The sequence below is a fragment of the Brevibacillus reuszeri genome (assembly GCF_002897295.1).
GTDB classification, from domain to species: Bacteria; Bacillota; Bacilli; order Brevibacillales; family Brevibacillaceae; genus Brevibacillus; species Brevibacillus reuszeri_A.
Genome location: NZ_BEXF01000002.1, coordinates 288,357 through 493,221 on the forward strand (window position 1 = coordinate 288,357; position 204,865 = coordinate 493,221).

185 protein-coding genes, 23 tRNA genes, 1 rRNA gene, 1 pseudogene and 1 riboswitch (1 of these 211 running past the window's edge) are annotated in these 204,865 nt (G+C 46.8%); of the genes and pseudogenes, 81 read left to right on the top strand and 129 right to left on the bottom strand.

Features of this window, described 5'->3' with window-relative positions; translation table 11 throughout:
• Both C3B52_RS04410 and C3B52_RS04415 read right to left on the bottom strand, forming a co-directional pair.
• On the bottom strand, positions 1-132 hold the 5' end (the start) of the coding sequence (locus C3B52_RS04410; protein ID WP_103104886.1) for a M24 family metallopeptidase. Its footprint begins 1,056 nt before the window's first position; 132 of the gene's 1,188 nt are visible here — the first part of the coding sequence; its start codon is at positions 130-132; the stop codon falls past the left edge of the window.
• 226 nt (positions 133-358) lie between these two features.
• Positions 359-709 carry a DUF3870 domain-containing protein gene (locus C3B52_RS04415; protein WP_049740614.1) on the bottom strand — a complete coding sequence of 117 codons (351 nt, stop codon included), beginning with the start codon at positions 707-709 and terminating at the stop codon, positions 359-361.
• Between the two features lie 67 nt (positions 710-776).
• Between C3B52_RS04415 and C3B52_RS36320 the strand changes: the two genes are divergently transcribed.
• A complete protein-coding gene (locus C3B52_RS36320; RefSeq protein WP_164684696.1) occupies positions 777-947 on the top strand; it encodes a hypothetical protein in 171 nt (56 codons plus the stop codon).
• 360 nt (positions 948-1,307) lie between these two features.
• Here C3B52_RS36320 and C3B52_RS04420 read toward each other — a convergent pair whose 3' ends face one another.
• The gene (locus tag C3B52_RS04420) at positions 1,308-1,901 is read right to left on the bottom strand and encodes a TetR/AcrR family transcriptional regulator (RefSeq protein ID WP_103104887.1); all 594 of its coding nucleotides are present in this window, start codon (positions 1,899-1,901) and stop codon (positions 1,308-1,310) included.
• A gap of 220 nt (positions 1,902-2,121) precedes the next feature.
• Between C3B52_RS04420 and C3B52_RS04425 the strand changes: the two genes are divergently transcribed.
• From C3B52_RS04425 to C3B52_RS04445, 5 genes are all read left to right on the top strand, one after another.
• Entirely contained in the window at positions 2,122-2,919 is a 798-nt protein-coding gene (locus C3B52_RS04425; RefSeq protein WP_103104888.1) for an SDR family NAD(P)-dependent oxidoreductase, read from the top strand.
• Between the two features lie 35 nt (positions 2,920-2,954).
• Positions 2,955-3,710: an SDR family NAD(P)-dependent oxidoreductase gene (locus tag C3B52_RS04430; protein WP_103104889.1), complete on the top strand. Its 756-nt coding sequence runs from the start codon at positions 2,955-2,957 to the stop codon at positions 3,708-3,710.
• Between the two features lie 237 nt (positions 3,711-3,947).
• Positions 3,948-4,841, top strand: a complete 894-nt coding sequence (gene efeO, locus C3B52_RS04435) for an iron uptake system protein EfeO (RefSeq protein ID WP_103104890.1) — start codon at positions 3,948-3,950, stop codon at positions 4,839-4,841.
• 4 nt (positions 4,842-4,845) lie between these two features.
• Positions 4,846-6,123 (top strand): iron uptake transporter deferrochelatase/peroxidase subunit, encoded by a 1,278-nt coding sequence (efeB, locus tag C3B52_RS04440; RefSeq protein WP_103104891.1) that lies wholly within the window; start codon positions 4,846-4,848, stop codon positions 6,121-6,123.
• A 30-nt stretch (positions 6,124-6,153) separates the two neighbouring features.
• Entirely contained in the window at positions 6,154-7,941 is a 1,788-nt protein-coding gene (locus C3B52_RS04445; protein WP_103104892.1) for an FTR1 family iron permease, read from the top strand.
• A gap of 239 nt (positions 7,942-8,180) precedes the next feature.
• On the opposite strand, the gene C3B52_RS04450 is transcribed toward C3B52_RS04445, so the two are convergent.
• The 4 genes from C3B52_RS04450 to C3B52_RS04465 form a co-directional block, all read right to left on the bottom strand.
• Entirely contained in the window at positions 8,181-9,452 is a 1,272-nt protein-coding gene (locus C3B52_RS04450) for an MFS transporter (RefSeq protein ID WP_103104893.1), read from the bottom strand.
• Positions 9,453-9,817: 365 nt separating this feature from the next.
• Complete coding sequence (locus C3B52_RS38140) at positions 9,818-10,066, bottom strand: 23S rRNA (pseudouridine(1915)-N(3))-methyltransferase RlmH (RefSeq protein WP_103104894.1); 249 nt, start codon at positions 10,064-10,066, stop codon at positions 9,818-9,820.
• A 36-nt stretch (positions 10,067-10,102) separates the two neighbouring features.
• Positions 10,103-11,212, bottom strand: coding sequence for a response regulator (locus C3B52_RS04460; RefSeq protein ID WP_103104895.1), 1,110 nt, complete (start codon positions 11,210-11,212; stop codon positions 10,103-10,105).
• Positions 11,205-14,309: a hybrid sensor histidine kinase/response regulator gene (locus C3B52_RS04465; protein WP_103104896.1), complete on the bottom strand. Its 3,105-nt coding sequence runs from the start codon at positions 14,307-14,309 to the stop codon at positions 11,205-11,207. Before C3B52_RS04465 ends, C3B52_RS04460 begins: the two co-directional genes overlap by 8 nt.
• Positions 14,310-14,569: 260 nt before the next feature.
• Here C3B52_RS04465 and C3B52_RS04470 point away from each other — a divergent pair, with 260 nt between their 5' ends.
• From C3B52_RS04470 to C3B52_RS04485, 4 genes are read left to right on the top strand one after another with little or no spacing between them, the layout of a single operon-like run.
• Positions 14,570-15,496, top strand: coding sequence for a decaprenyl-phosphate phosphoribosyltransferase (locus tag C3B52_RS04470; RefSeq protein WP_103104897.1), 927 nt, complete (start codon positions 14,570-14,572; stop codon positions 15,494-15,496).
• Positions 15,497-15,523: 27 nt separating this feature from the next.
• The gene (locus tag C3B52_RS04475) at positions 15,524-15,880 is read left to right on the top strand and encodes an SMR family transporter (RefSeq protein ID WP_103104898.1); all 357 of its coding nucleotides are present in this window, start codon (positions 15,524-15,526) and stop codon (positions 15,878-15,880) included.
• 22 nt (positions 15,881-15,902) lie between these two features.
• Positions 15,903-16,346 carry a divergent PAP2 family protein gene (locus tag C3B52_RS04480; protein WP_103104899.1) on the top strand — a complete coding sequence of 148 codons (444 nt, stop codon included), beginning with the start codon at positions 15,903-15,905 and terminating at the stop codon, positions 16,344-16,346.
• A gap of 16 nt (positions 16,347-16,362) precedes the next feature.
• Positions 16,363-18,042, top strand: a complete 1,680-nt coding sequence (locus tag C3B52_RS04485; RefSeq protein ID WP_103104900.1) for a hypothetical protein — start codon at positions 16,363-16,365, stop codon at positions 18,040-18,042.
• A 52-nt stretch (positions 18,043-18,094) separates the two neighbouring features.
• Here C3B52_RS04485 and C3B52_RS04490 read toward each other — a convergent pair whose 3' ends face one another.
• The 19 genes from C3B52_RS04490 to C3B52_RS04580 form a co-directional block, all read right to left on the bottom strand.
• Positions 18,095-18,640: a phosphoribosyltransferase family protein gene (locus tag C3B52_RS04490; protein ID WP_103104901.1), complete on the bottom strand. Its 546-nt coding sequence runs from the start codon at positions 18,638-18,640 to the stop codon at positions 18,095-18,097.
• Between the two features lie 22 nt (positions 18,641-18,662).
• A complete protein-coding gene (locus tag C3B52_RS04495) occupies positions 18,663-19,724 on the bottom strand; it encodes a solute carrier family 23 protein (RefSeq protein WP_103104902.1) in 1,062 nt (353 codons plus the stop codon).
• Positions 19,725-20,003: 279 nt separating this feature from the next.
• Positions 20,004-21,083 carry a glycosyl hydrolase family 18 protein gene (locus tag C3B52_RS04500; protein WP_235615598.1) on the bottom strand — a complete coding sequence of 360 codons (1,080 nt, stop codon included), beginning with the start codon at positions 21,081-21,083 and terminating at the stop codon, positions 20,004-20,006.
• Between the two features lie 28 nt (positions 21,084-21,111).
• Positions 21,112-22,869 (bottom strand): polysaccharide deacetylase family protein, encoded by a 1,758-nt coding sequence (locus C3B52_RS04505; RefSeq protein WP_103104903.1) that lies wholly within the window; start codon positions 22,867-22,869, stop codon positions 21,112-21,114.
• Positions 22,870-22,938: 69 nt separating this feature from the next.
• Positions 22,939-24,795, bottom strand: a complete 1,857-nt coding sequence (locus tag C3B52_RS04510) for a glycosyltransferase (protein ID WP_103104904.1) — start codon at positions 24,793-24,795, stop codon at positions 22,939-22,941.
• A gap of 26 nt (positions 24,796-24,821) precedes the next feature.
• Positions 24,822-26,138, bottom strand: a complete 1,317-nt coding sequence (locus C3B52_RS04515) for a nucleotide sugar dehydrogenase (RefSeq protein ID WP_103104905.1) — start codon at positions 26,136-26,138, stop codon at positions 24,822-24,824.
• Positions 26,139-26,165: 27 nt separating this feature from the next.
• Entirely contained in the window at positions 26,166-27,620 is a 1,455-nt protein-coding gene (locus tag C3B52_RS04520; protein ID WP_103104906.1) for a polysaccharide deacetylase family protein, read from the bottom strand.
• Positions 27,621-27,879: 259 nt separating this feature from the next.
• Positions 27,880-29,304, bottom strand: coding sequence for an aldehyde dehydrogenase family protein (locus C3B52_RS04525; protein WP_103104907.1), 1,425 nt, complete (start codon positions 29,302-29,304; stop codon positions 27,880-27,882).
• Positions 29,305-29,322: 18 nt separating this feature from the next.
• The gene (gabT, locus tag C3B52_RS04530) at positions 29,323-30,672 is read right to left on the bottom strand and encodes a 4-aminobutyrate--2-oxoglutarate transaminase (RefSeq protein ID WP_103104908.1); all 1,350 of its coding nucleotides are present in this window, start codon (positions 30,670-30,672) and stop codon (positions 29,323-29,325) included.
• 200 nt (positions 30,673-30,872) lie between these two features.
• Positions 30,873-32,270, bottom strand: coding sequence for a sigma-54 interaction domain-containing protein (locus C3B52_RS04535; protein ID WP_103104909.1), 1,398 nt, complete (start codon positions 32,268-32,270; stop codon positions 30,873-30,875).
• Positions 32,271-32,494: 224 nt separating this feature from the next.
• Positions 32,495-33,619: a C45 family autoproteolytic acyltransferase/hydolase gene (locus C3B52_RS04540; RefSeq protein ID WP_103104910.1), complete on the bottom strand. Its 1,125-nt coding sequence runs from the start codon at positions 33,617-33,619 to the stop codon at positions 32,495-32,497.
• A complete protein-coding gene (locus tag C3B52_RS04545) occupies positions 33,604-34,467 on the bottom strand; it encodes a hydrolase (protein WP_103104911.1) in 864 nt (287 codons plus the stop codon). The genes C3B52_RS04540 and C3B52_RS04545 overlap by 16 nt, the downstream gene beginning before the upstream one ends.
• Entirely contained in the window at positions 34,464-35,468 is a 1,005-nt protein-coding gene (locus C3B52_RS04550; RefSeq protein WP_103104912.1) for an ABC transporter ATP-binding protein, read from the bottom strand. Before C3B52_RS04550 ends, C3B52_RS04545 begins: the two co-directional genes overlap by 4 nt.
• Positions 35,465-36,487: an ABC transporter ATP-binding protein gene (locus C3B52_RS04555; protein WP_103104913.1), complete on the bottom strand. Its 1,023-nt coding sequence runs from the start codon at positions 36,485-36,487 to the stop codon at positions 35,465-35,467. The genes C3B52_RS04550 and C3B52_RS04555 overlap by 4 nt, the downstream gene beginning before the upstream one ends.
• The gene (locus C3B52_RS04560) at positions 36,465-37,373 is read right to left on the bottom strand and encodes an ABC transporter permease (RefSeq protein WP_103104914.1); all 909 of its coding nucleotides are present in this window, start codon (positions 37,371-37,373) and stop codon (positions 36,465-36,467) included. The genes C3B52_RS04555 and C3B52_RS04560 overlap by 23 nt, the downstream gene beginning before the upstream one ends.
• 21 nt (positions 37,374-37,394) lie before the next feature.
• Entirely contained in the window at positions 37,395-38,339 is a 945-nt protein-coding gene (locus tag C3B52_RS04565) for an ABC transporter permease (RefSeq protein WP_103104915.1), read from the bottom strand.
• Positions 38,340-38,370: 31 nt separating this feature from the next.
• Positions 38,371-40,023: an ABC transporter substrate-binding protein gene (locus C3B52_RS04570; RefSeq protein ID WP_103104916.1), complete on the bottom strand. Its 1,653-nt coding sequence runs from the start codon at positions 40,021-40,023 to the stop codon at positions 38,371-38,373.
• Positions 40,024-40,152: 129 nt separating this feature from the next.
• The gene (locus C3B52_RS04575; protein ID WP_103104917.1) at positions 40,153-40,953 is read right to left on the bottom strand and encodes an IclR family transcriptional regulator; all 801 of its coding nucleotides are present in this window, start codon (positions 40,951-40,953) and stop codon (positions 40,153-40,155) included.
• 218 nt (positions 40,954-41,171) lie between these two features.
• Entirely contained in the window at positions 41,172-41,777 is a 606-nt protein-coding gene (locus C3B52_RS04580; protein WP_103104918.1) for a class I SAM-dependent methyltransferase, read from the bottom strand.
• Positions 41,778-41,866: 89 nt separating this feature from the next.
• On the opposite strand from C3B52_RS04580, the gene C3B52_RS04585 reads away from it, so the two are divergent.
• From C3B52_RS04585 to C3B52_RS04610, 6 genes are all read left to right on the top strand, one after another.
• The gene (locus C3B52_RS04585; protein ID WP_164684697.1) at positions 41,867-43,258 is read left to right on the top strand and encodes a sigma-54 interaction domain-containing protein; all 1,392 of its coding nucleotides are present in this window, start codon (positions 41,867-41,869) and stop codon (positions 43,256-43,258) included.
• A gap of 152 nt (positions 43,259-43,410) precedes the next feature.
• Complete coding sequence (locus tag C3B52_RS04590; RefSeq protein WP_103105067.1) at positions 43,411-43,608, top strand: DUF3311 domain-containing protein; 198 nt, start codon at positions 43,411-43,413, stop codon at positions 43,606-43,608.
• Positions 43,608-45,086, top strand: coding sequence for a sodium:solute symporter family protein (locus tag C3B52_RS04595; protein ID WP_103104920.1), 1,479 nt, complete (start codon positions 43,608-43,610; stop codon positions 45,084-45,086). Before C3B52_RS04590 ends, C3B52_RS04595 begins: the two co-directional genes overlap by 1 nt.
• A gap of 30 nt (positions 45,087-45,116) precedes the next feature.
• Positions 45,117-46,211 (top strand): C45 family autoproteolytic acyltransferase/hydolase, encoded by a 1,095-nt coding sequence (locus tag C3B52_RS04600; RefSeq protein ID WP_164684698.1) that lies wholly within the window; start codon positions 45,117-45,119, stop codon positions 46,209-46,211.
• Positions 46,212-46,383: 172 nt separating this feature from the next.
• Positions 46,384-46,758: a BlaI/MecI/CopY family transcriptional regulator gene (locus tag C3B52_RS04605; protein ID WP_103104922.1), complete on the top strand. Its 375-nt coding sequence runs from the start codon at positions 46,384-46,386 to the stop codon at positions 46,756-46,758.
• 1 nt (position 46,759) lies between these two features.
• Positions 46,760-48,190 (top strand): M23/M56 family metallopeptidase, encoded by a 1,431-nt coding sequence (locus C3B52_RS04610; protein WP_103104923.1) that lies wholly within the window; start codon positions 46,760-46,762, stop codon positions 48,188-48,190.
• An 88-nt stretch (positions 48,191-48,278) separates the two neighbouring features.
• On the opposite strand, the gene C3B52_RS04615 is transcribed toward C3B52_RS04610, so the two are convergent.
• The gene (locus tag C3B52_RS04615) at positions 48,279-50,030 is read right to left on the bottom strand and encodes a sigma-54 interaction domain-containing protein (protein ID WP_235615599.1); all 1,752 of its coding nucleotides are present in this window, start codon (positions 50,028-50,030) and stop codon (positions 48,279-48,281) included.
• Positions 50,031-50,335: 305 nt separating this feature from the next.
• Here C3B52_RS04615 and C3B52_RS04620 point away from each other — a divergent pair, with 305 nt between their 5' ends.
• The 8 genes from C3B52_RS04620 to C3B52_RS04655 all read left to right on the top strand — a co-directional run bounded on the left by C3B52_RS04620 (position 50,336) and on the right by C3B52_RS04655 (position 58,760).
• Positions 50,336-51,115, top strand: a complete 780-nt coding sequence (locus tag C3B52_RS04620; protein WP_373419711.1) for an SDR family NAD(P)-dependent oxidoreductase — start codon at positions 50,336-50,338, stop codon at positions 51,113-51,115.
• A 63-nt stretch (positions 51,116-51,178) separates the two neighbouring features.
• Positions 51,179-52,615, top strand: a complete 1,437-nt coding sequence (gcvPA, locus tag C3B52_RS04625; RefSeq protein WP_103104925.1) for an aminomethyl-transferring glycine dehydrogenase subunit GcvPA — start codon at positions 51,179-51,181, stop codon at positions 52,613-52,615.
• 109 nt (positions 52,616-52,724) lie between these two features.
• Positions 52,725-54,287, top strand: a complete 1,563-nt coding sequence (gcvPB, locus tag C3B52_RS04630) for an aminomethyl-transferring glycine dehydrogenase subunit GcvPB (RefSeq protein ID WP_103104926.1) — start codon at positions 52,725-52,727, stop codon at positions 54,285-54,287.
• A gap of 120 nt (positions 54,288-54,407) precedes the next feature.
• Positions 54,408-55,292, top strand: a complete 885-nt coding sequence (locus C3B52_RS04635) for an ABC transporter substrate-binding protein (RefSeq protein WP_103104927.1) — start codon at positions 54,408-54,410, stop codon at positions 55,290-55,292.
• Positions 55,293-55,363: 71 nt separating this feature from the next.
• A complete protein-coding gene (locus C3B52_RS04640) occupies positions 55,364-56,065 on the top strand; it encodes an amino acid ABC transporter permease (RefSeq protein ID WP_103104928.1) in 702 nt (233 codons plus the stop codon).
• Positions 56,062-56,784 (top strand): amino acid ABC transporter ATP-binding protein, encoded by a 723-nt coding sequence (locus C3B52_RS04645; RefSeq protein WP_103104929.1) that lies wholly within the window; start codon positions 56,062-56,064, stop codon positions 56,782-56,784. Before C3B52_RS04640 ends, C3B52_RS04645 begins: the two co-directional genes overlap by 4 nt.
• Before the next feature lie 19 nt (positions 56,785-56,803).
• Positions 56,804-58,453 (top strand): M20/M25/M40 family metallo-hydrolase, encoded by a 1,650-nt coding sequence (locus C3B52_RS04650; protein ID WP_103104930.1) that lies wholly within the window; start codon positions 56,804-56,806, stop codon positions 58,451-58,453.
• Positions 58,454-58,577: 124 nt separating this feature from the next.
• Complete coding sequence (locus C3B52_RS04655; RefSeq protein WP_103104931.1) at positions 58,578-58,760, top strand: small acid-soluble spore protein H; 183 nt, start codon at positions 58,578-58,580, stop codon at positions 58,758-58,760.
• Positions 58,761-58,868: 108 nt separating this feature from the next.
• Here the strand turns inward: C3B52_RS04655 and C3B52_RS04660 are convergent, their stop codons facing one another.
• On the bottom strand, positions 58,869-59,525 hold the full coding sequence (locus tag C3B52_RS04660) for a glycosyltransferase (RefSeq protein ID WP_103105069.1): 657 nt from the start codon (positions 59,523-59,525) through the stop codon (positions 58,869-58,871).
• Between the two features lie 163 nt (positions 59,526-59,688).
• Between C3B52_RS04660 and C3B52_RS04665 the strand changes: the two genes are divergently transcribed.
• Positions 59,689-60,114: a MarR family winged helix-turn-helix transcriptional regulator gene (locus C3B52_RS04665; RefSeq protein ID WP_103104932.1), complete on the top strand. Its 426-nt coding sequence runs from the start codon at positions 59,689-59,691 to the stop codon at positions 60,112-60,114.
• Between the two features lie 153 nt (positions 60,115-60,267).
• Positions 60,268-61,662 carry an MFS transporter gene (locus tag C3B52_RS04670; protein WP_103104933.1) on the top strand — a complete coding sequence of 465 codons (1,395 nt, stop codon included), beginning with the start codon at positions 60,268-60,270 and terminating at the stop codon, positions 61,660-61,662.
• A gap of 17 nt (positions 61,663-61,679) precedes the next feature.
• Here C3B52_RS04670 and C3B52_RS04675 read toward each other — a convergent pair whose 3' ends face one another.
• Entirely contained in the window at positions 61,680-62,477 is a 798-nt protein-coding gene (locus C3B52_RS04675; protein WP_235615600.1) for an AraC family transcriptional regulator, read from the bottom strand.
• 122 nt (positions 62,478-62,599) lie between these two features.
• Between C3B52_RS04675 and C3B52_RS04680 the strand changes: the two genes are divergently transcribed.
• Positions 62,600-63,847 (top strand): MFS transporter, encoded by a 1,248-nt coding sequence (locus C3B52_RS04680; RefSeq protein WP_235615601.1) that lies wholly within the window; start codon positions 62,600-62,602, stop codon positions 63,845-63,847.
• 63 nt (positions 63,848-63,910) lie between these two features.
• On the opposite strand, the gene C3B52_RS04685 is transcribed toward C3B52_RS04680, so the two are convergent.
• Positions 63,911-65,506 carry a bifunctional metallophosphatase/5'-nucleotidase gene (locus C3B52_RS04685; RefSeq protein WP_103104936.1) on the bottom strand — a complete coding sequence of 532 codons (1,596 nt, stop codon included), beginning with the start codon at positions 65,504-65,506 and terminating at the stop codon, positions 63,911-63,913.
• Positions 65,507-65,678: 172 nt separating this feature from the next.
• Here C3B52_RS04685 and C3B52_RS04690 point away from each other — a divergent pair, with 172 nt between their 5' ends.
• Positions 65,679-66,608, top strand: coding sequence for a phosphate/phosphite/phosphonate ABC transporter substrate-binding protein (locus tag C3B52_RS04690; protein ID WP_103104937.1), 930 nt, complete (start codon positions 65,679-65,681; stop codon positions 66,606-66,608).
• Between the two features lie 77 nt (positions 66,609-66,685).
• Here the strand turns inward: C3B52_RS04690 and phnE (C3B52_RS04695) are convergent, their stop codons facing one another.
• The 8 genes from phnE (C3B52_RS04695) to C3B52_RS04730 all read right to left on the bottom strand — a co-directional run bounded on the left by phnE (C3B52_RS04695) (position 66,686) and on the right by C3B52_RS04730 (position 75,870).
• Positions 66,686-67,474: a phosphonate ABC transporter, permease protein PhnE gene (phnE, locus tag C3B52_RS04695; protein WP_103104938.1), complete on the bottom strand. Its 789-nt coding sequence runs from the start codon at positions 67,472-67,474 to the stop codon at positions 66,686-66,688.
• Positions 67,471-68,250 (bottom strand): phosphonate ABC transporter, permease protein PhnE, encoded by a 780-nt coding sequence (gene phnE, locus C3B52_RS04700; RefSeq protein ID WP_103104939.1) that lies wholly within the window; start codon positions 68,248-68,250, stop codon positions 67,471-67,473. The genes phnE (C3B52_RS04695) and phnE (C3B52_RS04700) overlap by 4 nt, the downstream gene beginning before the upstream one ends.
• Positions 68,247-69,026 carry a phosphonate ABC transporter ATP-binding protein gene (phnC, locus tag C3B52_RS04705; protein WP_103104940.1) on the bottom strand — a complete coding sequence of 260 codons (780 nt, stop codon included), beginning with the start codon at positions 69,024-69,026 and terminating at the stop codon, positions 68,247-68,249. The genes phnE (C3B52_RS04700) and phnC overlap by 4 nt, the downstream gene beginning before the upstream one ends.
• Before the next feature lie 252 nt (positions 69,027-69,278).
• Positions 69,279-70,175 (bottom strand): acetamidase/formamidase family protein, encoded by an 897-nt coding sequence (locus C3B52_RS04710; RefSeq protein WP_103104941.1) that lies wholly within the window; start codon positions 70,173-70,175, stop codon positions 69,279-69,281.
• Between the two features lie 136 nt (positions 70,176-70,311).
• Entirely contained in the window at positions 70,312-71,916 is a 1,605-nt protein-coding gene (locus C3B52_RS04715) for an amidohydrolase (RefSeq protein ID WP_103104942.1), read from the bottom strand.
• A 30-nt stretch (positions 71,917-71,946) separates the two neighbouring features.
• Positions 71,947-73,269, bottom strand: a complete 1,323-nt coding sequence (brnQ, locus tag C3B52_RS04720; protein ID WP_103104943.1) for a branched-chain amino acid transport system II carrier protein — start codon at positions 73,267-73,269, stop codon at positions 71,947-71,949.
• A 199-nt stretch (positions 73,270-73,468) separates the two neighbouring features.
• Positions 73,469-74,839 carry a sigma-54 interaction domain-containing protein gene (locus C3B52_RS04725; RefSeq protein WP_164684699.1) on the bottom strand — a complete coding sequence of 457 codons (1,371 nt, stop codon included), beginning with the start codon at positions 74,837-74,839 and terminating at the stop codon, positions 73,469-73,471.
• Between the two features lie 125 nt (positions 74,840-74,964).
• The gene (locus tag C3B52_RS04730; protein WP_103104945.1) at positions 74,965-75,870 is read right to left on the bottom strand and encodes a LysR family transcriptional regulator; all 906 of its coding nucleotides are present in this window, start codon (positions 75,868-75,870) and stop codon (positions 74,965-74,967) included.
• Between the two features lie 182 nt (positions 75,871-76,052).
• On the opposite strand from C3B52_RS04730, the gene gdhA reads away from it, so the two are divergent.
• The 3 genes from gdhA (at position 76,053) to C3B52_RS04745 (ending at position 80,111) form a co-directional block, all read left to right on the top strand.
• Positions 76,053-77,435, top strand: a complete 1,383-nt coding sequence (gene gdhA / locus C3B52_RS04735) for an NADP-specific glutamate dehydrogenase (protein WP_201264845.1) — start codon at positions 76,053-76,055, stop codon at positions 77,433-77,435.
• Between the two features lie 259 nt (positions 77,436-77,694).
• On the top strand, positions 77,695-78,900 hold the full coding sequence (locus C3B52_RS04740) for an MFS transporter (RefSeq protein ID WP_103104946.1): 1,206 nt from the start codon (positions 77,695-77,697) through the stop codon (positions 78,898-78,900).
• A gap of 41 nt (positions 78,901-78,941) precedes the next feature.
• Positions 78,942-80,111 (top strand): ROK family transcriptional regulator, encoded by a 1,170-nt coding sequence (locus tag C3B52_RS04745; RefSeq protein WP_103104947.1) that lies wholly within the window; start codon positions 78,942-78,944, stop codon positions 80,109-80,111.
• 105 nt (positions 80,112-80,216) lie between these two features.
• On the opposite strand, the gene C3B52_RS04750 is transcribed toward C3B52_RS04745, so the two are convergent.
• The 9 genes from C3B52_RS04750 to C3B52_RS04790 form a co-directional block, all read right to left on the bottom strand.
• Positions 80,217-82,892, bottom strand: a complete 2,676-nt coding sequence (locus tag C3B52_RS04750; protein WP_103104948.1) for a YhgE/Pip domain-containing protein — start codon at positions 82,890-82,892, stop codon at positions 80,217-80,219.
• 138 nt (positions 82,893-83,030) lie between these two features.
• Positions 83,031-83,450, bottom strand: a complete 420-nt coding sequence (locus C3B52_RS04755; protein WP_103104949.1) for a hypothetical protein — start codon at positions 83,448-83,450, stop codon at positions 83,031-83,033.
• Positions 83,451-83,504: 54 nt separating this feature from the next.
• Positions 83,505-84,023 (bottom strand): nitroreductase family protein, encoded by a 519-nt coding sequence (locus C3B52_RS04760; protein ID WP_164684700.1) that lies wholly within the window; start codon positions 84,021-84,023, stop codon positions 83,505-83,507.
• A 23-nt stretch (positions 84,024-84,046) separates the two neighbouring features.
• Entirely contained in the window at positions 84,047-84,652 is a 606-nt protein-coding gene (locus C3B52_RS04765) for a nitroreductase family protein (RefSeq protein WP_103104951.1), read from the bottom strand.
• Between the two features lie 166 nt (positions 84,653-84,818).
• A complete protein-coding gene (locus C3B52_RS04770) occupies positions 84,819-85,811 on the bottom strand; it encodes a helix-turn-helix transcriptional regulator (protein ID WP_164684701.1) in 993 nt (330 codons plus the stop codon).
• Positions 85,812-85,937: 126 nt separating this feature from the next.
• Positions 85,938-86,792 (bottom strand): HD-GYP domain-containing protein, encoded by an 855-nt coding sequence (locus C3B52_RS04775; protein WP_164684702.1) that lies wholly within the window; start codon positions 86,790-86,792, stop codon positions 85,938-85,940.
• Positions 86,793-86,926: 134 nt separating this feature from the next.
• Entirely contained in the window at positions 86,927-88,621 is a 1,695-nt protein-coding gene (locus tag C3B52_RS04780; protein ID WP_103104954.1) for a methyl-accepting chemotaxis protein, read from the bottom strand.
• Between the two features lie 120 nt (positions 88,622-88,741).
• A riboswitch (cyclic di-GMP riboswitch) is annotated at positions 88,742-88,834 on the bottom strand.
• Positions 88,835-89,140: 306 nt separating this feature from the next.
• Positions 89,141-89,908 carry a gamma-glutamyl-gamma-aminobutyrate hydrolase family protein gene (locus C3B52_RS04785; protein ID WP_235615609.1) on the bottom strand — a complete coding sequence of 256 codons (768 nt, stop codon included), beginning with the start codon at positions 89,906-89,908 and terminating at the stop codon, positions 89,141-89,143.
• A 112-nt stretch (positions 89,909-90,020) separates the two neighbouring features.
• Positions 90,021-91,466, bottom strand: coding sequence for an alanine/glycine:cation symporter family protein (locus C3B52_RS04790; RefSeq protein ID WP_235615602.1), 1,446 nt, complete (start codon positions 91,464-91,466; stop codon positions 90,021-90,023).
• A 109-nt stretch (positions 91,467-91,575) separates the two neighbouring features.
• Between C3B52_RS04790 and C3B52_RS04795 the strand changes: the two genes are divergently transcribed.
• The 5 genes from C3B52_RS04795 to C3B52_RS04815 all read left to right on the top strand — a co-directional run bounded on the left by C3B52_RS04795 (position 91,576) and on the right by C3B52_RS04815 (position 95,727).
• On the top strand, positions 91,576-92,349 hold the full coding sequence (locus tag C3B52_RS04795) for a transporter substrate-binding domain-containing protein (protein ID WP_103104956.1): 774 nt from the start codon (positions 91,576-91,578) through the stop codon (positions 92,347-92,349).
• A gap of 228 nt (positions 92,350-92,577) precedes the next feature.
• Positions 92,578-93,234 carry an amino acid ABC transporter permease gene (locus C3B52_RS04800; protein ID WP_103104957.1) on the top strand — a complete coding sequence of 219 codons (657 nt, stop codon included), beginning with the start codon at positions 92,578-92,580 and terminating at the stop codon, positions 93,232-93,234.
• Positions 93,231-93,953, top strand: a complete 723-nt coding sequence (locus tag C3B52_RS04805) for an amino acid ABC transporter ATP-binding protein (RefSeq protein ID WP_103104958.1) — start codon at positions 93,231-93,233, stop codon at positions 93,951-93,953. The genes C3B52_RS04800 and C3B52_RS04805 overlap by 4 nt, the downstream gene beginning before the upstream one ends.
• A 98-nt stretch (positions 93,954-94,051) precedes the next feature.
• Positions 94,052-94,726, top strand: coding sequence for a response regulator transcription factor (locus C3B52_RS04810; protein WP_103104959.1), 675 nt, complete (start codon positions 94,052-94,054; stop codon positions 94,724-94,726).
• Positions 94,726-95,727: a sensor histidine kinase gene (locus C3B52_RS04815; RefSeq protein WP_103104960.1), complete on the top strand. Its 1,002-nt coding sequence runs from the start codon at positions 94,726-94,728 to the stop codon at positions 95,725-95,727. Before C3B52_RS04810 ends, C3B52_RS04815 begins: the two co-directional genes overlap by 1 nt.
• Before the next feature lie 11 nt (positions 95,728-95,738).
• On the opposite strand, the gene C3B52_RS04820 is transcribed toward C3B52_RS04815, so the two are convergent.
• Complete coding sequence (locus C3B52_RS04820; RefSeq protein WP_103104961.1) at positions 95,739-96,275, bottom strand: hypothetical protein; 537 nt, start codon at positions 96,273-96,275, stop codon at positions 95,739-95,741.
• A 196-nt stretch (positions 96,276-96,471) separates the two neighbouring features.
• Here C3B52_RS04820 and C3B52_RS04825 point away from each other — a divergent pair, with 196 nt between their 5' ends.
• Positions 96,472-97,368 (top strand): LysR family transcriptional regulator, encoded by an 897-nt coding sequence (locus C3B52_RS04825; protein ID WP_103104962.1) that lies wholly within the window; start codon positions 96,472-96,474, stop codon positions 97,366-97,368.
• Positions 97,369-97,416: 48 nt separating this feature from the next.
• On the opposite strand, the gene C3B52_RS04830 is transcribed toward C3B52_RS04825, so the two are convergent.
• From C3B52_RS04830 to C3B52_RS04860, 7 genes are all read right to left on the bottom strand, one after another.
• On the bottom strand, positions 97,417-98,382 hold the full coding sequence (locus tag C3B52_RS04830) for an ABC transporter ATP-binding protein (RefSeq protein WP_103104963.1): 966 nt from the start codon (positions 98,380-98,382) through the stop codon (positions 97,417-97,419).
• The gene (locus C3B52_RS04835; RefSeq protein ID WP_103104964.1) at positions 98,382-99,356 is read right to left on the bottom strand and encodes an ABC transporter ATP-binding protein; all 975 of its coding nucleotides are present in this window, start codon (positions 99,354-99,356) and stop codon (positions 98,382-98,384) included. The genes C3B52_RS04830 and C3B52_RS04835 overlap by 1 nt, the downstream gene beginning before the upstream one ends.
• A 33-nt stretch (positions 99,357-99,389) precedes the next feature.
• Entirely contained in the window at positions 99,390-100,283 is an 894-nt protein-coding gene (nikC, locus tag C3B52_RS04840) for a nickel transporter permease (RefSeq protein WP_103105072.1), read from the bottom strand.
• Positions 100,284-100,305: 22 nt separating this feature from the next.
• Positions 100,306-101,226 carry a nickel ABC transporter permease gene (gene nikB, locus C3B52_RS04845; protein WP_103104965.1) on the bottom strand — a complete coding sequence of 307 codons (921 nt, stop codon included), beginning with the start codon at positions 101,224-101,226 and terminating at the stop codon, positions 100,306-100,308.
• 61 nt (positions 101,227-101,287) lie between these two features.
• On the bottom strand, positions 101,288-102,829 hold the full coding sequence (locus tag C3B52_RS04850; RefSeq protein ID WP_164684703.1) for a glutathione ABC transporter substrate-binding protein: 1,542 nt from the start codon (positions 102,827-102,829) through the stop codon (positions 101,288-101,290).
• 25 nt (positions 102,830-102,854) lie between these two features.
• Complete coding sequence (locus tag C3B52_RS04855; RefSeq protein ID WP_235615604.1) at positions 102,855-104,036, bottom strand: M20 family metallopeptidase; 1,182 nt, start codon at positions 104,034-104,036, stop codon at positions 102,855-102,857.
• A gap of 260 nt (positions 104,037-104,296) precedes the next feature.
• Positions 104,297-104,884, bottom strand: coding sequence for an NAD(P)H-dependent oxidoreductase (locus tag C3B52_RS04860; RefSeq protein ID WP_103104967.1), 588 nt, complete (start codon positions 104,882-104,884; stop codon positions 104,297-104,299).
• 120 nt (positions 104,885-105,004) lie between these two features.
• Here C3B52_RS04860 and C3B52_RS04865 point away from each other — a divergent pair, with 120 nt between their 5' ends.
• The gene (locus C3B52_RS04865; RefSeq protein ID WP_103104968.1) at positions 105,005-105,433 is read left to right on the top strand and encodes a MarR family winged helix-turn-helix transcriptional regulator; all 429 of its coding nucleotides are present in this window, start codon (positions 105,005-105,007) and stop codon (positions 105,431-105,433) included.
• 92 nt (positions 105,434-105,525) lie between these two features.
• On the opposite strand, the gene C3B52_RS04870 is transcribed toward C3B52_RS04865, so the two are convergent.
• From C3B52_RS04870 to C3B52_RS04895, 6 genes are all read right to left on the bottom strand, one after another.
• Positions 105,526-105,867, bottom strand: coding sequence for a zinc ribbon domain-containing protein YjdM (locus tag C3B52_RS04870; RefSeq protein ID WP_103104969.1), 342 nt, complete (start codon positions 105,865-105,867; stop codon positions 105,526-105,528).
• A gap of 172 nt (positions 105,868-106,039) precedes the next feature.
• Positions 106,040-107,605: an alpha/beta hydrolase gene (locus tag C3B52_RS04875; protein ID WP_103104970.1), complete on the bottom strand. Its 1,566-nt coding sequence runs from the start codon at positions 107,603-107,605 to the stop codon at positions 106,040-106,042.
• A 218-nt stretch (positions 107,606-107,823) separates the two neighbouring features.
• Positions 107,824-109,098, bottom strand: coding sequence for an MBL fold metallo-hydrolase (locus tag C3B52_RS04880; RefSeq protein WP_103104971.1), 1,275 nt, complete (start codon positions 109,096-109,098; stop codon positions 107,824-107,826).
• A gap of 4 nt (positions 109,099-109,102) precedes the next feature.
• Complete coding sequence (locus tag C3B52_RS04885; RefSeq protein ID WP_103104972.1) at positions 109,103-110,764, bottom strand: ABC transporter permease; 1,662 nt, start codon at positions 110,762-110,764, stop codon at positions 109,103-109,105.
• 15 nt (positions 110,765-110,779) lie between these two features.
• The gene (locus tag C3B52_RS04890) at positions 110,780-111,889 is read right to left on the bottom strand and encodes an ABC transporter substrate-binding protein (protein WP_103104973.1); all 1,110 of its coding nucleotides are present in this window, start codon (positions 111,887-111,889) and stop codon (positions 110,780-110,782) included.
• Positions 111,886-112,872, bottom strand: coding sequence for an ABC transporter ATP-binding protein (locus C3B52_RS04895; protein WP_103104974.1), 987 nt, complete (start codon positions 112,870-112,872; stop codon positions 111,886-111,888). Before C3B52_RS04895 ends, C3B52_RS04890 begins: the two co-directional genes overlap by 4 nt.
• A 185-nt stretch (positions 112,873-113,057) precedes the next feature.
• Between C3B52_RS04895 and C3B52_RS04900 the strand changes: the two genes are divergently transcribed.
• The gene (locus C3B52_RS04900; RefSeq protein ID WP_103104975.1) at positions 113,058-113,942 is read left to right on the top strand and encodes a LysR family transcriptional regulator; all 885 of its coding nucleotides are present in this window, start codon (positions 113,058-113,060) and stop codon (positions 113,940-113,942) included.
• 61 nt (positions 113,943-114,003) lie between these two features.
• Here the strand turns inward: C3B52_RS04900 and C3B52_RS04905 are convergent, their stop codons facing one another.
• Both C3B52_RS04905 and C3B52_RS04910 read right to left on the bottom strand, forming a co-directional pair.
• Entirely contained in the window at positions 114,004-116,205 is a 2,202-nt protein-coding gene (locus C3B52_RS04905) for a DNA topoisomerase III (RefSeq protein WP_103104976.1), read from the bottom strand.
• Between the two features lie 62 nt (positions 116,206-116,267).
• Positions 116,268-116,759: a MarR family transcriptional regulator gene (locus C3B52_RS04910; RefSeq protein ID WP_103104977.1), complete on the bottom strand. Its 492-nt coding sequence runs from the start codon at positions 116,757-116,759 to the stop codon at positions 116,268-116,270.
• 151 nt (positions 116,760-116,910) lie between these two features.
• Here C3B52_RS04910 and C3B52_RS04915 point away from each other — a divergent pair, with 151 nt between their 5' ends.
• Positions 116,911-117,336 carry an SgcJ/EcaC family oxidoreductase gene (locus C3B52_RS04915; RefSeq protein ID WP_103104978.1) on the top strand — a complete coding sequence of 142 codons (426 nt, stop codon included), beginning with the start codon at positions 116,911-116,913 and terminating at the stop codon, positions 117,334-117,336.
• A 72-nt stretch (positions 117,337-117,408) separates the two neighbouring features.
• Here C3B52_RS04915 and C3B52_RS04920 read toward each other — a convergent pair whose 3' ends face one another.
• The 8 genes from C3B52_RS04920 to C3B52_RS04955 form a co-directional block, all read right to left on the bottom strand.
• Positions 117,409-118,596: an ABC transporter permease gene (locus C3B52_RS04920; RefSeq protein ID WP_103104979.1), complete on the bottom strand. Its 1,188-nt coding sequence runs from the start codon at positions 118,594-118,596 to the stop codon at positions 117,409-117,411.
• Positions 118,593-119,312, bottom strand: coding sequence for an ABC transporter ATP-binding protein (locus C3B52_RS04925; RefSeq protein WP_103104980.1), 720 nt, complete (start codon positions 119,310-119,312; stop codon positions 118,593-118,595). Before C3B52_RS04925 ends, C3B52_RS04920 begins: the two co-directional genes overlap by 4 nt.
• 25 nt (positions 119,313-119,337) lie before the next feature.
• A complete protein-coding gene (locus C3B52_RS04930) occupies positions 119,338-120,594 on the bottom strand; it encodes an efflux RND transporter periplasmic adaptor subunit (protein WP_103104981.1) in 1,257 nt (418 codons plus the stop codon).
• A 43-nt stretch (positions 120,595-120,637) separates the two neighbouring features.
• Positions 120,638-121,498, bottom strand: coding sequence for a M15 family metallopeptidase (locus C3B52_RS04935; RefSeq protein WP_103104982.1), 861 nt, complete (start codon positions 121,496-121,498; stop codon positions 120,638-120,640).
• A gap of 120 nt (positions 121,499-121,618) precedes the next feature.
• On the bottom strand, positions 121,619-122,716 hold the full coding sequence (locus C3B52_RS04940) for a sensor histidine kinase (RefSeq protein WP_103104983.1): 1,098 nt from the start codon (positions 122,714-122,716) through the stop codon (positions 121,619-121,621).
• The gene (locus C3B52_RS04945; protein WP_103104984.1) at positions 122,709-123,407 is read right to left on the bottom strand and encodes a response regulator transcription factor; all 699 of its coding nucleotides are present in this window, start codon (positions 123,405-123,407) and stop codon (positions 122,709-122,711) included. Before C3B52_RS04945 ends, C3B52_RS04940 begins: the two co-directional genes overlap by 8 nt.
• A 172-nt stretch (positions 123,408-123,579) precedes the next feature.
• On the bottom strand, positions 123,580-124,770 hold the full coding sequence (locus C3B52_RS04950; protein WP_103104985.1) for a hypothetical protein: 1,191 nt from the start codon (positions 124,768-124,770) through the stop codon (positions 123,580-123,582).
• A gap of 130 nt (positions 124,771-124,900) precedes the next feature.
• A complete protein-coding gene (locus tag C3B52_RS04955; RefSeq protein WP_103104986.1) occupies positions 124,901-126,079 on the bottom strand; it encodes a M20 family metallopeptidase in 1,179 nt (392 codons plus the stop codon).
• Between the two features lie 240 nt (positions 126,080-126,319).
• Here C3B52_RS04955 and C3B52_RS04960 point away from each other — a divergent pair, with 240 nt between their 5' ends.
• The gene (locus C3B52_RS04960) at positions 126,320-128,425 is read left to right on the top strand and encodes a helix-turn-helix domain-containing protein (protein ID WP_103104987.1); all 2,106 of its coding nucleotides are present in this window, start codon (positions 126,320-126,322) and stop codon (positions 128,423-128,425) included.
• A gap of 67 nt (positions 128,426-128,492) precedes the next feature.
• On the opposite strand, the gene C3B52_RS04965 is transcribed toward C3B52_RS04960, so the two are convergent.
• Together C3B52_RS04965 and C3B52_RS04970 are read right to left on the bottom strand one after the other, a co-directional pair.
• Complete coding sequence (locus C3B52_RS04965) at positions 128,493-129,296, bottom strand: hypothetical protein (protein ID WP_103104988.1); 804 nt, start codon at positions 129,294-129,296, stop codon at positions 128,493-128,495.
• Positions 129,297-129,310: 14 nt separating this feature from the next.
• Positions 129,311-129,694, bottom strand: coding sequence for an immunity 51 family protein (locus C3B52_RS04970; RefSeq protein WP_235615605.1), 384 nt, complete (start codon positions 129,692-129,694; stop codon positions 129,311-129,313).
• 238 nt (positions 129,695-129,932) lie between these two features.
• Here C3B52_RS04970 and C3B52_RS04975 point away from each other — a divergent pair, with 238 nt between their 5' ends.
• Positions 129,933-130,307, top strand: a complete 375-nt coding sequence (locus C3B52_RS04975; RefSeq protein ID WP_103104989.1) for a hypothetical protein — start codon at positions 129,933-129,935, stop codon at positions 130,305-130,307.
• Between the two features lie 26 nt (positions 130,308-130,333).
• On the opposite strand, the gene C3B52_RS04980 is transcribed toward C3B52_RS04975, so the two are convergent.
• The 3 genes from C3B52_RS04980 to C3B52_RS04990 all read right to left on the bottom strand — a co-directional run bounded on the left by C3B52_RS04980 (position 130,334) and on the right by C3B52_RS04990 (position 133,710).
• Positions 130,334-131,116: an SMI1/KNR4 family protein gene (locus C3B52_RS04980; RefSeq protein ID WP_103104990.1), complete on the bottom strand. Its 783-nt coding sequence runs from the start codon at positions 131,114-131,116 to the stop codon at positions 130,334-130,336.
• A 31-nt stretch (positions 131,117-131,147) separates the two neighbouring features.
• On the bottom strand, positions 131,148-131,897 hold the full coding sequence (locus C3B52_RS04985; RefSeq protein WP_103104991.1) for a hypothetical protein: 750 nt from the start codon (positions 131,895-131,897) through the stop codon (positions 131,148-131,150).
• 268 nt (positions 131,898-132,165) lie between these two features.
• Positions 132,166-133,710 carry a malate:quinone oxidoreductase gene (locus C3B52_RS04990; protein ID WP_268811876.1) on the bottom strand — a complete coding sequence of 515 codons (1,545 nt, stop codon included), beginning with the start codon at positions 133,708-133,710 and terminating at the stop codon, positions 132,166-132,168.
• 424 nt (positions 133,711-134,134) lie between these two features.
• Here C3B52_RS04990 and C3B52_RS04995 point away from each other — a divergent pair, with 424 nt between their 5' ends.
• Positions 134,135-135,799, top strand: a complete 1,665-nt coding sequence (locus C3B52_RS04995) for a DUF6138 family protein (protein ID WP_103104993.1) — start codon at positions 134,135-134,137, stop codon at positions 135,797-135,799.
• 41 nt (positions 135,800-135,840) lie between these two features.
• Here C3B52_RS04995 and C3B52_RS05000 read toward each other — a convergent pair whose 3' ends face one another.
• The 5 genes from C3B52_RS05000 to C3B52_RS05020 form a co-directional block, all read right to left on the bottom strand.
• Positions 135,841-136,509 carry a YdeI/OmpD-associated family protein gene (locus C3B52_RS05000; RefSeq protein WP_103104994.1) on the bottom strand — a complete coding sequence of 223 codons (669 nt, stop codon included), beginning with the start codon at positions 136,507-136,509 and terminating at the stop codon, positions 135,841-135,843.
• Positions 136,510-136,559: 50 nt separating this feature from the next.
• Positions 136,560-137,174, bottom strand: a complete 615-nt coding sequence (locus C3B52_RS05005; protein ID WP_103104995.1) for a hypothetical protein — start codon at positions 137,172-137,174, stop codon at positions 136,560-136,562.
• A gap of 89 nt (positions 137,175-137,263) precedes the next feature.
• The gene (locus C3B52_RS05010) at positions 137,264-139,054 is read right to left on the bottom strand and encodes a cyclic nucleotide-binding domain-containing protein (RefSeq protein WP_164684704.1); all 1,791 of its coding nucleotides are present in this window, start codon (positions 139,052-139,054) and stop codon (positions 137,264-137,266) included.
• Positions 139,055-139,095: 41 nt separating this feature from the next.
• The gene (locus C3B52_RS05015; protein ID WP_201264843.1) at positions 139,096-139,728 is read right to left on the bottom strand and encodes a hypothetical protein; all 633 of its coding nucleotides are present in this window, start codon (positions 139,726-139,728) and stop codon (positions 139,096-139,098) included.
• Positions 139,729-139,887: 159 nt separating this feature from the next.
• Complete coding sequence (locus C3B52_RS05020; RefSeq protein ID WP_103104997.1) at positions 139,888-140,139, bottom strand: hypothetical protein; 252 nt, start codon at positions 140,137-140,139, stop codon at positions 139,888-139,890.
• Positions 140,140-140,440: 301 nt separating this feature from the next.
• Between C3B52_RS05020 and C3B52_RS05025 the strand changes: the two genes are divergently transcribed.
• Together C3B52_RS05025 and C3B52_RS05030 are read left to right on the top strand one after the other, a co-directional pair.
• A complete protein-coding gene (locus C3B52_RS05025; protein ID WP_103104998.1) occupies positions 140,441-140,839 on the top strand; it encodes a RidA family protein in 399 nt (132 codons plus the stop codon).
• Between the two features lie 197 nt (positions 140,840-141,036).
• Positions 141,037-142,074 carry a uracil-DNA glycosylase family protein gene (locus C3B52_RS05030; RefSeq protein ID WP_164684705.1) on the top strand — a complete coding sequence of 346 codons (1,038 nt, stop codon included), beginning with the start codon at positions 141,037-141,039 and terminating at the stop codon, positions 142,072-142,074.
• A 77-nt stretch (positions 142,075-142,151) separates the two neighbouring features.
• On the opposite strand, the gene C3B52_RS05035 is transcribed toward C3B52_RS05030, so the two are convergent.
• The 4 genes from C3B52_RS05035 to C3B52_RS05055 form a co-directional block, all read right to left on the bottom strand.
• Positions 142,152-143,420, bottom strand: coding sequence for a cytosine deaminase (locus C3B52_RS05035; RefSeq protein WP_103105000.1), 1,269 nt, complete (start codon positions 143,418-143,420; stop codon positions 142,152-142,154).
• Positions 143,410-144,684 (bottom strand): cytosine permease, encoded by a 1,275-nt coding sequence (gene codB, locus C3B52_RS05040; protein ID WP_103105001.1) that lies wholly within the window; start codon positions 144,682-144,684, stop codon positions 143,410-143,412. Before codB ends, C3B52_RS05035 begins: the two co-directional genes overlap by 11 nt.
• A 1,051-nt stretch (positions 144,685-145,735) precedes the next feature.
• The gene (locus C3B52_RS05050) at positions 145,736-146,458 is read right to left on the bottom strand and encodes a UPF0489 family protein (protein ID WP_164684706.1); all 723 of its coding nucleotides are present in this window, start codon (positions 146,456-146,458) and stop codon (positions 145,736-145,738) included.
• Between the two features lie 284 nt (positions 146,459-146,742).
• Positions 146,743-148,020 (bottom strand): hypothetical protein, encoded by a 1,278-nt coding sequence (locus C3B52_RS05055; RefSeq protein WP_103105004.1) that lies wholly within the window; start codon positions 148,018-148,020, stop codon positions 146,743-146,745.
• 632 nt (positions 148,021-148,652) lie between these two features.
• Between C3B52_RS05055 and C3B52_RS38145 the strand changes: the two are divergent.
• Positions 148,653-149,394 (top strand): annotated as a pseudogene (locus C3B52_RS38145) (IS256 family transposase); the annotation flags it as partial.
• 251 nt (positions 149,395-149,645) lie between these two features.
• On the opposite strand, the gene C3B52_RS05065 reads toward C3B52_RS38145, so the two are convergent.
• The 6 genes from C3B52_RS05065 to C3B52_RS05090 all read right to left on the bottom strand — a co-directional run bounded on the left by C3B52_RS05065 (position 149,646) and on the right by C3B52_RS05090 (position 154,848).
• Positions 149,646-150,740, bottom strand: coding sequence for an RES family NAD+ phosphorylase (locus C3B52_RS05065; RefSeq protein ID WP_103105005.1), 1,095 nt, complete (start codon positions 150,738-150,740; stop codon positions 149,646-149,648).
• On the bottom strand, positions 150,741-151,676 hold the full coding sequence (locus C3B52_RS05070) for a sce7725 family protein (protein ID WP_103105006.1): 936 nt from the start codon (positions 151,674-151,676) through the stop codon (positions 150,741-150,743).
• Positions 151,658-152,527: a sce7726 family protein gene (locus C3B52_RS05075; RefSeq protein WP_103105007.1), complete on the bottom strand. Its 870-nt coding sequence runs from the start codon at positions 152,525-152,527 to the stop codon at positions 151,658-151,660. Before C3B52_RS05075 ends, C3B52_RS05070 begins: the two co-directional genes overlap by 19 nt.
• A gap of 135 nt (positions 152,528-152,662) precedes the next feature.
• Complete coding sequence (gene rlmH / locus C3B52_RS05080) at positions 152,663-153,142, bottom strand: 23S rRNA (pseudouridine(1915)-N(3))-methyltransferase RlmH (protein WP_103105008.1); 480 nt, start codon at positions 153,140-153,142, stop codon at positions 152,663-152,665.
• Positions 153,143-153,148: 6 nt separating this feature from the next.
• The gene (locus C3B52_RS05085; protein WP_103105009.1) at positions 153,149-153,391 is read right to left on the bottom strand and encodes a CxxH/CxxC protein; all 243 of its coding nucleotides are present in this window, start codon (positions 153,389-153,391) and stop codon (positions 153,149-153,151) included.
• A 230-nt stretch (positions 153,392-153,621) separates the two neighbouring features.
• Positions 153,622-154,848 (bottom strand): S1C family serine protease, encoded by a 1,227-nt coding sequence (locus C3B52_RS05090; RefSeq protein WP_103105010.1) that lies wholly within the window; start codon positions 154,846-154,848, stop codon positions 153,622-153,624.
• 271 nt (positions 154,849-155,119) lie between these two features.
• Here C3B52_RS05090 and C3B52_RS05095 point away from each other — a divergent pair, with 271 nt between their 5' ends.
• A complete protein-coding gene (locus C3B52_RS05095) occupies positions 155,120-155,356 on the top strand; it encodes a hypothetical protein (RefSeq protein WP_103105076.1) in 237 nt (78 codons plus the stop codon).
• Here C3B52_RS05095 and C3B52_RS05100 read toward each other — a convergent pair.
• From C3B52_RS05100 to C3B52_RS38020, 6 genes are all read right to left on the bottom strand, one after another.
• On the bottom strand, positions 155,351-156,139 hold the full coding sequence (locus C3B52_RS05100; RefSeq protein WP_103105011.1) for an MBL fold metallo-hydrolase: 789 nt from the start codon (positions 156,137-156,139) through the stop codon (positions 155,351-155,353). The genes C3B52_RS05095 and C3B52_RS05100 overlap by 6 nt on opposite strands.
• Positions 156,140-156,197: 58 nt before the next feature.
• Positions 156,198-156,977, bottom strand: coding sequence for a two-component system regulatory protein YycI (locus C3B52_RS05105; protein WP_103105012.1), 780 nt, complete (start codon positions 156,975-156,977; stop codon positions 156,198-156,200).
• On the bottom strand, positions 156,964-158,346 hold the full coding sequence (locus tag C3B52_RS05110; RefSeq protein WP_103105013.1) for a YycH family regulatory protein: 1,383 nt from the start codon (positions 158,344-158,346) through the stop codon (positions 156,964-156,966). Before C3B52_RS05110 ends, C3B52_RS05105 begins: the two co-directional genes overlap by 14 nt.
• The gene (walK, locus tag C3B52_RS05115; RefSeq protein WP_103105077.1) at positions 158,343-160,166 is read right to left on the bottom strand and encodes a cell wall metabolism sensor histidine kinase WalK; all 1,824 of its coding nucleotides are present in this window, start codon (positions 160,164-160,166) and stop codon (positions 158,343-158,345) included. The genes C3B52_RS05110 and walK overlap by 4 nt, the downstream gene beginning before the upstream one ends.
• A 17-nt stretch (positions 160,167-160,183) precedes the next feature.
• Entirely contained in the window at positions 160,184-160,894 is a 711-nt protein-coding gene (yycF, locus tag C3B52_RS05120; protein ID WP_103105014.1) for a response regulator YycF, read from the bottom strand.
• Positions 160,895-161,065: 171 nt separating this feature from the next.
• The gene (locus C3B52_RS38020; protein WP_103105015.1) at positions 161,066-162,559 is read right to left on the bottom strand and encodes a LysM peptidoglycan-binding domain-containing M23 family metallopeptidase; all 1,494 of its coding nucleotides are present in this window, start codon (positions 162,557-162,559) and stop codon (positions 161,066-161,068) included.
• Positions 162,560-162,733: 174 nt separating this feature from the next.
• Here C3B52_RS38020 and C3B52_RS05130 point away from each other — a divergent pair, with 174 nt between their 5' ends.
• Positions 162,734-163,189, top strand: coding sequence for a hypothetical protein (locus tag C3B52_RS05130; protein WP_103105016.1), 456 nt, complete (start codon positions 162,734-162,736; stop codon positions 163,187-163,189).
• A gap of 83 nt (positions 163,190-163,272) precedes the next feature.
• Here the strand turns inward: C3B52_RS05130 and C3B52_RS05135 are convergent, their stop codons facing one another.
• The 10 genes from C3B52_RS05135 to ychF form a co-directional block, all read right to left on the bottom strand.
• The gene (locus C3B52_RS05135; RefSeq protein ID WP_201264846.1) at positions 163,273-163,479 is read right to left on the bottom strand and encodes a hypothetical protein; all 207 of its coding nucleotides are present in this window, start codon (positions 163,477-163,479) and stop codon (positions 163,273-163,275) included.
• A 133-nt stretch (positions 163,480-163,612) separates the two neighbouring features.
• Complete coding sequence (locus C3B52_RS05140) at positions 163,613-164,899, bottom strand: adenylosuccinate synthase (protein ID WP_103105017.1); 1,287 nt, start codon at positions 164,897-164,899, stop codon at positions 163,613-163,615.
• Between the two features lie 281 nt (positions 164,900-165,180).
• Positions 165,181-166,533 (bottom strand): replicative DNA helicase, encoded by a 1,353-nt coding sequence (gene dnaB, locus C3B52_RS05145; RefSeq protein WP_103105018.1) that lies wholly within the window; start codon positions 166,531-166,533, stop codon positions 165,181-165,183.
• 24 nt (positions 166,534-166,557) lie between these two features.
• The gene (gene rplI / locus C3B52_RS05150) at positions 166,558-167,001 is read right to left on the bottom strand and encodes a 50S ribosomal protein L9 (RefSeq protein WP_103105019.1); all 444 of its coding nucleotides are present in this window, start codon (positions 166,999-167,001) and stop codon (positions 166,558-166,560) included.
• Between the two features lie 26 nt (positions 167,002-167,027).
• The gene (locus C3B52_RS05155) at positions 167,028-168,965 is read right to left on the bottom strand and encodes a DHH family phosphoesterase (protein ID WP_103105020.1); all 1,938 of its coding nucleotides are present in this window, start codon (positions 168,963-168,965) and stop codon (positions 167,028-167,030) included.
• A 4-nt stretch (positions 168,966-168,969) separates the two neighbouring features.
• Positions 168,970-169,878: a DUF2232 domain-containing protein gene (locus C3B52_RS05160; protein ID WP_103105021.1), complete on the bottom strand. Its 909-nt coding sequence runs from the start codon at positions 169,876-169,878 to the stop codon at positions 168,970-168,972.
• Between the two features lie 83 nt (positions 169,879-169,961).
• Positions 169,962-170,192 carry a 30S ribosomal protein S18 gene (rpsR, locus tag C3B52_RS05165; RefSeq protein ID WP_049740480.1) on the bottom strand — a complete coding sequence of 77 codons (231 nt, stop codon included), beginning with the start codon at positions 170,190-170,192 and terminating at the stop codon, positions 169,962-169,964.
• A gap of 41 nt (positions 170,193-170,233) precedes the next feature.
• Positions 170,234-170,713, bottom strand: a complete 480-nt coding sequence (locus C3B52_RS05170; RefSeq protein ID WP_103105022.1) for a single-stranded DNA-binding protein — start codon at positions 170,711-170,713, stop codon at positions 170,234-170,236.
• Positions 170,714-170,742: 29 nt separating this feature from the next.
• Complete coding sequence (gene rpsF, locus C3B52_RS05175; protein WP_049740478.1) at positions 170,743-171,030, bottom strand: 30S ribosomal protein S6; 288 nt, start codon at positions 171,028-171,030, stop codon at positions 170,743-170,745.
• A 153-nt stretch (positions 171,031-171,183) separates the two neighbouring features.
• Positions 171,184-172,284 (bottom strand): redox-regulated ATPase YchF, encoded by a 1,101-nt coding sequence (ychF, locus tag C3B52_RS05180; RefSeq protein ID WP_103105023.1) that lies wholly within the window; start codon positions 172,282-172,284, stop codon positions 171,184-171,186.
• 198 nt (positions 172,285-172,482) lie between these two features.
• Between ychF and C3B52_RS05185 the strand changes: the two genes are divergently transcribed.
• The gene (locus C3B52_RS05185; RefSeq protein WP_103105024.1) at positions 172,483-173,106 is read left to right on the top strand and encodes an NAD(P)-dependent oxidoreductase; all 624 of its coding nucleotides are present in this window, start codon (positions 172,483-172,485) and stop codon (positions 173,104-173,106) included.
• 70 nt (positions 173,107-173,176) lie between these two features.
• On the opposite strand, the gene pepF is transcribed toward C3B52_RS05185, so the two are convergent.
• Entirely contained in the window at positions 173,177-175,090 is a 1,914-nt protein-coding gene (gene pepF / locus C3B52_RS05190; RefSeq protein WP_103105025.1) for an oligoendopeptidase F, read from the bottom strand.
• 360 nt (positions 175,091-175,450) lie between these two features.
• Here pepF and C3B52_RS05195 point away from each other — a divergent pair, with 360 nt between their 5' ends.
• Complete coding sequence (locus C3B52_RS05195; RefSeq protein ID WP_017246824.1) at positions 175,451-175,537, top strand: YjcZ family sporulation protein; 87 nt, start codon at positions 175,451-175,453, stop codon at positions 175,535-175,537.
• 201 nt (positions 175,538-175,738) lie between these two features.
• Here C3B52_RS05195 and C3B52_RS05200 read toward each other — a convergent pair whose 3' ends face one another.
• From C3B52_RS05200 to C3B52_RS05215, 4 genes are all read right to left on the bottom strand, one after another.
• Entirely contained in the window at positions 175,739-176,527 is a 789-nt protein-coding gene (locus tag C3B52_RS05200; protein WP_103105026.1) for an Ig-like domain-containing protein, read from the bottom strand.
• A 110-nt stretch (positions 176,528-176,637) separates the two neighbouring features.
• Complete coding sequence (locus tag C3B52_RS05205) at positions 176,638-176,847, bottom strand: DUF951 domain-containing protein (protein WP_103105027.1); 210 nt, start codon at positions 176,845-176,847, stop codon at positions 176,638-176,640.
• 21 nt (positions 176,848-176,868) lie between these two features.
• Positions 176,869-177,744: a mechanosensitive ion channel family protein gene (locus tag C3B52_RS05210; protein WP_103105028.1), complete on the bottom strand. Its 876-nt coding sequence runs from the start codon at positions 177,742-177,744 to the stop codon at positions 176,869-176,871.
• Positions 177,741-178,022: a DUF3343 domain-containing protein gene (locus C3B52_RS05215; protein WP_103105029.1), complete on the bottom strand. Its 282-nt coding sequence runs from the start codon at positions 178,020-178,022 to the stop codon at positions 177,741-177,743. The genes C3B52_RS05210 and C3B52_RS05215 overlap by 4 nt, the downstream gene beginning before the upstream one ends.
• A gap of 219 nt (positions 178,023-178,241) precedes the next feature.
• Between C3B52_RS05215 and yyaC the strand changes: the two genes are divergently transcribed.
• Positions 178,242-178,850, top strand: a complete 609-nt coding sequence (yyaC, locus tag C3B52_RS05220) for a spore protease YyaC (RefSeq protein ID WP_103105030.1) — start codon at positions 178,242-178,244, stop codon at positions 178,848-178,850.
• A 169-nt stretch (positions 178,851-179,019) separates the two neighbouring features.
• Here yyaC and C3B52_RS05225 read toward each other — a convergent pair whose 3' ends face one another.
• From C3B52_RS05225 to rpmH, 17 genes are all read right to left on the bottom strand, one after another.
• Positions 179,020-179,952 carry a diacylglycerol/lipid kinase family protein gene (locus C3B52_RS05225; RefSeq protein WP_306418807.1) on the bottom strand — a complete coding sequence of 311 codons (933 nt, stop codon included), beginning with the start codon at positions 179,950-179,952 and terminating at the stop codon, positions 179,020-179,022.
• 210 nt (positions 179,953-180,162) lie between these two features.
• The gene (locus tag C3B52_RS05230) at positions 180,163-180,879 is read right to left on the bottom strand and encodes a DUF554 domain-containing protein (RefSeq protein WP_103105032.1); all 717 of its coding nucleotides are present in this window, start codon (positions 180,877-180,879) and stop codon (positions 180,163-180,165) included.
• 23 nt (positions 180,880-180,902) lie between these two features.
• Positions 180,903-182,057, bottom strand: a complete 1,155-nt coding sequence (locus tag C3B52_RS05235) for an aminotransferase class V-fold PLP-dependent enzyme (protein ID WP_103105033.1) — start codon at positions 182,055-182,057, stop codon at positions 180,903-180,905.
• A 15-nt stretch (positions 182,058-182,072) separates the two neighbouring features.
• Positions 182,073-182,918, bottom strand: a complete 846-nt coding sequence (locus tag C3B52_RS05240; RefSeq protein WP_103105034.1) for a ParB/RepB/Spo0J family partition protein — start codon at positions 182,916-182,918, stop codon at positions 182,073-182,075.
• Positions 182,915-183,673 (bottom strand): ParA family protein, encoded by a 759-nt coding sequence (locus C3B52_RS05245; protein ID WP_049740466.1) that lies wholly within the window; start codon positions 183,671-183,673, stop codon positions 182,915-182,917. The genes C3B52_RS05240 and C3B52_RS05245 overlap by 4 nt, the downstream gene beginning before the upstream one ends.
• Before the next feature lie 657 nt (positions 183,674-184,330).
• Positions 184,331-185,185 carry a nucleoid occlusion protein gene (gene noc / locus C3B52_RS05255; RefSeq protein WP_103105036.1) on the bottom strand — a complete coding sequence of 285 codons (855 nt, stop codon included), beginning with the start codon at positions 185,183-185,185 and terminating at the stop codon, positions 184,331-184,333.
• Between the two features lie 811 nt (positions 185,186-185,996).
• Positions 185,997-186,173, bottom strand: coding sequence for a hypothetical protein (locus tag C3B52_RS05265; RefSeq protein WP_164684707.1), 177 nt, complete (start codon positions 186,171-186,173; stop codon positions 185,997-185,999).
• The gene (locus C3B52_RS05270) at positions 186,160-186,720 is read right to left on the bottom strand and encodes an MgtC/SapB family protein (protein ID WP_103105039.1); all 561 of its coding nucleotides are present in this window, start codon (positions 186,718-186,720) and stop codon (positions 186,160-186,162) included. Before C3B52_RS05270 ends, C3B52_RS05265 begins: the two co-directional genes overlap by 14 nt.
• Before the next feature lie 250 nt (positions 186,721-186,970).
• Entirely contained in the window at positions 186,971-187,687 is a 717-nt protein-coding gene (gene rsmG, locus C3B52_RS05275; RefSeq protein ID WP_103105040.1) for a 16S rRNA (guanine(527)-N(7))-methyltransferase RsmG, read from the bottom strand.
• Between the two features lie 12 nt (positions 187,688-187,699).
• Positions 187,700-189,601, bottom strand: a complete 1,902-nt coding sequence (gene mnmG / locus C3B52_RS05280) for a tRNA uridine-5-carboxymethylaminomethyl(34) synthesis enzyme MnmG (protein ID WP_103105041.1) — start codon at positions 189,599-189,601, stop codon at positions 187,700-187,702.
• A 35-nt stretch (positions 189,602-189,636) separates the two neighbouring features.
• A complete protein-coding gene (gene mnmE / locus C3B52_RS05285) occupies positions 189,637-191,013 on the bottom strand; it encodes a tRNA uridine-5-carboxymethylaminomethyl(34) synthesis GTPase MnmE (protein WP_103105042.1) in 1,377 nt (458 codons plus the stop codon).
• Positions 191,014-191,317: 304 nt separating this feature from the next.
• Complete coding sequence (jag, locus tag C3B52_RS05290; protein WP_103105043.1) at positions 191,318-191,947, bottom strand: RNA-binding cell elongation regulator Jag/EloR; 630 nt, start codon at positions 191,945-191,947, stop codon at positions 191,318-191,320.
• On the bottom strand, positions 191,944-192,702 hold the full coding sequence (gene yidC, locus C3B52_RS05295) for a membrane protein insertase YidC (RefSeq protein ID WP_103105044.1): 759 nt from the start codon (positions 192,700-192,702) through the stop codon (positions 191,944-191,946). The genes jag and yidC overlap by 4 nt, the downstream gene beginning before the upstream one ends.
• A gap of 38 nt (positions 192,703-192,740) precedes the next feature.
• Entirely contained in the window at positions 192,741-192,965 is a 225-nt protein-coding gene (gene yidD, locus C3B52_RS05300) for a membrane protein insertion efficiency factor YidD (protein WP_103105045.1), read from the bottom strand.
• Between the two features lie 4 nt (positions 192,966-192,969).
• Positions 192,970-193,338, bottom strand: a complete 369-nt coding sequence (gene rnpA / locus C3B52_RS05305; protein WP_103105046.1) for a ribonuclease P protein component — start codon at positions 193,336-193,338, stop codon at positions 192,970-192,972.
• Positions 193,339-193,481: 143 nt separating this feature from the next.
• Positions 193,482-194,450, bottom strand: a complete 969-nt coding sequence (locus tag C3B52_RS05310; RefSeq protein WP_103105047.1) for a hypothetical protein — start codon at positions 194,448-194,450, stop codon at positions 193,482-193,484.
• A gap of 151 nt (positions 194,451-194,601) precedes the next feature.
• The gene (rpmH, locus tag C3B52_RS05315; protein WP_084766016.1) at positions 194,602-194,736 is read right to left on the bottom strand and encodes a 50S ribosomal protein L34; all 135 of its coding nucleotides are present in this window, start codon (positions 194,734-194,736) and stop codon (positions 194,602-194,604) included.
• A 556-nt stretch (positions 194,737-195,292) separates the two neighbouring features.
• Here rpmH and dnaA point away from each other — a divergent pair.
• From dnaA to C3B52_RS05465, 30 genes are all read left to right on the top strand, one after another.
• The gene (gene dnaA, locus C3B52_RS05320; RefSeq protein WP_103105048.1) at positions 195,293-196,678 is read left to right on the top strand and encodes a chromosomal replication initiator protein DnaA; all 1,386 of its coding nucleotides are present in this window, start codon (positions 195,293-195,295) and stop codon (positions 196,676-196,678) included.
• Positions 196,679-196,885: 207 nt separating this feature from the next.
• Positions 196,886-198,025, top strand: a complete 1,140-nt coding sequence (gene dnaN / locus C3B52_RS05325) for a DNA polymerase III subunit beta (protein WP_103105049.1) — start codon at positions 196,886-196,888, stop codon at positions 198,023-198,025.
• 49 nt (positions 198,026-198,074) lie between these two features.
• Positions 198,075-198,290, top strand: coding sequence for a S4 domain-containing protein YaaA (gene yaaA / locus C3B52_RS05330; protein WP_103105050.1), 216 nt, complete (start codon positions 198,075-198,077; stop codon positions 198,288-198,290).
• Between the two features lie 16 nt (positions 198,291-198,306).
• Entirely contained in the window at positions 198,307-199,425 is a 1,119-nt protein-coding gene (recF, locus tag C3B52_RS05335; protein WP_103105051.1) for a DNA replication/repair protein RecF, read from the top strand.
• Between the two features lie 10 nt (positions 199,426-199,435).
• Complete coding sequence (remB, locus tag C3B52_RS05340; protein ID WP_103105052.1) at positions 199,436-199,720, top strand: extracellular matrix regulator RemB; 285 nt, start codon at positions 199,436-199,438, stop codon at positions 199,718-199,720.
• 3 nt (positions 199,721-199,723) lie between these two features.
• The gene (gene gyrB, locus C3B52_RS05345) at positions 199,724-201,649 is read left to right on the top strand and encodes a DNA topoisomerase (ATP-hydrolyzing) subunit B (protein ID WP_103105053.1); all 1,926 of its coding nucleotides are present in this window, start codon (positions 199,724-199,726) and stop codon (positions 201,647-201,649) included.
• Between the two features lie 178 nt (positions 201,650-201,827).
• A tRNA-Ile gene (locus C3B52_RS05350) sits at positions 201,828-201,904 on the top strand.
• A 52-nt stretch (positions 201,905-201,956) separates the two neighbouring features.
• A tRNA-Ala gene (locus C3B52_RS05355) sits at positions 201,957-202,032 on the top strand.
• Positions 202,033-202,040: 8 nt separating this feature from the next.
• Positions 202,041-202,116: transfer RNA gene (locus C3B52_RS05360), tRNA-Asn, on the top strand.
• A 29-nt stretch (positions 202,117-202,145) separates the two neighbouring features.
• Positions 202,146-202,219 (top strand) — tRNA-Glu (locus C3B52_RS05365).
• Between the two features lie 114 nt (positions 202,220-202,333).
• A tRNA-Val gene (locus tag C3B52_RS05370) sits at positions 202,334-202,409 on the top strand.
• A 24-nt stretch (positions 202,410-202,433) separates the two neighbouring features.
• Positions 202,434-202,510, top strand: a tRNA-Asp gene (locus C3B52_RS05375).
• A 36-nt stretch (positions 202,511-202,546) separates the two neighbouring features.
• Positions 202,547-202,622: transfer RNA gene (locus C3B52_RS05380), tRNA-Phe, on the top strand.
• Positions 202,623-202,640: 18 nt separating this feature from the next.
• Positions 202,641-202,716, top strand: a tRNA-Thr gene (locus C3B52_RS05385).
• A gap of 60 nt (positions 202,717-202,776) precedes the next feature.
• A tRNA-Tyr gene (locus C3B52_RS05390) sits at positions 202,777-202,861 on the top strand.
• 18 nt (positions 202,862-202,879) lie between these two features.
• Positions 202,880-202,954, top strand: a tRNA-Gln gene (locus tag C3B52_RS05395).
• A gap of 7 nt (positions 202,955-202,961) precedes the next feature.
• Positions 202,962-203,037: transfer RNA gene (locus C3B52_RS05400), tRNA-Lys, on the top strand.
• 26 nt (positions 203,038-203,063) lie between these two features.
• Positions 203,064-203,150, top strand: a tRNA-Leu gene (locus C3B52_RS05405).
• Between the two features lie 77 nt (positions 203,151-203,227).
• Positions 203,228-203,303 (top strand) — tRNA-Gly (locus tag C3B52_RS05410).
• Between the two features lie 6 nt (positions 203,304-203,309).
• A tRNA-Arg gene (locus C3B52_RS05415) sits at positions 203,310-203,386 on the top strand.
• A gap of 76 nt (positions 203,387-203,462) precedes the next feature.
• A tRNA-Pro gene (locus tag C3B52_RS05420) sits at positions 203,463-203,539 on the top strand.
• An 18-nt stretch (positions 203,540-203,557) separates the two neighbouring features.
• A tRNA-Leu gene (locus tag C3B52_RS05425) sits at positions 203,558-203,639 on the top strand.
• Between the two features lie 7 nt (positions 203,640-203,646).
• Positions 203,647-203,720 (top strand) — tRNA-Gly (locus C3B52_RS05430).
• 9 nt (positions 203,721-203,729) lie between these two features.
• Positions 203,730-203,818: transfer RNA gene (locus C3B52_RS05435), tRNA-Ser, on the top strand.
• A 24-nt stretch (positions 203,819-203,842) separates the two neighbouring features.
• Positions 203,843-203,919 (top strand) — tRNA-Met (locus C3B52_RS05440).
• Between the two features lies 1 nt (position 203,920).
• A tRNA-Trp gene (locus C3B52_RS05445) sits at positions 203,921-203,994 on the top strand.
• Positions 203,995-204,016: 22 nt separating this feature from the next.
• Positions 204,017-204,092 (top strand) — tRNA-His (locus C3B52_RS05450).
• A gap of 19 nt (positions 204,093-204,111) precedes the next feature.
• Positions 204,112-204,185: transfer RNA gene (locus C3B52_RS05455), tRNA-Arg, on the top strand.
• 8 nt (positions 204,186-204,193) lie between these two features.
• Positions 204,194-204,278: transfer RNA gene (locus tag C3B52_RS05460), tRNA-Leu, on the top strand.
• Positions 204,279-204,554: 276 nt separating this feature from the next.
• Positions 204,555-204,865 (top strand): 16S ribosomal RNA (locus C3B52_RS05465); the annotation flags it as partial.

Sequence of the window (204,865 nt, forward strand, 5' to 3'; positions counted from 1 at the left end):
ATGAAAACCGGTCAAATAAAAGATGTCGGTCACTCCAAACAAGATGGCAGCTTCTACTCCGTGCTTCTCAAGTCGTGTCAAAAAAGCTTTTTGCCGCTGCAAAATTTCGGCTGTTGGAATCGCCAAAAGCATGCTTGGTCCCTCGCTTCCTTTTTTTCTGTAAGATTTTGTGAAACGTAAAAAGGACCAAGCCAAAACAATCCGAGGCGCAAAAAAGCGTCTGGATCATTCAGCTTGGTCCGTACGTCCCGCCTGGTATGAACAGGGGATGCCTGTCCACTGGAACAACGACTTGCTGGTTTTATCTGTTAGGGGTCATTATATACGCACTCGGCTCAATTTTCAATATACTCTGTTTTTATTCGGACGCCGCTTCTGCATACGTCATGGATTTATAGATTTCAAACTGATTATAGGCATCGCGAATCGCAGAAACGATGGCTTTTTTCCCGAGCCCAAAATACCGCCGCTCAAACTTTTGAATGGGAAGATCAACGCCGTTTTTCAAATCGTGCCCTACCAGAATGCTTTTGATAAAATCATTGCACATGTTGGTGACAAAGGTACAAGAAGCATTCACGATTTTGTCTGATTCGGGGTCAATCTCAAAACCGACGCCCATGACTCCATACAAATTCTTAGCAGCCATTCCATCGGGCAAACGGGAATAGCCTGTACAAAAAATAGTTTCGTCATTTCTTACGCCCATGGTGAAATCCTCCCTTCGATGCCTACTATCAGAATTATTTTACTTTGTTTAAGGAAAAATGCCTACGGTGAAAAACAGACAACTTCCACTGGCGATCCCAACGAATCTGATTCTAGCATTTACTTGGGAAAAAGGAATCAAGAAAAACATGTGGCGGGCTGTAGTGGTGGGGAGGAAACCGGAGGAGGCACTTGTAGTGAACTCAGCCAGACATTTAAACGAAGTATGTTATCGATAAACAAAAAACCCGGACATTATTTTGCCCGGGCTTCGTTCATCGTCGCAACTATCCACTAATATTCTTCGCCATCCTCATTCGCCTGTGCTCCATGACAGTGGTAGAACCACGGGACAACGACGAGCGGCCTGAACAGCTCATCTCCCGAAATAACCTGTTCATTTCGACGTCTTTTGCAAGATATGTTCCATTTTATATATGTAAAGTATAGGATTCCGCCCTCAAAAGTCTATGTCTTCCTTGTGTCAACTTTGCCCCGATTGAACAAACTCTTACTGACACTTCTGTCGGATCGAGCAAAAAAATAAAGACACGAATGTCAGTGCAATTATTTCACACTCCCGACACTAGTGTCAATTTCTACGTTGTAGCAGCATTGTGACCGTTTGGCACCCCATAGCCTTCCAATAGTACGTTAAAAATCAGGCTGTTCCAATCTGCCTCGGAGGTCTCACGGCTTTTTGGGATTTGAATGGCTTGAAACAACAGGCTGGCCACAAGTGAACTCGGGACATCCGCACGTATCGAGCCGACTTCTTTGCAAGTTTCAATCACATCTCTCAGCATCCGATTCAACGTATTATGCTGCTGCCGCAATGTCGCCATCGACTTTTTGACGTTGTCTGATGCGTCCCCGTTTACGAACGGAGCAAACAACAAAATTTGATGGATATGTGCGTACTTCATAAACGAATCAAAAATGTGTCGGAGCTTTTGCATCGGCGTCTCGACATGCTCCAAGCCCTCATATTCCGCCATAATCGTATCCATCAGATGAACCATCAAGGACGCAATCAGCTCATCCTTATTGGAAAAGTATTCGTAAATCGTGCTTCGGCTCACATTTAGTTGATCAGACACCAATTTGAAGTGAAAGCCCGCGTAACCTTTTTCAATCAGGATTTTACCCGTCACCTCATAAAGCTCATCTATATGTATTTTTTGCCTCGCCATTCGCTACGCCCTCTTTGCTCACTTAATACGACGATTCTCAATTAGGAACAGTTTACACAAGCTTCTAGATAACCTCAACCCCTCGTACTGCTCCTCTTCAGCTGACTGTGGAACCAGCTTTCTTTTACCAAAAGGAAAAAGTGACCGTCATTTCGCTCTTGATAGTGACGTTACGTCACCTTTTATACTTGCAGTATTCCTTCTGAAAGGAGACGTAGCAATGAACCGTGTACGAGACAAAGTCGCGATCGTAACCGGAGGTGCTTCCGGCATTGGTCTTGCTTCTGCCAAGCTGCTCGCAAGTGAAGGTGCAAAGGTGATCGTCGCTGATTTCAACCTCGAAGCCGCTCAAAAGGCTGCCGAGGAAATTCGGCGGGATGGAGGCATTGCAGAAGCGATCTTTCTCAATGCCGCAGATGGAGATTTGATTAAAGAAATGATTGATACAGCCGTAGAGAAATTCGGCTCCCTGCATATTCTCGTAAACAACGTCGGCGGCAACAATCCACAAAAGGATTTGGATGTCGTCAATCTGGATATCGAGGAATGGGACAGGCAGATGAATGTGAACACGAAAAGCGTGATGCTCGGCTGCAAGTACGCCATTCCCCACATGATTGCTGCAGGCGGTGGCTCTATTATCAACACAGCATCGATGGCAGCCTTTGCTGGGGATGCCGTTCGTACTGCTTATGGTACAACCAAGGCAGCCGTAGTGAATCTGACCAGATACGTGGCGACCCAATATGGACACCAGCGCATCCGCTGTAATGCCGTAGCACCTGGACTGATTTTGACACCAGCAGCCAAGGCGCATATTTCACCAGAAGTAATGGACATTTTCTCCAAGTACAATGCACTGCCATATCACGGCGAGCCGGAAGATATCGGCTACACGGTACTCTTTTTGGCTTCCGATGAAGCGAAATTCATTACAGGTCAAACCATTCAGGTCGAGGGTGGACATTATATAGGAAACCCTACCGTACCTGATTTCCTCTCACTGGCAAATACGTAAGTCCAACTAACCATTCCAAAAAGGAGAGATATCATATGAAGCGTCTGCAAAATAAAGTTGCGATTATTACAGGGGCAGGTAGCGGCATGGGCAAAGAGGAAGCATTGCTTTTTGCCCAAGAAGGCGCTAAAGTCGTCGTGACCGACATTCAGGAAGAAAAAGTGAATCAGGTCGTAGCTGAAATCAAGGAGCAAGGCGGCGAGGCGATTGGATTGTTCCACAACGTCACTTCGGAGGAAAACTGGGTACAAGTAGTAGAACAAGCTGTGAAGGCTTACGGAAAAGTGGATGTCCTCGTGAACAACGCAGGAATTCCAAGCTCAGCGACTCCCCTGCATGAATCCACACTGGAAAGCTGGAATCGCACGATGGACATCAACCTGACAGGCACCTTCCTCGGGATGAAGCATGTCATCCCGGTCATGCTGGAAAACAAGGGCGGCTCGATCGTTAACATCTCCTCTATCGCAGGCCTGACAGGCGGAAGCGGCGCAAGTGCCTACACCGCATCCAAAGGTGGCGTTCGCTTGCTGACCAAAGGAACCGCCATTCAATATGCAAAGGAAAACATTCGCGTCAACTCCGTTCATCCTGGCTTCATTGAAACCCCGATGACAACGGATATGTTTGAAAACGACCAAATGAATCAATGGTTCCGCTCCCTCACTCCGCTGCCTCGTCTGGGCAAAGCTCACGATGTAGCAGAAGGGGTGTTGTTCCTGGCTTCCGACGCTTCTTCTTTTATTACCGGCATTGAGCTGCCAGTAGATGGCGGCTATTCTGCTCAATAACAAACACCCGCAGGGCAACAGGGCAACTAAATACGTAGCCGATTATAAGCCGTCGAACTTCGACGGTTTTTTCTGTTTTTTACGCCATTTTTACGTTTCCAAAAATATCATCAAATCCTTTTCTAAAAAAAGATTGCAAACCTTTCAAGAAAGGAGTAAGTTATTTTCTGACTGATAATGATTTTTATTCTCGATATATAAACAAGCACTTATATGTAATAAGGGGATGTTTTCAAAATGAATAAGCATTGGGTTTATCCATTCTCAGCAGTGGTACTGACTTCTTCTCTGCTACTATCCGCATGCGGAAATGCAGAAACACAAAAAGAAGAGAAAAAACCGGAAGCAGCGCAGCCTGACAAGCCTGCCACTACTGAACAGCCTGCTACGTCAGCTGCAGTCAGTCCTGAGCTGCAAGCCTCTATCGATGAATATCAAAAATGGGTGATCTCCCAAACAGACCAATTTGTGAAAGCAACAGAGAGCTTCACTAATGCAGTCAAAGCTGGAGATATCGAAAAGGCGAAGAAAGAGTACGCTCCCGCGCGCACCTACTTTGAAAAAATCGAACCGATTGCGGAATCTCTTGGCGATTTCGACCCGTGGATTGACGCCCGCGAAGGCGATGTTCCTGATAACGAATGGCGCGGCTACCACAAGCTAGAAAAAGCTTTGTGGGAAACGAAATCCGTTGCTGACCAAGAAAAGGTAGCTGACCAGCTGCTGCAAGACGTGAAACAGCTGCGCGTAAAGGTAGAGGGCGTAGAGATTGATGTTAAAATGCTCGTTACTGGGGCAGTCGAACTATTAAATGAGGTTTCCTCCAGCAAAGTAACCGGTGAAGAAGAGCGTTATTCTCATACCGACCTATATGACTTCGCTGCTAACGTTGAGGGTGCCAATGAAATCTTTAAAGTACTCAAATCTTCCGTAGAAGCGAAGGATGCAGCACTCGCAAAAGAAATCGAGACACGCTTCAGCGATCTCGACAAGGCTCTCGCACCTTATCGCAAAGATGATGGCTATGTTCTGTACACCGAGCTGAAGGAAGACCAAGTGAAAAAGCTGAGCCAAGCAATTGATGCCTTAGCTGAGCCATTGTCCAAAATGGGAACAATCATAGGAGGATAATCTGATGGATACGAAACGTCTCGAGGAAGCCGCCAACAAGAAAATGACTCGTCGGGACGCTCTGAAGCTTGCAGGGGTCGGTGGAATCGGCTTGCTGCTGGGGGCTGGGGGAATGAAGACTTTTCTTCCAGCTACATCCACAGCAAAGCAGGTTTCCCCTGCTCCATCGTCTGTTGATGGGATCATCCCCTTTTATGGAAAGCATCAGTCGGGCATCACCACACCTATGCAGGATTTTATTTGCATGGGTGCTTTTGATTTAACAACGACTTCCATTGACGATGTGCGCAAGCTATTTCAGAGCTGGACGAGTGCAGCGGCGCGCCTAACAGAAGGCAAAAGCGTTGACGATGAGAGCGAAAACCCTCATCTCCCGCCAGTAGATACAGGAGAGAGCATGGGGCTTGGTTCCATGCGTATGACGATTACCTTTGGCCTTGGTGCCAGCTTTTTTGATGAGCGCTTTGGTCTGGCTGCCAAACGGCCTGCTCCATTGGTAGATTTACCGCGCTTTAACAGTGACGAGATTCGCAAGGAATGGTCTGGCGGTGATATTGTCGTACAGGTCTGTGCCAACGATCCGCAGGTCGCTTTTCATGCATTGCGCAATTTGGCACGAATTGCTCGTGGAAAAGCAGTATTGCACTGGCTGCAGGATGGTTTTCAGCGTACCAGCGCTGCAGATCCGTCTGGGTCGACCCCACGCAATCTTATGGGCTTCAAGGATGGCTCCAACAATCCGCAAGTCAGCGACGCTAAGGTAGCTGACGAAATTGTATGGGCACAGTCTGAAGATAATCCAGCCTGGATGGCAGGCGGCAGCTACATGGTGATGCGGCGGATTCGCATGAGAATCGAGGTATGGGACCGCTCCTCTCTGGACGATCAGGAAAGCACATTTGGCAGACACCGTCAGTCTGGCGCACCACTTGGAAAAACAGGTGAATTCGACGAGCTTGAGCTGGATCGAAAAGACTCTGCTGGAAAGCCAGTCATACCAGCCACTTCTCACGTTGCTCTCGCGCACATGGACGGCAAAGTAAAAATTCTTCGCAGAGGCTACTCCTACTCCAGTGGGATGGACGTCAAAACAGGACAGCTCGACGCCGGACTTCTGTTCATCTGCTTTAACCGTGATCCGCGCAAGCAGTTCATACCGATGCAACAAAAGCTGGCAACCGTTGATCAGCTCAATGAATACATCACTCATGTCGGCAGTGGCCTGTACGCATGCTTGCCTGGTGCAAGCGAGGGCGGATACATTGGCGACACGTTATTTTAAACCCACAATCGGGGATGGAGTGAACACACCTTGAAACGCTATTTGTTCATCATCTGTATGTGCTTCCTGCTGGTGACGTCCGGCCTGCAGGCCGCTCTAGCTGCACCCTTACAGCCCGATCAGCTCAAACAACTGATCGCCCTGTCCAGTGACGCTTTGATTAGCAGCGGAGACCAAAATTGGGCCGAAGCCAAAAAGGCTGTAGCCGATATGAAAACACTGTGGGACCAGAATACAGACGACACTTCTGCGGAAGCTACGGCTTTGGGAACGGCAATTTCTGATGCGCAGCAGGCCCTCTCTGAAGTAACTGCAAATCCACAGGCTGCTAGCACTGCCATTTCCAAACTGGCTAAAGCAGCAGACCGCTTTGTAACAGCCAAGGAAGATACGGGACAGCCAAAGGAAAAAGCCCATAAACAAATTGCCGCCCTGCTTCCCCACCTGCAAAAAAGCATGACGGCTATAACCACGCAAAATTGGGATGAGGCAAAGCAAGCCTACAACAGCTTTGTTACAGGCTGGTATAAGGCGGAGGGCCTTGTCCGCAATGAAAACGCTACTGTGTACGGCGATATGGAAATCAAAATCAGTGGAGCTCGGATTGCTCTGAACACAGAGCCACCTGATCCGAAAAAAAGTACGGAAAAGATGCAAGCATTGATCACAACCGTAGAGGACTACCTTTCCGGAAAAGCCGTCCAAAACGCTGAAACTGCTCCCGTGTCTGCGGACCAGCCATCTATCTCTTCGCTCTTGCAGCTTTTGGAATCCGTCGAGGCTGATCTTGGCAACCAGGATGTCGATAGCGCTGCAAGCAAAATGGACACCTTTATTTCCACATGGCCATCTGTAGAGGGCGTCGTGATGACCAAGTCGCCTGAAACATATAGCAGTGTCGAAGCGAAAATGGTTTCCATCCCGACCTTGATATTGTCTAATCCACCGAAGTGGGAAAAGGCAGCAGGTCTGCTCGCAGAGATGAAAACAGAGCTGGAACCGTATGCAACGGCTTCCTCCTACACAGCGTGGGATGCCGGACTGATTTTATTTCGTGAAGGTCTCGAAGCCATCTTAATTATTGTGTCGCTTCTCACCTTCCTGAACAAATCGGGCAATGCTCACAAACGCAAATGGATTTGGTCTGGTGCAGCTGTTGGCATTGTCGCTTCTGCTATCCTCGCCGTAGTCCTAAGTATCGTCTTTTCCAACCTATCGACCGGCAGCTCGCGTGAAACGATCGAGGGTGTGACTGGACTTATCGCTGTCTTGTTCATGATCACAATCGGCGCCTGGCTGCACAGAAAATCGAACCTACAGGCATGGAACCGCTTTGTCGAACAGTCCATTGGTGCTTCTTTGGCAAAAGGAGCTCTGTGGTCGCTCGCATTTACCGCCTTTCTCGCTGTTGTCCGCGAAGGCGCAGAAACCATCATCTTTTACATGGGGATGGCAGCTACAATCTCAATGACCGATCTGCTTGTGGGGGTACTCGGGGCACTCGTCGTCCTGGCTGTGATCGGCTACGCCATCATCCGACTCAGTACACGGATTCCGGTTCGCCCGTTTTTCCTCGTCGCTGGTCTTCTGCTTTACTATATGGCCTTTAAATTTGTAGGCGTTAGTGTTCATGCGCTTCAGGTTACAGGACATCTCTCGGCACACAGCTCTGATTTCTTGTTGCACATACCTACTCTGGGCATCTACGCAAACTGGGAAACGACAGTGCCACAGATTATTGTACTGGCCATTGTCATTTTCAACTTCATACTCAATATGCGGAAGAAGGCTGTCAAACCGATTCCTCAAATAAACTAGTGTTCTAAGTAAAGAAAATTTTAGACTGTCCTGAATAATTGAAGCAGCGGTGACCTAAGACCAGAAAATAAAGTCTTAGACTCACCGCTGCTTTATTATGCTAATAAATCCCGTCCGTCTCAACTCTGCCGCCTGCTCCAGCAAGTCCTTAGCCATCTGGCAATAACTCCGAATCTCATCCATAAGCCGTTCATTACGTTTCTACATTGTCTGTTCCTTTTGATTTGCACTTACAATTATCACTGAATTTCGAACACTTTTTCTTTCCTTTGTACTAATGAAGGTATTTTTAATATATATAGCGTCCCTAAAAGAAGTAATGACCCTCCAATTATAATAAAAAGCATTTCAATGCTAAATATAGATGGGAAAGTGAAAGCAATAAATGCTAAGGACAGGGACTGAAATAAACTTGAAACTGGGTCAAGAATACCTCGAAACCTTCCCATCATGTTTGTATTAACAATTTGTGGTATCCATCCATAAAAGGAAATATTAATAAACGACACAGATACAGAAAAGAAAAAGTGAAAAATCAAGAAGATAATAATTGTAGAGGATAAGCCTGCGATTATAACGAAGATTCCCGATAAAATTAGACTTAAAATTAATAACATGTATAGTTTAATTTTTTTCGTAACTTTTGCGCATAGCGCACTTCCTAGTAATATGCCTATTCCGAAAACTATTGTTTCTATTACGGACATTTCCTCATATAAATTTGGAGATAGTTTATATTTCATAATAAAAATCGGAATTATTCCTAATCCACCATTTACTACTCCTAGTATAGCAGAACCAAGAGTTAGTAGTAGCAACACTCGATCATAAACAACGTATTTTACACCATCAATAAAATCTTTTAATAGTATTTTAAATGTAAGGAGTTCTTTCCAATTAGTACTTCCATTCGGTTTACGAACAGATAACTCTATCTTACAAGAATAAATGAGCATTGCCGAAATCAATAAGCATATGAAGTCTAGTAAAAATGCACCTTGAACTCCCAAATTCCAATATACTACAGCGCCTAATCCACTTCCAAAAAGCAAAAATATACTTCCAAGCATAGAGTTTAATCCAGCAGCAAGGGGATATTCTTCTTTTGATAATACGCCTTGAATGATTGCACTTTGTGCGGGAGGAAAGAATTTTCCTACAGCACTCCGGATAAAAATGGCTAAAAAAATTAAGCCAATAGAGTCATACCATATGCAAATCATCAGACATAAGGTTAAAAACGCTCGAATAAGATCACAATTGGCAGCTATTTTCTGACGGTCTAATCGATCTGCAAAGACTCCTATAAACAGAAAAACGACTAATGCAGGTAGAGCATGCATCATGTCTTTAAGTGTGGTGTAGTATGGTTGTTGGCTGAATTTATCAAGCAAATAAAATGTTATAGCCATAATCCCAATAACATTTCCTAATTGAGAAGTAAATTCTGCAAAAAATAGCTTCAAATAGTTTTTGTTTCTGAAAAGTTGAATTACATTATTTGAATCCATACTTACCTAATCCCTTCGGCGTTGTTGCCTTGACATGTTTTTGGCAATTAAAAATATGTATTAAGTGGCAGTTATTGATCTATTTTATGATTGACTTTTCCAAGTCTTTTGGCGCAGGCAGTGCCTTAGTTGCGCTTATACTTTTTATACTTTCCGATAATATATAAAATATTGGGTAGATATGCTAACTGCATTTCTACCCAAATGAACTTTTTAATATTAGCTATAGGTTCCAATTTATACTTCTAATACCTATTAATTTTATTTTTGTTATTTTTCGATAAAATCAATTTTCATCAATGTACTATAGTAGCTCGTTATTTACAAGAAAATATTTACATTTTTGTTTAAATTACCTTTTATTGTCAAAATACCTTTGGCGCCAATGTCATTCTAATACAATATTTTCTCACTCGCTTCACATACAAAAACGCAACTATTGCATGCCCTGGGGTTAGGTGAGACAGAATGCGTTCCCCCTCATCGTTTCTGTGTTTCTCAATATCAGAGGCTTGCATTTTGTCCGACAGCTGTTCTTCGGGGATTTCAATTATCTGCATTTTACAGAAGACAGACAGACGGTTGCTATACGCTTCAATTCCAACTTCCCCCAAAAATAAAAAAACAGAAAGAGTAGTCTCTTTCTGCCATTACTGGTTCTCTCGTAGCCATTCTTTTATCTCACAGGGCGGTTCCATTCCTAACTCTAGCCGATACGCTTTTGCGAACTTGGAATAATGCAGAGAGATTTTTTGTTGCTGTCCACTTCGAGCATAAATGTCTATTAATCTTAAGTTAAATTCCTCATGTAAAGGATACATCGCCAAGAAAGCATCCAGGCGCTGTTCAGCACGCCGCAAGTCCTGGGTGGCTAGATCATGCTCAAGCAACGTACGAACCAGCAACGAATACTGCTTGCCAAACCCTTCCTCTAGGGAGGTTTTCCAGAGGTAATCCTTTCTGTCCAGTAATGGCCCCTTGTACATCGCCCACAAGTCCTCTACCTTACTCATACCCTGTGTCTCCGTTACAGAGGAAAAATCGAACTGTTGAAAAGCAAGCAAATCATACATCTGTTGCAACGGTAGCAGCATATAGCCTTCACTCGTCTTTTGGATATCCATACCGAGGCTTTGTTCTTTCATCAGCTTTTTTAACCGGTACATGGTATTATGCAAATTATGTGTAGCCCTTTCCTCATCCATCTCCGACCACAACAGATCCATTAAGTGCCACTTGCTAATATCACGCTCTGGGTAACAAAGAAAGAACGCGAGCAATTCTTCAGTCTTTTTGGTAGGCCAACGAACCGGAAGCCCTTCTGGATTGCGAATTTCGAACCCTCCAAGGCAAGAAATAGATGCCTGGCTAACGCTCACTACACTCGTTCCCATAGATGGGTGCTGCTTCAGTAAACGCTGGCTTACTCTATCAATAGCAGCCGAAGTGACAGGCTTCAGGATATAATCGAACGCATAAACCCCGAATGCATCGAGGGCGTACTGCTTATGGGCTGTCGTAAAGATGATTTTCGTCTCTCCGCATAGCTCATTGATTTTTTGTCCCAGTTGAAGCCCACTCATTCTCGGCATTTCTACATCCAAAAAGGCCACATCGGGGCAAAGATCGGGAAGACAAGCCAACGCATCCCATGGAGAGGTAAAGGCTCCGACAATCGTATAATGTGGGTTTTGTCCGATCACATATTTCATTAAATCCAGAATCGGCTGCTCATCTTCCACGATAACTACCTTAAACAAATGTGTCCCTCCCCTCCGTAATCACAGCTTTCGTACCTTCCTTATTGATCGGAATAAACATCGTTACTTTCGTTCCCTGTCCCAGCTCAGAATCTATTGTAAATACTGCACCAGGGATGGACTCGAATCTCTTCCGAATGTTTTGGATACCAATGCTGCCACTTTTTTGTACTCCCTGTGTCATTTGGTACAGGAGGTCATCCGGCATTCCAACACCATCATCCTCAACCACGACTTGGATATAGCCATCTCCCTCACGTATGATCAGTGTTACTGTGCCACGATCCTCTTTTTCAAACAAGCCGTGCCGGATGGCATTTTCTACAAAAGGCTGAATGCACAAAGAAGGAATTTCTATATGCTGAATACTTTCATCCACGTATTCAACATACTGGAGCCTCTCCCCAAACCTCGCTTTTTCAATTTCGACATACGCCTCAATCAATTCCATTTCCCGATAGAGCGGGACAAAAGGTCTGCTTCGGTCCATGTCGAGAATGTAGCGTAAATATTGACTGAGCATCGACAACAAATGTGCCGCTTTTTCTCCGTCCGTATAGCAGAAAGACACGACACTGCTCAGCGCATTATATAGGAAATGTGGCTTTATTTGCGCTTGCAAGAAAGCCTGTTCATTGCGAATCGCCTCGCGAATCGATGTTTTCATCGCGAGCAAGGTCTGTATTCTCGCCATCAGCGTCTCGCTATCAAAAGGCTTGGTCACATAGTCATTCGCCCCTGCTCTGTAGCCAAGAGCAATGTCATCTGGTGTATCCTTGACCGTAGCAAACAAGATCGGCAATTCGATGATGGAATAGTGACTACGCAGCATACGGCACAATTCGATACCGGAAACTCCTGGCATCATCACGTCCAAAATGACCAAGTCTACTTTTGGATACTGCTTTAATTTATTCATGGCTTCTTTGGCCGAAAATGCCGTAATCACATTATATTTATGCTTTTTCAGCATTTGCAGCAGTGTATGAATGTTGGAAGCCTCGTCGTCTACGATCATAATCGTCTGATCGTACTCCCGTAATAAATCGAGCGGCTTATCTATATCTGGATGAAAGACACGCCTACGAACCATATCCGCAGCCGCAATCTCACGGCTGGCCTCTGTCACGTTTGCTTTTGGCAAAACAAACATTATGCGCGTGCCTTGACCTACTTCAGACCAATCGACGCGAATTTCTCCGCCCATTTTCTCGACAAGCTTTCTACTAATAAACAAGCCTACGCCCATGCCTGTATAGCCATCCTGTGGCAGCGGCGCTTCTACCTGTTCAAAATACTCAAAAATAGTCTGGTGCGAATTACTAGCTATCCCCGTTCCTGTATCTTCTACATAGATCGTTACGCCCGCTTCCATGACACTTGACCTTACTTGAATAAAGCCTTCTTCTGTATGCTTGATCGCGTTTTGCACCAGATTGTACATGATTTGACGCAAACGGTTCTCGTCTGCATAGACACACACATCAGGTTCCACGAGATTATCCAGACGCACATCTTTTCCCAATAACTCGAATTGCAAAACATCAAAAACGAACTGCGTTACCACCCGTACATCTACCACAGTCAAATTCAGCCGCAGCTCTCCATGCTTGAGTCGTGTAACATCTATTAAATCGTGAATCAGCATCGAAAGCTTGACCGACGTGTCCTTGACCAGCCACAGATTTTGCTTTTGCTTGGCAGTCAGCGTGTTCTCCTCGTCGTCCAGCAAGTGAGCAGTGATGTTTAAAATACCATGCAGCGGTGTCTTCATCTCATGTGAGGTATTCGTCAAAAACTCATCCTTGAGCTGATTTGATAAAGCCAGCTGCTGCGAAAGTGTCTCTGTCTTTTCAAAAGCAGTTGTGAAGCGTACAGCTAACAGAATGTTGTACAGGGTGATAAAAGCAATAAAACACATTTTGCCTACTAAATCAGTAGGTACGATGTTCTCTGAATACAAAATTCCATCCGTTAAAAAGATCAGCAAAGCACCACTGGCACTGACAAATAGCAAGACTTCTTTTCGCTTGGAGGGGTCCTTTTGGCGATCCAGATTCAAGAGATAGATCGTTCTCGCGATGATGTACAAGAAGAGAATCTCTATGTAAATCAGAAACAAATATTCATACTCGCTATGAACCGGATAAGGCAAAACGATGATTCCCACGATGTAGATCGCTAGCGGGGCAATGACTTGCTTGACTCGTTTTACGCTCATCAATCTGCGATCCATGAAATAAAACAAGAGAAGCATCTCAATTGCGCTCAAATAAACGCTGAGATCTTGGAGTTTGTAGGCAATCTCGAACGGAATCATCGGTAAAAAGCGAAGCAGAACCTTTTCTCCGTATATGAGTTGCCCTACCATGATCGTTAATAAATAGAGGCCACTCACCAAATACGCTTTTTCCTTCATTCGTAGAAAGTAAAAATTGAGATGGTAAATACCTAAAATAACGAGAATGATCACTGCTCCAATGTCCGTACCAAGCTGGATTCCACTGAGCATGGATATATCGCTGTGCAATCCGAACTGAATCGAATTGATGATTCCTCCCGTGATATACATGTAGTTGGCTACCTGAATGATGATTTCCACTTCACGTTTATCGGTATGGAAATAAGTACTGTACGGGGTATTCCCCGGCTGATGCTGCTCCAGGCTGCCAGCAGGAGCACCACTCGCTCCTTCTATTTTGCCGTTTATGAACAACAGATGGGACATCCGAATGTTTCGCATCTTGATGCCGTATATGTCGTCCATGTTAGACACGACTACCTTTAGCCGATACGTTCCGTAACCCTTTCGGCTCATCCCTCCTGCTCCATCTTTTCCCTTCCATGTACCCGGAACGGTTATGTACGTCATATCTAACGGTGACCCACCCCGAAAATCAGCGGGGGTAAGAAGCTGTCCCTCATAGAACTCCCACTGCCCATCCAAGCTGACCAATCCTTTACTGCGGAAGTCCCAGCCCGATAAATCGAGTACACCTTTATTCGCTGGCGGTGTGTCTTTGACGGGTATCGTTAGGTTATAGATGCTGTAAAAAGTCAAAATGGAGACAGAAAAGAGCAAGCAGATTCCGATCATTTTTAGGTACTTCCACGTTTTAATAGAGAATCACCTTCCCACCAAACACGAATCCATTCATGCTATCATTTCATACTCACAAAAAACTCACAAGCTGCGTTATTTCCAGGTTCTTCATGCCGGTTCAATGCAACACAAACAATCCTTTTTTAATCCTCTTTTCTGGTTGACATTTTGTGTTACCATATATCAGGTGTAACGTTCTTTTTACATTTTCCGTCATTCTTTACGGACAAGATTCTTATTGATTGGAGCGACATATGGGGGCAACATCTAATTCTGTTAAAGTAGACGTCAAAGCCAAATCACCGGCCGCACAAAATATCGTATTTCTTTTAATTCGCCAACTCCGGCCACATCAATGGACCAAAAATTTACTCGTTTTTGCCGCATTGCTATTTTCCCTCCACAAAGTAAGTCCCGGGTTGGTCGTTGAATCGACAGTCGCTTTCTTGCTTTTTTGTTTTGTATCGGGCTGTGTCTATATCCTGAATGATTTTGTCGATATCAAAAACGATCGCAATCATCCTGAAAAGCAATTCCGACCGATGGCTTCAGGAGCCCTGCCGCCTTTTTTAGCCCTCGGATTTGGTGCCGTCCTGCTAACAGGCTCGCTCGTTTCCGCGTTTTATTTTGATCTACTGTTTGGCGTTGTGCTCACGATTTATTTTTTGATCAACATCGCCTATTCGCTGAAGCTGAAGCATGTCGTCATTTTGGATGTCATGATTATCTCTGCAGGATTTGTACTACGCGCCATCGGTGGCAGTCTTATGATTCAAACGCCGTTTACTCCGTGGTTTTTGCTATGCACGATGTTGCTCGCGCTGTTCCTCGCCATCAGCAAAAGACGTCATGAGCTTCACCTGCTGCAGACGGAAAAAGGAACGCATCGCAAAGTGCTGGACAGCTATTCGTCGGAATTATTGAATCAGCTCAATACAATTGTCACCTCGGCGACGATCATTAGCTACTCGTTGTTTACCTTCACATCGGGTCGTACCATTCAGCTGATGTGGACAATTCCATTTGTGATCTTCGGGATTTTCCGCTATCTCTATTTAATTACGATCACGGACAAAGGAGGCAGCCCTGAAAAAGTTTTGATTCAGGACAAGCCGATTCTCATCACTGTGTTGCTTTATGTCATCACGGTAGCAGGAATTATTTACGCTTTTGAAACATAATTGCACAGATAGGTTGTGGATCTAGCTATGCCATCACTCGTTCTTATCATCATCTCCGTGGTCCTCAGTGCATGCGGGCAAATTGCCATGAAGATGGGCGCATCCTCGCTGGGCGGAAAAAATGAAATGCTGTTGATGAAGTTTCTGCACTACTTTACGAACCTGCCGATCATGGCGGGCCTTGCGCTGTACGGACTTTCTGCGTTTATTTGGATTGCAGCACTGGAAAAAGTACAGCTTTCCTATGCGTATCCGATGGCGGCGTTAGGGTATGTACTCGTTGCTGGCCTCTCGTTTCTCATTTTTCAAGAGCCGATTTCCCTTATGCGAATGGCTGGTCTAGCAATCATCGTCGTTGGCGTCATCGTCATTGCCCAATCGTAATACCCACTAAAGGAGTTTTATCATGTTATATGCATTGGCGCCGTTTATTGGCTGGTTCGTGTCAGGCGTAACCAAGTTTTTGATTAACTACCTGCGCTTTGGTAAAGAAGCCAGAAAAATGGTCGGCAATGGCGGCTTTCCCAGTACACATACGACTGTTATGGTGACGACTGTTTTTTTGATTGGCTTGCAAGAAGGTTTTACGCACCCGATATTTGGGCTTGGCGTGGCCGTGACCTTTATTATCATCATCGATGCGACTGGTTTGCGTAGAGCTGTAGGAAAGCATGCTGCGGCGCTCAATCAGCTTGCAGACAAACGCCCGGATGGGGCAGCAGCAAAGCCTTTCCGCGAAAGCATGGGACATACACGTTGGGAAATTGCCGGAGGACTGGTTCTCGGCATCCTGCTCGCAACACTGCTTCATCTGCTGTCTCAGCTTATCCATGGAATTCTCGGCACGTAGACAGGAGACAAAGCATATGAAAAGCCGTACAGGCATGTATTCGTTTTTAATAGGGATGACCTTGCTATTGTTTATGGCAGGCATCGTGCTTAGCACATCGATTTTGTTTTTGTTTGGGATCTCCGTATCCGCCCTCAGCTTTTGGCTAGCGGCAATCGCTGCACTGGCTTGCCTCGTTGGCGGACTGATAAAGCTCGCTCCGGCTCGCTATGTTGCATGGCTCGGCTCACTTCTCGTTGGTTTAGCTGTGATTGTCGGCGTCAGCTGGTACATCAGTGCAAATACGTTTGATCTCTCTTTTGACGGACAAACGTATCATCAGGAAGCGATTATCCTGTTAAAGGAAGGCTGGAACCCTGTTCATGACAGTCCGCTTGCTCCGCCCACAGCTAAGCCGATCGAGCAAATGGACAACAAAGAAATTTTGACTGCTTTTCATCTTTGGATTAATCATTATGCCAAAGGCCCGTGGATGCTCGATGCGGTCATGTACAAGCTGACCGATCAGATTGAAATCGGAAAAATGTTTAACCTGCTCTTGCTCACAGCTTCCTTTTTCCTTAGCGTAGCTGCCATGCTGACAGCCTTTCCGACCAAAAAGGGGAGAGCCGTGCTCGTTTCACTCTTGGCTGCTTTCAACCCGGTTGTAATGACACAGGCGACCTCCTACTATATCGATGGTCAGCTCGGATCGCTCATCCTCATCATTTGTGCGCTTGGTTACTTGCTATTTATGAAGTATCGCAGCTGGGTATTGTTGACGCTTTGCGCAGCGCTCATGCTGCTGGCCCAAATCAAGTTTACCGCTTTGGTGTACGCTGTATTACTTGGGTGTGGGCTATTGGTTCTCTTCTTTTTCTACGATCGCCAAAGAAAATGGAAAAGCCTGCTTGGATGGCTCTCCGTCAGCTTGCTTATCTCCGTGGTGATCGTCGGCTTCAATCCGTACGTCACCAACACGCTTTCAAAAGGGCATCCTTTTTATCCGCTGTCGGGAAAAGGCGCGGTCGATATCATGACCTCGAACAGCCCTCATAATTTTAAAGAGATCAATGCGCTGCAAAAGCTGGGGACTTCTCTGTTTAGCAAGTCAGCAAACATCGCAACGCCGAATGACACCACCTTCAAATGGCCGTTTACAGTTACGTTTGATGAACTAATGGTATTTTACGGACCGGATGTGCGTGTTTCCGGGATGGGACCTCTTTTTGGCGGGGTTCTGCTCCTCAGCTGCTTGCTACTATTTTTGCTGCTTACGTCCGACAGAACGAAGTCGAAGCCGTTCTTGGTTATCAGCGCACTCCTGCTGCTTACGGTAATCGTCAATCCCGAGAGCTGGTGGGCACGTTATGTTCCACAGCTATGGCTGATTCCCATTCTGATTGCGATTGCTGGCTGGGTAGCTGACAAACGCCTGACCCGCACGATAACTACAGTGATGGTTGTGGTCCTGACAGTAAACATGCTGCTTGTCGGCACAGCGCATACCGTAGGACAAGTGATCATCAATAGCTATGCGAAGCAGCAGCTACAGGATATCAAGAATAGCAACAAGACGCTGACCGTGGATTTCCATCACTTCAGTGCGATCCGCATCCGCCTGCAGGAAGCAGGAATTCCGTTTGTGGAGCAAAAGATCGAGGATAAGAATGCGAAGGGGATTGTGGCTTCCCGAGCGGTCTATCTCTTGAAATAAAAGCACAAAACTCCCCTTCCGAGCATTCAGAAGGGGAGTTTTATTTTGATCTTTACTCGTGCGGGAACAGTGGAAGCTCCTGCAAAAACAGAATGTCGGTACGCTTTGCTGCATCGCCCTCAGCCAAGATAGCTGCTCTCGCAACAACATTGCCGCCCGCCTGTACGACCAGATCCTCGATCGCCTGCAACGATTTGCCTGTGCTGATCACGTCATCGATGATCGCAACCCGCTTGCCCGCGATTTCTCTGGCATCTGCCCCATCGAGACAAAGGATTTGTTTTTTCTGTGTGGTGATCGACTCTACTTCGTTAATCAGCGGCGCATCCATGTACGGCTTGGTGCTCTTCCGCGCGACATAGTATTTTTTCATTTGGAGAACGCGAGAAACTTCGAAAATGAGCGGAATGCCTTTTGCTTCCGCAGTAATCAGCACGTCTACCTCTGGCAGCTTTTCAGCCAGCAGCGGAGCAGCAGCCGTTACCAGCTCTGTATCTCCTAAAATGACGAAGCTCGCGATGCTCAAATTATCTGCAATCGGCATAATCGGCAGTTCACGTGTCACTCCTGCTACTTCAAGCATATATGTCTTTTCCATGGTACTCCCTCCTGTTTCCATCCTACATTCCAAAGAAGCTTATCAATACTCTCATCAGCAAGCCTGCCAGCATTCCGAAGAACGGATCGGAAATCGCTGTAACCACCATGGTCATGCCGCCAACCAGTCCAGATGAAGGATCTCCTGAGGTCAGCGCAGCAGTAGCGTTTCCAGGCACAGTCACGATTGCCCCGAGTACAAACAAAAAGCCGGAAATCGATTCACTCGGAATATAGCGGCCGATCTTTGGCAGCAAACCAGCGAACAGGATTGCAGCCATCAATACCATCATCAATACTCCAGAGGCTACCGGGTTTGGAGCACCTGCAGTCGCAGAAATAATCGCTTCTACCGGGGCACCCCCGAACAGGGCTGATACCATATCCGCCACGCTGCTAATGACACTGAGTGTATCGATATTTACATCCGATTTCGCAATCTCCCCGTTAATTTGGCCAAAAGCGATATTCGCACCGATGTTCAAACATACCATCGCCATCGCTCCACGCAAAATAGCGGGGGAAAACGTCAGCTTTTGCAGCACGAGGCGATCATTAACGAGTGGTTTGATCGCACCGTCTTGCTTGAGCACAATCGCTACGACACTGGATACCAGTACAGATACAGTAACGGTATAAACCAAATCCTTGGTCATGAAATACGTGAGCAAGCCGGTAGCCATCGAGGTCGCACCCACAGGCATGTTGTTGCGGGCCATGTCCCAGGACACGCGTGCCAGCATGATCCCAACACCCGCCATCATCCCGTTCGTAATAACCGGGCCAATGAATTCTACGATTTTCTCCAAAAAGCCGAACAGACCGATAATGGTCATAATAATGCCGCCAACAAAAATCATCGAAAGTCTGTCTCTCATGCTTTTGCCAATCGTTCCAGCCAGAGCAATCGTCTCAGCCTGATAGGATACGACTGCCACTGAGCCAGTGAGGGCATTACCTGCAGCACCGACGAGGAAAGCCAAGGCAGTAGGTACAGATGCAAAGCCCAAAGATAGCGCGAGCAGACCTTGCGGCAGGCCGTTTAATACGACACTGAGAGCCGCAATGATGTCTTTCCATTCCATGTTTTTCTTCTCCTTCATTTCAAAAATCATTTTGAACGATCATTTTTCACAAGTGTTAAATTAACACAAAAACCGATCTTTTTCAAATAGTAATTTGATATCGTTCGTGTTTTATTGTTTTTTTGTGATTCACTATCGTCTCGCATTTATTTATATCAACATAATTCGAACATTACTATGTACAGTCAGCATACAAAAAAGAGGACCACGCTTTTCTACGTGTCCTCTGATTCTTTTTCTTTGATTGGAATACATGCTCCAGCCCAGCCAAATCACTGTTTATTCATTGACATAGTCCAGTACGCCTTGTCCAAGATCGCCAAGTCGCCATAAAGCGATCTTGTCATATCCCGATTTTCTGGCCACGCCAATCCATTGTGACAAGGTGACCTCGTCTGCATACCACACTGTATGTGTGATTCCTTCCTTGTCCACGTATTGAAAAGAGAGACTGCCACTCGCTTCATCGCGCTTTGGCGGCTCCAAGCCTGTTTGCGCCAGCTGTACAGCCTGGTTTTCGGTTACAGACGTTACTTTCCCTGACTCTGACCAGTCAAATCCACCTAGCGCGAGCGCAATCATGTTTTTGCCCGGCACTTGTTTTAAGCGATTCGCCAGCTTTTCGATAAAGGCAGGATCGGCTTTTGGTCCTGGATCGGTTTTCGTGCCGTGCAAATTATACGCCATCATCACGTAGGTAGGTCCCTCTGGCAGCGAAATTTCCTCAATCGGCGTACGCGGCTCCAGCACAACCCGCATTGTTTTTCCCGCTGCTTGCAGCTTGTAATACAGCTCACGGTAAAAAACAATCACATTGTACCAGTCTTTTCTGTCGATCTTCTCGTAATCGATTTCCACACCATGAAAATTGTTCGAAATCACAGCATCCATGATTTCCTTGATATGCTTCTCACGGCTCTCATCCGTTGCTAGCAGTCTCGAAACGATAGCAGGGTCCTTTTGTACCTCTGTCCCGTCTTTATTCACTCGGTCGTTTACAATCGTCAAATCGACATTCACAAAGCTGCCTTGCTTGGCAATATCATGAATCACCGGCAGTGCCTTCTTAAATTGATCCGTAAACAACAACTTGTCCGATTCATCAAAATACGCGGCAAACGCCTGTACACCGGACAAGCCGTCTGTCATACGATTGAAGTCCGCTGTCGCTTCCTGCCACTGCCAATCAACGACCCAAGCAGTCAGCTCCAGGTTTTTCTTTTGTTCCGCTGCATCGACCTTTTTCAGGTTATCGCCATTATCCCCGTTCTGCAAATACCAGGCTACCATACCGCCCAAGATCAACAGCATTGCCGTCAGGATCACGCCTCGCCTGCCTACCAGATTAGTTTTTGACACCTGGAACGAATCCCCTTTGCTGCTTAATTTAGAAGGTGTCGATCACCCAATCGATCGAAGCATCAATCGCATTCTCGACTCGTGCCACTACACCTTGGAACCCGGTGTAAATATTCGTGAACAATACCGTTTCTTCTGCTCCCTCTGCTCCTGGTGAAGCCACCTTTACGTCCGTAAAGACGCCATCATAAATATCATCTTTTTTGTTCACTTCGCTGTATTCAGCTTCCAGTGCGACGCCGCCTTCAATGGTGCTGTCGATCTTCTGACTGTCCAGCAGTACTTCCTTGTCAACCGTTACACGTAAGGAATCTCCTTTTAAAGCAATCTCCATCTGACGTGTGTTTTGAATATTGATTGGATACTCTTCCAATTTGGGAGCGCCCGATTCACCCTGCTCCCGCGTATAGACCGACGCACGATCAAAAGACAGGTCCAACGGGTTCCACACGACATCACTTAATTTAGTCGTGAACAACTGCTTTACCTCACCTTTGGGCTGCTTTTGCTCTACGGTCAGCTTATTATCATGCAGAACAATCCGAATAAAGCTGTCCTTGAGTCGATCGTACCGAACATAAACAGTCTGCTTGCCGATTACATTTCCTTCCAGCTTGGCCGAAATGTTCAAGTCACGGTGGCTTGCACTGTTCTTTAAATATAACATCCCAGCGGAACCAGGAGGGGAGGTTAACGCAATTTTGTTTTCCATAAATTCCGCTGTCCCGCTATACCGATCCCATTTCGCATTATGTTCTTCATCACCACGTACAAATTTCATTTTTTGCCCGGTATCATGCTGGATTCTCATCAGCAGATGGTTGGTATACCAGTAAGGGGCTGGCTGCACCCTTGTCAGATCGTACAGATTGCTTTTGCTGTCGTTGTAAGCATTGCCCTCCCGATTAAAATGCATCTTGAACAGCTCTTTGATGTTCACGTCATTTGCATCGGATACCAAGCGGTTCATCCCGTCATACAGCGTATTGGCATGCATGATCATATAGACTCCCGGTACGAATCCCAGCTGGCTAGAGTAAATGTCTTTGATTTGTTTGTAATCGTAATGAATCCGCTCTTCCATTTTGCTTCGATCTTCTATCGGAATCATGTTGTGATCCCGGATAAAATCCATCAAGTAGTGATTGTAATAGCCGACCTTTGTTTTGTTAGACAGCTCACCCTCATCCTTGACACCAACAAAACGTCCTTCGTTATCAAAGACGTTAATGTAAGTAAGACGGTAGCCATTAGTGCCCATTTCCCAAAAGCCGGATCTCATCATTTTCAGCATATCCTTGGGCTGGAGGAATTTATTTTCGCTGTTCCCCATCTTGTTGGCATAAGAGAGAATCGTTGCTTTGTAATTGTATTTTTCCAAAGCTGGCTGGGCAAACAAGCTCGAATCGTTACGTCCATCCTCAAAGGATAAAAATAAGGCCTTGTCAGGAAGAGATTTCTTTTTTTCATAGAAATCAATGATATCTTGCTGAGAAATCGTAACGTAGCCTTGATCATAAAGCGCCTGAAGCTGCTCATCCAATTGCTTTTTGGCAATTAATTTAGGAGTACCGGACCGACCCACGCCAAAGTAAGAAAGCGCAATAAAGCCTTTATCGTTGTTCCAGCTCGCTTGATCCGGTTCCTGGTATTTCACGACATCAAAAATCACGGTGTATAGCATTATACCCAAGGCCAGCAAGATCGCGGTTTGCATAATCGTTCTGATGATTTTCCTGCGATTTTTCTTACGATAGTCAAGGGCAGTATTTTGTTTCTTTGTCATAACACCTGCCACCCTCACTCCCTGTGTGTCTCGATCTCTAAGCCACGTACGTAACCGTTTCTACGCGTCTTAAAAAGGTAATCCAATCCCTTTTTTCTTTTGTTTGCGTGCTTCTCTTTTCAGCCTTGCTTCGACATCCTGCGGTGTTTCGCGTGTACCCCACGTCGATTTCCAGAAGGTGACCCAAGCGACAGGCATTTGCCAGAGCAAAATGAACTCATAGAACACACAGAATACGATTCCGAATAGCCATAGCTTGCTCTTGCGGAAAAACAGATGCGCCAGGCTCATCAGCAGCGCCATCAATAATAGCCCCATCAAAAAGGTGCCCGGGAACACATGATGAACAAGCGGGACATAGCCTAAATTGTAGAGAACGATAACAGGTGCAGCGATAGGTACGATCAGTCCAATGTAGAAGAACAGGGCCATGAATGGCTCTTTGCGCCAAATGAACGAGCTCGCGCGTAGTGATTCCCGTAACCAGGAGCGCTTCCAACGCATCTGCTGCTTCAAAAATACACTCATATCAGAGGGAACTATCGTGGAGCAAATAGCTGAATCCTGATAGCCTGTGCGATGGGTTTTCAAAATAAAGTTCGTCATGCTTCGGTCGTCCCCGAAGGTAGCTGGTTGTCCGAGAAACTTTTGGTTTAACCACGCTTCGGAATGCTCAAGAATGAGCTCTTTCCGGTAGCAGGATAACGGTCCCGACAAGCAAGTTACGCTGTCAAACCACGATTCCGCTGCCTTCATGATCCGAAAGGCGATATAGTAACGGACCGTTTGCAGCTTGGTAATCGTATTGGTGAATTTGTTCTCTACATCTGTACGTCCCGCGACACCGCCCATGCGCGGGTCTTGGAACGGCTGCACCAGGTTTCTGATCGCGGTAGGCTCCAAAAAGCTGTCCGAGTCCACGAATACGACCAGATCATGCTTCGCCATCTCCACACCTTTTACCAGTGCGACCCGTTTACCACCGTTTTCAGGCAGTACATGCATTTTCACGCGTTCTTTTGTCAAATACCGTCCTGCCTCGTTGTGAATCATCGCGATGACTTTTTCGATCTGTTCCACAGACTTATCCGTCGACCGGTCATCTACTACGATAACCTCCAGCTTGTCAATCGGATAGTTCTGATTCACACAGCTCAAGATCGTCCGGTGAATCCACTCTTCTTCATTGAAGCAGGGGATAATAATGCTCACGCCTGGCGTATAATCCGGATTGACAGGCACGTCCCGATACAAAGCTCCGAATAAGTACCTCGTCAGCAAAAAAGCCGCCGCAATGAGGCTGTATAAGTACAAATAAATATTGTATTTAAAATAAATAATGCTCTCAGCGCGCATGAGCATAACGAAAAGTGCTGCTACGAACAAGGAAGCACTCGCCATGTAAATTGCGTAACCCCACCGCTTCTGCTGGAAATAATCGGTGAGCGGCTTGGAAAATTCAAACGCCATCATCAGTATTTCCTGATCGTCCTGCTGACGGGTGAAAATGCGTACCACTTTGGCATCCAGCTTGACGGACGATTCAAATCCTTCCGGCATCGTACCAGGTGGGATATTGCATTGAATATTGACGACACTCCCGACTTGCAGACCGTCTATAGGAGCACTCAGTTCGACCAAAAGACCTGATGAGGATATGTCGACAGCTTTTGCCTTGATTCCGCTCTTCGCTGTTTGTCTTCTGGGCACGAGCAGCACTTCAAAGTCAGCCATATAGCGTAAACTAAGCATACGCAACCGGTTGATGTACTCAGGATCTTCCTGATCGCTATTTGCTGTGTCATCCTTCACACCCCTGCGATCCACCTGAACACGGATGTTCTCCGGGTCAGGTACATTTGAGAGTATGCGCCGATCCGCTCTGGAAACCGTCAGTATCTCTACGATTTTCTTTTTCTTCTTCATCACTGTCGCTCTCTCCAATCCTTTTATTACAAGCTCCAGTAATAAAAACCGTTGTTCTCAAACTCTTTTTTCTCATAAATTCCTTTGATATCAATCATCACTTTCGTTTGCTTCTCCCCGAACCATTTTTGGAAATCGGCGATCTTCATTTCAACAAAAGAAGCATGGGGAACCGCTACGACCACGATATCCAGATTATGAAGGGATGACATGTCTGTAAGCTCAATTCCATACTCATCGTAAGCTTCCTTCGGGTCTACCAAAGGATCTACTACAAGCGGAACAATACCATAATCGTTCAGCTCTTCGATAATATCGGTTACCTTTGTATTTCGGATGTCACTGCAATTTTCTTTGTAGGTCAATCCCAAAAGTCCGATTCGAACGGTCGGAACATTCAACTTCAAGCGGACGAGCAGTTTAATAATCTGCTGAGCTACATAGACACCCATCCCGTCGTTAATATGTCGTCCAGCCAGAATGATCTTGGAATGATAGCCGCTGTCCTCTGCTTTATAGGTTAAGTAGTAGGGATCGATGCCAATGCAATGCCCGCCTACCAAGCCCGGTGTAAAAGGCAAGAAGTTCCATTTTGTCCCAGCAGCCTCGAGTACAGCCTTTGTCTCAATACCCATTTGGTGAAACAGCATCGACAGCTCATTCATGAAGGCAATATTAATGTCACGCTGTGCGTTCTCGATCACTTTTGCAGCTTCGGCTACCTTGATACTATCGGCTTTGTACACCCCTGCTTTAATCGCCAGCTCGTACACTCTGGCAATGGTTTCAAGTGCCTCCTGATCAATCCCGGATACGATCTTCACGATGTTTTCCAAGCGGTTGACCTTGTCTCCTGGATTAATTCTTTCAGGGGAGTAACCGACCTTGAAATCGTCCGGGCAGCGCAGTCCAGACTCTGCTTCCAAAATGGGGATGCAGATATCCTCGGTTACACCGGGGTACACTGTTGATTCGAAAACAACGACCGCCCCTTTTCGAAGCTGCTTTCCAACCATCCTTGTGGCATTTTTCACAAAGTGAAGATCCGGTACATTCCCGCTCTTTACAGGGGTGGGAACCGCGACAATAAAAAAGCTCGCTTCGCCGAGTCGGGTTTCATCAGCAGTAAACTCTACCGTGCACCCACTCGCCAAATCTTCCTCACCCACATCCTCGCTCAAAAACTTGCCGTTCTGATAAGCTTCTATCTTGTTTCGATTCACATCGAAGCCAATTACATTTGCCCGTTTCGATAATGCTGCTGCAATGGGGAACCCCACATATCCAAGACCTACGACCGCAATCTTTTCCTGCCTGTCCACAATGGCTTCGAATAAATCCATAATATTTTTCCTCGCTTCGTATAAAAATTAACCAAACATATCTGTCATTCTCACAAACGTGTAGCCTTTGCTTCTCAGCTTATCGATGACAGTTGGGAGAGCCTCCACTGTGTGGATATCATCTAGCAGATGCAGCAATACCACACTTCCGTTGTTTGTCTGCTCCATGATAGCGGCTACGATATCATCTGCACTGTTGCTTTTTACAAAATCGGAAGGTGTGACATCGTAGATCGCAACGGTGTGGTAGCCGGTCGCAGCTACTGCCTGTAAGGTACGCTCATCGAATTCACCTGTTGGCGGGCGGAAATACATCGTAGGCTTTTCTTGAATGGCTTCTGTAATGATTCGATGGGCCTTTACAATTTCTTCTTGAAGCTGCTCTGGCGTAATCTTTGTATTCACCGGATGGGAATACGTATGATTGGCAACGTCGTGGCCACCCTCGGCAATGGCTCGTGCCAGATTGGGATTTCGCTCTACGCCGTCGGCTCGCAAAAAGAACGAAGCCTTGACGCCCTTTTGCTCCAAAATATCAAGTATTTTCGTAACCGCAGCGTCCGTTCCCCAATCGTCAAAAGATAGCGCCACTTCTTTTTTGTTCGTTTCTTTGCGATAAATCAGCCTGTAGGGAGCTCCATCGATTTTTTCATTAATCTTGGCAGCATCGTATCCAGGAATGGCTTCCAATGGTTTGCGCTCGCCGCCCTGCTCAATCAATTGGTGCAGAGTGACAAATTTGTACCCGACATCTGCCGCGGCTTCAGCAATGAGTGGAATATCTCCCACCAGCTGCTTGTTTTCCTCCGTATCGATGGCAATAATCCCGCCGCGATTTATGTATTTCCGCAGGTAATGTCTTTTTTCTTCGTCTGTCTCCTTCTGCCAATTGTGCAAAAACAAACTATACGAAATCACAGCTGCTTGTCCATTTTGAGCGGTTGCCAGACGAATATTGTCATTGTAGTCACCCAGCTTGGTCCTGACATACCGCGGCACTACTCCTGTTTCTTTCTCAATGACTTCGTTTGCTAATTGAATTTCCGAATACAGCTTTTCATACGGCAGCCTGGTCAAATCTACCCGACTTAGCGTATTGTTCTCAATTTCATGCCCTCTGGAAAGAATCGTTCTCGCGATATCAGGCTCCTCAGCTACCCGCATACCCGGCAGAAAAAAAGTAGCCTGAATATGATACCGATCCAGCTCGTCCAAGAGCTTCAGCATGGTCTCCTTGTCACCCATGCCATTAAAGGTGAGAGACAGCTGCCTTTTCGTCGTATACACAAGCGATACTGCCTTACTCTTTTCCCCTTCGTAGCGAACAATTTTTTGGGCAGGTGCCTGGTTGTCATCGTACTTCTGCGGGGTGTCACTTCGCCCATATGGAGCACACCCTGCCAGCAAGGCCAACATACATACCAGCCAGATTCCGTTCATAAAGAAGCCCTTTTTCCTAGCTGCCTCATTGCATTCTGTCATTTTTTTTGCTCCTTCTTTCCGTAACCGTGAACCTACTTATCTACTGATTAGCATAAGAAGGGAATGTCATATAAACAACAACCAGAATAAGGGATCTCTATATCTAGCACGTTATATAACACTCTCTATTTTACGATAAGGAAATATACCATTTCTGAACAAAGCAATCCTGTAAATAGGACGAACGTCTCAAAAGAACGTTACTTGGTTAAATGTGGTAATAAAAAAGACGAGCCCCCTAGGACTCGTCAAAAAATGGCTATAGCTTGATTGCAATTAATTTCAGCTCTGTTAATTCCTCTACTGCATATTTGATGCCTTCACGGCCGAAGCCGCTATCTTTTACCCCGCCGTACGGCATATTATCTACGCGGAAGGTCGGAATATCGTTGATCATCACGCCGCCCACTTCCAGCTCCTCGGCTGCGCGCATAGCTGCGTGAATATCACTCGTATAGATCCCTGCCTGCAGGCCAAAACGGGAATCGTTGACAGCCTCGATCGCCTCATCGATGGTCTCAAATGGCGTAACGACAACGATTGGACCGAATACTTCCTGGCAAGAGCAAGAAACATGGGCGCCTACGTTGGTCAGAATTGTAGGTGCATAGAGGCGATCCGTAACTGCTTTGCCTCCGGTTACGACATGTGCCCCTGCATCGACTGCTTCCTGTACCCATGCACCCATCCGCTCATGGTCCTTCAAAGAGATGAGAGAGGACATATCCGTTTCTTCTTTCAGCGGATCACCCAGCACGAGCTTTTCAGTTGCCTCTTTGAACTTATCGAGGAACTCCTCGTACTTGCTTTGGTGAATGTAGACGCGTTGGAGCGAGATGCACACCTGACCGCTAAAGGAAAACGCCCCCATCACGCAACGGTCAATCAACGCTTGCGTAATTTCCACATTGTGATCGATGATAACTGCCGAGTTGGAGCCGAGCTCCAAAGTCACCCGCTTGAGTCCAGCCTTGTTTTTCATCGCGATGCCGACCGCAGGGCTGCCTGTAAAGGTAATCGCTGCGATGCGACTGTCGCCGACGAGCTTCTCACCCACAACGGCACCTTTTCCAGGTAAAATGTTGAGAGCGCCTGCTGGCAACCCTGCTTCTGCAAAAATATCCGCCAAGATCAACGAGCTGAGCGGCGTCTGACTAGCTGGCTTCAAAACGACTGTATTTCCTGCCGCAATCGCTGGTCCCACTTTATGTGCAACCAGATTGAACGGGAAGTTAAACGGAGTGATCGCTCCCACGACACCGATCGGCTTACGAACTGTAAAGGCCAGACGTCCTTCTCCACCTGGAGCCGCATCGAGTGGTACAGTCTCTCCATGAATACGCTTGGCTTCCTCCGCAGCGAATTTGTACGTTTGGATTGTACGGGCGATTTCTCCGCGTCCTGTACGCAGCGGCTTTGCAGCTTCCTGCGCGAGAATGACCGCAAGCTCCTCCTTGCGCGCCTCCATGATGGCAACCGCTTTTTCCAAAATCAATGCCCGCTGGCTCGCTGGCATCTTCGCCATCACTTTACTCGCTGCTTTCGCTGCCTTAATCGCTTCATCTACATCGCCATCATCTGCTTGAGCAATCTCAGCCAGTAGCTCACCAGAAAAGGGGGAGTAGAGAGGTGCATATTCTTTTGCTTCTTTCCATTGTCCATTGATGTAGAGATGCTTTTTCATAATGACCTCCCGCGCAAATTAGTTCGTTACGTATTGGCTTTTCAGCACTTCCGTCATAATATCGAGCGCTTCCTCCAGCTGCTCGTCGGTAATAACCAGCGGAGACAAGAAACGAAGCACGTTGCTGTGTACGCCAGCGGAAAGCACGATAACACCAGACTCGTAGCAGCCTTTTGTCAAACCAGCCACCAGCTCTTTTGCAGGTGCTTTTGTTTGTGGATCGACAAACTCTACAGCGCACATCGCACCAAGACCGCGAACCTCTGCGATTACTGGGAAGTCTTTTTGCAGTGCAGTAAAATGCTGTTTGATGGTGTCGCCGATGTATTGTGCACGTGCTGACAGGTTTTCGCGCTCCATTTTCTCGATAACAGCGAGTGCCGCTACGCAGCCAAGCGGGCTTCCTCCATAGGTACCACCGATTTCACCTGGATTCGGAGCGTCCATAATTTCAGCGCGACCCGTAACAGCAGAGATCGGAAGACCAGCTGCAATCGATTTGGACATGGTGATGATGTCTGGTTCGATTCCGAATTGTGTAGAAGCAAACATCGAGCCTGTACGGCAGAAGCCTGTTTGAATCTCGTCCGCGATGAACAAAATGCCGTGCTTTTTGCAAATTTCGTAGACCGCTTGCACGAAGGATACAGGTGGTACGATGAATCCGCCCTCGCCCTGGATCGGCTCCATGATGACCGCAGCTACTTCTTCAGGTGCTACTTCAGTCAGCAAGAAGTCTTCGAATTGGCGAATGCAGAATTGAGCGTACTCATCATCTGTCATGGAAGCCGGTTTGTTCATTGGATACGGGAACTGTGCTTTATACGTAGCCGGAGCAAAAGGACCCATCTGGAATTTGTACGGCTTTACTTTTGAGGTGAGCGACATTCCGAGCAGCGTACGTCCATGGAAACCGCGGCTAAACGAAATGATTCCTGGACGACCTGTAAATTTACGAGCAATTTTCACCGCATTTTCTACTGCTTCTGCTCCGCTGTTAGCCAGCATCGTTTTCTTTTCAAAGCTGCCAGGAGTGATTTGCGTCAGTTTTTCAGCGAGTGCCACATATGGCTCATACATGCCTACGTGGAAGCATGGGTGAATATACTTGTCGAGCTGTTCTTTGAGTGCATCTACCACTTCTTTTGGACAGTGGCCTGCATTCAGTGTACCGATTGCCCCAGCGAAATCAATGTACGTATTGCCATCCACATCGTTCACCAGTGCACCAGAAGCGGTTTCTACAAAGATCGGTGTATTATTGCCAACACCCTTTGGAACGTACTGCTTTCTTTTTTCAATCAGTGCCGCTCCTTTTGGACCAGGTACACCTGCAGCTACATTTACGAATTTACGCTGTTTGGACATATCGTATCTCTCCTTCTATAAATGAATGGTTTATTGTAAGAGTTATGCCTTCAGCTACGTAAATATAGCAATACCTGTGCCAACGAAAAAAGCCTGATTTTATCCGCTTATTGTGGCGGCGTTTCGCTCTGGTAATTCAAAAATGAATCAAAGGCACAGGAATGCTCGATTCATTTTTGAATTGATTATTTACTTTTGAATTAAGTTGACCTGACTTGATATTTTTGCAGCTTCCTCACGACCGAGGGCTGGCTAATCCCCAAAAGCTGAGCCATTTCTGCCGTCGTCCGACAACGCTCTGACGCATAGCGGAGCCATTTTTCCTCGACTTGCTCCAACGCCTCCTTTAATGATATCGAAGCGATCCCCGGTTCCAGCATCGCTTGCTCCTCACCTGCGACACTAATTTCGGCAGGCAGATGCTGCGGAGTGATGACATCCTCATCAGCCGTTACGACCATTCGCTCCAATACATTTTCCAGCTCTCGGACGTTACCCGGCCAGGAATACTGCATCAAGGCGTGTGTCGCACGAGGGTCGAGACGTTTATCCATGCCATACCGCTCGTTGAGTGTGCGGATGACGAGCTTGATCAAGGCAGCGATATCCTCCGGCCTGTTGCGCAAGGCCGGCACCTGAATTGGCACGACATTCAAGCGAAAGTAAAGGTCCTGTCTGAACTTACCATCCTTGACCATCTTCTCCAAATCGCGATTGGTAGCGGCAATCAGGCGAAAATCGACATCGCGGTACTGCATACTGCCTACTCGCTGTAGCCGTTTTTCCTGTATGACCTTTAAAAGCTTTGCTTGCAGCGTCAACGGCAGCTCGCCCAGCTCGTCCAACAGCAGTGTTCCTTGATTCGCCAGCTCGATAATGCCAGGCTTCCCGTTCTTTCCAGCCCCCGTAAAGGAACCCGCTTCATAGCCGAACAGCTCGGACTCCAGCAAGCCTTCGGGAATCGAGCCGCAGTTTATCTCTACGAACTGACCACCTGCGCGCCGACTGTGACGGTGTATTTCTTTGGCGATGACGTTTTTTCCCACACCGGACTCTCCTAGAATCAGCACCGTAGAATCGACTACCGCGACCTTTTTGATCAAACGCTCGATGACCTGCATCGGCAGACTGACAGCTACAAAGCCCTCGTTATTTTTTTCGCGCAGCTCCTCAATCTCGGTTTCAAATTGCTTTAGCTGCTCTGTCAGACTCTCATAGCGATGCTTCAGCTCCAAAATCTCCGTCAAATCATGCGAATAGCTAATGACCGAATGCAGGGAGCCATCCTCGTTCCATACGGGATAGGCCGTTACCATCAGCTTTTTCCCGCCGGGGATTTCTTGCATCGTAGTTTGTGGTGTCCTAGCCTCGATTACTTTGCGTGTCACAGAGGGAGAGAATACTTTTTCTTTTTCGAGCTGAATGACGTTTCTGCCCAGCAGCTGCTCTTTTTCCAGACCGTACATCTCGTAGCAGGAATCACCGACCAGCTGAATATACCCTTCTCCATCGGTAATCAATAGGTGGTCGCGAGAGGTGTCAATAATTCCTTCCAATACGCGGCTCATCCATTTATCCTGGCTCTCATTGTTCTTCATCCTGCTGCCTCCCCTCCTGCGTCAAGGCTGGTGATTCGGTCTTTCTATCTAAAAAGGGGACACAAGACCTGCTGTATCCCCATCGCTATTACATATATTTTCTTCATTATAGGAGAATCGCCCAATACCGACAACCAGTAGACCATTTTGATAGACAGTAAAAAGCAGTCCAGAAGCTCTTGAATCCAAGTCTCCGAACTGCTCTTTTTTTCACTTCGTGGCTATTACGAAGAAAAGGTGTAGGTCTTGTATTCGAATTGATTAGGCGGACCGATCGCTACTCGCAGTTGCCCTTTGGTCGGCTCGGCAATCACGGAAGCAAACGTAATAATATCTGACCGTTTGTCTTCTGTTGGTAAATAGGAGGTATCACCGGGCATGACGCATAGTGTGTGGGGATACGTCTCACGGTCACGTAGCAAATCCTGCATGACCTCTGCATTCAGTTGTCCCCGCTTCTCCTCAAGCAATACACGCATACGGTCCAGACGCACGCGGGAATTTTCCAGCAGCTCGCCCTTCAAACGTTCTTCTTCCCGCAGCTCTTCTGAAATGTAATGATTGGCGTGAACAAGCAGGCCATTTTTTGGATAAACCATGGTGTCTCGACTAGCCGTTGTCTCCAGATCAACTGCGTGTCCATGAGCATCAAGCATAATCAGGTTGCGCGATGAAGCACGGTACAAACTGCGCACAGCTGCAATGGCATCCTCTACATTCTTCTTGGTCAGAGCAAAGCGTGAGAATAAATAACGTGGAAAGCCCACGCGCCAACCATCACATGTCAAAAAGTTCGCAAAGACACCCAATCCGAGCCGGTTTATGCCGATATACGATAATTGTCCTGCTGGCGTAAGCATGAGGCAGGCAGGGGCGTCATCCGGATCGATTTCAGCCACGACTCCAATCTCGGAATAAAACGCTGGCAAATCAGCATTTTGTCCGATCAAAGCCGTGTCGTTCGTTGTGAGGTCAGCTGCGATCGCGTACGTTGTGCACTCCGCACTCGCTGCGAAGTCCTGATACAGCTCCGCTCGCAGCTGTAACAAATACGCCTCAGCAAGTGTTATGCCTGCTCCTTCCGCAATACCTTGAATCTCCTCGTCGAAAAAAGGAGCGTGCGTAATGACGTGGGAGCGATAGCACAGCACTGCTTCCCGCAGCGCCTCCTCGGATGGGATTTGGGTCATCGCATGCAGCCGTTCTACTGCATAATCCCGATGCAGCTTCACCAAAGCAGCCAGCTCTTCTCCATGCTGCTGGCCAATTTGCCGATGGGTTCCCCAAAACCGATAGAAAGGAAACGCTTTGGACGAGCGCTGATTCGCTGTATCTAGTTTGGATTGCATGATGATACGTCTCCTTCCAAGCTTCGCGCTGCCAAGGCATCCTTGAAAAAGGCTTTGACCGGCTCCAATATTTTGATGCCCTCATGACTTACGCCCGGCACCTCATCGTAGCGTACATCGATGCCGTTGTTCTGGTAGTTGTCCAGCAATCCTCGCAAGCGCTCGATCCGCGTCTGTCCGTAAGCATCCAGTCCCTCCAGCCAGAGAGGGGAGTCTTTTTGATTGATTTCCCATGTCTCCAAATCTTCTCCACCAATCACCATTTGGACCGGTACTCGCCTCATCTCCTCGATCGGAAGCCTCATTCCAAAGCGCTGCTCAAAATCGGAGATCCCAGCATACCATGGCCGCGTCTCGTCTAAATACGTAATAAAGCCAGGTGCCCCAATTGAAACGCCCAACAGCTTTTCTGGATGCAGGTAGTAAAAACGGTGCACAAAATGACCGCCGCCGGAAAAACCGTGCAACAGGAAGCGCTTGTCCGCGAGTCCATACGTCCCACATACTTCATCAATCATCGCCAGCAAAATAAGATCAAATCGAATACCTCCAAAATCAACAAACTTGTACGAGCTCAGCTCGCGTGGCTCGGTAATCCCTGCCGGAAATAGAGGGGCGACGATGATCGTATTGGTCTCTTCGGAAAAATCGGCAAATTCATCGCGGTACGTCGCTGCCGCGCGCTCTGTACCGTGAACAACTACTGCGAGCGAGTACCGATGACCCTTCCCTTCGCTATAGGACTTCGGAACATAGGCGTAGTAAGAGAAGCGTTGATCATACTGGCATGCATACAAGGTCGTCGGACCATAGGCAAAATAAATACGTTCACTTTTCGGTTCGTTCATGTCCGTGCTCCTTTCGACTCGATTTCTCCGATTGGGAAGAAGCAGGATACATGATGGTCGCTGCTTCCATGACTATGGCTCATACTCGGCGCCTGTTCCTTGCACTGCTGCTGAGCGACTGGGCACCTCACGTGAAAGGTGCAGCCTGATGGCGGATTGCTCGGCGAGGGTACGTCACCTTTGAGCACGATCCGCTGACGTGTACGCTCCCGAATCGGATCAGGCAATGGAATGGCTGACAACAGCGCATTTGTATAAGGATGTCGCGGGGTGGCATAGAGACTTTCGCTGTCTGCCGTCTCCAATACCCTCCCGAGATACATCACGGCTACCCGATCAGAAATATGCTTCACCACAGAAAGATCGTGGGCAATAAACAGATAGGTCAGATTGAATTCCTTTTGCAGCTCTTCAAACAGGTTGATGATCTGCGCCTGAATGGAGACGTCCAGCGCACTGACTGGCTCATCACAAATAATCAGCTTCGGATTGAGCGCAATCGCGCGGGCAATCCCGATTCGTTGCCGTTGACCGCCAGAAAACTCATGTGGATACCGGTCCATATGCTCTGGCAGCAAGCCGACGATCTCCAGCAGCTCCCGCACTCGTCTTTGGTGGTTTCCCTCCGCTTTATGCGCACGTAACGGCTCAGCTATGATGGTGCCGACAGTCTTGCGTGGATTCAGGCTAGCAAACGGGTCCTGAAACACGATTTGCATATCTTTGCGAATCTGAAGCATCTGGCGCCTGTCGTACTGCAGAATGTTCTTTCCCTCAAAGAGAATCTCTCCTTCTGTAGGTTCCAAAAGGCGCAGGATGAGCCGTGCCAAGGTGCTTTTCCCGCATCCGGATTCCCCCACGATGCCCAACGTTTCGCCGCGGCGCACCTGAAGATTGACGCCGTCCACCGCCTTGACATGTCCCACCGTCCGTCTGAGCGCACCCGACGTGATCGGAAAGTGAACTTTTAATTTGCGGGTTTCCAGCAATACATCACTCATGCAGGCTCTACCCCCATTTCCTCCTCGAGCTGCTGCGTAGCAACTGCAATTTCTTCTACAGACAACAAGCAGGCAGCCAGATGCGATGGCCGCTTTTCCACCAGCTCGGGATTGACGCGTCTGCATTCAGCAAAAGCGAATGGACAGCGCGGGCTAAAGCGGCACCCTTCTGGCAGGGAGATTAGACTTGGTGGCAGTCCTTTAATTGGCAAGAGCGATTGTTTTCCAGCTGCATCAAGCCTGGGCAGAGCGCGCAACAGTGACCATGTGTATGGCATGGACGGACGGTAGAAAACATCATCCGTTTCTCCTTCTTCTACTACACGTCCGCCGTACATGACCATCACCCGATCCGCAATCTGGGCAACTACTCCCAGATCATGTGTAATCATGATGATGGCTGTGCCGTACTTCTCCTGAATACTCTTCATCAGCTCCAAAATTTGTGCCTGGATTGTCACATCAAGCGCTGTCGTTGGTTCATCGGCTATGAGAATTTTAGGATTGCAGGCAAGCGCCATCGCGATCATCGCCCGTTGCCGCATCCCGCCTGAATATTGGTGCGGATATTCGTGGAATCGCTTTTCCGGGCTGGCAATCCCGACGTCGCGCAGCACCTGAATCGCTCTTTCCTGTGCCTCCTTTTTTCCTACCTGCTGATGCGTTCGGATCGCTTCCGTAATTTGTGCGCCAATCGTAAAGACAGGATTGAGGCTTGTCATCGGATCTTGAAAAATCATGGCAATCTCGTTTCCGCGAATTTGCTGCAGCTGCGCTTCACTGGCACGAAGCAAATCACGTCCCTGAAACAAAATTTCACCGGAGGGATAAAAAGCAGGCGGTGTGGGGTTTAATTGCATCAGCGACAAGGACATAACGCTTTTTCCACTCCCCGATTCCCCGACTATCCCCAGCGTCTCCCCGGCCGAAAGCGAGAAGGAAACACCATCTACCGCAGTTACTACACCATTTGGCGTATCGAAACAGGTAGTCAAATTATTCACTTGGAGCAACGTCATGACTTGTCACCTCATTTCTCCCACTGACTGGTTTTGGAGCCTTTGCTTTTTTGCGTCTATGACGGGCATGTGGGTTGAGCCAATCGCGGAGGAAGTCACCGAAAATATTCAATGACAGCACAGTCAGCACAATCGCAATACCAGGAAAGATCGAGTACCATGGGGCATTGGTCAAGTAAATGCGCGATTCACCTAGCATGCTTCCCCAGGTGGGGGTAGGTGGCTTTATCCCGAGCCCGAGAAAGCTGAGTGCGGCCTCTGCCAGAATCGCTTCTGCAAAAATAAACGTCGCCTGCACGATGATGGGTGTCATCGCATTGGGCAGCATATGTCCGAACAAGATGATCGAATCGCGCGTACCGATCGCTTTTGCTGCCTCGATATACTGCATCTTGCTGAGCTGCAGCGCCGAAGAGCGTACAACCCTTGTCATGATCGGCCAAAAGGCAAATACCATCGCGATGATCAAATTAACAGCGTTTCCGCCCAGCGCCGCTACAAGTGCAATGGCCAGCAAAATCGAAGGAAACGCACTGACCCCATCTACGATTCTCATGAAAATATTATCAATTTTCCGATAATATCCGACGAATAAGCCCGTTATCGTTCCGAGCACCGTCGTTATCAGGGCAACGGTAAAGCCGATGCTTAAAGACACACCTGCCGCATAAATAACGCGACTGAAAATATCGCGGCCAAAATGATCCGTCCCAAACCAATGTGCACCGGACGGGGGCAACAAGCGTTGAACGGGATTCATTACATCCGGTGCTTCGGCAACCCAAAGCGGCGCAGAAAGGCTCGCCACGACCATTGACACCAGCACTGCGCCCGCTACGATTCCAATCCGCTGCTTGCCCGTGCCTTGCTGCTTGCTTCTCTTCATCGTCTGCACTCCTTTGTCCGTCTAGTCATAGCGAATGCGCGGATCGAGCGCTGCATAAACGAGGTCCACCAGCAGGTTTACGAACACATACACGCCAGCAACAAACAGAATGGAGCCCTGCAGCACCGGATAATCACGTCGCGATATGGAATCAACAATCAGCTGTCCGAGTCCAGGAATAGCAAAGATCGTTTCCGTTACTACTGCACCGCCCAGTAGACCGGCAACACTCGCACCAATTACGGTAGTCGTAGGAATCATTGCGTTACTTAGGGCATGCCGCATCAATACGAGCCGTTCCTTCAAGCCTTTTGCCCGCGCTGTACGTATATAATCCTGATGCATAACCTCCAGCATACCGTCTCGCAGCATACGGGCGATTAGTCCAGCCTGCTGTACACTCAGCACGACTGCGGGCAGCAGTAGGTGAGAAAGCCACGGCCAAAACCCTTCACTGATCGGCACATAGCCAGCTACCGGCAGCCAGCGGAGCGTAACAGCAAAGCCCAAAATAAGCAGCAGCGCTAGCCAAAAATTAGGGACTGATACACCCAGCATCGTCACTGACATGAAGGCTGGATCGAGTGAGCTGTTGCGCTTCCACACCGCGAGAAGCGCGCTCGGTATCGCAATAATCAGGCTGAGACAAGAAGCCAGCAAGGTCAGGCTGACAGTCGGACCGAGCCGCTCCCCAATAAGCAGGAGCACGGGCTCACCGGAAAAAACGGACTGACCCAGATTTCCTGTAAGGGACTGACCAAACCAGCTGAAAAACTGAACGGGCAAAGGCTCATTCAAGCCAAGTGTTTCACGCAGCTGCTCAACCTGCTCCGGGGTTGCCGTTTCCCCGAGAATGACCGCCGCCGGATCACCCGGCGTCAGATGGATGACAGCAAACACGACTATGCCTACGACCAATAGCACCGGGATCAACGAAATAAGACGGCGCATCACATACTGTAACAAACTCAAACCTCCTTCTCGCAATCAGTCGTTCTTATTTGGCAATGCCTACATTCCAGAAGCGGTACGAGAGCCAGCCCTGATAGCCTGTGAGCTTGTCATTGCTTGCTTCCAGCCCCACCTCGTTAACAAACTTGATAACTGGCAGCTCTTCATACATCAACTTGTTCAGCTCACCCAGCAGCTTTGTCTTCTCGCCTTGATCCAGCGTCTTGGTCCACTTTTCGACCAGCGCATCCATTTTCGGGCTCGTATACAGACCAGGGAACGTCGGATTGATCCACAAAAGCCCTGTCATGTCATAGGTTGGCGGGAATCCGGTAACAAACAGGTCGAAGTTGGCAGGATCATTGACCGCATTTAAAAAGGTCGCCCACTCCAAATATTGCAGATCCACGTTGAAGCCGATTTCCTTTAGCTGATGCATCAGCACTTGTGCCGCATTGTTGTGATCATCAAAGCTGTTAGTCGCAATCAGCTTGATCGGTTTCCCATCATAGCCTGCCTGCTTCATCAAATCCTTTGCTTTGTCCGGATTGTAGGCGTTGTATCCCTCGGTTCCTTCCGTTGTGTACAGATCCTTTTGATCCGGAAAGAACACAGCACCGTCGACTTCGTAAAAATCTTTTGGACCGTATACGCCTTGGCCGATTTTATCCATATCCAGCGCAAAGTTGATAGCTTGCCGCAGGCGAACATCGTTAAAGGGAGGCTGCGATTTGTCCGGCACCACCGTAATCCAGCTATCCGGTTTTGTTAACACAGGCTTTGTATTCGGCGAGCTCTTGATCATTTCGAATAAATCCTTGGGCATGCGCACAGCGTAGTCAAACTGGTCTGTTTGCAAGCCACTGAAGCGAACCTGTGTATCTTTTACGATTTTGAACTGGAGCTGATCCGCATACGCGACCTTCTTTCCAGTCAAACCGCCCCAGTCTTCTTCACGGGAAGCATAGTTGTCAAAGCGCTTCAGCATGATTTGCTGTCCGCGCTTCCAGCTATCGAACTGGTAAGGACCCGTACCAATCAGCTGTGCATCCTCGAGTGGAGCTTTATCCGCGTGCTTCGCAATATCCGCCGGTATGACTGCAAGCGATTGCGTAGGGTCCGCCATATTCGCCAGTACGGGAGCATACGCCTCCTTCATGACGATTTCTACCGTGTAATCACCATTCGCGCGAACCTCCTGGACCTTTTTAAACATCGTCCGTCCTACCCCAGACAATGAGCCCCAGCGATTGATCGAAGCCACTGCATCGGCTGCTTTCATCGTCGCGCCGTTATGGAAGGTAACACCTTCGCGAAGCTGGATCGTGTACGTTTTCTGGTCATCACTTACTTTGTAGTCCTTGGCGAGCATGGGCTTGATCGTCAAATTTTGATCCAGGGTGAACAATTGCTCGAAGATGTGATAAGCAACGGTAGTCGTAGCGCTGGATGGTGAGCTCATCCAGTCAAGCGTTGGCGGGTCCGCGTCGATGGCAACACGTATGGTCCCGCCCTTTTTCGGCTCCCCCTGTGGCTCTGCAGCCGGCTGCGCAGGAGTTGCTGAATTTTCCACTGTACCCGATTGACTTGGCTGGTTTGACGCTTGCTGATTAGACGACCCGCTACAACCCGCCATCATGATCATGACCAACACCAGGGTGCATATGCCCCACCATTTCACGCGATACATGGACACCATTTTCTCGATCCCCCTTACATTTTTTAAATATCCGTTACTGTCCCCTACAAACGCCTCCTCTGCCTCGATAGCACCCTCCCTTTGTCAAAATGGAACCACCGTCCTATCTCCCCCCTTCAAGATGGCTATTTATCGCCGAAAACGCCTCGTTTCTTTTTCGATGAATGGCTGATTCATTTTGTTGAACTGCTCCTGAATTTCTTTTTGCCCGGTCTTCAAAATGCGCAAGGTCACTTCGATTTTGTCCTCGGGCATACGGTATTCCGGTCCAGCAAACGTAAGCGAAGCGATAACCTCTTGCTTGGCGTTAAACAGAGGAACACTCAGACCGACAACCGACGGAGTACGCTCCCCAACGGTATAACACCAGCCTTTTTTTCTGATTTCACGCAGTTCCTGCACAATCACATCAGGATCTGTCGGGACAGGATACGTCAATTCCTCCGGATCGAGAAAAATATCATTGAGGATTTCCCGCTGCCGCACTTCTGACAAAAAGGCCAAAATTGTTTTGCTTCGCGCCCCGCGATACAGATTGGTTCGGGTTCCGATCGTCATCGTGAACTTGACGCTTTGCGGGCTTTCCACGATCGCCACACAAATTCCCTCATCTCCGTCCAGCCAGTTGAGCGAGATGGATTCTCCCGCCTCTGTGGACATCCTTTTCATAACCGGATACACGATGTCAGTAATGCTGTGATTCTCCTGAACCAACCCGCTGTAATCCCAGAATTTCAGTCCCAGCTCATACTTCTTCGTCTCCAGATTTTGTTTCATGAAACCATGCTCCTCAAAAGTAGACAGGATGCGATGCACAATGGAATGGCTGACGTCCATTTCCTTGGCCAGCTCCCGAACGCCCCAGGACGTGTGATTATGGTCAAAATAAGCGAGTAATCGCAACGAAATATCTAATGTTTTTAGTGACATTTTCGAATACCTACCTTTATTGTCTCTATATTAGGACCATTGGTTCTAAATAATGCTACAGTCATTGTAAAGGACGCAAACTAAATATTCAATAAATTAAGAAAGTTTTCTTGGATAAGAAAAACTCTATCGAACCCCAACCCTTTTACACACAAAAAAACCTCCGCATGTCTATCGAACAGGCTTTGTCCGATGATTTTGCAGGAGGTCTACATTTTTTATTCTTTTTTCAAGCACCACGTACTCATACAACGCAGCCCAGCAACATTTACCGTTTTAATCGGCTCAAACAGCGAACCCTCGAGTGCCGCCGTAGTCTCCAGCATCGTTTCCTCGTTCACAAGAAAACGAGTGCTGCCGTCAGGTAACAAGTATCTTTGATTTCCTAGCAGCTTGATCCTATCTTCTATACCAATCGATGAAGCCAAACGGATAAACAACATTCCCCCTGGTGCAAGAACCCGCCACAGCTCTTCCATCATTTGCTGAAAGTGAGCCTCATCCTCGGCAAAGTGCAGCACCGCATTGCTTATGACAAAATCAAAGCTCTCCGAGGCAAAGCTCATACGCTCAACCGCCTCTACACGCGCTTGCTCCTCTGACCAGTCTGGGGCAAGCGTGGCCCCAAGCTGCCGAACCGCACGTATTGCTTCCTCCGAGCGATCTACGGCGTGTACCGTATAGCCATTGCGCAAAAAATAGACCAAATTGCGTCCACTGCCACAGCCGGCATCGAGAATCCTCATATCCTTTGTAATTCGCCCTTTTAACAACTGATCAAACAAATAAATATCGATATTGCCAAACTGCTCAGCGAGATTCATGTTCGATCCCTGCCTTTGTTTTTTTCTCATTCTAACATGCTATACTAGTGGCATTTAGCGTCTATCTGCTAGAAAGGGGGATGATCCCTATGTTTGCCCTGAACAACCTAGACAGTCTCCTGGAGCTTTTTTTCGACGGCGTCATTATCACCGACAGGGACGGAATGATTGTCAAAGTAAACACAGCCTATCAGAAAATAGCAGGAAAAACAGCAGATGAGCTGATCGGCAAGGATATACGCAGTACAGTCGGAATCAGGCTTCATTCCAACGAATCCAGTACCATGCGCGTTCTTCAAGAAAGACGCCCCGTGACCATCATGCAACGCTCCACATCTGATTCTGGGTACAAAGAATATATGACTACCGGGATGCCCATGTTTAATGACCAGAACGAAATCGAGTTCGTCGTGAATTGCGTCCGTGACATGACAGAGCTGAACGAGCTGAAGCAGCATTTGAGCCGTGCGGAGCAGATGAATCAGAATTATCTGGAAGAGATCAAAACTCTGAAGCAGCAGCAGGAGCATGAAAACGGCCTGGTCATCCACAGCAAGGTCATGCTCGATGTAAAGGAAGCCGCAGCCAAGGTTGCTTCCGTAGACTCTCCCGTGATGCTGCGCGGCGAGTCCGGGGTCGGCAAAGAGGTGATCGCCAAGTACATTCACCACAGGAGCAAGCGATCAAACGGCGCTTTTATCAAGGTGAACTGTGGAGCCATCCCTGCCTCCTTGATGGAAAGCGAATTTTTTGGTTATGAGACAGGAGCCTTCACCGGAGCAAACAAAGAGGGCAAACCCGGTTTTTTTGAGCTCGCTGACAAGGGTACGCTCTTTCTTGACGAAATCGGCGACATGCCTCTCGATCTGCAAGTAAAATTGCTGCGCGTTTTAGAAGAACAAGAGTTTCGCAGAGTCGGAGGCATTAAAACCATCCGTTCTGATGTGCGGATTATCGCTGCGACGAATCAGGATTTAGAGGAAATGGTAGAGCAAAAAACATTCCGCAAAGATTTGTACTACCGACTCCAGGTTTATCCGATCCTGATCCCTCCGCTGCGTGAACGAAAAGAAGAGATTCCGTTTTTCATTGAGCACTTTCTACAACGCTACCAAGAAAAGAATGCGATCCAAATTCAAATCACCCAGGAAGCCATTCAGGTGCTTTGCCAATATGATTGGCCAGGCAACATCCGGGAATTGATCAATGTCATGGAACGTATGGCCATTTCCTGTGCAAACGGTGAAATTTTGCCCGATCATTTGCCCAGAGAGCTGTTTGGCAATCTCGGGAAAATCATCCCCAAGACGTTTGGCGAGGAAGTAGAGCTGTTCGAGTTCCAAGGGATGCAGCGAGCTCTCGCCTTGCATAAATCAACGCGAAAAGCTGCGAGTGCCTTGCAGATGAGCCAGCCTACGTTTGTACGAAAAATGAAGCTGTATGAAGCCAAATACAGGAACGATCCAAATACGGATCAGTAAAATCAGACGTCGATCCAATTATGGATCGGTTTTGGATGATGCCAATGGTGACATCGCCTCTGTGGCGGTATTTTTCACCGTTGGCATTCTTTTTGCTAAAAGGGGATATGCACGGACAGGAGATTACACCAAAAAATAAAGGAGGGCTGATTATGAATCGGATTCACGCTTTGGGACTTATTCCATTTATCGGGATGCTTGGAGGACTTCCTTTTGCCAACAAGGCGACCCCCTATGTGCTGGGGATGCCATTTTTACTGTTTTGGATCGTGTTGTGGGTCGTTCTGACATCAGTCGTGATGACCATCATCAATTCGATTGATCCGGCGAATCAGAAGGAGGACATCTGATGAATATTTCCATGCTAATTACGTTTGCCTTTCTGGTTGCCGCCATCCTGCTAGCCGTTCGCTCTGGTCTTGGCAAGAAAATGAGCTTGGAGCAATGGGCTGTTGGCGGTCGTGGTTTTGGAACCGTTTTCGTGTTCCTTTTACTCGCCGGGGAATTTTTTACGACGTTCACCTTTTTAGGCGGGAGCGGGATGATCTATCAGGTTGGCTCCCCTGCTTATTACGTGCTCGCCTACATGACCTTGGCCTATGTTTTTTCCTACTATCTGCTGCCTCCGATCTGGCGGTATGCCAAAGAGCATTCGATTGTCTCGATCTCTGATTTCTTCCGCAGCAAATATCAGAGCTCGTCTCTCGGTATGCTGGTTTCTGTCGTCGGGATCATCGCTTCTGTCCCGGTCGTGGTTCTGCAATTGAAAGGGCTTGGAATCATCGTTTCGGAAACCTCCTACGGGATGATTTCACCGATCCTGGCTGTTTGGATTGGAACCATTGCTGTAACCGTGTACGTGATGATCTCTGGTATTCATGGCGCTGTCTGGACTGCTGTGATCAAGGATATTTCGATCGTGCTTGTCGTCGTTTTTCTCGGCTTGTATTTGCCTTATCACTACTACGGAGGCTTCCAGCCGATGTTTGAAGCGGTACAAGCTGCCAAACCCGCTCATCTGACCCTCCCGGACAAAGGGCAGAGTCTTAGCTGGGTCATTTCCACAGTGCTTTTGACGGCTGTTGGCTTCTACATGCAGCCTGGTTTATTCGCAGCTGCGCTGTCAGCCAAAAGCGAAAAGGTTTTTCGCCGCAATACGATCGTGATGCCACTGTACACCTTACTGCTGCTCTTCGTCTTTTTCGTCGGGTATACCGCGATTCTGCAGGTTCCCGGCTTGCAAGGAGCAGATGGCGACCTGGCATTACTGCGCCTCTCGCTCCAAACCTTTGATCCATGGTTCATTGGGGTGATCGGCGGAGTTGGACTGCTGACGGCATTGGTACCGACTTCGGTCATTTTGCTCACGATCGGGACACTGTTTGCGACAAACATCTACAAGCCGCTCACGAAAACGACCAATGAAGTCCGCGTGGCCAAGGTAGCGAAACTAACCGTTCCAGTCGTAGCCTTCATCGCCCTTTATTTTGTCATCAACGGCGGCAATGCGCTGTACGCTTTACTATTGATGTCCTTTAGCCTTATTACCCAGCTGTTCCCGGCGCTTCTGCTCAGCCTCTTTCCGAAAAATCGATTCAACAAATACGGAGCCTCCTGGGGAATTATTGTCGGCGTTTCCACCGTCGTGTATTTGACGGTCACCAAGACGACACTTGCTACCTTGTTCCCTGATCTGCCGCAGGTTGTAAAAGATTTTAATACCGGCTTTATCGCACTCATTTTGAACATAGCAGTCGCACTGCTCGTCACGATGGCAACAAACAAAAATCTGGTTCAAAAAGAGTCGATCACTACTCAGCATGGGTAAATAATACAGTGAAACATGGAGGTTATCAGCATGTCCTTTCCACATTTTCGTATCAGTGGCACTGCGTTTGAGCGAGGAAAACAATTAGGTCACCTGGCCAAGCAGCAGATCATTCACAACATCGAAACGTACAAGGTTCTCTTTCAGGAAATGGCCCAGGTGGACTGGGAAGCAGCACGCGCCCATTCAGTTCAGTACATCTCCTGGATCGAACTCTACGATGCCGAAATATTGGAGGAAATCAAAGGGATCAGTCAGGGCGCGGAGCTCGACCTGCTCGATCTGATCGTGCTTAATGCTCGCAGTGAAATCATCACAAATCTGGCAGGCAAGCCTGTGCCAGCCGATGGCTGTACCAGTATGGCAGCTGCTCCTGAGATCACGACCAGCCAAGAGATGCTGCTCGGTCAAAACTGGGATTGGAACAACCTGATCATGCCAGGAATGATCGTGTTAGAAATCGATCAGGCTCCACGTCCTGCAATCTTGATGGTGACAGAAGCAGGAATCGTCGGCAAAATCGGCATGAACAGCGCTGGCGTAGGCGTTTGCCTGAACTTCCTCGGGACTACCGAGCGCCAGATGGGGGTACCGATTCATATCGTGCTTCGCGGCATTCTCAACAGTCACACACTGCCACAAGCAATCGGACAGGTCGCCCGCCTCACTCGCGGCACCTCTGCCAATTATTTGATCGCCCATAAAGAAGGCGAGGTCGTAGACGTAGAAACAACTCCAACTAACTACGACGTGCTCTATCCGGACAATGGCTGGCTCGTTCATGCCAATCATTTTGTCGGGCCGCGCTCGATCCTGATTGAGGATACAGCCAGAATCATGTCACCTGACAGTCATTTGCGCCAAGGGCGTGCGAGCAAGCTGCTTGCCCGTTATGGGAATGATGTGGATCCGGCTGCGTTCAAGCATATCTTTTCTGATCACGGCGCATACCCGGACGGCATTTGCCGACATGGAGAAACACAGCCTGTCGACCTCGGCCGCCCGATGATTTCCAGCACGGTGTTTTCGATCGTCATGAATTTGTCTGAAGGAACCTTTGAGCTCTCTGGCGGTCAGCCTTGTACGGAAGCTTATGAGAAATACGGATTTTCGTCAGCAGAATAGCAGAAGCTGCTCCTACGCTAGTTTGATCCATTTCCCCTCAGTGAAGGTACTCCCTCGGCTGAGGGCTTTTTGTATTTTTGTAAAAACATGGTTGACAATTTACGATTACGATTGTAATCTTAGAGCATCAACGACTACAAACGTAATCGATAATCAAAGGAGGTACATCATTTTGGACGAGCTCCCGCGCATCTCGGATTCCGAGTGGGAAATCATGAAGGTCTTTTGGGCAAAATCACCCGCTACGGCCGCTGATGTCATCCATGCTTTGCGAGACAACAAGAGCTGGAAAGACAAAACGATCAAAACATTGATCAGTCGTTTGCTGCAAAAAGGCATTCTCACCTATGAGCAAGTCAACCGCGTCTATTACTACACTCCCACAATTAGTGAAGAGGAATGTAAACGGACAGAGCGTGAATCCTTTTTACAACGCGTGTACGGAGGGGCGCTCAAGCCTATGCTCGTGCACTTTTTGCAGGAAGAAAAGCTCTCCTCCCAGGAGATAGCTGAGCTCAAGAAAATCCTGACAGACAAGGAGAAGTAATGTGGTAGAGACATTTCTATATCTTCTCACTCATTCTTTTTCCTGGGTGCTGTCCAATTCCCTACAAGCCAGCATCCTCGTCATCCTCATCTTGTTGTGCAAGCTGGCTGGCAAAAAGCATTTGACCGCAAGATGGCACTATGCCGTCTGGTTACTACTGATCATGAAATTGGCTATCCCATGGTCGCCGGACAGCTCTATCAGCTTGTACAATTGGCTGCCCTCATTGGGCTGGGAAACCGTTCAAGGGCAAGCCCCAAGCAGTGCATCCAGCTACACATACACAGCAGCTGCCGTTGCTCACCCTTCTGGTGATCTGACTAGCGATCCAAAAGCTGCTCAGTCTGATGGCTCGATGGTTTCCTGGCTTCATCTGCTTGCAGCTCTCTGGCTCTGCGGTGTTATCGTGCTCCTGATCACAACCATACGCACCATGTACAAATTGAACCAAACGTTCAAAGACGAAGCCCTTGTTCTGGAGCAGCGTGTTCTCCTGATCTTAGCTCACTGCAAGGAGCAAATGGGCATTTCCCAAAAGCTGCCCTTATTGCGGAGCAAAACCCTTTCGAGTCCCACCCTGGCAGGATTCTGGCGGCCGCGCATTTTGCTGCCGGATCGACTCATCGATACATTGGATGAGCAGGAGCTGCGCCATATCTTCCTCCATGAATTATCTCATTGGAAAAGACACGATATCGCGGTAAACAGCTTGATGAGCTTTTTACTCATCCTCAACTGGTTCAATCCGCTGCTTTGGTATGCAGCATCTCGTATGCGCCGGGATCAGGAAATTGCCTGTGACGCTTTGGCCCTCACCTACATGAAAGAGGCAGAAGTACAAAAATACGGGTTTACCATGGTCAAGCTGCTGGAGCTCTGCAGCGGGCAAAGGACTACTGCGCTCACTGCCAGCTTTTCCAGCTCACGAAACCATTTGAAAAGGAGAATTGAAATGATCAGCAGCTTTAAAAAGAAAGCTTATACGTGGACTACTTCAGGGATCATCGTTGTTTTGGCGCTGGGTGTATTCACCTTGACCGATGCCAAGCAGGTTTTTGGCAAACAGCCAGCCTTTATTGCACCAGTAGAGGGAACGATCAACAGCTCCCCTACAACAAAAGGAATTACTATCGTCAACGCCCTGAACACCCCTGTTCATGCAGCCGCAGCAGGCACCGTTATCGCTGCAGATTACGACAGAAAAGCAGGTAATCAGGTCATCGTGTCGCATGAGGGCGGCTATCAGACCGTTTATTCTCATCTGGAAAAACTGGAGGTCGCTCCCGGTGCCACTGTATCACAGGGACAGATCATCGGCTTATTGGGAAGTACCGGACAAAGCACAGGCCCCCATCTCTATTTTGAATTGATAAAAGATGGAACGGCCGTAGATCCTCTAGCAGTGTTGGCAGACACAGCAGCAAGTAACTAGCTTTTTGAATGCTCTTTTCGCAAGCAGAAAAAGGACAGCCCATGCTCAGGCTGTCCTTTTATACATACAACGATCCCATTCCTGTCGCTCACGAAATGCCTAATGCCTTCAGCTTTCGATACAGGGTTCTTATGCCTATCCCGAGCTCACTAGCAACCTCCATCTTCCCCTTCAAATCCGTACCGTGCCTTTGCAGTGATGCACGAATGGCATCAGCCTGCACATCCGCTATGCGTTCCCTGATGGCCGATCCACTGGACGCGCTGCCCGAGCCTGCCAGTAAACGAGGTGGCAAGCTGTCCGGCGTAATCGTGGTTCCCGTCTCCATGTTCATCGCGTACTCGATGACGTTCTCCAGCTCCCTGACATTGCCCGGCCACTGGTAAGAGGCCAAAATCTCCATCGTTTTTGGAGCGATACCAGCAAAGGTACGCCCTGTCTTTTCTCTGCATGTTTGCAAATAAGATAAAGCGAGCAGCTCGATATCCTCCTTTCGCTCGGCAAGTGCTGGGACATGAATCGGAATGACATTCAATCGATAAAAAAGATCAGCCCGAAAAGCTTTCTGCTCGATTAATTCCTCCAGATTTTGATTGGTCGCAGCAATGATCCGTACATTGATCGGGATCGAGCGAGTACCGCCAACCCGTTCGATCACCATATCCTGCAATACCCGTAACAGCTTTGCTTGCAGGGATAGAGGCATATCCCCAATCTCGTCCAGGAAAAGCGTACCGTTGTGAGCTATTTCAAATCGTCCCGGCTTGCCCCCCTTTTTGGCCCCCGTAAAAGCACCTTCCTCGTGCCCAAACAATTCACTCTCAAACAAGCTCTCTGGAATGCTTGCACAGTTAATCGCAACAAACGGATAGTAGGCACGGGTACTGGCTTCGTGGATCGCTTTCGCCAAATGTCCCTTGCCCGTACCGGTTGCACCCGTAATGAGTACAGTAGAGCTGCTGTTTTTTATTCGCTCCGCCTTTTCCTTTAGCTGTCTAATCGCGTGGCTCTTGCCTACAATCTGATTCAGGCTCTCCCCTGTCTGCGTCATCGGTCGCATAGAGGTCGTTAGCCATTCACTAGTAACACGCAGCGTACCTCCAATGAACTGATCGTTAACCATAATCGGCGTCGCTTCTACAGGTGCATTCAGTTTATCAATCAGACAGTTCGCGACAGGCAAGGACTGAGTGGACAGAGAGGACAACGATGGCATAAACATCTGGGAGATATCTGCTGGCAGTAGGTCTTTTTGTGCCAAAAGTGAGCGGGCACTTGCATTAGCGTGTACGACATGGCCGCTTCGATCAAAGGTGAGATAGGCATCAGATACAGTATCGAGCACTCCCTCCAACAGCTGGTCGTATGGATGGTACGGCTCATGCTTCCCTGTCTGGGTTTGAATGATCGTCGTAATCATCCCACTCACTTTTGTTAAGATTTGCTGATATTTTTCGGTGTGCTTCGAGAGACGATGTTGTCCTTCCTTTGTAAAGGACGTGAGCGAGACGACGCCGATGGCATGATTCGCTACCTTTATGGATGACAGCAGCTCCACTTTGGCTGGACAGCTTTCCAGGAACCTGCATCCGACGCACATTTCCATGGAGCCTGGTTTATCAACCAGAAAATCTCCCCGTGACAAGACGAACTCAATGGACGGGATATGTACGTTTTCCCCTTTCTGCTTCAGATAACGCTCGGTGCTCACAACCAATAAGCCACGCTCGTTGATCACAGCAGCATCCACATTCAGTATATCCGAGATGCCCGTGATGACTTTTTCGATAGCTGGCTTGCATCGTTCCAACGAGACCATGGAAACCCACCCTTTCCGCATCTTCCCTCCCAAGTTTATTAAATATTTTGACATCTGACAAATTGTTTGCCAATGCAGTCAATGACTTCCGAAAAAGTGGGTACCGGCTTGCCAAAATAGTCAAATACTTTGACAAAAATGGCAATAACCACATGATTTCTTCTTCAAAAATGAGCCTATAAAGCCGCGATATAGTTGCCCGATCACGTAATGCAACAGCTTTTAGGCCAGACATAACCGATTTGGCACAGCGCTTGCATTATTCAAAAAAGCAAGGCATCACCATTACAAAAAGATTCATTTCACGAAGGGAATGATCCTACTTGTTGAGCACGAACGACCTGTTCAAATTAGAAGGAAAAATAGCTTTAATCACAGGTGGCGCTTCTGGTATCGGATTTGCGACAGCAAAACGATTGGCCGAATTTGGCGCGAACGTCATGCTGCTTGATATCAATGAAGAGCTTGGAGAAACAGCCGCTCGTCATATACAGGATCTAGGTGGAGCCGCACGCTTTTTTAAATGCAACGTCGTTTCACAGGAAGACTGCCGCCAAGTGACGGAAGCCATCGAAGAAGCCTACGGCCGTATTGATATCTTGTTTAACAACGCGGGCGTCATTCGCCGCAAAACGGTGGTAGAGCTGGAGGAGCAGGATTGGGACCTGGTGATAAACGTCTCCCTGAAAGGTGCGTACAACCTCTCCAAATATGTGATTCCCGTCATGGCTAAATCGGGCGGAGGCAGCATCATCAATACAGGCTCTGGCTGGGGAATCAAAGGTGGCGACAAAGCAGCAGCTTATTGCGCAGCCAAAGCTGGCGTGGTCAATTTGACACGCGCCATGGCGATTGACCATGGCCCCGAGAATATTCGTGTCAACTGCGTCTCGCCAGGTGATACGGATACGCCACTTTTGCGTGAGGAAGCCCGTCAACTGAACAAAGAGGAAAGCGCGTTCCTCGTATCATCCGCACAGGGACGTCCTTTGGAACGTCTTGGCACGCCACAGGACATCGCCAATGCCGTTCTCTTCTTTGCCAGCGACTTGTCCGCTTGGGTAACCGGTTCCGTGTTAGTTGTTGATGGTGGAGGCCTCGCCTAGCACTTCCTAACGAGTTTCATGACTGAATTTTTCGAATAATCAACAGACGGAGGGTACGAAAAAATGAGTGTAAAACGTTTTGCTCACCCCTATATTCCCAATTCTGCTCCCGAAGTAAAGGAACAGATGCTGCGTGAAATTGGCTTTTCCAGCATTGAGGATATTTTTGCGGATATCCCCCAGGAGCTGCGCCTGCAAGAAAAGATGAACATTCCACCAGCACTCACTGAGTACGAGCTGGATCGCCATGTAAACTTGCTCATGAACAAAAATCATACGACCAAAGAAAATATCAGCTTCCTCGGTGCAGGCTGCTGGCCGCACTTCGTTCCCGTCGTATGTGACGAGATCAATTCACGAGCAGAATTTCTGACAGCCTATGCAGGAGAGCCTTACGAGGACAAGGGCCGTTTCCAGGCACTGTTTGAATACCAGAGCTTGGTGGCAGAGCTCGTGGACATGGATGTCGTAAACGTTCCGACATTTGACTGGGCACAGGCAGCCTCTACCGCTCTACGCATGGCTGCTCGTATCACCAAACGCACCGAGCTGTTGATTCCGAAAAACATAAACCCTGACAAGCTTTTGATTATCAAGAACTATACGTCTCCCGATCTGACCGTTACGTTGGTGGACTATGAAATCGAGACGGGTGCTCTAGACCTGAGTGATCTGAAAGCCAAGCTCAGTGCCAGCACAGCCGCGGTCTATTTTGAAAACCCGACTTTCCTCGGATCAGTGGAAGCAAATGGTCAGCTTATCGCAGATTTGGCTCATGCCGCTGGTGCTATTTGTGTCGTTGGTGTAGATCCAATCTCGCTCGGCGTCATGGAAGCACCGGCTAATTACGGAGCAGATATCGTTTGCGGCGATTTGCAGCCTCTGGGCGTACACATGCATTACGGCGGGGGACAATCCGGCTTTATCGCGACACATGACGACCCTACCTACGTCATGGAATATCCATCCCGACTGTTCGGAATTGCACCAACAGTCGTCGAGGGTGAATATGGCTTCGGGGATGTGGCCTACGACCGCACCTCCTTTGCCAAGCGTGAAAACGGCAAGGAATCCGTCGGTACGCAAACGGCACTTTGGGGCATAACCGCGGGTGTTTACCTCGCTACGATGGGACCAGTTGGCATGGAAGAAGTGGGCCAAGGCATCATGCAGCGCTCCCAATATGCAGCCAAGCAGCTCTCATCCATTCCCGGAGTCGCTATCAAATTCACTGCTCCCTTTTTCAAAGAGTTTGTCGTCGATTTTACGCAAACAGGCAAAACCGTAAAGGAAATCAATACGGCGCTGCTTGCCCAAGGCATCTTCGGGGGTGTCGATTTGACAGGGCACTTCCCTGAGCTGGGACAATGCGCACTCTATTGTGTCACTGAAATCCATACTCAAGAAGAAATCGACAAGCTAACCACTGCCATCCAGAGTGTCATGCAAGTTAAGAAAACCCCTATCGATGCTTATTCAATGAGGAGCGACCGCGTTTAGCGGAAAGTTTTACCGAAGTTATGCCGGATGCGGACGCTGAGGCACCTTGTCATGCGCTTCAGTTCAAAAAGTGTAAACACCACAATCAGCGAAGGAGACGATTGACGAGATGAAACGGATTCCAAGAGACCATAAAGTAAGACGCTTCCATCAAGCCAAATGGGATGAACCCGTCATTTTTGAGCTCAGCCAGCCCGGAGAACGCGGTGTAGAGGTACCGCCCGTAGAACGAGAAATCACCGCTATCGTAGGCGATGGCGTGTCGCAATTACCGGATGGGCTGCGCCGTAAAAAGCGCCCGAACCTCCCGCAAATCAGCCAGTTTCGCGTCATTCGCCACTACTCTCGCCTCTCGCAGGAGGTGCTGGGTGCAGATTTTAATGTAGAGATGGGCCAAGGCACCTGCACGATGAAATACTCTCCAAAAATCAACGAGCGCTTTGCCCGTTCGCCAAAAATGGCTGAGCTGCATCCGCTGCAGGATGAATCCACCGTGCAAGGCATGCTGGAAATGACCTACAAGCTCGATCTGTTCCTGCGCGAAATATCAGGCATGGACAAATTCTCGTTTCAGCCAGGCAGTGGCACACAGGCTTTGTTCACCCAAGCCTCTATCGTTCGCAAATACCATGAGGCACGTGGCGAGGGAGAACAGCGCAACGAATTCATCACCACTCATTTTTCCCATCCATCCCAGGCAGCGACAGCCGCGGTCAAAGGGTTCAAGATCATTTATGTACCCGTGGACGAAAACGGCTACCCTGACCTCGAAGCATTAAAAGGACTCGTATCGGAGCGAACAGCCGCCTTTGCTGTTGCGAATCCCGAGGATACCGGCATCTACAACTCCCGGATCAAGGAGTTTACAGACATCGTGCACGCTGCTGGCGGGCTTTGCTGCTACGATCAGGCGAATGCAAACGGACTTTTAGGAATTACGCGTGCACTAGAAGCGGGCTTTGACATGTGCTTCTTTAATCTCCACAAAACCTTTTCCATTCCGCATGCCTGCGGAGGTCCGGCGACAGGTGCCATCGGGGTTACGAAAGCATTGGAAGAGTACCTTCCTAGCCCATTGGTCGACTTTGATGGAAGCAAGTATTTCTACCGCCGCGAGTTGAAAAACTCCATCGGCAAGGTGCGGAGCTTTTACGGTGTCCCACCAGCAGTTCTGCGTGCATATGCGTGGATTCGTGCGCTGGGCGCAGAAGGCTTGACGGAGGTCGCTCAAATCGCCTGCCTTAACAACAATTATTTGTATCATAAAATCCTGCAAATTCGCGGAGCAAGCGCCCCGTATATACAAGGCCGCCGTCTCGAACAGGTGCGCTACAGCTGGCAGCAGCTAAAAGAAGAAACCGGGGTCACCACATACGATGTTCAGCGCCGCATGAGTGACTTTGCGCATCACTATTGGACCAGTCATCACCCGTATGTCGTTCCCGAGCCGTTCACGCTTGAGCCAACCGAATCGTACTCCAAAGCGGAGCTGGACGAATATATTGCGGCCCTCACGCAAATCTCGGAGGAAGCATATGCAACGCCCGAAATCGTAAAAAATGCGCCGCACAGCAGCACAGGCCACCGCGTAGAAGAGTCGGTACTTGATGATCCCGACCAGTGGGCTATCACCTGGAGAGCCTACCTGAAAAAAACCACGATGAATGAATAGCACTGCCCAAGTGATTCGAGAAGAGGGCACAGAAACACAAAGCCCTCTCCTCTTTCATACGCAGCACAGGCAAACCAAGCAAAGCGTTTTTTAAACCATATCTGTTTGGGGGATTCTCGTATGAAAAAACAAAGATTGTTTCCTGTCGCACTGCTGGTAGGCTCACTCGTGCTCTCTCTTCTAGCTGGCTGCGCTTCCAATGCAGCTCCATCATCAAACAGCAATACACCACAAGCTGCACCAACTGATGCAAGCGCTTCCACAAATACTGGCTCCTCCGCTCCTGCGCAGCCTGCTTCTGAAGAGAAAATGAAGCTCGTACACGAAGGAAAGCTGACGTTTGCAATGAGTGGCTTGCTCAAACCGCTTAATTACAAGGATGAAAATAATGTACTGACCGGATTCGATGTCGAAATCGGCAAAGAAATAGCCAAGCGCATCGGACTGGAGGCAAACCCGGTAACCAATCCATGGGAAACCATCCTCCAGGGGCTAAAAGGAAACAAGTACGATGCCATCATCGGCAGTATGACCCACACCGAAGAACGCGCCAAGCAGGTAGATTTCACCGAGCCCTACTACATCTCCGGAGGACAAATTTTCATCGCTGAGTCAAACGACACGATCAAATCCAGAGATGACTTGAAAGGTCAAATCATCGGCGTCGTACAAGCAAGCACACACAAAGAGGTTGCGGAAACATTGACCGACAAGGAAAAAGTAAAAGGTTACCCAACAGATATTTACGCCTTGCAGGACCTGGTCCCAGGTCGTGTCGCTGCTGTCATCACGGACCGCGTCGTCGGCACTTCTGCGATTAAAAATCAAGGGCTGAAAATCAAGCCCATCGACGAGGTATTAAACAAAGAAAACATCGCCATTGCTGTGACCAAAGACAATCCTGTTTTGACCAAAAAAATCAATGAAGCCATCAAATCCATGATCGACGACGGCACGTATGAGCAAATCAGCATGAAATGGTTTGGTGCAAACCTGTTGAAGTAACACGTTTGTAATAGCTGGTGCGCCGGGTTTTCTGGCGCACCTTCCATACTTGCTACGGGGGTATGTCAACGATGGATTTTTTGATGAATATCACGGACATTATCACGCATCATGGAAAAGCATTTCTCGAGGCAGCCTGGGTCACCGTTTCTCTGACGGCTGTTTCTCTCGTCATGGCTTCTGTAATAGGACTTGTCTTTGCCTTTTTCAAAGTATCCGGCGTCTTCGTCTTGCAAAAGCTGGCAGACGCTTATATCTTCGTCGTGCGAGGCATGCCCCTGATCGTGCAGCTTATGTTCCTCTACTACGGCATTTCCAGTGTTATTGTGCTCTCTGACTTTACTGCGGGTGCTCTCGCGCTCGGCATCCACTCCGGGGCTTATATTGCGGAAATCTTCCGTGGGTCTATCCAGTCGATTGATCGCGGACAGATGGAAGCGGCACGTTCTCTCGGGATGCCTTATGGTTTGGCGATGCGGCGTATTGTCCTGCCGCAAGCGTTCAAGCGGGCAATCCCTCCACTCGGCAACCAGTTTATCATCGGCTTGAAGGATTCTTCACTCGTTGCCTACATCGCCGTGACCGAGCTGTTTAATCGCGCACTGTCCGCCCAGGCAGACAACTTCATGCCCTTTGAAACGTATTTTGTCGTCGGACTTTACTATCTGGCGCTCGTAGCTATTTTCTCGTTTATTTTGAATCGGTTGGAAAAACGTCTCGATACCAGCAGAACCCCTCTCCCTACTCGCAAGCATAAAGAGGTGGCAGCATGATAAAGGTGCGTAATCTGGCGAAATCATTCGGTAGTCTGCAGGTGTTAAAAAACATCTCACTGGAGATTAAAAAATCAGAAGTAGTCGTACTGATCGGGGCAAGCGGCTCAGGAAAAAGTACGCTATTGCGCTGTCTGAACTTCCTGGAAATGAAGGACTCAGGCGAAATCGCGATCAATAACCAGGTGATTGATGTCAAACACACGGACCTGAACAAGGTGCGTGAACACGTGGGCATGGTGTTTCAGCATTTTAATCTGTTTCCGCACATGACTGTTCTGGAAAATGTAATCGAAGCACCGCTCCATGTAAAAAGAAAAACGAAAGCCGAAGCAACGGAAAAAGCCATGCAGCTATTGGCACGCGTAGGACTGACCGACAAAGCACATGTCTACCCTGAGCAGCTCTCTGGCGGACAGAAACAACGGGTGGCGATTGCACGGGCTCTCGCGCTTGAACCAGACGTCATGCTGTTTGACGAGCCTACTTCTGCACTCGATCCTGAGCTGGTAGGAGAGGTGCTGGCGACGATGAAGGATTTGGCCCGCGTAGGCATGACGATGGTCGTCGTTACACATGAGATGGGCTTTGCCCGTGAAGTAGCGGACCGGGTCATCATGCTTGCTGACGGAGAGATGGTCGAAGATGCCCATCCAAGCGTTCTTTTTTCCAACCCTCAGCACGATCGGACGAGACGATTCCTCCAACAAATCCTATAAACGAAACGGGGTAGATGCTATGCTGCAAAGCCGTGAAGCAATCATAAAATTAACCGATGACCTAGTACAAATAGAAAGCGTAGTCAACACAACGGGTGAAATCGATGCTGCCACTCATCTTTACGAGCACCTGAAATCGTTCCCGTATTTTCGGCAAAATCCCGAACAATTGATCATCTCCCGGACCATAAATGACGAGGTAGAACGCTACAATGTGCTTGCATTCGTCAAAGGCACGAAGCGACCTAGCGGAAAAACTGTCATTCTGATGGGCCACACCGATACAGTGGGCATCGAGGATTACAATCACTTAAAGGATAAAGCCTGCTATCCTTCCTCCCTGATGGAAGCGCTGAAAGAAGAACCGCTGCCTGACTTGGTCAAACAACAGCTAGATTCTGGTGACTGGCATTTTGGCCGCGGTGTGCTCGATATGAAAAGCGGCGTAGCCAGCCACGTCTTTTTGTTGCAGTACTATTCCGAGCACCCGGAAGAGCTGGCGGGCAATTTGCTGCTTCTGGCCGAGTGCGACGAGGAGGACAGCTCGCACGGCGTTCTCTCTTCCTTGAAGGATTTGAAAAAATGGCGGGAGGAGCACGGCTTTGAATACATTGCGCTCATTAACTCTGACTTCGTTGCGCCGCGTTACGATGGTGACCCGAATCGCTATATTTACAAAGGAACCGTGGGCAAGCTGCTACCATCCTTTTATATCACCGGCTACGAAACACATGCAGGCTCTGCCTTCGAGGGTCTTGACCCCAACTTTATCGCTGCTGAGCTGACCCGCCAAATCAGCTACAATCCTGATTTATGTGACGAAGCATATGGGGAGACGCCTGTTCCGCCCGTTTCCTTGAAGCAGACCGATTTTAAACCGACCTACACGATCCAAACAGCCTTGTCTGCCTATGTTTACTACAATTTTTTCATTCATACATGGTCGCCGAAGCAGGTCCTCGGCATGTTGAAGGAACAGGCTGAGATCGCTTTTGAAAACGCCCTGACGCTGCTGCGTGACCGTCATCGCCGCTTCTGCGAAAAGAGCGGTCAAGCCTGGACTCCGCTCCCTTGGAAGACACGCGTTTTGATTTACGAGGACATGAAAAAAGAGCTGGTCGCAGAGCATGGCGATGCCTTCCTCTCGCACATGAAGCAGTTTAAAGAGCAGCTTTTGCAAGACAAGAGTCTGGATGTGCGGATGTTCTCTGGCCGTGTCGTCGAAGAAGAAGTGAAGTGGATGAAGGACAGAAGCCCGGCCATTATTCTGTTCTATTCCTCACTCTATTCGCCTCGTATCGAGCTTGTGGGCAAGGATGAGCGTGAGCAAAACCTGATTGCCGCGCTGGAGGAGGCAGTGGAGAGCGTTCAGCCACACTATCCGCATCCGATCGTGACTCGCAATTTCTTCCCGTACGTCTGTGACATGAGCTGTGTAGCCCTGTCTGACGATGAGGAGGGGATTCTGGCCATCGAGGAAAATAATCCGAGCTGGGGCAGCAAGCATTATGTAGAGTATCAGGATATCCGCGACATCAATGTGCCGTGCATCAACATCGGCCCCTACGGATACGATGCGCATAACCGCTTTGAACGAATGGAGATTGCCTATTCCACAGAAGTCGTCCCCTCTGTGACTGACGAAGTCATCAAACGACTATTGAAATAAAGCAAATACGCCAGTACCTTTCCTTTCAGGTGCTGGCGTTCTTTTTCGTACTCTATCATTCGCATAGGCGCTTGGCATGGGGTACATATTATAGCCGTTATCCATTTCACAGGAGGTCTCTCAAATGACAAATGAACGTGCGAAAGAAATTGCTGCTTCCCCTGTCATGGCAAATGTAACGTGCAACGGCTTGCCCATCTATATTCAGCATGTGGATGAAACAACGGATATGGCAAGAATCTATCCGATCGGCGAACCTGAAAACGAACAAGATGTCCCTGTAAACAGTTTGAAGGAGCATCATTGATTTTCTTGCAGGAGCCTCTCATACTGCTTTCCCAACAAGAAAAGGCATGGACTCGTAATCCATGCCTTTCGCTTTTTTCCAGCCCACCGGCTTCAACTAGTCAGCTGATTAAAACTGGTTAGGAAATTGCTTGATAATCCCCTCAGTCAAGGCATCCGCCAGCGTGATGATATGGTCCTCGCCTCTATCAAAAGCAGCGATATCCGCATCCCAATCCTTTTTCACCCTCGCTTGAACCATTTCTGTAAGCAATTCGAGATGCTTGTTCATAAGATCTTTTAATTCCTGTTCTGTCCAATTCGGGTTTGCACTGCTCAAAAATTTGGCGATATCATCAGCATTTTTGTACCACTCGGCATTGTATTTTTTGAGATCGGCTTGCTTGTTCTTTTTCGTAGCGTCTACAACTTTGCCTGCAATGAGAATATGTTCTTTTAATAAAGCAGTCAGCTTATTACCTGCTTCTTCGCCATAATAAGGCTTGATTACATTGCCAATATCCTCTTGGTTTTTCAAAAGCCTCGCGAGTACCTTGTCTTGGTCCTTCAGCCCTGCCAAGGCGCTTACGACATAAGCCCTTGTCCAAATCATATGATCGATCCATACTCTTCGCATATCACCCTGGAGCTTGACTTCCTTTGGTTTAATGCCTTGTTGCTGCTGCGGCGGGTCCCCGCTACCTTCCTTCGCTTGCACAGCTAGAGGTGAACCCAGCAATGCCAGACACATTACGATCAAAACGGTCTTCATGAACTTTCCTGTCATCGTATCCTTCTCCTTTATATGCTTTGCAGATCCCGTTGTTATTTTGGGCAAATTTGCTGCTTTCATTCTTCATCGCCTTCCTGTCAAATTGACACGTCTGATCAGCATCCGTATAGTTGTCTTATCAACAGTTGCTCTGCAAACGTAAAAAGGAGGCTTATCGTTGAAAATACATGAGTACATTGGTGTTATCGTTAAACGAACAGATTTAAAGCTGAACAGCTACTATCAAAAAGTAGTGAATCCCTTCAACATCACCATTGATCAGTGGATGATTCTCGTCGTCCTGTGGGATGAAGAAGGGCTGACTCAAAACGAGCTGGCTGAGCGCACTTTTAAAGATAAAACAAACATTGCTCGAATGCTTTTTACGATGGAGGAGCGAGGGTTTATTCATCGGGTGACAGACAAAAAGGATCGACGCTCACTGCATGTCTACCTGACAGAAAAAGGACGGCAATTAAAAGATGAGGTTCTCCCCCCTTCCATTGAAGCCTACGAGAAAACAATCGCCGGCTTGACTGAAGAAGAGGTCAAGCAGTTTCGAAAAACTCTCAATATCATTTATGAGAACGTGAAAAATTTATAAATCCAAAGTATTGTACAGGAGCATTTTTTCTGTATAATTAGTTGTTGTAGCAACAGTAATAACAGCAACTAAATAATATGTTTTCTTTTTTGCCTATTTAGTTGCTGCAACAACTGTTAAAACAACAACTTTTTTTGAAAGGAGCGTCGTATGATGAGCAAGGAAAGTATTTGGAGTACTCATTACCGTGCTTTGACGATCGGTATTATTCTTGTCGTCACTGCTACGGCTTTCGAAGGTTTGGCTGTCACAACCATTGCACCTGGCCTCTCTAGAGAGTTACAGGGGGAAAACCTGTACGGCTGGATATTTAGCGTTTATTTGTTAGCCCAGCTTATTGGAACAGTCATTACAGGGCAACTGGTCGATAAAAAAGGGCCAGCTCAGCCTTTTATCACGATGATTGTGCTTTTTGCTTTGGGGATTGTGGTTGCCGCTATTGCACCAAACATGCCGATATTATTGCTTGGTCGTATGATGCAAGGATTCGGAGCAGGGGCTTTGGTCAACTGCGTGTATACGATGATTACCCTGCGTTACCCTGACTCTCTCCGCACTCAAATTCTTGCCGTCTTTTCCAGTGCGTACATTCTCCCGGGACTATTTGGACCCTATATTGCTGGAGTCATCTCAGAACAATTGTCGTGGAGATATGTTTTCTGGTTGATCCTCCCTTTCATCGCCCTTTCTGCAATCCTAACTACCCCTGCTTTTCGAGGCTTGAAACCAAATGCACATGCAGGAAACAACAACAACCGGCTGTTCCTCCCCTTCTTCTTGGCTTTGGGAACGGGTATCTTCCTGTTTGGACTCGGCAAAATGCCTACCGTTTATGGCATCGTCCTGTCTGTCGCTGGCCTAGTTACCCTGATCATCCCGTTGTATAGGCTGATGCCCAAGGGAACACTCGTCGCTCGTGTGGGCCTGCCAGCCATCATTGCTTCGCGCGGTTTGTTTGTATCTGCTTATTACGGCACGCAAACGTATTTAGTTCTTGGACTGACAACTGTTTTAGAAATGTCGGCCGACAAAGCTGGCTTGGCCGTTGCCTCTGCCGCAATCAGTTGGTCACTGGCCGCCAACGTCCAGGCAAAATGGGATGCAGCGGACCTCGGAGTAGGTCGAAAAAAACGAGTAGTCACCGGTCTTTTCATCATGCTCATAGGCGTTGCGTTCTCTGTACCACTGACGTTTGTTCCAAATGATCTTTTCGGCGTCACACTCGCTATTTTCAGCCAGATTATTATGGGCTTTGGGATCGGCTTAGCTCACCCGACTAGCGGTGCTATCGCGTTTTCTCTGGCAAAGCCGGGCGAGGAGGGCAAGGTTTCTGCAGAAATTTCTGTAGCTGATACCTTCACTCCGGCGATTGGCATTGGACTTGGAGGGGCGATCATCACTGTCATGACAGCCATTGGCTTTTCTCTTTCACTGGGCATTACGGTTTCTTTGCTTCTTCAGGTTTTGACCGTCATGATCGGCCTGGCTGCTGCTACCAAACTGGCTGCACAACCAATACAACAATCAGAAGAAAGGACACCTTCTTAGGTGTCCTTAGATGTCCTTTACCTGCTTTTGACGCGATACTGCTCGGGCGTCGCACCGACCTGCTTAGCGAATATTCGAAAAAATTGACTCGGACTGGAAAACCCCAAGGCGAAGCTGATATCCGTTACCGTTGTTGCAGAGCGCAGCAAAAGCTCCTTTGCTTTCCCAATCCGCAAGAGCAGCACGTACTGGTAGGGTGTTTGGCCTGTAGCAGATTTAAAAGAACGGATAAAATGAAACCTGCTTTGTTTAGCTAGTGATGCTAACAGATCGATGCTCATCTGCTCCGTATAGTGGGCATGGATATACTCCAAAACTCGTGTCAGATGAGAATCTGTGCCTATCTCTAACCGCGGAGCGATATCGCTAGCTCTGCCGCCTTGAAACAGCTGTTGCAAATAGGCAAGAACCTGCATTTCTATTTCTTCTACTGCCAGCTTCTCCGTATGGTCCAGGGCGAGCATGCCTGTTGTCCACTGGCGAAACAGCATGGTCCATGCTACCGCATCGAATGATTGCCGAGATGCAGGATCAAACCTTTTATCCTGATACTGATCATGCATGCACTGATCCTTTACCCGGATGATAATCACACTGGCATCATGCCCTATATGAAAGGAATGCCTGTCTCGGGGATGCAGAATCAAGCCCTCGCCCGCAGGCAGCTTCACCGCTTTGTTCTCATGGGTAAAAAAACACGTCCCTTGCACAGGAATGGTCACCTGGTATTGCTCATCATGTTCATGGGGCGTGTTTTCAAATGTACTCTCAATTTTGTGCAATTCCAGTTGTGGCAGAACGATTTTCATGTGCATCGGCATTCACCCAGTCCCATTATAGCAAAAATTGCTCACCATCTACGCAAGATTTAAGACGACTTCACTGTCCTTTCTCCATTAGCATGAGATGAAAATAAATAGAGAAGGAAGTGGAGAGTTTGTCACAGAGTCATGCTACAGACACCACCCAAAACACTTCGCTGGTCATCCTGCTTGGTGTAAGTGTGGCACATTTGCTCAATGATGCGATGCAGTCAGTCGTGCCAGCCGTTTTTCCGCTGTTTCAGCAAAAGATGCAGCTCAGCTTCGTGGAAATTGGCTGGGTCGCCTTTACGCTGAATATCACTGCGTCGATTTTGCAGCCGCTCATCGGATACTACACAGACCGCCGTCCGATGCCGCTTCTATTGCCGATGGGGATGCTTTTTACGCTACTTGGCATGCTGGGTTTAGCTCTATCGCCTTCACTCGCTTTTCTCCTGCTGTCAGCAGCCCTGATCGGGGTCGGTTCCTCCGTCCTACATCCAGAATCGTCGCGCGTCGCCCATATGGCGATGAAGCACCGCAGAGGCTTTGCCCAGTCCGTCTTTCAAGTGGGTGGAAATACCGGTCAAGCTTTGGCTCCACTCATGGTAGCGTTCATTATTAGTCCGCAGGGGCAAATGGGCTTTCTCTGGTTTATTCTGCTTGCCGTCATCGGAATCGTACTGCAATCCTTTATTAGTCAGTGGTATCGCCGTCATGTTCGTCCAAAGAATAGACCTCGTCCGGGGTCTCAAGCCACCGCTATTCGCGAAAATCGGTTCAGTAACGGCTTTATTGTGTATGTCATGGGCATTCTCATCCTCATGCTGTTTTCCAAATTCGTCTATTTGGCGAGCATGACAGGCTACTACTCCTTTTACTACATGGAAAAATTTCAGCTGCCATTGGAAAATGCTCAAATGTGCCTCTTTGCCCTGCAATTCGCTGGTATGCTCGGCACCTTTTTAGGTGGTCCGTTAGCTGACCGCTTTGGTCGTCAAAAGATCATATGGTTTTCCATTCTCGGAACAGCCCCATTCTCCTTACTCCTGCCCTATATGGGGCCAACCGGGTCCATACTCATCTGCGTCGCGATCGGGTTAATCCTGATGTCCGGCTTCTCCGTCATCATCGTGTATGCCCAAGAGATGCTTCCAGGTCATGTAGGTACGGTCGCCGGACTGTTTTTCGGCCTATCGTTTGGCCTCGCTGGACTAGGATCAGTCGTAATGGGGATGTTGATGGACAGCTACGGCATCCAGATGATGGTTCAGGTATGCGCATATTTGCCTTTGCTCGGGCTTTTTGCACTGCTGTTGCCCAAAGACTCTGTCATTATGGGCACTCCGAAAAGAAAGTTCGGGGTGGAAGCAAAAGCGTAGAGGATACGGTTATCTTATTGCGTGCAAAAAGGACACCCTCAGCAGGTGTCCTTGCCCTTCTTCTCACTTATCCTCTTGTCCCTTTACTACCTCCCAATTCCCGTTCACCGTAGCTTCTACGACCTTTTTCTCCAAAATATAAGTGGCAAGCAGCTCCGATACATCAGTCGCAATTTCCTTGACGACGGGCTTCTTTTGAAACATGGTGTAATTGCCTCCCCCGCCTGCACGGTAATTATTCATGACCACATCGTAGTCCGCTTCCATATCCAAAGGCGCTCCGTTTCTCGTCAATCTAACCACGCGCTGTCCGATCGGGCGCGCCACATCGATCAGGTACTCGATTCCTTCCCACATATCATAGTTATAGTGCTGCGGCTTTGGCAGTAAAAAGGCAGGACTGACGACGATCTCACCTTTATCGTCCACTTCAAAATACTCGGCCCCCTGCTCCAGTGCTGCCCGTATGTCTTTTCCTTTTATCCGTAGTACTACAAGTGTGTTTGGATAAATGTAGTTGCTCACAATATCACGCATCGTGACGTTCTCAGGAAAACCGGCAGACGTATTGTCAAACAGCGCTGTGTTTGATATCGATGCTCCGGAAATCTCCATTTGCACATGATTGATAAATTCCACGAAAGCATGATCCTTTAACCGTACGGCCATCGGGTCTGTGATTCGCATATCTCCTGTAAATCTCCCGATCGGTTGATCCAGCCAGCGCTGCGTTCGCTCTTCGTATGGTGCCGCCATCTCCAGAATTGAAGTATCTGCCTCTACTCCCTCTACCGACAACAAGCGTGCATCACCCCCGATGACTTTCCATCCTGCATCTTCCTGCTGAAGCGAGAGCTGTACTTTTCCAAGCACTCTGCCCTCATTGCCTGGCTGCACCACACATACCCCGTTCACCCTCGATACGATCGTCCGATGCTGATGACCAGTTAGTAGGACATCGATGCCGGATACTTCTGTACACAGCTCATAGCCCTGATTCTCTTTCGTCAATACTTCCGTCGGCTCTCCTGTTTCCGGGTCTCTTTCCAATCCGCCATGGTAAGCGACGATTACGACGTCTGCCTTTTCCTCTTCTCGCATCACTCGAACCCATTTTCGAGCTGTCTCCACGGGATCATGAAAATGAATACCCGCGATATTTTCTGGCTGCTCCCAGTTCGGTATATAGGGTGTGGTCAAGCCAAGAACCCCTACTATTAGCCCGCTCTCAAACGTTTTGATCATGTATGGTTTCCCGAAAAAAGGATCTCCCGCTGCATTGGTCAGATTGGCACTTAACCAGGGAAAATGACTTTCTCCGATCGCTTTATGTAAAAAAGGCAGGCCGTAATTAAACTCGTGATTGCCGATGATCGCTGCATCGTAGGAGAGCTCATTTAAGCATAGGACCATGGGATTTGCAGCCGTATGATGCAGGCGAGCATGGTGATACGCCAGTGGCGTTCCCTGGATCAAGTCGCCATTATCTATAACGAGCAGGTGCTCCGCCTGCTCTCGCTGCGCTTTGATCAACGTAGCGATTTTGGCAAATCCCACATCCCTCGGTTCATTCGCAGCATATGAAAGAGGATATATGCTTCCGTGCAGGTCGCTTGTTTGCAAAATCGTTAACGCACACTTGGTTGAAGCTGTTTCCATGCGATTCACTCCTACCTCATCGGATTGTTTCAAAGATTCATTCCTATCATAGCGAATTCATACTTAGAGAGAACAATATTCACACGATATTAACAGTAGCTTGACAATGATTTGTTATATTTTTACATGATTCATCTATTTCAAACGAATCATCTTCGGAGGGAAGAAGACTATGCTTAAAAAGGTAGCAACAATGGGTATGGCTCTTGTTATGGCTGCAGGCTTGGCTGGATGTGGGACAAGCTCCAGCACTGCATCTGGAACAAGCTATGTACCTACTGAATTGAAGGTTCAATTCGTGCCGTCTCAAAACGCAGAGACACTGGAAGCAAAAGCAAAGCCACTGGAGAAACTGCTGGGAGACAAACTCGGTATCCCTGTAAAAGTCTCGGTTTCAACCAGCTACAGCACGATCATTGAAGCAATGGCATCCAAGCAAGTAGATATCGGCTTCTTGCCTCCAAATGCGTATGTACTGGCTCATGATGTGAAGGGTGCAGCCGATCTTCTCTTGCAAGCACAGCGTTTTGGTGTACAAGAAGGAACAGGACAGCCAACCAAGGATTTGGTCGATTTCTACCGTGCCATGATCGTCGTTAAAAAGGATTCTCCTATCCAATCCTTGGCTGATTTGAAGGGCAAGAAAATCGCTTGGCAAGACGTGACCTCCTCGGCAGGCTTCGTATTCCCAGCAGCTGAGCTGAGCAAAGCAGGCGTAGACCCAGAAAAAGACGTACAAGCAATCACCATCAAAGGTCACGACAAAGCCATTCTCGCTGTACTGAACGGTGAAGTAGACGCAGCAGCTGTGTTTGAAGATGCGCGCAACACTGTGAAAAAGGACAAGCCAGACGTATTCGACGTAACGCGTGTCCTGCACTACACAGCTCCAATTCCAAACGATACAGTAGCTGTACGTCCTGACATGTCTCCAGAGTGGAGAAAGAAAATTCAAGACGCATTCATCGAGATTACTAAGGACCCAGAAGGTGGAAAAGTCATCGACGAAATCTATACGCATAAAGGTTATGTAGTAGGAAAAGATGAAAACTTCACGCCAGTACGTGACTATGCGAAAGCAGTGGGTCAAGAAATTAAATAACAAAAGACAGACCGTCAGCGCCAATTTGGCAGCGACGGTCTGTCTTTTGTTTGGTATCAGATTCATATAGAAAGCTCTCACACAATTCTTTTGCGAATGTAGCCAGATAATATATCAATCAGTGTCACCGTAACAATAATCCCAAGCAAAATGATTCCGACCCGATCCCACGAACGTGCTTCTAGAGCAAAAATGAGCGGCGTTCCGATCCCTCCCGCTCCGATCATTCCCAAAATAGAGGCAGAGCGCACATTGATCTCAATACGGAACAAAATCAGGGAATAAAAATGAGGCAGCACCTGTGGAATCACGGCATACCAGATCGTTTGCAGACGGTTTGCCCCACACGCGGTCAACGCCTCTGATGGTCCCATATCGAGATTTTCAATCGACTCCGAATATAATTTGCCCAGCATCCCAATCGAGTGCAGTCCCAAAGCCAAGACGCCTGCGAATGATCCAGGACCAACCGCCTTGATAAAAATAATTGCCATTACGATTTCGGGGAAAACCCGAATGAAGCTCAGAAATATTTTACCTGATCCATGAATCGACTTATGCTTGCTCATATTGGAGGCAGCCCAAAAGGCAAATGGCACGCAAAGTAACGCTGAAATGAATGTACCCAAAATAGCAATCGCCAATGTATCGAGCAGCCCTCTGAGCAAATCCTCCCCTTCAGGCAAATACACATAACCCCAATCAGGATGAATCATCCCGCGAAAGATCGACTGTGAAATCTCACCTGCCGTTGGCTGAATCCCGTTAAATTCCAATCCGGAAAACGCCCATACATAGACCAAGATCAGCAAAATTGTAATAAGCCCACTACGTATCCGTACCTGTATTCGATTCTTTTGTTTCATAGCATTCTCTCCCGGATTCTGGAACTGACAAAATCAATGACCAGAACGATCACCAGCGTAGCGATGATGATGATCGACGCACGATCATACCGCAATTGATTCAAAGACCGGTCTAAAAACAGCCCGATACCACCCGCGCCCACAAGACCAAGTACTGCAGCCGCCCTGATGTTTACCTCAAACGTATACAGAAAAAAGGTAATGTAGTGAGCAATGATCTGCGGAGTAATCCCAAAATGTATCCACTGAAGCTTATTCGCCCCTACCGCAGTCATCGCTTCCAGTGGGCCGCGATCGATGGCTTCGATCGACTCGTAGGTCAATTTTGAAATCAGCGCAAAGGAAAAGAAGGTGATCGCAAGCACCCCAGCAAACGGACCGAGGCCAAAAATAGCGACAAAAATACCAGCAAATAATAGCTCAGGTACAGTCCGGATCAGGTTTAAAACAAACCGTGATACTGTGTGCAAAAGGTTTGAAGAAAAAACGTTGTTTGCGGCAAAAAACGCCAACGGAATCGCCATAATTCCGCCAATCGTCGTACCGACAATCGCCATCTGTACCGTCTGCATCATCGGCTTCCAGATCACATCCAGATAGGACCAGTCAGGAGGAAACATTTCCGCAAGCAGTTTGCCCATCTCGCCTGTCCCTGTCACGAGCAAAATCAATGAGGCATCCGTCTGATAGGAGCTTCCGATAAGCAGGACGAGCAAAAGAAGCACGTTTAGATACGATTTCATTTTAGAAGGAGGCCTCAGTGCCGTTGGATTCATAGGTTGCTCACCTCTAAATCGTGGTTATCAGCCGCTCGCAGTGATCTCCCGTATATGCCCATAAACGTTTCATCTGTCGCCTCTGATACAGACCCGTCAAATACAATTTCGCCTGCCCTCATCCCGATGATCCGAGTCGCGTACTCCCTCGCCAGATCAATGTCATGCAGATTGACCACTGTCGTAATCCCGAGCTCCAGATTGATACGCTTCAGATCGTCCATCACCTGCTTGGTTGTCAGCGGGTCGAGGGAGGCCACTGGCTCATCTGCTAAAATGATCTTGGCTTCTTGCGCCAGTGCCCGGGCGATTGACACCCGCTGCTGCTGACCACCAGATAATTGATCCGCACGCGTATACGCTTTTTCCTTGATATTGACCCGCTCCAACGCTTGTAGTGCCAGCTGAACATCCTTTTCCGGAAACATTCCAAACAAGGTACGCAGTGTGGAATGGTAAGCTACCCTTCCAGACAAAACATTGCGCAGAACCGTGGATCGTTTCACCAGATTAAAGCTTTGAAAAATCATTCCGATATCTCTTCGCATCATGCGTAGCTTCTCGCCTTTTGCTGCGGTGATTGATTTTCCGTCAATTAGGATTTCTCCCGTAGTAATCTCATGCAGACGGTTGATAGAACGCAGCAGCGTGGATTTACCAGCACCAGACAAGCCTACGATCACCAAAAATTCACCCTTGTGTATGGATAAATTGATATCTTTTAACCCCGTAACCCCATTTGGATATGTTTTGCATACTTGCTTGAATTCGATCATGGAGGCCTCACCTTCTCTATTCGAGTAATAACCGTAAATAATTTCGGGAATATCCTACATAAACCTCCATAAAACGCCTTTCTTAACAAGAACCACATCATATTCATACGGCGTTTACAATCCTCACAAAAAGCCCATACTTGCGCTGCTACTGCTTCATTAGCAGCCCTCCACGCTCAAGACAAAACAAAAAAAACAAGAGCCTCGTAAAAAGGCTCTTGTTACAAATAATTACATATTATTTCATTTTGATTATTTTAACTGATAGTCGTATTGCTTTAGTACCCACTTGGGCAGCTCCATACGCGTAGTCATCAACGGATCAACCACCTGACATATGCGCAGGTCACCAACGAGAGATAGCAGCATACCCGCTTCATCGTTCGGGATTCCTACCTCCTCTACCAGAAAGCGATGCATATGAACAGTCGCCTTTTTCCCTGCCTCTTCCAATGTAAGGGCAGAAGCAATCGTCATCACATGCTCACCTTCACTAAGCATAGGCAATGGCAAGCTCAGTCCTTTTATCACACCGATATCTACAGTGACTTCCCCTGGTATTTCTAATCCGCAAAGCACAATCTCGCCATCCGCCATGACCGCATGCAAATCTCCCATAGAAAGCAAAGCCCCCGGAACATTCACTGGCAAATACAGAACGGAGCCTTTGACGATTCGCTTGCAATCCATATTGCCACCGTGATCTCCCGGTGTTCCTGTAGATATTTCCTCCGTGGCAGGAGCAGTACCAATTACGCCAATCATAGGTTTGACATCGATCTGAATTTTTTCATTGAACAGCGCTTTGCCGTCTCGGATCTGAATCACTTTTGTCTTTTCCTCGGTTATAAAGTCACCGAGTACACCCTCTTTTGGTGCAACCGTCATGACACCCTGATCGGCAATCTGGATATCGACAATTTCCACACGCAGAATATCCCCAGGCTCAGCATCCTCAACATACAACGGACCGGTAGCCGGGTTAATCAAATCCCAGCCAATCGAGCTAAAAAGCTGGTCTTCACTTTCGATCTGGTTGCTAAAGCAATCACATGTTTCAAAAACGACACGGTTCCCAGAGTGAATTCGTGCCACTGGAGCATGATGGGGAGACATGTTGAGAATAGCTTTTTCCTTTGGAATTTTCATAGCTTCATCTCTCCTAAAGATAGGAATTCCCTTGCCACAACTGATTATAGTAATACTTTTTGGAAAAATCAATTAATAACTAAACGAAAAGCCGCTAGTAGTTGTATACACAAGACTACTAACGGCTTGGCTTTGCTTATTTTTTGTAAACCAATTGTCCACCCATATACGTTTCTTCCACTGTGATCTGATCAATTTTCTCAGGAGCAATCGCCAAAATATCCTGATCGAGAATGATAAAGTCAGCGTGGTAACCCGGCCTTAGCTGTCCAACATCCGGGATTCTGGTCATTTCCTGTGCTGCCCGCGTATACAGCTCAATCGCAGTTGCCACATCCACACGCTGGTCCTGGCCTGTATCGGTACCGTTGTATGCTGTACGCGTTACCGCTGCTTTTAGTCCAACAAACGGATTGACCGGATCAGCCCATGCCGTTGCTGGTGCGTCAGAAGAGAACGCTACTTTAATGCCCGCTTCCAGCATGGTTTTAACTGGATAGGTTGTTTTCGTTCTTTCTGATCCGAGATTGTTCAAATAGCTCTCGATTTCTGCAAACAAGAAGATAGGCTGTGGAACAAAACCGACGCCCATTTCCGCAGCCCGTTGAATGGATTGCTTGGTAGGCATAGCAGCATGCTCAATGCGGATCGAAGGTGCATCTGCGATCCAGCCCTTTTTGCCATAAAACGTGTTAATGATTTGGTCAATCGCTTGCTCACCCATCGCATGCACAACCAATTGAATTTGGTGACGCTCTGCAAACGCGGCGGCATCCAACAGCTCTTTTTCAGAGGTAGTTGAAATTCCGTAGTTTTCTTCTTCACCCAGGAATGGCGGATCGACCCAGGCCGTTTGACCAGAGACACTGCCATCTGCAAACAGCTTCACTCCGCCAATATGAATCTGATTGGTCGAACATTTCTCTTCCGCTGTCATTTGCGGATTCTTTTCTAAATCTTCCCACATGTAATACAACACGGTACGCTGCTTGAGTCCTTTTTCGACAGCTGCATTGTACATATCCAAGTAGTTAATCGGCTCGGTTCTTCCCATCAAATCGGTGATTCCTGTAATACCGTGCACGAACAATTTTGGACTCAGCTCCGCAAGCAACGTTGCGTTGTCTTCGAGCGTTTGTGCAGGCATAATCTTTTGAACCAAATCTTTGGCACTTTCTCGCAAAACTCCTGTTGGCTCTCCGTTTGCGTCTTTGTCGATTTTTCCGCCTGCTGGGCTTGGGGTATCTTTTGTAATGCCAGCCAGCTCCAGAGCCCGGCTATTTGCTACCGCGATATGACCGCATGTACGCGTGATGATGACCGGTGCATCCGCAGACGCTTTGTCCAAATCCCAACGGGTAGGAGCTCGTCCTTCTGTCAATTTCCCCTCATCGTAACCCCATCCGCGAATCCACGCATCTGCTCCGTGAATGTCCCGCTGCTTGCGGACTTCTGCCATGATGTCCTCAATGGAATTTACGAGCGGGAATGTACATGCAATCTGCTTCTCGGCATCAGCCAAATACAGGGGATGCAAGTGAGCGTCGATAAAGCCCGGCAGTACGCGGCGACCTTTCAAGTCTACTCGCTCGCCTTCCATACTCTCTGCCTCTTTTGGCTCGCCAATCCATGCAATACGTCCGTCACGCACCAGCATCGCGCTTGCATACGGTTGTTCTGGATTGGATGTGAAGATTTGTCCATTGAAAAATACTACGTCGCCCTTTTGATTGGAACTCATAGAATACTCCTCCTTTTATTTACCTGTACATCATTCGCGCACAGGATTCAAAGCGTTTTCATTATCTTGTTTACGAGACATTGCGTTGTGAATTAGGGCTCCACCTACAAAGCCGACAATGGCCGGGATTAACCAGGAGAAACCATCAGCACTCAAAGGAAGCTTGGCAATGAGATTTTCTAAAAAGCTGATCGGAAGGCCAATCGTTTTCAACGTTTCAATTACACTGACAATCAGCGTCAAAAGGACAGAGCCTTTATACGCACCCGCGTTTGGAATATATTTGCGGAAAACTCCAAGGAATACGATGACGATGGAAACAGGATACAGAGCCAAAAACAATGGCATGGTATAGTTAATGATTTTATCGACACCCAGAGAACCAACAGCCACGCCCGCGATACAAATGATGAGCGCCCAAATGCGGTAGCTCACTTTATGGTTGGTTAGCTTACTCAGAAAATCTGCGGTAACAGCGGTAACACCGATGGCTGAGGTCAAACAAGCGAGAACGATCGCTACGGCGAGAGCGATACTTCCGAAATTGCCCAGCATGATTTGAATCAGACCTGTCACAAGCGCTGTATTTTCAATATTGCTCGGGAACATGCCGCTGCCCGCAGCACCCAGATACAAGAGGCCTCCGTATACAATCAACAAGCCAAGACCCGCAATCAGCGTTCCATTAATGGCCATCTTCCTCATTTTGCGGGTGTCTGTATATCCATATCCGGCAATCGCCGCGATAAAGATAGGCGCACACAGGAGTGCAGTCATGACGTCACCAGTTTGATAAGCGTTAATGAAAGCGTTTGAAAAAGGATTCGCAAGTTCAGTCGTAATCGGAACACCAATCGGGTCGAAAATACCTTTTCCTACGATAAAGAGCAGGATGACGACAAGCACGGGAGTCAAGATTTTGCCGATTTTATCGACAACGTTGGATCGATCCATCGCAAAGTAAAAGTTGATAGCAAAGAAGAGGAGAATCGTTACGAATGATGGTACTTGAGGAAAAAGCGTTTTGACTCCCAATTCGTGAGTAGTTGCAGCCATGCGAGGAATCGTCACACACATACCGATTCCGACCATCATAACGGTGTTAAAAAACTTGTAAAACCACGGGCTGATCGGCCTCGTTAGCACCTCGAATTTTCCTTCTGCGTTTAAAATCGCAATGACACCTAAAAGAGGTAGAGCAATTCCGGTAAGAACAAAGCCGATTAGGGCAGTCACCCAGTTCGTCCCAGAAACAAGTCCGATGGCTGGTGGAAAAATCAGGTTGCCGGCACCGAAGAAAATAGCGAAGAGGGCAAAGCCCAAAACGAGAGTGTCACGAAAGCTTTTGTTCATTCATGCTTCACGCCTTTCTTTGCTGTTTGCTAATAAACTTCTCATGATGTTTAGAGAGGATACATTTTCACACAATTGTTAGTTAAGCAAGTTATGTGCCAATTATTAAGATCTTGTGAACCTTTGCAAAACAAGCATACACCGTTTCACAAAACAAAAAGAGAGGGGAAAATTCCCCCCCTCTGTCGTAAAAAAATCTTTACCTTAATTGATACTTGTCCATTTTGTATTTTAACGATTGCTTGGAAAGCCCTAGCCTGCGCGCCGTCTCCGCTAGTTTGCCCTCCGTCAGCTTCAGCTCACTGACGATAATACCCTTCTCAAACTCGTCGACGGCGTCCTTTAACGTAAGCCCTTTGCTTACCGTGTGATCATTCATAGGCGCACCAGCGTAGTTGCGAATTCTGCGCGGAATATCATCGAGTGTGATTTGATTGGAGCTGACGTTGTTGTAGGCTGTTTCGATCGCGTTTTTCAGCTCTCTGATATTCCCCGGCCATGTGTACCGTTTAAAACATAGAAGCACATCTGGCTGTACACTCTCAATATACATATTCATATTGCTGTTATAAAAACGGATGTAATAGTCCAAGAGAATCTCAATATCCTCCTGTCGCTCCTCCAGGTTTGGCAAATCAATCTGTACGATACCCAGTCGATAAAACAAATCCTCACGCAGTCGTTTCTCATCGACCAGCCGATCCGGGTCTTCGTTTGTTGCCGAGATCACACGGATATCGACATTGATATTTTTATTGCCACCTACTCGCCTGATCGTTTTTTCCTCAATGGCCTTCAGCAGCTTTACTTGCAAATTAATATCCAAGGAATTGATTTCGTCTAAAAACAGCGTGCCGCCATCTGCCTGTTCAAACAAGCCTGCTGTATCTTCCGCACCTGTAAAGCTCCCTTTTATCGTACCGAACAAAGTGCTTTCCAACAAGGTTGGCGGAATAGCGCCACAATTTAACGAGATAAATGGTTTTTCATATCGATCGCTCAAGTTATGTATGGCCTGCGCAACTACTTCTTTCCCTGTCCCTGTCCGCCCATAAATCAATACGGTTGAGCCTGTTTTCGCGATTTTCTCGATCTTCTTCTTGATTGCCTCCATCCTTGTGTTAGCGGTAATGATATTATCGATGGTATAGATCGTATTGTTTTTCCGAAATATCTTATGCTCGGCATATTTTTCGAGCGACTGGATGTTTTCCTTTGTAAAAAAGTGCTTGGAGAATTCGATCGTTCCAATAATCTTATCGTTTTCTTTAAGTGGGTATGTCGAATTGACGCTGATGATCGGATCGCCGTTTTTATTGACCAGTTCTTGTTTTACGTTGCACACTGCAATCCCTGTTTTCAGCACCTTCATGACTGTACTGTTTTCATGGGTAAGGTCTCTGTAGAATGTGGTGACATGCTTCCCCATAAACTCTTCAGGCCGAAAACCAAGTACTTTCAGAACACTCAAATCAGCCAGATCGTAAAAAATGATCATGCCGTTCTCATCGGTTACTAAAATATTGTCGTAATCAGATAGGTTTTTAAAGCTATCTACGTCAATGTTCAAGGCTACACACTCCTTCAAAGCAAGCATACATCAACATGTCACACAGCATATGCTAATTTTTCCTGATGCACAATCCAAAAAAACAAAGAGACCCCTTATTTCAGGATCTCCCAACGTCTTATCCTCTATTTATGAAAACGGTCCAATACGGTGAAAAAGTCCTTTAAAAACTGATGAAACAGCTTCTCCGTCGGCAGTAGCTGGCGCTCCGTCGGAATAATCACTCCGACAGTACGCGTCACCCGCGGCTCAATCACCGGTACTTTTACCGTAGAGCGCGGGATGCTGTCCACGAGCGTAATCTCTGGAATCAGCGTCACGCCCAGACCAGCGGCAACCAACCCTTTGATCGCATCGATATCGTCACCCTCGAAGGACACCTTGGGGTAAAAGCCGAGCTGCTGACAGGCATTGACGACGATTTCACGCAAAACATAGCCCTCGGGAAACAAAATAAAAGATTCATTACGCAGCTGACCCAATTCCAGAGCCGGACGGTCCGCAAGCGGATGGTTGTTAGGCAGCAGCGCTACGATATGCTCCAAAAATAAAATATCCCCTTTAATCCGCTTCTCGTCTTTTGGCAGCGGACCAAGCAGTGCCATATTGATATCGCCTTTTTTAACTGCATCAATCAAATAGTGATAGGAGCCTTGCTTGAGCAAAAAGTTCACAGACGGATACAGATTGCGAAAAGCGGAGATCGCTGTCGGCAGCGTATACGAAGCCAGGCTACTCGGAAAACCGATCCGGATCGTGCCTTTATTAGGGTCCAGGCATTCCTCGATTTCCCGCTTCGCATTCTCGATCACCGTCATTGCTTGCTGAATATGCTCCAGAAACATGCTGCCGATTGGCGTTAATTTTACGTTTCGCCCCTCGCGTATAAACAAATCCACGCCCAGCTCCTGTTCCAGATTCACAATTTGGCGACTCACCGCAGACTGCGCTACGTGCAGAGCGATTGCAGCCTCCGTTACATGTTCTCGCTTGGCAACTTCAATAAAGTATTGAATTTGTCGCAATTCCACGGCTGTCACATCCTTTTTCCATTCATCTAATTCCGGCATGATTCTGATCTAATTTTCATATTGTTTCGATTAATTTTCAATAATAAAATACATGCAAGAAAGCAAAAATGAGTCCGACATAGCGTCACTATTGACTGTATATACAGATGTAGATCAAGGGGAGTGTGGAGAAAGTGAGCAAATTGGCTACTGTACAAGAGATCGATCAAGATAGACTGCAAACTGCAAAAGATTATGTGCACGATGTGTACGAGGCTGTAAGGAAACGGAATCCAGGGGAATATGAGTTTCATCAGGCGATCAAAGAAATCTTTGACTCTCTCGTGCCTGTATTTGCGAAGCAGCCGAAATACATGGAGCACGGAATTTTGGAGAGCATCTCCGAGCCGGAGCGCATGATTACGTTTCGCGTCCCTTGGGTAGATGATCAAGGCAAGGTGCGGGTCAATCGCGGTTTCCGTGTACAGTTTAACAGTGCCATCGGTCCTTACAAGGGCGGCATTCGCTTTCATCCTTCTGTGAACGGCAGTATTATCAAGTTTTTAGGCTTTGAGCAAATTTTTAAAAACTCTCTCACTGGTCAGCCTATTGGTGGTGGAAAGGGCGGCTCTGATTTCGATCCTAAGGGTAAATCTGACGGCGAAATTATGCGCTTCACCCAGAGCTTTCTCACCGAGCTCTACAGACATATCGGTCCTGATGTCGACGTACCCGCTGGCGATATTGGCGTAGGGGCGCGTGAGGTAGGATTTATGTTTGGACAATACAAACGGATTCGCGGTGGCTTCGAGGCAGGCGTATTCACTGGAAAAGGGCTGGGATACGGCGGCAGCCTGGCGAGAACAGAAGCAACAGGCTATGGCTGCGTGTACTTCGTGGAGGAAATGCTCAAGGACAAAGGGCTCAGCTTCAAAGGAAGCACCGTAGTCGTATCGGGTTCCGGCAATGTTTCTATCTACGCTATGGAAAAAGCAATCCAGCTGGGCGCAAGCGTGGTAGCATGCAGCGATTCCAACGGCTATATTTTCGATAAAAACGGCATTAACCTCGAAACCGTGAAGCGCATCAAGGAAGTGGAGCGCAAGCGAATTTCCGAGTATATCAAGGAACATCCACATGCAGAATATCATACTGGATGCGCTGGAATTTGGACGGTTCCCTGTGATATCGCGCTCCCATGTGCGACGCAAAATGAAATCAATGTTGATTCTGCGAAAATCCTGATTGCCAACGGCGTAAAAGCGATCGGAGAAGGCGCAAACATGCCTTCTACGCTGGAAGCGATTGATTTGTTCCTCGCAAACGAAGTTCTGTTTGGGCCGGGAAAAGCAGCCAATGCAGGGGGAGTTTCCGTATCGGCACTGGAAATGTCCCAAAACAGCATGAGACTGTCATGGTCGTTCGAAGAAGTAGATGCGAAATTGCATGAGATCATGGAAAAGATTTATCGTAACAGTGTAAAGGCTGCTGCGGAATACGGCCACCCAGGAAATTTGGTAGTAGGATCCAATATCGCAGGCTTTATTAAAGTAGCTGATGCCATGATCGCTCAAGGTGTCGTGTAATTCCCCAAAGAAGATCGAAGCGGACTATCTCTGAAAAGTTAGTTCGCTTTTTTTCGTGTAAGATAAACACCACACCTAACTCTCTTTATTTTCAACCAAAACAGATAAAATCCCTCCACCAAAGCTACCCCTTATACCTCGTCATAATAACCTTTTATCGTTCTATCCCTTGCACTTCACACATCTCGAGCATACAATGAATCAAGATATTTAAATCTATTTTGGATAAAAACATGCAGCCATTCATTCTCAGAAAGGGATGCTTGCATTGAATCGCTCACTCATTGTTTTCGTCGTTTCCTTTGTGGCTTTTCTCGGTCCGTTCAGTCAGTCCATTTATGCACCCATTCTGCCCGAGGTCGCACAGCATTTTGCTTCCCCGCAGCTGCTCGTCAATTTCAGTCTCTTTATCTACACATTTACTCTGGCAATCATGCAGATCGTGTATGGGCCACTGACTGACGCACTGGGCAGGCGAAGGGTGTTGCTGCCTGGTATTCTGGTTTATGTCCTCGCAACCATCGCTTGTAGCTATGCCACCACCATCGAGCAGTTTCTGCTATTCCGCGGACTCCAAGCGGCTGGGATCGCATCAGGGTCCGTGATTGCGGTTACGGTAATTGGTGACTTGTGCAAAGGAGCAGCTCTTGGCCGTGCGATGGGGACTTATCAGATACTCGTTTCACTTGGGTCTGTATTGGGTCCGGTATTGGGCGGGGTAATTTGGGGATTCGTTGGTTATCACGGATTAGTTACCTTTTTGATTGGCATGGGGGTGCTCGTCCTGCTTGCTAATTTCTCTTTTACCAAAGAAACCAAGGCGTTACAGGATGCAAACAACCGCTTCCGGCTTGCTGTCGTGAAAGAAATCCTCCGTCATCCAATCGGTATGTCGATCATTTTACTTGGCTTTATTCAGTACTACACGTTTTTCACCTTTCTGGTCTTTCTTCCGCAAATTCTTGTGGAACGCTATGGATTGACCGTAGCGCAAAAGGGACTCGCTTTCATGCCGCTTTCATGCTGCATTGTCATTGGCAGCTTTTTTGGCGGGAAGCTGATGGAAAGAGTTCCTATTTTTCGCTATTTGATTGGAACAGCATCGCTGAATGTCGTAGCGATTATACTCAGTATCGTCAGTGCTGAGCTTTCATTTGTGCTCGTTTCCCTATGCAGTGCCTTGGTCGGTTTGTTTCAGGGCTTATCCTTGCCGGTCCAGACTGCACTTTTGTCCAGAACCTTTTCGCAGGAGCGCGCGACCTCGGTCGGCATCTACAATTTCTTCCGCTTTTTCGGCATTGCGGTCAGTCCGATGATTGGGGGAGTCCTGTATCAATGGGGGGAGGGACCATTGCTGTTTGGCTTCGTCTCTGTCGTTTTCGCTTTTGCTGTCTGGCTCATGAAGCGAAACTTTACCCGGGCGGAAAAAGCCCAGCTGTCGGAAACTAATCATGCGTCTGTATAAGCAGAACGAATGATTAATGATACTTTACTTAGGGGATAACGATGTTTAAAACATTCATTCAGGATACCGATCCGAAAAATCATTTGCCAAAAATGATTTTTTTGCTCATCCTTCAGCACGGTCCGATCTCCAGAGCAGAGCTTTTGGAGAAATCAAATGTAAAACAAACGACATTGGCACGAACCATCCAGGAGCTCGTCCAACACAAATACATTCGTGAGCATACCATCGTCCATGCTGACCGCGGTAGACCGCCTGTTTTGTATCAGATCGAGCCAGCCTGCGGTTATTTCATCGGCTTGCAGGTCTCTCGTCTGGAAGTCAAAATCGGCTTGATCGACCTGCGTTTTCAACTGATTGAACAAAAGACCTTTTTGATGACGTCCATGCACACACCACAGGTCGTCGTCCCCAAAATTACCGAAACGATCCACACCTTTATGGAGAAGCATCACATAGAGCTGGAGCAGCTGCTTGGCATCGGCATCGGAACGATTGGACCACTGGATCGGAAAAAGGGCGTCATTGTTCACATCGAGTCTTCTCTTGCACCTGGCTGGGATCATGTTCCCATCGTAGACATGCTTCAAGCTGCGTTTCCTGTACGCATTGTTTTGGAAAATGCAGCAAATATGGCCGCTTTGGGCGAATTCAAGCACATGTCACCACCCGTTGACAATCTGCTTTACTGTATCAGCAGCAGGGGACTCGGATGTGGGGTCATTGCTAATGGTGAGCTGCTCAAGCTAAAGGAAGGGATGAGCGGTTTCGGACACATGACCATCGATATCAACGGTCCCATGTGCACGTGCGGGAGAAGAGGGTGCTTAATCTCGTATACGTCTCCCTACGCCATCCTCAAGGAGCTCCAGCAAAAACGCCCAGCGCTTCAGCTGGAGGAAAATGCGCAAATCGATCACGTGATTGAATTTTTGAAGCAGGGGGATCAGCTTACCAAGGATATCGTTATGAAATCCGCAGAATACTTCGGGGTAGGGCTGGCGAACATCGTCAATTTATTTCACTCGGAATTAGTGATTGTAAACGGTTCGTTGATCTATGAGTACCCGAATTACTATGAAAAAGTCATCGAAACCGCTTCGGCCTATTTATTAGACAAAGACAACGTCACCTTCAGCCAAGGAATGTTAAAAGAAAACGCCATAATGCTGGGGGCTTCAGCACAGGTGTGGGCATCCTACTTTCCGTAAAAGCACGGATCTCAGCTTAAAATGGACTCGCGAGGAAAACGAAAAACCACCTTTCGTACAGGTGGTTTTTCTCGCTAGAAAGAGGGGACATCGCTGTACTCCCACTCAGGCAATAATCTTCGTTTTCTTTGCATTCTCCGTCGACTTCTTGATCAATCCGCTTAGCGGACGCTTCAGAGCAAGTGCCACAAACAGGCTTAATCCGATAAACCCAACCAGACAGAGGATATCACGTATTGCTGTCTCCCAGAAAATCCCGCCTACCGCTTCCCGCAGCAAACTAATCGCATACGTAAACGGCATAAATGGATTGAGCGCTTGGAAAAAGGGCGCTGTCATACTGATCGGGAATGTACCACCCGAGCTGGAAAACTGGAACACCATAAAAATGATCGCAATGCCTTTTCCGACATTGCCGAAAACGGACAAAAGCGTATACGTGATCGTGACGAAAACCATACTGACCAGCATGGCGAACAGAACAAATGGCAGCTTATCGGCGACATAGGCGTCCAAAATGTAAAAATCACCAAGTGTGACGCATAGCGCCTGCAAAAGCCCGATCGTCATAAAGGTACCCAAGCGGCCTAAGTAAAGCTGATAAGGCTTGTAGCGCCCATCCGGATTATCCGCATCAGGCTTCAGCAAAGAAATCAGCAGCGTAGCGCCAACCCATAGGGATAATACACCGTAAAACGGTGACATCGCAGAACCGTAGTTTGGAATCGGGTATTTGCGATTTTCCTTGATTTGAACAGGACTTGCGAGAAACTCGCTCTCTTTTTTGATATCGCCGCGCAGCAGCTTGGCCAGATCGGCGAAGTTGTTGTTTGCTTCAACCTCTCTCAGCTTGTCTGCTGCTTGTCCAATTGCCTTTTCCAATGTGGGCAGATCATCTCGAACCAATCCTGCTACCTTATGAACTCCCGTCTCCACCTCTGGGAGCTTGTAGCGTACAAAATCTGCGAGCTTGGTGAGCTCCTGCTCGGCACCAGGCAGATCATTCTTGATAAAGGCTGCAGCTTCATCGAGCTTTTTTCCGATTCCCGGTAGATTTTCTCGCAGGAATGGCGCTGCGACTTTAATCGCTTTTTCAAAAGCATCTGCCTTGCTTTGCAGCGATTGCGCCAGCTCATGAACATTCGTACGAATTCGCGGTAGCTCCTGTTCAATCCGCTTCAGTTCTGCAAGCCCAAACTCCAGGCCGCTTTTTGTATCGGCCAAAATCGCTTCAATGTCCGGGAGACGATCAACCAGCTTGTGAAGATTCGCGGAGGCATCACCCGTCAGCTGCTTCATTCTTTCAATCCCTTCCTCGATTCGAGGAACGATTTCACTGTCGTAACGGGAGAGAATATCCTGAAGACCGGTGCTCGTTTCCTTGGAGAGCTGATTCAGTGCCTCCACCAAGTCTTTTGCAGGTGTCTTGCCTGCTTCCAAAGCACCTGCAATCGCTCCGAGAATGTCGATTTGCCGAGTCACTTTTTGCTGGATTGCCTGCAAGCGCTCCAATTGATTAGCAAGCGGCTGTCCCGGAATATAGCTGTTTAATCGGTCAAGCAGGGACGAGGTGCGCGCAAGTACTTTCTCTACGCCTACAAGTCTGTCCTTTACTGCGTTTACTTCATCGGCAGTTGGCAAACGGGACGGATTGATTTGCAGCAGTCTGTCAGTGAGTGCGGCGGTCGCATCAGCAGCTTGCTGCGCCAGCACCAGATTTTGCTTGAGCACAGGAGCAATCGTCTCGAACGCCCCATCATGTGTCGTCAAAAAGTCGTTCACCTGATCCGCAACGGCCGTACCTTTTTCCGCCAGATCAGCAATTTTAGGCAAAGCATTTTGAGCATCAGAAACAATTTCAATTGCCTGACTCGCTTTCTCTGTTCCGAGAGTGATCGCATGTGCGACCTTGTCGAAGCCTTGATCCAGCTCTTGAACGCGTGCAACCGCTTGATGGATCACGGGCAGCTTGTCCTCCAGCGATATAATGACCGACGCAGCCTCATTGATCCGCGGCCAGTTTTCCTGAATGCGGAGCACATGCTCTGCCGCTCGATTTATCTCAGGAATTCTTTTCTCCACTTCAATGATGATCTGTGCCTTGTCATGAATATCGGGGAGCTTTTTTTCCAGCTCCAAAACCTTCTGACCTGCCGCCCGTATCTCAGGGAGTCTTTTCTCCAATGTAAAAATGCCGTTTTCGACTTTGCGAATGGTCGGCAGCTGTTCCTCGATCTGAATCCCGATCTCTGTGAGCTTCGTCAATAGTGCAGTACTTACTGCTTCCGTAAAGCTCTCGTTGATCTGCTTCGTAATTGCGGATACACCCGAGGAAGTGATTTTCGGGGCAACTGCGTTCACTTTTTCGTTTACGGTGTAGATGACCTCGGGTCGTTCCAGATTCCCGTTAATAATTCCTGTAATTTTTGAGGAAAAGTCTGACGGAATCAGGATGCTGGCATAATATTCGCCTCGGTCGACACCACGCTCTGCCTGCTCCTTGGTAACGAAGGTCCAGCCGAGCTTTTCATTCGTTTGCAAGCTTTTGATCAGTTCGTCGCCGATGTTGATCTGTTTGTCTGCAACTGTCGTTCCCTGATCCTCGCTTGTTACAGCCACTTTCACGCCTTGCGTATTGGCATACGGGTCCCAAACTGATTTAATATTGACCCAATCATATAAGCAAGGAAGAAGAATGATCGCGATAATCAAAAAGATGCCGGTCGGTACTTTGAAAATGTTAAGCCAATCTGTTTTGTAAATCTGCCATATCGAACGCATGAATGTACCACCTGATAATTAGGAATGGTTAACGCCTGACACTCACATGACAGTTTACCATATTAGGAAATTGGCTGGAAGGAAACTGCTACTAGTAGGATGAGCGGATGGAGGTTATTTTATGATCAAAATCCACGATTATAAGCTCGTTAATGCCCACTTGTTGCAATAGTATTTGATTTGAAGCTGTAGCCATTCCAGCGCGTCTTCCTCCTTATCGAAAACAGCTTTTGGACATCCATACAATTCGGCAATGCTTGGAGATGCTTTCGTTCGATAGGCTTGCTGCTCTTTTTGATTCATGGTGACGACCGCCATCCCCAAGCAATACATGCTCATCGCTGTTTTATTCTCCCGCAGCCAGCTCGTGAGCACATCCCTGGATTCAAGCATCGAGCTCTTGTCTCCCCAAGAAACTTCTTTTACAAGCAAGAGTCCGAAGCGCTGTTGTTTTTTCAATACATCCTCTAGCTTTCTCGTCAATATGTGGACAGTTGTATAGGAAGAAGAGGAACGAACCCTGTAAATCGGTTGTCCCTCGATTGGAATAAGCTTCACCTTTCATCTTCCTTTCCGTGACGTTCAATCCCTCTTGGATAGCAAATAGGATAATTACCAAACCTCTACTTTGTCATTTAGCTCAATCAGAGCCGCTTTTTCCGGAATAGGAGCAAAGAAGCCAATTGAGAGAATTCCGGCAATCCGCTCATTTTCCTCAATTCCTGCCAGCTTCATAAATTCCGTCCAGCCACGGAAGTCACCCGAATCCCACGTCATACCCAATCCATGCGCCCAGCTGAGCAGCTGGATATTTTGAATCAGACAGCATACCGCAGCAAAATCTTCTGTAGCCATGTGCTCGTCTTTATTCATTTTAGCCGTCACGATCAGGCAGAGCGGAGCTTGGTCTATCGTATTCACAATTCGTGGATGCTGCTTCCAATCGATGCTGGCAGCCAGCTTCTGCTTGCCGTCCCCTTCTGCGTAAATAAAACGCCACGGCTCTCGAAATCGGTGATTCGGTGCCCATACGGCGTCATCAAGAATATTCATGATGATATGCCTTGGAACAGGCTCATCCGTGAAATCTCTGACCGCACGTGTATCTTGGAATAAAGAAATCATGTTCATCATGCTCCCCTCCTGCTGTTGCTTTATAAAAATGAGATTTTCTTCATAACAGGTGTACGTTGCTTGCCTTTTGGTATCCGCTCGTAGTTGCCCATGAACAGGATCGTCACAATACGTTCTCCCTGCTGTAGTCCCATGGCTGTAGCAAACGACTGATTTCGCATATACGGCTCTGTGTTCCAGACGAGTCCAATCCCACAGTCCCACGCCAGCAAGGAGAAGCTCTGGAGCATCGCGCATATCGACGCATAGTCTCGTTCACACTTTTCCTCGCTCCCTTCCATTTCCTGAACGACAACGAGAAAAGCAGGGATGCTGATAATTCTCTCCGCCATCATCTGCCCGACCTTGCTAGGAAGCCATTTGTACAGCTTGTGCTCGGCGTAAACACTCATGATGAGAGAGACAGCCTTTTCCTTCCCCTCTCGACTGGCGATATATACGAAGCGGCAGGGAAGCTTTCCCTTTTCGTTAAAAACGGATTGCCCAGCCGCTTGGAGCCGCTCCATTACGATTTCTTGTGATAAGGGGCGCTCGGAGAAGCTGCGAATCGTCCTGCGCTCCCGAACTAATTGCGACATATGTGTAGACCACTTCTCTTTTTCTCCCATAGCGCGTTGATCTGCCATGCTGCTTTACCCTCTTTCCCAGTAAAAATGGATGCTTTACATGCTCCCGATACCATTGATAATAATTATCACTCATACTTTCTGCTACCTGCTGAGGGAATTCTTTTACCTGTAGAAGTAGATCGTTCGCGTAACTGCATTAAAAAAGACCTCCGAAGACCGGAGATCACTGTGAAAAGGATTTGACCCTTTTTAAATATTCACTGGGATTGCAGCCATACTGCTTCCGAAAAGCCACGGTAAAATTACTCACGTTGCTGTACCCAACCTGTACAGCTGCCTCACTGACATTGACCCCTTCCCTCTCCAGGAGCCAGGCTGCCTTTTCCATCCGCCTTCTTCTGATTAGCCCAAAGATTGTCGTGTCGAACAACTGACGAAAACCGATCTTTAGCTTGTATTCGTTCAATCCGACCATCTTCGCAAGCGTTTTAATGGAATAAGGCTCATCGATGTGTCGTAGAACGATCTCTTTTGCCTGCTTCAGCTTTTCTACGTCATCTGCTGGCAAAGAGGGCTCTATCGCTGGATATAATAGATCGTTTTCCTGAAAAAAGAGGTTGATTAGCTCCATGGCTTTCGCTTCGAAATAGATTTTTTTCAACGCTCCCTTATAGGGACAATGCAAAATCTCATAAACGCATTTTTTAATCATGGGAGACAGCTGATAGGACTGGATCAGTCCTTTTTTCTTCTGCATTATATGTTGGATCGCTTGTTTATCCGCATCTCTATCAAAATAATGAAGAAGATTTTCAGGTGACATGCGAATTTCTACAAACTGGCATCGTGTGTTTGCTTTTGTTTCGATACGCACATCAACATCTTGAAAATAGCAAACATGGCTTATCGGTTCTACAATCGTTACTTGCTGATCGTGAATGTGGCATACAGCTTCTCCACTTAAAAAGTAATTCAGTTCAAAAATCCCTGAGGTCTCCTCAATTTGAGCGGATAGATTTTGTGACAGCTCGACATCGGAGATGATAATCTCCATCCCTGTTCGAATTTGCATCCGCTCGATTGTGCCAGTCCCCAGCACTTTGGGAAGCTGGATACGCTGCTCATCCTCTATGCGTTCACGCAGCGTGACATGACTTAAAATGCTGCCTATATCTTTACAGTAGCTTTGTATATCCTCCAAAGTAAAATGATTCATCTCGCTCATCCCCTTCAATGGTCTGAAGAACGGTTATCTACAATTTACCATATGCATACTCTCCCCCAGTACTTTTCTTTATGTAAAGACAAATAACCCCCGCTCTCCTTAACCAAGAACGGGGGTTTAACGCGAAAGTATGGTTTCTATGTCGGCTTCTTCCATACTTTTGAGAAATATATCTACAATTTCAGGATCATACTGTGTTCCTTTGTTGCTCCTGATTTGATTAATAGCATAGGTCAGATTGGATTTATCGCGGTATACACGATTGGAGGTCATGGCGTCGAAGGAGTCGGCGATAGCTAAAATCCGGGCAATCAGGGGAATTTCCTTCCCCCTGAGCCCATGCGGGTACCCTTTGCCATCAAAGCGTTCATGATGGAACAAAATGGCATCCAGCACTCCGTTTTTTTTAAAAAAGGTAATATGCTTTACCATCTCATAGCCGATAACCGGGTGCTGCTTGATTAGGTCGTACTCTTCGTCTGACAATTTGGTTGGTTTCAACAGAACTGACTCTGGAATCCCGATTTTACCGATATCGTGCAACAAACCGCCCAAGTGAATTTGCTCACATACTTTGCGAGGCAGCCCCATTTCTATGGCAATATGCTGCGCGTACTTGGCCACATTTTCAGAATGCAGCGCTGTGTACTTGTCTCTGGCGTCTAATGACTTGGCCAACGTAAGAGTTAAATTGAGCGTATTTTCCTTCTCTCTCCTGTAATACCTGATGGCACTGGAAATCGATAAAATCGCCAAGAAGTGGGTCAGTCCTTGAAAGACAATGACGTTTATATGTGGAAAACGAAATGGTACATACAGGTAGTAAAACCAGGTAAGCAAGCACACGATTACGATTTGCAAGACGATCGTTCTCCAAAAAACGATCCCTGCCACAATAATATTGATCAGATACAAGCCTAACAAGTCTTTTTCCGGATAAATATACCCATCGATCCATACTGTTCCTATCAAAAAAACGAAATAGATAACCACAGACGGGAGATTGCACTCTTTACATAGCTTCCGTATTCTTTTTTTCGATATTTGAACCATAACGCACCTTGTTTTTTAGACGTTGTTTGTAAGCAAGTAACCTTTTTTCGGCACTATACCTTGAATTTACCCACTACCTGCTGTAATTCCTCGGCCATTTTGGTCAATGACGATGCAGAAGATGTAATTTCCTCCATAGCAGCTAATTGTTCCTCGGCAGATGACGATACAGTTTGCGTTTCTGCCGCTACGACCTTTGAACCTTCGGATATTTCTTCGATGGAGTGCACGACTTGTTCCGTGCTTGCTGATATTTGTTGGGAGGCAGCCGATATTTCCTGGACCTGTCCTGAAACGGCATCGATGTCGCTCTTGATTTGCTCAAATAATTGTCCAGCGACATGAACGACCTGAATTCCGCTATCGACCTCTTTCACACCCATTTCCACCCACTCTACTACCTTATGTGTATGGTTTTTGATGGTAGATACCAGATGCGCTATTTTCTCTGCTGATTGAGTTGATTGCTCTGCCAGTTTCCGAACCTCATCGGCAACGACGGCAAAGCCTCTGCCTTGCTCTCCGGCTCGAGCCGCTTCGATCGCCGCATTTAGGGCCAACAGATTCGTCTGTGCAGAGATGGCAGTGATGACCTCTACGATTTGTTCGATTTCTTTGGAATTCTCTTCCATTTCAGTTACCGATGTCGCCAAATCATTCATCGTCTGATGGATCGAATCCATTTGCTTCACGGTTGTTTGTATCGCTTTATTTCCTTCCAGTGCCTTTTGCGAGGTTTGGACAGATAATTCGGAGGTATACTGCGCACTTGCTGCAATTTGCTCTACACCAGAGGACATTTCGTTAATTGCGGTAACACTTTCCCCCACGCTGCGTGCCTGCATCTCGGTACTTGTGGTCACTTCCTGAATCGTTGTCGTGATCGTCTCCGATGCTTGTGTAGACTGTCCTGCACTTGCCGCCAATTCTTCAGAGGACATCGTGACATGCTCAGAGCTGATACTAATTTGCCGAACCAACTCCCGCAGATTATCAGCCATGCGGTTAAAGGAGGCAGCCAAGCTACCGATTTCATCCTTATTTTTTATCCGCAGCTGTTCTGCTGTTAAATCTCCTTGTGAAATTTGCTCTGCCACCAGGGACAAAGCCACAATCGGTCTTGATATCATCCGTGAACCAAAATAACCAATCAAAATTGCCAAGACAATAGCGCCAATACTAAGCATGATCACATTCGCAATCGCTGTATCAACAATTTCTGTGTTCCGGTGACTAGCTTCATTCATGGATTGAAACTGATAAGCGGTGAGCTTCTCTGCTTGTGGGTCAAGCTTTCTGCCATAAGGCAAAACTTCCCGCAAATAATAGCTCTTTATTTCTTCCGCAGGCTGATGGTTCTGCACCATTGTAATTAATGGCTCATACTTTTGCTTGTATTCCTGGTTCAACAATTGCAATTCATGTAATCCATCCTGGAATTCTTTTATCTGGGACATTAATAGGGTTTCATTGATCAGGGTCATGACCGTTCCATAGGAAGACTGCAAATCATCCAAAAACTCCTTCTCGCCTGTCAATAAATAAGCTCGTAGTCTGCTATTCTCCTTGGCAGCTGCTGTTTGGATTTTTTGAACATTCGACAGGATGACAACGCGTCTTTCAATCAAATCGGTTTCCGCTTCATCGATCTTTTGCAAGTAATACGTAGAGATTGTACTCGTAATCACCATCAGAATCGCTATGAACAAAAATGCCCCTATTAATTTTTGTCCTATCGTCAATTTCACAATGAACACCTCGATTTTTGTTAAATCCATCGTAAAAGCCAGGGAAAATACGCAACAAAAAAAGAACCCCTTTCCAACTAAAAGGAGTTCTAAAACAGATCAAAAAATCTCGCGTCTGTCGTCGGCAACTGGCTGGCATCATGCATACTGACATGCATCTTAGCCCCTATAGCTTTGCGTCTCCACCTTTCAGTGGGTTTGCCCTTTCGAATGGAAAGTTTACATATGAAATTAAAGACTCGAACACCAACGATTCCGAATAAGCATAGAGTCCTATGAGCATGACAAAAAATTAGGTTTTATTGGTAATGATCCCCAATACCAACCATCATTTTAGTAGGATAGACCTAAAAAGTCAACATTTGCCATGGACGTAATACACAAGTTTGAATTGAGAAACAGGATGAAGAGTTTCAAAAAACGGGACAAAAAGTATGGGTAAAAGCTATGAGGAGAACAGAGGAGATAATAATAAGGAAGATAAAACGCGGGAGCACTTCGCTACCCGCGTCTTATATATCAGCTACTCACTTGAGCACATGCTTGCTTATTTTTTATAAAATCGACAAATAGTTGAAACAGCTTGAGCTGCTCCTGATCGGTTTGGAACATCATTTCTGGATGCCATTGGACAGCAACTAAAAACGGGTACTCCTTGTGCACAATCGCTTCGATAATGCCGTCCTCAGAAATGGCAGCTGCCTCAAGACCCGCCCCCAGCTTGTCAATCATCTGGTGGTGTAAGCTGTTGACATGCAGCTCTTCTTTTCCAAAGCACGGATAGAGCATGTGCTCCTTAGAGAGCTTTACTTTGTGGGCGATACTTGTCTTGGGTGCGAAATACCCTGCATGGTTGATCTCTGTAGGGTAGCCTCTCTCGATGTCTTGAATCAGTGTCCCGCCAAAGTAAACATTCAGCAGCTGCAATCCGCGGCAAATACCGAAGATCGGCAGATTTCTTTTCACCGCTTTGTCGAGCAGCTTCAGCTCGAACTTGTCGCGAGCAGGGTCAAGTTGTCCCAGCCCTTTTTTATACGGCTGTCCATATAGACTCGGACTCACATCGCTCCCACCGATGAACATCAAACCATCGAGCCGATCCAAGAGGGAATCGATGTAGGCATCATCATCAATGAGCGGGATCGGTACGGGAATTCCGCCTGCCTGGTGAATGCTGAGTGGATCATCAATCGCTGAAGTGAAATGATCCTGAGCTACGACAAACCGATGCTTGTTCTCTTCAAAAGCATTGATGTAGTACGTTGTACATCCGATTAAAGGCTTCATCACATTCCATTCTCCTTCTTCTGCTGATCTTATGTGAACGATTCTAGGGAAAAAATATAGTGGAAATATCAAAAGATTATGTGATATGTCCCTCAATTAACCTCGTGCGCTGTTACTGCGTTTTTTCCTCGTAAAAAAGCCTGACCTCTTCGTCGACATGTCCAATCTTCAAATATCTCGCTTTGTAATCTAGCAGCAGCTTTTTAAATTGGTGGCTTAAAATCAATAGAAAAAAGATATTGATAAAAGTAGGCACAGCCGTCATGATGCCGGTCATCAGCCACACATCCTTGTCTGGGAAGTGGAAGGTGACGATATAGAGTACCAACAGAAATTCAGGAAAGGCGCAAAATACCTTCAAATATTTAAGAGCCTGCTTTTTAGCTGCTGTCTTCTTGTTTAGTAAATGCTTCACCATAATTTCCCTGCTCACGTACCACCCACTCGCCGTCGTCACGGCAAATAAAAAGAGAATGACCGTCACCATGTACCTGCCCGCAGTCCCCAATATTTGCTCGAAGGAATGAAGCGCCAGGTCAATGCCCGTCCGGCCCGATACCCAATCATCAGAGAGGATAACGACAAATGCGGTAATGCTGCACATGACGATGCTCGTAAAAAACACCTCAAAGCCGCCCCATATCCCTTGCTTTACGGGATGATCAACATCGGCTGTCGAATGAATGATTGGCGTCGTCCCCCAGCCAAATTCGCTGCTGTATACCGCTTGCGATACACCAACAGTAATGACCTGAGCCAAGGTTGCCCCAGCAAATCCTCCCATTGCCGCTGAACCATTGAATGCATGCTTGATAATCTGTTCAAGCACGGGCACGACCTTTTCCACATTCATCAGGATAATCGCACAGCCCAAAAGCAGGTACGACAAGGTCATGAAAGGCACGATGACTTTAAATATTTTGCTCATGTACGGTGTGCCACGGACGATGATGAAATACACCAGCACGGCAAACAAAAGCGATACCCAGATAATATTCAAATGAAAGGTGGAACTGATCGCTGTAGAGGCAACGTAGTTTTGGATCGAAAGAAAAATCGGTGCAATCATGCCAATTACAAATAGCACGACGAGAACCATCCACCTCCGAACGTTCATCTCCTCGCCAATCCCTTTTTGAATGTACACGGTCGGGCCGCCAATAATATGCCCCTCTTCATCCCTTGACCGGTAATAAACAGATAAGGTGACCTCTACCATTTTGATAATCATGCCGACCAGAGCCGCGATCCACATCCAGAAAACAGCACCTGGACCCCCTATTGCAATCGCACTCGCCACCCCACCTACACATCCGACTCCGACCAGGCAGCCTATCGCTATATTACCAGCATAAAAGGAGGATAGTGTTCCTTTTTTGCTGCTGCTCTCGCGTTTATGAAGAATCACCTGCACCACCCGGCTGACGATATGCTGCAAGTGGCGTAATTGAAAAAATCTACCCTCGATCGTAAAGAAAACCCCTGCGAAAAGAATAGCAAAAGGCATGGGGATATCCCACAGGATTTTTACGACGGTGTATGCAATATTCTCTAGCAAAAGAACCCATCCTTTCACGAATTTTCACATATTTCTTTGAAATTTATTTTACATTATTTTTTTAAGATATAGGCACATCGAACTTATATTTTTCTTGAGGAGGGTTACTATGATTCGTCGTAAAGCTTGGTTGGCACTAGCCGTTAGCTGTTTAACCACAATTAGCCTTGTTGGATGTGGTGCCAAAGAAAGCGGTGGCAGTGCAAACGACACACTCATTTTTGCTGTCGCTCCAGATGGAGGCGCTTTCAGTTCCAGAGATAGCTCCGGAAAACTCACCGGATTTGACATTGAACTCGTAGAATCACTCGCAGCCAAAGATAACCTCAAGGTAGAGTGGAAAGAGATGAAGTTCAATGGAATCATTCCTGCTCTGCAAGCGAAGCAAGTAGACGGCGCAGCTGCTTCCATCACCATACGCGATGACCGTAAAGCTGTCACGAACTTTACAGATCCGTATTTCGATTCCGGACTCGTCATGGTAGTGAAAAAGGACAGCCCGATCAATACGGTCGATGATTTGAAGGATAAAACGATTGTAGCAAAACAAGGTACCTCTGGTCTTGAAAAAGCCAATGAACTGGCAAAAGAAAAAGGCGCGAAGGTCAAGATTTTGGAAGACGAAGCAACCCTCTACATGGACGTAGAAGCTGGCGGCTCCGACGTGCTGATCAATGACTTCCCGTTTGTTGCAAATAAAATCAAATCTGGTACAGCGGCAAACCTGAAAATCGTTGGGGAAAAATTGACGGGTGAAGAATATGGGATCGCGATTGCCAAAGGTAAAGAAGACGTTCTGGAAAAATTCAACAAGCATCTGAAAGAAATGAAGGACAATGGAGAGTACCAGAAATTATACGACAAATACTTCGGCTCCAACTAAGAGAGGTTGTTCAAAAAGTCGTCTTTTGATCACGCAGGAGACCTGAAAGCTCATTCGACATCGAAAATGGCGTTCACCTTCGAAGTCCGGTGCTCATGTAGTTTTCCTACACTCCGCTCCTCCTTCGTACGGTTCTCGCCATTTTCTTGGTGCTGAAAAGCCAACTTTTTGAACACGATCTGATAGGTGCATTTTGCACCTTATTTCTTTCCAGAAAGGAAGTGAGGTATGGATACTCTAAGCCTGATTACAGATGCATCTCCACTCCTCTTGCAGGGGCTTGAGAACACCATAAAAGTTGCGTTCCTCTCCTTGTTGTTTGCGACCGTTCTTGGACTATTCTTTGGTCTTTTGCGCGTATCCAAACGAAAATCATTGCAAATGATCGCCAAGGTCTATGTGAGTATTATTCGCGGTACCCCACTCTATGTGCAAGTCATTTTCTTTTACTTTGGCTTGTTCCCACTTGTGTTTGGGCGTGCCACAGATGCCGTATCTGCTGGTATTTTTGTCCTTAGCCTCAATGCCGGGGCGTATCTCGTAGAAATATTCCGCGCCGGTATCGAGTCAATTGACAAGGGACAGATGGAAGCAGGCCGCGCGATCGGATTTACGCACGGACAAACGATGGCCTACATCATTATGCCGCAAGCAATTAAGCGGATGATCCCCGCCATCGTCAACCAGTTCATTATCAGTATTAAAGACACGTCTCTGCTGGCGACCATCGGTATCGCAGAGCTCACCTTTACGGCTCAAACCATCTATGCCGTAAACTTCAAAGCTTTCGAGTTTTTAGGTGCGATTGGAATCATATACTGGGTTCTGATTTATGTACTCACGGCATTCTCTCACTGGCTGGAAAGGAGGCTGGCAGCACGATGATTCAAGTGAAACAGCTGGCCAAATCATTCGGCAGCTTGCAGGTACTCAAAAATATCAATACAGACATCAAGCGTCAGGAGGTCGTGTGTGTCATCGGTCCATCCGGCTCAGGCAAATCTACCTTTTTGCGCTGTATGAACCTGCTCGAAGAACCGACCTCCGGTGAGATTGTCATTGATGGCGTCAACATCATGGATAAGCAGACAAACATCAACGACATTCGTCAAAAAGCCGGAATGGTATTCCAGCAATTCAACCTTTTTCCTCACAAGACTTCGTTAGAAAATATTACGATGGGTTTGACCAAAATCAAAAAGTACAGCAAGGAAGATGCAGAAGAAAAAGGAAAGGCTTTGCTAGCCAAGGTAGGTCTCTCCCAGAAAGCAGACGTCTATCCACGTAATTTATCCGGTGGACAGCAGCAACGGGTAGCGATCGCGAGAGCTTTGGCAATGGAGCCTGAAATCATGCTGTTTGACGAGCCTACCTCTGCTCTCGACCCGGAGATGGTTGGCGAGGTATTACAGGTCATGAAGGATTTGGCCCAGGAAGGAATGACGATGGTAATCGTTACGCACGAAATGGGTTTTGCCAAAGAAGTTGCTGACCGAATTTTGTTTATGGATCAAGGCATTATTCTGGAGGAAGGCACCCCGGAAGAATTTTTCAATCACACGAAACAAGAACGAACGCGGGAGTTCCTGAAAAAGGTCCTGTAATCCGCTTCTCCATTTGAGCCTCTGGATTCTGCTGAATTCAGAGGTTTGCTCCATTCTTGTATAATGAGAGTGGTGTCAGATATAGAGGGGGGACTCAAATGTCGCATACAGTCTTTTTGGTTGAGGATAATCAGGATTTAAATTCGATCTTGCAGAAGTACCTGGAAAACGCAGGCTATACGGTAGAAGCATTTTTGGACGGCTTCTCCGCTCAACAAAAAATTCATGAGACTCCCGATTTGTGGATATTGGACATCATGCTCCCGGATACAACCGGATATACGCTGTTTAAAGAGATAAAAGAGATTCACCCCAACATTCCTGTAATCTTTATTTCCGCTAAAAATCAGGAAATTGACAGAGTCGTCGGCCTTGAGCTTGGCTGTGACGACTACATTTCCAAACCGTTTTTGCCCAGAGAGCTGATTTTAAAAACACAAAAGCTGCTGGAACGCACAAAAGGGCCACAGCTTCACCAGGCATCGGCATTTAAAATCAACGGCTATACCATCAATCGCGAGAATCACACGATCCATCATGACAGTGAGCTTATTTCGTTGACGAGCAAGGAATTTGAGCTGCTGCTGTTTTTCATCGATCATCCGAATCGTGTCTTTTCCCGCGAACAAATACTCGACCGCGTGTGGAACAAAAACTATTTTGGCTCCGATCGTGTGGTGGATGATACGATTCGCCGCATTCGTAAAAAGCTGGCAAGCTTGCCGATAGAGACTGTCTATGGCTACGGATACAGGTACAGGCTGGTGAAGTGATGAGAGACAAACCGTTTGGACTCCAGATTTGGGTTATCATGACTGCTTTTCTCATATTTATTACGGGGATCATCACGGTTGTGCTCATAACGTATGTCTCAGTGGATGTGTTGATCAATCTGCTGCGCCTGCTCGTCATCCTGTCGATCATAAACATTATCCTCGCCAAGCTGATCGCCAACAAACTTACGGAGCCATTGCGCTATTTGGAAAAAAAGGTTCGGAAAATCGCAAATAAAGAATGGGAAGAACCGATTGATCTCAATCGCGGAGACGAAATCGGCAAGCTGGCTTCCTCCATTAACATGATGCAGGAGTCGCTCAAAAAGATGGAAATGGAAGAAGAAATCTTTTTGCAGAGCGTCTCTCATGATTTGAAAACGCCTATTATGGTGATCCACAGCTACTCCCAGGCACTTTTGGACAAGATGTACTTGAACGATTCGTTTGATGATACGGTCGCGGTCATCATCAAGGAAGCGAAAAACCTCGAGAAAAAAGTGGAGAAGCTGCTGTACTTAAATAGTCTCGACTACATTTTGGAGAGAAAAAGCGAGTTCAAAAAAATGAACATCAGGTCAGTTGTGCACAATCTCATTGAACGTTTTTTCCTCGTCCAAAACAGGGTGATCATTCACGCCCAGCTTGCCGATCTGTATGTGTGGGGAAACGAGGAAGAGCTGACCGTAGCGCTTGAAAACATTTTGGAAAACAACATGCGCTACGCCCATTCCTCGATCTGGATTTTTACGCGCATCGTCCATGAACAAGGCAAGGAGCAGGTGGAAATCATACTCGAAAACGATGGACCACCAATTGAAGAAGAACAGCTGAACCAACTGTTTAACCATTTTTACAAAGGCAAAAATGGCAAGTTCGGTCTCGGGCTGTTCATCACACGAAAAATTATTTTGTTTCATGGTGGTGAGGTAGAAGTACAGAATATCAACGGACGTGTACGCTTCCGTGTTTTACTTCCCTATGAAATGAAAAGTATGTAACTTGCCCCATGTCATCCGATTTCTTTTATTTGTTCCAGCAGCTCAGAAGCGAGGTCAGCTACGTCTTTATTGTGCGCTTGTATGTTTTCAAAAACAGGCACAGCATCTCGTAGCAGTTGATAACTGTAGTAATAATAACTGGTAAAGGGCTGCTCGGCATATCCAGGCGGCTCTTCCTCTTCCCAGAGTACCTCGTCCTCCTCTTCATCCTCCGGCCATAAAAAGGCATCATCCAATAGAGATCTCATCTGGGGAACCGGCTCCCATGCACTTACATCCCTGCCGCTCAACGCGTCGGTAACACAGAGATAACATTTGATTTCTTCCGGCATCACATCTTCTGGTGCTTTTGTCTTTAGGTCGCGCAGCATAAACAGCAATACCCATGGCGTTACTTGCCAAAGTGTGCTTTGATGCTCAATTAGGTTGGCTACCTCCTCGAAATCTCCCTGATCCATCAATAGAGGCAGCTCGCTCCCCCTGCCATACGCCGTTGTCAGTCTTTCCCACGGAATTTCGCTTCTTTTTATTTCATTTACGTTTAGCATCCTTTTCTCCCTCTCCTTCTTTCTCGTTACGTTCGGTTGCGGATTATTTCATGCTTCTACCATAACATTAAATGGAAAAACGTAAATACAGCATGAGACCCAAGGAAATGGTCAGTTAATTATGAACTGATCAAACTTTTCAACTCGTTGCCGCTCATGTAGAATAGCCCTAACGGGAAAAGGGGGCGGACAACCTGTGAATGACCAAGATTGGTCCTTACTAGAAGCAATCTACGACGAAAAGAACCTGACAAGAGCAGCAGAAAAGCTGTTCATTTCCCAACCAGCGTTAACCTATCGGATTCAACAAATTGAGCTTGAATTCGGAGTCAAAGTCATTTATCGCACCAATAAGAAAATTAGCTTCACTCCAGAAGGAGAATACTTGGTTAAGTACGCGAAAAAGATGCTTCTGGAAAAACGAAAAACAAAGGACCACGTCCTGAGCATGAGTAATGATGTGCAGGGCTCGCTGCGAATCGGTTGTTCGAGCAACTTCGCCCTGTATAAGCTGCCTTCTTTGATCAAACAGTTTTTAGTCCTGTATCCAAAGGTTGAAATCAATGTGAATACAGGCTGGAGCTCTGAAATAGTAAAATTACTGCAAAATGAAGATGTTCACGTGGGTATTGTTACTGGTGATTACAAGTGGCTGGAGGAAAAGTCGCTCATCACAGAGGAACCATTATGCATCATTTCCAAACAGGAAATCGACCTCGATGAACTTCCACGGCTCCCACGTATCAATTATTTGCCGGCAAAGAGCCGATTGAATCCAACGAATCCGTTAATCACCAAAACGATTGATAACTGGTGGCTGGATCGGTTTAGCGACCCGCCCTTGATTATCATGAACGTAGATAAGGTGGAAACCTGTAAGGAAATGGTCACAAACGGGCTAGGCTACTCCATCGTGCCGCGTGGGTCCATAACCGATCGGGATGATTTTTACGCTATCGATTTGCATTATCAAAATGGAGAAGCACTGCTCCGAAAAACATGGATGCTGTACCGTGAATCATCACTGGCGCTCTCTACAGTCGAACGCTTCGTTACGTATATAAACACACAGCACTGTCAAAAGACCGAGTAGCCTACTTATCAGGCACACTCGGTCTTCTTCTCTTCCTGTCAAACATCGCTAATAGAGATGGCACGCAACATAATGCCCGTCTATATTCTTCCATTTCGGTCTTTCTGTTCGGCAAATGTCCATGCATTCTGCACAGCGCGGATGAAACGTGCAGCCCTGTGGCGGATTTGCCGGACTGGGTACATCTCCCTGGAGCACGATACGTTCTCTTTTTGCCAACGGGTCAGGCACAGGAACCGCAGACAGAAGTGCCTTGGTATACGGATGCAAAGGAGAATCGTACAGCTCGTTTTTATCCGCCAGCTCAACTAGCCTGCCCAAATACATGACTCCGACCCGGTCACTAATATGTTTGACTACACTCAAATCGTGGGCAATAAACAAGTATGTCAGCCCAAACTGCCCCTGCAAATCTTGTAGCAGATTAATAACCTGTGACTGAATCGAAACATCGAGGGCAGAGACGGGTTCATCTGCTACAATCAGCTTTGGCTCTAATGCCAGCGCCCGAGCAATCCCGATTCGCTGCCGCTGACCACCACTGAATTCATGCGGATGCCGCTTGGCGTGGTAGCTATTTAGTCCCACGACATGCAGCAGCTCATCGACGCGGCGATCCTTTTCCTTTCCGGAGTACAGACTATGAATTTCGATCGGCTCCGCGATGATTTGTCCTACCGTCAGTCGGGGATCAAGAGAGGCATACGGGTCCTGAAACACCATTTGCATGCTTTTTCTCAATTTGCGCAGCTCGCCGTGGCGCATGCCGACCAGATTTTTACCTTCATAAATGACCTCGCCCTCAGTAGGCTGAAGCAGCTGCAGAATAGTCCTCCCTGTTGTCGACTTTCCACAGCCGCTCTCTCCCACAAGCCCCAGGGTCTCTCCTTTATAGATAGTAAAATCCAGTCCATCTACCGCTTTCACATGATTGACGACTCGCTTTAAGAGTCCTTTTCTGATTGGGTAATACTTTTTCAAATTCCTGACTTCTATTAGAGGTGTTTTCGTCATCACTGATCCTCCTTCGCCTCGTAGAGCCAACATCTGCAGGAATGCCCTTCTTCGACTTTTACCAGCTCAGGAACGCCTTCCCTGCAAATGTCTGTGGCGTATTCGCAGCGCGGAGCAAACGTACAGCCTTTTCGCAAGCTTCCTGGTATCGGTACGCTTCCTTTTATGGAGTACAAACGCTGCTCTGTTCCATCCAAGCGAGGAATCGACTTCATCAAGCCTTGTGTATACGGATGCTTCGGATTGGTAAATAAGGTGACAACATCGGCTTCCTCGACGACTTTACCGGCATACATGACAACGACGCGATCACACATTTCTGCCACGACTCCGAGATCGTGGGTGATCATCATAATTGCCGTATTGTGCTTTTCCTTTAATTCTCTCATCAAATCGAGAATCTGCGCTTGAATCGTGACATCTAGTGCTGTCGTGGGCTCATCTGCAATTAATAGCTTCGGATTGCAAGACATCGCCATGGCAATCATGACACGCTGCCTCATCCCACCAGACAACTGATGGGGATACTCGTCTACGATCTGCTCGGCACGAGGAATACCGACCAGCTTGAGCATCTCGATCGTTCTTTGTCTGGCTTGCTGTTTGTTGTATTGCATATGGATTTCTACGGCTTCCCCAATTTGCTGACCGATCGTGAAAACCGGGTTCAGTGAGGTCATCGGCTCCTGAAAAATCATCGCCATCTCATTGCCCCGCACTTTTCGGATTTCCTCATCCGATAAGGCGAGAAGATCTCGTCCCTGAAATGTAATGGAGCCGTCGACGACTTTACCAGGAGTCAGCCTCATCGTGGTTAACGAGGTAACGCTTTTGCCGCAGCCCGATTCCCCCACAATGCCAACGGTCTCTCCTTCATAGACAGTGATATCCACCCCGTCTACGGCTGGCACTACACCTTCATCTGTTTGAAAATAAGTTTTCAATCCTTTGATTTCAAGTAATGTCGGTTTCAACGCAGTCCCTCCCCTGTACAGATGCGAACATATTTACAGCTTCATCTTGGGGTCGAGCGCATCACGTAATCCGTCCCCCAGCATGTTGAATCCCAAAACCAGGAACATAATCGCCAGTCCTGGCATGGTACTTACATGGGGAGCGACCCTCAAATATTCTCTTCCCGTACTGAGCATGGCGCCCCATTCTGGTGTCGGCGGCTGTGCGCCCATCCCGAGAAAGCTCAAGCCTGCAGCCGTAATGATGGCTGTAGCGATACGCATCGTGGACAGGACGATAATAGGCGCGATGCTGTTCGGAATCACGTGCTTGACGATAATATGAAAGTGACTCCCGCCCATCGCTTTTACGGCTTCGATATATTCTTTGTCCTTGATGGCTATGACCGAGCTTCGGGATAGGCGGGCAAACGTAGGCACAGAAAAAATACCAATCGCAATCATTACGTTCACCATTCCCGGTCCAAGCACACTGACAATGGCAAGTGCCAACAAAAAGCTTGGAAACGCCATAAAAATATCCATAATGCGCATGATCAATGAGTCTGCCAGCCCGCCGAAATAACCGGAGATTGTCCCTAAAGCAACCCCTATGACGACGGCAATCAGTACACCGACAAATCCGGTCATCAATGAGATTTGGGTTCCGTGAATGATCCGCGAAAGAATATCCCGCCCAAACTCGTCCGTACCAAAAGGATGACTCCAGCTCGGTCCTTCCAGCATGATCTCCATGTTTTGCTCAATCGGATCATATGGAGCAATCCATTTTGCCAGCACTGCAACGAGCAAACAGAGAATCACCATCCAAAATCCGTACAACGCACGCTTGTTTTTCTTGAAACGACCTAGCATCAGCTTCCACTGTGAACGGCTGGCATAGGTCTGTTCTGCCTTGCTCTCATCCTGCTGAAGTGCCAAATCCATCTGACTCATGGTGTGCTCCCCTCTAATCGTATTTCACGCGCGGATCAACCAATCCATAACAGAGATCCACAATCAGATTGACGATGACAAAGATAGCCGCGACGAACAAAATGCTTCCCTGAATCGAGGGGTAGTCCCTAAATTGAATGGATTGAATGATGAAACGCCCCAATCCGTTAATGGAAAACACCGTTTCGGTCAATACGGCGCCACCCAGCAATGTTCCGAATTCCAGTCCAATAATTGTAATGATTGGAATCATCGCATTTTTTAACGTGTGCTTGTAGATGACAAGCTTTTCCCTTACACCCTTTGCTCTCGCCGTTCGTACAAAGTCCTGATTGATGACCTCCAGCATGCTGGATCGCGTCAGCCGGGCAAGAATCGCAGAAGAGGACAGCCCCAAAGCGATGGCGGGCAGGATAAAGTGGCGGAAGCCGTCATTTCCCCCCGATGGGAGCAGGTTCAAATAATACGCAAATAGCAAAATGAGCATGAGACCCAGCCAAAAGACTGGCAAGGAAATACCAAACAATGAGATCATCATGGTCGCGTTATCAATGAGGCTATTTGGTCTCGTAGCTGAAAAGATACCAGCAAAAAGACCAATCACGACCATGACAACAATCGCCATGACGGTCAAAGTGATGGTCGACGGAAAACGCCCCAATATCTCATCCAAAACAGGACGCTCGGAACGCAATGAAGTACCCAAATCTCCCTGAAGCAGATTGGACACATACTTGCCGTACTGTACATACAAAGGCTGGTCCAGCCCCAGGCTTTCCCTGACAACGGCCACTTCTTCGGCGGATGCTTCTGGTCCCGCGATCATGCGGGCAGGATCTCCAGGCACAGCGTGAATCATCAAAAATGTAAGAATAGAGACTCCAATCAGAGTCGGTATCATTTGCAGCAACCTCTTTACTACATAACTGAACAACTGGATGCCTCCTCATCTAAGAGGAAGAGGATGGTTATCCATCCCCCGCCTCATCCATTCGTTATTTTTTTACTGCCTCTCGCAAAATCAGTCGTTCTGTATTGGAGCCGTAGACACCCTCTACATTTTTGCGCACACCGATGAATTGGTTCATTTCCACCAGGAAAATCCACGGTGCTTCTTCTTTAATAATTTGCAGAGCCTCAGCATAGATTTTTTTGCGTTCTTCCTCATTCGTTGTTTTCATGCCTTTGTCCAGTAATGTGTCCAATTCAGCATTTGCGAACAACGTTCTGTTATTGGTTCCGTCTGAGGAGAAGTTCGGGCGCAGTCCCCAATCTGCATCGTTCGTTGGAACCGCCCAGCTCAACAAAAACAGATCATAACCCGATTTAGGATCGTCGATGGCATCCTGGTACGCGCCCCATTCCCATTTACGGAACTCCACTTGAAAACCAACTGCTTGCAGGTTCGCTTGGACAAACTCGGAAAGCTGGCGATCCATTAAATAGCGACCTTCTGGCGTCCATAGCTTGATTGGCGTTCCCGGCTTGACTCCAGCTTCGGCGAGCAACTGCTTCGCTTTTTCCGGATTGTACTCATACGTCCCTGCCGGCGAGAAGCCCCAGGTTAATTCGGAAATCGCAGCCTGTGTCGGCTTGGCATTTCCCATCATGATTTTCTTTACAATCGTTTCCTTGTCCACCGCGTAGTTCAGTGCTTGGCGTACTTTTACATTGTCGAACGGAGCTTTTTGTGTATTCATCCCCATGTACAGATTGCGATTGCTCGGGTACATGTTGACGGCTACCTGATCGCTGTTTTTCAAGCGTTCAATATCTGTTGCAGGCACTGGGAGAATCACATCAGCCTCACCCGTTTCCAGCATGAGTGTACGGGCAGCGTTCTCCACAACAGGCTTGATTGTAATCGATTTCAATTTTGGCTTTTCGCCCCAATAATCCGGGTTGGCTTCTAGAACCAGCTTTTCACCGGAAATCCACTCTTTGAATTTGTAAGGACCTGACCCGACAGGGGCCTTGCTGACTCCTTTTCCTTTATCCGCCACATTCTTCGGACTGTGAATCCCGCCATTTGGATGAGCTAGCGTCGCGAGAATCGGGGCATACGGGAACTTCAGATGAAACGTTACTTTATACTCGCTGTCCATGGACACGTTCTCGATGAAATCCGCGAAAAGAGAGCGTCTTTTCAGTTTGTTGTTCTTATCTAAAATCCGATCGAAGCTCGCTTTGACAGCCTCTGCATTTACCGGGGTTCCGTCTTGGAACTTGGCTCCCTCGATCAGCGTAAACGTCCATGCTTTGCCGTCTTCGGATGAACTCCATTCCTTTGCAAGCTCAGGAATGATTTTCATATCCTTGTCGAAGGTAACTAGCTTATCGTAAATCAGTTCAGTAGCATGCAGCGAAATACCGTCAGATGCATCCTGCGGGTCCAAGCTAATCGGCTCAGATCCTAGAGCTACCACTAAATCCTTGGGTCCGTCCGCAGCATTTTCCTCTCCCCCAGATGCGTTGTTCCCACAAGCAGAAAGAACAACCATGAGTGAAGCGAGCATGAATGAAATCAGTTTTTTCAAACAAATCTCCCCCTGTTTTATTTCTCTAAGGCAACCTGCTGCCTTTTGCCACCAAAAACTCTTTTTGAATCTCCTTGAGTACATCTGGCTGGGTGATCAGATCATAGCTGGTACCAGCAATCGCTTTTGCTGCTGCAATAATTGCTGCATGTCCATCTTCGCTATTTCCTGCCTCGACCCAAGCTCGTGTATGATTCGAGACGCCAAACGGGACAAAAGAAACGCGCAGGCATGCCCCCGGAACGCGATGGGTAACTGTGCTGAAATCAGTTGAGCCTGTGCTTTGACGCGGCGGTGTAATTTCTCTGGCACCAGCCTGACGGGCATTGTCCAGCAGCAAATCATTCAAACGCTGTACATTGAGCTTGTTGTCCAATGCTTTTCCTTCGTGAATAGTCAGCTTCGCTCCGACTGCCAGCGCTGCTCCCCGGGCAACGTTATACACCCGCTCCACAACGGTATCCAGATAGGCGCGGTCCGCGGCCCTGATGAGAAATTTCGCTTCAGCACGCTCTGGAACAATGTTAGGAGCCGTTCCGCCATCGGTAATTATACCATGTATTTTTACATCAGCCCGAACGTGCTCCCGCAAGTATTCAATACCATTAAAAGTAAGAAGCACTGCATCCAAGGCGCTTATTCCTTGCTCCGGTGCAACCGCAGCGTGGGAAGCCTTTCCTTCAAAAACAAACTCTACAGAGTTGATCGCTAGCGACTTTCCATCTACGGTGGTCCGATCTCCGCCATGCATCATTAAGGCAACATCGAGGCAGTCAAACAAGCCAGCTTCCGCCATCGGAACTTTTCCACTCGTCGTTTCTTCCGCTGGGGTTCCGTATACGATAATCGTAGCAGGCAAGTCGCCCAGATTGTTGCGCAGCGCGATTGCCGCGCCCGTAATAGATGAAGCCTGAAGATTATGCCCGCATGCATGGCCTAGCCCTTCCAAGGCATCGTATTCACATAAGAGACCTATCACAGGACCACCTTGTTTATTTTGATACGTAGCCGTAAAAGCTGTCGGCAAGCCAGCTACTCCTTTTTCAACTTGAAATCCGTGGTTCGTCAGCGTACTCGTTAGCAGCTCAACTGCCTTGAACTCTTGATGCCCCAGCTCGGGATTGTCGTGAATATAATCATTCACCTGAATAATCAGGTCCCGTAATTCCTCGACTGTGCTGTAAATGTTCGCTTTCGTTTGAATCACAATGTACCTCCATCCATTTCACTGATCATAAGCCGTGACAACGTTTTCAAATTCACTTGTGGTTGGCTTCATCATGCCCCACAACTTTGGCGCCATCACTTCAGCTCGTTTTTCTTTGCGCTATATTCAAACTACTACGCTTTCTTAGGCACAGTAAAATAGAACGGCTTTATGGGGGGCTTCGAAAAATTCTATGATTCATACCGTTAAACACAAAAAAACCAGTCAGACAGGCTCGTCGACTGGGTTCACTAGCACATTTAACTGGCGAGTGTTTTGAAATAACGATAGACTTTTTCAAGCTTTTCCGCTTGCTTTCCGTTTGGACTCTCCATATTTCCAAACTCGAAAAACTTCACTTTTTTCATCCCTACGTATTGAAATACGGCTCTTTTCATCAGTATTTTGTGCGCGTTATTCAAGAAAAACAAAGGATAATGCGTTGGTCCCATCATGGACGAAATGCACACGACAGATTTGCCTTTTAGGAGCCCCTCTGGCAGCAGTCCGCCGTTGTCCTTATAGGCAAAATTGGCTGCAAACATTTGATCGATATACCCCATAAGCATCGCGGGAGGTCTTCCCCACCAAATCGGGTACACAAACACAAGCTTATCCGCCCACATGATTTGGCTTCGGTATTTCTCCAGCGCAGGATCGCGGTGCATATCCCTTCTTCGTTTTTCCTCATTAAATACGAGCAGAGGATTAAAGCCTTCTTCGTACAAATCTAATACCTGTATATCCTCGATGATCGGATTTTCTTGGCTTCCCTTGATGACCTTTTCCAAAAAGGAATAGCTTAAGCTTTTGTGATTCGGATGGGTGTAAATAACCAGCAGCTTCACGATGCGCACCTCTTTATTTATCATTTGATAACTAAATCATACCATCTTGTTTTTTAGTTATCAAATGATAATTGTTATTTGATAATTTGTTTGTTATCTTGGCAGTAAGAGGTGTTCAATGTGGACCAAAACGATGTATTTTATAAATTTGTCGCATTCACAGCTTCCCTGCATCGTGTTACGCACGAGTTAACCAGAGACGCGAGGCCAGACTCGATCACTCCTATGCAGTACAGCATCCTTGAGCATCTGGCGGTCAGTCAGCCTGTCACGCCTAGTCAGCTCAGCGACTGTCTGTATATTTCCATGCCCAATACGAGCCGTGAGCTAAGAAAACTAGCCGAGAAGCACCTCATCGAAAAGGTAGAAGACAGCGAAGATCGACGAAAGCATTACATCCGGCTCTCCAAAGAAGGACAGCTTATGATGGATGAGGCATTTGCAGGTATTCAGGCCAGATTTTACAATCTGATCGAACATGCCTCCCCCGAAGATGTCGAGGAAATGAAGCGCGCACTCGACGTCCTGCAAAAGCATCTGTTCACGTAGTGTTACGCTGTTAGTTCGAGAGCGATGATCATATACGCAAAAAGCCACTCCAGTTAACGGAGTGGCTTTTTTTGCCCGAATTCGCTTTAGGTTTATATCTTTTTCACAAACTCTGATTTTAACTTCATTGCTCCAAAGCCATCGATTTTACAGTCTATATCATGATCCCCGTCAACCAAACGAATATTTTTTACCTTTGTTCCGATTTTTACGACTGACGAGGTTCCCTTTACTTTTAAATCCTTGATTACCGATACCGTATCACCATCGCTCAGAATGTTTCCGTTCGCATCCTTCACGATCTTTTGATCACTGCCAGTCTCGGTATCAGCTTGTAAACTCCACTCGTGGCCACATTCTGGGCAAACCAGCATGCTCTCTTGCTCGTACGTATACTCCGACTGACATGCTGGGCAGTTAGGCAATTTAGACATGATTTTATACCTCCATCCGATATTGCTAATTTTAGCATATATGATTTATTTTACAATTTTACGCTTTAGCGCTCTTCCTGTCTGTCCCTTGCCGCCCTTTCAAGCCGAAAACGAACCCCCCTTGTAATCGAGTACAAGTGAAAGGTTCGTTTTTCGCAATACTAGCTACCTGCTATGCTTGTTTCCTCTGCAAAATAAACCGGAGCAAGCGACTGATCAGCGGGTGCACCACCGACACATGCCCTTCTCCCTCAAACAGCTCGAATACGAGAAGCAGACCGTACCCATCGTAAGGCTGCAGCATCGTGTACAGCTGCTGTGCGTTTTCCACCATCATCTGCTTTTCCTCGGAGCCAACTGCAATCATTAATTCTGCATCGATTTGTCCTTGTTGGAGGCGATCTTTCAGCTCGGGCAAGCGGGCAAGAAGGCTTTTGTCATTCCACCAGACAGAAGGACTTCCGGCAATATAGCTGCGAAAAGCTTCTGGTCGCGTAAAAAGCACGTGCAGCGCAAACCATCCGCCCAGGGAATGTCCAAACAATGCCTGTCTATTCCGGTCAATGGGATACTTGCGCTCGATTTCCGGCTTTAGTTCGTCCTCGATAAAGGTAAGAAACTCCTCGGCGCCACCAGTCGCAGGCCACGGCGAGCCATCTGGCCGCTCCCGCATAACAGAAGAGTCCGCCAGCTCAGTATAATCATAGAATCGTTGCTCACTCACAATCGGTTCATCCGAATCATACCCGATGCCAACGATGACTGCCGGCTCAATTCCCAGAGGATGACGCGACTGCAGCCGCATCGCTTCTGCAAGGGAATGAAATGATGCGTTGCCGTCTAACGAATAAATAACCGGATATCCCGCTGACGGAGCTGATGTCGATGGCGCGTAGACGAAGAGACGGTAGTTACGACCCGAATGTGAGGAGGTCATATCAAAATAATGTGTTCCCGGAATGAAAGGGCGATCTGGCTGCTCTTCTCCTTTTGCAAGCAGCTTCTTCCCTTCGAACAGCCATTTCAACGCATTGGGTAAGCGCTCTGCCATAAATACCGCATCATGTGTGCCGCCATCCACAAGCTCAAAGCATAGCTGCTCTGCTGGAAACCCTTTTTGCAGCCATAAATCACGGGCCTCGAGCGTATTGCGAACCATCTGTCTCTGGGCATTGCGCTTATAAATGCCCTCACAGCTTCCAACGGACATGTACAGCCACTGCTCTTTAGCTGGCGAAGACTGCTCGCGCAAGAAGTCCAGAACTCCTTCATACCAAAAGGAAGCGGAAAGCATACCGATTTTTCCAAACGTGTCTGGACGCCAATAGCTGGCAAACATGGACACCAAGCCGCCAAATGATCCTCCGAGAATGGCCGTATTCGCCCGGTCTGTTTTGGTACGGTAAGTAGCATCGATATGAGGCTTAATGACGTCCGCTACACAATCGACGTAAATCCGTCCTCTTCCGCCAAAGGGTGGCTTGCTTGTGAGCAGCGGGGCAGCAGGCCATGGCGTATATTCGTCGTTTCGGTTATGGGGCTCAATACCGACGAGAACCAGCTCCGGGATTTGACCTTCGCGAAACAGCATTTCGATCTGGTTAATATTGTGGTCAAACTGCTCGCCCCCGTCCTGTACATAAGCTACAGGGAACCGGACGTCCGATTCATGATAAGACGGCGGTAAATAAACGATCAGCTTCCATCCAGCCAGCTCAATCGATTGGTATCGGTTCATATGCTCTCTCCTTTTTCACGGTGGGTTTCTCTATGTACAGATCCATTCGCCTCGTTTTTCATCGAATCGATTCCCCCCTCCCTTTTATTTGATAACGGTTATCATTATCAATAACAAGTATAACAAAACCTGTTTGCCTTCGATAGCTATCCTGTCTCCTTTTTTCCATACACTATGAATGGAGCCATATAAAAAGAAAGCTGCCAGTGGCAGCTTTCTTAGTCAATCACAATCCGATCACCTGGCATGCAGGCAAGAATATTTTTATAGCCCTGAGCAACGAGCTTTGCTTGCAATCGATCTGTCTTCTCTTTTGGCGAATGTACGAGTAGCGTCGTCTTTGGCTTTAGCTGATCGAGCATCCTTGTTACTTCCGGGAGTCCTTGATGAATTTTGTACCGGTGGCGAATTACTTGCACACCGGGCTCCTCCTCTGCTAACAAGCGAGCAGCGCAAGTCCCTGGATAGACGTGACCTGTCAAAATGATCGCATTGTCTGGATTACTCTGAAAAGCTTCCAGCAAATTGGCTGCGTCTTTCGATTGCAGCATCGGGTCAGCCGTCAGGAAAATCGTCTTGTCTGAACGAACACTTTTTTGCCTGATTTGCTCCTGGCTCAGCACCTGTACACGGCTGCTCCACATCTCTTTGTATGGCACTACCAACCATGATTTTAGCCAAAGCTCTTCTCTGAACAAGGCTTGGAATCCTTGCTCCAATCGCTCATCACAGATGATTTGTGTATCGGGGAATGCCTCGGCCACTATTTCGATCAATTCATGCCCTCTGCCAAACCTCGGCACTGGCAACCATACATGTCCGCCCCGCTCTAGCACTCGCTTGCATGTGGCAATGAACTCTTTTATCAGCTGCTCCTGCTCTGTTTCGTCATCAGCGTAGGCTGCATCCAAGATCGCAAATGGAAGGTCGTGCACATACTCTGGACTGGGTAAATCCGAAATAAGCAGCTTGGAATCCGGACTGTAGTCGCCTGAGTAAAAAAGCGTTTTACCGTCGTTTTTGAGCAAAAGCCAAATCGAACCTGCCAAATGTCCGCTGGGACCCCAGCACGCCTCAAGCCCTGGCTCAATCGTAAACCATTGTCCAGGCGCTGCCATGTCCTCTACAAACCGGTAACGCACTTGCTCTATATGTTCCTTTGTATAAAGCAGCTCGTACCCGGCATCCTGCACAAATTTTTGCCAGCTAGCAAAATAGTTGTCGAGCTGCTGTGCAGTGGAGCGCGTCGTCCAAACTACCCCTGTATACCCATCACGATACAGTAGCGGTATCGCCATGGAGTGATCTTCATGCGCATGAGACAAAAAAACGCAGCTCAGCTCGCCAGCCTTGGCAGCATCCAGCAGAGGATACATCTCTTCTTGTCCCTTTTTCACACCACAATCCAGCAGTACAGCTAGCTGTTCAAACTGGACGTAGTAACATGAGCGGCCATGCTCACCTGCACCGCCCCAAACCTCAACCTGAAACATTACATCACGTCCTGTCAGCGCCTCGATAGTTCATCACAGCCAGCACAATTGTTGTAAGTCCAACGGAAATGACAGCCATTGCCATCCCAAGTGAAACCTCGCCCTGCTCAAACTGCGCGTAAATATACGTAGCCGAAACCTTCATCGACGGCGGTAAAATAAGTAAAGATGCGACCAATTCACGAATGGAGATCGTAAACGTCATCATCCAGCCTGCCAGCATGCTCGGCACAAGCAGCGGCAGTATGACTCTGCGAAACGTATACCAAGGGGTCCCGCCAAATACGCGTCCCGCATTGGTCAAGGAAGCATCGATTTGTTGATAGCCGGATTTTACGTATTGCACCGTGTACGGTATGAAAAGCACCACATACGTGAGCACGACCATCCCATACGTGTTGTAGATTTTGATCGGCATCCACGGGGCGTTCCATAACAAAATCAGTCCGACCACCGTGACAATTCCAGGAACGGTATTCGGCAACAGGCTGAATACATCTGTCACCTTTTCAGAAGCACGATTCGTGTGCTTGATTTGCATCGCCAAAAAAGTTCCGACAACCACTGAGATTGTAGCTGTGATCAAGGCGAGTCCAAGACTGTTTACCAAAGCTTCCATGCCTGGAGAACCCCATGTGAGCAGCTTTCCATAATGCTCTAGCGTGAAATTTCCCCAGCTCAGGCCATCCCCGCGCAGCTTTTGCAGCGACGCAACCACAATCGAGAAATACGGGATGCCAATAGAGGTCGCCAGCAAAAAGACGATATAACCCCATGCAGCAGCCAGTCCCCTGCCTTTGAGTTGAATGATTTTCAGCTTGGAGCCTTTGCCACCCAGCGTCTGATAGTCATAGCGGCGCGAAATCAAATTTTGTACATACCAAAACATAAGGCAGGTAGCCAATAAAACGGAAGCAAGCGCAGTCGCTTTGCTGAAATCAATCGGCCAGCTGGACGTAAATCGGTGAATTTCACTCGTTAAGACGTGATAACCAATTTTGCGTCCAAAAGTAGCTGGCGTACCAAACTCCGCAATCGTTTTAACAAAGACGAGAAGGGCCCCCATCGCATAACTGCCGAGCAGCAGCGGGACAATGATTTTGCGGAAACGATAGACAAACCCGCCTCCGTACACAGCACCGGCTTCCTCGTAACCTGCCCCGATGCGACGCAGCGAATTGCGCAAAATCAAATACAGAAACGGGAACAAATGCAGGCTCATAATCGTAACCATTCCGAACAAGGAAAAAAAGTATGGCGTCCACTCTTCCGTCAGTGGGAGCATCTGCTCCAAAAAGCCACGGCGCTGCATAAACAGCATCCAGCCCATCGCCCCAATATACGGCGGCGTCATAAACGGAATAATCAGCACGACATCCAGCCATTTATGCTTGGCCAAGCTCGTTTTCGCTGTTAAAAATGCCATCGGCAGCGCCAATAGGGAGGCGCCACCTACAACCCAAAAGCCGAGAAGGATGGAATTCGTCAGCACCACGTTTAGCTCGGAATCGAGTATCACCTGGAGCGGTGCCAGCAGATTCAGCTGATCATTCGGGGTGACGCTCTCCAGCAAAATAAAAAGCAGGGGCACGACGACAAGCAATGTCATCAGCACAAGTGCCAGCGTCACACCCCACGACAGGTTTTTTCTTGTAGAAGTCTTCATAATAACTCCCGTGTTTTATTTATAAATCCCCAAAAACTCAGAAGTGATCGCAGGACCTTTTTCTGTCATCCAGTTCCAGTCATATTTCAGCAGCTTGATGTCTTTTACTTGGCTACGGCTTTCATGTGCCGGAATATCCGCACGACCAGGCAGCAGATAGTTGTCTGCAACGACCTTTTGTGCTTCATCAGAGAGCAAATAGTCCATAAACAGCTTTGCATTCTCCAGATTTTTCGCATCCTTCATGATCATAGCCGGGCGCGGGTTAATTACTGTACCGCTTTCCGGGTACATGATGTTGACATGCTCGCCTTTTGCCATCGCTTCGTATGCCATGTAATCGACACCAGCCATTACAACGCTTTTTGCACCTGTAATGACAGGATCGAGTGCCTCTTTGTTAGCACCAGCCATCGCCACGTTGTTCGATTTCAACGATTTAAACAGCGTCCAGCCGCCATCTCCGTGCTCATTCAAATAACCGGAGATAAAATCGAGTGCAGATCCCGACAAGGACGGGTCTGGAATATTGACTACGCCTTTCCATTCCGGCTTAGCCAAATCAGCCCATTCGACAGGCGGCTTACTAACCAGCTTTGTATTGTAGGTGATGCCCAGAGCAGATGCACTGTAGCCGAACAAATGCTTTTCCTTGTCCACCCATGTGTCATAGAGCTTGTCCACATTCTGTGCACCCTCGTAGCTTTGGGTCAGTCCCTGTTCCTTGAGTGCGATTCCAGATGGCCAGGACGCGAGGATTACGACGTCAGCAACCGGGTTGCTTTTCTCTGCTTCCAGACGAGCAAGGATTTTACCTGTAGTGCCATCGAATTGCTCGACCTTCACACCTGTTTTGGCTTCGAAGTCTTCCTTGATCTTGGCAGCCATCTTACCTGGGCCAGCCACATAAACGGTCAGCTTGTCCGATTTCGGTTTTGCTGCTTCCGTAGCAGGAGCTGGTGCCGGAGCTGTCTGTGTAGTGGTTTGCGTTTCCTTTGGTGCATTGCTGCTGGCGGTGCTGCCAGTTGTGCTGCTTCCACATGCCGTTACGAGCAATGTGAGACTCATCGTCATGGTCATAAGTACGGACTTACTTACACGCCCCATCTTTTTTGAAGCTTTCATACGTTAACTGCCTCCTTTATTGGTTGAATCGAATGAATTTCATTTGATGACGCATATACAATGGCACGATCTCCTACCCGTAAGCGCTGGTCATGGTAAGCGACCCATACGGTCCCATCCTCAAGCTCCAGCGTGATGTCATACCGATCTCCCAAGTAGCTCACCCTTTTCACCTCAGTCGACCAGCTCAAATCTCCCGGGCGACCTGTCCAGCGCAGTCTCTCCGGTCGAATCATCAGCTCATCTGGCTCAATCCAGTTGGATTTCCCTACAAACCTCGCTACGAATGGTTCGGCTGGACGATGATAGATCGTCTCTGGCGCTCCTTTTTGCAGCACCTTGCCCGCCTGCATGACCAAAATGAGGTCTGACATCGACATCGCTTCCAGCTGATCATGCGTAACGTAGATCGCGGTAAGGCCCCGTGATTGCACCAGATGCAACAGTTCTGCCCGCATCTCATCTCGCAACAGAGCATCTAGCGCGCTCAGTGGCTCGTCAAACAAAATCAGCTTTGGCTCCACCGCAATCGCTCTGGCAAAAGCGACTCGCTGCTGCTGACCACCGGAGAGCTGACTGGGGTAGCGCTGCTCCAGACCTTGCAGACGCACAGCCTCAATCGCGTCCATCACTCGCTCCCGCATGCCGTTTGTTTGCTTTGCCGCTTTCAATCCAAAGGCGACATTTTCGTACACGGTCAAATGCGGCCAAAGTGCGAAGTCTTGAAACACCATGCCCAGCCCACGTTTATGTACGGGCTTGAACACCCCTTTCTCTGAGGAAAACACGCACTCATCGTCGAGCCAAATTTCGCCGCTATCTGGCATTTCCAATCCGGCAATCATTCTCAGCAACGTAGTCTTGCCGCAACCGGACGGACCGAGCAATGTCGTAAATTCCCCTGAACGAATATGCAGATCAAGTGGCTGGAGCGCTTGCATGGCTCCAAAGGACTTGGTTAGTTGCTTTACGATTAGATCCATACCTGCAATCCTTCCTGTTTGCGAATCTACTATGAGTGTACGGCAGAAGTTTTTTGCTATTGTTAACCTTTTGTCTTATCATCGTTAAATTTTCTATTATGATCTATTTGTTCTCATAGATTTTCTCTATAATAGGGGCGAAAAGTTCAGGGGAATCAGGAAGATACTTGTGAGGTGAACGCGCCATGAATATAACGAAGCTGGAAATCGTCATGCTCTTATCCAAATATAAAAAGGTATCTACTGTCGCTGAAGTGATGGGGATCAAGCAGCCTACGGTGACCTTTCATATGAAAAGTCTGGAGGAAAACTACGGAGTACGCTTGTTTGAGCAGCGCGGAGGTGTGATTTTACTGACGGAGGCTGGCAAAGCTCTTCAGCATTATGCTTCCAAAATCACTGCTCTGTCACAGGAAACGGAGCGCGTGCTGCTTGAATATCGAGAGGCACGGCGTGGAACGATTACCATCGGCGCGAGCTATGTACCGGGAACGTACATGCTGCCACAAGTGATTAGCCAATTCAGCCGTGAATATCCCGGTGTGTCCGTGAAAATGATGATCAAGCCCGCTCCTGTCATTCAACAACTACTCCTGGATCACCAGATCGATCTCGGATTTATTTCCTCCCAGCCGTTCGATGAACCCAAGCTGCACATTCAGCCGCTGAGTGATGACGAGCTGGTGATTGTCTACTCGGCGAGCCATCGATTTGCCAGCATGAGCAGCATAGATGTCATCGATATTGTGGAGGAGCCCTTCATTTTTCACGGTACGAATTCAACAACGAGTCAAATGACAACCAAGTGGGCGTCTGCTCACAAACTGAACCTGCATTACTGCATGGAGCTAGATTCTCTAGAGTCGATTAAACGGGCGCTAATGATCGGAAATAGCATCTCGTTCCTGTCCAGACAGGCGGTAACGGAAGAGGTGAACAATCACATACTCGCATGTGCTCCCCTCCCGCCACCGGAGCAAGAACGCTATATATATGCCTGTTACCACAAGGAACGATGGCTGTCCAAAGGATTGCAGCAGTTTTTGCAGATGGTGCAGGCGAATGTATAAAACAAAAAACACCCCAAAGCTTGTTCAAAGCCTTGGGGTGTTGCCATGTCACGATTATTTTCTATTCATCAAACTTGAACTTGGCCAGCGCATCCTTCAGAGCCGAGTTCAAGCCATCGCCTGTATCCTTATCTTGTCCCTTCAAGAACTTGGCGACTTCTTTTTTGGAAACCTTGCTGCCCTTTTCCTTGTCCCGTCGCTGCTGGAAGGTGCTCAGCTTCTCCCGATGCCCACATACGCAGACAAAGGTTTGTCCTTCCCCCTCGCCGCGCAGCTCCAGCCTTTTGTGGCACTGCGGACATCTGGCATTGGTCTGCTTCGCGACGCCTTTGCGGTAGCCACACTCCCGATCCTGGCAAACGAGCATTTTGCCACGCTTTCCGTTTACCTCCAGCAAAAACTTGTTACACTCCGGGCATCTGCTTCTGGTCAGGTTGTCATGGCGGAATGATTTGTCGCTGTTCTTGATCTCATTGACTACTGCTTTGGCGTACGTTTTCATTTCCCCGATAAAGGTCTGCTTGTTCAAGCTCCCTTTTGCAATAGCCCCCAGCTTTTGTTCCCACTGCGCCGTCAAGGTTGGCGACTGCATTTCATCTGGAACCAGCTCTAATAGCTGCTTGCCTTTTGCGGTGACGAAAATATGCTTGCCTCGCTTCTCGAACAGGAAGCTGTTGAACAGCTTTTCGATGACATCCGCACGGGTCGCAACTGTCCCGAGTCCGCCCGTTTCTCCAATGGTTTTGATCAGCTCTTTGCTTTCTCCAGCCATGTATTTCGCCGGATTCTCCATCGCTGACAAAAGACCTGCCTCTGTAAAAGGCTCCGGTGGCTTCGTCTCGCCTTTGGTTTGGGAAACAGCGGTGATGGGCAGACGATCGCCTTTTGCAAGCGCTGGCAATAGCTGTTCGGCTACGCCATCCTTTGTATCCTCGTCCTCCACATCGTGGTCGTACGCTTCCTTCCAGCCTTGGGCGAGGACCGTTTTGCCTTTTGCAAGGAACAGCTCACTTCCGATCTTCACCTGAACAGTCGTCTGCTCATACTCAAAAGGAGGCAGCAGAACAGCCAGGAAACGCTTCACGACAAGATCAAAAATCTTTCGTTCCCGATCGTTCAGATCACCCAGAAAAACGGATTGCTCTGTCGGTATGATCGCATGGTGATCGGATACCTTGCTATCGTCCACGAACGATTTGTTCACTCTAATCGGCGCTCGCAGCAGCTTGGCAGCGATGGGCGCGTATGGCTTCATTTGCACAGCCTTGATTCGCTCTGGCAATGTCTCCACGATGTCGGCAGAAAGATAGCGAGAGTCTGTCCGCGGGTACGTCACTACCTTGTGATGCTCATACAAGCCTTGCATAATCGATAATGTTTCTTTTGCGGAATAGCCAAACATTTTGTTGGCATCCCTTTGCAGCTCGGTCAAATCGTACAGCTGCGGGGCAAAGGTTTTTTTATGAGCCTTGCTAACCTCGATAACCTCGGCGGTTTTGACGTGTTGAAGTGATGTCAGCAGTTGGTCCGCCTTGTCTTTGGAAAACGTTCTGAAGTCCTTGGTTTGCTGATCCTGCCATTGGAGCTTGATCTGTCCCTGTGCCATGGCAGACAGTCCATAAAACGGTTTTGGCGTAAAGCGGCGAATTTCTTCTTCTCTTTGCGCAACAATCGCCAATGTCGGTGTCTGCACACGACCACAGGATAATTGAGCATTATGCTTAACTGTAAGCGCACGTGTCGCATTGATGCCGACCAGCCAGTCTGCCTCAGCACGGGCAGCAGCGGAGGCGTACAAATTTTCATAGGCCTTGCCGTCCTTTAGGTTGCGGAAGCCTTCCTTGATCGCCTTATCCGTTACCGACGAAATCCAGAGACGCTTGATCGGCTTATTTACATGCACCAGCTCAATAATCCAGCGAGCGACAAGCTCTCCCTCACGACCAGCATCTGTTGCAATCACGATTTCTTTTACATCATTTCGTCTCATTTGCTGTTTCACCGTATGAAACTGCTTGTTGCTCTCCTTGATGACCACCAGCTTTAGTGGGGACGGCATGATCGGCAAATCCTCGATTTTCCACGTGCTGAATTGCTGGCCATAGACTTCCGGATCGGCCAGCGTGACGAGATGGCCCAGTGCCCACGTAACAATATATTTATCTCCTTCGAAAAATCCGTTTCCTTTTTTGTGACACTGCAATACTTTTGCGATATCTCGCCCGACGGAAGGCTTTTCCGCCAATACAAGTGTTTTACTCATTCATTACACCCTTTCAATACCTTCTGCAAATCACTCATTCCATTCGCAAGAAGACCGTATCGCTACGATTTACTTTGTTTCATTTTGTTCATTTCGGCTAAGGTCATATCATTACACTGCTTCATAAATCCAAGAATCAGAAGCGTCTCCTGCTCGTTGTACTGAGACATGATCTGAATCGTAGCTTGCATGACAGATTCAAACAGGGGGGCTATCTGCCCAGCATTTTCCGGTGATGCTTTGACAACAACACGTCTGCGGTCGTTGGGATCTTTATCCCTGACTACATAGCCTGCCTTTTCCAGTCGATCGATGACACTCGTAACCGCTCCCGTTGTCAGTCCTGTTAATTGCGCCAGCTGGCCTGCGGTTACCGGGCCCGTACGATTGAGGAAATCGAGACATTTATGGTCCGTTGCATTCAGGCCCAATTTTTCTGAAATAAGCTCATGCAGCATCACAGCACGCGTACTGTTTTGACGTAATTCTTGAAGCAACGCCTGCTGGGGCGACGTGAGGTTAGAAAAAGCAGATGGTAAATCGTCTATTGACATAAGGGAACCTCCCGCTTATGATATAAATACCTTAATGAATCAAGATATAAAATAAATCAAGATACTTTTTTGATTAAGATTTAACATCAGCAACAGTATAACACATCTCAAAGTCTGCCCCCATCATTTGAAAAAGAAGGGATTGAATCTCATGACAAATCAAAAAGATCTGATGGCCATCCATGCTCTATTCACAAAACTAGTCGACGCTTGGAATAGTGGCGATGGAACAGCTTATGGCGACTGCTTTACGGAGGATGCTGATTACGTGACTTTTATGGGACAGCATTTAAAAGGACGAAAACAAATCGCTGAAGTCCATCAATGGTTATTCAACGGTCCGCTTAAAGGCTCCACTCTGGTTTATAATGCTTCTTCCGAGCTAAAGCCTCGTTTCCTTGCAGCGGATGTAGCCATCGTTCATGCGATTGGAGAAGCCCGCTTGGATGATTCAGCTAACGATCCTGACGACAGAGGATCGATTAATACAAATGTGCTTGTAAAGCAAAATGGTGCATGGAAATTGACTGCTTTCCATAATTGCCGGATTCAACAAATACCGGGAGGAAACCGCTAGTCTCTTGCCCGCTTACGAAACCGCACAAAAAACCTTACGCCTAAGATCGACGTAAGATTTTCAGTAAGCATCTTATTCATACCGCAGAGCTTCAATCGGATTCAGTCTGGCTGCCTTGCTCGCCGGATATAGTCCAAAGAAAATACCAATCGCACTGGAAAAGCCAAACGCAATGAGGATGCTGTCCCACGAAACCAGCGGCGGTACATCGACGTATTGCGACGCGAAGGAGGCAGTGCCGATCCCACATAGTATTCCGAGCGTGCCACCGATCAGACAGACGATGACGGATTCGATCAAAAACTGCAGCAAAATGTCTCTGTGACGTGCGCCTAAAGCCTTGCGAATGCCGATTTCTCTGGTCCGCTCCGTAACGGATACAAGCATGATATTCATGACCCCGATTCCGCCAACAAGCAGTGCAATCCCGGCAGCGACGCTGAAGGTCGTCGTAAGCGTCCCGGAAAAGCTATCAAGACCCACTAGTGAATCCTCAATACTTTCAATTTGGTAATAATTTTCGCGCTCATGCTTGCGGTTTAAATATTGGATCGTCTGGTCCTTTGCTGCCTGGATTGTCGCTTTGGATGACGCTTTCACCGACATGTTTGAAATGTACTTTGTTCCGTTAACATTTTGCATATACGTAATCGGCATGTACGCAGTCATTGCTCCCCCTTGATCAAACGAGAGCTTATCTTCCTTGACTACTCCGATTACGATTGCCGCAGCCATCTTAAACGTAACTCTTTTGCCTATCGGATCTTCATTCCCAAACAGACCCTGCGCCAATTCCTGATCCAAAACGATAACACGCTTGGCCTCTTTGACTTCCTGCCTGGTAAAAAATCTTCCTTTGACAAGGGTTAGATTCGGTTTAATTTTAAGCAAGTCTCCATTGGTGCCTTGCACTCTCGCATCTTGTTCCTTTTTCGACCCTTGAATCGTTCCGTAATTGGGGAAAAACGGCACAGCTGCATCGATATAAGGTGAAAGCTGCGGGAGTGCATCCGCATCCTCAACCGTTAAATCAGTAGTTTTGCTCCCCAGTCTGACGTCCCAGTTGTAATATACACTAAACGTCGTCGCTCCCATTTTGTCCAGTTGATCGGTGTAGGCCTGTTGACTGCCATTGCCGAGTGTCATGACAGCGATGACAGACGTTATTCCGATGATGATTCCAGACATCGTCAGGCTGGCACGAAGCTTGTTGGCGCCAATGCCGTCGAGGGCAGAGCGTAGGCTCTCCAGTAGATTCATGTCAGAATCACCTCTTCGGAAGCTGTCGCAAACAAACGGCATTCTACTTGCTCGTCTTTGATGATGCAACCGTCTTTAAACGTGATGACCCGCTCAGCATGCTGGGCAATATCAGCTTCATGTGTGACCAGCAGGATCGTTACCCCTTGTGCATGCAATTCCTGAAAGATCGTCATAACCTCCATACTTGAGCGACTATCCAGATTACCCGTCGGCTCATCTGCCAGCACAATGGCAGGCTGGTTGACCAATGCTCTGGCAATAGCGACCCGTTGTCTTTGACCACCTGAAAGCTGTGACGGCTTATGTCCCATACGCTGCCCGAGACCAACCCGTTGCAATGCAGCGGTTGCTCTTTTTTTCCTTTCTGCCATCCCTACACCGGCGTACAGCATCGGGATCTCGACATTTCGCAGGGAAGTAGCGCGTGGCAGCAGGTTAAAGGATTGGAACACAAAGCCAATTTTTTGATTGCGTACGCCAGCGAGTTCCTTGTCTTTTAACCGGGTGACTTCGATTCCGTCCAAAACATAAGAGCCAGAGGTTGGCCGATCCAGACAGCCTAGCATGTTCATGAACGTTGATTTCCCTGACCCAGATGGGCCTACGATTGCTACGAATTCGCCTTTGGAAACGTGGACATTGATATTTTTCAGAGCAAACAATTCTACTTCATCCGTCTTGTACTGCTTGGTTAATCCCTCAATGTGCAGCATAGGTATCCTCCCCTCCTCCTTGATCTCAAGCGGACGGACCCAGGAAGACAGGTTCATTTTCCTGCAACGATTCCGGCGGATTGGCAATCAGCTCTTCCGTTCCATCCAAGCCGCTTTTGATTTGGACAGAAAGCTCATTTTCGATGCCTGTTGTCACGGTTTTTTTCTTTGCCCTGCCATTTTCCGCGATCCAGACGAATGTCGAGCCATCTTGATCCGTAATGACACACTCGCTCGGTACTTGCACAGCATTGGCTTCTTTTTGCAAAACGATGTCTACGTCTACATGAAAGCCTGGCTTCAAAGATTCAATGGTTGTGTCTAGATCAACGATGACCGTAACCCGCGTCTTTTCGCCCTCTGACCCTTGGGTCGTTACCGCTATCGGAGAGATCCGTGACACCTTGCCGCTCAGCTGTTCTCCCCCCAGTGAAATACCTGTAACGACCGCTTCCTGACCGACTTTTATTTTTCGCAGATCGGATTCGCCTACCTCAGCCTCGACAATCAAGCTGTCAGTATCACCAATCGTGAGAATTTCCTCGCCTTTACTCAGCACTTTTCCTCTTTTCACTTTGGTGGAGAGCACCGTCCCGTCGATAGGAGAAACGATACTGCTTTGGACCCGCTGTTTTTCGTATTTGGCTTTTTCCAGATTCAGCTTCTGTATTTGTGCTTCATACGATTGGATTTCGGTCTTGTCTGGTCCTTTTTGCTTCAACAAGAGGTTTTGCTTGGTGACCTTTACCTTTGATTCTGCTGTCAGCAGCTTTTGCTTCGCTTGCTCTACATCCAGCTGCGTAGACACTCCCGAAGAAAACAGCGATTGTGTACGCTCAAAATGCTGTAGGGCAGTCTGATGATCGCGCTCATCCTGTGCCAGTTCCTCCTGAAGCTTGGTGATTTCCTCCGGCTCCACACTTTTGGACAATCGGGCAATATTAGCCTGCTGAATCGCGATTTGCGCTTCGATATCCATAATTTGATTGCTTACGTCCGATGTATCAATGTTGCCGATGACCTGTCCCTTGCTGACTTTATCGCCGTCTTGGATGGAATAATTGCGTAGATCACCAGAGCTATTCGCAAACAGGGTGTGCTCATTGCTCACTTTGACGATTCCCGATGTGAGAATCGTGCTTTCCATATCTGCCGTTACTGCCGCTGTCAGCATGACCGGAACCCCTTGACGAAGCGCATCGCCTGATTGAAACACATAGCCTCCACTAAGACCGATTGCCAGCACCCCTGCACCGAGCACGATCCACCAGTGCTTTTTCATCATAAATTCCTCCCTGCCCGATTCAAAAAGGCAACGTTTTTCATCACGGATATACGGTCACAATGACCCCTTCCCGATTGTCTCCGGAAATCACGTATTTGCGATTCGCGGGTACCTGGATCATGGTGTCCTGTACTACTGGGTAATAAAAAATGCGATAGCTCTCACCCAGGGCAGTCACTGTCGTCTCTTTCACCTCTTTCAAGTAATCGAGGTACTCCTCCAGCGTAAAGTTTTTCTCCTGTATGATCGCGCTGTGCGGCAAGCCGAGATAGCGATAGTGCCAAGGCTCGTACTGAATGCCCGTAATCGCTACCTTATCCTCGGGATAGCGCAAAATAAATCCATATTTCCAAGCGTTTTTCTTCAGCCACTTTCCTTCTGGCGCCTGATCCATCTTCATTTGTGTGGATCCGATGTCCAAAGACAGACCGAGATTATGCTCGCTATAGCCTTCTGGCAAAGCATAGTCGGACCCCATTTTTTCATAGAGCATTCTTTGCTCTTCAAAACCCCGATAGCCGCTATTTATCATAAAATGGTTCACATCATCCGCACTTGCTGCCTGGACCATCTCCAAAAAGGACTCTGCTACTTTCTCTGACAATTCAATGCTACCGTCATTCAACGCATAACCATCAATCAAGTAATTATGCCTGACCAAATTGACTACATCGGATGCTACTCCCTCTTGATGAACGGGATAGTCTTTGTTGACTAACAATAAATTTCCTTTGTATATCTGGTCTGTTTCAACGCTGATTGTTTTGTAGTTCTGATCTGATCTTGCTTGCTCTTGATTGCTTCCCTCTTGCTGCTTCTGTCCTCCCCATGCGAATGGCTCCACAACCTTATAGCCGACCACCAAAAGCAAGATGAAAAACAAACAACCCCACTTTTTCATTACAGTTTCCTCCCTAGCTCGTCACGTAAACAGGGTAGGAAAAACTTTTAAAAGAAAAAGTGGGGTAAATATAAAATTTTTCTAAAATCAGCAATTGTTCTGGCTGCTGTATCTCGTCTGTTACATAGATTCTACTGGCAATCGCACTTCAAAAAGCGTTCGGATTACATCACTTTGGGCAGATACTGTTCCTTGATGCTGCTCCACGATATTTTTGGCGATGAACAACCCAAGTCCTGTGCTTCCTCCCTGGTGAGTACGCGCCTGGTCGCCCGTATAAAACATTTCAAACAGATGTGGCAGCTCTTCTTCCGGGATCTGGTTGCCGTAATTGACAACCTGAACAACGACCTCGTCGCCTTCCCGATAGCCGTTGATATCAACAAACCTGCCGTCCTGCCCGTATCGAATCGCATTGGTCAGGAAATTCTCGAATACGCGTGCCAGCAGCTCGCCATCTCCACGAATAAACAGTTGGGATGTCACGTGAAGTCTTGCTTCTAATCGATTCTTTTCAAACGCTGGGTACAGCTCTTCGCTAAGCTGGCTGAGTAGTTCGCCGAGGTCGATGACTTCTCGCTCAATGGTGATCATACCGTAGTTCATTCGAGTGATTTCGAACAGTTCATCGATCAGCTTTTCCAGACGCTGAGACTTGGTATACGCAATCGTCGTATAATGCCTGATTTGGTCCGCGCTCATCTGCTTGTCACGCAAGATGAGGTCCAAATACCCGATCACCGAGGTCAGTGGTGTACGCAAATCATGCGCCAAATTCAAAATAAGCTGATCCTTGCTGCTCTCTGCAAAATCTCCTCTTTGTACTGCCTCCTGCAATTTCTGGCTTGCCAGATTCACGTCTTTAGCAATATCCCCAAACTCGTCATCGGCGGATATTTCTACGTTTTTGGTGAAATCCCCATTTGCCAGATGATGAATTCCTGTTGAAATCTCTTGAAAATAGGTGGCGTATCGTTTGGTGAAAAGAAAGAAAAACAAAATGGCCAGTGGGATGAAAAAGATCAAAAAGAAGTTGATATCCCCAACTTCGCGGATGAAATAGCGGAAGGGTCTCAACGGGTTTTCCCACTTCACTTGTGAACGGTAGTAAAGCTGAAGAACTTTATAGAGCGAGTAAGTGATGATACCTGAAAAGAGCATGCTAAGCCCGAGGAGCGAGATCATTTTAAAGCGAAAGCTTCGTATGATTTTAGCCATTAAACGAATACCCCACGCCCCAGACTGTTTTTATGACTTTGTTTTTGGCCTTTTCCTCGCCAAGCTTTTTACGCAAGGTTCGAATATGCACCATGACCGTATTGCAGCCCTCATAGTACGCCTCGCCCCACACATGCTCAAATATGTTTTCGGCACTGAACACCTTCTTCGGATAGCTCGCCAGCAGGTACAAAATATCAAATTCTTTTGGCGTCAGCTCGATCGTTTCACCGTACATGGTGACGATACGCTGATCGGGATAAATCGCGAGTCCGCCTGTCTCCAGTACCTTATTGTCCACTGCTGCTGCCGGTTGATTGAGCTGCTTGTAACGACGCAGCTGCGCATTGACGCGTGCCATTAATTCCAGCGGATTGAACGGCTTGGTCATATAATCATCTGCTCCCATGACCAGTCCCGAAATTTTATCCAGATCGGATGCTTTGGCGCTTAAAAAGATGATCGGCATATTGTGCTTGGCGCGGATGAGTTGGGTCGCTTCATATCCATTCAGATTTGGCATCATGATGTCTAGTATCGCGAGGTCAATCGAATGGGTTTGAACCGCTTGCACTGCTTCTTTTCCGTCTGATGCGATGATCGTATGGTAGCCTTCTTTTTGTACATGCAAGGCAATCAGTTCGGCAATCTCCGCCTCATCGTCTGCGATTAATATAGTGATGGGTTTCATTGCTTAATGTAACCTCCCTGTAGGTGGTTTTAGTAGTTTTAGTTTTTTTAATAGTTTCTAAAACAATAATCTTTCCCTCTCAAGTGTGTAAAGTCGTTTGTCTAGTAGAATACAAAAAAGACGTGACCGGAGCAATCTATCAAGCTCCAGTACACGTCTTTTTGCTTTCTTCCTACAAAAACCCAACAAATATCCCAGCCAAAATAACGGAAACAATCGTAACAGTGATAAATCCACCCACCAGCATCGGCGGCAGCATATGGCTCGTCAGCATTTCTCTCTCTTTTTCATCCTCAGTCAATGACTTGATCACTTCGTCGGTAATGATATAGTCAGCCGGGAAGCCGTACAAAGCGGTCAACGATACAGCAAACGCCATTTCCTTACTCGTTTTTAACAGCTTTCCAGCGACCAAGGAGAACAGATACATCCCGATGACACCTAAAACGATACAACCGACAAGCGGATAAATGATCTCAAGCATCATAGCCGGTGTCGCCTGCTTCAATCCGTCGAAAATGAAGAGCATCAGCGCCATGAGGGCAAAACCGAAACCATTTGCTCGTTGCAGAACCTGCTTTTCCAAAAATCCGATGCTCTTGGCAATAACCCCGAACAACAAGCAGAGAACGAACGGGCTGACTGTCACGATTGGCGCCAGCAGAGTCGAAACGAGATAAGCCAGATACGCGACCAATGCCAGTCGGAAAAATTTAAAGAAATCGGTGTTGTACTTCGCTGGCATGTTTTTAAATAAGGTAAGACCAGACTCTGTATTCTCAGCCGTAGCAGCGATTTCCGTGCTTGCTGTCGTCAGCTTTTGGCTGCGATACTGCTCGAGAAGTCTTTTGCCTTCTTTCTTCAGCATGATCGACGTAATCGGGTATCCTGCAAATCCCTGCATCACGTAAATGACGATGGCAAATACGGAAAGCGAGATAAGCCCCGCTTCTTTGGCTCCCTCTGACATGATGAGGGCAGACACTACTCCCCCTACCAATGGCGGGATGGCAACCACGATTGTTTCATAACCGAATAAAAACGTACCGATACCAAATAAAATAGCGATAATTCCCAAAATACCTGACAAGGCAATGATAATGGTCTTCCACTGTCTTTTTAGTTCCTGAGTAGATAAGAGCGTACCCATATTCGTAATTAACAAGTACATCATCATCGTCGCAACGACTGGCGGTACACCTGACACTGCTACAATGTCTTTCGGAAAGAATGTCCAATAACCAAAGAGAAACAGGACTGCACAGACAAAGATAGAGGGTACCCAGGCTTTTGTCCGAACCGCAACCCAATCTCCGATAAATAAAATACCAACAAGAATGACTAAAGCAAGCATTTGAGACATACGTATCACATTCTTTCTTTACTAGGCTGTTTTCGTTTCAGTAATACTATAAATGTAGGCACCTGCTCTCCGGTCATTGAAACACCTTACCAGGGAGCAAGCACCTTTATACGTGATGTGAGATCGTCGATTATTTATTTTCCTTCAGGTACGTCAATGTAGCCAGTCCCAACGTTTTCGCAGCAATTAACATACCTTTTTCATCAATATTGAATTTCGGGTGATGGTGCGGATAGACGGCATTCAATTCCGGGTTCTGCGCACCAGTAAAGAAGAATGCTCCCTTCACATGCTGCAAATAGTACGCGAAGTCTTCCCCACCCATTTGCGGCTCACATTCGTTGACAGCTGTTACACCAGGTACGGTTTCAGCGAGCTTGGCCACAAACTCCATCTCTTCTTTCGGATTGACGGTTGCCGGGTAGCCTTTAATATACTCAAACTCGTATTCAACATCGCCGGCTAGGCACGTCCCTTTAATAATTCGTTCGATTTCCTGCTCAACCTCAGCGCGAGTGGTTTCCTTGAAGGTTCTCACTGTACCCGAAAGCTTGGCAGTATCAGCGATGACGTTTGGTGCATTTTTCGCTTCGAAGGAACCGATGGAAAGAACAGCTGAATCTAGCGGATCGACTCTACGGGACACAATCTGCTGCAAGTTGCCGACGAGCTGAGCGCCGATCACGACACTGTCCTTTGTCTTGTGCGGCTGTGCACCGTGTCCACCACGTCCTTGAATTTTCACATGGAAAAAGTCTGCAGCAGCCATGACCGGACCAGGACGGTATTCAATCGTTCCAACAGGGCCCGTGGACCAAATATGTTGACCAAAGATCACGTCGACACCTTCTAAGCATCCGTCTTCGATCATCGCAATGGCCCCACCTGGCAGCATTTCCTCTGCGTGCTGGTGAATGAATACCACGTTGCCCTCGATTTCATCCTTCATGCTGTTCAGCACTTTAGCCAGAATCAGTAGTGTTGCTGTGTGACTGTCATGTCCGCAAGCATGCATCACACCGTCTACTACAGACTTAAATGGGACATCTGTCTCCTCCTGGATGGGGAGAGCATCAAAGTCGGCGCGCAGTGCAACTGTCTGTCCCGGCTTTCCGCCGCGCAGTGTAGCGACAACTCCGCCTCCACCTACACCAGTGCGAACCTCATGACCTAATTTCTCATGATATTCAGCAATAAATTTGGGTGTTTTCACTTCCTGAAAAGAAAGCTCTGGATGCTGATGCAAATGCCGGCGCACTTCTACCATTTCACCGTAAGCCTGGTCCAATAATTCATAAAGCTTTTCCATACAACGGGCTCCTCCTTTTAAAAACAATAAATATTCAAACAATTCAGTTTAAAAAAGAAATAGATCTGCTACTGCTCTCTATTTATTTCCACTTTTTCCTATCCTTCGTTACTTCAACGCGAACAAGAACTCGTTTCTATGCGGAATATAATAAACTATCTGACAATAATTACTCAATGTTCGATCGTACAATAAACGCCCTGAAATATTGTATACTTGTCTTATCCTGGGGGTGTTTTCATGCTTCAAAATCAGCTACTATTTTCGTTCCTGAACCAAAAATTCAACACGATTCCTTTTCAACTATATTATTCCGAAACTTCGCTTCAAAAAGGTCAGCTCCTTTATGAGAGTGGGGAAACAGAAAAAAGAGAATCTCCCATTCCCTTTGAGCCAAGCAACGATAAATTCCAGATTCAAGCCGATACGGATCAGACACTCGTTTCCTTTTTTTATCCCGGTGATATTCAAGTCTTACTCCTGCTTAGGAGTCATGACGTAGTCCTTCTTGAAGAAGAGCTTGAAGCCATGTACGTCATGTGTTCTTTCCTCGGAATGGAAAACAAAATGAAAGCAAAAGACGCTGAGCTATCCAGCATGATCGAAAGCATTCGTTCCATCACCTCCTCACTGGAACCGCAAGAGGTGTTGAACAAAATCATTACCCAAGCCCTCAGTGTCATTCACGCTGCCGATGCCGGCTACCTGCAGCTGTATGATAAACAAGCAGGAGAACTGACATCCCGAGCCGCTATTGGCTTTAACTCCAATCTAGAGGAAACAAGAGTCAAGAGTGGTGAATCCATTACCGGAAAAGTGTTTCGGGACGGCACTCCTGTCATCTATCATTCCCGCTCGGAAATTTATGAGGCGATGGCCGATCTCTCCCCGGAAAATTTCAGGCATATCCAGGCCGCGATTGACAGCTCTAAATTGAAATCACATATTTCCGTCCCTCTTTTACTGGAGGACAAAGCGATTGGTGTCATGACTGTGCAGCAGCATGACGCTGAAGGCAAGCTAAGCGAGGAGCACTTGCACCTCTTGGAAGGCTTTGCTGCACAAGCAGCGATTGCCATCCACAATGCCAAGCTTTATCAAAAAGCGAATGAACGCTTGGAGGAAATCTCAGAACTGACGAGGCAGCTGGAGGAAAAAAACAAGCTTCTTTTGCGAAGAGCAGAAATCCATGAGACCTTAACGCAATTTTCTCTCCAAAACAAAAGCGTCGAGTTCATGATCCATGAGTTAAACCGCATGATCAACCGGGAAATTTTCTTTTTCGATCATTTAGATTCAGAGCTTTTTCCAAAAAAGGCATTAAATCTTCTCTACGCTAGTAATGACGAGCTTTCCCGAATTCTCCTCACCAGGAAAAAGCCTTTTTATATGAATGTCGTGGATCGCAACCAAAACGAAATTCACTACTGCGTTTACCCGATAATTTCAGATCGTGTCTCACTCGGCTGCTTCATTATCCCTCTTGTCACTCCGATATCCTCCCATGATCAAATGACCATCGAACAAGCCAGTTACGTCCTGGCTTTGGAGCTGACAAAACGGAAAACACAGGAAGAGGTTTACTATAAAAAAACACAGGAGCTATTCAATGACTTGCTGCAATACAAGGATCCGCGCTTGCTGGAGGAAGCTGGTGAATCGCTAGGACTGCATCCCAAAGCATTTTTTTCCGTCCTCGTACTGGAAGTCGCATCGTATACGGATTTGCAAGCGTTAGAAGCCGTCATTCATCGGCTCATTTCCAGAATGAAACGGCACACTCACGAAAAAGGAACGCTGATTTTTGGGCTCCACAACAAAGTAACGATCCTGTTTTCAACGAATGCTCCGAATGAAATCGACGAAGTAATAGGAGGTCTTCAATCACAGCTGCCAGATTGGGAAGACCGGGAAGAAACACTACTCCACGCAGGGGTAAGTACGTCCTATGAAGGGATTCATTCCATCGCCAAATGCTATGATGAAGCGAGCAAATCCCTTTCCTATATGATCAATCGCAAAAAAACAGGGATCATGAGCTATAAAAAAATCGGAATCAATCGCTTGTTTTTGACTCAGCCCTTTGCTGAGATTGAGAGCTTTTCCAATGATATTTTGTCTCCGCTTCGCTCGGAGAAAGCCCAAAACAACGATTTGGAAAAGACGCTTTTCACGTATATCAAATCAGATAAATCCGTTATCGAAACAGCGGAGAAGCTGCATATTCATAAAAATACGCTTTATCATCGGCTGAAAAAGATTGAGGAATTGCTGCAGCTGGAGCTTAATAATCCGGATGACTTTTTGCAGGTTCTATTGGCTTGTCATTTACACGAAACAGTTTGATGTATGGTAATGGAGAAAGAAAGCAACTGGTTTAACACCTCGTTGCTTTCTTCCCTTTTTCGGAGCCTCAATCCATCGATGCCTTGATTTTCTCTCGTATGGCATCAATTACATGATAAATAAGCTGCATACGTTCAGGTGTGGGCCAGTCGCCACGATGATGACACCCCCGCTCCTCCATAAGCAGAAATGCCCGTAAATCCCATAGGGAGCAGCCAGCTAAATCGTCGCCCCGCTCGTTCTCTAGCTCGATCCGGTCTGACGCCTGAAAGCACTCCTCAAAGGATTCATATTCATCGAATGTCTTCGCGAACCAAGTAATGCTCTCCCAACCTGCCATCTCTCCCGGCAAGTCGTCCTCGGTTAGCTCTGCGCTGGCAATATCGCGATATTCATCATGCACTTCCACCATATCTAGCTCTGGTACAGTCTGACCGCTCCCAATCCTGCTTCGCAAATCCTCCGTCACGCGCCGGAGGATCTCTTGCCCCTCGTCTGTGTTTAATGGGACCAGCTCACGAGCCTCAAGCCGCGTCTTGTCAAACTCAGCCTTGCCTACTGAAAAAGAGCTTGTCGTGTATGCGTAAGCAACCTCGTCCGCCAAATCGCTCATTTTGTATAGATACAAACCGTCCTTGCAAAATGATTGCGGATAACGGTTTTCCTGCCATAATTCAGCAAGCAGGCTTTCCACTCTTGCATCCACTTCAAGGACACTCTCACAATCACGAATCAGTAAACGGCTATGCCCTTTTCCCGTAGTTTTGCTAAACGCGATCGCACCATTTCGGACATCACCAAAATTCGTATAATGCACGATTATTTTATCGGGACTCTCAGCAGCTTTGTACAAATAAATCGGTGTTTTCATCACAATCAGCCTCGTCAATCCAATTCCGCGCGGGAGAATAAATCTCGGATGAGAGCGTCGTCCTCACACGCATCCTTAAATCCGATCGCAAACTGCTTCAAAGCCTCTCTGTTATTAGAGTAAGCGCAGAACATGCTCCCTTCAGGATCAAAACGAACGACATCGACCAGCTGAGGCATGCGCTCCTGTATAAAAACGGCTGCCAGTGAGCCCCAATCGTAACCGTTGCCTTCAAATCCTTCCTCCTCTCTCATTTGAAAAACCTCATGCTTATAAGTACCAACATTCAAAATGACGGACGTACTGCCACTATCATGCTCAATCAACAGAAACGGCTTTAGTTTTTCCTCCAAGTCCATAGACAGCTCCGACTGATAATCCATAGAGTCCTTATTCATATGCTACAACTCCTCCATCTTTATGAAAGGTGAATACTACCTGCCCTGACATATTTGTATGCCCTGAGTGAAGTTTTCATTTTCTTGAATAAAACCTTTATTTTGGGAACAAAAGTCTCAGTACAAATGGTTTTCAATGTGATAAACTACTGATCAGATTAGCCACCCTTTTATTTCCATATGCAACAGTAAGCAGACCGTTTCTTTCGTTTACCAACTGAAGCGAGGTGTATACGATTTGACTACCATCATTGTCGTAATCGTCATTTGCTCACTACTCTCGGCATCACTGACGCTCACATTCGTCTTCAGGACTTTGCGAACCCAGAAACAGAAGCAATCACAGCGCAGGACGATCCTCACCGAGGGCACTTCCGCACAAGCCGTTATCAACTCGATTCAGCAAACAAATGTACGAATCGACGATAATCCAGAGGTATTACTTGATCTGACAGTCACAAAGCAGGATGGTCTTGTACTCCATACCGTGGTAAAGACCGTCATTCCCATCGTGCATATTCCTGCCTTTCAAAAAGGCAACACCGTTGAAGTGAAATATATGACGATAGACGACGAGCAAAAATTCGAGGTAGTAGGTGCCTATGTACCTTGATAAGGGATTTCCCACCCTTACAGGCTCTACTTCTTCGCAGACTGTGAAATAAACTCACCGAAACTGATTTTGCGCATTTCATAATCCGCACCGATGCTCTTTAGCTCGTCCTCGATTTTCGCGGCAACCTGACTAATCCCCTTGAAAACGAGCAAAGGCACCTCTTCTAAATACGCTTTCGCTTGCGAATAATCACAAGAGAACGTTTTTTTGATAAACAACAGTGTTTTGATCTTATCGCTGCCCGCTCCTGTGATAAAAACGTTGTAGTACTCGTATTCTTCGTCAGTGCTTTCCCACTCCGAATCATACTCACGCGGTCGCAGAACACTATGCAGAAACTCAACGAGGTTGTCATAGGCAATGGAAAAATCCCACGTGCCCGTCCCATGCTCGGCAGTATAAATGACAGTATCTCCTCTGGATAGATCAATACAATAAGGGTCACCCTCATCCGAGGCAATAACCAGATAGTCATTCGGCCATTCTGTTATAACTTCATTTGTAACAGGATTAAAATTGTATCCCAATTGACCTTGCTGCAGATCCTTGGCCCCGTAGATATCAAGATTGATATATTCGTCCGTGCCCCAGCTAACCATTTCAGGAACATAGTGCATTAAAAAGTACACGTATTCATTGGGCAGACGCCATTGTTCCGTAACGACTTGTATGGCCTGCTCCTCTGCTTCGGTAATCAGCTGCATCGGATACTTTGCGTAAAAATCGGGATCCTGTTCACGCATCGCCGCTAATACCTCTTGCATCTTCTCTAGCACGGCATCGATTTCTTTATAATCATTCTCCAAAGCTTTTCACCTCTACTAAAACCAGCTTTTATTATGCAGGATATGCTTCGCACCCATTTGATAAGAGCCATTGCTCCATAACGGCAAACTCCTGTTGAGCATCCTGTTCATACATGACAGCCACTTCTTGTTTGTTGGCATAATTAAATCGGATATACCCGCCCAGCTGCCGGTAGAACAGTTTGCATGTATATTGTGTTTCTATAGAAAAGTCAGGAGAATAAACTCCTCGGCACTTTTCGGCCAGCTCCGGCAGAGAAACATGAGAAACATGCCCCTGTTTCGGCGGCAAGCGCAAAAAAACATGGCTTTGAGAACCCGTCCATGTTTCATAATAGGCGGCCTCCTCAAAGTCTCGTCCATATACTTGACGATAGATTTCGTCCAGCACCTTGGCGTACGACCCATCGTCTTCCTGCTCCCGCTCCTGCAACGTAATCGCCCGCAAATACTCCTCATGCCGGGGCAACCAGATCAGCTGAGCCGTCTGGGGATGCACCGCCAAAAAGTCACCGTCAACTGTTGTGCCTATCGCTACACACTGTCCGATCTGTTGCTCTGTAATCGGGCTGTCCGCGTCGTGCTCCCATAAATCGTACTCGGCAAAAGGTTTAAGCACCTCAGTATCCGGTAACTGAACATTCATCCACCCTCTATACGTCCCTTCCCCGAACTGCTGCAAAAAATGGAGGTAACCAGGCGGATAAACCGTGAATTCTTCCTCCGCAAGCATTTGGTTTTGGTCGCGGGACAATGACTTTGGCTGTGACACCATGTACATGATTACTCCTCCTGTATTCGCTTCCCCCCAACATCCCCGCCCAACAGACGATTACTGGATTCGAGTCCCGGGAGATTCACTCTAAAGGCAATGAAAATCTCTTTAGTCATTCCACAATTTCAAAAATATTCCTTTGGGTCTGGAACAAGTCATTAAAAAATGGTACTTGTGACCCAATAAGCTTTTCCGAAAGCAAAATAAAAAGCGCCCGGATTACCGGACGCTACTTATTTACGATCTACTTTTGATGACTATTTTGAGAGGCTGTTTAGTTGATGAGGGCAGGTTCGCTTTTCAAACCAAGTACCTTCGATGTTGTAGCATGAACTTCTTCTAACAGCTCTGGGTTCTCCAGAAGTGATACGCCATAAGATGGAATCATTTCTTTTATTTTCGGTTCCCACTCGTTTATATGTTGTGGGAAGCACTTTTTCATTACCTCAAGCATGACGGAAACAGCTGTAGAAGCACCTGGTGACGCACCCAGCAACGCTGCAATCGAGCCATCGCTGGCAGTAATAACTTCAGTACCAAATTGAAGCGTTCCTTTGCCGCCTGCTTCTGTATCCTTGATAACTTGTACACGCTGACCCGCTACAACCAAATCCCAATCCTCGCTTTTCGCGTTCGGGATAAACTCGCGCAGCTCTTCCATGCGCTGTTCTTTCGATAGCATAACTTGCTGGATCAGGTATTTCGTCAGTGACATTTCTTTTGCCCCTGCCGCCAACATCGTCAAAACATTGTTCGGCTTTACAGAAGTGACTAAATCAAGCATAGAGCCTGTTTTTAAGAACTTTGGAGAAAAACCGGCAAACGGGCCAAATAGTAACGATTTTTTGTTATCGATATAGCGTGTGTCCAGATGCGGAACAGACATTGGCGGAGCACCAACTTTAGCTTTACCATATACTTTTGCATGGTGCTGCTCGACAATATCCTGGTTTTTACAGACCATAAAGATTCCGCTTACTGGGAAACCCCCGATATGCTTTCCTTCAGGAATACCGGATTTTTGCAGCAAATGCAAGCTTCCGCCTCCACCACCGATAAAGACAAATTTAGCTGTATGGCGTTCAACGCTTCCGTTAGTGAGATTTTTCACTTTTAATTCCCAAGCGCCATCGCCCATACGTTTAATATTATCAACACAATGCTCGTAGTTTACTTCAACATCTTTCTTCTGCAGGTGGTCAAACAGCATGCGTGTCAACGCACCGAAATTGACATCCGTTCCAGTGTCAATTTTTGTTGCAGCGATTGGCTCATTCGATGTACGATCTGTCATTACAAGCGGAAGCCATTCCATCAGCTTCTCTGGGTCTTCAGAGAATTCCATCCCTTGAAAGAGTGGATTACCTGACATTGCTTCAAACCGCTTCTTTAAGAACGAAACATCCTTTTCCCCTTGTACCAAGCTCATATGAGGCAATGGCATAATAAATTCATTCGGATTACTAATCAGCTTGTTGTTTACAAGGTAGGACCAAAACTGCATGGAAACCTGGAACTGTTCATTGATTTTAATTGCTTTGCTGATGTCCACGGAACCATCCGACTTCTCGGTTGTGTAGTTCAGCTCACAGAGCGCAGCATGTCCCGTCCCCGCATTGTTCCATTCGTTAGAGCTTTCCTCTCCTGCTTTTGAAAGCTTCTCAAACACTGTAATTTTCCAGTCTGGTACTAATTCCTTCAGCAGTGACCCTAGAGTCGCACTCATGATTCCGGCACCAATTAAGATAACGTCTGTTTGATTTTGTCTGTTACTCATTTTTACCGTCCTAACTCGCTGGTATTTGGAGAAAAGATGCAGGCGGCTCCTGATCTGGCCCCGTTGCAAGTCAGGGTGCTACCTAGTACACACCTTTTCTGGAATAATTACAACCTGTATATAGTGTAACACTTTTATCTGTAGAATAAAATATTTGCTATATATTGATAGAAATGTGCTATTAATTAGCCGACAAATTTCAGTAATGACACACTATTGTAATTAAGCTGTCACAATTCAAGCAAGGTCCTAAAAATGCGTAAAATCAATGGTTGAGCCTTACTACTAGCGGGATTACAACCTTTTGTGGGTTTCAAAAATACTCAACTCCCGGCTTCCCGTTTTCCCCTTATCATTTGTCGAAATTTCCCTGACCATACGGAATCAGTCTTTTGACACTATGATTCCCGATTACAAAACCTTACAATTATTAGGAAAAAAATTAATTAAATAGGAGGATCGAGCATTGAATCAGGCTGTAGAAGCTTTTCTGGATGATGTTTGGAAAGAAATCACTGAGATTTACGCAAAAGAAAGCCAACGAATAAATGCTCTGAAGAACCAAAGCCGCTTACAGGCAGGAATTAAGGATTATCTTCGTGTCGCTTGGAGAAAAGGGAAATTTAACTGGGCAGATGGGGATATTCATATCGATATTTATGAACCCTTTTCTTGGAGCGACAGCTCATATAAAAGCAACGCTGGTCCTTACATCTCGGAATTAACCGATGAGATGCTAACCGAGGAGTTCTTTCCCGCTTTATGTCAGCGTGTAGATACCCTTTTCCGCTCGGATGAACTCGGTCCCCGTTTTTTTGATTACAAATTTGAAGTCGTATTTGAATTTGAACGGGAACAATCCAAACTGAGTCTGCATCGCCAGCTACTGCATGAGTCCAAGCTTATTTTGCTCCAAAAATCACTAGAGTATTTTATTCAAACCAAGATTATCCCCTATCCACCCGTGCTGCCCAATGAAAATGACATGTTCTTCTTCGCTCGGCACTTGATCAATCCTGACCTGATGAAACAGGAAGAGAAGGAAATCGATCCATTAGTGCGGCGTCTTTCCGACAAGCTGCATACGAACCAAAAACGTAAAACGGAGTGGGTCGGTCATTATACCTCCGCCTTCAATAGCTGGGCACAGGATTATTTTCTGCCCAAGCATTTTGTTCGTCCTGGTGATTATGGGTACGAGTGGATTATAAAGGAGCAGCCGGAGCGTCAAGCAGTTGATCCCGGGGAGATAGAGTTCTTCCTCTATGTGGCTTTACAGGTCGGAATCACCCAGCCGGATACCCGCAAGAAATATCTGGAGCTCGCCGTCCAGCTGGGTTCCAAACGAGCAGAAGATTATTTAAAAGTGGGCAGTGGAAAATTCACGAGTAAACATCGGGGAGAGCTAGTCGAATGCAGTAACAATGACGTTACGCAGACGATTGATATCCGAATCCTCTCTGAAGAGGAGAAGGCGTACGAGGAAGCATTGGATTATATAATCAGCCTTTTGCGGCAGGATTTCCCCAAAGGCTACAAGCTCAAGCTGAAAAGCAGCCAAAAGCATTTATTACCGATGAAAAATTTAGCGAAATCCAAGCTGCATCAGTTTTTTGCAAATGCACTCAAGTTTCCAGCCCTGTTCCCTAAAATTGCAGAGTATGCCGAGATAGCTATGGAAGAGTTCGCGTGGTACGGTGATGTAGAACCGGGTGAAAAATCAGTGATGCCAGGCACCTACGCCGTATTTGGCCTTGGGTTGTACAGTGACGCTTACTTTCCATTGGTTTGCCGCTATATGGAGCTGGTTGATTCGGAGCATCAATTGGCGCAGGACAATTACGCGGAGGCATTTATTGAAGCTCATGGCGTAAAAGCAGCGCATATGCCGACAATCGTCTCGATCTTACTCGGTGGTAACGAGGAAGGGAAGCGTGTCAAAAATATCGCGATCGACAGTACCGAGCTTGCAGATGCGCTTGTCCAGGTGCTAAAAGGCAAAGAAAGCTATGAACGCGAGCTGGTGGTCCATCGAATTTTCGGAAGTGCGGACAAGCTTGCAAAAGCGACCAAGAAAGCGCAGCCTCCTCTGAAGGAAGGTCTTGAGCAGCTGTTGGCGCTTTTAGGATAAAAAGAAACCACTCCTGACGATGGAGTGGTTTCTCTTGCTTATCATTTTCTTCGGCGATACAGGTCCATCGTTTTATAACCTTCAGCCAAAACGGCAATCATCTCTGCTCGACGCTTTGCTCTCGTTCCTTCTTGCACAGCACTGTATACATACCGTGCCCAATCCCTTTGATACCCTGGCGTGAGAGATTGGAAAAAGGCGAGCTCTTTCGGCACCTCACGCAAATCATCCTCTATTTTCGGCACAAAGGGAATATAGTCAACGACGCATTGACTTGGTTTCGAGGAAGCTTTGGCTGCCTTCTTTTTCTCATTTTTAAAACCGACAACCGTAAATACTTCGTTCATGCCGACCATTCGATTAAATTTGATACTGCTTGTCCCCACATAGCCATCCTCGTCAGATCCTACTCCATCAAATAACTCATCCCGATGGATATAAGTCGGATAGACTTTATTGCCTTTCTTGGGATAAGCAACGTACAGATACCCTCCCTCCAGCAAATAGCTTTGATCGATTACCTTTTTCACAAGCGCCTGCAGAGACTCCATGTCCAGTACAAAAGCAAAGATCATGTCATACTGTACGTCTTTCAGTTCATGATCAGCATCTGTAAGCACAGCTAAGCTGTCTTCGCCTACTGGTGTGTTCAAGACAGCCGTTTTTTGATATTTTTGCAGGTTCAGCTTCTCAACGATAGTTTTAGACATGTTGGTTCTTCCCCTTTTTACGCGAAAATGAAGGCTTTCCTTAAAGCATCCTACTTCGTATTCATAACAAGCTCGTATTTCTTAAAGACCCACGAGTTCATCATGTCTTTCGCAGCGTCTTTGCTAATACGAACGGGTTGTTTTTGCTCTTGCAGGGCATCTGCTACATGTGACGAAAAACGAAGCGGCTTTGTGATCTTTTTGGTATAGCTCGCGACCTCATCAAAAAATACATACGTTAACGGCTGATGCTCCCGAATATCTTCATAAATATAATACTGCCCTTTTTCATCTTCTAAATCAATTTGGAAACCTTTGGGGAGAGAAAGCATGATATACGGCAATTCATCTTCTGCCCATTGTCCGAGATGTGGAAAGCTGATACTTTCATTTCTGACAAAAAACCCAGAACGTTCATCACCAAAAGTTAGAGAAATAGAGTATACAAAGAAAGGGTGGTAATCCGGCTTTTCTTGCGATGTAAAATACCGGTAATAAGTTTGGTAGCCCTCATACACCTGATCGTAACCATGCTGTGTGCTCGCTTGATTAGTAAGACGAAATTGTGCTTGTTTTTGCTCAAAGAGTTTTAACACACTTTTAAATTCTTCTGGTGCTAGGAAAAATTTAAGTTTATAGAAGCCGCTGTGATTCAATCTACTCATTGATCTCACCACCAAAAGTAAACTTTACTACCGTACTACTCACCATTTGTAAAAACGTAATTTCTTGGGTTTTCATTGCCAAGATCCACTTATTTGATTCTCAAAGCATGCCCGCAACGAGCACAATATCGGCTACTCCTCGGTGATAAGGTACCGCAGCCGCTGCAATGCAGCTCACCAGTAGTGGTATCTTCCGGATCGGGATGGCGCAGCTGCTCTTGTACATAAGGATTCATATTCGAAAAGGTTTGAATCTCTTCTCTTCTGCCGATACGGATCAGGACATATAACAAGATGATATCGATGCAACCGATAACCACCATCATCCCAACCTTTGCCCAACCATTGGCAAAATGGAAATCCCATAGTGTATGCAAGCCGATAACGATAAGAAACAGGAGGATCGCACTTCCAACCTTGTATACGGCACGTGCGTTGCCAAAGGCTTTCGACTGCTTTGACGCTACACCGATCCAGAATCCTGCTGCCGCAATTGCCGTCCACGCTCCATGACCAAAAGGCGACAATAAGGCCCTGATCCAGAGAACGGATAACATTCCGACCGAGGATGCTTCTTCCATATGCGACCAGCCGTAGATCATGCTCTCTACCGCGGCAAATCCCATGCCTGCTGCTGCTCCGAATACGACTGCATCCATCAGAAATTGTACCTTCTTTGTTCGAACAAGCGCGATGCCCACGAGAAGCTTAACACTTTCCTCGATCAATGAAACATAAAGCGGCAATCTAAACTGCGCGAAATCCAAGCTGCTGCTGTCGATGCCGATTAGCCACATTCGTTCCAAAAGCCACGCTACGGGAGCCGCAAAAATAGCGGAACCCGCGAAAATCAAGCTTAATCGCGACTGTCGAAAACCCAACAACTGGTGATCTCGAATATAAGTAACGAACGTAGCCGGGCCCACCAGTCCTCCTACAATTAAAACCACGATATTTAGCCAGCTATTGTTCAGGAACAAAGCAAGCAGGGACAGTGCAATGAATCCTCCTCCAAGCCAAAGAAGTACGTCAATCCAGTGCTCCCTGGCTTTCGCCAGGCTGGAATTGCGTACCTCAGAAACAGGGGCCCCAAAATCATATTTAACTTTGGAAATCAGGTGTGGAGTCCGGATACGGAGAATCTCCATAAACTGCTTCTGTATTGGGACGTAGTATCTCAGCACAAACAGAAATTCGCTTTTCCCCATCACCAATAATTCACTGTCCTCCGTTGCCGTAATTGTGACCTCTGAAGGAGTATCGGTTAATAGCACTGCTTCCCCGAAAAAATCGCCTTCGAGTAGAGCCGTCTTTTTTCTTCTCCCGCAGGCTTCCAATCTGCCCTTGCTGACCATGTAAAATTGATCGGCAAGTGCTCCCGCTGCCACAATGATTTCACCTTTCGCAACTTTTCGGACTGACGTTACTTCCGCCAGACCGCGAAGCTCCGAGTCCGGAATGACCGACCAGATCGTAGCGTTGCGAAGCTTCCGATGGATCATGCGAATGCGAACAGTTTGCAGCATGCTCTCATGGAACAGTGGGCTGCTTTCAGCAAATGACTCGAATAACTGACGATCCAAGCACAAAGCCGAAACGTCGCCAATGGCTGTTACCCGAGCTGTCCTGCGCTCGTTTTGCAGCAACCCGATTTCACCAACCAACGCCCCCGGTCCGAGCTCTGCCAGCAGCATCGAGTTCCCGACCAAATTGCGCGATGAGACCTGTACGTTACCAGTACGAATAAAATAACATTCCGTACCAATTTCTCCTTCAACAAGGAGCGATTGACCATCTATAAAATCTATGGATCGAATAGAACTGGCCGCAATCCGCAGCTCATCCTCGGGGATACCACGCAACAGAGGGTGATCATGCAAGAAAGAAAAAACGTCTGCAGAGGACATCTACTCAACTTCCCTTATCTCATATTACCAATAATGCTGTTTCTGGAATCCTGCATCTTCTTGATGAAGTCTGTCATAGTGTCGAATGCTTCGTTTCGTTTATTACTCAAACTTTGCAAGCGAAGCATATCCATCTGTTGTGAATTCGATTGAGCGTCGATTTGACTTTTTAATTGCGATCTTAATGCATCAAGCTCGTCTTTATTTTCCGGCAGCTTTGTGTTAAGCCCGACTTCTTCCATTGCTTTTCTCAAGACTTCTTTCTGATCGTCCTTTATACCTTGATCTGTTTTTGCATCAGCTTGTAAGTCTGCCTGTAAGTCACTCAGCTTGGACTGAGCATCATTTAATTTAGTTAACTGATCGTTTCTATCCTGTACTGCTTTGATTTGATCCCGTAACTGCTGTTCCATCTGTTTTGCTCGTTCCGATTGAACAGCCATAATAGCCGTTTCAAGATCCACGCCACTCACGCTAATTGTCTCTACTCCGCCCTGATTGCCAGATACTCCGATTGAATTCTGCGTTGCACCTTTGCCTAGTGCGTTATTAACCGTATGGTAGAACGAATCGTTATACATGAGGGCCGAACCGAAAAGTACACCTACAATAAAAACACCGCCAACAGATACGATCTTTTTCTTCATGCTCATTCGCCGCCAACTTCCTCTCATCCTGCTTTTTAGCAGTAAGCTTTTTCTATACATAGTTTATTATTTCGGCGGCTTTATTTCTGTAACTTGAATTACATCTTGTAAAAATTATAAATAAAAGGGGAGATTGCGTCTCAACTTAGCCTATATTACTTATTTTCTGGTAATTTCCCAGTGCAGGTCGGCGGATGTATCCGTCAATAATTGCAGGAGTGCAAATTCAACTAGCTCTATGCTTACGATGTACTGCTGGGGAAATTCACAGGCTTGTCCCCCTACGGTAAGCTCAACCATTTCCTCCTCTTCTTCCTCCGTTGAACTGAGAAGGTTATGAATCGCAGTGTTTGACTCAACAGTAACGATGAACTCCTGACTGCCTCCGCCGATCATGATCATGTTATCCATACGCTGAATACTGATCTGGCTTCATGTGAAGCCGTCCCTTCAGTCTTGAGCACGTAAATCGTCATCGATCCATACATTTTGACTCTACCTATTATTTTGGCTACAATTCTATTAATACCGTTCACTTCGTATCTACAGAAAGGAGTAGTCCATCCATGAAGAAAAAGTCTCTACGCTGTCTATCTTTTGGATATGGCTACTCTACTGCTGTTTTTTTCTAGGATTCATTTTTACGGGAGAAGTCTGTCCAAAAATGAATAGGAAAGATGGCAGAAAACTTTAGATTGCGAGGTAATGTAAAATGGAAAATGCAAAAATCATTAGGAAGAACCCAGCAGGTATGCATAGCCCAGTAGGTAACTACACGCATATTACAAAAATTCCACGAAATGCAGAGCTGTATGTGACTTCTGGTCAAATCGGGGCAGATCAGAATGGTAAGTTACCCGATAGTATGAACGAACAAATCGAGAATACTTTTAACAATATTCAAACCGTATTACACTCAGAGGAATTAACAGCAGAACATATTATCAAAGTAAACATATGGGCTACCGAAAAAATCGATTGGGATTATCTTTATGCAAAATGGGCGGAATTGTTCGGGAGTGATTATCCGGCAATGACAATTGGTTATCTTTCCGAATTAGGATTACCAGAAATAAAAATAGAAATTGAAATATGGGCAGCTAGAGTCTAAAACTAGTTGCACAACATCTAACCCACGTAAAAGCTATGATGCTTACGTGGGTTTTTTGCTGATTTTTTGAACTAGCTACATTCCGCTCACCAAGTTCCGGGCATTCTTTGTTTCCGAAACTATATAGCCAATATGATCGTAAGACAATTCAATACTTATTTTAGAGGTGAAACGAAATGTACTGGGTGCTTGGAATTATGAATCATACACTAAGTAATCCAAAGTTCATTCAAGAAAGCGATATCGCCCGATTTCATATGTGGATGGAAACAAGAGGCTGGAGATTTTCCGACTACTCATTAGATCCTATGAGTATAGACTATTCTGTTAGGCATGTAGATGGGCGTGATAAGTTATTAAGTTGGGACACAGATATTTCGGATTGGGAACGGACCGTAAACATGCCACATCACTTATTGCAAATGTATGCAGGTCTTGGGGTTGTATCAAATAACACTCCTTTACCCTTATGTGAGACTTGTGGTCATCATCAAGAATGTTGGCAGGGTAACGAGTATAGAAAACCATTAGATCAAGGCAACATACACTGGTCTCATGTCTCCCTTCCTTGGATTGGAACAAAGTATAATACTTTCCGCATAGCTGTTATTGGAATTAACCCTTACGAGGCTGGTGGTCTTGAATTTTATCCAAAATTGATCCCTCAAGCTAGGGAAGAGATGGCTAAGGGAAAAATTAAGGTTACCTTCAACCATCCAGGGTATGCAGGTACTGTATTGTGGCATCGAATCGGACTATATGCTTCTCAAACAATCTTAAATTTTGTAAATGATGATGACCCACTGACCTTCCCAGATTTATCTCACGTTGATGCCTATGATTGGATTGCTTTTACCAATCATGTGAAGTGTTCGCCAATTGGAGATCGGAGTCAGCCATCACAAGCTATGTGGGAAAACTGTCATTCTATTCTTAAGAAAGAATTAGGGATACTGGCCCCTAAAATCATGATTGTATTAGGAACCGGGGATAACTTTCATTACCTCAATAAAAATGTACTAGACGAAACTCCTTCATTGCTTGATGAAACAAAATCTGTTCGTCTGTATGTAGGTAAGCTACATAGCAGAACGATTGGTATAATAAACGTTCCTCACCCTGCTGCTCCAGGACGTGGTGCATCCCATCAGATTAGCAGAGACTTAGAGATGCTTCTGTTTAAACATGCGGCTAAGCTACAGTACATGCTTCATTTACCTAGACCTAGATTATAATCACTTTGAGAAGCCTTTCTATTCTGTAGTGCCAGTAAAAAAAGCGCAACCCTATTAAGGCTGCGCTTAATTGTTTTCTACCTATTAAAATTAACGTTCTCTTCCGTCTGATCAAAAGTGATTGTTGTTTGACTTGGTTTTGTTTTGGCAATTTGCTTTCCATTTCTAAAGGAATGCGTAACGACTGCTTGCTTACGAATGGCTTCATATTCATTTTCTGCAGACAAGACAATGAAATTAGCTGGTTTGCCTTCCTCAATTCCGTAAGCCTCTTCAATGTGCAATGTTTTGGCACTGTTTTTCGTGATTAAATCAATGGAATTGACAATTTGCTCATAGCCCATTAATTGGGAGGCATGGATGCCCATATGCAAGACTTGAAGCATATTTCCTGTTCCCAGCGGATACCATGGGTCAAAAATATCGTCGTGGCCAAAGCAGACATTTAGCCCAGCTTCCTGCAGCTCTTTTACCCGTGTCAGACCTCTTCTTTTTGGGTACGTATCAAATCGCCCTTGAAGGTGAATATTCACTAGTGGGTTCGATACAAAATTAATGGAAGAAAGCTTTAACAGACGGAATAATTTATACGTATAGGCATCATTGTAAGAGCCCATTGCCGTTGTATGACTCGCTGTTGTACGCGTACCGATTCCACGTTCGTATGCCTCTTTTGCGACAACCTCAACAAAGCGTGATTGTTCATCATCGATTTCATCGCAATGAATGTCAACTAATCGGTCATACTTTTCAGCGAGGTCAAAAACTGTTTTTAATGAATCCACACCATATTCTCTCGTAAATTCAAAATGAGGGATACCACCGACTACATCTGCGCCCATTTTCAATGATTCCTCAAGCAACTCAACCCCATTCGGATAGGAAAGGATACCCTCTTGCGGAAACGCAACAAGCTGAATATCTACGAAGGATGCCAATTCTTCCTTTACTTCCAGCATCGCTTGCAGGGCTGTGAGCTCTGGATCAGTTACATCTACATGTGTACGGACGTGCTGAATCCCTTGAGCAATTTGCCATTTTAGCGCTGTTTTCGCTCTTGTTTTCACATCGTCCCTTGTCAAAGTTTCTTTTCGCTGCGACCATCTTTGAATCCCTTCGAACAAGGTCCCACTGATATTCCACTCCGGTTCACCCGCTGTTAACGTTGTATCCAAATGGATATGCGGCTCAATGAACGGTGGAAGAACCAGAGAACCATTCACATCTATTATTTCTTTGCCTTCAATATCTCCAAGTTCCTGCGTCACTTTATGGAACTTGCCGTCTTCTAGTAGTAGGTGCCAAAGCCCCTCTTTCCCTCTCAGCTTTGCATTTTTAATTATCATTGATTACACCGCCACTTTCATTTATTTTACTCATCGATGATTTTTCCTGAGGCAGACATTTCATCACAACGACATAAATAATGGCAGACCCTAATAATCCATTGATTGGAGGAATGCCTGGTGCAAATTTTGCAATGACAACTCCACATACCCATGCGAGAATCGCAACCCAATTCACTGCTTTAAAAGTCATCGTCTCAAATGGTTGGTATTTTCCACGCTTTAAAATAAAGTAATCTGCGAGTACAATCGCTCCAATCGATGGCAGCGTGGAGCCTAGGATCGTCAAAAAGCCAACAAAGTTATTATAAAGCCACATAGCTGCGATTGTACCGACAATTCCGTTAAAGACAACCACTTTATGCTTCGATATTTTCGTAATATTGGCGAAGCCTAATCCTGAAGCGTATAACGCACTATCATTTGTCGTCCAAATATTTAAGCCGAGGACAATGATCGCAGGGATAATGAGACCCTGTAAAAACATGATATCCGAGACATCCGCTTTCCCAAAAGCAATGGCCCCTACAGCACCAAACAAAAACATCAGTGAGTTTCCAAGAAAGAACGCAATCACAATCGCCGTCACTGCTGAACGTGATGTCTTGGCAAAACGGGCAAAGTCAGGCGTAAGCGTACCACCACTAATAAAAGAGCCGATACAAATCGTTAATGCTGCTGCAATACCTATTGTCTCAGTTGGTTGATAGGCGAGCAAGCCCTGAAGCCCCCCCATTGTTCCAGCTGCATCAACCATAGAATAACTCCCGAAAATAGCAATGGCGGGAACTGCGACAAATCCTAATACGGTTAGAGCCTTCATCCCAAAAATAGCTGACGCTGTCATCATTAATCCTAAAATCGCAATTAATACATACACATTAATCCCAGTGGCTTTTTCTACGGGAACAGCAAACATCGCAAGTCCGACACCAAACCACCCTACTTGAGTTGTCGCTAATAAAAAGGAAGACAAATACGAGCCTTTTTCACCAAACGCATATTTCGTCAACAAATGGGTAGATAACCCCGTTTTTGCTGCAATATAAGCCAATGAACCTGTATATAGACCCAGGATCAGGTTACCTGTTATGACGATCCAAATAAACTGGACAAACGTTAACCCGCTTCCTAATGTCCCTCCAGACCACATACTTGCTGAAAAGAAAGTGAAAGACAGCATGACCGCAAGAATCTTCCAAAATCCATTACGACTCGCCTGAGGCACCGCCTGAAACGAAAATTCCTTATCTACATTTGACATACCAATTCCCCCCAATAAGTTAGTTGATTAGAAACTGGTACCGAAGAAAGCTTCGATTACTTTAGACGATTAGGAAAATAAAAAAGCCTCTTGCCAATACCTGACAAGAAGCTTTTTCAACATAAATGAACGTTGGATATCCCATAGGCTACCCAAGCAATGATCATTTTTTCCGCTGTCCTTGTCAGCCTCTCTGGACTGAATTAAAGGTACCAGTATGTAATTATGGATATTATTGCATAAAAATGTTGGTCTGTCATTTGGAAATTTCTTTTTGCGTGGAATTATTTTATTTGGGGTGAAAAATGGTGTTTGAGATGGAGCGAAAAATAACAGATTTTCGCCCTTTCTTATGGTATGGTTCACCGTAACGGATCAAACGGCGAAAATTAAGAAGGAGCTTGTCGCACCGCAGTAGCTCCAATTCCAAGGCACTAAATATTTTTCGACTATCTCTTACCAAATATTTTTTCATCGATACTAAATAGACCCGCTACAACACCTACTTCTATAATTGCTACATCAACCACTGCATCTGCTCTTCCAGCTTAATGTTTCGGCAGCAATAGTCTTGGTCCATATGGAGAGAACTCACAAATTATTATTTGTGTACACTTCATTAGAGAAACTATTTACCCCTATTTTACTAAAAACAAAATTGATTATTTGTTTAAGAATATGAGTTGGTATATGCTCATTCAGAAGTAGGCTCATACTAGTTGAACATTTAAATAATTTATTATGACTAAACTTTATTGGTTTTATACTATAATCGATTAACTTATATTCTGGGTCAGTCTTAGCCAGCTCATTTTTTAAATTCTGCAATCTTGCCCAGACGATTGTACGATGATTTCTATATTCCATATAATCTTGTTATTTTAGCTACAGCAACTCCATCACTATCAGCTGACTTGTGAGTATTACGAGTCATAAGGGTTTAGTGGGGTATATGAGAGGGACATTCAATGACGAACGAATAGGTAGTTACCTCGGCTGACCGAAGATGCAAGTTACTAATTACTATAAAAATAACGATCGCTGCATTCATTCATATTTCAACTATATACTCTTTAATTATTTGCAACATAAAGTCAGAGGCTTTTGGAGTATATCCAGGTGATTGACAAAAAACAATGTAATCATATTTTTCTTGAGCCTGGTACTCCCTCCACGGGGTTAATATAAATGGGATTTCTTTATCCTTCTTAGTTGGCGAAATGGTTCCATCAATAATCCTTTCATAAAGCATACCAATATCAATGCCTTGGGCGTACCCTTTTAATTGAAACATCTTGTCCTCGTAAGAGAAATTTTTTAAATGTGCACTAATAATGTCATTATCCCAATCGTCATGTAATACAAAATTGATCTCACTGATCCAACCACAAGCCAAAGCATAAGCTAGGTAATTTCCCATATAAACTTTTTTGGTATTTAATAAGCTTCTTCTATTACCAATCGGATAATTTATTAATTCCCCCATTATATAGACATAGCCATTATCACCTAATCCAGTATCAGAGTGAGCATCTATGTGTGTTACTTTGAAAGGCGCATCTATGCGATTTGAATTAATTAGTTGGTCCCAAAAGAAGAACGCCTCATGATGGTTTGTCACAACTCTGCCCTCAATTGGGGTATCTTTACTTAATAAACATCTGACCTCAAGAAATTCTCTAAAGTCCTTTTCACTCCAAGATTTATAATAATCATCACTTAAACGATTATCTCCAGTTACCCAATGAGCAATATCGCTCTGAAAAAAATCCATATCGATGTCTAAAATTCTTTTCACTAATATCTTTTCCCTTCATTTTAAAATAAACTTATGTCACTAATTATTTACAATATTAGTCTCACTGAGAGAACTCCTATTTGACTGTTCTACTCACGTTTATTCTGGGCGAGTAACATGTTCCAGTGATTTAAGGCTGGATAGCAGGCACCTGGATAACGATACCATGCTTAAAAGTAACCAAAAAAGCAAGAAACATTATTATACTTACTGCGTCATTATTCTTCGCTCTTGAGTTGTTTAAAACGAGGAGCGATAGGCTAGCTCTCCTCGCTCCGCATTTCACTCCATACCTTAACAATAGGATTAAGGTAATTTGCAGGTGTGCCTTCCGTAATCACTGTCTCTTCATATCTAATATTTCCAAAGTAACCTCTATTGAAGAAAGTAATATAATTCCTGGATTGTCCTTTATAATTAATTACAGATACAAATAGAGCCTCTTTATTATTCTTAGTTTCACTTACCGGAATACCTTGGCCTATAGCCTCAATATCACTAGATATCCACGCCTCTCCAACATGAACTATTGAATCAGCTTTTTTTGCCCTCACATGTTCAGCAAGCTCTTTCATAATTATAAATTTATCTGATTTATCTTCAACACGAAGGTTAAACATTTCCCACCCTAGACCAGGAACCTGCATAAACAGTATAGATTCGTGATATTTGTCCCGCTTTAAAACCCTTTTAGCCATTTGGTTAATGTTATCTGCAAAGGTTAAAGGATCGGCATCCCGTTTTATTTTGATACCAGATATGGGCTTTGATAGGTACCTCTTACGTGCCTTTTCCATTAAATCGACTGATGGCTGAACTGGGAGTGTCTCAAGGCTTCTACTTTGATAAGTATCTAATACAATATTTTCTCTTCTTATAGACGCAACTTCCTTCATACACTTATAGCGGCCTTTTATTTCTAATGAAGTCAGTTGATGAACTGTATCAATACATTGGCAATCTCCTATATCAAGTCCAGCTTGTTGATGGGCATCGATTACAATTTCTTTAAGAAATAAAAAACCATGTGCAAGCGCATTTAACAGTTCCCGGTCGGGCAATTCATTGACAACCCATTTTCTTTCAACAACCGCAATGCATTCCTTCAACTGATGATCAGGTATATTAATTTTCTCTTTGATCATTTGCTTTGCTTTATGAGCTATAAGGTCAGGCGGAACTAGTGGAGAAACGCTGAATTTGATTTGGGCCAAATCAAGGTAACTATGAACAAGAACTTCGGCAATACTCTCTGTCTCCAAATCCCTCTGATGTACAATCTGCACTCTTGCCTCATTGAGCCACTTCATTACAGGATCACTTTTCATTTTTGTTTGCCACCCTGTATACCAAGAATCAAAGTTGTTAATTCTCTCTTTCTCGGCTTGAAGAGCAAAAGTTAAATTCCTTAGAGCTTGTATGGCGGCATTTAAATTGGCTCTGAACCCGTCAGGATTAAAATAGTTATCTAAACACTGATGCCATAAAAGATGTGCTTCATTTAGTCGCTTATGCGTGTTAGGAATACAACAGTTCATTTCGCACCCCCGGGTCAATATTTATAATTTAAATTATCCCTCACCGTTTTGTCTTTGAACACGGTGTAAGTATGGCAAATAATCCGAAATTCAAGGGGATTCAGATCGGATTATGATGAGAAAAAAACCGCCATTTTTACCTGCGAAAATTTCCTTTTCCTTTACTAGAGTGTTTTCCGCGCCTCAAACACAGTTTCGCTGTCATTTATGATGTTCTTAACGGCGAATTTATGAAGCTTTTTACTACCCAATTACAAAAAACAAAAAAACCGTTCCTTTAGCTTGGTGATGTTCAGCAACTCTCCATCTCCAGGATTTTGTTTGTTGACGTTTGTCTGGGAAATTGATGTCGAAATCTTGCTGTATAGAATCAAGGACTTTTATTGCAAAAAACATCATGGGATTTATCCGAATCTTTATCTGGAGGATCATTTAGTCGGAAATTTGGATTTTAAGGCAGATTAATTCAAAAACATTAACCTACAGCATATATCGTCCCTAAACGGGGCGTTACCCTGTTCCAAGATGTGCTAGAAGCTGAAATCGAGTCCTCTCTTGGATACGCCAAACATAACATGAAAAACAAGCGAACCAACAGCCGCAGTTCCGATGATCAAAGAGTAGTAAAGCCGCCCCTACAATCGGTTTATGGTGTTGTCCTCTTAGTCGCAATTCACTTTAGGGTAAAGCAAGACGGGGCTATCGCCAATAAAGCGGCCAACATGGTAAATTGTATTGACCTTGACGGGATGCATTGGGGATTTGGTTAGAGAAATGAGTCAGCGAAATTCTGGCTACACGCACTTAATTAGCTGAAAATTATTAAAATTTAGTGCATTGTCATTACAATCGTCGATAACCTTTGAGGCTTTACAGAGGCCATTTCAGCATGTTTTCCGAAGACGGAGATTCAGAAATTTGTCATCCATCAAATCCGAAATTCCATCAAGTATGTTTCCTATAAGGATCTAAAAAAGATTACGCCGGAGCAGAAACCCATCTACAAAGCTCCAACGGAACAAGCCGCGTAGGAAGATCTCGAGCAGTTTGAGTAAACCTGAGGCAATAAATATCCCTTGATGGTTCGTTCCTGGCGGAATTACTGGGACGAGTTTGCTACCTTCTTTAAATAATCCTCCAGAGATTCGAAAGCTGATCTTTACAACTAACGTTATCGAGAGTTATCATCGACAGCTGTGAATGGTGACAAAGGGAAAAGCCATCTTTCCCACAGACGATGCCCTTTTGAAGATGTTATATCTCGTAACCATGGGTGCTCTACAAAATTGGACAGGACGAGTCCAAAACTTGGGCCAGATTCTTTTTCAGCTATCTGTTTTCTTTGAGGATCGTTTACAATCGTACATCCGCTAACCAACGAAAGGCTTCCCCTCCGAAGGGACTCTCTTTCCCTCCACCAACGCGTAAAGGGTCCGCTTCGCCTTGCACCCTTGAATCTGTTGGCTCTGAGATGATGTTTCTATTAGGAGGATGAAGCCTCTTCATATATCGGTTGATTGAGATTACACAAAAATCTAGACAGACCCTCGCAACTATAATTCATCTTACTTTTTTAGAAAGAAAGCAGTTCAACCATTCTTAGAAATATCCCTTGTACTAACTATTTACAGTCTTTCTTTTTCATATTCTAATTCTTTAATATGATATACCTCAACATCAGTACAAACAAAGAGGTCTGGGTAAAAAATAGCTAAGTTTTGCCCCGTCAGATTAATTGTACTATTGTATTCAATACCAGCGTACTCCGGTTCTCCTTCATGCAAAATACTTTTGATAAAATCGGCTATGTACTGTGTAGGTATGTAATCCAAAACGCTGTCGCTTCTTCTCAAAGCACGTCCAATCTCCAAGTTGATTCGCTTTAGATGCTCTTTATTGATTGCATGTTCCACAAAGTCACATCCATCAATAAACGGACTGATATGATCAATCGCCTTAAGATCAACAACGACAATATCCTGTGTTAACTCAAATCTCCCTACCGACACATAGTCAAATATGCCAGCTCGTATCTCATGGATCGTAGTATCAAGATCATTTGCTAGGTATAAACAGCTTATACCAGCTGAATTTGCTCTCCCCGCTGTTACCTTGTCCGAAGGAGGAGCTCCCATTTCTTCGACTGGGAAGCCATCCTCTGAGGATATACGTCCTCTAAATAATATAGATCCTTTTTTGTATACTTTTCGGATGAAAGAACAATAGCGATTAAGAATTGTCAATTCAATGTGATTAGAGTGAAATCTATTGTGATTTTTTACAAACTTAACAAAATCATCCCAAGAATTCGAACGGAGCAAGGAGTGATCTTTAAGGTACTCTTTATCATTTAGCTCTGCAATACCAATCCGCGCATCAAAGAGACTTGGTATACTTGTATATTTCTCAGCACAAAGTGCCCGAATTATTCGGTATACATCTGTCGAGTTCAACTTATTATTAAAAATATGCCAGCGATCTGTCAGTTCTGTGACTAACAAATTCTTCTCTTCATCCGGAAAATCCGCAGGAAGCATAGATTCGGGTGTATAAATTTCTAATAATTGATCGAAATACTCTGTAAGTTCTGAATGAACGTCAGTGTCATAAATGAGAGCTTTTCTTTTCCCGCAAGTTGGACAGAAGCTCTCTACTTGGCCCAAACCTTCAATGATTGGCTGTAATTCTCCATCAACGATACAGTGGCTACAAAATTTCATTTATTTTACCCCATCTAAATATCGACTCACAAGTTCTAGATGATGCATTATAGATAGTTTTTTCACTGTTCCTAATCCAGGATATGAGCGGCTTCTGTACATCTTTTCAAAAGTTTGAACTCCAAATGTATCAAGTTGTTGAGTTTGGTTCCATTTGACTAGCTTTTCCAAAGCCTCTGCAAACTTTCCTGCTGGGTCCGTTATGTCATCATTTGTATCGGATACGAAATGTCGAACCCGTAGGGTTTGATCAGCCGCGAAATATATGATATGGATTGCAATCGCATACGGAGCAAATCCAGACTCTGAGTATTCATTGCCAACGACCGAATAATCTGAAAAGCCTAAGTACCCTTCCTGCTCATAATAAAGGTGATCCGAAGAAAAGTGTTCATCTTCTGAATCTAAATACTCTACGTTGCGGCTTTTTTTCGGATATCGGTCTTCAAACATTACTCTCTGTTTTGGCATTCGCCTGCGAAATCCACTTTCGTCCCGTATGAAATTAAATCGTGGGCAATCAGAAGCATAAGCGGATTCAAGATTGGGAATCGAATCCTGGTTAATGCATATGGTAGCAATATCCTGCTTGTTTATTCCTTTTTGCTCCATGGCAGAAAGATTTGCTGATAAGTTTGAATCAGCATAAAGAAATGTTAAAATATCAGACATCTTAAGTATTTCATAAAAACGGCCTCTATCCTTTTCATTCTTCTCATCCGCTAAATCTTTTAGCATACTTCCAACTTGAGGATTTCGAACTAATCCCAAAGCGCGATCCTTTTCTTGAAAATATGCCATAGTTTTAATCAAAGCTGAAGACAATTTGACTGGCTCAACAACTGGCATTACATTTTTACTCATTAATGATTTCTCAACTAGTTCTCTTATTGCTATAAGTTCAAACTGCCGACCTCTTAGATAAGGGAAGTACATGGAATAACCTCCTTTTGTTGCAAAAATGAGTGAAGTCTTCTGTAATCGTCTTTTTTAAAACCCGAAAAGTAAACTAGAAACTTCAATTCATATGGAATTTGTCTGTACATTTCCATATCAATCTGCCCTCGTTTTTTTAAAGTCGTTACAAAATCTGTATATGCAACATAAGTATCAATTTGGAAAAATAGTTGCTTGCATGCCCTGTAGTATTCAAATTGGGATACATCGGGAAGAGCTCCGAAATGCTTTACGATTATACCTTCATACTCGTGTTTCCGAAGTATTCTAAACATCGTATCTTTATTTAATTCGTCGACATACTCTTGAGGTTGTTTCCTCTCCTTAATCGTGCTCTTCTTAGTTAAAACACATATCCCTACGGGAGAGCTAGCTAAACGCTTCTGCAATGCATCGACATGATCCTCGGAAGTAAGGATGGACACACGTGTAAACGCTTTGAAATAATTCTCAATTTGTGACTCAAGGCGATCAAGATTATCTAACTCCGTCTTAATTTCATAAACAATTGCACGCCCATTAATCAACACAAAATCAGCTTTAGATTTTCCAATGGCAACCTCTGTCAAGGCTGTAGTTGTTGTGGGCTTATGCACACCGAGCAGCAATTTGTTTAAAATCGTGTTTTTATAAAAATACTCATTACGATATTCTTTTCTTAGTACGGTGTATATTTCACTGATGAGTTGCCTGTTGTCCTTACCTGAAGGGTCAGTAACATATCTATGTATTGCAGTAGCATAGGTATCACTATAATTCCCTTCTACAATTTCACGTAACGTATTTCGTGTAAACACACGGTTTAAGAGAATGGAAGTGTCTGAACTCATGCATTTACACCTTCCCTCGAAGTAAAATTCAGTGTCAAAATGTTGCTTTGGTACTACTTCTTTGCAGGCAACACTAAGCATTCCACATATTTTAATTGTATAGTAACTCAAGAACCACAACAATATTTTTCGCCATCACTTATGATAAGGCTCCCCCCGACTAATCCGAAACGCCCGATAAACCTGCTCAAGTAGAACCAACCTCACCAACTGATGCGGAAACGTCATCTTGGAAAACGACAGCAACGCATCCGCCCGCTTCAGCACCTGATCAGCCAATCCCAGCGACCCGCCAATCACAAACGCAATCTGACTGCGCCCATGCAAAGCGAGCTTGTCCATCTCTGCGGACAGCTTCTCAGATGACCACATCTGCCCGTCAATCGCAAGCGCGATCACATACTGGTCCTGCTTGATCTGCGCCAGGATGCGCTCGCCTTCCTTGCGCTTGACTTGCTCCATCTCTGCCGCGCTCATTTCCTCGGGCGCTTTTTCATCGTTCACCTCTACGACCTGCAGCTTGCAGTATGCAGACAACCGCTTGCTATATTCATCAATTCCCTCACGCAAATACTTTTCCTTGAGCTTCCCTACGGTAATAATCGTAATCTGCACGTTGTCCTACAGTCCTTTCTCTCGCAGTAGCACGATCTGCCCCGGCTCTCCACAAGCCCGGCAATGCTTATCTACCGTTTCATCCGCAACCGCCTGTGCCGCATACGTATCCGGCGCTACCTCATAATCATTGACGTACTCGTCCAGCTCCTGGTCAAAATGCTCCATGCAGGCAAACCGCACCGGGAATTCCTCCTGCAGCTCAACCACTTTTCCTTCTATATAAATGCTCTTCATCATCTGTTCCATGTTGTCCTGACCTCTTTTCCGTTCATTCTCATATCGCTTCCTATTCTACCCCAGTACAAAAAGAAAACAAGCTCACACCCTGTTCCCAGGCAAAAAAAGAGAGCGCCGATTACAGCTCGACGCTCACAAGGGTGATCTATTTAAAATAGATAGAGGGGGGAACAAAAAATTTATGGAAACGGGACAAAGTCCCGGGGTTGGTACAGATCAACGCTTTACATCCAGTTGATTTATTGCTGCGGTGTTTTAGTCAGCTTGACTGTCGCAGTTTTCTTCACACCATCGCGATAGTACGTAATTTCCACAGAATCACCTGGCTTTTTGTTCAAGGTCAGGAATTTGCGCAGCTGCGCGCCATTCGCGATATCCTTGTTATCCAGCTTGGTGATGACGTCGTATTGTCTGAGGCCCACTTCGCCTGCTGGAGAGAATTTGCCAACCTCGCCTTGAACGACTACCCCTGCTTGCACTTCGTCAGGCAGATTCAAGGTTTCTTTCCAGTTGTAGCGCGGTACATTGGTCAGGTCGAACGGTTGCACGCCCAGATAAGCGCGCTCCAGCTTGCCTTTTTCCATCAGCTCGCTGACGATGCCTTTTACATCATTGATCGGGAGGGCAAAGCCCAAGCCTTCGACACCGGTTTTGGAAATCTTCAGTGTGTTAATCCCGATGACCTGTCCCTGGATATTGACCAGGGCACCACCGCTGTTACCTGGGTTGATCGCGGCATCGGTTTGCAGAACATCCAGCTCCCAGTCGTCTTGACCATCGTCATTGAAGTCCATTGGCATCGAGCGCTCCAGTGAACTAATGATACCTTGAGTTACGGTACGAGAGAATTTCATGCCAAGCGGGTTACCGATAGCGATTGCTGGCTCACCTACTTGCAGTGTGGAGGAGTCCCCCAGCTCTGCTACTGTGGTTACTTTGGAGCCGTCGATCTCCAGAACAGCCAGATCGGCATACGGGTCAGCTCCCAAAACTTTCGCTTCTACCTTTTCACCTGTTGGCAAAGCGATTTCCAGCTTTTGCGCTTGATCAATCACGTGGTAGTTCGTGATGATGTGGGCTTTGCCACCCTTTTTCTCAAAGATAACGCCAGAACCTTCGCCCTGCTCGACATCTTGTGTATTGTTAAACCAATTGTTTCTCGTCCGGCCAATATTGATGACCCCTACCACCGCATTCTCCACTTTTTTCACAGCATTGACAGTGCCCGTCTCTACCTTCACGGATACTGGCTGTGCAAACAGGTTCGCTGCAGGGTTGCTCATTACGTTGGTCGTTCCCGGCTTGACCATATTGATATATCCGGCATTGGAGAGAGTCGGGAGCATGAGCAGAACGACCATTCCCCCAATTACCGCCGACGTAACTGACGTCATGATTAGACGACCAGCGCCTCCCGTACGTCGTTTTTTCCGTTCTACGTGAGTCAAATCATCATAAAAACCCATGATTCACACTCTCCTTCCTCTACTAATATTAGGTTTACAAGTTTTTGCTGCTCTTATACGCTTTATCATTGCAGTTCACTTCTTATGGATGATGTCTTGCTGCTTCTTTCCTTTTGACACCCTTAGTATACGCTCGGGTTTCGGCAAAATCGCGTGAGAAATATGGAAAGGTTGTGGAATGATAAAAAGCCCTCGGAATATTCTTTCGAGGGCCTGGATATGATAGATTAAAAGCTTTTCCCACTAGCAAAGGAAGAAAGGATTGATAGAAATGAAAGAGGTTCAGCTCATCGCCAAGCTGGCAGACCTGCAAGAAGTGGACTACCACAATACGCTTGTCCTGCACGCCCTCATCGAGCTTCTCGTCGAGAAAGGACTGCTGACGCACGAAGAACTGACTACCAAAGTGCATGCACTTGATTCGCAATTATCCTTTCAGATCGATTTGGCTTCCAAGCTGTCCGAGACGATCCATAATCGTCAGGTCCAAATCAAACCAATCTCATAGCTCCTCCAGCTTTGTAGGGCGATCCGGGTAGGTGTCACGCAGATGCACATCGTCACCTACAGACAAGCCCCGCTCTTCCAGAATGTTTTTCACTGTCAGTCGAGCCAGATCAATCATGTTATTTTCTTTGCTCAAATGGGCCAGGTACACACGCTCAGCGCCACCATTCAAACAATCCAGCAAGGCGTCGCCAGCTGCTTCATTGGACAAGTGACCAACATCACTCAAAATTCGCCGCTTGATGCTCCATGGATATTGCGACATACGGAGCAGCTCAACATCGTGATTCGACTCAAACACATAAGCATCCGCCCCGCGAATCGTTTCCTTGATCCGATCGCTGACATAGCCCAAATCCGTTGCCACACTCAGCTTTTTCTTCCCTTGGTAAAAGCAGAAGCCCATCGGCTCCGCTGCATCATGCGAAATGCCAAAAGACTCGATGCCCAAATCCTCCAGCTCCTGCTTTTCCCCTACTGCAAACAAACGACGCTGGTCTTCTTTGATCGTGCCGATTTGACCGTCCAGCTCGGACCACGTTTTTTGATTCGCGTAAATCGGCAGGCCATACCGTCTTGCCATCACGCCGACCCCTTTAATATGGTCGACGTGCTCATGCGTGACGAGAATGGCGCTCAGGTCGGCGGGGTTCACTCCGATCGTCTGGAGTGCCGCTTCGGCCTGCTTCCCAGTAATCCCCACATCAATCAGTACAGAGACGCGGTCAGTTGCCACGTAGATGGCATTCCCCGTGCTTCCGCTTGCCAACACACTAAATCTCACCCATCATCCCTCTTCCCGTATCGTTCCCTGTTGCTTCTCTATTTGACTCTTGTCTTGATTACCGTTGGGATACTACCTGTCTCTCCAGCGCACCAGTAAACGCATTGACATAATGCGACTTGCCATCATGGATCACGCGCCAGACAGGAGCCAGCGTCTGAACGTCAGCGTCATAGGAACCAAAATAACCGAGACTCACACTCTCGATTCGTTCACCTGGTTGGATCACCTGCTTCTCTACCAAAGAACGAAGCGCCGAATAACCAGAGAGAACCTGTCCCTGACGCCCACCTGGCTGCTCTCTAATGTAGAAATAGGTTTGTCTGTAACCGAGAATCGACCCATTATCCAAATACACTTCCAATGGTGCGACAAACACTGGCATTTTATTGTACATCTGCCAATACAACAGACGTGTTTGATTCGATCGATTCATGTCTGCCGAGTACTGATCACCATACATCAGCCGTGGCCCAATTTGACGCAAGATTTCGTTCGGCGTGATCTGCCCGCGAAATTGCAGCGGCGGGTCCAGCTTCGCCGCCAGCGCCATCTTTTCCACCGTCGCTTCTAGACCGGGCAGCTCCTGTAACGAAATCGGATTAATCCCCACATACTCAGCATTTAAGTTCATCATTTCCGGTGTATCCTGTGGGATCTCGGTCGCCAAGGTGATGTTCTGCTGAGTCAGGTATAACTCCATGTTCCATTTTTCCCCTTGGGCCACTTCCTTGTCACTCCAAAAGCTAATTCTCGCTTCATATACCTGATAGCCGAGAAACAAATCGAGAAGAAGAAAGGCCCAGATGAGGATCGTTTTGGTTCTACTCCAATCCATTCACCTTTCCCCCTCCCTGGTTCATATTCGCAGGAATGTACATGGTAGGCTGGTTGGCCATTTCTACAACCCAAACGGGCATCAGGTCTACAAATTCATCCTCGACCTCTGTTTGATAGGCCAAATAGGCATTTGTTACTCGCTCGGTATCTCCCAGCTTCTTGTCCCTGATCATCTGATACAGCTCGGGTCCGGACATCACGGTCCACTCTTTGTTCGAGATATACCTGTCCAAATCTACGAGTGAGCGGCTCATCGTCGAGACTTGCCCTGCCTCTGAAGTTATTTGAATCGTATCGATTTGTGTAGTGCCACTCATGCTTACAAAAGGATACGCACCCATATACTGGCGGAACGTGATTAAGTCTTTATCATTGTAGCTCTTCTTGATCTTTTCAAAGTGATAATCATCGAGCCAGCCCAAATGCTTGTTTATAAAAGTGACGGCACCTTGGACCTTTTCCTGATCAGACAGCTCTTGTGCTCGCACCTGGTACGCCGGATCGGTAAAAGTAATCGCTTTTTGCTCGGACCGCAGCTGAATGGATCGGCTGCCATCCGTAAAAATAACGGTTTTATCCCGCTCCATGATTTGTCTGACCAACGACTGATCGATAAAATAGGCTTCCATTAGCCGTTCATTCGAAACAGGTACATAGCTGTAGCGAAACTGTTGCATACGTCCCTGATTTTTTGGCAAATAGTATATGCTCCAAAACGGTGCTGCACCTTCCAAAGCGGAATAGTTCCGATCTGGGCGAACGATTTTCATAATTTGCTCCGGCATCGAGCTTCCTGCAGCCAAGTAGGAGTCACGCAAATCCTTTGGGCTGATCGAAGTTCGCGAACGCATCATGCGTCCTTCCTCCGTGGAAAGAAACAGCGCATAGACGACGTCCTCGTCCTTTTCATAGTACAGCCACAATCGGTCAATCCCCTTCATCCGGTTGTCATACTCATCACGGAAGGTCACTAACCGTCCAATAATAGACAATGGTAACGTACTTCTGAACCGGACCTCCAGCCCCATCTTTTCCCGGGCAATTTCCCCCCATTTTTCATTGGAGATCATAAATGGCGTGAAATCGAGAAAAATCCATTTGGGCATTTCCCTCACAATCATGCTGTATGGAGCATCCGTTGAGATCGCTTTTGTATGACGCTCTTCTCCATAGTGAAAAATGACTGATTCTGGAGTCACTAGCTGCTCTAGCTGTTTTTCCTGTACGGGCTTCGACTCGGTGTACTGCGCTGGCTGAATGAATTGAAACTTGGGCTGATTCGTCCACAGCATCGCGGTCAGGCAAAAGCTGGTGAGCACCAGCAGATTGAGTAACACGGTTTTGGCAGGCTCTAGCATCCGCTTCATCCCGTTTTACCTCCTTGGGCAAATGGCACCCAGAACGTTACGGTCGTCCCTACATTCCATTCGCTTGTAATCTCAATATCCGCACCGTGTGCCTGCACTAATTCCCGGGCAATAGCCAGTCCCAGCCCGGTACCGCCCTGTCCGCGTGAACGCGCTTTGTCGACTCGGTAAAAGCGTTCAAAAATCCGCTTCAAGTCACGACTTGGGATGCCAATTCCCGTATCCTTTATGGAAATGTACACGCGATTTTGATAGTGGTTTGCCTTGGCGGAAAGAACAACCTTACCGCCTTGAGCTGTATACTTGATCGCATTGGACAACAGATTATCCAACACTTGATTGATCGCATCCAAATCGATATAAGCAGCTGGCAGCTTAGTCGGTACATCGAGGCTCAGCTGTACCTCCTGCTGCTCACTAAACATCGAGAACCGATCGGCGGCATAGCGAAGCAAGCGAGTAAGATCAGCTTCCTTGCAGTGCAGCCTTATGCCTTGCGAATCAAAACGGGAGAGCTGCAGCAAGTCATTGACGAGCCTGATCATTCGTTCCGTCTCCGACATCGTGACGCGCAAAAACCGATTGGACAGCTCAGGTTCTTCTACAGCTCCATCGAGCAAGGCTTCTACGTAGCTTTTGATCGTCGTGAGCGGAGTACGCAGCTCATGGGATACGTTTGCTACAAACTCCCTGCGATGTTGCTCGAGACGCTGCTGCTCCGTTACATCAGCTACGACCGCGATGATCCCACCCTTTTTGCCACTATCATGCTGCAAGGGGGTAAACGTCACACGAAAAATGACCTCATCCTTATTCGGAAGCATCATTTCGATAAACAACGGCTCCTCCTGCTTGTGCAGAGGCATCTCTTCCTCGGGCGGCAAACTTAACAGATCATGCAAGGTCCGCTTATTACGCAGTACGTCCCTCGTTTTTATCTGCAGCATTTCTTCCGCAGCACGGTTAAACAAAATGATCTGCCCATTCCGATCAGCAGCGATTACGCCATCGGTCATGTTGCTCAATATCCCTGCCAGCTTTTCACGTTCCTCTTCCTGCTGCAAAATAGCTTCCTGGAGGCGCAGGGTCATATGATTAAACGCCATGCCTAGCTGACCGATCTCATCCCCGCTATATACCCGTACATTGCTGTTAAAATCACCATCTGCTACGGCTCTAGCTTGGCGTGTCATTTCTTTGACCGGCTTCGTGATCGTTCTCGCCAGCACGACTCCCAGACCCGCCGTAATGATCAGAGCAAACATGGTGCCAGTCGCCAAAATCCCGTTCATCTTGCGGATGGTTGTGTAGGTCCCTTCCATCGAAGCAACCATATACACAGCCCCATATACAATCTGATCGCCTTTGACTGGCAGCACCAACACTTTTACGCGGGCACCTGTCCGTGGATCAATCCGCATCGATTCACTGCGTGTTCCCAGCAAAGCACTGGTCACTTCCGGCTGTGACGTCCGTTGACCAATCGTGCGCTTGTCTTCGGTTGTGCTGACTACTGTTCCTGTTTGGTCAATCACCTGCACATTGGCGCCATTGATCTTTACGAGGTTGTTAATCAGGTTGTCGATATCCTGGCGGTTCTGTTCGGCGCTTTGTTCTTTCCCGTCTCGTGGACGCAGGTCGCCCTCCAGCAAGGTTGCCAGCAGGCTCGCCTGCCCATTTAACGCCTCAGAAAAGTTATTTATGTAATAACTCTCTACTTCCCGGGCAAAGTACGCTCCGATGAATTGCATCGCAAGCAAAATCAGCAACATGTAGATGACAACCATTTTCCATTGAATCGTTTTGAACAACTGCTGAATGACTCTGAAGAACCGCCTCATCCAGGCTGGCCTCCCACGCCCGGGTTACGCAAGGTGTAGCCCAAGCCACGGCGTGTAATGATGTATTTAGGTTGGCTCGGATCGTCTTCGATCTTTTCGCGCAAACGGCGTATGGTTACATCCACAGTACGCACATCGCCAAAATAGTCGAAGCCCCAAACGGATTGAAGCAGATGTTCTCGAGTCAATACCTGTCCCTGATGACGGGTCAAGTAAACCAAGAGCTCAAACTCACGATGAGTCAGCTCCAGCTGCTCTCCCACTTTTTCTACGGTATACGAATGCAGATCGATTTCAAGCTCATGGACTCGCAACAGATGCTGGCTATCCCGTTCTTCCAGCTTGGGCTGATTTCTGCGCAGATGCGCCTTTACCCGGGCAACAAGCTCACGGGTGCTAAACGGCTTGGTGACGTAATCATCCGCACCGAGCTCGAGCCCCAGTACCTTATCCAGCTCCGAATCCTTTGCCGTTAGCATAATGATCGGCACATCATAGGTTTGGCGAACCGCGCGGCATACTTCCATCCCATCACGTCCTGGCAGCATCACATCAAGTAAAATCAAATCCGGTCTTTCGTCTTGCACGACGAGCAGTGCTTCCTCACCATCGTAGGCGCACACGACTTGGTAGCCTTCTTTTTCAAAGGTAAATTTCAAAATATCAGCGATCGGTTTTTCATCGTCTACGACGAGGAGTTTTGCCATCCCGCTCCCTCCTTTTCTCACTTAAGGGATTCCACCTGAGGAGCTTCTATTCCTCTACAATACACCATGTCCTGCCCGTAAAGAAGCCCCTTGGAAATGAGTACCTGTCAGGCAACAAAAAAAAGGGCACTCATGAAAGAGTGTCCCTTTTGACTTCCAGAAATTACTTGTCTATTTTAAGAAACGCATTGGGTTCTGAACTCGTCCATTCTGATGAACCTCAAAATGGAGATGGACACCTGTGGAGTCACCTGTGGAACCCTTCACGCCAATTTTCTTTCCTTGTTCAACAACATCGCCGACCTTTACGTTAATGGTGCTCAAATGACCATACAAGGTCTGCATGCCGTTTCCGTGGTCGATGACGATTGCTTTTCCGTAATCGCCGTCCCATCCAGCCAGTGTGACACGACCGTTGTCTGCTGCCAGAACGGAACCGGAACCAGCAATATCGATACCTTTGTGCAATCTGCCCCAACGTGAACCAAAGCCACTGCTGATATAGCCTTTTGCTGGCCAGCTCAGACGGCCTGTCCCACGTGAAGGGATCACTTTTGTGCCGCGCTCCATAATTTTCGCTACAGGCTGTGTAATCACGTCCTGCTTGACGATTTTACGGTCGACAACTTGTCCATTTTCTTTCACGATTTCATACTGGACCATTTTGCTGCCGTCGCGCCCCTCTTGAATCACTTTGGTTTCGCCTTTTGGCAGCTTTTCATTGTTATTGATTTGAGTACTAAAAGCTACAGTCTCTTGCTGTGACAGCTCTTCTTTCACCTGTACAGTTACGAGTGGACGAATCGCTGTAACGTTAAGCTGTTGCCCCAATTGCAGCAACGTATTTTCCGTAACACCAGGGTTGTTGGCATAAATATCTTTCGAGGTAATTCCGTACTTTTTGGCGATGCACCCGATGCAATCGCCCTCAACTACCGTATGCTTCATATCCTGGAAAGTACCCTTTACGAGCAACTCCTCCAGTTTTTCGGCAGGCAAAATTTGAGCTGCAGCAACTGATTCCGACTGCATCTCTACGTTTTCTTTGAAGGTTACTTCTTTGATCGGGTTAGCCTGAACAGCCGATGTGGATGCAGCAACTACTGCCTTTTTTGCATTTCCACCTGGAACTCCCGAGTATTTTTCTTTCACGTGAGCAAGCACTTCGTCCGCAGTCGCCTGATCCGGCAAGTATCCGATTGCTTTTCCGTCAACCACGATCTTTACTGCCTGAACCTTGATATCTGCGATGTCCGAGAGTGCCTTAACAGCTGCGTCATTGTCAAATGGCGCCTTGTACTTCGTCTCTTCCTGGAACGTTATGTAATCTGCCAGAGTCAAAGTCAGTCCGTTCTTTGCCTTTTCCTCTTCCAGCTTGCTATTCGTCCAGTTGTGAATCACGTCTGGATTGTTTACTACGCCGATTTCTTTGCCGTTAACGATTACGTGGTATACAGATGTGATGTTGCTAGTGTAGTAATATTGTGCAGATGCCCCGGCTGCTACTGTTACGAGCAGTCCCGCTGCAACGGAAACGCATAGTTTTTTATGTTCTTGGATGTAAGAGCTTGTACGTTTCATAGTACGTTTCGCCAGATCACTGCAATCTCGAACGATTCGTTCTGACCGTTCCTGCAGCTTGGCCTTCCATTCAGACCATTGCATAACTTGTCCCTCCTGAAAACAGATACAGCTTTCTCGTTTCTATTTCCTGAAAATTTTTAATATACCGAATAGGTCGTATATCCCAAAATTTAGTTTCCATTTATCTGCCAAATTGCCTAAAGAAACCAACTATGTCGACTTTACCATAAATTTGCCGACAACATCAAGTGTAAATTGCCGTCGAATAAAAAATGCGGGAAAGCGTCACGATATGTACATACAAATGGGTGGTTTTATCATAAATGGAGGCTGATTTCCTTGAAGGAACGAAACATTTTAGCTGGTTTTCATACAGAAGACGAAGCAGGGAAGGCAAAGGAGGCTCTTCAACAAGCTGGTTTTTCCATCATTTCAATCGACAGAGTTGGACAATTTCCCGGTGATGGAAACGAGCGCATCATGAACCCGATTACAGGAGAAATTCCCTCGCTTGGAAATCTCACATTGGCTGGCGATTTTCCAAGCGGGCGGGATGCAAGTGTGCTAGCAGCTGTAGATCCCGATGCCAGTGGAATGGCTGATCGTGGGGATGACAACATGAACCGTAGCGTGTTGCTTACGGCTGTCGTACCTGAGGAGCGAGGAGACGAAGCGACTGAGATCATTCGTTCTTTCGGGGGAATGATCTAACGGGTCTTTCCCCTTTCAACAAATAATAGCCATCTTCCCTACGAACAGGAAAGATGGCTTATTTCGTTGTGCTCATCTAGGGCTCACACCTCTTGCATGGAAGTAATGTCTCGCAGGGCAAGTCGGCGGATGGTCGTTTTTTCGGCATCGTTTTGCTGCTTGTATGTGGTAATAAAGCAGAGGTATCCGTTGTTAAAATGAGTCATGGTTCCCTTGATCACGACGCCATTAAACATTTTGACCTGTACGTTTTTCCCTAGCAGCTTCTTGGCCTTTTGGTCGAATCCCATCATCATGATCACCTCTTTGATTTCTGCCTATGACAAAGCATATGCCCAGAGGGTGTCGTTTTGTGTCTGTCCGCTCAAAAAAGGAAAAGCTGTCGACAATTCGACAGCCTTTTTTATAACCTATGACCTACTCTTATCCGTAAATGCCACGTACAATAACCGTTTGTTCACGATCTGGTCCTACAGAGAAGATCGACATAGGGATACCAGTCAATTGGGTGATACGTTCGATGTAGTGACGTGCGTTTTCCGGCAAATCATTGAGATTGCGTACGCCTGTGATGTCTTCACTCCAGCCTGGAAGCTCTTCGTATACTGGCTCGCATTTTGCCAGCATATTGAGGTTTGCTGGGAAAGACTCGATGATTTCGCCATTGTATTTGTACGCTGTGCAAATACGCAGCGTTTCAATTCCAGACAGAGTGTCCAGCTTGGTGATAGCCAAACCAGTGATACCGCTGACACGACGCGCATGGCGAACAACCACGCTGTCAAACCAGCCTACACGACGTGCACGTCCAGTCGTTGTACCGTACTCAGCACCAACCTCACGAATGTGGTCGCCAGTCGCATCAGAAAGCTCAGTCAGGAACGGACCATCGCCGACACGGGTAGTGTATGCTTTTGCTACACCAATTACTTGATTGATTTTCGTCGGTCCTACACCGGAACCGATCGTTACGCCCCCAGCAATCGGGTTGGAAGACGTTACATATGGATAAGTACCTTGATCGATATCGAGCAGCACGCCTTGCGCACCTTCGAACAGAACGCGGTTGCCGCGGTCAATCGAGTCATTCAGAACTACAGATGTATCAGTTACATATGGACGGATGATTTCGGCAAGAGCCAAGTATTCGTCGAGTACTTCCTGCAGTTCAAAACCGGTTGTGTTGTACAGCTTTTCGAGCAACAGGTTTTTCTCAGCGAGATTGCGCTCCAGCTTGCGAGCAAACTCTTCTTTGTCCAGCAAATCAGCAATGCGAATACCGATGCGAGCTGCTTTATCCATGTATGCCGGACCAATCCCTTTACGGGTGGTACCGATTTTATTAGCACCGCGGCTATCCTCTTCTACGCCATCCAATTTGATATGGTACGGCATAATAACATGCGCGCGATCGCTAATTTTCAAGTTGTTTGTTGTGAAGCCAAAGCTGTGAATGTACTCCAGCTCTTTTACTAGCGCTTTCGGGTCGATTACCATACCGTTACCGATTACGCAGATCTTGTCTGTATAAAAAATTCCGGATGGAATCAGATGAAGTTTGTATTTGTTGCCACCAAAAATAATGGTGTGACCTGCATTGTTACCACCTTGGTAACGAGCTACTACTTCAGCACTTTCAGCCAAGTAATCTGTAATTTTACCTTTACCTTCATCGCCCCACTGGGTTCCGACGACAACGACTGTTGACATCGAAAAACACCTCCTGATATAATCATGTCCTTTTGGGCCTGAAACAATCTAAGTGTACTAAACGATTTCTCACATGTCAACGGAATATACGAACATTAGAATTGTGGAAAGATTATATGTTCGGTAATTTATCATTCTTTCAGAATCCTTTTCTACGCCGCCATGTTCAATTTTAGTATATGCATTCCAAGCAGTAGGAAAATAGCCACCTGACACTTACAATCAGTGGATATCTTCAATAGAAAACAAAAAGCCGGATTTCTCCGGCCCTCTTTTTCCACTTATTGTCCCGCTGCATTACGGAAACGATGATCCAAGCTCACAAACTTATTGAATTCCTTTAGAAACGCCAGCTCCACCGTTCCGGTAGGGCCGTTACGCTGTTTGGCGATGATGACTTCAATCACGTTTTTGTTTTCTGTTTCTTTGTCATAGTAGTCATCACGGTAAAGGAATGCTACGATATCCGCATCCTGCTCAATCGATCCAGATTCACGGATATCAGACATCATCGGCCGTTTGTCTTGACGCTGCTCTACACCACGACTGAGCTGTGACAAAGCAATAACAGGAACATTCAATTCACGGGCAATCCCTTTTAGCGTACGTGAGATCTCGGATACTTCCTGCTGACGGTTGTCTCCTTTGCCACGACCATGAATCAGCTGCAGATAATCGATCAATATCATTCCTAATCCGCGCTCGGCTTGTAGACGACGACATTTGGCCCGGATGTCCTGCACCGTAACCCCTGGCGTATCATCGATATAGATCGGTGCCTTCGCCAGAGTTCCAATCGCCATCGTCAGCTTTTGCCAATCATCCTCTTCCAATGCCCCAGAACGCATCCGGGATGCATCGAGGTTCCCTTCCGCACAAATCATACGCTGTACCAGCTGAGTGGCACCCATCTCCAATGAAAAGATGGCTACTGTTTCACCCGCTCGTGCAGCTACGTTTTGCGCGACATTCAGGGCAAAGGCCGTTTTCCCTACAGAAGGACGGGCCGCCAAGATGATCAGGTCACTTCGCTGAAAGCCAGCTGTCATCTTGTCCAAATCGGTATATCCTGTGGGAATCCCCGTAATATCGCCTCGCCGCTGACTCAAAGTCTCAATCCGCTCGTACGTTTCGAGCAGTACGTCCCGAATCGCTTGGAACCCTCCGCTATTGCGGTTTTGACCGATTTCCATGATGTACTTCTCGGCATCAGCTACAATCTCGGTAACGTCATCCTCGCGGGAGTATCCGTCATTGGCAATCTTCGTTGCTGTATGAATCAATCGCCGTAAAAGCGATTTTTCTTCTACGATCTTCGCGTAGTATTCGATATTCGCTGCTGTCGGAACAGAGCTGGCGATTTCCGTAATATACGTCACACCGCCTACTTCTTCGAGCAGCTTGTGGTCCGATAAATCAGCCGTCACTGTTACCAGGTCGACAGGCTCACCTTTTTCGTACAGGTCCACCATCGTTTGAAAGATGCGCTGGTGCGCTGTCTTATAAAAATCCTCCGGGCGGAGAATCTCAATGGCCGTGGTTAGAGCTTCCTTTGACAAGAACACAGCACCCAGTACCGATTGTTCTGCTTCCTTGTTCTGCGGCGGCACACGATCCAAAAACAGGTCGCTCACGTCACACCTCCCAGTAATCCGGCATTATTCTTCTACGACGTGTACTTTGAGAGTCGCGGTTACTTCATTGTGCAGCTTTGCTTTAATTTGCGTCACGCCGAGGGAACGAATCGCTTCCATCTCCAGCTTACGCTTGTCTACCTTAATCTGGAATTGCTCTTCCAGAGCTTGCGCCACCTGCTTGCTGGAAATCGCTCCAAACAGACGACCGCCTTCGCCTGCTTTTCCTTTGATTTTCACAGTCAGTTCGCCGAATTTAGCAGCCAGCTCCTGTGCTTCCAGCTTCTCTTGTTCTTTACGCTTTTCTTCGCTGCGCTTTTGTGCATCAAGCGTTTTTACATTACTCTCTGTAGCTTCCTTAACCAATTTTTTCGGCAGCAGGAAGTTGCGTACATATCCTTCAGAAAGGTCTTTTACCTCACCTTTTTTACCTTGGCCTTTTACATCTTGAAGAAAAATGACTTTCATCATCGTTTCCCCCTTTTCATTTTGGCCTAAACGACCGTATCAATCGCTTCTTTCAAGCGTTTTACTGCTTCCTTCAAGGAACTGCCCTCTATTTGTGTCGCGGCTCCAGTCAAATGACCGCCTCCGCCCAAGAGTTCCATGATCGACTGTACGTTGATGTCACCCAAGGAGCGGCCGCTAATCAAGATGGTTCCATCGGATCGCTCTGCCACCACGAACGAGGCTTGAATACCTGACAAGGTAAGAAGCTGTTCCGCAGCCTGAGCGACTTGAACCTGGGTATAATCCTCGGAAGGATCGCCCACAGCAATCGCCATATTATCCCGATACGTTTCGGTATTCATGATGATGCGTGCGCGCTTTACATATTGATTCAGATCTTCTTTTAACAAACGTTGTACCGCGGCTGTATCTGCTCCGTTGCGTCTGAGGAACGAAGCGGCTTCAAACGTACGAGAGCCAGTGCGGAAAGCAAAGCTTTTCGTATCCACCACGATCCCCGCGAGCAAAGCGGTCGCAATCAGATTGTCGATGTTCAGACGCTCGCTCTGATATTGCAGCAGCTCCGTTACCAGCTCGGACGTAGACGAAGCGTACGGCTCTAGATACAACAGGACAGGCTCAATGAATTCCTCTGAACGTCTGTGATGGTCAATGACTACAATTCGCCCGGTTTCACCCAGCAGCTTTGGCTCAATCACGAGTGATGGACGATGCGTATCAACAACTACAAGCAACGTACGTCCGGTGATCAGTCGTATCGCTTGCTCTGGTGTGATAAACGTGTCAGCCAATTCTTCATTGGCATAGATTTCTCTCATCAATCGTTCAACGGAATTATTGCCCTCGTCCATGACGATGTACGCTGCCTTGTTATGCAGCTGAACTGCCTTTAGTACCCCCAAGGAGGCACCGATGGAATCCATGTCAGGCTGCTTGTGACCCATAACGATCACATGCTCAGCCTCGTGAATCAAATCACGCAGCGCATGGGCAATGACACGTGCCCGGACGCGTGTCCGCTTCTCCACCGCATTGGATTTACCACCGTAAAACGTAAGCTTGTTCCCAACCTTGACCGCACTTTGGTCGCCACCACGGCCCAAAGCAATGTCCAAGCTGGACTGCGCCATTTGTCCCAATTCGATATACGTGCTGGCAGCTGCCCCTACCCCGATACTGAGCGTAATCGGAATTTTGTTATCAGCCGTCATCTCCCGCACTACATCCAAAATGTCAAAGCGCGTTTCTTCCAATTTATCAAGCGCTTCCCGCTCCATCAGCGCCAAAAACTTGTCGGCCGTGATTCGGCGAAGATATATGCCATGTTTGTTGGCCCACTCAGTAATCACACCTGCAACACTTGTAGATAAAAGTGTGCGGCTCTGATCATCCATTACTTGTCCAATCTCGTCCAGGTTGTCGAGATGAATAATAGCTAGAGCGGCTTTTTCACGATGGTAACGCGTCGTCAGTTCTTTAAAATCCGTAATGTCCTTAAAATACAAAAGACGCTCATCGGATCGAACCAGCACCTCGTATACCCGTTCGTTGTAAGTAAATTCCAGACGCTTTTGTTCTGGCTTCCAATTCAGTTGGGGAAATACGTCTTGAAGCGACTTCCCAATCAACAGCTCATCCCCGGACATGTGTGTCATGAATGGGTTAACCCACTCAATTGCCTTTTCCTCATTGTATAGAAGAATCCCGATCGGCAGCTCCGAGATGACACCTTCTCCTGCCTTCTTCACACGATGTGTGACCGTAGCCAAGTACAGGCGCAAATCCCGTTGGAATCCCTTTTCGGCTTGAAGGGCATAAATTACAAGGCCAATCAAGCAGACAATGCCGATCGCCCCGTACATCCAATGGTGCAGGGTCAAAATTCCCAATAACAACAAGCTAAAGCTAAGTGCCAGGACCATGTGCATCCCGTACCAACGCTTTAACAGGAATTTGGGCATTTCCTCAGCCCCTCTTCACTCTTGATTCCAATTTATCCCGCAAACGAATACCTAGGTCAAATATCCCTACTAGACACAGTATAGTGGCTAGAGGCTGAAAAATAAATAGACAGACGACAAGCACTGGAGTCAATCTCTTCCATCCATACAAATAAGCTGCAAACAAGCAGAAGCTGAGACCTTGAAGGGTGAAAACAGCGTCCAACATAATTTTTACATTGAGGATCGCACTTTTCCAAAACGTCCCCTCTATACTACCACTAAACACGAGCAAACTGATCATCGCGATAAAATAGTAGTACAAAAGTGACCTAGGGAAAGTCCATTCACGGATTGGTTTTAATGCGGGCACTGGCTTGCGCAGTCGTTTTCCGATGAGACGTGCCAATCCATGAACAACAAAACTAAACATAAAGCTTGCCATGACAAATGAAGATGGCAATCCCATCTTGGCAACCGCTACTGCCTCATCGTACTGCTCCTGAGACATAAAGGAAGGCTTGAATTGGGCAGCCTGCTTCATCAGCGCTCCAAAATCGACGTGCAAGCCGTAAACCATAAAAGCAAGCATAAACACGATACTTAAAAATACGATACCTGCTCCTGAGGCAATCGCAGGAAGTGCCGTCCCCCGCTTCCTATAAGCCATCCCCATTACTGCACCCATAATCGCCAACAGAAGAGCGTAGATGGCGAAGAATGGATCTGTGACGATCCACCCAAGAAATCCAAAAGCGAGGCAGATCCACACCATGCTAGACGCAGTCATGCTCATGGCCAATAGTAAAAATGGCAGCGGGACCAAAAATACGGCTACTGCACCCAGCAGCGTATATTTAGTCAGAAACAACAGCACAAGTGCGGTACCCAGCATGAGAGAGCTTTCAACCAGTTGCTTTGTTTTTGAAGGCATTTGAGCACCTCATTTTAAGTAACAAAAAATATGGAAAAAAGAGGGCCACGCAATTGTGTCCCCCTTTTTATAGCTTGTGTCAATTATTCAGTCGTGTAAGGCAGAAGCGCTACTTGACGGGAGCGCTTGATTGCGATTGTCAGTGCGCGTTGATACTTCGCGGAAGTACCAGTCACACGACGTGGCAAGATTTTACCACGCTCGCTGATGAATTTTTTGAGCAGATCAACATCTTTATAGTCGATGTGCTTGATTTTGTTGACTTTAAAGAAGCATACTTTACGACGCTTATTAGGACGTCCTTTGCGTGCCATGATAGTCCCTCCTTCTTAGGAATGTGAAAGTTTTACGATTTTTAAAACGGCAAGTCATCATCCGAAATGTTGATCGGCTTGCCTGCACTCGCGAAGGGATCGCCAAACGGATCAAAGTCGTTGTTTCTCTGACCGGACGGCTTGTTACCGCCGCCAAAGCCTGGTCCTGGATCGTATCCGGAATTATCTCCGCCGCCTTCATTGCCTCGACCGCCCAAAAATTGAACGTTCTCCGCAACGACCTCCGTTACGTATACCCGTTTTCCTTCTTTATTATCATAGGAACGCGTTTGCATACGTCCTTCGATGGCTGCTTGTCTACCTTTACGCAAATAGCTCGCGCACAGATCGGCAAGTTTTTGCCAAGCGACAATATTAATGAAGTCGGTTTCTCTTTCACCCGCCTGATTGGTGCGGGGACGATTAACAGCAACGGTAAAAGTAGCAACGGCAACGCCATTTGGCGTGTAGCGAAGTTCTGGATCTTTCGTCAGGTTGCCGATGAGAATGACTTTATTCATCTTGGTTCCCCCTCTGATCGCGACAATGATTACTTCTCATCACGAACGAACATAAAGCGGATTACATCGTCATTGATTTTCATCAGACGCTCAGCTTCCGCTACTGCATCGGAATTCGCTTTGAAGTTCATCAAAACGTAATAACCTTCACGGAACTTGTTGATTTCGTACGCAAGACGGCGTTTACCCATTTCTTGAAGCTTGGTGATTTCGCCACCGTAGTTAGTCACAACATCGCTGTAACGAGCTACATTGGATTTCACTTTCTCTTCTTCAAGGTCTGGACGCAATACATACATTACTTCGTATTGACGCATACCTTTTCACCTCCTTATGGACTTTGCGGCCCTATTGGGCAAGGAGCGAGTGCTTAAAAACGAAACGCATAAAACATGCACTCCATAAATACTCGCATTATCGTATTATAGCAAAACGACTCTCTCGAAGCAAGAATTTCGTTCTAGACCGTTCTACACATTGAAACGGAAATGCATAACATCTCCATCAGCCACAACGTACTCTTTCCCTTCAAGTCGGTACTTCCCGCGCTCACGAGCTGCTGCTACGGAACCAGCATCTACCAGATCGTTGTAGGCAATGACTTCTGCACGAATAAAGCCGCGCTCAAAGTCGGTATGGATCACACCTGCTGCTCCAGGAGCCTTCGTGCCTTGGCGGATCGTCCATGCGCGAACTTCCTGTACACCAGCTGTAAAGTACGTAACCAGACCAAGCAGCTCATAGGCTGCACGAATCAGGCGATCCAGTCCGGACTCGGAAAGACCCAGCTCCTCAAGGAACATCTCCTTGTCTTCTCCGTCCAGCTCAGCGATTTCTGCTTCTACTTTGGCGCTGATGACAACGACTTGTGCCCCTTCTTTTGCTGCGTGCTCACGAACAGCGATCACGTGCGGGTTTGTATCAGCATCGTGAATTCCGTTTTCCGCTACGTTGCATACGTACAGCATCGGTTTGATGGTCAAAAGGTGCAAATCGCGAATCCACTTGCGCTCATCGTCATCCAGCTCGACGCTGCGCGCTGCTTCTCCCTCTTCGAATGCTGCTTTCAGGCGCTCCAAAACATCCAGCTCCTGCTTGGATTCCTTGTCACCGGACTTCACCTTGCGTGCGATCCGATCGATACGGCGCTCTACGGAATCGAGATCGGCAAAGATCAGCTCGAGATTGATGGTTTCCATATCGCTAAGTGGGTCGACACGGCCGGAAACGTGTGTAATATTCTCATCCTCGAAGCAGCGAACTACGTGAGCAATCGCATCTACTTCACGGATGTGACCGAGAAACTGGTTTCCAAGTCCTTCACCTCTGCTTGCCCCTTTTACCAGACCAGCAATGTCTACGAATTCAAATGCAGTCGGAACAACTTTGTTCGGAACCACAATTTCAGTCAGCTTTTCCAGACGTGGATCTGGTACCTCTACGATTCCCACGTTCGGGTCAATCGTACAGAACGGGTAGTTCGCGGATTCCGCACCCGCCTGTGTAATGGCATTAAACAATGTCGATTTTCCTACGTTAGGCAAACCAACAATCCCGCAAGATGCACCCATCTATATACACTCCCTTATCAACATCATGACATCCTATTAAGTATATAGATTTGGTTTTAAGAATACAATTGTCTCCTTGTGGTAACGCTAGCTGTTCATTCAAGCACCTGCCATCCATCTCGCCTGTCTACCAAAGCATAGCGCAAGCTGGTGGGACAAAAAAAGAAATGCTAGACTAGATTGACGAGGTGAATTGGAATGAAGCTCTCCCTATTTGGAGCTACAGGGCGCGTCGGCAGCCATATTCTCGCCAATGCTCTCAAAGATGGACATGAAGTAACCGCATTGATTCGGTCTTTGGACAAGCTCACTGATCCGCCCGCAGGCCACTTGCGCATCCTGGCAGGAAATGTTCTGCAGGAAGCCGATGCAGCTCTCGCCATACGCGGAGCAGATGCTGTCATCAGTGCTTTGGGGACCGACAAGTCGACTACCTTATCTGAAGGTATGCCGCTTATCATCAAGGCGATGAAGCAAGAAGGAGTTTCTCGGATCATCACTGTTGGTACGGCTGGCATTTTGCAAAGCAGAGTCTCACCTGAGCTACTGCGATATCAATCTAGCGAGTCGAGGCAAAAATTGACGCGTGCAGCTGAAGAGCATCACAAAGCCTATACGCTGCTTGAGCAATCTGGCCTCGATTGGACGATTGTTTGTCCTACCTATTTACCCGATGGCATCTACACAGGCTCATACCGGGTAGAAGCGAACTACTTGCCTGTAGACGGTGCGCAAATTTCGGTTCCAGATACCGCCGAGTATACGTACAAGCAGCTATACAGTATGGAAAATGTACGGGCACGAGTCGGAATCGCTTATTGAGCTTCCTCCATAGTCAGATACACGAAAAGGCCCCCTTCTAATTGAAAGGGAGCCTTCTTCATTTCACACTCTACTTCTCGTTGACCAGCTTTTCCAGCTCGTTCAGCGTTTCTTCAAAAATCTCCATCGCCTGCTCAATTGGCTTGGATGTAGACATATCTACTCCTGCTGCCTTCAGAACATCGATTGGCGGTGCAGAGTTACCTGCCTCCAGGAAATTCGTACGGATACGATCTACAGCTGGCTGACCCTCATCCATGATTTGCTTCGCGAGTGCCTGTGACGCGGCAAAGCTTGTCGAGTATTGATACACATAGTACTGATAGTTGAAGAAGTGAGAGACACGCGCCCATTCCATAGCGATCTCGTCATCAGATACCATATCTTTGCCGTAGTACTTTTTGTTGATGTCGAGGTAAATCTTCTTGATCGCCTCTGCGTTGAGCGATTCTCCCGCTTGCTCCTTGTCGTGGATCGCTTTTTCAAACTCGGCAAACTGAGTCTGGCGGAACAAGGTCGAACGGAAGTTTTCCAGATAATGATTCAAGAGATACATCTTCTCTTCTTTGGTCTTCGCCTTTGCATACATGCTCTTAAATAGCAGCGTCTCGTTCATTGTAGATGCAACCTCAGCTGTAAACGTCGGATAGTTCGACGAGATGTACGGCTGATTTTTATTCGTATAATACGATTGCATCGCATGTCCCATCTCATGCGCGATCGTATAGACATCATCAAGCGTTCCCTGGTGGTTCAAGAGAACGTACGGATGCGTGTCATACGCGCCCCACTGATAAGCACCTGTCCGTTTGTCATCTGTCGAGTACACATCGACCCAGCCAGCATCCAGACCTTCAGCCAGTACCTTTACATATTCGTCGCCCATCGCTGCAAGACCATCGACAACCATTTTCTTCCCTTCATCAATGGAAATGTACTTGTCATCGGACGGTACGATCGGAACATAAATGTCGTACATATGCAGTTCATTTACACCAAGCATTTTCTTTTTCAAGGAAATGTATCGGTGTAAAAGCGGCAGATTGTCATTTACGGTATCAATCAGCTCATCGTATACCTTGGTTGGGATATTATTTGGAGTCAAGCTGGCTTCCAATGCCGATTTGTAGTTACGAGCATCGGCATAAAAATTATCTCCCTTTACCTTGGCAGCCAATGTTTGCGCGAATGTGTCCTGGAAGCCGATTAATGAGCTGTAGTATGCTTTGAACGCATCTCTACGCACTCGCTGATCCTTGCTCTCCATGTAAGAAATGAAATTGGCGCGGGTCAGCTGTACTTCCTTGCCGCTCTCATCCTTGATTTTCGGGAACTTCACGTCCTTGGAAAGCATGCCGTAAATATTGTTTGGCGAACTCCCGAGTGGAGATGATTTCGCCAAAAGCTGCTCCATCTCTGTAGACAGAGAATGCGGCTTGGTACGAAGCATGTCTTCTAAGAACAGCTTGTACGGTGCTACGCTTTTGTCAGCGAGCAGGCTCTTCATTTTGGCGTCAGGAATGGCTACAATCTCAGGCTGAATCCATGCTGTTTTTTCGGAAACAAGTGTGTACATTTTTTCTGCGCGGTCCGCTAAATTTTGCAGCTCTGAATTGGCTGAGTTCACATCTAGCGCCATGTTTGCGTATACATACGCTTTGTCATTAATACGCATCATGTCGATGTAGTCTTCGATCGCCTTTACCAGTGAAGCTGCTGAGCTTCCCAGCTTGCCTTGGTGCTTAGTAAAAGCATTTGCCATCGCTTCGACTTTGTTCACATCTTTTTCCCAGTCCTGTACTGTCGCATAAATATGATTGAGCTTCCATTTGTATTGGTCAGGTATCTCTGATCGATCTTTGTAGTTTGGTGCTTTTTCCGCAGCAAAGGCTACTGCTGGTGAGCTGTACGGAATAAAGGGCACCGCTACGGTAGTCAATGCAATCGCTAAAGCCGTGAGAGAAGCAAACGCACGTTTTTTCAAGTCAAAATCGCCCCTTTTCGTCTTTATATATCTTTTCCAATTTATAGATAATGTAATTACGTGATATATGTATGAAACTCCTTCTTATTAATAAAAATATTTTAAATATTTATTAAGAACAGTCAATTTATCCAGAGATAATTGAATTTTGTGGATAAAATTGTGGATAACCCCCTGTTTTCCCTCCACTCGTCCCCAATCGAACTATCCACAGCTAGTTTTTCGATGAAAAGTTGTCCACATTTTCTGTGGATAGCTTGTGTATAACTTATTTTCCCTTGAACCGGGACATTCGCCCATACCTCTTTCCCCATTCCGACATAGCATGAGTATTGAAACTAGGGTAGGAGGTGTTAGCAAGTGGGTATCTTTAACGGCTTCGACGATTTCGCGTTGATCCTGGTTCTCTTCATCCTTCTCGTTATCGTAGGTTGTGACTGCGACTAAGCTTCCCGCTGCGATCCTGGCCTATCTCACCGAAGGTAAGCTTGCATGAGAATGCAGCCTTACCTTCACCACCAAACATAGATCATTTACATATCGCATAGGCGATAGGTAATGATCTGTCACGACATCTGTACAATCACCGGGAGATATATTTGATCGTACAAAAAAAGGATGCGCCAACTCGGCTGCATCCTTTTTTCCTTATTTCGTTGCACCTGTGGAAAACCGGGACGATTGGGACGGGTTAACGTTCCCCTCTGCATCCTTTAGTTGACCACCGATGACATTGATTTGATAGCTGGTATGTGGTAGCCACGACGCTCCCTTAGGTTTTACCGTAATTGTTCGCTTGCTTTTGTTCCAGGTAACCGTATGTGGAATAACAGTGCCCTTGGCATCCTTCACCTGGATCAGACCAGCTGCTGTTTTGCTGGACAGAATCGTTCCATCTTTCAGGAAAACATCCTCTGCAAATTGCAGCGTTATTTTCTCCTGAAGCTTCACCTGCTTCGCCCCATCCCCCGGCAAGATCACCGCTTTGGGAGGGATTAGATCCACAGGCTTCTTTGTGGAAAACGTACTGCTGACCTCTGGATTGAGCTGACCCTTTGTGTCCTTCAGCTTCTTTTCCAGCAATGTAACCTTATAGGTTTGACCCGCTTCCAAATTTCCAACCGGATCTACTGTCACGCTGCGATTTGTCTTGTTCCATTTTGCTGTAAAGGAGACCTTCTTTTTCTTTGCATCCGTTAGTTGAATCGCCGATACAAGTGCTTTTTCGGTTATTTCCTTACTGCTTGCTAGCTTGATCTGCTGGGAAAAGGACAGTGTTATGACTGCTTCAGGTTCGATCTGAGCAGCATTATTCGTCGGAGTTATCCTAACTCCCCAATCGCTCTCCCCCTTGGCCCACGCAGACTGCGTCATCAGCAGCAAAAGTCCCAGCACACTTATGAAATGCAACCATCTGATACCCATCCACTTCTTCATCCCACACCTCCTGTTTTACGGTCAAACTCCTTCATCAGCATTGGCGGCTTTCTGACCGATTACAGGCATTGTAGGAAAAGACAGATAGGTTGTTCAAAAAAATTTTTGAATCAAGACTCTGGCTCCTCCTCGGAGTGAATCAAGATTTTCTTCAGTTTTCGTTCAAATTCCAGACGTGGAATCATCACACTATGATCACAGCCGGTGCACTTGATGCGCACGTCCATCCCCATGCGGATAACCTTCCACGCATTCGTTCCGCACGGATGCGGCTTTTTCATCTGAACGACATCCCCCAGTCCAAACTGCTTCCGTTCCATTCTCTCTTTCTCCTCCCTGATCTACGCTTGTCCTTTTCCTGGCATCGCGACAATTTTGGGATATGGTATCTGGATGCCACGCTTGGTAAATTCGGTTCTGATCATCGCACGCAGGTTACGATTAACTCCATGGTGAGTATTTGGCTTACATTCTGCAGTCACACGCAAGACGACCTCCGATGGCCCCAAAGATTGCACGCCTAAAATTTGAGGTTCCCCTACGATATCTGTCAATTCGGTTTGAGCAAGCTGCAAAACTTCCTTCAGCACCTGCTCTACCTGGTTCAAATTTTCCTCATACGCAACGGATACATCGACGACGGAAAGTGTATTTTGCAGAGAAAAATTGGTCACTTGTGTAATCATTCCGTTGGGGAAAATGTGTACCTCGCCAGTCCAACTGCGGACACGAGTTATCCTCAGGCCGATCTCCTGAACCGTTCCCGTCATATTGTTAATCGTTACGACATCTCCAACGGCAAACTGATCCTCAAAGATAATAAAGAAACCGGTAATGATATCCCGTACCAAACTCTGCGCTCCGAAACCAACTGCCAGTCCCAGCACCCCTGCACTCACCAATACCGGTTTTAAATCAATCCCCAGCAGTTGGAGTATCATCAGGATCGCCAGGAAATAGAGCGTATAACGCACGATGTTGTTGACCAACACACGCATCGTATCCACTCGGCGTTGGTCCATCTGTATCTTGCTGCCCTTTCGATGCTGAAAAATGCGATTGACTGCTGCTTGCACAACTGATAACACAATGCGTGAAATCAAGATGATCGCAGCGATTTTTAACAAGACCATTCCTATGTTTACCCACATATCAGCGTCGGTTACATAGCCGTATACCTGTGTATAGACTGTCTCAAAAAACCCTTCTTTTTTCATTCCTCCCGCTCCTTTTGGTTCCCATCCTCATCAATTTCCCGATAGAAATCCGAAAACTGGCGAAAATAGCCTCGTACTACCACTTGTTGTTCTTCCATGATTGTTTTTGCTTGTGAGTAATCTGGCATTGGAAACTCAATGGAAAGCGCACAGCCTGCCGTTATCTCTTTTGGCGTCGGTCTTGTGTCTATATCGATGTCCGCATACTCCAAAAGCATCTCTGCCCGCAAAGCTTGCTGTGTGGAGTCGAATGCGATCAGTACGGTCTTTCCCCCCATTCATCTCCCTCCCTTATCTGACGTGTCCATTTTTGGCAGCAATGGCACCTGTCTTGCTTCTCTTCTTATTGTACTCGTTCAACTTTCCTCTTGCCAGTTCCGCTGATTTTTCAAAACTTCCGTAACCTTCCCATTAGCTGGTATAAAAATGACTTCTCGGTACTATACTGTGAATACTCTTCAAATCTTTGAATCAAGACCGCAAGAGTGGAGGTAGCCATGAATACATTTGATAATAGCAAAGAATGTTTTTTGCCACCCTTTAAAGTGGAATACCGAAGTGATGACGCAGATGAACATCTGGCACAACACCTTGCGCAACGCTTTCGAAGAGCACCGTACGAAGATGATATTGTCATTGTATGTATTGGGACAGACCGTTCTACGGGTGATGCCCTCGGCCCTCTCGTGGGCACAAAGCTGCAAACAAAGACAACCCGCCATTTGCAAGTATACGGAACATTGGACGATCCGGTTCATGCCATGAATCTGAAAGAAAAAATGGAGCTTATTCAGGATACTCATTCCAAGTCCACGATTATTGCGATTGATGCCTGTCTAGGGCAATTCAGTCATGTCGGCAATATCAACGTAATTAACGGCCCATTGAAGCCAGGTGCCGGTGTAAAAAAAGAGCTTCCCCCAGTCGGAACCTTTCATATAACTGGCATTGTCAACGTAGGTGGCTTTATGGAGTATTTTGTGCTGCAAAATACGCGTCTCGCTGTTGTCATGAACATGGCAGAAATCATTGCCTCTGGAATCTCAAAGGCAGCGATGCTTGCCAGCTCGCAAACCAGACTAGACAGCGTGCTTCACGACTCATGAGATTAATGCATCATATACGTATACAGCCTGTATCAGACGATTTTCCCCGTCAGACTTGTTTTCTCCTCTTTCTCAGGTGAACAGGTCTTTTTTCTTTGTTCATATTCTTTGTATCTGCCGCTCTGCTCAGGTGCTTCTTTGGTCTGCCTGTGCTTGCGAAACGACCCGCTTATCCACAAATAGCTTGTTTTGCCGGCAGCACCTCTACGCCTACAGGTGTCTCCCCTGCCAATTCTCCATCCGCATGGACAAATAACGGTCTTTCTGCCTTGATATAAACATGATGACCTGAGTAAAACTGCACGCCTGGATGAGTAGCATGTGTCCCACTAAAAATTTTGGGGAACGCGAGTAGCAATTGCAACCGACTGACATTATGTACGACACAGATTTTCATTTCCCCATCATCTGGTGATGCACCCGGGCAGATGAGCATTCCTCCTCCGTAATTCGGAATGTTGGCAAGGGCAATCAGCCAGGCATTTTTAATAGAAAACTCCCGTTCATCGACTGTCAGCGTTACATGACAAGGCTTATAAACACAAAGAACGCGAATCACCGATAATAGATAAGCAAATTTCCCGATCCTGTACCGATTTAACCAGTTTTTATATCGGGACTCGTTTGTTGTTTTTGCCACCAATGCATCAAAGCCTGCCCCAATCGAATTGACGGCTACCCGGCCGTTTATCTTCAGCAAATCTATCCATCGCTCATCTCGATCGATCATCACCCTATCCAAAGCCTCCAGCGGATCTTTTGGCACTCCATGTCCTCGTGCATAATCGTTTCCTGATCCAGCAGCCACATGACCGAAAATACACTTTTGGCCTGACTTTTGAATGCCATTGATCACTTCATGAACTGTACCGTCGCCACCTACTGCTATTAATTTTTTTACTCCCTCTTTTTGTATCAGCTCAATTGCTAATTTTTGAGCTTCCCCCTCTCCTGATGTCTGCCTCATGAGAAAATGAGCTCTTTGCCCCCGTAGCGCCAGCTCTAGCTGCTCCCAAACTTTTTTTCCTTTTCCGTTCCCCGATACTGGATTGACGATAAAGCCCAACATACGTTTTTCCGCTCCCCGTTGCTGCTTTCCCATTTGTTTGCGTTTATTATCGCATGTCTTACTCGATTTTTTTAGAACCAGCTACAAATAATCTTGCAAACGAATACGCAGAACTCTCTAAGACTTTTCGCCTGTTTTCTTGTTTCATGATTTAAAATGTGGCGACACCATGTCTTTTGGGGGATATTTGCTGTCTATACAAAAAAAATAGCCCTTCCTGTTTGAAAGAGCATTTGTGTTTCTTTATGAAAATAGCTTCGAGAACCATTCCATAAATGGAACCCCGAGTGCAGCAATCAATAAAGCGGGCAGCATGTTTGCTACGTTTATTTTTTTGATTTCCAGGACATTGATGCCAATTGCGATAATCATTAAGCCACCGACAGCCGTTAATTCTACTAGCATGGCGTTCAGCATCGTTTGGCTCACGATACCGGAAATCTGAGTGGACAGAAGCGCAATCAAGCCTTGATACACAAAAACCGGAATAGCCGAGAATAATACGCCGATTCCAAGCGTTGAAGTAAATATAATTGCGGAAAACCCGTCTATCAACGCTTTTGTATACAAAATATCATGATTATCACGCAATCCACTATCCATGGCACCCAATACACCCATAGCCCCAATGCAGTAAACTAAAGTGGTTGTTACAAATCCAGTTGCAATGCCGCCTTCTTTTCCTTTGCCAATCTTGCGCTCCAACCAGTGTCCGAGTCTGTTTAAGCCTTTCTCGATACCTATCAACTCTCCGATAATGGAACCCAATACGATGCTGATAATAACTAGCAAAAAGTTGTCTGAGCCAAAGCTCATCTTGATGCCTAATACGATGACTGCCAAGCCAATTCCTTGCATAACTGTTTTCCGAATGGACTCAGGTATGCGGGTCAAAAGACATCCTAACAAGGAACCAACCACGATAGCCGCCGCATTGACCAGGGTCCCCAACAAAATCACGTTTGTTTCCTCCCACAGATGCCTTACGCAAACGCAGATGAAATTTCTTTTACTGCGTCAATAAGCGCCTCTACGTCTTTGTCTGAGTTAAAAATCCCGAAGCTGGCGCGAACTGCTCCTCGCTGCTTTGTACCTGCTGTTTGATGCCCAAGTGGTGTGCAGTGATAGCCGGATCTCGTTGCGATGCCGTACTGCTGATCAAGGATAAAAGACACCTCAGAAGCGTCCACTTCCCCTACATTAAACGCAACGACACCTACTCTTTCGGTCTCTATTCCTGGTCCATATACTTGTACTCCAGGAATCTCTTGCAGCTGAGCAATCGTCTGCTTTACTAAATCCCACTCGTGCTGACGAATGTTTTCCACACCTTTTTCCATGACAAAAGAAACGCCTGCCTGTAATCCAGCCAATCCGACCGTATTTACTGTTCCACTTTCATAGCGATCAGGTCTCGTTGTTGGTTGTTCGATCGCCTCAGACTGACTGCCTGTTCCCCCATGAATCAGTGGTACCAGATCAATGTCATTATGAACGTACAAGCCACCTGTTCCTTGAGGTCCATACAAGCCTTTGTGCCCAGGAAAAGCAAGCATATCGATATGCATTTCCTCAACGTGAATCGGCAATACTCCAGCAGACTGAGAAGCATCTACCAGGAATGTAATTCCCCGCTCTTTTGCTAGCTTGCCCAGCTCAGCTACAGGAAGAATTACGCCGGTCAAATTGGAGGCATGACTCACAACGAGCAGACGTGTATTCGGCTGAATTGCCTTCGCAAAATCCTCTACATAAAAATGATGGTCATCCCTAGGTTCAATAAATGTAGCCTCTACTTGACTTGTTTTACGCATGAACTCAATAGGACGCCTCACAGAATTATGCTCCACTGATGAAGAAATGACGTGATCGCCAGGTTTCAAAAACCCTTTAATCGCCTGATTTAGCGCCTGCGTCGCATTTAGATAAAAAAAGAGGTTATTCGGGTTTTGAATCCCAAACAACCGCGATAACTGCACCCGTGTACGAAATACGGTTTTGCTTGCTTTCATCGCCAGCGTATGCCCGCCTCTGCCGGGATTTGCGGCATAATCTTCTATAGCCTCAGCCATCATGTCTTTTACAGCAGGCGGCTTCGGCCAGGTAGAAGCTGCGTTATCCAAATAAATGATCGCCATGACTACCTCCTACGCTCACTTCTCCGCATTTAGTAAATCTACGATTCGTTGCAAATCTTCCTGTGAATAAAAGTCAATTTCGATTTTCCCGCGTTTCGATCCTTTTTTGATTTTAACCGAGGTTCCAAAACGACTACGCAGCCTTTCCTCTATTGCGATCAAAACAGGTTCGTTTTTTGCTGGCTTTTTCTTTTTTGTTTCACGTGAAACACTCAATTGTTTCACCAGTTCTTCTAATTGTCTGACGCTCAGACCTTTATCAACAACATCCTTGGCGAGCTGCTGCTGTGCTTTTTCGTCCGTTACTGTAAGCAAAGCACGTGCATGACCCATAGACAAGTCAGCAGCGGAGACCATTTTGCGAATACCTTCTGGCAATTGCAACAAGCGCAGCATATTGGCGACATGCGGTCTACTCTTCCCGATCTTTTTCGCTAGCTGATCCTGAGTGTAATCGTGATGAGCAATCAGCTTCTCATATGCTTCTGCTTCTTCCAATGGATTGAGATTTTCACGTTGCAAATTTTCGATGAGGGCTATTTCCATCAGCTGTTGATCCGTATACGCCTTCACTACTACCGGGACCTGCTTCAGTCCAGCCAGCTTTGCAGCGCGCAAACGTCTTTCACCCGCTACCAGTTCAAACCCCTTAATACTTTTCCGTACAATCAGAGGTTGGATAATCCCATGCTCCTTAATGGACCCTGCTAATTCATCAATGGCTGATTGTTCGAATTCCTTACGGGGCTGATACGGGTTGGGACGAATCTCACTCGTGGAAACTTCTTTTACTTGTTCCCCTTCTTCAATGAGATTGGACGTAATAAGTGCATTCAGCCCTTTTCCCAAACCTCTACTCATACCCCTACCACTTCCTTCGCCAAATCAGTATAGACTTCCGCACCTCTTGAGCGCGGATCGTACGTAATAATGGCTTGTCCGTGTGACGGTGCTTCACTCAAGCGAACATTCCGTGGAATAATCGTTTTGTATACTTTTTCCTGGAAGTACTTTTTCACTTCTTCAATGACCTGGATTCCCAGATTCGTACGTGCATCGAGCATTGTCAAAACGACGCCCTCGATCGCCAACTGTGAGTTGAGATGTTTTTGTACCAGACGAATCGTATTTAACAATTGGCTCAAACCTTCAAGCGCATAGTACTCACACTGAATAGGGATCAGCACCGAATCAGCCGCGGTCAGGGAATTGACAGTCAAAATACCCAATGAAGGCGGGCAGTCAATAATGACGTAATCGTACTTGTCCTTTACAACCTCTAACGCCTTTTTCAAACGAACCTCGCGCGATATGGTAGGAACAAGCTCAATTTCTGCACCTGCCAATTGAATGGTGGCAGGAATGATCATCAGGCCTTCGATGTCTGTAGGCAGAGTGGCATCGACCGGGCTGATGTCGTTAATCAGTACGTCATAAATGCAGTACCGCACATCGGCTTTATTAACCCCGATCCCGCTGGTTGCGTTCCCTTGTGGATCAATATCGACCAGCAGCACCTTTTTCCCCAATGCGGCCAAACAAGCACTTAGATTGACGGACGTAGTCGTCTTCCCAACGCCGCCTTTCTGGTTCGCAACCGCAATGATTTTACCCAACTTCTCCACCTCTTTTTTTCATGTAAGAAAAGTAGAGATTGTTCAACTACCATCTCTCCTTTCCCTTATCACTCTCCAGAACACGCTGCTCATTGCTTTGGCGAATTCTTTTCGAAAAATGACTGCAATTTCGTTTCTCGTCCACTACACATTCATACGTATAACTTCTTGCTTAGGAAACACATCTACCCGTTCCGTTCGGAGAAATCCTTCTGGCAGAAACGATTTCTCGTCTATTCGATCCTCTTTTTCGTGGATCTTTATTTAGAAAGCACCCGTGCTATCGCAAAACAAAGAATTCTATCGTTATTTCCCATGTTACCAGATTTGACGCTTGCCCGTACGCTGTTTTTTTGATAAAGAGCCAATTTGTCCATTATTTTTGTACGAACAGATGCCTTCGTCCCCTTTTTTACAGTCCTGCTTCACAATTTCGGTAACAAACTTTACCAGATGCGATTTCTTCCTTATATAATGCTGAAAAAAGTGCTGGGGAATCACTCGGGGCTCTTTTCTCCCTATCCGCTAAACCCTACAAATATGAAGGAAAATAGCCCGCTAACCAAGAGACTCCTGCATCATTTGACCAAAAAGAAAAGCGACCTTGTCGCTAGTGTTCACCTTGTATGGGCCAGAACGCCTCGAATCACGTTCCTATTATTTCCCCGCTTCTTTATTTTTCGGGATGCGAATGGTGAACTGATAAAATTCATCATGATCCTCTTCATCAGTTTCAACAGTCAAACCAGTTTGGATAACCATATCAATGGATTGACGCACTGTATTGATCGCAATCCGTGCATCTCTGGAAAATGCTTTCCACCGCGGCTTTTGTTCCTTTTCTTTCTTCGGATTGTCTGCAACCTCCAAAAGCTGTTTGACACGAACCTCAGTCTGCTTGACGTTCCATTCCCGCTCGATGATCTCAATCAGAACCTTGATTTGCAGCTCGGCATCTTTAAGCGGAATCAGCGCTCTTGCATGGCGCTCCGTCACTTGTCGAGCTAACAAGGCATCTTGGATTTCCTGCGGCAAATGAAGCAATCGCAGCTTGTTGGCAATTGTCGATTGTCCTTTGCCCAATCGTTGTGCGAGGCTTTCTTGCGTCAAATTGTGCAGATCAATCAATTTTTGATAGGCAACTGCCTCTTCAATCGCTGTCAATCCTTCACGCTGCAAATTCTCAATCAATGCGATAGAGGCTGTTTGCGCATCATTAAAGTCTTTGACAATCGCAGGAATTCGCTCCATGCCCAATTTTTTTGTTGCACGCAAACGCCGTTCCCCAGCGATCAATTCGTATTGACCGTCGCGCATCCTTACAACGATCGGTTGAATCAATCCATGAGTCCGAATGGTTTGACACAACTCATCAATTTTCTCGTCATCAAACACAGTTCGAGGCTGATACGGATTAGGAACAATCTCCTCTACTGGTATTTGCTTGATTTCTTCGTTGTCAGTTTTGTCGGTCAACCCGAAAATCCGAGAAAATGAATCTTTAACTGCCATAGAAAATCCCCCACTTCTACCCGTTCCATCCATGCTAGTTCTAAGTACATATTGCTTCTTTCATGAAACGTAAGAAAACCTCTATCGAGGCATCCCCAAAGAGGAGCGACCGCATGTAGCGGAAAGTTATCATACGCTCCAGTTAAAAAACCGCTATCGTGGCCTACCCTGCTGCGAGCGCCGCATTTTATTGGAGAGTTTTTATGCGTTCCAGAAAGTTGTAGCAAATTGTTTTCATGCTGTGGAGCACTTGGTCTTTGTTACTTGTTTTTGAAAGCTTGGTTGGGTCATGCCCTTTGGCTGAGCACTGATGTATTTCTAAGAGGCCTTTACGAGTAACTCCTATACATACATATCGGTCAATTACCAAAAAGAAATAACTAGCTCGTCCACTTCGATAGCTTCTAATACAAAAGCAGGTTGTCTTCCTCGCTTTTTGGTACCTCCACGAGGTTCCAGCATGACGAATCCAGGCATACCAAGCTCCTGACAATACTTCGTTTCGCGATTCCTAGTGCCATAAAGCAGCACAAAGCCACTTCTTTTCTTTTCCGTTTCGCCAAGCATTCCAAAACGAGCACGTAAAAAAACCTCTATCGAGGCCTTCTCAAGGAGGGCGCCCGCGTTTTAGTGGAAGGCTATTTTGCGTTTCAAAAAGTTTAAGCAAGATTGCTTTCATACGGCGAAGAACTTAAACTTTCTTACACGTAAAAAAAGAATGACCTACAACTCTTGTACTAGATTCATTTGTCTTTGTCGTATACACATCGGTCCATTGCTTTTTGGGCATTGCTTTCCTAGCCCTACTTACCTATCGCAGCACAGCTCCCCCTTGCCCATCCTGCAAAAAAGTAACTTTTTCTTTGACTAAAGTCTTAGTATCCCTGATTCGATTCTTCTCAATTTCTGTATCTATATGTAATTCTTCAAGATTCGCCCAATTCCTGCTACTGAAAAACGTTTCACGTGAAACATCAATCGTGATCATCATCACAAAAAACCCCGTGGCTCCGCCTTTTCTCCCGCTCTTCTTGCCCTATACTTTCATCAGTCGGATGTGAAATCTTGGTGACATGAAAAAGCCGCGGAAATAAACGATGAAAATCCAATGTCAGATAAGCAAAAAACGCAGCAACGATGGCCGTTATATACATACCCGCGCTAAACATTAATCCAATCGCTGAAGCCACCCACATTCCGGCTGCTGTCGTCAAGCCTTTGACTGATCCGTTGTATTTGATAATGGCTCCTGCCCCCAAAAAGCCCATTCCTGTAACAACCTGAGCGGCAACCCTCCCCGGATCATGATTCATTCCACTAGAAGAAAAACCATAAATAGAAGCTAGTCCAAACAAGCAAGAACCAAAACAGACAAGACTGTACGTCCGAAATCCTGCCCCTCTTTGCCGACTCACATCCTTAATGAATCGTTCCCGTTCCCACCCCATGATTGCTCCAGCGAGAAATGCCAAAAACAAACGCAGCAAAATCGTCGGCAGTTCCGGTGGGAAAAACAGAGCTAGCGCTGTTTCCATGCTTGCATCATCCTCTCAGACAAGCATTTCCTTTGCAGAAGGTTACTTACATGTCTATGCTGTCTCCCCAGTCTGCATGCAAGCTGACTACCATCCTGGCTTTGAAAAAGAGGTGCTCCAAAACGATCTATCGAGGACGACTTCTGGATAAACGTGTGTAAAATTTATTCATTCCGTAATCCAAAAGAAAAGATCGCAGCCCTTTTAATGACCAGGCTACGATCTTTCTCATTTCTGCCAGTGCCTCGATTTACATAAGCGGCTTTTTGGCAGGGACCCCTGCTTTACGCGGATACCCCTTTGGCGTTGCTTCTATTTTTTCGATAACCACGATATTTCTTTCTCCAGCATCCTCTAACAGCTGGAAGGTCTCTACTTTCCGTGTCTTTCCACCGAGCGTCTTGATTGCCTTCTTTGCTTCATTCAATTCTGGTGTAATCTCTGCCCCTTTCAGAGCAACGAAATGACCACCTACTCTTGCAAAAGGTAGGCAAAACTCAGAAAGCAGATTCAGACGAGCAACCGCTCGAGCAACTACTAAATCAAAGCCTTCACGATACGCTGGCTCCTGTCCACGATCCTCCGCACGTCCATGAACGGGATGAACATTTTCGAGACCCAATTCATTTGCTACATGCGTGAGAAAGCTCATGCGCTTGTTTAAAGAATCGATGATCGTCATTTTCAAATGGGGAAAGCAAATTTTCAAAGGAATACTCGGAAACCCTGCTCCTCCACCGATATCCACCACTGTTTGCACTTTATCAAAAGGAAAGTAGAAAGCCGGGGTAATCGAATCGTAAAAATGCTTAATGTACACCTGGCCCTCTTCTGTTATTCCTGTCAAATTCATTTTTTCGTTCCATTCTACGAGTAAACGAAAAAAATGGTCAAACTGCTCTTTTTGGCGATCTGTTAGCGAAATGCCCTGAGCAGCAAGCTCCTGGGCAAATTGTTCTTTGGTCATGTGCTCTTCTCCTTACTCTGCCGCTCCCACGCGATTATACTGCTCCAAATACACCATCAACACGGAAATGTCTGCGGGAGTAACCCCGGAGATACGCGCTGCCTGACCAATGTTTAACGGACGAATTCGAGTCATATTCTCACGAGATTCCTTGGACATACCCGAAATTTGGTGGTAGTCGATGTTTTCAGGAATACGACGCTCCTCCATCTTTTTCATCCGTTCTACTTGCTGCAAGGATTTGCGAATGTATCCATCGTACTTAATTTGAATTTCAACCTGCTCGATGACATCCTCTGGCAACGGTTCTGGAGCTGGTGCCATTTGCATAATGTGGCTGTAATTGATTTCCGGTCGACGTAGCAGCTGTGCAAGCTCAATAACCTCCGTCAATTCCGGAGAGCCAGCAGCAACCAACACTTCCTGCACGTGTGCCATGTCAGGACGTACACGTGTATTCATTACGCGTTCCTTTTCCTGTTCAATCAACACCCGTTTTTGCTCAAAACGCTTGTAGCGATCTTCGCCGATCAGACCGATTTCATGTCCGATGTCTGTAAGACGCAAATCCGCATTGTCATGGCGCAATAACAAGCGATACTCTGCACGAGAAGTAAGCAAACGGTATGGCTCATGCGTACCTTTGGTCACCAGATCATCAATCAAAACACCGATATATGCCTCATCTCGGCCCAAGATAACAGGCTCTTTCCCCTGAACGCGACGAGCAGCATTGATTCCAGCCATCAAGCCCTGTGCCGCTGCTTCCTCGTAACCCGAGGTCCCGTTAATTTGACCAGCAGTAAAGAGTCCTGGCAAGAGCTTGGTTTCTAGTGAGGGCCACAGCTGCGTAGGTACGACTGCATCGTATTCAATCGCATAGCCTGGGCGCATCATTTTGACTTCTTCCATACCAGTCATCGAGCGCAGCATAGAAAGCTGTACATCCTCCGGCAAGCTGGTAGACAAGCCTTGCACGTACATTTCTTCCGTATTGCGTCCCTCTGGCTCCAGGAAGATCTGATGACGAGGTTTGTCGTTGAAGCGAACTACTTTATCTTCAATGGATGGGCAATAGCGTGGTCCCGTACCTTCAATCATTCCCGAGTACATCGGTGCCCGGTGCAGATTGGTGGTGATTAAACCGTGTGTTTCTTCGTTTGTATACGTAAGCCAGCAAGGAAGCTGATCCGTAATAAATTCAGTTGTTTCATAAGAAAAAGCACGTGGCACCTCATCGCCAGGCTGAATCTCCATTTTCGAGAAATCTACGCTGTTTTTGTGAATGCGCGGTGGTGTTCCTGTTTTGAAACGAGTCATTTCAAATCCGAGCTCTTTCAAATGATACGCCAGACGAATCGACGGACGCATATTATTCGGTCCGCTTTCATATTGCAAATCACCCAAGATGATTTTTCCACGCAAATACGTTCCAGTGGTCAAAACAACCGCTTTTGCCATATAGCGTGCACCTGATTGGGTCAAAACCCCTTCACATACGCCATCGTTAACGATTAATTCTTCGACCATCGCCTGACGCAAAATCAGGTTCGGCGTATTTTCAATCGTTTTTTTCATTTCATGCTGGTACGCAAATTTGTCAGCTTGCGCGCGCAATGCATGCACAGCTGGTCCTTTTCCCGTATTGAGCATACGCATTTGGATATGGGTTTTGTCTGTATTGCGCCCCATTTCTCCACCAAGTGCGTCCAATTCTCTCACGACATGGCCTTTTGCCGGACCACCGACAGAAGGATTACATGGCATAAACGCCACCGCGTCCAGATTGATTGTCAAAAGCAGCGTATTACACCCCATCCGTGCTGCTGCCAGTGCCGCTTCAGCTCCCGCATGACCAGCCCCAATCACGATGACGTCAAACGAGCCGGCTTCATACGTAGGTACAACATTCATTTTTTCTCCTCCTCCTTGTTAGTAATGCGATCATATTACTTACCCAGACAGAACTGGGAGAAAATCTGGTCGATCAAATCCTCGCCGACACTCTCGCCGATAACTTCCCCGAGCAGCTCCCATGCCTTTTTGATATCGATCTGTATCATATCAACCGGCATCAAATCATCAATTCCTGCAAGAGCATCATCGATTGCACGATCCGCCTGACGGAGCAGCTGAATATGACGAGCATTGCTCACATACGTCAAATCATCCTGCTGCACACGTCCGCTGAAGAAAATATCCCCGATCGCCTGCTCCAGTAGATCAATACCAGTCTCTTCACGAGCAGATGTCATGATTAACGGCTGCTGCGGGAAATGTTTTTTCACTTCTTCCAAATCGACTTTTTGCGGCAAATCGAATTTATTTACAATGACAATCACATGGAATCCTTTGGCGGCTTCAAAAATCGCGTAATCATCGCGGCTAAGCGGCTCATTGTAATTGATGACAAGCAGGACAAGATCCGCTTTTTGCAAAAGCTGTCTGGACTTCTCCACGCCAATTTTCTCAACGATGTCCTCGGTATCACGAATTCCCGCTGTATCAATCAAGCGAAGCGGAACACCGCGTACATTGACATACTCTTCAATCACGTCACGAGTCGTCCCGGCCACATCTGTGACAATCGCTTTTTCTTCCTGAACCAGACTATTTAATAAAGAAGATTTTCCTACGTTTGGTCGTCCAATAATGGCTGTTGAAAGACCTTCACGCAAGATTTTCCCTTGCTTCGCTGTCTGTAGCAGTCGCTGGATCTCTTCTTTTACTTCTACACATTTTCCTCGCAAGAAGTTTTGCGTGAATTCCTCGACGTCATGCTCCGGATAATCCAACGTCACTTCTATATGAGCCATCGCTTCGATCAGATTTTGACGCAGTTCTCGAATCAGCCTGGAGAGCTTTCCCTCCACCTGATTGAGCGCTACCTTCATCGCCCGATCTGTCTTCGCCCTAATCAAGTCAATAACAGCCTCTGCTTGGGACAAATCGACGCGTCCATTTAAAAACGCCCGCTTCGTAAACTCCCCAGGCTCAGCCAATCTGGCACCGTTGTCCAAGATCAGCTCCAACACCTTCTCCACGGACACAATTCCTCCGTGACAGTTTACCTCTACGACATCCTCCCGCGTAAACGTCCGCGGTGCCTTCATCAAGGAAACCAGCACCTCTTCCACTCGTGCATCCGTCTGTGGATCATAAAAATGTCCGTAGTGAATGGTATGGCTGTCCACAGTGGACAACTGCTGTTTTCCTTTGTATATCTTATCCACAACTTCGATCGCCTCCGGTCCACTTACCCGGATCACAGCAATACCGCCTTCACCCATCGGTGTCGCGACCGCCGCTATCGTATCGAATTTCATGCTATTCACCTCTAGCTTTCCACTAAAAACAAGTCAGCCACTAACTTACTAGCTTAACAGATCGCCCTCAAAAATTCCAAAAGAAAGTGCAGATTTTACGGCTCTGGCGATCGCTCAATAGCAAAAAGCAACCCTGCGCCTCAAGGTTGCTGCCACACGTTTGTTATCCACAGTATGATCTTTTTCTGCCATCTCCAATCCTACCACGGATTATCCACAGTGGATAACATCAAATACAGATAAAAGAGGCAAAAATTTGTTGCTTTTGAGATTGAAAATAACGATATATGCAAAAAAAAGAAGCCTAACGAGAGGCTTCTTTTGGTCCGATGACGATATAACGATTGGGTTCGTCCCCTTCGCTAAAGGTAACCACATCTGCTCTTTTTTGCAAAAAGGCATGGATTACTTTGCGTTCAGCTGCTGACATGGGCTCCAAACGGACATCGCGTTTGGTAGAAAGGGCTTTTTTAGCCACTCGATCCGCCAGCTGCTCCAGCGTTTCTTTGCGACGTAGCCGGTAATTCTCAGCGTCCAACGTGATGCGTACATGTTTCACCGCATGACGGTTCGCTACGACGTTTACGAGATACTGTAATGAATCAAGAGTTTGTCCCCTACGGCCAATAATGATTCCCAGATTGGTTCCCTGGATGTCAAACAGCATGCCCTCTTCAGTTGAACGTGTCTCCACTTTGGCATTTACCTTCATGTTTGACAGTACATCTTGAAGAAAGTCACGTCCCTGTGCAACCGGATCAAAGTGAAATTCAACCTCCACTTTGGCGTCCTTGGCCCCAATCAATCCAAACAAACCTCTGCTTGGTTCTTCCAGAACACGGACACTTGCCTTTTCACGCGGCACACCCAATTCCAGCAAAGCTTTCTGCACAGCATCGTCTATCGTTTTTGCCGTAGCAACCACCTTTTTCACTTGGAGGCTCCCCCCTTAGGAACAGGCTTATTACTACTATCGCGGTACAGGAAGTACGTTTGCACGATAGTAAACAGGTTTCCGTACACCCAGTACAGAGACAGAGCGGAAGGCAACGTCACTGCAATCGCCAGAATCATAAGCGGCATCATGACAATCATCATTTGCATCTGCGGATTGCCTTGTGTAGCCTGACCCATCATTTTGGACTGCAGGTAGGTCGTAATTGCCGCAACGATCGGCAAGATGTAGTACGGGTCTTTTTCACCCAAGGTTAGCCAGAGGAAGCTCTGTTCCTTAATGGCTTCCGTACGAATAATCGCATGGTAGAACGCAATCAGGATTGGCATTTGTACCAGCATAGGCAAGCAACCTGCCAATGGATTGACACCATTCTTTTGGAAGATCGCCATTGTTTCTTGTTGCGCTTTTTGTGGATCATTCTTGTACTTCTCACGGATTTTTTGCATCTCAGGCTGAAGCTCTTGCATTTTCTTCGAGCTCTTGATTTGCTTTACCATAAGTGGCAGTACAATCAGACGAATGATGACTGTAGCTACCAGAATACCCAATCCGTAGTTGTTACCGAGGATTAATGCGCTCTCACTAATCAACCAGGACAGAGGATAGACTAAATACTTGTCCCAAAAGCCGGTTGCGTCAGGGCCGATTGGCGCAGCTGTCTGTGGATTACAGCCCGACAACACTAGAACCAGCAAGGTCAGCATAAGAATGCTGAGGGTGCGTCTACTCAAGGGTGATCCTCCTTTTCCCCGCTTCAATTGAGGTATACTTATTTGCGTTGATCCGGGACTGGATCAAACCCGCCCGGGTGAAACGGATGGCATTTAAGGATGCGACGAAGTGCCAACCATCCTCCCCTCCACGGACCAAATCGACGAATCGACTCGATAGCGTAGTGGGAACAGGTGGGCGCGAACCTGCATGATGGTGGTGTCAGTGGAGAAATAAACAGCTGGTATCCACGAATCAACCCAACCATGATTTTCGCCAACATCGCTTCACCCTCTTTTTCCATTATGTACGGGTGCCTGTTTGATCACTTTGGCTCGTTTCATGACGTGCAATAGTGACTGCTCAATGGCTTCAAGGGTCATCTTTTCCACTCCTGGTCTCGCTATGATGACGAGATCAAGACCGAGTGGAATGACGGTTTCCAGACGTGCTACCGCCTCGCGTATGAGCCGCTTGACCCTGTTACGTATAACGGCGTTGCCAATTTTTTTGCTGACGGAAATCCCTGCGCGAAAAGCGTCTTGTCCCTCTTGCTTGGCTGAATACAGGACAAATTGCTTATTAGCGGCAGAGCTCCCTCGTTGAAACACAGCTTGAAAGTGCTCATTTTTTTTGAGCCGGTGTGAACGATGCAAGGTAAACAACCCCTAACATCACAATTATAGTAGAAAACGCAAACAGCATCTACCAGTATATCCTTGTTTCGTTCACTTTTTTCCCATAAGTAGCTTCGGTTTAAAAGAAAATCGAAAAAAAGCAAGAAAAGACTGCCCTCGGATTAGCCAATTCTAGCTATCATTTCGTCGCTAATCGTATGTATTCGCTGAATAAGTCCCTCGTCTGCCTCCAAAAAACCGAGTTTTTTGAGCGGTAAAGAAAGCTCTTTGGGAAGTGACTCCCAGTGCTCCTCCAGCCAGCGATCAGCGTCGACACAAAGATACAGCCAGATTGCTTCCGAAAACAACAGGAGCCATATGTCCTCTTCCTCTTCTTTTCGCTGCATACGCTCTACCTTTTTGTGAAGCAGTTCATCATTTAGCGGGTCAAGAGCAAACATGCCCCCATCCTTCTGTGAAAGCAGGTAATCCCGATAGGCGGCAATCAGCTTCATTCTCTCCTGAAGATCCTGCTTGCCCTCTGCGCTTTCCTTTATAAGCCTCTCTACCTCATCCGTTAGGCCCACTTCTTTCATCATCTGAAATAGCCCACGATCTGCTACTGTCCCCCTGCAAAAATAAGTGAACAGCTGTACAGCTTCGATCCAGCTAGCCCATGCTGCCAAAAAAGCGGAGTAGCCACGTCCCAGAGAAAGTGCCTGCTTTGCATGCCCCCGATACTCCTCTATGATCCTCTTTCCTTGGGCTAGCATTTTGCTCTTGCCCTCTTCGGAATCAAGATAGTCGCACATAGCATGCAGCCAGGCCAAATAGCGCCCATCAGAATCGTGAATCAATCTGGCTTCTTTTATATAGCGCCATGACCACGGATTTTCGTATACGGCTTCATTCGTCGGTACCGGATGAACATGAAGCTGAATGATCTGTCCTCTGAACCAGCAATTCTCACTCGTGTGGTCACTTATCCCCTCCACGATGATGTTTAGGTCAAGATCACTGTACGCATCTGCCTCTCCTCTTCCGACTGATCCTCCCGCATACGCATAAAGTAAACCCGGAAAAGCTTTTTCAGCTAAGAAGTCTTTGGCTGTTAAAACAAAAAAGTCGGTAAAATTCTCGTTCCGTTCCATGGATTCCCCCCTGCCTCTGCTGCAACCTTTCAGTAGCTAGGTAATTAAACTCCTCCAAAAGGGTTCAACATCATTGCAGGACTTCCTCTTTCACATGAACAAAGAATTTTCCGACTTAAATCGCAAACAAAAAGGCCACTGAAAGCGTGGCCTAAGCGGAAAGAACTTTTCTACCTCGTTGACGACGAGCAGCCAAAATTTTACGGCCATTTTTCGTGCTCATGCGCTTACGGAATCCATGATCCTTTTTGCGCTTACGGTTGTTAGGATTAAATGTTGGTCTCATTACTATACACCTCCGCCTTGCACAGACATTCTTTTGCATTATAAAAACATATACCTAAAAAGTCAAGTGACAGTGGAATTCATTTACCAAGGCAAATATCCCCATAAAACTATTTCCCGGGTCTGTGGATATCATTTTATCCACAAAAACAAGATTCGACAAGTTTATCTACAGCTTGTACACAAAATATGGACATGTGCATATGTACCAAGCACCAGAGGTTGTGTTTGTGGATAAGTGTGAAAAAACCATTGATACCATGCGTTATATCTGTTATTATGTTTTTGTTTTGATGCGTGAATAACTTCTGAAGGTAAAATAGGTTTTCCACAGCATGTGGATAAGTTTGTGGACAGATTCCCTCCTGTGTGTATTTTCTTACTCACAAGGGTGCGGATAACCGTCTGCTTTTTTTCTCTTCTCCGGGTGTAATCCCTTTTTTTCGACTATTTTTATCCACAGTCGACAACCATCGACCATGTTGACAAATAGGTCGCACATAGCACAATTTTGCACTTTTTTCGTTATATTTTCGTTCGATGAAATCATTTTACGGATGGACCAAAAGGAGGGATTCTGGTTGGATGCAGCGATTAGCGAGCTATGGCGCAAAGTTTTGGCCAAGATAGAAAAATCGCTAAGCAAACCCAGTTTTGATACCTGGCTGAAGGCGACGAAAGCAACTACGTTAGAAGAAGATGCATTGATTGTCGTAGCACCCAATGACTTTGCAAGAGATTGGCTAGAAACCAGGTACGCTCAACTGATTACCGATACACTATATGAAGTAACTGGTATCAATATGAAGGTAAAATTCGTCGTTTTGCAGAATCCAGACCCCGCATTTGCCGATGAACAGCCTAGCCCACGGGTAAAAGCCAGTACTCCACCTACTGCTGCGGATGATCAACCGCCCAGTATTTTGAATCCCAAATACACCTTTGACACGTTCGTCATTGGCTCCGGGAATAGATTCGCACATGCGGCATCGCTAGCAGTCGCAGAAGCTCCAGCAAAAGCATACAATCCCCTCTTTATTTACGGGGGTGTCGGACTTGGCAAGACCCACTTGATGCACGCAATTGGCCATTATGTCATTCAGCACAATCCTTCGGCGAAAGTGGTCTATTTGTCATCTGAGAAATTTACCAATGAGTTCATCAACTCGATTAGAGATAACAAGGCCGTCGAGTTCCGCAATAAATACCGGAGCGTGGATGTCCTTTTAATTGATGATATTCAGTTCCTAGCTGGAAAAGAGTCTACCCAAGAAGAATTTTTCCATACATTCAATGCCCTTCATGAGGAAAGCAAGCAGATTATCATCTCCTCTGACCGGCCTCCAAAGGAGATCCCGACGCTAGAGGATCGTCTGCGCTCCAGATTTGAATGGGGTCTTATCACGGATATCCAGCCACCGGATTTAGAGACGCGGATCGCCATTTTACGCAAAAAGGCGAAAGCGGAGAACCTGGACATTCCTAATGAAGTAATGGCGTATATCGCTAACCAGATTGATAGCAATATTCGCGAGCTGGAAGGGGCTTTGATTCGTGTCGTTGCCTACTCTTCCTTGATCAATCGCGATATTGATACGCAGCTGGCTGCCGAAGCATTGAAAGATATCATCCCGTCTTCTCGCCCGCGTGTTATCACAATCATTGACATTCAGCGAGCTGTGGGAGAAGCATATAATCTCAAGCTAGAAGATTTTAAAGCGAAAAAACGGACCAAAACCGTTGCTTTCCCAAGACAAATCGCGATGTATCTTTCCAGAGAGCTGACAGATGCATCCCTACCTAAAATCGGAGACGAATTCGGCGGGCGTGACCACACAACGGTCATCCATGCTCATGAAAAAATCTCTCGTGCCTTAGCTAGTGATCCGCAAATGCAGACAACGATTCAATCGCTCATTGAAAAATTAAAAGCACACCACTAAACCTGTGAATAACGCAAAAAGCCTATACACAACTTACCCACATGTGTATAGGCTCTCTTTTACGTATTCGATCCACATATCCACAAATCCACAGGCCCTATTACTACTTCTGTTAAAAAGATATATCCTAATAAGATATGAAAGATGCGCAGCCATTATGCACGAACTCGTAAAAAAATGGCGCCAACAAAGAGGGAGGAACAATCGATGCACATTACCGTTCAGCGAGACAAGCTATCCAATGCCGTATCGCATGTCAGCAAAGCGGTTTCCAGCCGAACAACTATTCCGATTTTGACCGGGATCAAGATAAAAACGGATGATGAAGGACTTACTCTGACAGCAAGTGATTCTGACGTATCCATTGAGGTTCAGATTCCTTTGGAAGAAGCGGGAGAATGGGGAGTTACGATCCACAAACCAGGTAGCATCGTACTGACAGCCCGTATTTTCAGTGAAATCGTACGCAAGCTGCCTAGCAACGAAATTCACATTCAAGTGGATGATCGCTTGGTGACACAAATTCGTTCCGGACAAGCTGAATTCACAATCAACGGGATGGATGCTAACGAATTCCCGCAATTGCCACACCTGGAAGAGGATAAAGTATTCAGTGTTCCCTGTGATCTTTTGAAAGCCATGATTCGGCAAACGGTTTTTGGTGTTTCGACATCTGAGATGCGTCCAATTTTGACTGGCTTGATGTGGTCGCTTGATCAAGGACAGCTGCGCTTTGTTGCTACAGATAGTCACCGTTTGGCTAGTCGTACAGCAATGGTGGAATGCCCTGAGGACCTTTCCTTCCATAACGTCGTTGTACCGGGTAAAAGTTGCAATGAGTTGGTAAAAATATTGGATGATGACCAAAATCCAGCTGATATCGTTGTAGCAGAAAACCAGATTCTAGTGAAATCGAAACATATTCTGTTCTACTCCCGTCTGTTGGAAGGAACCTATCCAGACACGACAAGAATCATTCCACAAGGCAGCAAAACAGAAATTACAGTTAGCACAAAGGAATTGCTGCAATCGATCGAGCGCGCTTCGTTGCTCAGCCGCGAAGGGAAATCAAATGTCGTAAAACTGGTTACTTTGTCGGATGGCACTGTCGAAATTACTTCAAATGCGCCTGAAATCGGGAAAGTAACGGATATTTTGATGCCAAAAGCGATGAACGGTGAAGAACTCAAGATCTCTTTCAACGCCAAATATATGATTGACGCGCTGCGTGCAATTGACAGCACAGAAATTAAAGCGAGCTTTACTGGCCCGATGAGTCCATTTGTCATTCGTCCAACTGATCATGACTGGATGCTGCATTTGATTCTGCCAGTACGCACCTACTAAGTGTTTTTACGCAAAAAACTGCTTTTACGTAAAAGGAAGGAGCCAAGCCATGGGTGAGGTTTCCATTAAGACCGACTATATAACTCTTGGACAATTTTTGAAGCTGGCGGAAGTCATTGACACAGGCGGTATGGCCAAAGCATTTTTGGCTGAAGTGCCGATCCAGATTAACGGTGAGCTGGACAACCGTCGTGGACGCAAGCTATATCCTGGCGATGAAGTGGCGATTGAAGGCTTTGGCCGCTATCAGGTGGTACGCCGCTGAGAGGAGAGCGTGATTCTTGTTTCTCAAGAACCTGTCGCTAACCAACTATCGCAATTACGAATCGTTGTCCCTGTCTTTTGATGGGCAGATTCAGCTGTTTATCGGCAATAACGCACAAGGGAAAACTAATGTTCTCGAATCCATATATGTTTTGGCTCTGGCCAAATCCCATCGTACGCCCCGAGATAAGGAGCTGATCGGGTGGGAGGCTGATTATGCCGCTATCCGTAGCGATGTTCTTCGTCGCTACGGTTCTGTTCGTTTGGAGCTGCAGTTGACAGCGAAGGGAAAGCGGGCCAAAATCAACGGAATGGAGCAGCAGAAGCTTAGTGCCTATGTTGGAGCTTTGAATGTAGTCATGTTTGCCCCGGAGGATTTGTCCATTGTAAAAGGAGCACCTGCTCAGCGCAGACGCTTTATTGATATGGAAATAGGACAGGTCTCACCGACATATCTATATTATTTGAGCAATTACAACAAGGTGCTTGCCCAGCGGAATCAGCTATTGAAGGATTTAGGCATGAAAAAAAGTAACTCGCTGGAAATGCTGGCAATTTGGAATACCCAATTAGCTGATTTAGCTGTAAAATTGTTACGAAAGCGTTTTGAGTTTATTCGTAAGCTGGAGACGTGGGCACAGGAAATCCACAGTGGCATTACCGATGGTAGGGAAATGCTCTCTTTGCATTACGAAAACTCTTCGCCTGTTTCGGAAGAGATGTCGGCGGACCAGGCTGTTGATCAGCTATTGGCTGCTTATGAAGAGGTTCGGGACCGAGAGATCATGCGGGGAAGCACCATGGTTGGGCCACACCGTGATGATTTTTCACTTAAAGTGAACGGCATGGATGTACAGACGTATGGCTCGCAGGGGCAACAGCGTACCAGCGCTCTGTCCATCAAATTGGCTGAAATTGAGCTGATAAAAGAAGAAGTGGGTGAATACCCGGTTCTTTTGTTGGATGATGTCTTGTCAGAGTTGGATGAACATCGACAAACCCTATTACTCGAAACCATCAAGGATCGGGTACAGACGTTTGTAAGCACAACGGGTGTGGAAGGCTTAAAGCATCAGGTTCTCCAGCAAGCCTCTCGTTTTTATGTGAAGGAAGGGAAAATCTCGGGAGAAAGGTAGGGGATCAGGGATGTTTATTCACATTGGTGGAGATACTGTGGTGAGCACAAAGGAAGTCATTTCCATTCTGGATCATCAGACGGTGAAATCCTCGAAAATCAATAAGGCTTTCTTGCTTGAAAAACGGAAAACGGTTGTTGATCATAGCGAGGAAGAAACCAAGTCGTATGTAATCACCCAAGACGCCATATACTGTTCACCTATTTCTTCTCTGACGCTAAAGCGACGCGCTCAGTTCGTGGACAGCTTGGATCAGGTTCCCTTAGTACAAGCTGAAGTGGAGGAGTTGAGTTAAGTAGTGGATCAAGTGACGACGAAAGATACAAACTACGATGCTAGTCAGATTCAGGTGCTGGAAGGGTTAGAGGCAGTTCGGAAACGTCCCGGCATGTACATCGGTTCGACCAGCGGCCGCGGTTTGCATCACCTGGTATGGGAGATTGTCGACAACGCCATCGACGAAGCGCTTGCCGGTTACTGTGACAATATTTTGGTAGTCATTCAGCCGGACAACTCCATAGCTGTAACCGATAATGGCCGGGGGATTCCTACCGGTATTCATGAAAAGACGGGGAAATCAACTGTAGAAACCGTTTTGACCGTTTTGCACGCCGGCGGTAAGTTCGGCGGTGGCGGATACAAGGTTTCTGGTGGTCTCCATGGTGTAGGTAGCTCGGTTGTGAACGCGCTCTCCGAGTGGATGGAAGTTGAAGTTAAGCAAAACGGCAACATTTATCACATGCGTTTTAGCGTAGGTGCTCCTGAAGCGGATCTCGCTATCGTTGGGGAAACCGAAGAGACAGGAACCAAGGTTACGTTTAAACCAGACCCGACTATTTTTACCGAAACCACCGTTTTTGAATATGACATTTTGCAAAAACGTATTCGTGAGCTCGCTTTCCTGAACAAAGGATTGCGGATTACGCTCAGAGATGCACGTCCTGAACAGGAGCGGGAAGAATCGTTCCATTACGAGGGCGGTATCGTGCAATATGTTGAGTACCTGAACAAAAACAGGGAAGCATTGCATGAAGAGGTTATTTATTGTGAAGGAGAAAAAGATGGCTTGCTGGTCGAAGTCGCTATTCAATACAACGATAGCTACGTCAGCAACATCTATTCTTTTGCCAACAATATTAATACACACGAGGGTGGTACTCACGAAACCGGCTTTAAAACTGCCCTGACCCGCGTGATCAATGACTATAGCCGCAAGTTTAACTTTTTGAAGGAAAAGGATCAGAATCTCTCTGGTGACGATGTGCGCGAAGGTATTACCGCGATCATTTCCGTGAAGATTCAAGAGCCTCAATTTGAAGGTCAAACGAAAACGAAGCTGGGCAACTCGGAAGCACGCAGCATTACAGAGTCTGTTTTTGGCGATCGTTTCAACAGCTTCATGGAGGAAAATCCAGGAGTTGCAAAGAAAGTAGTCGAAAAGGCTTTAATGGCTGCAAGAGCGCGTGAAGCTGCTAAAAAGGCTCGTGAAATGACTCGTCGCAAGAGCGCACTGGAAGTCAGCGCTTTGCCGGGTAAATTGGCGGATTGCTCTTCCAAAGACGCGTCTGAGTCCGAGCTGTTCATCGTAGAGGGAGACTCTGCGGGTGGATCTGCCAAGTCTGGTCGCGATCGTCATTTCCAGGCGATCCTGCCTTTGCGCGGTAAAGTCCTGAACGTGGAAAAAGCGCGTTTGGACAAAATTCTTGGTAATAATGAGATTCGTATGATCATTACAGCACTTGGTACTGGGGTCGGCGAAGATTTTGATATTACCAAGGCGCGCTATCACAAGGTAGTGATCATGACGGATGCCGATGTCGACGGATCTCACATCCGTACTCTTCTTTTGACGTTCTTCTACCGTTACATGAGACAGCTCATTGAAGCTGGGTATATTTATATTGCGCAGCCACCTCTCTTCAGTATCAAACAAGGTAAACAGCTGCACTATGCTTATACTGACAAGCAGCGCGATGAGATTCTCGCAACACTGAAAACAATGCCGAAGCCAAACATCCAACGCTATAAAGGGTTGGGTGAGATGAACGCGGATCAACTATGGGAAACAACTATGGACCCTAACATGCGCACGCTCCTGCAAGTGAATCTGGAGGATGCGATGGAGTCTGATATGGTCTTTGAAACTCTCATGGGCGATGAAGTAGAGCCGCGTAGAGAGTTTATTGAGCAGTACGCTTCAACTGTACGCGATCTAGATATTTAATCATGTACGAAGACTCAGCTGTTCTAGCGGTGTATTCTGATACATGCTAGGATAGCTGAGTTTCTTTATTGTTATTTATGTATCTCTGAAATTTTTTCAGTTTTTCCGGATAAAAAAACGAAAAATTCTATTGCAATGAAATAAAATCTATGCTAGATTATAGATCTAGAAGGAACACGGGCCTATAGCTCAGTTGGTTAGAGCGCACGCCTGATAAGCGTGAGGTCGGCTGTTCGAGTCAGCCTAGGCCCACCATTTATCTCCCCTTACATAAGCAAAAAGAAAGTGTGTGGCAATTCCCTTTTACGGGGCTGTAGCTCAGTTGGGAGAGCGCCTGCCTTGCAAGCAGGAGGTCATCGGTTCGATCCCGTTCAGCTCCACCACTTATTATTCCTCGGTAGCTCAGTTGGTAGAGCAATCGGCTGTTAACCGATCGGTCGGCGGTTCGAGTCCGTCCCGAGGAGCCACTTCTACACTTTTTGTAGCTTATAATCTTGGCCCGTTGGTGAAGCGGTTTAACACAGCAGCCTTTCACGCTGTCATACAGGGGTTCGAATCCCCTACGGGTCACCTATAGTACCCTGATCTGTAAATGAATTAATCTTTTATTCATTTAAGTTGACGGGGCCCCCACAAAGTATTCGGTGTTGCTACAATGCTTCACTTCACTTTGTGGGGTGTTTTGGAGGCTTAGCTCAGCTGGGAGAGCATCTGCCTTACAAGCAGAGGGTCGGCGGTTCGATCCCGTCAGCCTCCACCACTTTTACATTTTTTCAAATAGCATGGAGCTGTGGTGAAGTTGGAGTTCACGCCGGTCTGTCACACCGGAGGTCGCGGGTTCGAGTCCCGTCAGCTCCGCCATTCTTACTCAAGCAATGGTGGAACGAAAATGCTTGAGGCTCGGTAGCTCAGTCGGTAGAGCAGAGGACTGAAAATCCTCGTGTCGGCGGTTCGATTCCGTCCCGAGCCACCATTTATAAAAATAAATCGCGCCGGTATAGCTCAATTGGTAGAGCACCTGACTTGTAATCAGGGGGTTGTGGGTTCAAGTCCTATTGCCGGCACCACCAATTACCTTGGAAGTGATTTGTGCATCGCGTATGTACAATGCTCTTCTCGGAAATGATGGGGAGATAGTGAAGTGGCTAAACACGGCAGACTGTAAATCTGCTCCCTCCGGGTTCGGCGGTTCGAATCCGTCTCTCCCCACCATCTTTACTTCATGGCTATTGGGGTATAGCCAAGCGGTAAGGCAACGGACTTTGACTCCGTCATTCCTAGGTTCAAATCCTAGTACCCCAGCCATTTATGAGAGCCATTAGCTCAGTTGGTAGAGCATCTGACTTTTAATCAGAGGGTCGAAGGTTCGAGTCCTTCATGGCTCACCAGTTTTTAAAAAGCCAAAACTTCAAATGCGGTCATGGCGGAATTGGCAGACGCGCTAGATTCAGGTTCTAGTGGTGGCAACACCGTGGAGGTTCAAGTCCTCTTGACCGCACCATTACCCCAAAAAAGTGAAGTGAACCGTTGTAGCGTACTCCGAGTACTTTTCGGGGACCCCACAACTGATCAAAATATGCGGACGTAGCTCAATTGGTAGAGCGTCGCCTTGCCAAGGCGAAGGTCGAGGGTTCGAGACCCTTCGTCCGCTCCATAACATGTGCCCTTAGCTCAGCTGGATAGAGCGTTTGACTACGAATCAAAAGGTCGGGAGTTCGAATCTCTCAGGGCACGCCACTTTACTCCCAAAAGTGAAGTGAAGCGTTGTAGCCTATTCCGAGTACTTTTCGGGGGCCCCACAACAAAATAAAATCGGGAAGTAGCTCAGCTTGGTAGAGTACTTGGCTTGGGACCAAGGGGTCGCAGGTTCGAATCCTGTCTTCCCGACCATGTTTTACAACTTGATAAGCCGGTGTGGCGGAATGGCAGACGCGCGCGACTCAAAATCGTGAGGGAAACCGTGGGGGTTCAAGTCCCTTCACCGGCACCATATTTTTGCGGGTGTAGTTCAATGGTAGAACTCCAGCCTTCCAAGCTGGTCGCGTGGGTTCGATTCCCATCACCCGCTCCATTTTTTTGCGGAGGGATACCGAAGTGGTCATAACGGGGCGGTCTTGAAAACCGTTAGAGTGCAAGCTCACGCGGGTTCGAATCCTGCTCCCTCCGCCACAATTTAATTCATCTACTGTTTTTGGCGGCGTAGCTCAGATGGCTAGAGCGTTCGGTTCATACCCGAAAGGTCGGGGGTTCGATCCCCTCCACCGCTACCATAGGGGCATAGTTTAACGGTAGAACGAAGGTCTCCAAAACCTTTGGTGTGGGTTCGATTCCTACTGCCCCTGCCAAAGTTATATTTTATAAATCATGGCGGTCGTGGCGAAGGGGTTAACGCACCGGATTGTGGCTCCGGCACTCGTGGGTTCAAGTCCCATCGATCGCCCCATTTTTTTATAACCATATATGTCTCAGTAGCTCAGCTGGATAGAGCATCCGCCTTCTAAGCGGACGGTCGGGAGTTCGAACCTCTCCTGAGACGTTTTACATGCGGTCGTGGTGGAATTGGCAGACACACCATCTTGAGGGGGTGGCGGGGCGACCCGTGCGAGTTCGAGTCTCGCCGACCGCACCATTAAAAATTTCAATCGGATTTTTAATTTGATTGAAAAAGCACTTGATTCTCTGGAATGTATGTGCTATATTAGAAATCTAGCCGATAACGATAGAGATTTACCGAACGAAACATTATTTTCAAAAGGTGCTTGACTCGGTCGGGTGGATATAGTAAGATAAACATCTGCGCTTGAGATATTAGGCGCAAAACAAAATGCTCTTTGAAAACTGAACAGCGAAAGCGTTAATGAGTCTATCATTAAATGATTTGCCAGCTTTGAACCAGTAACAAACTTTATTGGAGAGTTTGATCCTGGCTCAGGACGAACGCTGGCGGCGTGCCTAATACATGCAAGTCGAGCGAGTCTCTTCGGAGGCTAGCGGCGGACGGGTGAGTAACACGTAGGCAACCTGCCTCTCAGACTGGGATAACATAGGGAAACTTATGCTAATACCGGATAGGTTTTTGGACCGCATGGTCCGAAAAGAAAAGATGGCTTCGGCTATCACTGGGAGATGGGCCTGCGGCGCATTAGCTAGTTGGTGGGGTAACGGCCTACCAAGGCGACGATGCGTAGCCGACCTGAGAGGGTGACCGGCCACACT

Bases quoted from the DNA above. Each gene is read 5' to 3' on its own strand.
- C3B52_RS04415 (WP_049740614.1), bottom strand. From the start codon at position 709: ATGGGCGTAAGAAATGACGAAACTATTTTTTGTACAGGCTATTCCCGT.
- C3B52_RS04420 (WP_103104887.1), bottom strand. From the start codon at position 1,901: ATGGCGAGGCAAAAAATACATATAGATGAGCTTTATGAGGTGACGGGT.
- C3B52_RS04425 (WP_103104888.1), top strand. From the start codon at position 2,122: ATGAACCGTGTACGAGACAAAGTCGCGATCGTAACCGGAGGTGCTTCC.
- C3B52_RS04430 (WP_103104889.1), top strand. From the start codon at position 2,955: ATGAAGCGTCTGCAAAATAAAGTTGCGATTATTACAGGGGCAGGTAGC.
- efeO (WP_103104890.1), top strand. From the start codon at position 3,948: ATGAATAAGCATTGGGTTTATCCATTCTCAGCAGTGGTACTGACTTCT.
- efeB (WP_103104891.1), top strand. From the start codon at position 4,846: ATGGATACGAAACGTCTCGAGGAAGCCGCCAACAAGAAAATGACTCGT.
- C3B52_RS04450 (WP_103104893.1), bottom strand. From the start codon at position 9,452: ATGGATTCAAATAATGTAATTCAACTTTTCAGAAACAAAAACTATTTG.
- C3B52_RS04465 (WP_103104896.1), bottom strand. From the start codon at position 14,309: ATGATCGGAATCTGCTTGCTCTTTTCTGTCTCCATTTTGACTTTTTAC.
- C3B52_RS04470 (WP_103104897.1), top strand. From the start codon at position 14,570: ATGGGGGCAACATCTAATTCTGTTAAAGTAGACGTCAAAGCCAAATCA.
- C3B52_RS04475 (WP_103104898.1), top strand. From the start codon at position 15,524: ATGCCATCACTCGTTCTTATCATCATCTCCGTGGTCCTCAGTGCATGC.
- C3B52_RS04480 (WP_103104899.1), top strand. From the start codon at position 15,903: ATGTTATATGCATTGGCGCCGTTTATTGGCTGGTTCGTGTCAGGCGTA.
- C3B52_RS04485 (WP_103104900.1), top strand. From the start codon at position 16,363: ATGAAAAGCCGTACAGGCATGTATTCGTTTTTAATAGGGATGACCTTG.
- C3B52_RS04490 (WP_103104901.1), bottom strand. From the start codon at position 18,640: ATGGAAAAGACATATATGCTTGAAGTAGCAGGAGTGACACGTGAACTG.
- C3B52_RS04495 (WP_103104902.1), bottom strand. From the start codon at position 19,724: ATGGAATGGAAAGACATCATTGCGGCTCTCAGTGTCGTATTAAACGGC.
- C3B52_RS04505 (WP_103104903.1), bottom strand. From the start codon at position 22,869: ATGACAAAGAAACAAAATACTGCCCTTGACTATCGTAAGAAAAATCGC.
- C3B52_RS04510 (WP_103104904.1), bottom strand. From the start codon at position 24,795: ATGAAGAAGAAAAAGAAAATCGTAGAGATACTGACGGTTTCCAGAGCG.
- C3B52_RS04515 (WP_103104905.1), bottom strand. From the start codon at position 26,138: ATGGATTTATTCGAAGCCATTGTGGACAGGCAGGAAAAGATTGCGGTC.
- C3B52_RS04520 (WP_103104906.1), bottom strand. From the start codon at position 27,620: ATGACAGAATGCAATGAGGCAGCTAGGAAAAAGGGCTTCTTTATGAAC.
- C3B52_RS04525 (WP_103104907.1), bottom strand. From the start codon at position 29,304: ATGAAAAAGCATCTCTACATCAATGGACAATGGAAAGAAGCAAAAGAA.
- gabT (WP_103104908.1), bottom strand. From the start codon at position 30,672: ATGTCCAAACAGCGTAAATTCGTAAATGTAGCTGCAGGTGTACCTGGT.
- C3B52_RS04535 (WP_103104909.1), bottom strand. From the start codon at position 32,270: ATGAAGAACAATGAGAGCCAGGATAAATGGATGAGCCGCGTATTGGAA.
- C3B52_RS04540 (WP_103104910.1), bottom strand. From the start codon at position 33,619: ATGCAATCCAAACTAGATACAGCGAATCAGCGCTCGTCCAAAGCGTTT.
- C3B52_RS04545 (WP_103104911.1), bottom strand. From the start codon at position 34,467: ATGAACGAACCGAAAAGTGAACGTATTTATTTTGCCTATGGTCCGACG.
- C3B52_RS04550 (WP_103104912.1), bottom strand. From the start codon at position 35,468: ATGAGTGATGTATTGCTGGAAACCCGCAAATTAAAAGTTCACTTTCCG.
- C3B52_RS04555 (WP_103104913.1), bottom strand. From the start codon at position 36,487: ATGACGTTGCTCCAAGTGAATAATTTGACTACCTGTTTCGATACGCCA.
- C3B52_RS04560 (WP_103104914.1), bottom strand. From the start codon at position 37,373: ATGAAGAGAAGCAAGCAGCAAGGCACGGGCAAGCAGCGGATTGGAATC.
- C3B52_RS04570 (WP_103104916.1), bottom strand. From the start codon at position 40,023: ATGGTGTCCATGTATCGCGTGAAATGGTGGGGCATATGCACCCTGGTG.
- C3B52_RS04575 (WP_103104917.1), bottom strand. From the start codon at position 40,953: ATGTCACTAAAAACATTAGATATTTCGTTGCGATTACTCGCTTATTTT.
- C3B52_RS04580 (WP_103104918.1), bottom strand. From the start codon at position 41,777: ATGAATCTCGCTGAGCAGTTTGGCAATATCGATATTTATTTGTTTGAT.
- C3B52_RS04585 (WP_164684697.1), top strand. From the start codon at position 41,867: ATGTTTGCCCTGAACAACCTAGACAGTCTCCTGGAGCTTTTTTTCGAC.
- C3B52_RS04590 (WP_103105067.1), top strand. From the start codon at position 43,411: ATGAATCGGATTCACGCTTTGGGACTTATTCCATTTATCGGGATGCTT.
- C3B52_RS04595 (WP_103104920.1), top strand. From the start codon at position 43,608: ATGAATATTTCCATGCTAATTACGTTTGCCTTTCTGGTTGCCGCCATC.
- C3B52_RS04600 (WP_164684698.1), top strand. From the start codon at position 45,117: ATGTCCTTTCCACATTTTCGTATCAGTGGCACTGCGTTTGAGCGAGGA.
- C3B52_RS04615 (WP_235615599.1), bottom strand. From the start codon at position 50,030: ATGCGGAAAGGGTGGGTTTCCATGGTCTCGTTGGAACGATGCAAGCCA.
- gcvPA (WP_103104925.1), top strand. From the start codon at position 51,179: ATGAGTGTAAAACGTTTTGCTCACCCCTATATTCCCAATTCTGCTCCC.
- gcvPB (WP_103104926.1), top strand. From the start codon at position 52,725: ATGAAACGGATTCCAAGAGACCATAAAGTAAGACGCTTCCATCAAGCC.
- C3B52_RS04635 (WP_103104927.1), top strand. From the start codon at position 54,408: ATGAAAAAACAAAGATTGTTTCCTGTCGCACTGCTGGTAGGCTCACTC.
- C3B52_RS04640 (WP_103104928.1), top strand. From the start codon at position 55,364: ATGGATTTTTTGATGAATATCACGGACATTATCACGCATCATGGAAAA.
- C3B52_RS04645 (WP_103104929.1), top strand. From the start codon at position 56,062: ATGATAAAGGTGCGTAATCTGGCGAAATCATTCGGTAGTCTGCAGGTG.
- C3B52_RS04650 (WP_103104930.1), top strand. From the start codon at position 56,804: ATGCTGCAAAGCCGTGAAGCAATCATAAAATTAACCGATGACCTAGTA.
- C3B52_RS04655 (WP_103104931.1), top strand. From the start codon at position 58,578: ATGACAAATGAACGTGCGAAAGAAATTGCTGCTTCCCCTGTCATGGCA.
- C3B52_RS04660 (WP_103105069.1), bottom strand. From the start codon at position 59,525: ATGACAGGAAAGTTCATGAAGACCGTTTTGATCGTAATGTGTCTGGCA.
- C3B52_RS04670 (WP_103104933.1), top strand. From the start codon at position 60,268: ATGAGCAAGGAAAGTATTTGGAGTACTCATTACCGTGCTTTGACGATC.
- C3B52_RS04675 (WP_235615600.1), bottom strand. From the start codon at position 62,477: ATGCACATGAAAATCGTTCTGCCACAACTGGAATTGCACAAAATTGAG.
- C3B52_RS04685 (WP_103104936.1), bottom strand. From the start codon at position 65,506: ATGGAAACAGCTTCAACCAAGTGTGCGTTAACGATTTTGCAAACAAGC.
- C3B52_RS04690 (WP_103104937.1), top strand. From the start codon at position 65,679: ATGCTTAAAAAGGTAGCAACAATGGGTATGGCTCTTGTTATGGCTGCA.
- phnE (WP_103104938.1), bottom strand. From the start codon at position 67,474: ATGAAACAAAAGAATCGAATACAGGTACGGATACGTAGTGGGCTTATT.
- phnE (WP_103104939.1), bottom strand. From the start codon at position 68,250: ATGAATCCAACGGCACTGAGGCCTCCTTCTAAAATGAAATCGTATCTA.
- phnC (WP_103104940.1), bottom strand. From the start codon at position 69,026: ATGATCGAATTCAAGCAAGTATGCAAAACATATCCAAATGGGGTTACG.
- C3B52_RS04710 (WP_103104941.1), bottom strand. From the start codon at position 70,175: ATGAAAATTCCAAAGGAAAAAGCTATTCTCAACATGTCTCCCCATCAT.
- C3B52_RS04715 (WP_103104942.1), bottom strand. From the start codon at position 71,916: ATGAGTTCCAATCAAAAGGGCGACGTAGTATTTTTCAATGGACAAATC.
- brnQ (WP_103104943.1), bottom strand. From the start codon at position 73,269: ATGAACAAAAGCTTTCGTGACACTCTCGTTTTGGGCTTTGCCCTCTTC.
- C3B52_RS04740 (WP_103104946.1), top strand. From the start codon at position 77,695: ATGCTTGCATTGAATCGCTCACTCATTGTTTTCGTCGTTTCCTTTGTG.
- C3B52_RS04745 (WP_103104947.1), top strand. From the start codon at position 78,942: ATGTTTAAAACATTCATTCAGGATACCGATCCGAAAAATCATTTGCCA.
- C3B52_RS04750 (WP_103104948.1), bottom strand. From the start codon at position 82,892: ATGCGTTCGATATGGCAGATTTACAAAACAGATTGGCTTAACATTTTC.
- C3B52_RS04760 (WP_164684700.1), bottom strand. From the start codon at position 84,023: ATGAACATGATTTCTTTATTCCAAGATACACGTGCGGTCAGAGATTTC.
- C3B52_RS04765 (WP_103104951.1), bottom strand. From the start codon at position 84,652: ATGGCAGATCAACGCGCTATGGGAGAAAAAGAGAAGTGGTCTACACAT.
- C3B52_RS04770 (WP_164684701.1), bottom strand. From the start codon at position 85,811: ATGAATCATTTTACTTTGGAGGATATACAAAGCTACTGTAAAGATATA.
- C3B52_RS04785 (WP_235615609.1), bottom strand. From the start codon at position 89,908: ATGAAGCCTTTAATCGGATGTACAACGTACTACATCAATGCTTTTGAA.
- C3B52_RS04795 (WP_103104956.1), top strand. From the start codon at position 91,576: ATGATTCGTCGTAAAGCTTGGTTGGCACTAGCCGTTAGCTGTTTAACC.
- C3B52_RS04800 (WP_103104957.1), top strand. From the start codon at position 92,578: ATGGATACTCTAAGCCTGATTACAGATGCATCTCCACTCCTCTTGCAG.
- C3B52_RS04805 (WP_103104958.1), top strand. From the start codon at position 93,231: ATGATTCAAGTGAAACAGCTGGCCAAATCATTCGGCAGCTTGCAGGTA.
- C3B52_RS04810 (WP_103104959.1), top strand. From the start codon at position 94,052: ATGTCGCATACAGTCTTTTTGGTTGAGGATAATCAGGATTTAAATTCG.
- C3B52_RS04815 (WP_103104960.1), top strand. From the start codon at position 94,726: ATGAGAGACAAACCGTTTGGACTCCAGATTTGGGTTATCATGACTGCT.
- C3B52_RS04820 (WP_103104961.1), bottom strand. From the start codon at position 96,275: ATGCTAAACGTAAATGAAATAAAAAGAAGCGAAATTCCGTGGGAAAGA.
- C3B52_RS04830 (WP_103104963.1), bottom strand. From the start codon at position 98,382: ATGACGAAAACACCTCTAATAGAAGTCAGGAATTTGAAAAAGTATTAC.
- nikC (WP_103105072.1), bottom strand. From the start codon at position 100,283: ATGGATTTGGCACTTCAGCAGGATGAGAGCAAGGCAGAACAGACCTAT.
- C3B52_RS04870 (WP_103104969.1), bottom strand. From the start codon at position 105,867: ATGTCTAAATTGCCTAACTGCCCAGCATGTCAGTCGGAGTATACGTAC.
- C3B52_RS04875 (WP_103104970.1), bottom strand. From the start codon at position 107,605: ATGAACCGATACCAATCGATTGAGCTGGCTGGATGGAAGCTGATCGTT.
- C3B52_RS04880 (WP_103104971.1), bottom strand. From the start codon at position 109,098: ATGTTTCAGGTTGAGGTTTGGGGCGGTGCAGGTGAGCATGGCCGCTCA.
- C3B52_RS04885 (WP_103104972.1), bottom strand. From the start codon at position 110,764: ATGAAGACTTCTACAAGAAAAAACCTGTCGTGGGGTGTGACGCTGGCA.
- C3B52_RS04890 (WP_103104973.1), bottom strand. From the start codon at position 111,889: ATGAAAGCTTCAAAAAAGATGGGGCGTGTAAGTAAGTCCGTACTTATG.
- C3B52_RS04895 (WP_103104974.1), bottom strand. From the start codon at position 112,872: ATGGATCTAATCGTAAAGCAACTAACCAAGTCCTTTGGAGCCATGCAA.
- C3B52_RS04900 (WP_103104975.1), top strand. From the start codon at position 113,058: ATGAATATAACGAAGCTGGAAATCGTCATGCTCTTATCCAAATATAAA.
- C3B52_RS04905 (WP_103104976.1), bottom strand. From the start codon at position 116,205: ATGAGTAAAACACTTGTATTGGCGGAAAAGCCTTCCGTCGGGCGAGAT.
- C3B52_RS04910 (WP_103104977.1), bottom strand. From the start codon at position 116,759: ATGTCAATAGACGATTTACCATCTGCTTTTTCTAACCTCACGTCGCCC.
- C3B52_RS04915 (WP_103104978.1), top strand. From the start codon at position 116,911: ATGACAAATCAAAAAGATCTGATGGCCATCCATGCTCTATTCACAAAA.
- C3B52_RS04920 (WP_103104979.1), bottom strand. From the start codon at position 118,596: ATGAATCTACTGGAGAGCCTACGCTCTGCCCTCGACGGCATTGGCGCC.
- C3B52_RS04925 (WP_103104980.1), bottom strand. From the start codon at position 119,312: ATGCTGCACATTGAGGGATTAACCAAGCAGTACAAGACGGATGAAGTA.
- C3B52_RS04930 (WP_103104981.1), bottom strand. From the start codon at position 120,594: ATGAAAAAGCACTGGTGGATCGTGCTCGGTGCAGGGGTGCTGGCAATC.
- C3B52_RS04935 (WP_103104982.1), bottom strand. From the start codon at position 121,498: ATGAAAAAGTGGGGTTGTTTGTTTTTCATCTTGCTTTTGGTGGTCGGC.
- C3B52_RS04940 (WP_103104983.1), bottom strand. From the start codon at position 122,716: ATGGCTAAAATCATACGAAGCTTTCGCTTTAAAATGATCTCGCTCCTC.
- C3B52_RS04945 (WP_103104984.1), bottom strand. From the start codon at position 123,407: ATGAAACCCATCACTATATTAATCGCAGACGATGAGGCGGAGATTGCC.
- C3B52_RS04950 (WP_103104985.1), bottom strand. From the start codon at position 124,770: ATGTCTCAAATGCTTGCTTTAGTCATTCTTGTTGGTATTTTATTTATC.
- C3B52_RS04955 (WP_103104986.1), bottom strand. From the start codon at position 126,079: ATGGAAAAGCTTTATGAATTATTGGACCAGGCTTACGGTGAAATGGTA.
- C3B52_RS04960 (WP_103104987.1), top strand. From the start codon at position 126,320: ATGCTTCAAAATCAGCTACTATTTTCGTTCCTGAACCAAAAATTCAAC.
- C3B52_RS04965 (WP_103104988.1), bottom strand. From the start codon at position 129,296: ATGAAAACACCGATTTATTTGTACAAAGCTGCTGAGAGTCCCGATAAA.
- C3B52_RS04970 (WP_235615605.1), bottom strand. From the start codon at position 129,694: ATGAATAAGGACTCTATGGATTATCAGTCGGAGCTGTCTATGGACTTG.
- C3B52_RS04985 (WP_103104991.1), bottom strand. From the start codon at position 131,897: ATGTACATGGTGTCACAGCCAAAGTCATTGTCCCGCGACCAAAACCAA.
- C3B52_RS05000 (WP_103104994.1), bottom strand. From the start codon at position 136,509: ATGTCTAAAACTATCGTTGAGAAGCTGAACCTGCAAAAATATCAAAAA.
- C3B52_RS05005 (WP_103104995.1), bottom strand. From the start codon at position 137,174: ATGAGTAGATTGAATCACAGCGGCTTCTATAAACTTAAATTTTTCCTA.
- C3B52_RS05015 (WP_201264843.1), bottom strand. From the start codon at position 139,728: ATGAAGAAAAAGATCGTATCTGTTGGCGGTGTTTTTATTGTAGGTGTA.
- C3B52_RS05020 (WP_103104997.1), bottom strand. From the start codon at position 140,139: ATGGATAACATGATCATGATCGGCGGAGGCAGTCAGGAGTTCATCGTT.
- C3B52_RS05025 (WP_103104998.1), top strand. From the start codon at position 140,441: ATGGAAAATGCAAAAATCATTAGGAAGAACCCAGCAGGTATGCATAGC.
- C3B52_RS05030 (WP_164684705.1), top strand. From the start codon at position 141,037: ATGAATCATACACTAAGTAATCCAAAGTTCATTCAAGAAAGCGATATC.
- C3B52_RS05035 (WP_103105000.1), bottom strand. From the start codon at position 143,420: ATGATAATTAAAAATGCAAAGCTGAGAGGGAAAGAGGGGCTTTGGCAC.
- codB (WP_103105001.1), bottom strand. From the start codon at position 144,684: ATGTCAAATGTAGATAAGGAATTTTCGTTTCAGGCGGTGCCTCAGGCG.
- C3B52_RS05050 (WP_164684706.1), bottom strand. From the start codon at position 146,458: ATGGATTTTTTTCAGAGCGATATTGCTCATTGGGTAACTGGAGATAAT.
- C3B52_RS05055 (WP_103105004.1), bottom strand. From the start codon at position 148,020: ATGAACTGTTGTATTCCTAACACGCATAAGCGACTAAATGAAGCACAT.
- C3B52_RS05065 (WP_103105005.1), bottom strand. From the start codon at position 150,740: ATGAAATTTTGTAGCCACTGTATCGTTGATGGAGAATTACAGCCAATC.
- C3B52_RS05070 (WP_103105006.1), bottom strand. From the start codon at position 151,676: ATGTACTTCCCTTATCTAAGAGGTCGGCAGTTTGAACTTATAGCAATA.
- C3B52_RS05075 (WP_103105007.1), bottom strand. From the start codon at position 152,527: ATGAGTTCAGACACTTCCATTCTCTTAAACCGTGTGTTTACACGAAAT.
- C3B52_RS05085 (WP_103105009.1), bottom strand. From the start codon at position 153,391: ATGGAACAGATGATGAAGAGCATTTATATAGAAGGAAAAGTGGTTGAG.
- C3B52_RS05090 (WP_103105010.1), bottom strand. From the start codon at position 154,848: ATGGGTTTTTATGATGATTTGACTCACGTAGAACGGAAAAAACGACGT.
- C3B52_RS05095 (WP_103105076.1), top strand. From the start codon at position 155,120: ATGAAAGAGGTTCAGCTCATCGCCAAGCTGGCAGACCTGCAAGAAGTG.
- C3B52_RS05105 (WP_103105012.1), bottom strand. From the start codon at position 156,977: ATGGATTGGAGTAGAACCAAAACGATCCTCATCTGGGCCTTTCTTCTT.
- C3B52_RS05110 (WP_103105013.1), bottom strand. From the start codon at position 158,346: ATGAAGCGGATGCTAGAGCCTGCCAAAACCGTGTTACTCAATCTGCTG.
- yycF (WP_103105014.1), bottom strand. From the start codon at position 160,894: ATGGCAAAACTCCTCGTCGTAGACGATGAAAAACCGATCGCTGATATT.
- C3B52_RS38020 (WP_103105015.1), bottom strand. From the start codon at position 162,559: ATGCAATGGTCTGAATGGAAGGCCAAGCTGCAGGAACGGTCAGAACGA.
- C3B52_RS05135 (WP_201264846.1), bottom strand. From the start codon at position 163,479: ATGGGATTCGACCAAAAGGCCAAGAAGCTGCTAGGGAAAAACGTACAG.
- C3B52_RS05140 (WP_103105017.1), bottom strand. From the start codon at position 164,899: ATGTCAACAGTCGTTGTCGTCGGAACCCAGTGGGGCGATGAAGGTAAA.
- rplI (WP_103105019.1), bottom strand. From the start codon at position 167,001: ATGAAAGTCATTTTTCTTCAAGATGTAAAAGGCCAAGGTAAAAAAGGT.
- C3B52_RS05155 (WP_103105020.1), bottom strand. From the start codon at position 168,965: ATGCCCAAATTCCTGTTAAAGCGTTGGTACGGGATGCACATGGTCCTG.
- C3B52_RS05160 (WP_103105021.1), bottom strand. From the start codon at position 169,878: ATGCCTTCAAAAACAAAGCAACTGGTTGAAAGCTCTCTCATGCTGGGT.
- rpsR (WP_049740480.1), bottom strand. From the start codon at position 170,192: ATGGCACGCAAAGGACGTCCTAATAAGCGTCGTAAAGTATGCTTCTTT.
- C3B52_RS05170 (WP_103105022.1), bottom strand. From the start codon at position 170,713: ATGAATAAAGTCATTCTCATCGGCAACCTGACGAAAGATCCAGAACTT.
- rpsF (WP_049740478.1), bottom strand. From the start codon at position 171,030: ATGCGTCAATACGAAGTAATGTATGTATTGCGTCCAGACCTTGAAGAA.
- ychF (WP_103105023.1), bottom strand. From the start codon at position 172,284: ATGGGTGCATCTTGCGGGATTGTTGGTTTGCCTAACGTAGGAAAATCG.
- C3B52_RS05185 (WP_103105024.1), top strand. From the start codon at position 172,483: ATGAAGCTCTCCCTATTTGGAGCTACAGGGCGCGTCGGCAGCCATATT.
- C3B52_RS05200 (WP_103105026.1), bottom strand. From the start codon at position 176,527: ATGAAGAAGTGGATGGGTATCAGATGGTTGCATTTCATAAGTGTGCTG.
- C3B52_RS05205 (WP_103105027.1), bottom strand. From the start codon at position 176,847: ATGGAACGGAAGCAGTTTGGACTGGGGGATGTCGTTCAGATGAAAAAG.
- C3B52_RS05210 (WP_103105028.1), bottom strand. From the start codon at position 177,744: ATGAAAAAAGAAGGGTTTTTTGAGACAGTCTATACACAGGTATACGGC.
- C3B52_RS05215 (WP_103105029.1), bottom strand. From the start codon at position 178,022: ATGGGGGGAAAGACCGTACTGATCGCATTCGACTCCACACAGCAAGCT.
- yyaC (WP_103105030.1), top strand. From the start codon at position 178,242: ATGAATACATTTGATAATAGCAAAGAATGTTTTTTGCCACCCTTTAAA.
- C3B52_RS05225 (WP_306418807.1), bottom strand. From the start codon at position 179,952: ATGGGAAAGCAGCAACGGGGAGCGGAAAAACGTATGTTGGGCTTTATC.
- C3B52_RS05235 (WP_103105033.1), bottom strand. From the start codon at position 182,057: ATGGCGATCATTTATTTGGATAACGCAGCTTCTACCTGGCCGAAGCCG.
- C3B52_RS05240 (WP_103105034.1), bottom strand. From the start codon at position 182,918: ATGAGTAGAGGTTTGGGAAAAGGGCTGAATGCACTTATTACGTCCAAT.
- noc (WP_103105036.1), bottom strand. From the start codon at position 185,185: ATGGCAGTTAAAGATTCATTTTCTCGGATTTTCGGGTTGACCGACAAA.
- C3B52_RS05265 (WP_164684707.1), bottom strand. From the start codon at position 186,173: ATGATCACGATTGATGTTTCACGTGAAACGTTTTTCAGTAGCAGGAAT.
- C3B52_RS05270 (WP_103105039.1), bottom strand. From the start codon at position 186,720: ATGGAAACAGCGCTAGCTCTGTTTTTCCCACCGGAACTGCCGACGATT.
- rsmG (WP_103105040.1), bottom strand. From the start codon at position 187,687: ATGACCAAAGAACAATTTGCCCAGGAGCTTGCTGCTCAGGGCATTTCG.
- mnmG (WP_103105041.1), bottom strand. From the start codon at position 189,601: ATGAATGTTGTACCTACGTATGAAGCCGGCTCGTTTGACGTCATCGTG.
- mnmE (WP_103105042.1), bottom strand. From the start codon at position 191,013: ATGAAATTCGATACGATAGCGGCGGTCGCGACACCGATGGGTGAAGGC.
- yidD (WP_103105045.1), bottom strand. From the start codon at position 192,965: ATGTTGGCGAAAATCATGGTTGGGTTGATTCGTGGATACCAGCTGTTT.
- C3B52_RS05310 (WP_103105047.1), bottom strand. From the start codon at position 194,450: ATGGAACGGAACGAGAATTTTACCGACTTTTTTGTTTTAACAGCCAAA.
- rpmH (WP_084766016.1), bottom strand. From the start codon at position 194,736: ATGAGACCAACATTTAATCCTAACAACCGTAAGCGCAAAAAGGATCAT.
- dnaA (WP_103105048.1), top strand. From the start codon at position 195,293: ATGGACCAAAAGGAGGGATTCTGGTTGGATGCAGCGATTAGCGAGCTA.
- dnaN (WP_103105049.1), top strand. From the start codon at position 196,886: ATGCACATTACCGTTCAGCGAGACAAGCTATCCAATGCCGTATCGCAT.
- yaaA (WP_103105050.1), top strand. From the start codon at position 198,075: ATGGGTGAGGTTTCCATTAAGACCGACTATATAACTCTTGGACAATTT.
- remB (WP_103105052.1), top strand. From the start codon at position 199,436: ATGTTTATTCACATTGGTGGAGATACTGTGGTGAGCACAAAGGAAGTC.